Origin of the sequence: Streptomyces cyaneochromogenes (assembly GCF_003963535.1) — a bacterium.
Classification (GTDB): Bacteria; Actinomycetota; Actinomycetes; order Streptomycetales; family Streptomycetaceae; genus Streptomyces; species Streptomyces shaanxiensis.
Genome location: NZ_CP034539.1, coordinates 9,471,650 through 9,702,335 on the forward strand (window position 1 = coordinate 9,471,650; position 230,686 = coordinate 9,702,335).

General features: G+C 71.2%; 188 protein-coding genes and 7 pseudogenes (2 of these 195 cut by a window edge). 97 read left to right on the forward strand and 98 right to left on the reverse strand.

Going from position 1 to position 230,686, the window contains the following annotated elements; all coding sequences use genetic code 11:
• On the forward strand, positions 1-69 hold the final stretch of the coding sequence (locus tag EJ357_RS42565) for a S8 family peptidase (protein ID WP_126397432.1). It extends 1,143 nt beyond the left edge of the window; the window shows 69 of its 1,212 coding nt (coding positions 1,144-1,212); its start codon lies beyond the left edge, outside the window; it ends in the stop codon at positions 67-69.
• Positions 70-738: 669 nt separating this feature from the next.
• On the opposite strand, the gene EJ357_RS42570 is transcribed toward EJ357_RS42565, so the two are convergent.
• Entirely contained in the window at positions 739-3,039 is a 2,301-nt protein-coding gene (locus EJ357_RS42570; RefSeq protein WP_126397434.1) for an FdhF/YdeP family oxidoreductase, read from the reverse strand.
• 226 nt (positions 3,040-3,265) lie between these two features.
• On the opposite strand from EJ357_RS42570, the gene EJ357_RS42575 reads away from it, so the two are divergent.
• Complete coding sequence (locus EJ357_RS42575; RefSeq protein WP_126397436.1) at positions 3,266-4,180, forward strand: LysR family transcriptional regulator; 915 nt, start codon at positions 3,266-3,268, stop codon at positions 4,178-4,180.
• 325 nt (positions 4,181-4,505) lie between these two features.
• On the opposite strand, the gene EJ357_RS42585 is transcribed toward EJ357_RS42575, so the two are convergent.
• Entirely contained in the window at positions 4,506-5,396 is an 891-nt protein-coding gene (locus EJ357_RS42585) for an SDR family oxidoreductase (RefSeq protein ID WP_126397440.1), read from the reverse strand.
• Positions 5,397-5,556: 160 nt separating this feature from the next.
• On the opposite strand from EJ357_RS42585, the gene EJ357_RS42590 reads away from it, so the two are divergent.
• The 5 genes from EJ357_RS42590 (at position 5,557) to EJ357_RS42610 (ending at position 9,440) form a co-directional block, all read left to right on the forward strand.
• Positions 5,557-6,618 carry a YihY/virulence factor BrkB family protein gene (locus EJ357_RS42590; protein WP_126397442.1) on the forward strand — a complete coding sequence of 354 codons (1,062 nt, stop codon included), beginning with the start codon at positions 5,557-5,559 and terminating at the stop codon, positions 6,616-6,618.
• A 75-nt stretch (positions 6,619-6,693) separates the two neighbouring features.
• Positions 6,694-7,242 carry a phosphatase PAP2 family protein gene (locus EJ357_RS42595; protein ID WP_126397444.1) on the forward strand — a complete coding sequence of 183 codons (549 nt, stop codon included), beginning with the start codon at positions 6,694-6,696 and terminating at the stop codon, positions 7,240-7,242.
• 151 nt (positions 7,243-7,393) lie between these two features.
• Positions 7,394-7,813, forward strand: coding sequence for a phage holin family protein (locus EJ357_RS42600; protein WP_126397446.1), 420 nt, complete (start codon positions 7,394-7,396; stop codon positions 7,811-7,813).
• A complete protein-coding gene (locus EJ357_RS42605; RefSeq protein WP_126397448.1) occupies positions 7,810-8,280 on the forward strand; it encodes a DUF3618 domain-containing protein in 471 nt (156 codons plus the stop codon). The genes EJ357_RS42600 and EJ357_RS42605 overlap by 4 nt, the downstream gene beginning before the upstream one ends.
• Before the next feature lie 317 nt (positions 8,281-8,597).
• Positions 8,598-9,440 carry an IS5 family transposase gene (locus EJ357_RS42610; RefSeq protein ID WP_126387580.1) on the forward strand — a complete coding sequence of 281 codons (843 nt, stop codon included), beginning with the start codon at positions 8,598-8,600 and terminating at the stop codon, positions 9,438-9,440.
• Between the two features lie 274 nt (positions 9,441-9,714).
• Here the strand turns inward: EJ357_RS42610 and EJ357_RS42615 are convergent, their stop codons facing one another.
• Together EJ357_RS42615 and EJ357_RS42620 are read right to left on the reverse strand one after the other, a co-directional pair.
• The gene (locus EJ357_RS42615; RefSeq protein ID WP_126397450.1) at positions 9,715-10,671 is read right to left on the reverse strand and encodes a CU044_5270 family protein; all 957 of its coding nucleotides are present in this window, start codon (positions 10,669-10,671) and stop codon (positions 9,715-9,717) included.
• Positions 10,664-11,257, reverse strand: coding sequence for an RNA polymerase sigma factor (locus EJ357_RS42620; protein WP_126397452.1), 594 nt, complete (start codon positions 11,255-11,257; stop codon positions 10,664-10,666). Before EJ357_RS42620 ends, EJ357_RS42615 begins: the two co-directional genes overlap by 8 nt.
• A 251-nt stretch (positions 11,258-11,508) precedes the next feature.
• On the opposite strand from EJ357_RS42620, the gene EJ357_RS42625 reads away from it, so the two are divergent.
• Entirely contained in the window at positions 11,509-12,075 is a 567-nt protein-coding gene (locus EJ357_RS42625) for a PadR family transcriptional regulator (RefSeq protein WP_126397454.1), read from the forward strand.
• Positions 12,076-12,166: 91 nt separating this feature from the next.
• Positions 12,167-13,885 (forward strand): acyl-CoA dehydrogenase family protein, encoded by a 1,719-nt coding sequence (locus EJ357_RS42630; RefSeq protein WP_126397456.1) that lies wholly within the window; start codon positions 12,167-12,169, stop codon positions 13,883-13,885.
• A gap of 161 nt (positions 13,886-14,046) precedes the next feature.
• Here EJ357_RS42630 and EJ357_RS42635 read toward each other — a convergent pair whose 3' ends face one another.
• Positions 14,047-14,709, reverse strand: coding sequence for a pyridoxamine 5'-phosphate oxidase family protein (locus EJ357_RS42635; RefSeq protein ID WP_126397458.1), 663 nt, complete (start codon positions 14,707-14,709; stop codon positions 14,047-14,049).
• Positions 14,710-14,960: 251 nt separating this feature from the next.
• Here EJ357_RS42635 and EJ357_RS42640 point away from each other — a divergent pair, with 251 nt between their 5' ends.
• The 5 genes from EJ357_RS42640 (at position 14,961) to EJ357_RS42660 (ending at position 22,887) form a co-directional block, all read left to right on the forward strand.
• Complete coding sequence (locus tag EJ357_RS42640) at positions 14,961-15,947, forward strand: cyclase family protein (protein WP_126397460.1); 987 nt, start codon at positions 14,961-14,963, stop codon at positions 15,945-15,947.
• Positions 15,948-16,079: 132 nt separating this feature from the next.
• Positions 16,080-18,947: a SpoIIE family protein phosphatase gene (locus EJ357_RS42645; RefSeq protein ID WP_126397462.1), complete on the forward strand. Its 2,868-nt coding sequence runs from the start codon at positions 16,080-16,082 to the stop codon at positions 18,945-18,947.
• Positions 18,948-19,052: 105 nt separating this feature from the next.
• A complete protein-coding gene (locus EJ357_RS42650; protein WP_126397464.1) occupies positions 19,053-20,600 on the forward strand; it encodes a sugar ABC transporter ATP-binding protein in 1,548 nt (515 codons plus the stop codon).
• Positions 20,597-21,655: an ABC transporter permease gene (locus tag EJ357_RS42655; protein WP_126397466.1), complete on the forward strand. Its 1,059-nt coding sequence runs from the start codon at positions 20,597-20,599 to the stop codon at positions 21,653-21,655. The genes EJ357_RS42650 and EJ357_RS42655 overlap by 4 nt, the downstream gene beginning before the upstream one ends.
• Before the next feature lie 62 nt (positions 21,656-21,717).
• Positions 21,718-22,887, forward strand: a complete 1,170-nt coding sequence (locus EJ357_RS42660) for a substrate-binding domain-containing protein (protein WP_126397468.1) — start codon at positions 21,718-21,720, stop codon at positions 22,885-22,887.
• 65 nt (positions 22,888-22,952) lie between these two features.
• Here the strand turns inward: EJ357_RS42660 and EJ357_RS42665 are convergent, their stop codons facing one another.
• A complete protein-coding gene (locus tag EJ357_RS42665; protein WP_175647728.1) occupies positions 22,953-25,706 on the reverse strand; it encodes a SpoIIE family protein phosphatase in 2,754 nt (917 codons plus the stop codon).
• Between the two features lie 201 nt (positions 25,707-25,907).
• Here EJ357_RS42665 and EJ357_RS42670 point away from each other — a divergent pair, with 201 nt between their 5' ends.
• Both EJ357_RS42670 and EJ357_RS42675 read left to right on the forward strand, forming a co-directional pair.
• Positions 25,908-27,020 (forward strand): PP2C family protein-serine/threonine phosphatase, encoded by a 1,113-nt coding sequence (locus EJ357_RS42670; RefSeq protein WP_228472780.1) that lies wholly within the window; start codon positions 25,908-25,910, stop codon positions 27,018-27,020.
• A 360-nt stretch (positions 27,021-27,380) separates the two neighbouring features.
• Positions 27,381-27,623: a hypothetical protein gene (locus tag EJ357_RS42675; protein WP_126397472.1), complete on the forward strand. Its 243-nt coding sequence runs from the start codon at positions 27,381-27,383 to the stop codon at positions 27,621-27,623.
• A 51-nt stretch (positions 27,624-27,674) separates the two neighbouring features.
• Here EJ357_RS42675 and EJ357_RS42680 read toward each other — a convergent pair whose 3' ends face one another.
• On the reverse strand, positions 27,675-29,669 hold the full coding sequence (locus tag EJ357_RS42680) for a spermidine synthase (RefSeq protein WP_228472781.1): 1,995 nt from the start codon (positions 29,667-29,669) through the stop codon (positions 27,675-27,677).
• Positions 29,670-30,070: 401 nt separating this feature from the next.
• On the opposite strand from EJ357_RS42680, the gene EJ357_RS42685 reads away from it, so the two are divergent.
• Positions 30,071-31,276 carry a glycoside hydrolase family 64 protein gene (locus tag EJ357_RS42685; protein WP_126397474.1) on the forward strand — a complete coding sequence of 402 codons (1,206 nt, stop codon included), beginning with the start codon at positions 30,071-30,073 and terminating at the stop codon, positions 31,274-31,276.
• Positions 31,277-31,480: 204 nt separating this feature from the next.
• Here EJ357_RS42685 and EJ357_RS42690 read toward each other — a convergent pair whose 3' ends face one another.
• The 4 genes from EJ357_RS42690 to EJ357_RS42705 all read right to left on the reverse strand — a co-directional run bounded on the left by EJ357_RS42690 (position 31,481) and on the right by EJ357_RS42705 (position 37,096).
• Positions 31,481-32,590, reverse strand: coding sequence for a beta propeller repeat protein (locus tag EJ357_RS42690; protein ID WP_126397476.1), 1,110 nt, complete (start codon positions 32,588-32,590; stop codon positions 31,481-31,483).
• Between the two features lie 214 nt (positions 32,591-32,804).
• Entirely contained in the window at positions 32,805-33,527 is a 723-nt protein-coding gene (locus EJ357_RS42695) for a hypothetical protein (protein WP_126397478.1), read from the reverse strand.
• Between the two features lie 369 nt (positions 33,528-33,896).
• Positions 33,897-35,990, reverse strand: a complete 2,094-nt coding sequence (gene ligA / locus EJ357_RS42700; RefSeq protein ID WP_175647729.1) for an NAD-dependent DNA ligase LigA — start codon at positions 35,988-35,990, stop codon at positions 33,897-33,899.
• A 170-nt stretch (positions 35,991-36,160) separates the two neighbouring features.
• Positions 36,161-37,096 carry a tetratricopeptide repeat protein gene (locus tag EJ357_RS42705; RefSeq protein ID WP_126397480.1) on the reverse strand — a complete coding sequence of 312 codons (936 nt, stop codon included), beginning with the start codon at positions 37,094-37,096 and terminating at the stop codon, positions 36,161-36,163.
• 293 nt (positions 37,097-37,389) lie between these two features.
• Here EJ357_RS42705 and EJ357_RS42710 point away from each other — a divergent pair, with 293 nt between their 5' ends.
• A complete protein-coding gene (locus tag EJ357_RS42710) occupies positions 37,390-37,938 on the forward strand; it encodes a DUF1062 domain-containing protein (RefSeq protein WP_126397482.1) in 549 nt (182 codons plus the stop codon).
• Between the two features lie 166 nt (positions 37,939-38,104).
• Positions 38,105-38,794: a haloacid dehalogenase type II gene (locus EJ357_RS42715; RefSeq protein ID WP_126397484.1), complete on the forward strand. Its 690-nt coding sequence runs from the start codon at positions 38,105-38,107 to the stop codon at positions 38,792-38,794.
• 72 nt (positions 38,795-38,866) lie between these two features.
• Here EJ357_RS42715 and EJ357_RS42720 read toward each other — a convergent pair whose 3' ends face one another.
• Together EJ357_RS42720 and EJ357_RS42725 are read right to left on the reverse strand one after the other, a co-directional pair.
• Positions 38,867-39,544, reverse strand: a complete 678-nt coding sequence (locus EJ357_RS42720; protein ID WP_126397486.1) for a sugar nucleotide-binding protein — start codon at positions 39,542-39,544, stop codon at positions 38,867-38,869.
• 99 nt (positions 39,545-39,643) lie between these two features.
• A complete protein-coding gene (locus EJ357_RS42725; protein WP_228472782.1) occupies positions 39,644-40,780 on the reverse strand; it encodes a LacI family DNA-binding transcriptional regulator in 1,137 nt (378 codons plus the stop codon).
• Between the two features lie 214 nt (positions 40,781-40,994).
• On the opposite strand from EJ357_RS42725, the gene EJ357_RS42730 reads away from it, so the two are divergent.
• Both EJ357_RS42730 and EJ357_RS42735 read left to right on the forward strand, forming a co-directional pair.
• On the forward strand, positions 40,995-43,082 hold the full coding sequence (locus EJ357_RS42730) for a glycoside hydrolase (protein ID WP_126397488.1): 2,088 nt from the start codon (positions 40,995-40,997) through the stop codon (positions 43,080-43,082).
• Positions 43,083-43,450: 368 nt separating this feature from the next.
• A pseudogene (locus EJ357_RS42735) lies at positions 43,451-44,263 on the forward strand (MGH1-like glycoside hydrolase domain-containing protein); the annotation flags it as partial.
• A 72-nt stretch (positions 44,264-44,335) separates the two neighbouring features.
• Here EJ357_RS42735 and EJ357_RS42740 read toward each other — a convergent pair.
• Positions 44,336-46,783 carry a SpoIIE family protein phosphatase gene (locus EJ357_RS42740; RefSeq protein WP_126397490.1) on the reverse strand — a complete coding sequence of 816 codons (2,448 nt, stop codon included), beginning with the start codon at positions 46,781-46,783 and terminating at the stop codon, positions 44,336-44,338.
• Positions 46,784-46,964: 181 nt separating this feature from the next.
• On the reverse strand, positions 46,965-49,040 hold the full coding sequence (locus tag EJ357_RS42745; RefSeq protein WP_175647730.1) for a SpoIIE family protein phosphatase: 2,076 nt from the start codon (positions 49,038-49,040) through the stop codon (positions 46,965-46,967).
• Positions 49,041-49,216: 176 nt separating this feature from the next.
• Here EJ357_RS42745 and EJ357_RS42750 point away from each other — a divergent pair, with 176 nt between their 5' ends.
• Positions 49,217-52,591 carry a pyruvate carboxylase gene (locus tag EJ357_RS42750; protein WP_126397492.1) on the forward strand — a complete coding sequence of 1,125 codons (3,375 nt, stop codon included), beginning with the start codon at positions 49,217-49,219 and terminating at the stop codon, positions 52,589-52,591.
• Between the two features lie 205 nt (positions 52,592-52,796).
• Positions 52,797-53,717, forward strand: coding sequence for a helix-turn-helix domain-containing protein (locus EJ357_RS42755; RefSeq protein WP_126400806.1), 921 nt, complete (start codon positions 52,797-52,799; stop codon positions 53,715-53,717).
• Between the two features lie 127 nt (positions 53,718-53,844).
• On the opposite strand, the gene EJ357_RS42760 is transcribed toward EJ357_RS42755, so the two are convergent.
• The gene (locus EJ357_RS42760; RefSeq protein ID WP_126397494.1) at positions 53,845-54,429 is read right to left on the reverse strand and encodes a TetR/AcrR family transcriptional regulator; all 585 of its coding nucleotides are present in this window, start codon (positions 54,427-54,429) and stop codon (positions 53,845-53,847) included.
• Positions 54,430-54,522: 93 nt separating this feature from the next.
• Here EJ357_RS42760 and EJ357_RS42765 point away from each other — a divergent pair, with 93 nt between their 5' ends.
• Both EJ357_RS42765 and EJ357_RS42770 read left to right on the forward strand, forming a co-directional pair.
• Positions 54,523-54,951 carry a nuclear transport factor 2 family protein gene (locus EJ357_RS42765; protein ID WP_126397496.1) on the forward strand — a complete coding sequence of 143 codons (429 nt, stop codon included), beginning with the start codon at positions 54,523-54,525 and terminating at the stop codon, positions 54,949-54,951.
• Positions 54,948-55,820 carry an NmrA family NAD(P)-binding protein gene (locus tag EJ357_RS42770; protein ID WP_126397498.1) on the forward strand — a complete coding sequence of 291 codons (873 nt, stop codon included), beginning with the start codon at positions 54,948-54,950 and terminating at the stop codon, positions 55,818-55,820. Before EJ357_RS42765 ends, EJ357_RS42770 begins: the two co-directional genes overlap by 4 nt.
• 25 nt (positions 55,821-55,845) lie before the next feature.
• On the opposite strand, the gene EJ357_RS42775 is transcribed toward EJ357_RS42770, so the two are convergent.
• Positions 55,846-56,253, reverse strand: a complete 408-nt coding sequence (locus EJ357_RS42775) for a RidA family protein (RefSeq protein ID WP_126397500.1) — start codon at positions 56,251-56,253, stop codon at positions 55,846-55,848.
• Positions 56,254-56,371: 118 nt separating this feature from the next.
• On the opposite strand from EJ357_RS42775, the gene EJ357_RS42780 reads away from it, so the two are divergent.
• Together EJ357_RS42780 and EJ357_RS42785 are read left to right on the forward strand one after the other, a co-directional pair.
• Positions 56,372-56,752 carry a winged helix-turn-helix transcriptional regulator gene (locus tag EJ357_RS42780; protein ID WP_126397502.1) on the forward strand — a complete coding sequence of 127 codons (381 nt, stop codon included), beginning with the start codon at positions 56,372-56,374 and terminating at the stop codon, positions 56,750-56,752.
• Between the two features lie 237 nt (positions 56,753-56,989).
• A complete protein-coding gene (locus tag EJ357_RS42785; RefSeq protein WP_175647887.1) occupies positions 56,990-57,265 on the forward strand; it encodes a DUF6355 family natural product biosynthesis protein in 276 nt (91 codons plus the stop codon).
• 112 nt (positions 57,266-57,377) lie between these two features.
• On the opposite strand, the gene EJ357_RS49835 is transcribed toward EJ357_RS42785, so the two are convergent.
• The 5 genes from EJ357_RS49835 to EJ357_RS42815 form a co-directional block, all read right to left on the reverse strand.
• Positions 57,378-58,523, reverse strand: coding sequence for a 2'-5' RNA ligase family protein (locus EJ357_RS49835; RefSeq protein WP_228472783.1), 1,146 nt, complete (start codon positions 58,521-58,523; stop codon positions 57,378-57,380).
• A 79-nt stretch (positions 58,524-58,602) separates the two neighbouring features.
• Positions 58,603-61,164 carry a beta-galactosidase gene (locus tag EJ357_RS42800; RefSeq protein WP_126397507.1) on the reverse strand — a complete coding sequence of 854 codons (2,562 nt, stop codon included), beginning with the start codon at positions 61,162-61,164 and terminating at the stop codon, positions 58,603-58,605.
• Entirely contained in the window at positions 61,161-62,057 is an 897-nt protein-coding gene (locus EJ357_RS42805) for a carbohydrate ABC transporter permease (protein WP_126397508.1), read from the reverse strand. Before EJ357_RS42805 ends, EJ357_RS42800 begins: the two co-directional genes overlap by 4 nt.
• On the reverse strand, positions 62,057-63,037 hold the full coding sequence (locus tag EJ357_RS42810) for a carbohydrate ABC transporter permease (RefSeq protein ID WP_126397510.1): 981 nt from the start codon (positions 63,035-63,037) through the stop codon (positions 62,057-62,059). Before EJ357_RS42810 ends, EJ357_RS42805 begins: the two co-directional genes overlap by 1 nt.
• Positions 63,038-63,043: 6 nt before the next feature.
• Complete coding sequence (locus EJ357_RS42815) at positions 63,044-64,333, reverse strand: ABC transporter substrate-binding protein (protein WP_126397512.1); 1,290 nt, start codon at positions 64,331-64,333, stop codon at positions 63,044-63,046.
• A 253-nt stretch (positions 64,334-64,586) separates the two neighbouring features.
• Here EJ357_RS42815 and EJ357_RS42820 point away from each other — a divergent pair, with 253 nt between their 5' ends.
• Complete coding sequence (locus EJ357_RS42820) at positions 64,587-65,153, forward strand: hypothetical protein (protein ID WP_126397514.1); 567 nt, start codon at positions 64,587-64,589, stop codon at positions 65,151-65,153.
• 2 nt (positions 65,154-65,155) lie between these two features.
• On the opposite strand, the gene EJ357_RS42825 is transcribed toward EJ357_RS42820, so the two are convergent.
• Complete coding sequence (locus EJ357_RS42825; RefSeq protein ID WP_126397516.1) at positions 65,156-65,797, reverse strand: response regulator; 642 nt, start codon at positions 65,795-65,797, stop codon at positions 65,156-65,158.
• Positions 65,794-67,002: a sensor histidine kinase gene (locus EJ357_RS42830; protein ID WP_126397518.1), complete on the reverse strand. Its 1,209-nt coding sequence runs from the start codon at positions 67,000-67,002 to the stop codon at positions 65,794-65,796. The genes EJ357_RS42825 and EJ357_RS42830 overlap by 4 nt, the downstream gene beginning before the upstream one ends.
• Before the next feature lie 242 nt (positions 67,003-67,244).
• Here EJ357_RS42830 and EJ357_RS42835 point away from each other — a divergent pair, with 242 nt between their 5' ends.
• Positions 67,245-67,808 (forward strand): GlcG/HbpS family heme-binding protein, encoded by a 564-nt coding sequence (locus tag EJ357_RS42835; protein ID WP_175647731.1) that lies wholly within the window; start codon positions 67,245-67,247, stop codon positions 67,806-67,808.
• A gap of 118 nt (positions 67,809-67,926) precedes the next feature.
• Here EJ357_RS42835 and EJ357_RS42840 read toward each other — a convergent pair whose 3' ends face one another.
• Positions 67,927-68,148, reverse strand: a complete 222-nt coding sequence (locus tag EJ357_RS42840) for a phosphopantetheine-binding protein (protein WP_126397520.1) — start codon at positions 68,146-68,148, stop codon at positions 67,927-67,929.
• Between the two features lie 41 nt (positions 68,149-68,189).
• Between EJ357_RS42840 and EJ357_RS42845 the strand changes: the two genes are divergently transcribed.
• A complete protein-coding gene (locus tag EJ357_RS42845; protein WP_126397522.1) occupies positions 68,190-69,071 on the forward strand; it encodes a PhzF family phenazine biosynthesis protein in 882 nt (293 codons plus the stop codon).
• Positions 69,072-69,458: 387 nt separating this feature from the next.
• Here the strand turns inward: EJ357_RS42845 and meaB are convergent, their stop codons facing one another.
• The 10 genes and pseudogenes from meaB to EJ357_RS42895 all read right to left on the reverse strand — a co-directional run.
• Positions 69,459-70,445 carry a methylmalonyl Co-A mutase-associated GTPase MeaB gene (meaB, locus tag EJ357_RS42850; protein WP_126397524.1) on the reverse strand — a complete coding sequence of 329 codons (987 nt, stop codon included), beginning with the start codon at positions 70,443-70,445 and terminating at the stop codon, positions 69,459-69,461.
• Positions 70,442-72,634 carry a methylmalonyl-CoA mutase gene (gene scpA, locus EJ357_RS42855; protein ID WP_126397526.1) on the reverse strand — a complete coding sequence of 731 codons (2,193 nt, stop codon included), beginning with the start codon at positions 72,632-72,634 and terminating at the stop codon, positions 70,442-70,444. The genes meaB and scpA overlap by 4 nt, the downstream gene beginning before the upstream one ends.
• Positions 72,631-74,442: a methylmalonyl-CoA mutase subunit beta gene (locus EJ357_RS42860; RefSeq protein WP_126397528.1), complete on the reverse strand. Its 1,812-nt coding sequence runs from the start codon at positions 74,440-74,442 to the stop codon at positions 72,631-72,633. Before EJ357_RS42860 ends, scpA begins: the two co-directional genes overlap by 4 nt.
• A 157-nt stretch (positions 74,443-74,599) precedes the next feature.
• Positions 74,600-75,463, reverse strand: coding sequence for an alpha/beta hydrolase (locus EJ357_RS42865; protein WP_175647732.1), 864 nt, complete (start codon positions 75,461-75,463; stop codon positions 74,600-74,602).
• 375 nt (positions 75,464-75,838) lie between these two features.
• Positions 75,839-76,093, reverse strand: a complete 255-nt coding sequence (locus EJ357_RS42870; RefSeq protein WP_126397532.1) for an EF-hand domain-containing protein — start codon at positions 76,091-76,093, stop codon at positions 75,839-75,841.
• A gap of 154 nt (positions 76,094-76,247) precedes the next feature.
• On the reverse strand, positions 76,248-77,333 hold the full coding sequence (locus tag EJ357_RS42875; protein WP_126397534.1) for a FecCD family ABC transporter permease: 1,086 nt from the start codon (positions 77,331-77,333) through the stop codon (positions 76,248-76,250).
• Positions 77,330-78,334: a FecCD family ABC transporter permease gene (locus tag EJ357_RS42880; protein ID WP_126397536.1), complete on the reverse strand. Its 1,005-nt coding sequence runs from the start codon at positions 78,332-78,334 to the stop codon at positions 77,330-77,332. The genes EJ357_RS42875 and EJ357_RS42880 overlap by 4 nt, the downstream gene beginning before the upstream one ends.
• 64 nt (positions 78,335-78,398) lie before the next feature.
• On the reverse strand, positions 78,399-79,436 hold the full coding sequence (locus EJ357_RS42885) for an ABC transporter substrate-binding protein (RefSeq protein ID WP_126397538.1): 1,038 nt from the start codon (positions 79,434-79,436) through the stop codon (positions 78,399-78,401).
• A 178-nt stretch (positions 79,437-79,614) separates the two neighbouring features.
• Positions 79,615-81,246 carry a cellulase family glycosylhydrolase gene (locus tag EJ357_RS42890; RefSeq protein ID WP_126397541.1) on the reverse strand — a complete coding sequence of 544 codons (1,632 nt, stop codon included), beginning with the start codon at positions 81,244-81,246 and terminating at the stop codon, positions 79,615-79,617.
• Between the two features lie 35 nt (positions 81,247-81,281).
• Positions 81,282-81,834: pseudogene (locus EJ357_RS42895) on the reverse strand (cellulose binding domain-containing protein); the annotation flags it as partial.
• A 202-nt stretch (positions 81,835-82,036) separates the two neighbouring features.
• Between EJ357_RS42895 and EJ357_RS42900 the strand changes: the two are divergent.
• Both EJ357_RS42900 and EJ357_RS42905 read left to right on the forward strand, forming a co-directional pair.
• On the forward strand, positions 82,037-82,822 hold the full coding sequence (locus EJ357_RS42900) for a cyclase family protein (RefSeq protein ID WP_126397543.1): 786 nt from the start codon (positions 82,037-82,039) through the stop codon (positions 82,820-82,822).
• A complete protein-coding gene (locus EJ357_RS42905; protein ID WP_126397545.1) occupies positions 82,819-84,459 on the forward strand; it encodes a thiamine pyrophosphate-binding protein in 1,641 nt (546 codons plus the stop codon). The genes EJ357_RS42900 and EJ357_RS42905 overlap by 4 nt, the downstream gene beginning before the upstream one ends.
• A gap of 75 nt (positions 84,460-84,534) precedes the next feature.
• On the opposite strand, the gene EJ357_RS42910 is transcribed toward EJ357_RS42905, so the two are convergent.
• Complete coding sequence (locus EJ357_RS42910) at positions 84,535-85,989, reverse strand: glyceraldehyde-3-phosphate dehydrogenase (protein WP_126397547.1); 1,455 nt, start codon at positions 85,987-85,989, stop codon at positions 84,535-84,537.
• A gap of 125 nt (positions 85,990-86,114) precedes the next feature.
• On the opposite strand from EJ357_RS42910, the gene EJ357_RS42915 reads away from it, so the two are divergent.
• Together EJ357_RS42915 and EJ357_RS42920 are read left to right on the forward strand one after the other, a co-directional pair.
• Complete coding sequence (locus tag EJ357_RS42915; RefSeq protein WP_126397549.1) at positions 86,115-87,068, forward strand: LysR family transcriptional regulator; 954 nt, start codon at positions 86,115-86,117, stop codon at positions 87,066-87,068.
• Between the two features lie 150 nt (positions 87,069-87,218).
• Positions 87,219-89,183 carry a collagenase gene (locus EJ357_RS42920; RefSeq protein WP_126397551.1) on the forward strand — a complete coding sequence of 655 codons (1,965 nt, stop codon included), beginning with the start codon at positions 87,219-87,221 and terminating at the stop codon, positions 89,181-89,183.
• On the opposite strand, the gene EJ357_RS42925 is transcribed toward EJ357_RS42920, so the two are convergent.
• From EJ357_RS42925 to EJ357_RS42945, 5 genes are all read right to left on the reverse strand, one after another.
• The gene (locus EJ357_RS42925) at positions 89,149-93,738 is read right to left on the reverse strand and encodes an FtsK/SpoIIIE domain-containing protein (protein ID WP_126397553.1); all 4,590 of its coding nucleotides are present in this window, start codon (positions 93,736-93,738) and stop codon (positions 89,149-89,151) included. The genes EJ357_RS42920 and EJ357_RS42925 overlap by 35 nt on opposite strands.
• 94 nt (positions 93,739-93,832) lie before the next feature.
• The gene (locus EJ357_RS42930; RefSeq protein ID WP_126397555.1) at positions 93,833-95,104 is read right to left on the reverse strand and encodes a hypothetical protein; all 1,272 of its coding nucleotides are present in this window, start codon (positions 95,102-95,104) and stop codon (positions 93,833-93,835) included.
• Positions 95,101-95,670 (reverse strand): sigma-70 family RNA polymerase sigma factor, encoded by a 570-nt coding sequence (locus EJ357_RS42935; protein ID WP_126397557.1) that lies wholly within the window; start codon positions 95,668-95,670, stop codon positions 95,101-95,103. Before EJ357_RS42935 ends, EJ357_RS42930 begins: the two co-directional genes overlap by 4 nt.
• Before the next feature lie 271 nt (positions 95,671-95,941).
• Positions 95,942-96,241, reverse strand: coding sequence for a hypothetical protein (locus EJ357_RS42940; RefSeq protein WP_175647733.1), 300 nt, complete (start codon positions 96,239-96,241; stop codon positions 95,942-95,944).
• Between the two features lie 183 nt (positions 96,242-96,424).
• Positions 96,425-98,242, reverse strand: a complete 1,818-nt coding sequence (locus EJ357_RS42945; protein ID WP_126397559.1) for a coiled-coil domain-containing protein — start codon at positions 98,240-98,242, stop codon at positions 96,425-96,427.
• Between the two features lie 241 nt (positions 98,243-98,483).
• Here EJ357_RS42945 and EJ357_RS42950 point away from each other — a divergent pair, with 241 nt between their 5' ends.
• Genes EJ357_RS42950 through EJ357_RS42960 form a run of 3 tightly spaced genes read left to right on the forward strand, consistent with a single transcriptional unit; the run spans position 98,484 to position 114,094 of the window.
• Complete coding sequence (locus EJ357_RS42950) at positions 98,484-110,501, forward strand: RHS repeat domain-containing protein (RefSeq protein ID WP_126397561.1); 12,018 nt, start codon at positions 98,484-98,486, stop codon at positions 110,499-110,501.
• Positions 110,498-113,182 (forward strand): right-handed parallel beta-helix repeat-containing protein, encoded by a 2,685-nt coding sequence (locus tag EJ357_RS49840; protein ID WP_126397563.1) that lies wholly within the window; start codon positions 110,498-110,500, stop codon positions 113,180-113,182. The genes EJ357_RS42950 and EJ357_RS49840 overlap by 4 nt, the downstream gene beginning before the upstream one ends.
• A 57-nt stretch (positions 113,183-113,239) precedes the next feature.
• Positions 113,240-114,094, forward strand: a complete 855-nt coding sequence (locus tag EJ357_RS42960) for a hypothetical protein (protein ID WP_126397565.1) — start codon at positions 113,240-113,242, stop codon at positions 114,092-114,094.
• 63 nt (positions 114,095-114,157) lie between these two features.
• On the opposite strand, the gene EJ357_RS42965 is transcribed toward EJ357_RS42960, so the two are convergent.
• Positions 114,158-115,111 (reverse strand): esterase/lipase family protein, encoded by a 954-nt coding sequence (locus EJ357_RS42965; protein WP_126397566.1) that lies wholly within the window; start codon positions 115,109-115,111, stop codon positions 114,158-114,160.
• Between the two features lie 197 nt (positions 115,112-115,308).
• On the opposite strand from EJ357_RS42965, the gene EJ357_RS42970 reads away from it, so the two are divergent.
• Entirely contained in the window at positions 115,309-116,520 is a 1,212-nt protein-coding gene (locus EJ357_RS42970; protein WP_126397568.1) for a helix-turn-helix domain-containing protein, read from the forward strand.
• A gap of 11 nt (positions 116,521-116,531) precedes the next feature.
• Here EJ357_RS42970 and EJ357_RS42975 read toward each other — a convergent pair whose 3' ends face one another.
• Complete coding sequence (locus EJ357_RS42975; protein WP_126397570.1) at positions 116,532-117,491, reverse strand: LysR family transcriptional regulator; 960 nt, start codon at positions 117,489-117,491, stop codon at positions 116,532-116,534.
• 129 nt (positions 117,492-117,620) lie between these two features.
• On the opposite strand from EJ357_RS42975, the gene EJ357_RS42980 reads away from it, so the two are divergent.
• A complete protein-coding gene (locus EJ357_RS42980) occupies positions 117,621-118,316 on the forward strand; it encodes a type 1 glutamine amidotransferase domain-containing protein (protein WP_126397572.1) in 696 nt (231 codons plus the stop codon).
• Positions 118,317-118,319: 3 nt separating this feature from the next.
• A complete protein-coding gene (locus tag EJ357_RS42985) occupies positions 118,320-118,961 on the forward strand; it encodes a TetR/AcrR family transcriptional regulator (RefSeq protein ID WP_126397574.1) in 642 nt (213 codons plus the stop codon).
• 9 nt (positions 118,962-118,970) lie between these two features.
• Here EJ357_RS42985 and EJ357_RS42990 read toward each other — a convergent pair whose 3' ends face one another.
• Entirely contained in the window at positions 118,971-119,267 is a 297-nt protein-coding gene (locus tag EJ357_RS42990; RefSeq protein ID WP_126397576.1) for a hypothetical protein, read from the reverse strand.
• Positions 119,268-119,425: 158 nt separating this feature from the next.
• Between EJ357_RS42990 and EJ357_RS42995 the strand changes: the two genes are divergently transcribed.
• On the forward strand, positions 119,426-120,928 hold the full coding sequence (locus tag EJ357_RS42995; protein ID WP_228472784.1) for a purine-cytosine permease family protein: 1,503 nt from the start codon (positions 119,426-119,428) through the stop codon (positions 120,926-120,928).
• Complete coding sequence (locus tag EJ357_RS43000) at positions 120,925-121,473, forward strand: cysteine hydrolase family protein (protein ID WP_228472785.1); 549 nt, start codon at positions 120,925-120,927, stop codon at positions 121,471-121,473. Before EJ357_RS42995 ends, EJ357_RS43000 begins: the two co-directional genes overlap by 4 nt.
• A 7-nt stretch (positions 121,474-121,480) precedes the next feature.
• Here the strand turns inward: EJ357_RS43000 and EJ357_RS43005 are convergent, their stop codons facing one another.
• Entirely contained in the window at positions 121,481-122,389 is a 909-nt protein-coding gene (locus EJ357_RS43005) for a peptidoglycan-binding domain-containing protein (RefSeq protein WP_126397578.1), read from the reverse strand.
• A 127-nt stretch (positions 122,390-122,516) separates the two neighbouring features.
• Complete coding sequence (locus EJ357_RS43010) at positions 122,517-123,842, reverse strand: phosphoribosyltransferase family protein (protein ID WP_126397580.1); 1,326 nt, start codon at positions 123,840-123,842, stop codon at positions 122,517-122,519.
• Between the two features lie 243 nt (positions 123,843-124,085).
• Between EJ357_RS43010 and EJ357_RS43015 the strand changes: the two genes are divergently transcribed.
• The 4 genes from EJ357_RS43015 to pqqB all read left to right on the forward strand — a co-directional run bounded on the left by EJ357_RS43015 (position 124,086) and on the right by pqqB (position 127,804).
• Positions 124,086-124,826, forward strand: coding sequence for a Type 1 glutamine amidotransferase-like domain-containing protein (locus EJ357_RS43015; protein ID WP_126397582.1), 741 nt, complete (start codon positions 124,086-124,088; stop codon positions 124,824-124,826).
• A gap of 134 nt (positions 124,827-124,960) precedes the next feature.
• Positions 124,961-126,202 carry an acyl-CoA dehydrogenase family protein gene (locus EJ357_RS43020; protein WP_126397584.1) on the forward strand — a complete coding sequence of 414 codons (1,242 nt, stop codon included), beginning with the start codon at positions 124,961-124,963 and terminating at the stop codon, positions 126,200-126,202.
• Between the two features lie 111 nt (positions 126,203-126,313).
• Positions 126,314-126,715: an SseB family protein gene (locus EJ357_RS43025; protein ID WP_126397586.1), complete on the forward strand. Its 402-nt coding sequence runs from the start codon at positions 126,314-126,316 to the stop codon at positions 126,713-126,715.
• Between the two features lie 237 nt (positions 126,716-126,952).
• The gene (pqqB, locus tag EJ357_RS43030) at positions 126,953-127,804 is read left to right on the forward strand and encodes a pyrroloquinoline quinone biosynthesis protein PqqB (protein ID WP_126397588.1); all 852 of its coding nucleotides are present in this window, start codon (positions 126,953-126,955) and stop codon (positions 127,802-127,804) included.
• Between the two features lie 60 nt (positions 127,805-127,864).
• On the opposite strand, the gene EJ357_RS43035 is transcribed toward pqqB, so the two are convergent.
• The 6 genes from EJ357_RS43035 to EJ357_RS43060 form a co-directional block, all read right to left on the reverse strand.
• A complete protein-coding gene (locus tag EJ357_RS43035; RefSeq protein ID WP_126397590.1) occupies positions 127,865-128,254 on the reverse strand; it encodes a MarR family winged helix-turn-helix transcriptional regulator in 390 nt (129 codons plus the stop codon).
• Positions 128,255-128,350: 96 nt separating this feature from the next.
• Positions 128,351-128,698, reverse strand: coding sequence for a VOC family protein (locus tag EJ357_RS43040; RefSeq protein WP_126397592.1), 348 nt, complete (start codon positions 128,696-128,698; stop codon positions 128,351-128,353).
• Between the two features lie 187 nt (positions 128,699-128,885).
• Positions 128,886-129,917 carry a LacI family DNA-binding transcriptional regulator gene (locus EJ357_RS43045; RefSeq protein WP_126397594.1) on the reverse strand — a complete coding sequence of 344 codons (1,032 nt, stop codon included), beginning with the start codon at positions 129,915-129,917 and terminating at the stop codon, positions 128,886-128,888.
• Positions 129,914-130,822 (reverse strand): carbohydrate ABC transporter permease, encoded by a 909-nt coding sequence (locus EJ357_RS43050; RefSeq protein WP_126397596.1) that lies wholly within the window; start codon positions 130,820-130,822, stop codon positions 129,914-129,916. The genes EJ357_RS43045 and EJ357_RS43050 overlap by 4 nt, the downstream gene beginning before the upstream one ends.
• A complete protein-coding gene (locus EJ357_RS43055) occupies positions 130,819-131,805 on the reverse strand; it encodes a carbohydrate ABC transporter permease (protein ID WP_175647737.1) in 987 nt (328 codons plus the stop codon). The genes EJ357_RS43050 and EJ357_RS43055 overlap by 4 nt, the downstream gene beginning before the upstream one ends.
• Positions 131,802-133,130, reverse strand: a complete 1,329-nt coding sequence (locus EJ357_RS43060; protein WP_126397598.1) for an ABC transporter substrate-binding protein — start codon at positions 133,128-133,130, stop codon at positions 131,802-131,804. Before EJ357_RS43060 ends, EJ357_RS43055 begins: the two co-directional genes overlap by 4 nt.
• A gap of 183 nt (positions 133,131-133,313) precedes the next feature.
• Between EJ357_RS43060 and EJ357_RS43065 the strand changes: the two genes are divergently transcribed.
• The 3 genes from EJ357_RS43065 (at position 133,314) to EJ357_RS43075 (ending at position 137,506) form a co-directional block, all read left to right on the forward strand.
• Positions 133,314-135,335, forward strand: a complete 2,022-nt coding sequence (locus EJ357_RS43065; protein WP_126397600.1) for a beta-galactosidase — start codon at positions 133,314-133,316, stop codon at positions 135,333-135,335.
• A 115-nt stretch (positions 135,336-135,450) separates the two neighbouring features.
• Positions 135,451-137,025 (forward strand): glycosyl hydrolase 53 family protein, encoded by a 1,575-nt coding sequence (locus EJ357_RS43070; RefSeq protein ID WP_126397602.1) that lies wholly within the window; start codon positions 135,451-135,453, stop codon positions 137,023-137,025.
• 193 nt (positions 137,026-137,218) lie between these two features.
• Positions 137,219-137,506, forward strand: coding sequence for a helix-turn-helix domain-containing protein (locus EJ357_RS43075; protein ID WP_126397604.1), 288 nt, complete (start codon positions 137,219-137,221; stop codon positions 137,504-137,506).
• A gap of 26 nt (positions 137,507-137,532) precedes the next feature.
• On the opposite strand, the gene EJ357_RS43080 is transcribed toward EJ357_RS43075, so the two are convergent.
• Positions 137,533-138,003 (reverse strand): SRPBCC family protein, encoded by a 471-nt coding sequence (locus EJ357_RS43080; protein ID WP_126397606.1) that lies wholly within the window; start codon positions 138,001-138,003, stop codon positions 137,533-137,535.
• Positions 138,004-138,292: 289 nt separating this feature from the next.
• Between EJ357_RS43080 and crcB (EJ357_RS43085) the strand changes: the two genes are divergently transcribed.
• From crcB (EJ357_RS43085) to EJ357_RS43130, 10 genes are all read left to right on the forward strand, one after another.
• Positions 138,293-138,754, forward strand: a complete 462-nt coding sequence (gene crcB, locus EJ357_RS43085) for a fluoride efflux transporter CrcB (protein ID WP_126397608.1) — start codon at positions 138,293-138,295, stop codon at positions 138,752-138,754.
• Positions 138,751-139,161, forward strand: a complete 411-nt coding sequence (locus EJ357_RS43090) for a DUF190 domain-containing protein (protein ID WP_126397610.1) — start codon at positions 138,751-138,753, stop codon at positions 139,159-139,161. The genes crcB (EJ357_RS43085) and EJ357_RS43090 overlap by 4 nt, the downstream gene beginning before the upstream one ends.
• Positions 139,158-139,532, forward strand: coding sequence for a fluoride efflux transporter CrcB (gene crcB, locus EJ357_RS43095; RefSeq protein ID WP_126397612.1), 375 nt, complete (start codon positions 139,158-139,160; stop codon positions 139,530-139,532). The genes EJ357_RS43090 and crcB (EJ357_RS43095) overlap by 4 nt, the downstream gene beginning before the upstream one ends.
• A 217-nt stretch (positions 139,533-139,749) precedes the next feature.
• Positions 139,750-140,427 (forward strand): FadR/GntR family transcriptional regulator, encoded by a 678-nt coding sequence (locus tag EJ357_RS43100; RefSeq protein WP_126397614.1) that lies wholly within the window; start codon positions 139,750-139,752, stop codon positions 140,425-140,427.
• A complete protein-coding gene (locus EJ357_RS43105) occupies positions 140,424-141,863 on the forward strand; it encodes an amino acid permease (RefSeq protein ID WP_126397616.1) in 1,440 nt (479 codons plus the stop codon). Before EJ357_RS43100 ends, EJ357_RS43105 begins: the two co-directional genes overlap by 4 nt.
• 58 nt (positions 141,864-141,921) lie before the next feature.
• Complete coding sequence (locus EJ357_RS43110; RefSeq protein ID WP_126397618.1) at positions 141,922-142,938, forward strand: asparaginase; 1,017 nt, start codon at positions 141,922-141,924, stop codon at positions 142,936-142,938.
• Between the two features lie 142 nt (positions 142,939-143,080).
• Complete coding sequence (gene aspA, locus EJ357_RS43115) at positions 143,081-144,490, forward strand: aspartate ammonia-lyase (protein WP_126397620.1); 1,410 nt, start codon at positions 143,081-143,083, stop codon at positions 144,488-144,490.
• Positions 144,491-144,539: 49 nt separating this feature from the next.
• A complete protein-coding gene (locus tag EJ357_RS43120; protein ID WP_126397622.1) occupies positions 144,540-145,481 on the forward strand; it encodes a glutaminase in 942 nt (313 codons plus the stop codon).
• Positions 145,482-145,735: 254 nt separating this feature from the next.
• A complete protein-coding gene (gene mptB / locus EJ357_RS43125) occupies positions 145,736-147,130 on the forward strand; it encodes a polyprenol phosphomannose-dependent alpha 1,6 mannosyltransferase MptB (protein ID WP_126397624.1) in 1,395 nt (464 codons plus the stop codon).
• Positions 147,127-148,503, forward strand: coding sequence for a glycosyltransferase 87 family protein (locus EJ357_RS43130; protein ID WP_126397626.1), 1,377 nt, complete (start codon positions 147,127-147,129; stop codon positions 148,501-148,503). Before mptB ends, EJ357_RS43130 begins: the two co-directional genes overlap by 4 nt.
• Positions 148,504-148,586: 83 nt before the next feature.
• On the opposite strand, the pseudogene EJ357_RS49845 reads toward EJ357_RS43130, so the two are convergent.
• A pseudogene (locus EJ357_RS49845) lies at positions 148,587-149,423 on the reverse strand (D-alanyl-D-alanine carboxypeptidase family protein); the annotation flags it as partial.
• A 94-nt stretch (positions 149,424-149,517) separates the two neighbouring features.
• Positions 149,518-150,657: a transcription termination factor Rho gene (gene rho, locus EJ357_RS43140; RefSeq protein WP_126397630.1), complete on the reverse strand. Its 1,140-nt coding sequence runs from the start codon at positions 150,655-150,657 to the stop codon at positions 149,518-149,520.
• Between the two features lie 400 nt (positions 150,658-151,057).
• Between rho and EJ357_RS43145 the strand changes: the two are divergent.
• From EJ357_RS43145 to EJ357_RS48700, 3 genes and pseudogenes are all read left to right on the forward strand, one after another.
• A pseudogene (locus EJ357_RS43145) lies at positions 151,058-151,309 on the forward strand (YciI family protein); the annotation flags it as partial.
• 46 nt (positions 151,310-151,355) lie between these two features.
• The gene (locus EJ357_RS43150) at positions 151,356-151,712 is read left to right on the forward strand and encodes an RNA polymerase sigma factor (RefSeq protein WP_407698547.1); all 357 of its coding nucleotides are present in this window, start codon (positions 151,356-151,358) and stop codon (positions 151,710-151,712) included.
• 50 nt (positions 151,713-151,762) lie between these two features.
• Complete coding sequence (locus EJ357_RS48700; protein WP_175647227.1) at positions 151,763-151,909, forward strand: hypothetical protein; 147 nt, start codon at positions 151,763-151,765, stop codon at positions 151,907-151,909.
• Between the two features lie 56 nt (positions 151,910-151,965).
• Here EJ357_RS48700 and EJ357_RS43155 read toward each other — a convergent pair whose 3' ends face one another.
• Entirely contained in the window at positions 151,966-152,364 is a 399-nt protein-coding gene (locus EJ357_RS43155) for a nuclear transport factor 2 family protein (RefSeq protein WP_126397632.1), read from the reverse strand.
• A gap of 70 nt (positions 152,365-152,434) precedes the next feature.
• Between EJ357_RS43155 and EJ357_RS43160 the strand changes: the two genes are divergently transcribed.
• Positions 152,435-152,992 (forward strand): PadR family transcriptional regulator, encoded by a 558-nt coding sequence (locus tag EJ357_RS43160; RefSeq protein ID WP_126397634.1) that lies wholly within the window; start codon positions 152,435-152,437, stop codon positions 152,990-152,992.
• Between the two features lie 5 nt (positions 152,993-152,997).
• A complete protein-coding gene (locus EJ357_RS43165; RefSeq protein ID WP_126397636.1) occupies positions 152,998-153,726 on the forward strand; it encodes a class I SAM-dependent methyltransferase in 729 nt (242 codons plus the stop codon).
• Between the two features lie 88 nt (positions 153,727-153,814).
• Here the strand turns inward: EJ357_RS43165 and EJ357_RS43170 are convergent, their stop codons facing one another.
• From EJ357_RS43170 to EJ357_RS43185, 4 genes are all read right to left on the reverse strand, one after another.
• Complete coding sequence (locus EJ357_RS43170; protein ID WP_126397638.1) at positions 153,815-154,558, reverse strand: GntR family transcriptional regulator; 744 nt, start codon at positions 154,556-154,558, stop codon at positions 153,815-153,817.
• Positions 154,559-154,688: 130 nt separating this feature from the next.
• On the reverse strand, positions 154,689-155,855 hold the full coding sequence (locus tag EJ357_RS43175; protein ID WP_126397640.1) for a serine hydrolase domain-containing protein: 1,167 nt from the start codon (positions 155,853-155,855) through the stop codon (positions 154,689-154,691).
• Between the two features lie 108 nt (positions 155,856-155,963).
• Entirely contained in the window at positions 155,964-156,368 is a 405-nt protein-coding gene (locus tag EJ357_RS43180) for a nuclear transport factor 2 family protein (protein ID WP_126397642.1), read from the reverse strand.
• A gap of 10 nt (positions 156,369-156,378) precedes the next feature.
• A complete protein-coding gene (locus EJ357_RS43185) occupies positions 156,379-157,347 on the reverse strand; it encodes an acetylxylan esterase (protein ID WP_126397644.1) in 969 nt (322 codons plus the stop codon).
• Between the two features lie 103 nt (positions 157,348-157,450).
• Here EJ357_RS43185 and EJ357_RS43190 point away from each other — a divergent pair, with 103 nt between their 5' ends.
• Positions 157,451-158,830 carry an 8-oxoguanine deaminase gene (locus EJ357_RS43190; protein WP_126397646.1) on the forward strand — a complete coding sequence of 460 codons (1,380 nt, stop codon included), beginning with the start codon at positions 157,451-157,453 and terminating at the stop codon, positions 158,828-158,830.
• A gap of 16 nt (positions 158,831-158,846) precedes the next feature.
• Here the strand turns inward: EJ357_RS43190 and EJ357_RS43195 are convergent, their stop codons facing one another.
• From EJ357_RS43195 to EJ357_RS43205, 3 genes are all read right to left on the reverse strand, one after another.
• The gene (locus tag EJ357_RS43195; protein WP_126397647.1) at positions 158,847-159,431 is read right to left on the reverse strand and encodes an Rv1733c family protein; all 585 of its coding nucleotides are present in this window, start codon (positions 159,429-159,431) and stop codon (positions 158,847-158,849) included.
• Between the two features lie 78 nt (positions 159,432-159,509).
• On the reverse strand, positions 159,510-160,280 hold the full coding sequence (locus EJ357_RS43200) for a ferredoxin reductase (RefSeq protein WP_126397649.1): 771 nt from the start codon (positions 160,278-160,280) through the stop codon (positions 159,510-159,512).
• Positions 160,273-160,878, reverse strand: a complete 606-nt coding sequence (locus EJ357_RS43205; protein WP_126397651.1) for a sulfite oxidase-like oxidoreductase — start codon at positions 160,876-160,878, stop codon at positions 160,273-160,275. The genes EJ357_RS43200 and EJ357_RS43205 overlap by 8 nt, the downstream gene beginning before the upstream one ends.
• A 288-nt stretch (positions 160,879-161,166) precedes the next feature.
• Here EJ357_RS43205 and EJ357_RS43210 point away from each other — a divergent pair, with 288 nt between their 5' ends.
• Positions 161,167-161,973: a putative protein N(5)-glutamine methyltransferase gene (locus EJ357_RS43210; RefSeq protein ID WP_126397652.1), complete on the forward strand. Its 807-nt coding sequence runs from the start codon at positions 161,167-161,169 to the stop codon at positions 161,971-161,973.
• An 18-nt stretch (positions 161,974-161,991) separates the two neighbouring features.
• Here the strand turns inward: EJ357_RS43210 and EJ357_RS43215 are convergent, their stop codons facing one another.
• Positions 161,992-162,741 (reverse strand): hypothetical protein, encoded by a 750-nt coding sequence (locus EJ357_RS43215; protein WP_126397653.1) that lies wholly within the window; start codon positions 162,739-162,741, stop codon positions 161,992-161,994.
• A 146-nt stretch (positions 162,742-162,887) separates the two neighbouring features.
• Positions 162,888-164,966: a SpoIIE family protein phosphatase gene (locus tag EJ357_RS43220; RefSeq protein WP_126397654.1), complete on the reverse strand. Its 2,079-nt coding sequence runs from the start codon at positions 164,964-164,966 to the stop codon at positions 162,888-162,890.
• Between the two features lie 272 nt (positions 164,967-165,238).
• Here EJ357_RS43220 and EJ357_RS43225 point away from each other — a divergent pair, with 272 nt between their 5' ends.
• Both EJ357_RS43225 and EJ357_RS43230 read left to right on the forward strand, forming a co-directional pair.
• Positions 165,239-166,111 carry a hypothetical protein gene (locus tag EJ357_RS43225; protein WP_126400818.1) on the forward strand — a complete coding sequence of 291 codons (873 nt, stop codon included), beginning with the start codon at positions 165,239-165,241 and terminating at the stop codon, positions 166,109-166,111.
• Positions 166,112-166,300: 189 nt separating this feature from the next.
• Positions 166,301-166,681, forward strand: a complete 381-nt coding sequence (locus EJ357_RS43230; RefSeq protein ID WP_126397655.1) for a hypothetical protein — start codon at positions 166,301-166,303, stop codon at positions 166,679-166,681.
• Positions 166,682-166,698: 17 nt separating this feature from the next.
• On the opposite strand, the gene EJ357_RS43235 is transcribed toward EJ357_RS43230, so the two are convergent.
• A complete protein-coding gene (locus EJ357_RS43235; protein WP_126397656.1) occupies positions 166,699-167,859 on the reverse strand; it encodes a M20 family metallopeptidase in 1,161 nt (386 codons plus the stop codon).
• A 133-nt stretch (positions 167,860-167,992) separates the two neighbouring features.
• Between EJ357_RS43235 and EJ357_RS43240 the strand changes: the two genes are divergently transcribed.
• Positions 167,993-170,008, forward strand: coding sequence for an NADPH-dependent 2,4-dienoyl-CoA reductase (locus tag EJ357_RS43240; protein WP_126397658.1), 2,016 nt, complete (start codon positions 167,993-167,995; stop codon positions 170,006-170,008).
• A 31-nt stretch (positions 170,009-170,039) separates the two neighbouring features.
• The gene (locus tag EJ357_RS43245) at positions 170,040-170,591 is read left to right on the forward strand and encodes a PadR family transcriptional regulator (protein ID WP_126397660.1); all 552 of its coding nucleotides are present in this window, start codon (positions 170,040-170,042) and stop codon (positions 170,589-170,591) included.
• A 71-nt stretch (positions 170,592-170,662) separates the two neighbouring features.
• Here EJ357_RS43245 and EJ357_RS43250 read toward each other — a convergent pair whose 3' ends face one another.
• Complete coding sequence (locus tag EJ357_RS43250) at positions 170,663-171,202, reverse strand: hypothetical protein (protein ID WP_126397662.1); 540 nt, start codon at positions 171,200-171,202, stop codon at positions 170,663-170,665.
• Positions 171,203-171,367: 165 nt separating this feature from the next.
• Complete coding sequence (locus tag EJ357_RS43255) at positions 171,368-172,342, reverse strand: fibronectin type III domain-containing protein (RefSeq protein WP_126397664.1); 975 nt, start codon at positions 172,340-172,342, stop codon at positions 171,368-171,370.
• A 417-nt stretch (positions 172,343-172,759) separates the two neighbouring features.
• Between EJ357_RS43255 and EJ357_RS43260 the strand changes: the two genes are divergently transcribed.
• Entirely contained in the window at positions 172,760-173,536 is a 777-nt protein-coding gene (locus tag EJ357_RS43260; protein WP_126397666.1) for a glycoside hydrolase family 75 protein, read from the forward strand.
• A 23-nt stretch (positions 173,537-173,559) separates the two neighbouring features.
• Here EJ357_RS43260 and EJ357_RS43265 read toward each other — a convergent pair whose 3' ends face one another.
• On the reverse strand, positions 173,560-174,321 hold the full coding sequence (locus tag EJ357_RS43265; protein ID WP_126397668.1) for an SDR family NAD(P)-dependent oxidoreductase: 762 nt from the start codon (positions 174,319-174,321) through the stop codon (positions 173,560-173,562).
• Between the two features lie 120 nt (positions 174,322-174,441).
• Between EJ357_RS43265 and EJ357_RS43270 the strand changes: the two genes are divergently transcribed.
• The gene (locus EJ357_RS43270) at positions 174,442-175,092 is read left to right on the forward strand and encodes a TetR/AcrR family transcriptional regulator (protein WP_126397670.1); all 651 of its coding nucleotides are present in this window, start codon (positions 174,442-174,444) and stop codon (positions 175,090-175,092) included.
• A gap of 150 nt (positions 175,093-175,242) precedes the next feature.
• Here the strand turns inward: EJ357_RS43270 and EJ357_RS43275 are convergent, their stop codons facing one another.
• The 5 genes from EJ357_RS43275 to EJ357_RS43295 form a co-directional block, all read right to left on the reverse strand.
• Positions 175,243-175,680 (reverse strand): PTS-dependent dihydroxyacetone kinase phosphotransferase subunit DhaM, encoded by a 438-nt coding sequence (locus tag EJ357_RS43275; protein ID WP_126397672.1) that lies wholly within the window; start codon positions 175,678-175,680, stop codon positions 175,243-175,245.
• Complete coding sequence (gene dhaL / locus EJ357_RS43280; protein WP_126397674.1) at positions 175,673-176,272, reverse strand: dihydroxyacetone kinase subunit DhaL; 600 nt, start codon at positions 176,270-176,272, stop codon at positions 175,673-175,675. The genes EJ357_RS43275 and dhaL overlap by 8 nt, the downstream gene beginning before the upstream one ends.
• A gap of 49 nt (positions 176,273-176,321) precedes the next feature.
• Positions 176,322-177,314, reverse strand: a complete 993-nt coding sequence (gene dhaK, locus EJ357_RS43285) for a dihydroxyacetone kinase subunit DhaK (RefSeq protein WP_126397676.1) — start codon at positions 177,312-177,314, stop codon at positions 176,322-176,324.
• A gap of 298 nt (positions 177,315-177,612) precedes the next feature.
• Positions 177,613-178,296, reverse strand: coding sequence for a hypothetical protein (locus EJ357_RS43290; protein ID WP_126397677.1), 684 nt, complete (start codon positions 178,294-178,296; stop codon positions 177,613-177,615).
• An 86-nt stretch (positions 178,297-178,382) separates the two neighbouring features.
• Entirely contained in the window at positions 178,383-179,063 is a 681-nt protein-coding gene (locus tag EJ357_RS43295) for a hypothetical protein (protein ID WP_126397679.1), read from the reverse strand.
• 132 nt (positions 179,064-179,195) lie between these two features.
• Here EJ357_RS43295 and EJ357_RS43300 point away from each other — a divergent pair, with 132 nt between their 5' ends.
• Positions 179,196-180,671 (forward strand): wax ester/triacylglycerol synthase family O-acyltransferase, encoded by a 1,476-nt coding sequence (locus EJ357_RS43300; protein WP_228472786.1) that lies wholly within the window; start codon positions 179,196-179,198, stop codon positions 180,669-180,671.
• Positions 180,672-180,683: 12 nt separating this feature from the next.
• Here the strand turns inward: EJ357_RS43300 and EJ357_RS43305 are convergent.
• Positions 180,684-181,569 (reverse strand): annotated as a pseudogene (locus tag EJ357_RS43305) (universal stress protein).
• A 171-nt stretch (positions 181,570-181,740) separates the two neighbouring features.
• Between EJ357_RS43305 and EJ357_RS43310 the strand changes: the two are divergent.
• Both EJ357_RS43310 and fdhF read left to right on the forward strand, forming a co-directional pair.
• Positions 181,741-183,426, forward strand: coding sequence for an NAD(P)H-dependent oxidoreductase subunit E (locus tag EJ357_RS43310; protein WP_126397681.1), 1,686 nt, complete (start codon positions 181,741-181,743; stop codon positions 183,424-183,426).
• Positions 183,423-186,098 (forward strand): formate dehydrogenase subunit alpha, encoded by a 2,676-nt coding sequence (gene fdhF / locus EJ357_RS43315; protein WP_126397683.1) that lies wholly within the window; start codon positions 183,423-183,425, stop codon positions 186,096-186,098. Before EJ357_RS43310 ends, fdhF begins: the two co-directional genes overlap by 4 nt.
• A gap of 3 nt (positions 186,099-186,101) precedes the next feature.
• Here fdhF and EJ357_RS43320 read toward each other — a convergent pair whose 3' ends face one another.
• The 3 genes from EJ357_RS43320 to EJ357_RS43330 all read right to left on the reverse strand — a co-directional run bounded on the left by EJ357_RS43320 (position 186,102) and on the right by EJ357_RS43330 (position 190,425).
• Positions 186,102-186,980, reverse strand: coding sequence for a potassium channel family protein (locus EJ357_RS43320; RefSeq protein WP_126397685.1), 879 nt, complete (start codon positions 186,978-186,980; stop codon positions 186,102-186,104).
• A gap of 112 nt (positions 186,981-187,092) precedes the next feature.
• On the reverse strand, positions 187,093-189,495 hold the full coding sequence (locus EJ357_RS43325; RefSeq protein ID WP_126397687.1) for a glycoside hydrolase family 65 protein: 2,403 nt from the start codon (positions 189,493-189,495) through the stop codon (positions 187,093-187,095).
• A gap of 54 nt (positions 189,496-189,549) precedes the next feature.
• The gene (locus EJ357_RS43330; protein ID WP_126400824.1) at positions 189,550-190,425 is read right to left on the reverse strand and encodes a universal stress protein; all 876 of its coding nucleotides are present in this window, start codon (positions 190,423-190,425) and stop codon (positions 189,550-189,552) included.
• Between the two features lie 197 nt (positions 190,426-190,622).
• On the opposite strand from EJ357_RS43330, the gene EJ357_RS43335 reads away from it, so the two are divergent.
• The gene (locus EJ357_RS43335; RefSeq protein WP_175647739.1) at positions 190,623-191,300 is read left to right on the forward strand and encodes a CBS domain-containing protein; all 678 of its coding nucleotides are present in this window, start codon (positions 190,623-190,625) and stop codon (positions 191,298-191,300) included.
• 23 nt (positions 191,301-191,323) lie between these two features.
• Here EJ357_RS43335 and EJ357_RS43340 read toward each other — a convergent pair whose 3' ends face one another.
• Positions 191,324-192,328 carry an Acg family FMN-binding oxidoreductase gene (locus EJ357_RS43340; RefSeq protein WP_407698449.1) on the reverse strand — a complete coding sequence of 335 codons (1,005 nt, stop codon included), beginning with the start codon at positions 192,326-192,328 and terminating at the stop codon, positions 191,324-191,326.
• A 58-nt stretch (positions 192,329-192,386) separates the two neighbouring features.
• Complete coding sequence (locus EJ357_RS43345) at positions 192,387-193,307, reverse strand: DUF1918 domain-containing protein (RefSeq protein WP_126397689.1); 921 nt, start codon at positions 193,305-193,307, stop codon at positions 192,387-192,389.
• Positions 193,308-193,423: 116 nt separating this feature from the next.
• On the opposite strand from EJ357_RS43345, the gene EJ357_RS43350 reads away from it, so the two are divergent.
• The gene (locus tag EJ357_RS43350; RefSeq protein WP_126397691.1) at positions 193,424-194,095 is read left to right on the forward strand and encodes a CBS domain-containing protein; all 672 of its coding nucleotides are present in this window, start codon (positions 193,424-193,426) and stop codon (positions 194,093-194,095) included.
• A gap of 102 nt (positions 194,096-194,197) precedes the next feature.
• Here the strand turns inward: EJ357_RS43350 and EJ357_RS43355 are convergent, their stop codons facing one another.
• From EJ357_RS43355 to EJ357_RS43375, 5 genes are all read right to left on the reverse strand, one after another.
• Positions 194,198-194,662 carry an Hsp20/alpha crystallin family protein gene (locus tag EJ357_RS43355; protein WP_126397693.1) on the reverse strand — a complete coding sequence of 155 codons (465 nt, stop codon included), beginning with the start codon at positions 194,660-194,662 and terminating at the stop codon, positions 194,198-194,200.
• Between the two features lie 35 nt (positions 194,663-194,697).
• Positions 194,698-194,985: a dsRBD fold-containing protein gene (locus tag EJ357_RS43360; RefSeq protein ID WP_126397695.1), complete on the reverse strand. Its 288-nt coding sequence runs from the start codon at positions 194,983-194,985 to the stop codon at positions 194,698-194,700.
• An 11-nt stretch (positions 194,986-194,996) separates the two neighbouring features.
• A complete protein-coding gene (locus EJ357_RS43365) occupies positions 194,997-196,388 on the reverse strand; it encodes a nicotinate phosphoribosyltransferase (RefSeq protein WP_126397697.1) in 1,392 nt (463 codons plus the stop codon).
• 42 nt (positions 196,389-196,430) lie between these two features.
• Complete coding sequence (locus tag EJ357_RS43370) at positions 196,431-197,036, reverse strand: Rv1733c family protein (protein ID WP_126397699.1); 606 nt, start codon at positions 197,034-197,036, stop codon at positions 196,431-196,433.
• A gap of 163 nt (positions 197,037-197,199) precedes the next feature.
• Complete coding sequence (locus EJ357_RS43375) at positions 197,200-198,033, reverse strand: universal stress protein (RefSeq protein WP_126400828.1); 834 nt, start codon at positions 198,031-198,033, stop codon at positions 197,200-197,202.
• 208 nt (positions 198,034-198,241) lie between these two features.
• Between EJ357_RS43375 and EJ357_RS43380 the strand changes: the two genes are divergently transcribed.
• The 7 genes from EJ357_RS43380 to EJ357_RS43410 all read left to right on the forward strand — a co-directional run bounded on the left by EJ357_RS43380 (position 198,242) and on the right by EJ357_RS43410 (position 206,081).
• Positions 198,242-199,111 carry a universal stress protein gene (locus tag EJ357_RS43380; RefSeq protein WP_126397701.1) on the forward strand — a complete coding sequence of 290 codons (870 nt, stop codon included), beginning with the start codon at positions 198,242-198,244 and terminating at the stop codon, positions 199,109-199,111.
• Between the two features lie 103 nt (positions 199,112-199,214).
• Positions 199,215-200,243, forward strand: coding sequence for an alcohol dehydrogenase catalytic domain-containing protein (locus EJ357_RS43385; RefSeq protein ID WP_126400830.1), 1,029 nt, complete (start codon positions 199,215-199,217; stop codon positions 200,241-200,243).
• A gap of 307 nt (positions 200,244-200,550) precedes the next feature.
• Positions 200,551-202,341: an acetate--CoA ligase gene (acsA, locus tag EJ357_RS43390; RefSeq protein WP_126397702.1), complete on the forward strand. Its 1,791-nt coding sequence runs from the start codon at positions 200,551-200,553 to the stop codon at positions 202,339-202,341.
• Complete coding sequence (gene pdhA, locus EJ357_RS43395) at positions 202,338-203,423, forward strand: pyruvate dehydrogenase (acetyl-transferring) E1 component subunit alpha (RefSeq protein WP_126397704.1); 1,086 nt, start codon at positions 202,338-202,340, stop codon at positions 203,421-203,423. Before acsA ends, pdhA begins: the two co-directional genes overlap by 4 nt.
• Before the next feature lie 2 nt (positions 203,424-203,425).
• Entirely contained in the window at positions 203,426-204,421 is a 996-nt protein-coding gene (locus EJ357_RS43400; RefSeq protein ID WP_126397706.1) for an alpha-ketoacid dehydrogenase subunit beta, read from the forward strand.
• Between the two features lie 2 nt (positions 204,422-204,423).
• Positions 204,424-205,833 (forward strand): dihydrolipoamide acetyltransferase family protein, encoded by a 1,410-nt coding sequence (locus EJ357_RS43405; protein ID WP_126397708.1) that lies wholly within the window; start codon positions 204,424-204,426, stop codon positions 205,831-205,833.
• A gap of 26 nt (positions 205,834-205,859) precedes the next feature.
• The gene (locus EJ357_RS43410) at positions 205,860-206,081 is read left to right on the forward strand and encodes an acyl carrier protein (protein WP_228472787.1); all 222 of its coding nucleotides are present in this window, start codon (positions 205,860-205,862) and stop codon (positions 206,079-206,081) included.
• A 25-nt stretch (positions 206,082-206,106) separates the two neighbouring features.
• Here EJ357_RS43410 and EJ357_RS43415 read toward each other — a convergent pair whose 3' ends face one another.
• Complete coding sequence (locus tag EJ357_RS43415; RefSeq protein ID WP_126397712.1) at positions 206,107-206,967, reverse strand: CBS domain-containing protein; 861 nt, start codon at positions 206,965-206,967, stop codon at positions 206,107-206,109.
• A 175-nt stretch (positions 206,968-207,142) separates the two neighbouring features.
• On the opposite strand from EJ357_RS43415, the gene EJ357_RS43420 reads away from it, so the two are divergent.
• Genes EJ357_RS43420 through EJ357_RS43460 form a run of 9 tightly spaced genes read left to right on the forward strand, consistent with a single transcriptional unit; the run spans position 207,143 to position 215,032 of the window.
• The gene (locus EJ357_RS43420; protein ID WP_126397713.1) at positions 207,143-207,643 is read left to right on the forward strand and encodes a hypothetical protein; all 501 of its coding nucleotides are present in this window, start codon (positions 207,143-207,145) and stop codon (positions 207,641-207,643) included.
• Positions 207,643-208,602, forward strand: a complete 960-nt coding sequence (locus tag EJ357_RS43425) for a V-type ATPase subunit (RefSeq protein ID WP_126397715.1) — start codon at positions 207,643-207,645, stop codon at positions 208,600-208,602. The genes EJ357_RS43420 and EJ357_RS43425 overlap by 1 nt, the downstream gene beginning before the upstream one ends.
• Positions 208,589-210,088 (forward strand): V-type ATPase 116kDa subunit family protein, encoded by a 1,500-nt coding sequence (locus EJ357_RS43430; RefSeq protein ID WP_228472788.1) that lies wholly within the window; start codon positions 208,589-208,591, stop codon positions 210,086-210,088. The genes EJ357_RS43425 and EJ357_RS43430 overlap by 14 nt, the downstream gene beginning before the upstream one ends.
• Positions 210,085-210,501, forward strand: coding sequence for an ATP synthase subunit C (locus EJ357_RS43435; protein ID WP_126397717.1), 417 nt, complete (start codon positions 210,085-210,087; stop codon positions 210,499-210,501). The genes EJ357_RS43430 and EJ357_RS43435 overlap by 4 nt, the downstream gene beginning before the upstream one ends.
• A gap of 2 nt (positions 210,502-210,503) precedes the next feature.
• The gene (locus EJ357_RS43440; RefSeq protein WP_228472789.1) at positions 210,504-210,731 is read left to right on the forward strand and encodes a hypothetical protein; all 228 of its coding nucleotides are present in this window, start codon (positions 210,504-210,506) and stop codon (positions 210,729-210,731) included.
• Positions 210,728-211,252, forward strand: coding sequence for a hypothetical protein (locus EJ357_RS43445; RefSeq protein WP_126397721.1), 525 nt, complete (start codon positions 210,728-210,730; stop codon positions 211,250-211,252). Before EJ357_RS43440 ends, EJ357_RS43445 begins: the two co-directional genes overlap by 4 nt.
• The gene (locus tag EJ357_RS43450; RefSeq protein ID WP_267132831.1) at positions 211,249-213,012 is read left to right on the forward strand and encodes a V-type ATP synthase subunit A; all 1,764 of its coding nucleotides are present in this window, start codon (positions 211,249-211,251) and stop codon (positions 213,010-213,012) included. Before EJ357_RS43445 ends, EJ357_RS43450 begins: the two co-directional genes overlap by 4 nt.
• The gene (locus EJ357_RS43455; protein ID WP_126397725.1) at positions 213,009-214,412 is read left to right on the forward strand and encodes a V-type ATP synthase subunit B; all 1,404 of its coding nucleotides are present in this window, start codon (positions 213,009-213,011) and stop codon (positions 214,410-214,412) included. The genes EJ357_RS43450 and EJ357_RS43455 overlap by 4 nt, the downstream gene beginning before the upstream one ends.
• On the forward strand, positions 214,409-215,032 hold the full coding sequence (locus EJ357_RS43460; RefSeq protein WP_175647740.1) for a V-type ATP synthase subunit D: 624 nt from the start codon (positions 214,409-214,411) through the stop codon (positions 215,030-215,032). The genes EJ357_RS43455 and EJ357_RS43460 overlap by 4 nt, the downstream gene beginning before the upstream one ends.
• Before the next feature lie 27 nt (positions 215,033-215,059).
• Here the strand turns inward: EJ357_RS43460 and EJ357_RS43465 are convergent, their stop codons facing one another.
• The 8 genes and pseudogenes from EJ357_RS43465 to EJ357_RS43500 form a co-directional block, all read right to left on the reverse strand.
• Entirely contained in the window at positions 215,060-215,716 is a 657-nt protein-coding gene (locus tag EJ357_RS43465; RefSeq protein WP_126397726.1) for a potassium channel family protein, read from the reverse strand.
• Positions 215,713-216,372: a potassium channel family protein gene (locus EJ357_RS43470; RefSeq protein WP_267132832.1), complete on the reverse strand. Its 660-nt coding sequence runs from the start codon at positions 216,370-216,372 to the stop codon at positions 215,713-215,715. Before EJ357_RS43470 ends, EJ357_RS43465 begins: the two co-directional genes overlap by 4 nt.
• Positions 216,369-219,200 (reverse strand): cation-translocating P-type ATPase, encoded by a 2,832-nt coding sequence (locus tag EJ357_RS43475; protein WP_126400836.1) that lies wholly within the window; start codon positions 219,198-219,200, stop codon positions 216,369-216,371. Before EJ357_RS43475 ends, EJ357_RS43470 begins: the two co-directional genes overlap by 4 nt.
• Before the next feature lie 208 nt (positions 219,201-219,408).
• Positions 219,409-220,281: a universal stress protein gene (locus EJ357_RS43480; protein ID WP_126397730.1), complete on the reverse strand. Its 873-nt coding sequence runs from the start codon at positions 220,279-220,281 to the stop codon at positions 219,409-219,411.
• Between the two features lie 209 nt (positions 220,282-220,490).
• Positions 220,491-220,802, reverse strand: a pseudogene (locus EJ357_RS43485) (multicopper oxidase domain-containing protein); the annotation flags it as partial.
• Positions 220,803-221,219: 417 nt separating this feature from the next.
• The gene (locus EJ357_RS43490) at positions 221,220-221,450 is read right to left on the reverse strand and encodes a hypothetical protein (protein WP_126397732.1); all 231 of its coding nucleotides are present in this window, start codon (positions 221,448-221,450) and stop codon (positions 221,220-221,222) included.
• Positions 221,451-221,489: 39 nt separating this feature from the next.
• A complete protein-coding gene (locus tag EJ357_RS43495; RefSeq protein WP_228472791.1) occupies positions 221,490-221,747 on the reverse strand; it encodes a DUF2933 domain-containing protein in 258 nt (85 codons plus the stop codon).
• Between the two features lie 55 nt (positions 221,748-221,802).
• The gene (locus EJ357_RS43500; protein ID WP_175647741.1) at positions 221,803-222,072 is read right to left on the reverse strand and encodes an SHOCT domain-containing protein; all 270 of its coding nucleotides are present in this window, start codon (positions 222,070-222,072) and stop codon (positions 221,803-221,805) included.
• 206 nt (positions 222,073-222,278) lie between these two features.
• Here EJ357_RS43500 and EJ357_RS43505 point away from each other — a divergent pair.
• The 3 genes and pseudogenes from EJ357_RS43505 to EJ357_RS50640 all read left to right on the forward strand — a co-directional run.
• A pseudogene (locus EJ357_RS43505) lies at positions 222,279-224,687 on the forward strand (heavy metal translocating P-type ATPase); the annotation flags it as partial.
• Positions 224,688-224,917: 230 nt separating this feature from the next.
• Positions 224,918-225,076: a YHS domain-containing protein gene (locus tag EJ357_RS49850; RefSeq protein ID WP_267132869.1), complete on the forward strand. Its 159-nt coding sequence runs from the start codon at positions 224,918-224,920 to the stop codon at positions 225,074-225,076.
• A 128-nt stretch (positions 225,077-225,204) separates the two neighbouring features.
• Complete coding sequence (locus tag EJ357_RS50640) at positions 225,205-225,405, forward strand: metal-sensitive transcriptional regulator (protein ID WP_323377710.1); 201 nt, start codon at positions 225,205-225,207, stop codon at positions 225,403-225,405.
• 991 nt (positions 225,406-226,396) lie between these two features.
• Here EJ357_RS50640 and EJ357_RS43515 read toward each other — a convergent pair.
• The 3 genes from EJ357_RS43515 to EJ357_RS43525 all read right to left on the reverse strand — a co-directional run bounded on the left by EJ357_RS43515 (position 226,397) and on the right by EJ357_RS43525 (position 229,546).
• Positions 226,397-227,536 carry a site-2 protease family protein gene (locus EJ357_RS43515; RefSeq protein WP_126397736.1) on the reverse strand — a complete coding sequence of 380 codons (1,140 nt, stop codon included), beginning with the start codon at positions 227,534-227,536 and terminating at the stop codon, positions 226,397-226,399.
• A gap of 577 nt (positions 227,537-228,113) precedes the next feature.
• Entirely contained in the window at positions 228,114-229,166 is a 1,053-nt protein-coding gene (locus EJ357_RS43520; protein WP_126397738.1) for a class I fructose-bisphosphate aldolase, read from the reverse strand.
• Positions 229,167-229,195: 29 nt separating this feature from the next.
• Positions 229,196-229,546: a carboxymuconolactone decarboxylase family protein gene (locus EJ357_RS43525; RefSeq protein WP_126397740.1), complete on the reverse strand. Its 351-nt coding sequence runs from the start codon at positions 229,544-229,546 to the stop codon at positions 229,196-229,198.
• 203 nt (positions 229,547-229,749) lie between these two features.
• On the opposite strand from EJ357_RS43525, the gene EJ357_RS43530 reads away from it, so the two are divergent.
• The gene (locus EJ357_RS43530; protein ID WP_126397742.1) at positions 229,750-230,640 is read left to right on the forward strand and encodes a universal stress protein; all 891 of its coding nucleotides are present in this window, start codon (positions 229,750-229,752) and stop codon (positions 230,638-230,640) included.
• Between the two features lie 16 nt (positions 230,641-230,656).
• On the opposite strand, the gene EJ357_RS43535 is transcribed toward EJ357_RS43530, so the two are convergent.
• Positions 230,657-230,686, reverse strand: partial view of a 6-phosphofructokinase gene (locus EJ357_RS43535; RefSeq protein WP_126397744.1) — the 3' end only. It continues 996 nt past the right edge of the window; 30 of the gene's 1,026 nt are visible here — the last part of the coding sequence; its start codon lies off the right edge, out of view; it ends in the stop codon at positions 230,657-230,659.

A 230,686-nucleotide genomic window follows, 5' to 3' on the forward strand; every position in this document is an offset into this window, starting at 1 on the left:
GCAACCGGCGACAAGATCACCAACCCGAGCAGCGGAACGCCCAACAAGCTGCTGAAGGTGACTGAGTAGTCTCACACAGGACAGTGGGCCCGGCGGTGCCGCCAGCGCGTGCGCAGCGGCATCGCCGGGCCGTGTCGTGGTGAGGGGTGGTACTCGGGGGCGGGGCATCGCGCGGTCGACTCGGGGCTGACGGCATCCTGGCCGGCCGCGCAGGGGGCCGACCTGGGGCAGTGCGGCGCAAACCCGGGTCCCGCCGGCTGGCCGGGGCCAGGGGCCGGGGACCCGGGGGCTCGGTGTCGCGGTGGCGGACGGCGCACTCCGGTGGTGCAGGGGCACGCCGAGGTAGCCGAGGCATTGTGGCCATCCACATCACGGCGGTCGGGGTCACGGTTCATCGCCCCGTTCGCGGACGGCCTGCCCGCCCTGTCGGCCGCTTGCGGGGCACTCACGTCTGTCTGAGGCCCGGCGTCCGGAGTGTCGCGGCTTCCTGCGCGCAAAGGGCTCAATGTCCTTGCGGCGCAGGGGACTTGGAAGGCGAGTCCATGTGGCGTGAGGAGCTGGTCCGGCCGCTGCGGAGCTTGTCGAAGGGAGCATGCGGAGCCGGCGGGGCAGCGAGGCGCCCACGCCGACTCCTCGCGTACCTCAGGAAGCTACCTCCCTCGTGCCGGCGCTCTCGTGGCCGCCGCACGGGCCCCGGGTGCGCCCCGAAGCCCCTGTCCCTGCCCCTGCCGTCACGGCTCACGCCCGTCCCCGCTCCTCAGGGCGCTCCAGACGGACGATCACGGACTTCGACGTCGGGGTGTTGCTGATGTCCGCGACGCTGTCGAGCGGTACCAGGACATTGGTCTCCGGGTAGTAGGCGGCGGCCGAACCCGGGGGAGTGGGGTAGGCGACGACGCGGAAGTCGTCCGCGCGGCGCTCCGAACCGTCGGACCAGATGCTGACGAGGTCGACGACGGCGCCGTCCGCGAGGCCAAGGTCGGTGAGGTCGGCCTTGTTCACCAGGACGACGCGGCGGCCACCCTTGATGCCTCGGTAGCGGTCGTCCATCGCGTAGGGAATCGTGTTCCACTGGTCGTGCGAGCGCAGGGTCTGCAGGACCAGATGCCCCTTGGGTGCCTGGAGCATGGTGAAGTCGTTGACGGTGAAGACAGCCTTCTTGGCGGGAGTGCGGAACACTCGGCTGTTGACCGGGTTGGGCAGGCGGAAGCCGCCGGGGCGCCGTACGCGCTCGTTGAAGTCCTCGAACCCCTCGACGACCCGGGAGATGCGGTCCCGCACGAGGTCGTAGTCCGCCTCGAAGTCCTCCCAGGGGATGTCCGGTTCGGATCCCAGCACCCTGCGGGCGAGGCGGCTGATGATGGACACCTCGCTCAGCAGGTGCGGTGAGGCAGGGGCGAGGCGGCCCCGGGTGGCATGGACCTCGCTCATGGAGTCCTCGACCGTCATGAACTGCTCCCCGCCCGCCTGGACGTCGCGGTCGCTGCGGCCGAGTGTCGGCAGGATGAGGGCCGTACGCCCGCAGACCGCGTGGGAGCGGTTGAGCTTGGTCGAAATGTGCGCGGTGAGTGTGCAGTTGCGCAGGGCTTGCTCGGTGACGTCACTGTCCGGAGTGGCCCGGACGAAGTTGCCCGCGACGCCCACGAACACCTTGGCCAGTCCGTCGCGCATGGCCCGGATCGAGTCGACGGAGTCAAGGCCGTGTGCCGTCGGCGCGGTGAAGCTGAACTCGCGGCCCAACCGGTCCAGGAACGGCTGGGGCATGCGCTCCCAGATGCCCATCGTGCGGTCGCCCTGCACATTGCTGTGCCCGCGGACCGGGCACACCCCCGCGCCCGGTCGGCCGATGTTCCCGCGCAGCAGAAGGAAGTTGACGACTTCCCTGATGGTGGGAACGCCGTGCTTGTGCTGGGTGAGACCCATGGCCCAGCAGACGATGACGCCGCGGCTCTCGAGAACCCGCTCGTGCACCCGCTCGATCTGGTCACGGCTCAGCCCGGTGGCCTCCAGGACGTCGTCCCAGGAGGTCCGGCGTATGTGCTCGGCGAAGGCGTCGTATCCGGTGGTGTGTTCCTCGATGAACTCCCGGTCCAGGACGGTGCCCGGCTCCTTGTCCTCCGCGTCGAGCAGGAGCAGGTTGAGCGCCTGGAACAGGGCGAGGTCACCGCCGGGGCGGATCTGCAGGAACTCGTCGGCGATCTGTGTGCCGCGGCCGATCACGCCGCGCGCCTTCTGCGGGTGCTTGAAGCGCAGCAGCCCCGCCTCGGGCAGTGGATTGACGGCGACGACATGACCGCCGCGGCGCTTGGTCTCCTCCAGCGCGGTCAGCATGCGCGGGTGGTTGGTCCCCGGGTTCTGTCCGACGACGAAGACGAGGTCGGCGTCGTAGATGTCGTCCAGGCTGACGCTGCCCTTGCCGATACCCAGCGTCTCGTTCAGAGCCGAGCCGCTGGACTCGTGGCACATGTTGGAGCAGTCCGGCAGGTTGTTGGTGCCGAAGGCCCGCGCGAACAGCTGGAGCAGGAAGGCCGGCTCATTGGCCAGCCGCCCGGAGGTGTAGAACAGGGCCTCGTCCGGGTGCTGCAGGGCATGCAGCTCGTCGGCCAGCAGGTCCAGCGCCTCGTCCCAGCCAACCGGCTCGTAGTGGGTGGCGCCCTCGCGCAGCACCATCGGCTCGGTCAGCCGGCCCTGCTGGTTCAGCCAGTAGTCCGACTTCCTGCTCAGCTCGTCCACCGAGTACTGCCGGAAGAAATCCGCGGTGACCCGCCGCGACGTGGCCTCGTCGCTGATGTGCTTCGCGCCGTTCTCGCAGTACTCGTTGCGGTGCCGCTCTCCCGGCGCGGGCTCGGGCCAGGCACAGCCCGGGCAGTCGAAGCCCTTCGCCTGGTTGATGTTGAGCAGGGTCAGCGCGGTGCGCTTCGGTGACGTCTGGCCCAGGGCGTACTTGAGGGCGTGCACCACCGCGGGAGCGCCCGTGGCCCACGTCTTGGGAGCCGTCACGGACAGCTCGTCCTCATCCGGTTCGTCGAAGTCCCGCATCGAGCCTCGTGCCCTTTCCGTCCTGGGCGGCGAGCGCAGGCGAGCGGAACAGGTCTCGCCGACCGTTCGCGGAAACTCTTCGCCAGTGGATCGAAGCGTGTCAAAGCGGCAGGTGTTATCGCGTGATAGGTGCCGCCGATCAGTGGGCGTCAGCGAGGTGTGACCTCGGGAACCGAAGTCCGGCCGCCAGTGGTGGATCAACGAGGCCCGGGTGGATCATTGAGGCGTGCTGCTGCGCCAACTCGAATACCTTGTCGCCCTCGCCCGCGCCCGCCACTTCGCGCAGGCCGCGCAGGCCTGCTACGTCTCCCAGCCGGCGCTGTCCGAAGGGATCCGGAAACTGGAGGAGGAACTCGGCATCCCGCTGGTCCAGCGGGGGCGCAGGTTCGACGGGCTCACACCGGAGGGCGAGCGGGTCGTTCTGTGGGCGCAGCGCATCCTCGCCGACCGGGACGCGTTGCAGGGCGAGATCCAGGCGCTGCGTTCGGGGCTGAGCGGCCGGTTGCGCATCGGGACCGTCCCGACCGCGACCACGGCGGTCGCCCTGCTGACCCAGCGGTTCTGCGCCTCCAACCCGTTGGCGACCGTCCAGGTCTTCGCCGATCTGCGGGCCGAGGACATCGTGAACAGGCTTCGGTCGTACGAACTGGACGCCGCCGTGACCTACCACAGCTCCGCCGTGGCGCATGGCTTGAAGGTCGTCCCGCTGTACCAGGAGCGCTACGTGTTCCTGACCCAGTGGCCCGCCACCGACACCGGGCCCGCCGAGGTCACCTGGGAGGAAGCCGCCCAGTACCCGCTCTGTCTGCTGCACCCCATGATGCAGGGGCGCCAGGTTCTCGACGCCGTGTTCGAATCAGTGGGTGTCTCCGTGGCCCCGCGCGTCGAGACCGACTCCATCGCCTCCTTGTTCGCGCAGGTCAGGTCCGGTCAGTGGGCGAGTATCGTGCCGCACGCCTGGCTGCATGTCTTCGGCGTACCCACGGGCATGCGGGCCGTCCGCCTGGTCCGGCCCGTCCGCACGGAGCGGATCGGACTGGTGTTGCCGGCTCGTGAGCCGGTCTCCGTGATCGGCCAGGCGCTCGTCGACGCCGCCGACCGGGCGGGAATCGCGGCCGCGCTGGACGAGGTGCCCGAGTAACGGCGCTGCTCCATCTACTGGAGGGCGTGGGGGATCCGGGCCTGACCGAAGCGGTCCCGGGCCGACACCATGCGGTGGATACCCCGTCCCGGCGACCCGCGCGCCTTGCGCGTGGCCCGCGAGGTGCGCGAGAACCTGGCGGCCGCACCTGGACCGACCGCCGGCTCGGACGCGACCTGGAGAACGGCGGCACCTGGCTGCACTGGACGCAGCCGCACGTGCCGTTCGGCCAGCGGTTCGTGCGGCGATCGGGTCGGGCACCCGGCCGGCCTCCCGCTCCGTAGCCGGCCTCGCCCGGCGGGAGGCCCTGTCGGCTGTGCCCCGACTACGGCAGCGGTGTTCCGCCCGTCGCGTTGAGGATCTCCGCGGTGACGAAGCTGGCCTCCTGGGAGGCGAGATACACGTACGCGGGGGCCAGTTCGGCGGGTTGGGCCGGGCGGCCGAGGGGGCTCTGCTTGCCGAACTCGACCGTGTCCGGCATCGTCGCGGGGATCAGCGGCGTCCACACCGGCCCCGGCGCGACCGCGTTGACGCGGATGCCGCGGTCGACGAGCATCTGTGCCAGCCCCTGGGTGAAGGTCACGATCGCGCCCTTGGTCGTCGCGTAGTCCAGCAGATGCGGACTGGGCTTGTAGGCCTGCACCGACGTGGAGTTGATGACGCTGCCGCCCTCGGGGATGTGCGGTACGGCGTACTTCGTCAGCCAGAACATGCCGTAGAGGTTGGTACGCATGACCCGGTCGAACTGCTCGGTCGTGATCGCCTCGATGCCGTCCGGCTGGGACATCTGGTAGGCGGCGTTGTTCACCAGGACATCGATGCGCCCGAACTCCGCGACCGCATGCTCGATCAGGGCTCGGCAGTTGTCCTCCTCACGGATGTCGCAGACGACGGCGACCGCCTTGCGACCGGCGTCCTCGACGAGCCGGGACGTCTCCCGTGCCTCCTCCGCCTCCTCCTGGAGGTAGGTGAACACCACGTCGGCGCCCTCGCGGGCAAAGGCCAGGGCCACCGCCCGCCCGATGCCCGAATCGCCGCCGGTGATGACGGTCACGCGGCCCTCCAGCCGGCCGGCGCCACGGTAGCTCTCCTCGCCGTGATCGGGCGGCGGGTCCATCGGCCCGGTCCATCCAGGGTGGGGCTGCTCCTGCGCCGGGAAGTCCGGCTGCGGATGCTGGGTGGCCGGGTCCTGCTGGGTGTGCTGCGGATCAGTCATGACGGCCTCCTCACCGCACGGACACGGACGGTGGCCGGGTTCCCTCCTGCACCCGGCCGAAAAGCGGATCGCAGACGCGTCGGCGACGACGCCGCCCTTGGAAAGTCCGAAATGCCGCAAAATTGTGTATGGGTGGCGCTGGACCGGATACCCGTGCGAAATGGTGCGGACAGTGAAACGGCATGGACGGCACGGCGGGCATGCCGTCGGCGGCCGTGAGGCCGAGACCGAGCAGACCCCGGGCGCCGGACCGGACGAGCGGGTGGAGCGGCGGGCTCCTGAGAGTCCCACGGACCTGCCCAAGCGGTCCTGGGGCGTGGTGCTGAAAGGCACCTTGAAGGAGTTCAAGAAGGATGAGCTGGCCGACCGGGCGGCGGCGCTGACGTATTACGGGATCCTGGCGCTGTTTCCCGCGCTGCTGGCCCTCGTGTCCCTGCTCGGAATCGTCGGCCAGTCGGCGACGCAGGCGGTGCTGGACAACATCCAGAAGCTCGCCCCGGGCGCCGCACAGGACATCCTGCGCAGCGCGGTCCAGCAGATGCAGGGCAACGCCGGGCTCGGCTCCCTCATGGCGATCGTGGGCCTGGTGCTGGCGGTGTGGTCGGCCTCCGGCTATGTCGCCGCGTTCATCCGCAGCGCCAACGCGGTCTATGACGTCCCCGAGGGCCGTCCCGTGTGGAAGGTGCTGCCGGTACGGGTCGGCGTGACCGTGGTGCTGATGGTCATGGCCGTGATCAGCGCGCTGCTCGTCGTCTTCACCGGAGCTCTGGCGCGGGAGGCGGGCACAGCGCTCGGGGTCGGCGACACGGCGCTCACCGTGTGGTCGATCGCGAAGTGGCCGGTGCTGGTGCTCCTGGTCACGATCATGATCGCGGTCCTGTACTGGGCGACTCCGAACGCGAAGGTCCGCGGCTTCCGCTGGATCACGCCGGGCAGCTTCCTGGCCCTGCTGATCTGGATGATCGCCTCCGCCGGGTTCGCGGTGTACGTGGCCAACTTCGGCTCGTACAACAAGACCTACGGCACCCTCGCCGGCGTGGTCATTTTCCTGGTGTGGCTGTGGATCACCAACCTCGCCGTCCTGCTCGGTCTGGAGTTCGACGCGGAGCTTGTCCGCCAGCGGGCCGTCGCGGGCGGTCACCCGGCCGACGACGAGCCGTATGTGCAGCCGCGTGACACCCGCACGTGGGACGAGGAGGACCGGCGCCGTCTCGAATCCTGACGGCGGCAGATCGCGGCAGGTCACCGTCTGCCGCGGTATGGGTGCGAGGGGGGATCGACGGGAAGTCGGCTGGCCATGGGAGTGATGGCGGCCCTGCGCGACAGGGATCGCCGGGTGGCGAGGCGGGCGATCGCCTCGGGACCGCGCTGGGTTCGGCAGATCGCGCCCGCGGTCGAGGCAGCGCCCGAGCACACCAAGCTGTGGTGGGCGGCGGCAGGGGCGATGGCCGCCGTCGGCGGATGGCGCGGTCGGACGGCGGCTGCGGCCGGGGTGGCCGCGATGGCGACGGCCGAGGTGCTGTCCGGCTGCGTCGCCAAGCGGCTGTACCGGCGGCGCCGTCCGCCGCCCGAATGGGTACCGCCGGGCGATCTCCGGGACCGGCCGGACAGCTCTTCCTTTCCCTCCGGTCACACCGCTGCCGCCTTCGGGTTCGCCGCGGCCGCCGCACGGGTGTGGCCGGCCGCTGGGGCCGTGTGCGGGGCTTCGGCGCTGGTGGTGGCCGCGCAGCGGGTGCACAGCGGTGCGCACTACCCCACCGACGTGGCCGGTGGCGCCGTGATCGGACTGGCCGCGACCGTGCTGGTCCGTGCCGCGCCGTACTTGCTTCGGCGGTACGTGCTCTGAGGGGCGGTGATTGCGCCGGTGCGAGGGGGTACTCGGGCCGTCCGGCCGGATGGCGGAAGGCAAGATCGCCCAGCGCACGCCGCCGGCCGGCCGAGCCCCCGAGGAAGCTGCCGCGCATGCGCAAGGCACGGACGAAGGAAGGTGAGCACCGATGACAGCAGGCGGCTCCCCCCGCACCGGCGAAGCAGGGCAGGAAGCGGTGGGGGAACTGGTCCAGCGCGCGACGCAGCAGCTCTCCCAGCTGGTCCGCGACGAGATGCGGCTGGCGCAGGCCGAGATGACCGAGAAGGGCAAGCGGTTCGGCAAGGGCGGCGGTCTGTTCGGCGGCGCCGGCCTGGTGGGTGTTCTCACCCTGCAGGCGCTGGTGGCCACCGTGATCGCCGCGCTGTCGCTCGTCATGGATGTGTGGCTGGCGGCGCTGATCGTCACCGCTGTCCTGGCCGCCGTCACGGCCCTGATGGCGGCTCTCGGCAAGCAGCAGATCAGCAGGGCATCCCCGCCGACACCGCAGCAGACGGTGGACAGCGTGAAGGCCGACGTGGCCGAGATCAAGGAGAAGGCACAGCGATGACCCAGGACAAGCCGCCCGCGGGCGATGAACCGGCACCTTCCTCGCAGGACCTGCGCGAGCAGGTCGAGGCGACCCGTGAGGAACTCGGCCGGACGGTCGAGGTCCTCGCGGCGAAGACCGATGTGAAGGCCCGTGCTCATGAGAAGGCGACCGAGGTCAAGCAGCAGCTCGCGGAGAAGACCCATCTGGTCACTTCCCGACTCCGGGGCAAGGCGACACATGCCGCCCATCTGGTGCAGGACAGGGCAGCGGAGCCGGTGCGGGCCAAGGCCACAGCGGCCACCGGGCAGGTCCGTGACAAGGCCGTGCACATCGGCGAACTGGCCCGCGAGAAGACTCCTGAACCGCTGCGTGAGAAGGCCGATCAGGGCAGGCGGATGGCACGGGCCAACCGCGCACCGTTGTTCGCGGCGGCGAGCGCCCTGATCGCGGTGCTGGTCATACGTCGCGCCAGGAGGCGGCCATGAAAGCGTCGAAGATCGCCTACAAGCCGGTCGGCCTCTGGCAATTTTTCCTGAGGCTGAAAGGGAACTACCTCTGAGACGGGAACTGAGAGGTCGTTTTCCTCTGTAGTGCGGTGTTATCTCTTGTTTTGCTCCTGCTGATGATCTGGTGCTGGCGAGTCTGCAGTGCGGGCAGCGGTTGGCGAGGCGGATGGTGTGGCGTCTGGGAAGAGAGCCGACTTACGCCTGTCTCATTCCAGGACGCCCGGATCTGTCCCGTGCTCCCGCCAGGCGGAACGCACGCCTGGGCGCACGCCCCCAACCGGCGGTATGCCCAGGTCATGACCGACCGTCGTGCGTATCCGAGTGATCTGTCCGATGCCCGCTGGGAGTTGATCGAGCCGGTGCTGTCCGCCTGGCGCTTCGAACGCCGCGGCCGGGCCCTGGACTTCGGCCGGCCGCCCCGGCACGACCTGCGCGAGATCATGAACGCGATCCTGTACGTGGACCGCACCGGCTGCCAGTGGGCCTACCTCCCGCACGACTTCCCGCCCCACCAGACGGTCTACGGCTACTTCGCCAAATGGCAGACCGACGGCGTCTTCGCCCAGCTCAACGGCTTGTTACGGGAGTTGGTGCGCCAGCAGGAAGGCAAACACCGCCACCCTTCGGCCTGCGTGATCGACGCCCAGAGCGTCAAGACCTCCACCTCCGTCCCCGCCAGAACACAAGGCATCGACGCGGGCAAGAAGATCGTCGGCCGCAAGCGCAGCATCATCACTGACACCCTCGGCCTGCTGCTGGCGGTGCTGGTCACGGCGGCCGGCGTCCAGGATTCCACCGCCGGCCGCACGCTGCTCGAGCAGGCCGCCACCGACCACCCCACCCTGCGCAAGGTCTGGGTCGACGGCGGCTACCGCAAGCACTTCGTCGAGCACGCCGCCACCCTCGGCATCGACCTCGAAATCGTCCAACGCACCCCCGGGACCAGAGGATTCGCCCCGATCCCGAAGCGGTGGACAGTCGAGCGAACCTACGGCTGGCTCATGCTGCACCGGCGCCTGGCCCGCGACTACGAAACCCACCCGCACCGCTCCGAAGCCATGATCCACCTGGCCATGACCGACCTGATGGCCCGCCGCCTCACCGGCGAGACCACCATCTCCTGGCGCGACCCGACATAGCAGAATCAAAGCGACATCTCGGGATGAAACAACGGGAGAAAACGACCTCTGAGACGGACAACGTCGAAGGGCCCCACCGCGAACGGTGGGGCCCTTCGACATCGTGCAGGTGTCTGGCTGCCGCCAGGGTTTCAGCCCGGATCAGCGAACTCGCTGTGGCGGAGCGGGCCGGGCTTGGTGCCCCTCCGCCTCTGCGCAAGCCGCTGGCCGCTCAGCGCCGCCGGGTCGGCCCGGGAAAGGCTCACGAGCACTGGGCCACTTCCGCCCGACAGGTTCAGGGCTTCTCGCCGTCCCGGTCGACGAGCGACTGGGTCATCTTCATCTCGCAGAATGTGACCTCGCCCTTCTTGTACGAGCGCCCAGCCGACGAGCCGTCCTCATACTTCTCCTCGTAGTCGCGCACCGCAACCGACTGGTTCCCCTGGTACTGGAAGGTGTCGGGGTCGAGGAGGTACTCCCGGCGCTGAACGGCTTTGCTGCCCAGGTTCGGGTATATGGCGATGGCGTCATGCCCCATGGGGTCCTTCACCAGGTGCGGGACCACCTCGATCCCGGGGTCCGCGGCCAGGGCCCGGTACAGCTTGGCCATCCCCTGGGGATGCACGGGATAGGCCTCGTCGAGGGTCGCCAGGAGCGCGAAGGTCTCGAGCTGCTCACCCGTCAAGCCGGTGTCCTTGCCCATGGGGAACATGTCCGCCGCCTGCTTCCGGATCTCGGCGGGGTCGTCCGGCAGCGAGGCGAGCAGGCGATACAGCCGCCGCTGCGAGGGCTCGGTGTCGCCGTCCTTGTCGTCCTCCCTCACGGGGCTGTCGTACTGGACCCACTCCTCGCTCACCTCGGGCTTGGCATCGGGCGCCGCGTCCGACGCTCCGTATCGGCACTGCGCGGTCTTCAGGTAGACCCACTGGCCGTCGCGCGGATGCAGATCCGGCTGCTGCGACACCACCTCCGCCGCCTGCTCCAGGAGCGCCGTCGCGGACGTCAGGTCGGGGCCGGCAGGCTGCACGCCGCGCTCTGGTCCATCGCCACCGACGAGCATGGTCGCCAGCACCGCGATGGTGATCACCGTCGTGGCGACCCCCGCAGCCGTCACGCGCCAGTCCAGCCGCACCCTGCGTGCAGAGCTCTGCTGCGCTGCTCCCAGCAGCTTCTGGCGGCCGGGAACCAGCCGCACCCGGTCCGGCGTCGGCGCATCGGCGCGCAACTCGCGCAGCTTGGTCATGTCATCCATGGGTTACCGCCCCGTTGTGGTCGCTTACGAGGGTGGGGTCGGCGCCGAGCGCCGTACGCATCTTGCGCCGCGCCCGGTTCAGCCGGGAGCGGACCGTGCCGACCGGCACCCCGAGGGCGTCGGCACACTCCTGGTAGGTGAAGTCCGCCCAGGCGACCAGCAGCAGTACATGCCGGTCCTTCCCGGGCAAGGCCGCGATCGCCCCGGCCAGCGCCTGCTGCGAGGCTTCGGCCGTCACCCGCTCGTCGGCCCGTTCCGACCAGGACTCGGCCACCGGGTCGACGCCGGTACGGGCCAGCGCCCGCAGCGCCCGCACTTCGGCGCGGCGGTGGCTGCCGATGAGGTTGCCGGCGATGCCGTAGAGCCACGGCCGGGCACTGGCGCGCGCGACGTCGTAGCGGGAGCGGTTGCGGAAGGCGATGAGGAAGGTCTGCGCCGTGATGTCGTCGGCGTGACTGTCGCCCAGCCGGCGCATCACATACCGGTGGATCTCGGCGGCGTGTCTGTCGTAAAGCCTGGCGAATATCTCCGGCCGCTCCAGGGATTCCTGGATGACCAGCGCGTCGTCGGTGGGTGGATCCCCCACAAGGCCCTCGCTTCTTCGTGCAGTAGGAGTGACGTGCATTCCACCCCCTGTTGTCCGAAGCGGCCAGGAGGGTTCACGCGCAGGAGATGTGCCAGTTCGTGTGCCCGGACAGCCCACGAGCTCTCGCCGCCAGAATCCGTGACAGCGGCGCTCCACTCTGGGGCTTGTTACTCCCGCCGCACCGCGTGACCCCTGTCTCACCCGTGCGGCACCCCTTGGCTATGCAACGAGTTGCATATGAAGATCGAGGTATGGCGCTCGAGCACGCGATCCTCGTCTCCCTGCTGGAGAAGCCGGGCTCCGGCTATGAGCTGGCCCGGCGGTTCGACCGGTCCATCGGATACTTCTGGACCGCCACGCACCAGCAGATCTACCGCGTTCTCAAGCGCATGGAGAGCGATGGCCTGCTCAGTGTCCGTGGGCTGCCGCAGCAGAGTCGGCCGGACAAGAAGGAGTACTCCGTCGTGGGCCCCGGCCGCGCCGCCCTCTCTCAGTGGCTGCACGAACCGATCGAACCCGAGAGCATCCGGCACGAGCTCGCCGTGAAGATCCGCGGCGCGGCCTTCGACGACCCGGCCGTGCTGATCCGTGAGGTCGAGCGGCATCGCCAGGTGCACAGCGACCGGCTCGCGCACTATCTCGCCGGAGAGCTGCGCGACTTCACCGGCCCGACGGCCCCCACCGCGCTCGACGCAGGTCAGGAGCTGCAGCATGTCGTGCTGCGCGGTGGCATCGCGTACGAGCGGATGACGGTCGCCTGGCTCGACGACGTACTCGCCACCCTCCGCCTGCTCGGAACGCAACACCCGCATACCTGAGCAGCCGGCCACCGCCGGCCGCGCTCCGCGACCTTTGTTCCGTCACTTCACCCTCAACCCTCAACCCTCAACCCTCGGAAGGCGGACCTCCATGGCCGACTCCCTCCTCTTCAACCCGCGCACGTACGACCCGGCGCAGTTCGACCCCGAGACCCGCAGGTTGCTGCGGGCCACCGTCGACTGGTTCGAGGAGCGCGGCAAGCGCAGGCTGATCGAGGACTACCGTTCCCGCGCCTGGCTGGCGGATTTCCTCGCGTTCGCGGCCAAGGAGGGGCTGTTCGCCACCTTCCTCACCCCGGCGTCCGCCGCCGGACAGGAGGACCAGCGCTGGGACACGGCCCGGATCGCCGCCCTCAACGAGATCTTCGGCTTCTACGGTCTCGACTACTGGTACGCCTGGCAGGTGACCATCCTCGGTCTCGGACCGGTCTGGCAGAGCGACAACACCGCGGCTCGCGCCCGCGCGGCGGAACTCCTCGCCCAGGGTGAGGTGTTCGCCTTCGGTCTCTCCGAGAAGACCCATGGCGCCGACATCTACTCCACCGACATGCTGCTGACGCCGGACGGCAACGGCGGCTTCAGGGCGACGGGTTCGAAGTACTACATCGGCAACGGCAACGCCGCCGGGCTCGTCTCGGTCTTCGGTCGGCGCACCGACATCGAGGGCCCGGACGGCTACGTCTTCTTCGCCGCGGACAGCCGCCACCCGGCCTACCACCTCGTGAAGAACGTCGTCGACTCCTCGAAGTACGTCAGCGAGTTCCGCCTCGAGGACTACCCGGTGGGCCCGGACGACGTCCTGCACACGGGCCGCGCCGCCTTCGACGCCGCCCTCAACACCGTCAACGTCGGCAAGTTCAACCTCTGCACCGCCTCGATCGGCATCTGCGAGCACGCGATGTACGAGGCGGTCACCCACGCGCACAACCGCATCCTGTACGGCCGCCCCGTCACCGCCTTCCCGCACGTGCGCCGCGAGCTGGCCGACGCGTACGTCCGCCTGGTCGGCATGAAGCTGTTCAGCGACCGCGCCGTCGACTACTTCCGCTCCGCCTCGCCGGACGACCGCCGCTACCTGCTCTTCAACCCGATGACGAAGATGAAGGTGACGACGGAGGGCGAGAAGGTCATCGACCTGATGTGGGACGTGATCGCCGCCAAGGGCTTCGAGAGGGACACCTACTTCGCCCAGGCCGCCGTCGAGATCCGGGGGCTGCCCAAGCTCGAGGGCACGGTGCACGTCAACCTCGCGCTGATCCTCAAGTTCATGCGCAACCACCTGCTGAACCCGGCCGAGTTCGCGGCCGTACCGACCCGCCTCGACGCGGCCGACGACACGTTCCTCTTCCAGCAGGGACCGGCCCGTGGCCTCGGCTCCGTGCGCTTCCACGACTGGCGCCCCGCCTACGACGCATACGCCGGGGTGCCGAACGTCGCCCGCTTCCGGGAGCAGGCCGACGCCCTGTGCGAGTTCGTCGCCACCGCGGCCCCCGACGAGGAGCAGAGTCGCGACCTCGATCTCCTCCTCGCCGTCGGCCAGTTGTTCGCCCTGGTGGTGCACGGCCAGCTGATCCTGGAGCAGGCCCGCCTGACCGACCTCGACGAGGACGTGCTCGACGAGCTGTTCTCCGTCCTCGTCCGCGACTTCTCCGCCTACGCCGTCGAGCTGCACGGCAAGGACTCCGCCACCGCGGATCAGCAGCGTTGGGCGCTCGGTGCCGTCCGGCGACCCGTCGTCGACGAAGCGCGTTCGAGGCGCGTCTGGGAGAGTGTCGAGGCGCTGTCCGGGGCGTACGAGATGGCGCCCTGACAGCGCGCCCAGGGGACTCGTCGACTCGTCGGCACGTGACGGTCATGCTCCCCGGGAGCGGTGACGCACGTACCGTGGCCTGCGCGCGCCCTGCCGCGCCGAGGCCACGGTACGCGGTGCCGACCTCGCTGATCACCCCGCCGTAGCCATCGCTGACCCGGTCAATCCCCGCCCGGCAGTGCTCCGGTGTGCGTTCCACCACTCTGCCCGCCCTCGTGCTGCGGGGACTGGTGCTCGGCGTGGGCGACGAAGTAATCGGCATCCTTCGGCCGCTGGGCCCCCGGGCGTGGCCGCGGCGCCGGTACGAGATGGGGGATGTGCTTGGAGCAGTGCACATACGCCTCCTCCACCGCGATGTGCACCCAGAACTCGGGCCTGCGCCCCGGAGCGGTGTCCACAGGAAGGCGGGGGTAGGCCCGCCGCTGCTCCTCGTCCCGGTGGAGCCGAGCCGCGCCGTTGACGTGCAGGCCGATGTGGTCCTCCGCGAAGTCGACGAAGAGCAGGCCGATATGCGGGTTCTCGGTGATGTTCCCCGCGCTGGCGAGGACCCCGTTCCCCCGGTACTCGGGGTAGGTGAGGGTGCCGTCGTCCAGCACGGTGACGAAGCCCGGGGGACCGGCACGGAAGGTGACGTCACAGTTTCCGCCGGCGTCCGACGTGGACAGGAACGCCATGGTCTGGCGCCCTATGAAATCCGCCATCTGCGGGGTCAACCGGGTCTGCACCTGGCGGTCGTAGAAGGTGGCGGCCTGGTCGGCCGTGCCGAGAAGGTGCTGTAGACGGCGCTCGCCGACGGAGCCGGTGGACTCGTGGGTGTGGTTCACGGAACGAGCTGCCTTCCTTTGGCCTTCAGCTGGGCGTAGGGAGCGACGGCACTCTAACGCCGGACGGAGCACGGTGTCGTGGTGGGCACAGGTAAGTGACGATCACCCCTTCACGGGCACACGTTCGCGACGATCTGCACGTTCGCCGACAATCGGTAACTACGCGAGGATGCGCACGCTCGGCTGTTCGAGGTGGCCGCCGCCACGGTGACCTCAGGGATTCTCGGACCCGGAGTGATCGGTGAGGACGGATGAGCTCGAGTTCAGCCCAGGCCCCGGACCCTCAGGGTCCCGTGCCGGCCGATAACGGCAACGGTCCTGCCGTATCCCGTAGGGAGTTCGACGCCCTCTTCGAAGCCGTCCGCACATGGGGGCAGTGGGCCCCGGCCGACCGTGGTGCCTGGAACCGTGTGACCGCGGACCACGTGCGGCGCGCCACGGCCGCGGTGCGGTCCGGGACGGTCGTCCCGACGGCACTGCCCTGGAACACCAGGTCCGGCCCCGACAACCGCAGACCGGCCCTGCACCACATGACGGATCTGGGCGATGCGGAAGTCTCCGAAGCCCCCGAACCCCGCACCCACAAGGATTTCATCGCCGCCGACTACCACGGCAAGGGTGTCACCCATCTCGACGCCCTGTGCCACATCGCCTACCGGGGGCAGCTCTACGACGGCCGGACGGCGAACGAGGCCGTCGACTCCGCGGGCGCCCGCTTCGGCGCGGTGTCGACGCTCGGCCCTCTCGTCACGAAGGGTGTGCTCCTCGACCTCCCGGCCGTCCTGGGGATCCGCTGGCTGGAGCCGGGGCGAGCGGTCCACGCGAAGGACATCGTCGCGGCGGAGAAGGCGCTTGGCGTGACGATCGGCGAGGGCGACGCGGTGCTGCTGCGCTCCGGACACGTCCGGCGCCGCGCGGAACTCGGTGCCTGGGACCCCGACACGGCGAGCGCGGGCCTCCACGTGAACGCCGTACCGCTGCTGGCCGAGCGCGGTATCGCGCTGCTGGGCGGGGACGGCGACAGCGATGTGCGGCCCTCGCCGGTGGACGGCGTGCACTCGCCGGTCCACGCCCTGGCCGTGGCCGCGATGGGGGTGCCCCTGCTGGACAACCTCGACCTGGAGGCGCTCTCCGCCGCGACCGCCGAGGCGGGGCGCCATGAATTCATGTTCGTCGTGGCGCCGTTGAACATTCCGGGCGGGACCGGTTCGCCCGTCACCCCGGTCGCGGTCCTGTGACCACGACCCCGGTCCGGTTACCGTGCGTGAGGGATTTTACGAACCGTGACTCTCGCCCTTGATGTCCCGTATTCTCGTCAATGCCGGATATTTCCGAAGAGTGGATTGTTGAAGGCGTGAGTGAGGCGAAGCGTGGTTCTGCCCGGTGGGGAACCGAAGCCGACGGGGCCTGCGACATACGGCACAGGGCCCGCTCGTTCCCGTGAGCGGTTTCTGCAGGGCGAGCCGGTCGAGACGGGCGTACGAGCGTCGATCTTGAATTCATGGCAGCGCTGTGGATCCCTGGGCCTCTCGCCGGACCAGGACGACCTTCCCTTCCGGGACGATTTCGACCCGGACGGCCGGATCGTGCGCGCGGCCGTGCCCGTCCTCGACCGGCTGCAGTCCCGGTTCGCCGGCAGCGCGATGAACATCTCCGTCGCGGACGCGAACGGCACGGTCCTCCTGCGCCGTTTCGGAGAGGCGTCCCTGGCCAGAGCTCTCCCGGCGATCCAACGCGTCCCGGGATTCGTGTTCGCCGAGCGGGTCGCCGGTACCAACGGCATCGGTCTCGCCCTCGCGGAGCGCCGTCTCATCCGCGTGTACGGCGCCGAGCACTTCGCCGAGCGTTCTCAGGGCAGTGCCTGCCGCGCACTCCCCGTCCGGGACCCGCTCAGCGGCCGTATCGAGGGCGTCCTGTGCTTCGGATATCCGCGCAGCGCCGAGGACCCGGCGCTGGACGCCGTGATACGCAAGGCGGCGAAGGCCATCGAGCGGCGGCTGCTCGGGCAGAGCTCCGCGCGAGGGCGCGCTCTGCTGCGGGCGTACCTGGACGCGGGGGCCAGAACCGCGGCCGGTCTCCACCGCGGTGTCGGGGTGGACGAGCTGGCCCGTGAACTGCACCCCCGGGACCGGTCCGTCCTCGTGGGGACGGCCACCGAACTGATCTCCCGCGGGGATCGAGCCGCTGTCGACGTGCACCTGTCCGACGGCCGGCGGGTCACGCTCGTGAGCCGTCCGGTGACGAGTGCCTCCGGGGTGGCGGGTATCGCCATCGAGGCCTTCCTCCCCGCCCTCTCGCGCGCAAAGTCCCTCGCCGTCCCGCGGCAGGCCGACGAGCCGCTGGGCCTCCCCGCCGACCTTGCCGACATCCGTGGCGGCCCGCTGCCGGGGACTGTGCACGCCGCCCCGGCGCCCGAGCCTCACTCCGTCACCGCGTCGTCCAGGCTCCTGCCCGTCGCCGCACCCGGCCAGGGCGTCACGATCACCGACTCCGGCGACGCTACGGACCACCACCCCGACTCCCCGCCCCCGGCGAGAGGCCTCGTGCTGGTGGGGGAGCCGCACGTGGGGACGTACGCCCTGGCCGCGCGCCGCCGCCTGGAGTTGCTCTCCGAGACCAGCACCCGCATAGGCACCACCCTCGACATTCGCCGTACCGCCGAGGAACTCGCCGAGACGGCGGTGCCGCGGTTGGCCGACTTCGTCACCATCGACCTGCCCGAGGCCGTACTGCGCGGTGAGGAGGCCGCCGATCCCGGCGGTGACCTGCGCCGTACGGTGGTCCACGGCATTCGCGACAACCTTCCCTTCAAGCCGGTGGGCAAGCGGGTCGACTACGGCCCGACCACGCCCCACCTGCGGTGTCTGACCAGCGGGCAGGCAGTGCTGGAACCGGACCTGAAGGCCGCCGCGGGCTGGCTCGCGCAGGACCCCGAGCACACCGAGCAGCTGCTGAGCCATGTCCACTCCCTCATCGCGGTGCCCTTGGTCGCCCGCGGCGTGGTGCTGGGCATCGCCGGCTTCTACCGGGGACAGGACCCCGCACCCTTCGATGACGACGACCGCTCGCTGGCCCAGGAACTGGCCACCCGAGCCGCCCTGTCCATCGACAACGCACGCCGCTACACGCGCGAACGCGCCATGGTCCTGGCCCTGCAGCACAGCCTGCTCCCGCACGGCCTGCCCGATCAGGACTCGGTCGAGGTCGCGCATCGCTACCTGCCCGCTGAATCCGACGTCGGTGGGGACTGGTACGACGTCGTACCCCTCTCGGGGACCCGTGTCGGCCTCTTCGTCGGCGACGTCGTCGGACACGGCATGCTCTCCGCCGCCACCATGGGCCGCCTGCGCACCGCCGCACGCAGCTTCGCCGAACTCGACTTCCCACCGGACGACGTCCTCACCCACCTCGACAACCTCGTGGGACGCCTGGACCGGGAGGACCCCGTCTCCGACGGCGGCGGCATCATCGGCGCCACCTGCCTGTACGCGATCTACGACCCGACCACGCAGCAGTGCAGCATGGCCCGCGCAGGCCATCCACCGCCCGCGGTGGTCCACCCCGACGGCGCGGTGTCCTTCCCGGACCTGCCCGCCGGGCCTCCTCTCGGTCTCGGCGGCCTGCCCTTCGAATCCGCCGAGATCCACCTCCCCGAGGGCAGTCAGCTCGTCCTCTACACGGACGGGCTCATAGAGGACCGGCAACGCGACGTCGACATGGTCCTCGACCAGCTGCGAGGAACCCTGGCCCACCCGGAGCGCACGCCCGAGGAAGCCTGTCAGGCCGTCCTGGACACCGTGGCGCCCGCTCATCCCTGCGACGACATCGCCCTGCTCGTCGCCCGCACCCACGCCCTGGACCCCGACCGCATCGCCACCTGGGACCTGCCCGCCGACCCGGCCCTGGTCAGCGAGGTCCGCGCCTGCGCCGTCCGGCAACTGGCCGACTGGGGCCTCGACGAGGCCGCGTTCGCCGCGGAACTCATGCTCAGCGAGCTGGTCACCAACGCCATCCGCCACGGCACCGGGCCCGTCCGGGTACGGCTGCTCCACGGCCGCACCCTGATCTGCGAGGTCTCCGACACCAGCAACACCGCCCCGCACCTGCGCCGGGCGGCCGGCACCGACGAGGGCGGCCGTGGCCTGTTCCTCGTCGCGCAGCTGTCACGGAGCTGGGGTACGCGCTACCTCCCGCAGGGCAAGGTCATCTGGGCCGAGTGCGGGCTCGCCGGTGTTTGACGGCAATGCCTCACATGCAATGACTGAAATGTCATGATCTGATCCGTTGGTGTCCCCTCATGAAAGCCGCGAAGAACGTGCCAGGCCGACCCCGGGGAGATGTCCGTGGACGACGCTCCCGACACCGCTGACGAGGCGATCCCGCCCTTCGGAGCGCAACCTCTGGTCCGCATCCGCGGGCTCCGCAAGAGGTTCGGGGGGACCGTCGCGCTGGCCGGGGTCGACCTCGACGTCCACGCCGGCAGCGTCCTCGCCCTCCTGGGCCCCAACGGCGCCGGAAAATCCACGCTCATCAAGGTGCTCTCCGGCGTCCACCACGCCGACGCCGGGCAGATCACGGTGGACGGGCACCCACTCGGAAGCCATGCCGCAGCGCACAGCATGTCCTTCATCCACCAGGACCTCGGTCTCGTCGAGTGGATGACGGTCGCCGAGAACATCGCCCTGAGCACCGGGTACGCGCGCCGTGCCGGGCTGATCTCCTGGCGGCGGACCCGCGAGGACAGCACCGACGCCCTGCGGACCGTCGCCGCGCATCTCGACCCCGACACACCGATCGCCCACCTCGCCCCCACCGAACGCTCCCTGGTCGCCATCGCCCGAGCCCTGGCGGCGCGGGCGAAGCTCATCGTCCTCGACGAGCCCACCGCCCGCCTCCCGGCCTCGGACTGCGCCCGGCTCTTCCGTGTCCTGCACGCGCTGCGCGACCGGGGACACGGCATCCTCTACGTCAGCCACCGCCTGGACGAGGTGTACGAGGTGGCCGACACCTTCGCGGTCCTGCGCGACGGGCGCCTCGTCAGCCACGGCCCGCTCGCCGGCCACAGCCCCGCCCGCCTGGTGCACGACATCGTCGGCGAGGAACTGACCCACCGCCACCCCGCCCGGATCCCCGCCCACGGCCCCGCCGTCCTGACACTCGACGGCGTACGGACCACGGACGCGGGACCGGTCAGTCTGGAACTCAGGGCCGGAGAAGTCGTTGCACTGGTCGGCCTCTCGGGCGCCGGACACCTGGGCCTGGGCCGGGCCCTGGCCGGCGCCCGGCCCGTCGTCGCCGGGAGGGTGCTCCTCGGCGGCCGGCCGTACCGCCCGCGTGGGGTCGCGGACGCCGTGGGCCGCGGTGTCGGCCTGGTGCCCGGGGACCGACAGCGGGAGGCCTGCCTCGCCGAGCTGACCGTACGGGAGAACCTGCTGGCCAACCCCCGCGCCGGAGGCCCCCCGGTGCCGCGGTGGATCAGTCCCCGCCGTGAACGCGCCGAGGCCACCACCCTCATCGAACGGTTCTCGGTGCGGCCACGCGACAGCGAGGCCCCCATCGCCACCCTGTCCGGTGGAAACCAGCAGAAGGTGATGATCAGCCGTTGGCTGCGAGCGGGCCCGCGCCTGCTGATCCTGGAGGAGCCGACCGCGAGCGTGGACGTAGGTGCCAAGGCCGCGGTCCACCGGCTGCTCGACGAGGCGCTGGCCGCCGGCCTCGCGGTCCTGCTCATCTCCACCGACTTCGAGGAGGTCGTCGGCGCGTGCCGGCGCGCCCTGGTCTTCGTCGGCGGGTCCGTGACGGCCGAGCTGAGCGGCCCGGCCCTCACCGTCGCCGGGCTCACCCGGTCGGCTTCGGCCATGCCACCCTCCGGAACCGCGACGCACCCATGACCCCGTCGCCGCACCGCCCGGGCGGGCACCTCATCGGCGCCTACGGGCTGCTGGCCCTCACCGGCCTGCTCTTCCTGATCTTCTCCCTCGCCCTGCCGCGCACCTTTCCCACGCTGGACACCGTCGACTCGATCCTGTCCAACCAGTCGATCCCGGCCGTCCTCGCGCTCGCCGCCATGGTCCCCATCGTCACCGGCGCGTTCGATCTCTCGATCGGCTACGGCCTCGGCCTCGCCCACGTCATGGTGATGCAGCTGATCGTCAACGACGGGTGGCCCTGGCCGCTCGCCTGCCTCGCGGTGATCGTCGCAGGGGCGGTCGTCGGCGTCCTCAACGGTGTCGTCGTCGTGTTCGGCCGGATCGACTCCTTCATCGCCACGCTCGGCACCGGCAGCATGCTGTACGCCGTCACCGGCTGGGTGACCGAAGGCGGCCGGATCGTCCCCGGACCGCAGGGCCTCCCGGCAGCCTTCACCGACCTCTACGACTCCACGTTCCTGGGCCTGCCGGTCCCCGCCTTCTACGTGCTCGCGCTCGCGGCCGCCCTCTGGCTGGTGCTGGAACGGCTGCCGCTCGGCCGGTACCTGTACGTCATCGGGTCGAACCCGCGCGCCGCCGACCTGGTCGGCATCCCGACCCGCAGATACACCCTCTACACGTTCACCGCGTCGGGGTTGATCGTCGGCTTCGCCGGTGTACTGCTCGCGGCCCAGCAGCAGATCGGCAACCCCAGCGTCGGTCTCGACTACCTGCTGCCCGCCTTCACCGGCGCCCTGCTCGGTGCCACCGCGATCAAACCCGGCCGGCCCAACGCCCTGGGCACCGTCGTCGCCGTCGCCGTGCTGGCCGTCGGTCTCACCGGCATCGGACAGATGGGCGCCGACTTCTGGACGGTCCCGCTGTTCCACGGCGGCACCCTGCTCCTCGCCGTCGGCCTGGCCGGCTACGCGGCCCGCCGCCGACTGCGTACCGGCGCCGTATCGGCCCGCGATGCGCCCGCCGAGCCACCGCCCACCCCGACGCAGGACGACGGTGCCACGGGCACCGCTCCATGAACCGCACCAAGGGCCCCTCGCCCGGTCGTGTCCTCCCGCCCATGACTCCGTGAGGAGCTCTCGTGCACCGCATCGGCAACCGCAAGGCCTTCACCGGCGTCCCCCGGGTCCGGCGCGCCGCCTGCGCCCTGCTGGCGACGGCATCCGTCCTTGTCGGCTGCGAACGCGGCTCGCAGAGCGGGCCGGACGAGTCCACCGCGGGCCCGAGCGGCTGTCCTGAGGTCCGCGCCCGGGCCCAGGCGGCGGTCAGCCGGGCGGAGGAGACCGACGTCTCCTGGGACGGGCCGACCACCGGCCCCGCGGCGGAGCCCGGCAAGACCATCGTCTACGTCGCCCAGACCATGACCAACCCCGGCGTCGCCGGCGCCGCGAACGGGGTCAAGGAAGCGGCGCGGGTCATCGGCTGGAACGTACGGGTGATCGACGGCGGGGGCACCCCGGCCGGCATCCAGGCGGCCATGAGCCAGGCAGTGGCCGTCAGGCCCTCGGGCATCGTCATCGGCGGCTTCGACCCCAATGCGACCTCGCAGCAGGTCACGAGGGCCAACGCGGAGGGCATCGCGCTCATCGGCTGGCACGCCGTCGCCACTCCCGGCCCCAGTCGGCGGCCCGAGCTCTTCACCAACGTCACCACCCGGGTCGAGGACGTCGCCGCCATCAGCGCGCAATGGATCATCGCCGACTCGAACGGCCGTGCCGGCGCCGTGCTCATCACCGACGCCTCGATCCCCTTCGCCAAGAACAAGTCCGACCTGATCAGAAGGGAGCTCGCCACCTGCCCCGGCGTGAAGCTGTTGTCGTACGAGAACATCCCGATCCCGGACGCGAGCAGCCGTACCCCTCGCGTGATCGCCTCCCTCCTCTCCCGCTTCCAGAACAGGTGGACCCACTCCGTCGCCATCAACGACCTGTACTTCGCCGACGCGGCGCCCGCATTCAGAGCGGCCGACGAGAAGGGCTCCGGCCCGCCGTTCAACATCGGCGCCGGCGACGGCGACCCCTCCGCCTTCCAGCGGATCAACGGCAGGCAGTACCAGGCCGCCACCGTGCCCGAGCCGCTGTCCCAGCAGGGCTGGCAGATCGTCGACGAGTTCAACCGAGCCTTCGCCGGCCGGCCCGCCAGCGGGTACGTGGCCCCCGTCCACATCGCCACGGCCGACAACAGCGAAGGAGCCACGACCTGGGATCCGTCGGGCTACCGGGAGGCCTACCGGAAGATCTGGGGCAAGTGACGACGGCGTCGGGCACGGCCGCCCGCGCGGCGCCGTCGACGTGCTCCGGATGATCGCCGCCGCCCTCACCTCGGGGTTGTCGGGTCGGCCGCCTCTTCGTCCGGGGGCGTGTCCGCGCCGGCCGGTGTCGGGACGGGCTCCTGGACGGTCTCGGGCAGGGCCTGTTCGGCCCAGATGACCTTGCCCTGCGGGGTGTACCGGGTGCCCCAGCGGTCGGCCATCTGCGACACCAGGAACAGGCCCCGGCCGCCCTCGTCCGTCGTCGCGGCGTACCGCAGATGCGGTGAGGTGCTGCTGCTGTCGGCCACCTCGCAGATCAGCGTACGGTCGCGGATCAGCCGAACGTGGATCGGCCCGGCGCCGTAGCGGATGGCGTTGGTGATGAGCTCGCTCAGGATGAGCTCCATGGTGAAGCCGAACTCTGACAGACCCCACGCTTCGAGCCTCTGGGACACGGCGTCGCGCATACCCGCGACGGCCGCCGGGTCGGGTGGTACGTCCCAGTCGGCGATCCGGTCCGGCGGCAGTTCCCGCGTGCGGGCGACGAGCAGGGCGACGTCGTCCTTGGGACGCTCGGGCAGCAGGCTGTCCAGCACGTCCTTGCAGGTCTCCTCGGGCGGCCGGCCGGGGTGGCCCGCCAGCGCGTCGCGCAGCAGTTCCATCCCGACATCCAGGTCGCGCCTGCGGTCCTCGATGAGGCCGTCGGTGTACAGGACGAGCTGGGTTCCCTCCGCGAGGCACAGCTCGGCGGTCTGGAACGGCATGCCGCCCAGGCCCAGGGGCGGACCGGCCGGCACGTCCGGGAAGGTGACGGTTCCGTCCGGCTCGACGAGCGCGGGCGCCAGATGCCCCGCACGCGCCATGACGTAGCGGCGCGTCACGGGGTCGTAGATCCCGTACAGGCAGGTGGCGCCCACGACGCCCGCCGCGCTCTCCGCCGTCTCGTTCTGGTCGATGCCTCCGACCAGGTCGTCCAGATGGCTCAGCAGTTCGTCGGGTGGCAGGTCGAGGGCGGAGAAGTTGTGCACCGCGGTCCGCAGCCGTCCCATCGTGGCGGCGGCGTGCAGGCCGTGGCCGACCACATCGCCGACGGCCAGTGCCACCCGGCTTCCCGGCAGCGGAATCACGTCGAACCAGTCTCCGCCCACGCCCGACTGGGCGGGGAGGTAGCGGTAGGCGACTTCGAGGGCGTTCTGCTCGGGCACGGCCTGTGGCAGCAGGCTGCGCTGGAGGGTGACGGCCAGGGTGTGCTCGCGGGTGTAGCGGCGGGCGTTGTCGATGCTGATCGCGGCACGGGCCACCAGCTCCTCCGCCAGCGACAGGTCCTCCTCGTCGAAGGGCTCATGCGGTTGCACCCGCCAGAAGTTGGCCATGCCCAGCACGACGCCACGGGCCTGGATGGGGGCGGTGATGAGGGAATGGATGCCGTAGTCGATGATCGCCGTGGCGCGCGCCGTGTCCTGAACACGCCAGCCCATGGCGGCCGGCAGATCGCTCACCAGCTGGGAGCGGCCGCTGCCGTAGCCGCGCGCCTGGGGTGTGGAGGGAAGGTAGTCGAAGAGCCGGCCCTGTCCGGAGAGCGGATGGTCGTCCCGGATGCCGGCCACGGCCGCGCGGCGCATGTCGGTCGCCGTGGGGGCCGGCTCCTCGCCGTGCAGGACGGCGTCCGCCAGGTCCACGGTGACGAAGTCCGCGAAGCGGGGAATGGGGACCCGCGCCAGCTCGTCGGCCGTGCGCAGCACGTCCAGGGTGGTACCGATGTGGAGTCCGGCGTCGTACAGCAGCCTGAGCCGCTCCCGTGCCACCTCCGCCCTGCCGGTCACCGCCTGCAGCTCGGTGGAGTCGCGCAGCGTCACCACCGTTCCCCTGGGGCCTCCCTTGCGATCCGTGGGCCGCTGGTTGACCGCGAGCAGCCGCTCTCCCGCGAGATGTACCTCGTCGGTGGCCTCGCGCCCGGAGGCGAGCAGCGACTTCGTCTCGGGATCGAGGCGCGGCAGGTCCGACACGAGCCGTCCCTCGACGTCCGGGGGCAGCTCCAGCAGTCGTCTGGCCTCGTCGTTCGCCAGCATCAGCCGCCCGTCGGCGGCCACGATCAGCACCCCTTCCCGCACGGAGTGGAGCACCGTGTCGTGGTGCTCGTACATCAGGGTCATCTCGTCCGGGGCCAGGCTGTGTGTCTGCCGTCGCAGCCGTCTGCCCACCAGAGCCGTCACACCGGTGGACAGCGCGAGCGCTCCGGCCCCGGCGCCCAGGATGATCGGTAGTTGCCGGGCCAGCTGACTCTCGACGTTCTTGACCTTCATCCCGGCCGAGACGAGGGCCACCACCTCTCCGTCGGCGTTCTTGATCGGGACCGTGGACTGCACCTCGCGTCCGAGCGGGCCGTTGACGCTCTCCGTGTAGACCTTCCCCGCCAGCGACGGCCCGATCTCGCCCACGAACCGCTTGCCGATGCGGTCCGGCAAGGGGTGCGTGTACCGGATGCCCTCGGTGTCCATGACCACGATGAAGTCGACCCCGGCGGCCCGGCGTGCCGCCTCGGTGAGCGGCTGGAGAATCTTGCTCGGATCCGGGGTCTGCAATGCCGCCAGGACGCCTGGTGAGTGCGCGAAGGTCTGTGCCACGGCCGTGGAGCGGCGCCTGGCCTCGGCGCTGGTGTCCCGCTCCGACTGCAGGATGAGTGCGAAGACGCCGCAGGTCACGAGCAGCACAACCAGAGCCACCTGGAACACCAACACCTGCCCGGCTACGCTCCGCGTGCCCTTGCCGATCAGGCGTTTGACCGATAGGCGTCGAAAACGGGCGAAACGGTTCGCCATGCGACCCTTTTTAGCATCGGTGATCCCAGGTGGCCAGGGCCCGCGCGATCCGTGCCCGGTCGACCTCGGACGCCCGTGCCGCCGTGCGCCGCGCGGCTTCGGCCCCTCCGGGCGTGACCGTCCGCCGCACATTCCCGCGTGCGGCGCGTGATCCTTCCGTGCTCGATGCCCGTTTAGGCCGATATGATGCATTTTGTGATCATGTCTGCACGGCTGTGGCGCCGTCGCCCCGCCTACAGCGGCCGATGGGAAGCTGCCCGGCTGTCACCCGTGGTCCTGACCGTCCTCATCGCCGCTCTGGCGTTCTCCACACCCAGGGAGATCGCCTTCAGCCGCCTGCTGCCCGCCGCACCCGCACTCGCCGCCGCGATGTGGCCCGTGATTCCGACGATCGCGTTGGGCGCGTTCTGCCTGCTGCTCATGATCGTCCTCAGCTTCTTCCACACCGACCTGGGCACGCAGTACACATCGGCCGCGATCATCGCGGTCACCTTGGCGGCCGCGTACGGAAGTCACGTCCGGCTCCAGCGGGAGGAGATCCTCTTCCAGGTCCGCCTCGTCGCCGACGCGGCCCAGAAGGTGCTGCTGCGCCCGCTGCCGCGCCGCATCGGGGACATCGAGATCGAGTCGCTGTATCTGGCGGCCCAGGAACAGGCCCGGATCGGCGGCGACTTCTATGAGGCGATCGGTACCCCGCACGGCGTCCGGCTGCTCATAGGCGACGTACGGGGCAAAGGTCTGTCCGCGGTGGGGGCGGCCTCGGCGGTGATCAGTTGCTTCAGGGAGGCCGCGTACGACGAACCAGACCTGCAGGGCATCGTCCACCGCCTGGAGACCACCGTCACGCGCCACAGCGCCGCGTTTCCCGCCCATGACCAGCCCGAGCACTTTGCCACCGCCCTCCTCGCCGAGATCCCGCACGGCGGCGGCCGGATACGAATTCTCAACTGCGGGCATCCCCCGCCGCTGATCGCGCACTGCGGGAAGGTCCAGGTCCTTGAGCCCGCCCTCCCCTCCCCACCCCTCAACCTCGCAGCGCTCATCGGTGACCGCTACTGGGTCGACACCGTCGCCTTCGACCCGGGCGACCAGTTGCTGCTCTACACGGACGGCGTATCCGAGGCCCGGGACCACGCCGGCGAGTTCTTCCCGCTGCCGGACTGGATGCGCAGCCAGCACCTGGAGCAGCCCCACGAGCTGCTCGACCAACTGCACCGGGATCTGCTCCAGCACAGCGGCGGAAGGCTCGACGACGACATCGCGGCGCTCGCGGTGAGGTGTTCTGGCGTGGAGGATCGGGACTCTTCGGCGTAGGGGGCGCATGGCGACGAAGCACCACCCGCTGGAACGCCCTCCCTCGGGATTCGCCGGCACTGGCGCGCGCAGGGCGGAGGGTGGACGGAGGCCGAGATGAACCCCCTGGAAGTCGCGGTGGCCTGCTCGCGGAGCGCATCAAGCAGATCACCGGCGGCCACGACTTCGCCACCCGCTTGATCACCGAAGCTCTCTCCCAGTCCGCCCGGGACGGACGTGCGGCGTCTTCGCGCGAGCGCGGGACTGCGACCGGGGTGGCCGGGCTTCCTCTCGTCATCGTGCCCCACGGGGTCAGCCGCAGCGCTCCGCCAAAGGGATAGAGCGGGACATCCTGAGGCCAGGCTCATCGTTGGGCTGGACATGAAGATCATCACTGCCGGCGCGTTCGCCGGAGCAGCTCTCCTCATGGCCACCACCCCCGCCTCGGCGGACGACGGGCCCATCGACTTCGGCATCTTCCAGGGTGTCAACGACAGCAAGGGCTCAGGTTCGACGGACTCGAGTCCGACCTGGGGGCAGGCGGACAGCGGAACGAGCGCAACCGTCCCGCAGTCGGCCCTGGGGATGCTGGTGGACAGTCTGTCGTTGCCCGGCCAACAGTGACCGGAGGCCGGGGCGTCCAGAGTCACCGGAGCGCCCCGAATCAACCGATGGCTATGTCTTGACGGTGACCGTCTCGTCCGGCATCCGTGTTGTCTGTCGGCCCGGTCCGCGCCCGGTGAAGCGCATGGCGATGCATGCCGCCAGGTACAGCAGGGCGACGACCAGCAGCAGCGTCTGATAGCCCGTCATCAGGGCCAGATACTCGAGCGCGCCCCCGGTCAGCGCGCCCAGCAGGTTCGCACCGAACGCGGCTGTCGGGTCGGGGGCCAGTGCGAGGCGGTCGGAAAAGATGAGGTTGGCACAGAAGATGGGTGCGAAGGCCAGGGCGATCGCGGCGGCGAGCCGGCCGGCGAAGGGCAGCGAGAGCACGGCCTGCGCCGGGACGAGCCAGGCCACCGCGAGGGAGCCGAAGAGCATGAGCTGAAGCACCAGCTGGTTGACCCGCCGCAACCTGCGTCGGACCTCGACCGCGGCAAGGACGGAAACCAGAACACCGAAGAAGACGAGGGCGTTGACCAGCCAGGTCGTACCGAAATAGAGCGCGAAGCCGATCACGTTCTTCGTCTCCAGCAGCATGAAGGCCGCGCCCAGCAGGAACATGTCGGCATAGCGGAACGTGCTGCGGATGCGAACCCCGGTCAGACGCACCGACAGCAGCGTCACCAGCAGGATCGCGCCCAGGGCGCCCAGGTACAGTGTGGGGATGTTCCGGTGCAGCAGATACGGGAAGGGGTGGTCGTCGGTCGCGGCAGCCGGGACCGGGCCGCTGGGCTGCCAGATCTGCTTGCAGGACTGGTCGGCGGGGGTCATTCCGGCCACCAGCACGGCGGCGTTCCGTTTGAACGTCGTCATGCAGGGGGCGTGGCCGTAGAGGTCGTCGAGGTCTCCGGCGAACCGGTCGACCAACCAGCTCTTGCGGTAGTAGTTGTACATGGCGAACGCGCCGTTCGGCGCCAGGTGATCGCGCGCTGCCTCGAACGCCTGCCGGGTGAAGAGGTAGCTCTCCAGCCGCAGATTGCTCGCGCCTGACACCAGCGTCAGGGAGTCCGGGAGCGCCAGGACGATGAGGTCGTACTTGGCGTTCGTGCGCTCCAGGAATGCCCGTCCGTCGTTGATGTAGACGTGCACCCTGGGGTCGTCGTACGGCCTGGCGGGGTGCAGCTCCGCGCCGATCTCCTGCAGGCGGGGGTCGATTTCGACCGCGTCCACGCGCTGCGCTCCGTGCGCCAGTGCGACGGCGACGTCATTGCCGTTGCCGGCTCCGATGATCAGCACGCGCTTGTGGGGGTTGCGGGGCGTCTGCTCGTACGCCTGCCGATAGGGCGAGTTCTCCTGCATGAGCACGGGGAGAGGTGCGGTGCTCTGGTGCGGGACGCCGTTGGCGGAGATGTAGTAGGTCCGTGTCGTGGTCGGCGAGGACTTGAGCTCGATCTTGTAATAGGGCGACCAGGAGATGCCGGCGGTCGTCGTCTCCAGGAACAGCGCGGCGACCATCGCCGTGAGGGGGATGCCGTACAGCAGGGTGTTGCGGCGTCCGCCGAGGACCAGCAGGGCTACGGCGGCGAGTACGCCCCACACGACCGAGGGGGCGCGGAGCCAGGACAGTACGGCGAAGGCGACCGAGCCGGTGATGCTGCCGAGCAGGTCGTAGCGGTAGGCATCGAGCGAGGGGAGCTGGCGGAAGAGGTCGGCGGTGATCTTGCCGATCCCGGCCATGATCACCGCGGTCAGCAGGAAGATGGCCGGCAGCGTCACCCATTGGGGCAGGCCGGTGGTTTTCACGGCGGTGAAGTAGATGACCTCGCTGCTGCTCTGGCGTACCTGCACCGGGTACGCGCGGACGAAGATGACGAGAAGCGCGAGGGGGATCGGTGTCCATCGTTTGAGCCACTGCCCGCGCGCGGCGGGGATCAGGAACCCGATGCCGATGCCGAGGAACGATCCGAGCAGGATGAAGTTCGAAAAGTAGCTGAGGTGGACGACGTTGGCGCCCGCCCATCTGATCAGCGCCAGCTCCACGAAGAGCATGGTGGTGCTGGCCAGCACGAGCCTCCAGCGCACCGAGCCTGCCGTTTGACCGGTTTTGTTCAGATTCACGTTGGTTTACGGTGCCAGTTTCGGGTCGATGAGTCGAGGTGCCTTGCCGGTGTGCGCCGAGGATTGGTCGGGTGTGGTTGCTCGCCGGTGGTCCGGTGGGGGCGGCGTGGGCTTTGAGGGCGCTCTCGGATCGGGGGTGCCCCTATGTCTTTGGTCAAGGGAAACGAGGGTGCGTCGGAGCGGGGGGGGCGAGCGGCATGGCGGGGTGGCCGATCTGCTGTGGGATGACTTCGTGTTCGACCCGGCAACTCGACTTTCCTTCCGACTCATTGACAGGTCCGTACCAAAGCGCAACTCTGAGAGCGCTCTCAGGACTTCCTGGATCAGCCGTTGTCGAACGGAGACAGAGCATGTTACGGACACTCAGACGCCGGGCCGCAGCTGTGGGGTTGTCCCTCGCCACGGCCCTCGCCGGGTCACTGCTTGCGACCGGAGCGGGTGCACCGGCCCACGCCGCCGTCCCGGCGACGATCCCCTTGCAGATCACCAACAACTCGGCCCGCGGCGAGCAGGTGTACATCTACAACCTGGGCACGGAGCTGTCGACCGGACGGCAGGGCTGGGCCGACGCCAACGGCACGTTCCACCCCTGGCCGGCGGGCGGGAACCCGCCGACTCCCGCGCCGGACGCCGCGATACCGGGCCCGGCGGCGGGGCGGTCGGCGACCATCCGGATGCCGAAGCTGTCCGGCCGCGTGTACTTCTCCTACGGCCAGAAACTGGTGTTCAAGCTCACCACTGGAGGCCTGGTTCAGCCCGCCGTGCAGAACCCGACCGACCCGAACCGGAACATCCTGTTCAACTGGTCGGAGTACACATTGAACGACTCGGGCCTGTGGATCAACAGCACACAGGTCGACATGTTCTCCGCGCCGTACGCGGTTGGAGTGCAGCGAGCGGACGGCAGCACGGCAAGCACCGGTCGGCTCAAGGCCGGCGGATACAACGGCTTCTTCAACGCCCTGAGGGGGCAACCCGGAGGCTGGGCGAACCTGATTCAGACCCGTCCCGACGGCACCGTGCTGCGCGCCCTGTCGCCGCTGTACGGACTGGAGACCGGCGCACTGCCGGCTTCGGTCCTGGACGACTACATCAACCGTGTCTGGCAGAAGTACGCCACTTCGACACTGACGGTCACGCCGTTCGCCGATCAGCCCAACACCAAGTACTACGGCCGGGTCTCCGGCGGCGTCATGAGCTTCACCAACAGCGCCGGCGCCGTCGTCACCAGCTTCGAGAAGCCGGACGCCAGTTCCGTCTTCGGCTGCCACAGGAGGCTCGACGCGCCGAACGACCTCGTCCGCGGCCCGATTTCGCGCACGCTGTGCGCAGGGTTCAACCGCTCCACGCTCCTGGTCAACCCCAACCAACCCGACTCCAGTGCCGCCGCCTTCTACCAGGACGCCGTCACCAACCACTACGCCCGCAAGATCCACGCGCAGATGGCCGACGGCAAGGCGTACGCGTTCGCCTTCGACGACGTGGGCCACCACGAGTCGCTCGTCCACGACGGCAGCCCGCGCCAGGCCTACCTCACACTCGACCCCTTCAACTGAGTGCCTGTCACCGACGGGCGCTGTGCTACGGGGGCGGGCGGAGTAGGTCCGGTGTCCCCGAGCCCTGACTGTGTCGGCCCTGCCGAAGGTCACCGGAACCGAGCTGATCACGGTGCTGGTGGCCTTCGGTTCTTGTGCCGCGACCTCCGCGTTCGGTGTGGTCTGCGGCAGCCCCACGGGCACGTACCCGTATCCGTACCCGCGTCAGGCTTCGAGACGTTCCGTGTAGGCCTCGGTCGGGGGAGCCGGGGTGGGACTCGTCATGCCCACCGACCAGAACCCCGTGGTGCCCGGAACGGACGTCACGTCGTTGAGGTACGGCGCCGGCGCGGCGTTGGCCGGGCCTCGAACGACGGTCCAGGTGTCGCCGTCACGGTGCAGGTACGTACTGCGGCTCTGGTCCTGGTAGTTCCAGCCCGATATCCATGCGGCCTGGCCCTGCGCGTCGCCCGCGATTCCACTCAACGACCCCACCGAGAAGCCGGCTTCCACCCGCGTCCAGGATGTGCCGTCCCAGTGGCTCAGGGCGGGGTTGCCGGGGCGTCCCGGCGGACCGCCGATGCCGGCCTCGGTGCCCACCGCCCATACGTCGTCCGGACCGGCTGAATGGACGTCGGCTATGCCCAGACGCAGGCCCGCTATCGGGGGCAGGACCGTCCACGAACCGTCCCAGCGGGCCACAAGCCCTGACCAGCCTCCGCCGTTCGACTGGTCGCCGCACACCCAGACCTCGCCCGGAGAGCGCACGACGACCCGGTACAGACTCGCGCTCGCGACGGGCAGAGGGTCCAGCCATCGCCACCGTTCCCCATCCCCGTGCAGCACACTGGCGGCGCCGCCTCGGCTGCCGCAGCTCCACACCTGCCGGTCGGGTCCGACCGCCACCGCGTTCAGGCGGACGTCCGGCTCGCCCTGACCCGGGAACGTGGCCTCGCGCCAAGTGGTTCCGTACCAGCGCAGCAGCGGGCTGCCGCTGCCGACAGGCTGGGCCACACTCCATGCGGCGGTGGCGCAGGTACCGGCGACGTCGCTCAACCGGGTGTGGTTCAGGTGCGACAGGTCGGTCTTCGTCCAGGCGCTGCCGTTCCACGACATGGCCAGCCCTCGCCCTTGCGACGACCCGACGCGGCCCTCCTCGCCCACCGCCCAGGCCAGTTGGGGTCCGGCGGCGGCGATACGGCGCAGTTGTGCTGCCGGAGTGCTGCCGGGCGCCGGAACGGCCTGCCAGCCTTGCGTCCGGGGCGACGGTACGTCGGCCCGGGCCTGAGCCGGGCCGAGCGCGATTCCCGAGAGTGTGCCGATCGCCCCTGCCACAAATCGCCTTCGTCTCACCGCGGGGTCCCTCCATGCGGATAGGGCGGATGGGAGGGACCACGGTGAGCCAGTGAGCCGCAGAGTTCTAGCTACTTATGTGACAAAATCCCGTGAAATTCCATACGGCGGGCCTGGGTGAGCGGGGGTGCGCGAAGGTGACCTGGTTGGTGGCGGGCTGACGGCCGCGGTGCCGGCGAAGGGCCCTGTGGCGGCCTCAGGGGGCAGGTCTGGGGTCGATCCACAACGCCTCGGAGACGGCGCACAGTTCGCCCTCGGCCGTGGCGATCGCCACGGCCGGCATGTGCTTGCGGCCGGACTCCGACAGCAGCCACGCATACGCGATGTGTGGCTCGCCCGCGACGACCGGTCGCAGAATCGTGCCGGTGAGGGCTGCGGTGACCGCGCCCGGGCGCTGGGTGCCCAGGAAGTGGCCCGCCCAGTTTCCCGGGCAGTCCAGGGCGCCCCAGACCATTCGGTTCGGGAGCAGGCCGTCCGGGTCGGCGAAAGTGCGGGACGGGATCCAGGCGGAGGCCACGAGGTCGAGACCCGGCACGCGGGAAGGGTGCACACGCAGGCCGCGGTCAGCAGTGCGCAATCCGCAGCCGAAGCAGTCGACCACACCCGGCGGCGGCGCCGCCCGGAACCTCTCGGCCGCGGCGACCGCGTCGTCCCAGGAGGGCGCGGCCGGCACGTCGAACAGCAACTCGGCGGGGCGCGCCGAGGCGAGGGGGCGCTCGGCCTCGCCCAACTCCACGCCGCCACCCGCCGTTTCGGCGATCCGCACGGGCACCTCCACCGGCACCGGCCCACGGAAGTCCACCCGCACCGTCTGCGCCCCGGACCTCTCCGCCAGCACGCCGGCGATGTAACCGCCGAAGGCCACCTTGGGGTAGCCGACGTACAGCTCCGGCACCACGATCGCGTCACTCGTCGTCATGATCCCCACTTCACCACACCCCGGGACCCCGCTCATGCTTCTCTGCGGTGCTGCCTGCCGGGGCATCGGTGCAGCGCAGCCGGATCCCCGTTGCACCGCCGCGGTTCACGACAGCCTGCCCATGGGAAAGCCCCGGCTGGACGGGGGAGACCAGCCGGGGCCGTGAGTGGTGACAGGCGGAGGGCGGTCGCCTCTCGGCGGAGGGCTCCATGGGGCTTCAGCCGGACGATCGTCCCCATGGGCTGTAGGTGAGGCCCGGGGACACTGTCCCCTCCACCAGCCACGTACAGGTGAACGGTCCACCGACCTGGAGTGTTCCCGGCCCGCCGAGGTTGCTGTGGTGAGCTGGGGCACACCCGCCGTGGCGGTTCAGTCGACGAAGTCAGCTATGAGAGCGGCGAACTCGTCCGGTGTGGCCAGGCGGATGCCGAGGGTTTCGGCCTTGGCGCGTTTGGACCCGGCGCCCTCGCCGGCCACTACCAGGGTGGTCTTCTTGGAGACGCTGGAGGAGGAGCGGCCGCCGGCGCGCTCGATGAGCTCGTTCATCTGGTTGCGGCTGAGCTTTTCCAGCGCTCCGGTCATCGCGCCGGTCACCACCACCGTCATCCCGGCCAGGGGCATGTCCGGTGCGTCGGCGGCCGCCGGGCTGTCGTCGGCGGGTGCGTCGCCGACCGTGGGGGAGGGCGGGGTGGCGCCGGGTTCGATCATGTTCACTCCGGCTGCCGCGAGTTTGTCGATGAGCGGGGCGAGTTCGGCGAGTTCGGCGACGATGGACGGGGCTTTCTCGGTGCCGATGCCGTCGACCTGCTGCATGGTTTCGGCGTCGGCGGCGCGGATGGCGTCCATGGTGGCGAAGTAGCGGGCGATGCGGCGGGACATGGACCGGCCGGTGCCGCGCACGCCGAGCGCGCACAGTACTCGTGACAGAGGCCGGGTCCTGGCGGTGGCGAGGGCGGCGAGGAGGTTGTCGGTGCTGGTCTCGCCCATCCGTTCCAGGCCCAGGAACTGCTCGCGGGTGAGGGTGAACAGGTCGGCCAGGTCGGCGACCAGGCCGGCCTCCACGAGTTGGACGACGCGGGTGTGGCCGAGGCCTTCGATGTCGAGCTGGTCGCGGCCCGCGGCGTAGGAGAGGGAGGCCACCAGGTGGCAGTTGCGGCCGTTCTCGCAGCGCCAGCGCTGCTCGCTGGCGTCGATGCCGGAGCCGCACCGCGGGCACGCCTCGGGGAAGACGATGGGCTGTTCGGCTCCGGTGCGCAGGTGGGCGACGGGGGCTTCGACGCGGGGGATGACGTCACCGGCGCGGTACACCATGACGTGGTCGCCCAGGCGCAGGTCGCGGCGGGTGATGTCGGCCGGGTTGTGCAAGGTCGCGTAGGTGATGGTGGAGCCGTCGATCTCGACCGGCTCAAGGACCGCGCGCGGGGCGATGATGCCGGTGCGGCCCACGTTCCACTCCACCTCGAGCAGCCGGGTGATCTTCTCGACGGCCGCCAGCTTGTAGGCGATCGCCCAGCGCGGGGCGCGCGTACCGGAACCGGCGGCCTTCTGGTCGGCGGCCAGGTCGGCCTTGATGACGATCCCGTCGATGCCGAACGGCAACTGTGCGCGCAGCGCCGCGATCTCCTCTATCCGGGTCAGCACCTGCTCGGTGGTGTCGGCGGTGATGCCGGGCACGGCGGTGGTGGCGGTGGTGTTCACCCCGTACGCGGCCGTCTGCGCCATGAGATCGCTGTGCGGGAGCTCGCCCAGCCGGGCCGCCGGCGCCGCCTCGGTGCCGGCAACGGGCAGCAGGCCGTAGCCGAAGAGCGTCATCGGCACGGTGTACTCGCGGTCCTTGGCGCGCAGGGTGCCCGCCGCGGCATTGCGCGGATTGGCGAACGGCTGGCCGCCGTGCGCGGTGCGCACCTCATTGGCGTGCTCGAACTGAGCTGTCGTCATCAGGACTTCACCGCGCACCTCCACAGTGACCGGCTCGGTGAGTTTCTCGGGCAGGCCCTCGATGGTGCCGATCGCGTGCGAGACGTCCTCCCCGGCCGTCCCGTCGCCGCGGGTGATCAGTTGTCTCAGGTGGCCGTCCGTGTAGCGGGCGGCGATCGCGAGTCCGTCGAGTTTCGGCTCGACACTGAAGCGGGTGACGTCGCGGCCGATGCGCCGGGACAGGGACGTGGTCCAGGCGGTGAACTCCTCGGGCGAGAACACGTTGTCCAGGCTCAGCATCGCCACCGTGTGCGGGACATCGCCCTCCACGGCCCCGCCGGCCACCTTCCCCGTCGGCGAGTCGGGCAGCACGTCATCGGGGTGCTCGTGCTCCCAGGCAGCTATGCCGCGCACCAGCCGGTCGTAGGTCTCGTCGTCCAGAGGCGACGTGCCGCCGGCGTAGTAGGCGGCCGCGGCCTTCACCGCGTCCTCGACCGCCTGCGTGTAGGCGGCGGCATCCACGATCTCTGCAACTGGTGTCGTCATGCCTGCCATCCTGCCTGCCACCACTGACAACGCCCCTGTGGCAGGTCGTTCGCTCTCCACGGCCCCCGTGATCCGCTGCAGCCAGCGCGGTGTGGCACACCAGCGTTCCTCCCCGGAGGGGCCCGGACTTCCACAACTTCCCTGGTCCGGCATCCGTTCCCGTGGGACACTCAGGTGAGTGGGGTGATCTTCCACTCGCGCAAGTGCTCGTCCCAGGACACCTCGAGAGCACCGCCCATGGTCTGTCGGATCGTGGGCAAGTCCAGAGCGGTCAGTTGGCGCAGCGCCTCATTTGAGGCGTCTGCAGATATCCGCAGGGCCACCCCTTCCATGCCCGCATGTTCCGGTTGATTTTCGGGGGGTGGAGGAGCCGGGGATCGGCGGAGCATGGGGGCCCATCGCTGGATCATGGCTCGCGCCGCCTCGCAGCCGTCTTCTCCCGCGTTGCTCACCATGCCTTGGAGAAAGGGAACCAGTGCACCGGTAAGTACCGCCGTCGTGACGACTCCCGCCAGCCCCCGGGGCGGGTTCTGACGTTGGTGGTCCTCGGCTTCGGCGAGGAAGGCATCGGCTTCAGCCATCTTTCCCATGGCCAGCAGGGTGGCTGCCCGCTTGTGAGCAACGCTGAGCTGCCTGCCCGCAAAGTCGATCGGTCGTAGCGGCGCGTTGAGGGGTCGCCTCTTAGCGGAACCGGGTTGGTCGTCCCCGTAATAGGCCCGGAAATACCAGGTCTCGGCCTCCTCGTACGCATTACGCGCTGAGAGGAGGTCACCCAGACGCTCCGCCGCCGGCTGCACGTCGTAGCTGCCGTCCGTCGCCAACGCGGCCCGGCGGTACCAGGCTTCCGCCTCGTCATCCCTGCCGTGACGGGCCAGGAACTCGGCCAGCATGAACTTGCGCGGGCTCTCGTTCTCCGGTTCCTGTTCTGCAGCAGCACGGAACCACGTCTCAGCGTCCGCCAAAGTGCCCTGGCTCAGCAGTTTGATCGCTTCGGCGTCTGTGCCTCGCTTGAGCGCCCGCAGTCTGGCTGCACATCTCGTCAGGAAGGGTGACCCGTAGCGGTCGGCGTCCCAAGGCGTGAACTCGTCGATCCCTTGCTGTCCCATCCCGATCAGCCTCCTGAGGTGTCCCCCATGCCGTTCGCCGACCATGGAAGGCGTCGCGTCGCCCAATGCGAGCCACAAGCGTAGGAGCCAGGTCGACCGAACGACCAGCGCGTGGAAAACCAGTGGAGCGGCGCCGCTGTGTGTCACTAGCGTGCTGCCGAACCCAGTCGTCTGATCAAGGACGTGCCGTTGTACACCGTGTGAGACCTCCCAAGCGCTGATCTGTCGCGCGTCGCGCATGTGCGCCGCGCTGCTTTTTGCTGCGGACTTCTCACTGAAACCGGTGTATTTCTGTGCTCAAAAACTGGGTGGTCATACCCACCTGCCTGCCGCTCGTTGTCCGGCGTTGCCACACTTGCGCGTCCGAGCGTTTCCGGGCGAACGGCAAGTTCCGCGTCAACGCGAACCACAAGCTCATCGACGCCTGGCTCCTCGTGCTCTGTGGCGGCTGCGGGGAAACGGCGAAGCTCACGGTTCTGGAGCGGATGAACGTGCGTTCCGTACGGCCTGAGTTGCTGGACCGGCTGCATGACAACGACTCCCGCCTGGCAGCCGAGCTGCTCCAGGACCCGGTCGTGCGGCGCCGTAATCGCATCTCTCTCGACTGGGACAACGCCTGGCGCCTCGACACCGGCGGTTCGGATCACCTGGACCGCGAGGTGATCGACATCTCGGTGCGCTTTGCGGCGCGGATACCTGTCCGGCCGGTGCGGCTGATCGCCGAAGGCTGCGGTCTGTCGCGGGCCGAGGTCGAGAGGCTGATCACGGAAGGGAAACTCGTGTCGGCAGTCCGGCTGAGCGGCAAGCTCTCCGGCGACTTCACCTTCACGCTCAAGCGCTGAGCGGTCATGTGTTGTGGTCGGCCGGGCGCAGGGGTGGCGACTTCGATACGGTGTCGCGCTCGCTCCTGCGCCCGGCGACCGTGCGGCTCGGGAATCCGGGTGGCTTCGCGCTGCGTTCGGCCAACAGCCACTCGTACGCCCCTGCTGCGTCCAGGAGACCTCGCCCATGTCACTGCCACCGATCGATGCCCTCGTGTTCGACGTGCTCGGCACGCTCGTGGACGAACCCGCCGGTATCCGCGCCGGCATTCGTGAACTCGACCCCTCGCTCGACGATCCCGGGGTCGAGAAGCTCTTGTCGCTGTGGCAGCAGCACATCGAGGGCGAGCAACGTCGCATCCTCGACGGTGTCCGGCCCTACCTCACCAGCGACCACCTCGACCTGGAAGCCGCCCGGCTCGTCGCCGATGCGGTCGGGGTCGGCGCCCCGGACGCCGTGGCGGCGCTGGCCCTGTCAGGTCGCAGGCTCCCGCCGTGGCCCGACACCGTGGCAGGGCTCGCCCGACTCGCCGAACGGTTTCCGCTGATCGGACTCTCCAACGCGAGCCGGACGGCGTTGCTCGGACTGAACGCCCACGCCGGACTGCGCTGGCACCAGGCCCTGTCCGCCGAGGACGCCCGGACCTACAAGCCGGACCCAGCGGTCTACCAGCTTGCCGTCACCGTCTCCGGACGACCGCCGGAGCGGCTCCTCATGGTCGCCGCCCACGCCTGGGACCTGCGCGGAGCACGGCGCCTCGGCCTGCGCACCGCCTACGTCGCCCGCCCGGTCGGGGACCCGCCCACCTCCTCCGACGGCTTCGACCTGCACGCCGCCGACCTGGCCGACCTGGCCGACCAACTGGATGAGGTCTAGGGGGTACGTCCGGCAGGTCATCGGCGGAGCCAGAATCGGCTGCGCGCCGTGGGAAGGGTTCGGCGTAGGCCCTCAGGCTCCCATCGCGAGGAACTCGCGCGCGCCGCGCAACGTGGTCCGCAGCTTGCGCTGGGTGGCGCGGCCGTCCAGGCGGACGTCGAGGGCCCCGGGAAGTGCGCTGTTGGCCCGCAGGCCCGCGGGAAGTCGGGTGACGTCCAGTCCGTCTCGGCCGGCGACGAGGGTTCCGAGTTCGTGACGGCTCACGGCGTCGGGACCTGCCAGATGGTGAACGCCGCTTGCGTCGCGGGCGGCGAGTTCCAGCAGGGCGGCGGCCAGGTCGGTGACGTGGACGGGGCAGCGGATGTCGTCGGTGAACAGGACGCCGTTTCGGGTGCCGGTCGCGTTCTCGTCGTAGTGGACGCGGGCGCCGGAGAACACCGCGTCGCTGGAGACGTGGACCAGGCGGCAGCCGTACTTCGCCGCAGCCAGCGCCAGACGGACAGGGCCCTCAGCCGTAACCGCCCAGTCGGAATCCCCGCTCGTCGCGTTGACGATCAGGCGCGGGCCGGCCTCGGCCACGACTGCTTCGACGCGCTCGGGGTCCCGCAGGTCGAGGGCGTGCCATGCGACCCCCGGAGCGCTGCCGGGTCTGGTCGCGAACGTCGCGGCAGTCGGGAGCCCGGTCGCTGTCGCCTGGCGCACCAGCTCCGTGCCCAGGAACCCGCTACCGCCGATGATCATGACCGTCATGGCGCGACACAGTAATTGAGCCTGCTGCCAGAAGGTGGCTGATCATCGCCGCACGCACGCATTCACGCACGCACCGGCTTCGCATCCCGACGTCGTCGGCTATCGCGGTCGTACCCCACGGCCGCCCCGTCCGGCCCCTCCGCGCGGCGGCGGTGCCGTGCTGCTGCGCAGCACGAGCCGTGTCGGGACGAGGGTGGTGCCCTGGCCGGCCGCGTCCTGGGCGGGGCGGCGGATCTTGCTGAGGACCCCTTCGACGCAGAGCCGTCCCACCTCGGCGAAGTCCTGGTGGATGGTGGTGAGGGGAGGCAGGAAGGACGCGGCCTCGGCGATGTCGTCGAAGCCGACGACGCTGATGTCCTCGGGCACCTTCCGCCCGCGTTCGTGCAGGGCCCGCAGCAGGCCCAGGGCCATCTGGTCGTTGGCGGCGAACACGGCCGTGCACTCCCGCTGGTCGGCGAGCCTGAGACCGGCCCGGTAACCGGACTCGGCCGACCAGTCCCCGCGCACCAGGGGCGGTGCGCCGCGGCCCGCCTCGGCGAGGGTGGTGCGCCACGCGTTGGCGCGGCGCTGGGCGGCGAACGAGTCCTCGGGGCCGGCCAGATGCCACACCGTGTCATGGCCGAGGTCCAGCAGATGCCGTACGGCGTCGCGGGCCCCGCCCACCTGGTCGGTGTCGACCACGGTGTAGCGGTCACCGGCGTCCGAGTCGGCCACCACGACCTGGACGCCGGGCGGCAGCGAGACGGTCGCCGCGTCGAGCAGGTGGATCTCCATGATGACGATGACGGCGTCCACGGCGAGTTCGCCCAGGCGGGAGAAGGCCCCGTTGACCTCGTCCTGCGTCGGCACGGCGACGGGAAGGAGCGTGACGGCGTAGCCCTGCTGGGCGGCGGACGTGGCGATCGCCTCGAGGGTCCGGATGTTCCCCATGGTGGAGAGGGAGAAGGTGATCACGCCGAGGGTGCGGAACTCGCCGCGTTTGAGCGCCCGCGCGGCGCTGTTCGGCCGGTAGCCCAGCTCCCGCATGGCGGCCAGGACCTGTCGACGGGTCTCCTCGGTGACGCCGGGGAAGCCGTTGGAGACGCGGGAGACCGTCTGGGAGGAGACGCCGGCGACGCGGGCGACGTCGGCCATCGAGGCGCCCTGCCGGGGGCGGGTCGTCGTGCGCCGTCTCGTACGGCTCTCCGAACTGCGCGTTCCTGTGGGTGTGCTGCCACCGTCGTCAGTCGTGTCCATCCCGTCCCCCAGCCACGCAACTTTCGGTCCCGGCCGACTCCTTGACCGCCGAGATTCCGACAGTGTAGACATCGCGCCAGTGGATGTTTACGTAAACATTAGCTAGTCGAAACCATACGAGAACGCACCGAAACGCACCAGACCGCCCCGTGCGGGCCCCGATCTCTGCGTTCCGCCGGGACGCGCGGCACGCAGAAGAGCTGGAGTACTCGACATGGCACACCGCACCCGTAAGAGAAGGCTCCTCGGGGCCCTCGGCGTCACCGCTCTGGCGACCGGGACCGTCCTGGCCGCCACCACTCTGCCCGTCGCGCACGCCGACACGGCCGTGGCCGCCGCCGCGGTCACCGTCCGGCCCGACCCCTCCTACCAGCAGGAGAAGTTCGAGGGCTGGGGCACCAGCCTGGTCTGGTTCGCCAACGCCACCGGCGACTACCCGCCCGCGATACGCGAGAAGCTGGCGAGGCTCCTCTTCGGGGACGACGGCCTCGCCCTGAACATCGCCCGCTACAACATCGGCGGCGGCAACGCCCCGGACGTCAAGGACTACCTGCGGGCCGGCGGCGCGGTCGAGGGCTGGTGGAAGGCCCCGGCGGGCACCACCCGCGAGGACGTCGACTGGTGGGACGCCGACGACCCCGCCGACTGGAACGACCGGGCCGACAAGACGCAGCGCTGGTGGGTCGACCGGATCAAGAAGGACATCACCCACTGGGAGACGTTCAGCAACTCGCCGCCGTGGTTCATGACCGAGAGCGGCTACGTCTCCGGCAACTTCGACGCGGGCAAGGACCAGCTCAAGACGGAGTCCGTCGACGACTTCGCCAAGTACCTGGTGGGTGCCACCGAGCGGCTGGAGAAGGCGCACGGCATCAAGGTCGACACCCTGGACCCCTTCAACGAGCCGAACACCAACTACTGGGGCACCAAGCTCGGCGCGGACGGTGAGCCCGTCGGCGGCCGGCAGGAAGGCGCCCACATCGGCCCCGAGCTCCAGCAGAAGGTGCTCCGCGCGCTGGGCCCGGTGCTGAACGAGTCCAGGAGCGACGCGGAGATCTCCGCCATGGACGAGACCAACCCCGGCACGTTCGCCACCAACTGGAACTCCTACCCGCAGGAGGTGCGCGACCTCGTCGGTCAGATGAACGTCCACACCTACGGCACCAGTCAGCGCACGACCGTGCGCGACCTGGCCAAGGCCGCGGACAAGCCCCTGTGGATGAGCGAGGTCGAGGGCGACTGGGGCGACGGCCAGAGCTTCACGGACATGCGGCCGGGCCTGGGCCTCGCCCAGCGCATCGTCGACGACCTGCGTGAACTGGAGCCCAAGGCCTGGGTGTTCTGGCAGCCCGTCGAGGACTACGACAACATGAAGCCCGGCGGCGAGTCCGCCAAGGGCGGCAACTGGGGATCGATCCAGCTCTCCTTCAGCTGCACCTCGAAGGACACCCTCGCAAGCTGCCCGATCTACACCAACACCAAGTTCGACACCGCCCGTAACTTCACCCACTACATCAAGCCCGGCGACCGGCTGATCAAGACGAACGACACCTCCAGCACGGCCGCGCTCTCCCGCAAGGGCGACGCGGCGACCGTCGTCCACGTCAACAGCACCACCGAGGCCCGCGACGTCACCGTCGACCTGTCGAAGTTCGGGCGAGTGTCCTCCAGCGCCACCGTCACCCCGGTGGTGACCAGCGCCGACGGCAAGCTGGAGCGGCAGAAGCCGGTCCGGGTCACCGGCAAGCAGGCCACGATCACCGTGCCCGCCCAGTCCGTGACATCCTTCCTCGTCAAGGGCGTGTCCGGCGTGGCCAAGGACGCGGCCGAGCTCCAGAAGGGCCACACCTACCGGCTGACCGGCGTCCAGAGCGGCAAGGACCTCACGATCGCCGACAACGGCAACGGCCTCGTCATCAAGAGCGCCGGCGCCACCGACCCGAGCGGCCAGCAGTGGCGGCTGGAGGAGACCAGCCGCGGCAACGACAACCGCAAGCGGTACGTCTTCGCCGAGGCGACGCAGGACAAGCGGCTGGCCGTCCGTGACGGCAAGCTGGTGGCCGAGCCCGACGAGGACAGTCGCGACGCCGCCGCCCAGTGGATCATGTCGACCACCGGCGACGGCACCTGGACCCTCGTCAACGCCGCCACCGGCCAACTCCCCGACGTGGGCGGCCAGTCCACGAATGAGGGTGCCGCCGTGGGCGTGTGGCAGCCCAACTCCGGTGCCAACCAACGCTGGAAGGTGACCGAGGTGGCGTCCGCCTCCGCGTCGGACGTCGACGCCGCACAGGCCGGATAACGCCTCCGCCCCACAGCGGAGCGGCTCGTCCCGAGTCCCCGCCTTCGACGTCACCGGCCCGGCCGCGCAGCTCCTGCGGCCGGGCCGGTGACGTCGCGTCGTCCGTTCCCCCGTGGTGGTGCCCGGCGTGAGGATGTGGCCATGGCATGGCTGCGGGAACCCGGCAGGCGGGCCGTCCGGCTCGCGGCCGCGGCGAGTGCGGCGCTGACGCTGAGCGCGTGCGGCCCGGCCGGCTCCGACGCGGGCTCCGGGAAGGTGGCTCCCAAGACCGCGAGACGAAGTACAAGCGAGTGATCGAGGACCCTCACCCGCGCCCCGCCGATGTCATCGTCGCCGACTCGACCCTGGCCGTGCCCTTCGCGGTGCTCGTCGGCGACGCCGACCGCGGCCTCACCGTCACCGCGGACGCGGACGGCACCTGGGAGATCGCGGTCGAGGAACTCCACACCGCCCGCCCGCCATACGCGTCGACGGCGGCCTTCGGCAAGATCGTCGAGGCCGTGCGGAACTCCTTCGCGGACTTCGTCGACGCGGTGGCCCCCTGGCGTACGTCCGCCACCCCGGCCGCCGAACTCGCCGCCTACGTCCTGTGGTCCGCGACGGTGAACCCGGCGGGGCTGGTCGCCCGTCCCGCGGTACTGATGTCCAAGCACTGGATGGACAAGGTCTGGAGCTGGGACCACTGCTTCAACGCGCTCGCCCTCGCCCCCGGGTGCCCCGACCTGGCCCTGGACCAGTTCCACCTGCCCTTCGACCACCAGGGCGAGAGCGGGGCGCTGCCCGACTCGGTCACCCACTCCGAGGTCCTGCACAATTTCGTCAAACCGCCCGTCCACGGCTGGGCGTTCGCTCACCTGCGCCGCCGACTGACCGCGCCTGCGAGCCGGGCGGAACTGGCCGAGGCGTACGACAGGCTGGAACGCTGGACGGACTTCTGGCTCACCGCCCGGCGCGCCCCCGGCGCGGCCCTGCCGCACTACGAGCACGGCAACGACAGCGGCTGGGACAACGCCACCACCTTCGACCCCGAACGGGTGGTCGTCACCGCGGACCTGGCCGCCTTCCTCTTCCTCCAACTGTGCGAACTCGCCGATCTGGCAACGAACTTGGACCGGCCCGACGAGGCGCGTCGGTGGCTGCGAGTCGCCGAGGAGACCCGGGCCGCGCTGCTCGATCAGCTACGGGCTGTCCACGGAGCTGCCGAGCGGGCATACGCGCATCCGGGCGCGGCTGGTGGCGCGTCGACCGGAGAGTCAGCCGAGGGAGTTTCCCTGCGGTGCCGTCAGTGACTGCTCGGCCCAGATGGTCTTGCGGTTGCGGCCGTAGCGCGTGCCCCACCGCTCGGACAGCTGGGCCACCAGGAACAGGCCACGTCCGCCCTCGTCGGTGCTGCGGGCCTGGCGCAGATGGGGGGAGGTGCTGCTGGTGTCGGAGACCTCGCAGATGAGATGGCCGTCGCGGATCAGCCGCAGCAGCACCGGGCCGCCGGCGTACCGGTAGGCGTTCGTGACCAGTTCGCTCACGATCAGTTCGGTGGTGAAGGCGAACTCCTCCAGCCCCCACTCGGTCAGCCGGTCGCTCACCAGAGTCCGGGCCTGGCCGGCCGCGGCGGGCTCGGCCGACAGCTTCCAGGTGGCCACGTTCTGCGCCGCCAGCACCCGCGTCCGGCCCAGCAGCAAGGTGACGTCATCGGCGGGCCGGTCGGGCAGCATCCGCTCCTCCACCGCCTTGCAGGTGTGCTCCAGCGAGTGAGACGGGCCGGCGAGCGTGGAGCGCAGCAGATCCAGGCCCTGGTCGACGTCACGGTGGTCGGCCAGGAGGAGGCCGTCGCTGTACAGGGCGATCAGGCTGCCCTCGTCCAGTTCGAGCTCGGCCGTCTCGAACGGCAGCCCGCCCACGCCGAGCGGTGGTCCGGCGGGGAGGTCGATCGGGCGCACCCGCCCGTCCGGGCCCAGCACGGTCGGCGGCGGGTGGCCCGCGCGAGCCATGGCGCAGTTCCGGGAGACCGGATCGTAGATCGCGTACAGACAGGTCGCGCCCACGATCCGGGGCGTCCTCCTGTCGGCCGCCCGCTGTTCGGTGTCCAGGTAGTCCACCAGGTCGTCGAGCCGGGCGAGGACCTCGTCCGGCGCCATGTCGAGGTGCGCCAGCGTGTGTACGGCGGCGCGCAGCCGGCCCATCGTCGCCGAGGCGTGCATGCCGTGGCCGACGACGTCGCCGACGACCAGGGCGACACGCATTCCCGACAGGGGGATGACGTCGAACCAGTCGCCGCCGACACCGGTGGAGGCCTGCGCGGGCAGATAGCGGTGCGCCGTCTCGACGGCCGGGTGCTCGGGCACCTCACTCGGCAGCAGGCTGCGCTGGAGGGCCTCGGCCGCGTTGTGCTGCTGGGTGTAGCGGCGGGCGTTGTCGATGCAGACCGCGGCCCTGGCGGCGAACTCCTCCGCCAGGGTGAGGTCGTCCTCCTCGAACGGCTCCGGCCGCCGCGAGCGCCACAGGCACACCAGGCCGAGGACCACACCGCGCGCGGCCAGCGGCACCACCATCAGCGAGTGGACCCCCATCGCGAGTGCCTTCGCGGCCCGTTCCGGCTCGGCGGCGAACCATCCGCGATTGCCCTCCAGGAGGGGCTCCAGGACCGGACGCCGTTCGGACAGGCAGCGTGACGGCGCCGTGTCGTCGGGGAAGGAGAACAGGTGGCCGACCGGATACATCACCTGCCGGGCCTCGGGCTGGACGCTGTGCGCCGCCATCCTGCGCAGTGGGCCCATGGCGTCGGGGGCCGGTTCCTCCCCTCGGGGCACGGGTTCCAGCAGATCCACGGAGAGGGCGTCGGCGAGCGTGGGAACCGCCGCCTCGGCCAGCTCGCGCGCCGTCCTGGCCACGTCCAGGGTGCTGCCGATCCTGGCGCCGGCCTCGTTGAGCAGCTGGAGCCGCCGACGGGCCCGATGGCGGTCGGTGACGTCCTCGACGATCTCGGTGACGCCCAGCACCCTGCCGGACGGGTCCTGCATCCGGAAGGCGGACACGGAGACGATCAGTTCCTGCTGGTGGCCCGGCAGCAGCCGGCAGGTCTGCTCGGCGAAGATCAGGGGCCGGCCCGTCTCCAGAACCCCCCTGACCCGTTGCTCGATCAGTTCCGAGTCCGGGCCGAGCAGGAAGTCCGAGGTGCGCAGCCCGCGGTAGGCATCGGCCGGCAGCCCGCCGAACCGCGCGATCGCCCGGTTCACCCGCAGGATGCGCAGGTCCGGGCCGAGCACCGCGACACCCACCGGTGACCGGAGGAAGAAGCCGTCCAGGACGGACCGGTCGATTTCCCACTGGGTGATGTCCTCGGCGAGCGCGCCGACGAGGAACCACTCGACGGTGGAGTCCACGCGTTGCACCCTCCGGGCCCTGAACCCCACGTACACGCGGTCGCCCGCGTGGTTGCGGACCGGCAGCAGACCGAACCAGCCGCGCTCCCGCAGGCACGCGACGGCGGCCTCGGCGATCAGGTCCTCGTCCCCGCTCTCGACCATGACCTCGCGGATCTGTCGGCCCAGCACCTCGTCGGGCCGGTACCCGAGGAGCGCGGTGGCCTGTTCGCTCCAGGCGACGATCCTTCCGCGACCGTCCAGAACGGCGGACGCGGACTGGTGGATCGAAAACGGGTCCTCCGGGCTCTCGCTGAGGGTCTTCGGAGATGTGTTGCGCATCGCCCACCCATCTCGCGCCGTTGACGGGGCCCGCGGAGCGGTGCCCCGGGGCGCTCCTACCGATCCGAGTGCCTGGTTTGCAGCGGCTCACCCCCAGTATCGGTTGTACGGGCACCGAGCGCTTCGTCGTCGCGTCCGGACAGTCGGTCGGGGGACGCGTGTGAGGGTCCGACGTACTGGTTCACCGGGGGAGCGCCCGGGCGAGGAGCACCGCCACGTCGTCGTCCGCCGCCTCGGGCATGACGTGGGCCAGGAGGTCGTCGCAGACCTGTTCCAGCGGACGCCCCGGATGCCGTAGCGCCTGCGCCAGTCGGCGCATGCCCTGGTCGAGGTCCGTGCCACGGGTCTCGATGAGACCGTCGGTGTAGATCACCAGGAGGCCGCGGGGTGGCAGGTCCAGCCGCTGGATCTCGCAGTCCTGCCTGCCCACGCCGAGGGGCGGGCCCGCGGGTCCGTCCAGGAAGGCGACCGTTCCCCGCTCGTCGACGACCACCGGGGGCGGGTGGCCGGCCCGGGCGATCAGGCAGTGGCCGGTGTCCGGATCGTGCACGGCGTACAGGCAGGTGGCCATCTCGTTGTCGCCCAGGTCCGCCACGGCGGCGTCCAGGGACCGCAGCACGTCGTCGGGCGCGGTGTCCCGGCGTGCCAGGGTCCGTACGGCGGTGCGCAGTTGGCCCATGACCGCCGCGGCGTGGATGCCGTGCCCCATCACGTCCCCGATCACCAGCGCGGTCCGGCCGCCCGACAGGGCGATGGCGTCGAACCAGTCGCCGCCGACCTCGTGCTCACCGGCCGGCAGATAGCGCCCGGTGAGCTCCAGCCCGCTGACGGTGGGCAGGGAGGGGTTCATCAGGCTGCGCTGGAGGGTGAGCGCCGCGTCGCGTTCCCGGCTGTACATGCGGGCGTTGTCGATGTTCAGCGCCGCTCGGGCCACCAGCTCGTCGATCAGCAGCGTGTCCTGGTCGTCGAACGGCTCCCGGTCGCGGGTCCGGGTCACCGCGACCGCGCCGAGCACGGTGCCCCGGGCCACCAGCGGGATCAGGCGCGCCGAGCCCACGCGGGCGCGCAGGTACTCGCGCAGCCGGTCGGCGCCGGGGACGGTGACCAGCGGGCCGATGTCGCTCAGGTAGAGGTTCATGGGCCGCCCGGCACTGATCAGCCGCTCGTACATCGAGCCGGGAGGGACCTGAAGGGTCATGCCGACCGCGAGGTAGTCGGCAGGCGCGGCCGGATCCGTGAAGGTCGCCGCGACGCGCCGGACCACACCGTGCGCCGACGCGGCGGTCTCGTCCGGTGCCATCGCCTCCTCCAGCAGCTGGACGTCGGCGGAGTCGGCCAGCCGGGGCACCAGGACGCGGACCACCTCCTGCGCGGTCTGCGTCAGGTCCAGGGTGGAACCCATCTGTGTGCCCGCCTCCGCCAGCAGGGCGAGGCGCTGCCGTGCCCGCTCCGCCTCCAGGTGGGCGCGCTGCCCCTCCGTGACGTCGATCAGCGAGGCGATCACTCCCATCCGTTGGCCGGACGCGCCGAGCAAGGGGGCGTAGGAGCAGGACCACGTCCGCTGCCGTTCCGGGTCCGCCGTGCTGGAGGTGTGGCGGAAGTCCACCACGGCCTCACCCCGGTCGAGGACCTGCCGCATGACCGACTCCAGCGAGCCGGCGCCGGGGGCGACCTCGGTCACGGTTCTGCCGACGTGCTCGGCCACCGGGACGCCGTCCATCCGGGCCAGGGCCTCGTTGACCCGGAGGAAGCGCAGGTCGGGACCGAGCATGGCCAGGCCGATCGGGGACTGCGTGAACAGGCCCTCCAGCGCGGCCAGCGCGTCCCGCATCCGCTCCACGGCGGAGGTCTCCGCCGCGATGGCCAGGACACCTGTACGCCCCTGCGCGTCCGCGATGGGACAGTGCCACATCTCCATGTCGACCAGGGTCCCGTCGCGATGCCGGACCGGCAGCCGTGCCACCACCGCCGCGCCCGTGCGCACCGCCCGGCCCAGACTGTCGGCCAGCTCCCGGTTCTCGCCCGGAACGAGGACGCGCCTGGCGTCCTGGCCCACGACCTGCTCCGGCGTGTGACCGAGCAGGTCCTGCGCGGCGAGCGACCACTGCACCAGGCGCCCGTCGGCATCGACCACCCAGAGGGCCAGCGGGAGCAGGTCCTGGAACACCCCGGCATGCCCGGCCGCGGACGGGCGCCGATCCGGCGTTTCGCCGATCGCGTCGCGCACATCCGACCCGCGGTGACTCGCGCTGGTCATAGGGGCACCTCGCTCACACCGCCCTAGACCACAAGAGGCTCAAGGACAGCGTAGGCCCGTCCGGCCGCACGCGGGTCGGTGATCGATCATCGATAAGTGGCCCGGCTCACATGGCGTGCGAGGGGAGTCGCCGACACCATGGGTGCTCAGTCACCGGCAGGCCGAAGGGATCAAGGATGTTCCGCAAGGTGCTGGTCGCCAACCGCGGCGAGATCGCGATTCGCGCGTTCCGCGCAGGCTACGAGCTGGGCGCGCGCACCGTCGCCGTCTTCCCGCACGAGGACCGCAACTCCCTGCATCGGCTGAAGGCCGACGAGGCCTACGAGATCGGCGAGCCGGGTCACCCGGTGCGGGCCTATCTCTCCGTGGAGGAGATCGTCCGCGCGGCCCGCCGCGCGGGGGCCGACGCCGTCTACCCGGGGTACGGATTCCTGTCCGAGAACCCCGATCTGGCCCGGGCGTGCGAAGAGGCGGGCATCACGTTCGTCGGACCGAGCGCGGACATCCTGGAGCTGACCGGGAACAAGGCACGCGCGGTCGCCGCGGCCCGCGCGGCCGACGTGCCGGTCCTGGGTTCCTCGGAGCCGTCCACCGACGTGGACGAACTCGTCCGTGCCGCCGAGGACATCGGCTTCCCCGTGTTCGTCAAGGCGGTCGCGGGCGGCGGCGGGCGCGGCATGCGCCGGGTCGAGGAGCCCGCCCAGCTGCGGGAGTCCATCGAGGCGGCGTCCCGCGAGGCCGCGTCCGCGTTCGGCGATCCGACGGTCTTCCTGGAGAAGGCGGTGGTGGAGCCCCGCCACATCGAGGTGCAGATCCTCGCCGACGGGCAGGGCAACGTCATCCACCTGTTCGAGCGGGACTGTTCGGTGCAGCGCCGCCACCAGAAGGTGATCGAGCTGGCGCCCGCGCCGAACCTCGACCCTGAGCTGCGCGACCGGATCTGCGCCGACGCCGTGCGGTTCGCCCGGCAGATCGGCTACCGCAACGCCGGCACCGTGGAGTTCCTGCTCGACCGCGAGGGCAACCACGTCTTCATCGAGATGAACCCGCGTATCCAGGTCGAGCACACGGTGACCGAAGAGGTCACCGACGTCGATCTGGTGCAGTCGCAGCTGCGCATCGCCGCCGGCGAGACCCTGGCCGACCTCGGCCTCGCCCAGGAGACCGTCACGCTGCGCGGCGCCGCGCTGCAGTGCCGTATCACCACCGAGGACCCGGCCAACGGCTTCCGCCCGGACACCGGCCGCATCAGCGCCTACCGCTCGCCCGGCGGCTCGGGCATCCGCCTCGACGGCGGAACCACCCACGCCGGCACGGAGATCAGCGCGCACTTCGACTCCATGCTGGTGAAACTCACCTGCCGGGGCCGGGACTTCACCGCCGCCGTCGGCCGCGCCCGGCGTGCCGTGGCCGAGTTCCGCATCCGCGGCGTGGCCACCAACATCCCCTTCCTGCAGGCGGTCCTTGACGACGCCGACTTCCAGGCCGGCCGGGTCACCACGTCGTTCATCGAGCAGCGTCCGCACCTGCTCACCGCCCGCCACTCCGCGGACCGCGGCACGAAGCTGCTCACCTTCCTGGCCGACGTCACCGTGAACAAGCCGCACGGCGAACGGCCCGACCTGCTCGAACCGCTGACCAAGCTGCCCGCGCTGCCCGCCGGTGAGCCCCCCGCCGGGTCCCGGCAGCGGCTCGCCGAGCTCGGCCCCGAGGGCTTCGCGAGCTGGCTGCGCGCGTCGCCGACCATCGGCGTCACCGACACCACGTTCCGCGACGCCCACCAGTCGCTGCTCGCCACGCGCGTCCGCACCAAGGACATGCTCGCCATCGCCCCGGTGGTGGCCCGCACCCTGCCCCAGCTGCTGTCCCTGGAGTGCTGGGGCGGCGCGACCTACGACGTCGCCCTGCGCTTCCTCGCCGAGGACCCGTGGGAGCGCCTGGCGGCCCTGCGGGAGGCCGCCCCGAACATCTGCCTGCAGATGCTGCTGCGCGGCCGCAACACCGTGGGCTACACGCCGTATCCCACCGAGGTGACCGACGCCTTCGTGCAGGAGGCGGCGGCCACCGGCATCGACATCTTCCGTATCTTCGACGCCCTCAACGACGTCGACCAGATGCGGCCCGCCATCCAGGCCGTACGGGAGACGGGAACGGCCGTCGCCGAGGTGGCCCTGTGCTACACCTCCGACCTGTCCGACCCGTCGGAGCGCCTGTACACCCTGGACTACTACCTGCGGCTGGCCGAGCAGATCGTGGACGCGGGCGCCCACGTCCTGGCCGTCAAGGACATGGCGGGCCTGCTGCGGGCACCGGCCGCGGCGAAGCTGGTGTCGGCCCTGCGCCGGGAGTTCGACCTGCCGGTCCACATCCACACCCACGACACCGCGGGCGGCCAGCTGGCCACCTACCTCGCCGCGATCCAGGCCGGCGCGGACGCGGTGGACGGCGCGGTGGCGTCCATGGCGGGCACCACCTCGCAGCCCTCCCTGTCGGCGATCGTGGCCGCGACCGACCACTCCGAGCGTCCCACCGGCCTCGGCCTCCAGGCCGTCGGCGACCTGGAGCCGTACTGGGAGAGCGTCCGCAAGGTCTATGCCCCCTTCGAGGCGGGTCTGGCCTCGCCGACCGGACGCGTCTACCACCACGAGATCCCCGGCGGACAGCTCTCCAACCTGCGTACCCAGGCGGTCGCGTTGGGTCTGGGCGACCGTTTCGAGGACATCGAGGCGATGTACGCCGCCGCCGACCGGATGCTCGGCCGTCTGGTGAAGGTCACCCCCTCGTCGAAGGTGGTCGGCGACCTGGCGCTGCACCTGGTGGGCGCCGGCGTGTCCCCGCGGGACTTCGAGACGGACCCGGACAGGTTCGACATCCCCGACTCCGTCATCGGCTTCCTGCGCGGCGAGCTGGGCACCCCGCCCGGCGGCTGGCCCGAGCCGTTCCGCAGCAAGGCGCTGCGGGGCCGGGCCGAGGCCAAGCCGGTGCAGGAGCTGAGCGCGGACGACCGCGAGGGGCTGGCGAAGGACCGGCGGGCGACCCTCAACCGACTGCTGTTCCCCGGACCGACGCGCGAGTTCGACACGCACCGTGACACCTACGGCGACACCAGCGTGCTGGACAGCAAGGACTTCTTCTACGGGTTGCGCCCGGGCAAGGAGTACTCCGTCGACCTCGAACGCGGTGTGCGGCTGCTGATCGAGCTGCAGGCCGTCGGCGACGCGGACGAGCGCGGCATGCGCACCGTGATGTCCACCCTGAACGGCCAGTTGCGGCCGATCCAGGTCCGTGACCGGGCGGCGGCCTCGGACGTCCCGGTGACGGAGAAGGCCGACCGGGCCAACCCCGGTCACGTCGCGGCGCCGTTCGCCGGCGTGGTCACCCTCACCGTCGCCGAGGGGGACGAGGTGGCGGCCGGTGCCACGGTGGCCACCATCGAGGCGATGAAGATGGAGGCGTCGATCACCGCCGCGAAGTCCGGCAGGGTGGCGCGACTGGCCATCAATCCCGTCCAGCAGGTTGAGGGCGGCGATCTCCTGGTCGAACTCGCCTGAGCCGCCCGCCGTCCGCCGTCGAGCCCCGCGCAGGGGAGACACCCGCGCGGGGCTCCGGCGAGATGTCGCCCGGACCGGATGTCCTCGGGCATTCGTCCATTTCCGGCCTGGACGGACACTGACGGGCCGATTGGACCGCCAACCGCCGGGAACGGACTTGGATACTGTGAAGCGGGCGTCCCCTGGGGTGAGGTGAGCCTTCTTGGTGGTTCATGGTGCGCTTCGTGGCCGGGCCGGTGAGGGTGCGGTCGAGGTCGCGCGGCTCGGTGGTCTGTGGCGGGTCACGCGCCCCTGGCATCCGGGGCTCAGGCCGTTCCTGCGCAGCTATGTCGGCTACTGGGAAGCCGTGACCACGCCGTACGAGGCGCGGTTGGTGCCGACCGGGTGCGCGACCTTGCTGATCAGCCTCGCGGAGCCGTTCTCCCAGGTCCGGCGCTTGGGCGTACCGGGCGGGGGCACCGGGAGGATCGGGTCGCTGGTGGTCGGGCTGGAGGACCGGCCCGCGATCTGTGTGCATCCCGGCGGCCAGGAGGCGATCCGGGTCGAGTTCACGCCGCTGGGCGCCTACCGGCTGTTCGGCCTGCCGATGAGCGAGCTGACGAACCTGGCCATCGATGTCCGGGACGTTCTGGGGCCCGACGCCGGGACGCTGGTGGAGCGGCTGGCGTCCACTCCGGACTGGGCGGCTAGGTTCGACCTGCTGGACGCGGCGTTGCTCGCCCGGCTCGGGTACGGTCCGGAGCCCGCGCCCGAGGTCGGCTACGCCTGGCAACTGCTCTCCGGCAGCGCGGGGGCGATCCCGATCGCCCGCATCGCCGCCGAAGTGGGGTGGAGCCAGGGGTACTTGATCCGGCGGTTCACCCAGCAGATCGGGCTCACGCCCAAGGCGTCCGCCCGGGTGCTGCGCTTCCGCCACGCCGTGGCGCTGCTCAGTCGCGGGGCCGCGAGCCTGACCGACATCTCGGAGGCCTGCGGCTTCTACGACCAGTCCCACCTCAACCGCGAGTTCCGGGCCATCGCCGGCACCACACCCGGACAGATGGTCGCCTCTCGCCGGGTCGAAGGGGCACTGGCTCTGTCGGCGAGTGCAAATTCGTCCAAGACCGAACCGCCTGCCGGACGGTAGCGTCCCCGCCGTACAACCGACGGCCGGTCGGGCGGCGCGGGGGACCGTCCGGCCGGCGTCCAGCGCCTCCCGGCCGGCGGCCGGGCCCGCGGAGTCGAGGCTCGGTACTCGGCGTCAACCCCCCGCTTCACAGGCGCGTGCCAAGAACTCCAGCGGTGAACTCCGCCAACCGCGCGCGCAGTTCCTCGCGTGGCACCCCCTTCTCCCCGGCCAGGTACTCGACGAGATCCGCCCGGGTGGCGGCGAGCAGTGCGTGGGCGGCGAAGTCGCTGTCGGTCGCGCCCGGGGCGCGGTCCAGGAGGTCCCGCAGCAGCGTGTGCCAGCGTTCATAGTGCTCCGTCCGGTACGGGCTGTCCGAGCCGGTGGTCTCCAGGGCCAGCGCGAGATGGCGGTTGTCGAGCTTGAAGCACAGGACGGCGTCGAGCAGTGCCGGTACGCGCCGCGGCGGCGGTGTGGCGGGGCCCAGCGGCTCAGGCCCTTCTTCGACGGCCTTCCTCAGGGGTTCGAGTCGGGCGGCGCAGAGCGCCCGGATCAGTCCGGTGCGGTCGCCGAAGGCGCGGAAGAGGGTTCCTTTGCCGACGCCGGCCGCCGCCGCGATGTCGGCCATCGTGACCTCCTCGGGGTTTTGGCATGCGGCGAACAGGGCGTCGGCCGCCTCGAACACGGCTGCCCGGTTTCGGACCGCGTCCTTGCGGGGCTTGCGTTCGGGCATGGGGCTCCTCCGGTTTGCGATGCGGACCGGCGGTCCGTATCGTTCACGGAAGAAGCGGACCGCTGGTCCGTATCTTACGGGACGGAGAGACTCATGCCCGCGACCACCTCACCGGCGGACCTGTACCGCCACAGCCTGCAGCTGCTGCTGGACAAGGACATTCCCGCCTGGGTCGGCCTCTGGGCCGACGACGGCGTCATGGAGTTCCCCTTCGCGCCCCCGAACTGGCCCGAGCGGTTGGAGGGCCGGGAGGCCATCGCCGCCTATATGCGCGACTACCCCGACCACATCGACCTGCACGACTTCCCCGACCTGCGGATCCATCGGACGACCGACGCCGGGACCATCGTGGTCGAGATGCGCGGTGTGGGCCGTATGGTCGAGACGGGGGGACCCTTCGAGATGACGTACATCGCCGTCGTGACCGTCCAGGACGGGCGCTTCACCTCCTACCGCGACTACTGGAACCCCCTCGCCGTCCACGAACCCGGCATGAACTTCACCGCGAGCGACGCCCGATGACCCCCACCGGCCCCACCCTGGTCGTCGGCGCCTCCGGCACCACGGGCAGCCGCACCGTCCGACAGCTGATCGCCGCCGGCCACCCGGTCAGGGCAGCCGGCCGGCGAGCCACCCGGCTGCCGGGCGCGCAACCGGTGCGCTTCGACTGGTACGACCCCGCCACCTTCGGTGACGCTCTGGCCGATGTCGACCGTCTCTACCTCGTTCCCCCTGTGGGTGATCCGGAGCCGGCCGCGGTCATGGTGCCCTTCCTCCGGCAGGCCCGCGCCGCCGGAGTGGAGCGCGCGGTACTGCTCAGCTCCTCGGCAATACCGAAGGGCGGCCCGGCGGTCGGGGTGGTGCACCAGGTCCTGCCGGGCCTGTTCGATCAGTGGGCGGTGCTGCGGCCCTCGTGGTTCATGCAGAACTTCACCGGCACGCACACCCACGCCGACAGCATTCGGGAGCACGGCGTCATCCGGACCGCCGCCGGGTCCGGACGGGTCGGATTCGTCGACGCCGACGACATCGCCGCCGTCGCCGTACATGCCCTGACCGACGAGCGTGCCCCCAATGGGGACCTGGTCCTGACCGGGCCCGAGCCTCTCGGTCACGACGACATCGCCGCGATTCTCACGCAGGTCACCGGCCGTCCTGTGACCCACCATCGGCTGACCTGCGACGCCCTGCGCGACCGGCTCGCCGCAGTGATACCGCTGGAGTTCGCCACCATGCTGGCCGACATGGACCGCGCCATCGCCGAGGGGGCCGAAGACCGCACGACTGACACCGTCCTACGCTTGACCGGCCGCCCGCCCAGCGATTTCCGGACGGTCGCGGAGCGGGAGTTGTCGCCTCGGACGGCCCCCGCGGCGAGCCCGACGCGGTAGGCGAGGGCCGCGCTTCGGTCCCACGTCAGTCCAGCACCGCGGTGGCCTCCACCTCGACCAGATGCTCCGGTACGTCCAGTGCCGCGACGCCGATCAGCGTGGCGGGCGGCACCGGGGTTACTCCCAGACGCTTGCCCGCGCGGGCGATGCCGTCCATGAGCCGGGGCATCTTGTCGGGGGTCCAGTCGACGACGTAGATGGTCAGCTTCGCCACGTCGCCCAACGAGGCGCCGACACCGGCCAGGGCGGTGGCGACGTTGACGTAGCACTGCTCGACCTGGGCGGCGAGGTCGCCCTCGCCGACCGTGACGCCGTCGGCGTCCCACGCGACCTGCCCGGCCAGGAAGACGAGCCTCGAACCGGACGCGACCGACACCTGCCGGTAGGCGTCGATCTCCGGCAGTCCGGTGGGATTCACCAGGGTGATGGCCATGCGGCCGCCTCCTTGAATCGGACCAGGACACTCCCCTGGTCACTTGTGGTTACTCGGGAACCATAGGAGAGTGTGCTCTGACGTGGAAGAACGCACTTTTCGGTGACTGGGGAACCAGATGGGAACCAAGCAGCTCAAGGGCTCGGTGGACGAAGCGGACGTGACGCGCGCGGACTCCTTGGCGCGGGAGATCTTCTCGGACATCGCCAACAAGTGGGCGCTGCTGATCATCGAGTGCATCGCCGACCGCACCCTGCGCTTCAGTGAGCTGCGGGACGGGATCGAGGGCATCAGCCACAAGATGCTCACCCAGAACCTGCGCATGCTGGAGCGCAACGGCCTCGTCGACCGCACGGTGTACCCCACGGTCCCGGCCAAGGTCGAGTACACCCTCACCGAGCCGGGCCGGGCGCTGCGGGTGACGATCGACGGCATGTGCGACTGGACCCACGCCTACCTGGGCCACATCGAGGAGTCGCGGCGCCGCTTCGGGGACTGACGCGTCAGCCGGAGGGGCCGGTGGGCGGCCTTGTCCGGGCCGGATGTGAGAACCGCGCATGATCACCTCATCGAGGGAGCGGCCAAACGATTCGCCAGGTGAACGGCCCGACAGTCGGTCAACTGCGCCGGGCGACGCGGCGATCCTGGTTCCGGTATCCAACTGACCGGTGGACAAAGGCCTGTTCAGGCATACCGTCCTCCCCTGACCAAGGAGTTCCCCTTGCGTGTTCGTCGTATGGTGACCGGCGCCCTCGCTTCCGCCGCCCTCGTGCTCACGTCCTTCGGCGCCCTGACCGCACAGGCCACCCCCGCGGCGGCCGACCCGTGCGGCTTCTACGAGACCGGTTCCGACGCCTACTACAACCACTGCACGTCCGACGGCTCAAGGGTGGTCATCAAGGTGGAGGTCGCGCTGGCGCCCGACTACGAGCGGTGCGTCGCGCCCGGCAAGACCTGGCTGGGCTCCGCGAGCAAGATCCAGGGTGCCTACTACGTCGGCCGCACCTGCTGACAAGCAGTCACCTCAGGGGCCGGGGGCCCCGTTTCCTTCCGCTCGCCGTGTGGCCTCGGCCGGCCGTGTGCCCGCCGAGGCCACACCGCGTCCGGTCCGTACGACGCCGTGGTCAGTGCGGGCGGCGGACCTCCCCCGTGCCCAGGGTGATCACGGCCCGGGGCCGCATGGGCTCCTCGCCGCGCCGGGAGAGCAGGACGATCTCCTCCACCTCCGCCGACAGCGTGCCGAGCCGGACGGCACATTCGGCGGCCAGGTGCTTGGGGTGCTGGGAGCGGCCGAGGGAGAGATGCGGCGTGAAGCGGTCGCCGCGCCCGCGGCAGAGCGGGAACCGCACCTGCAGCTCCCGGTGGAGACGGGCCCATGGCGACGGGTCGGCCGCGGCCGGATCGAGCCACACCGTCGCGTAGTGCCGGTGCCGGAAGTACCGCACCCCGGCCAGGCGGGCCGTGAAGGCCGTGCTCTGTGCCGCCCCCGCGCAGAGCAGCGGCACGGCCCGCGCGAACTGCTCCTCCGGCACGAAGCCGAACAGCAGGTTCACATGCGGCGGCCACCGGCGTATCTGCGGATCGTGCTCCCGGCGGATGTCCTGGATGGCCGGCCAGAGCCGGCGCGGAGGCAGCCACGCCACCGCCGTCCGGGCCGTCGGTCCCACCTCGAGCGTGTCCAGCGGCTCGGCCCCGCCGAAGACCGGGTTTCCGTCCACAGGGCCATCGTCCCAAATCGGTCGGCTGACAGGCGGGCGGCGATCCGCCCAGGGATGCGCGGGGTCATCCCACGTCGGTGCGGCCTCGGCCCCCGGCTGCGGCCGGGTCCGGGCGGGGCCGGCCAGGCCGAGCCGGGTGAGGAACCGCTCCAGGGTGAACGTCGCCATGACCAGGGAAACCGCGTTGCCCGGGACCTCGGACACGCCGACGGTGAGACCGGGGAGGGAACCCGGCAGCACATGGCGGGGGAGTTCGTCCCGTACGGCGGGGACGAGCCACTCGGCCAGGGCCCTGGGCAGCCGGCCGGTGAGGATCACCTTCGGGACGCCGGGCAGGTTGACGAGGTCGCCGAGGGCCGCGGCGAGACAGCGGCCCGTACGCCGGACGAGCAGGGTGTGTCCCCACTCGCCGGCGTTGTTGGTCATGCCCCGGACCAGGCCGCCCTCGATGGCGATGCCCGCCCCTGGCAGTTCCTCGATGTGGACGTCGTGCCAGTCCCAGTTGGGCGCGAAGACGGAGACCCCGGAGTCGTGCTGGACATGGCCCGGCATGCTGAGGGCGCGTGCAGCACCTCGAAGCGGTTCTCGCTGCGAACGTCACGCACCGTGTGCCGGGCCACCGGTCTCACCCTCAGTCGGTCGGTACCCCCAGCCACAGCGTTCGGATCTCCGGCGCCTCCCGCCCCTCAATGCCCTGCACGAACAGGGTCAGGCCCGGCCATCCCGGCGGCACCCAGAGCGAGTCCGGGTCCCCGCCCGAGAAGTCGGGCCGGTCACCGGCCCAGAGGCGTCCCACGCACTCCCCGCCTGCCCATCCGGTCACCCGGACCTGCGTCGCGTCCAGCCGGACCAGATATCCCTGCGGGGACGCCGGCAGGTCGACGTCGAGCCACGCCTCCTCTCCCGGTTTCAGCGCCAGCGGGAGCCGCACCTCCTGCGTGCCGCCGGACCGGCCGGCGAACGCGGTGAGCAGCTCGTCGTCCTGCGCCGCGCACGACCAGTCCCGTACCGCGTCGAGCGCGAGCAGTTCGGCGCGCAGGCCGGGACCGCTCGGATGGTGCGGCACCGTGATCGAGACCTGGTGGGTTCCGGCGGGCAGCAGCAGCCAGGGGTTCTCGGCGTGGACGGTCTGCGGCTCGCCGTCGTCGACGCTCACCCGCAGTGGTTCGACGACGCCGCGCAGGTGCAGCGCCGACGGGGCGGGGGAGTGGACGGTACGGGTGTACGTGACCGGAACCGCCACGCGCGTGCTGCTCCAGCCGCCGAGCACCCGGAGGGGAGCGGGGGCGCCCGCCCAGTGGCCGTGCACCGTCCACAGCGCCGACACGTCGGTGGTGTCCCGGACCTTCCACAGGGTCCCCAGGCCGCGCAGCGCGCCGAGGCGGAGCGCGGGCAGGCGGGAGTCGTCGAAGTTGGCGTGGCCCCAGATCTCCACCACGCCCTCGACCGCGACGTTCCCCGTCACCTCCCGTACGTCGATGCGCCGCGTCGCGCCGAACCCGGCGATCGGCGGGTGCGTCCGGCCCGCGACGGACAGGTCGACGATGTCCGCCGCGCCGGTGAGCAGGAGTTCGTCCACGCCCGTCAGATCCGTGGTGGTCCGGTAGGCGCCGCGTCCCCGGTACACCCCGAGCGACTCCAGGCTGGGCGGCAGCTCGTGCCGGCCCGCGGGATGCTCGGGCGGGGTGTCGGTCCGTCGCCGTGCCTCGAGTACGGCGGTCGGTGCGGGCTTGTCGGGGCGGTGCGGGGCGTCGGCCAGGCGCACGCTGCCGTCGCGGCCGACCGAGCGCAGCCGGGCCGCGTCCGCCGACGGCAGCACGACGAGCGTCACTCCCGCCACGGTCCTTTGCCCGGACACCGGGATCTCGCTGCGCTCACCCTCCAGCACGACGGTGACCGGCACGTCGGAGGAGAACACCAGCACCCCGTCCGCCACCGCCACGAGGTCCGCCGAGGCGAGCGTCAGGGTGGCGTCCGTGCCCCATGGCCGCAGCGGTACGTCCACGGCCATCAGGGGGCACGAACCCGGCGCGACCGCGATCGGCACACCTCGAACGACGGCCGTGCCGGGGGCCGTTCCGAGATGCGGTACGGCCACCAGCCGACCGCCCTCGGGAAGGTCCAGCACGCCGGGTGCCGAGCTGGTCGGGAAGTCGCAGGCCACGTCGGTGTCCGGGGCGCCCGGCACGGCGAGCGCCAGTCGGTCGCCCCACACCTCGACGACCCGCGCGAACACCTGCGCCTCGGCGTACTCCGGCCGCTCCACGCCGGTCGACGTGACGTAGCCGCCGAAGTCGTAGCCGTGGCTCATGAAGTTGCCGGGGCGACCCCAGTTGCCGCTCGACGGGGTGTACCCGAAGTTCCAGCCGGACGACTGGAGATACGGCGCGATCAGCTTGGCGCCGCTCGCCAGCAGCCGCCGAAGCGTCCGATGGCGACGGTTGGTCTCGGTGACCAGCAACGGCACCCCGCGGTCGGCGACCAGCCCGGCATAGCGCCGAACCTCGGCCTCGATGTCCGGGGAGTCGTCGTCCGGGTAGAAGTTGCAGGCCGGTACGACACCGTCGGCATCGCCGGTGGCGCCCGCGAGGTCGCCCTGGCCGGAGCAGGCGATCAGCGGGACGGTGATGCCGTGACAGAGGGCCGCCTCGCGCAGGGCGGTCAGATAGCCCGTGCGGTCGGCGCAGTCGAAGAAGTCCAGCTCGTTCTCCAACTGCACCATGATCACAGGCCCGTTCGCCGGATACTGGCGTTCCGCGAGCAGCGGCAGCACCTGGTCGAACCAGGCGGTGACCTGTTCCAGATAGCGGGGTTCGTTCTGGCGGACCCTCAACTGCGGGTCCAGGCCCAGCCAGGCGGGCAGCGCCCCGCCGTCCCACTCGGAGCAGATGTACGGCCCCGGCCGCGCGATGACGTACAGGCCCTCCTCGTGCGCGAGGTCCAGGAAGGCGGCGACGTCCCGGCGGCCCTCGAAGGACCACCTGCCCGGCGCCAACTCGTGGAAGTTCCATGGGAGATAGACGTCCACGCAGGTGTATCCGGAGGCCCGCACCTGGGCGAGCCGTTCGCGCCACTGCTCGACTGGCAGGCGGAAGTAGAACAGCGAGGCGCACAGCAGCGTGCGCGGGCGGCCGTCGATCCACACGCCCCGGCCGTCGAGGCGGACGGCTTCGATGGTCTCCGTACGGTTCACTTCACTCCCGCGCTTCCGCCGCTGATGTCCATTTCGTACAGGTACTTCTGGCCCAGGTAGTAGACGATGATCATCGGCACCGCGAGCAGGATCGAGCCGACCATCACCAGGTTCCAGGGCGGTGCCTGGCCCGCCTGCGAGGTGGCGGTGATGTACTGCACGCCCAGCGCGAGCGGCATCTTCGACTCGTCGTTGAGGTAGATCAGGGGGCCCATGAAGTCGCCCCAGGTGTGGGTGAGGGTGAAGATGCCGATGGCGATCAGGACCGGCCTGAGCATCGGGAACATGATCCGCCGGTAGATGCCGAAGAAGCCCAGGCCGTCCATCATCGCGGCCTCGTCGAGCTGGCTGGGCAGCCGGGAGACGAACTGCCGTACCAGGAAGACGTTGAAGGCGTTGGAGAAGAAGTTCGGCACGATCAGCGGCAGGAAGGTGTTCACCCAGCCCAGGTCCCGGAAGAGGATGAACTGGGGGATCATCGTGATCTGCGTAGGGATCATCATCGTCGCGATGACGACGAGGAACATCGTGTTCTTGCCGGGTGCCCGCAGCCGGGCGAAGGCGTAGCCGACCAGGCCGCTGGAGAGGACCTGTCCCACCACCGAGAACAGCGAGATGAGCACCGAGTTGAGCAGGAAGGTGCCCACCGGCAGTTCGGTGCCGAACACCCGGGAGAAGTTGTCCCAGTGGAACTCGCGCGGGATGACCGTGTACGAGCCGGCGTTCACGGTGGCGTCGCTGGACAGGGCGATCGAGCCGACGAAGACCAGCGGGGTGGTCAGGATCGCCGCGACGATCAGCAGGGTGCCGTAGGTGAACGGGGTCGCGCGGAACGCCCGTACGGCGGGGGCCTCTTGGCGCTTCTTGCTCAGGGGGGTCGCCAGGGTCGCCATCACTTCACCTCGGTCTCATAGAACACCCAGCGCCGGGTGGTGCGGAAGGCGATCACCGTGAACACCAGGATCACCAGGAACAGCAGCCAGGAGATCGCCGAGGCGTAGCCCATGTGGTAGTAGCTGAACGCCTGGTCGAACAGGAACGGCACCATCGTCTGGGCCGCGTCGTAGCCGGCGGGGTTCTTGCCCTTCGAGACCAGGATGTAGACCTGCGAGAACACCTGGAACGCGCCGATCAGGCCCATGATCAGGTTGAAGAAGATGATGGGCGTCAGATGCGGCAGCGTGATGCTCCAGAACTGCCGCATCGCACTCGCGCCGTCCACCTCGGCCGCCTCGTACAGCTCACGCGGGATGCCCTTCATCGCGGCGAGCAACAGCACGGTCGCGGCACCCGCGCCCCACGTCGACATCAGGATCAGGGCGGGCTTGACCCACGGGCCGTCGTACAGCCAGTTGGGGCCGGAGACGCCGAACAGGCCGAGGAAGTCGTTGAGCGGGCCGCTCGGTGCGAGCACCATCCGGAAGATCATCGCGGTGGCGACCAGCGGGATCAGTGTCGGCAGGTAGATCAGGGTGCGCAGCAGCTTGCGGGCGCGGACCTGCTTGTTGAGCAGGTTCGCCAGCCACAGACCGAGTACCAGGCCGAGCGGGACCGAGACCGCCGCGTAGAAGAGCGTGTTCCACAGGGCCTTCCAGAACACCGGGTCGTCCGTGAGGAGCGTGACGTAGTTCTGGAAGCCGACCCACTGGGGCGGGGTGAAGGAGTCCCAGTCGGTCAGGGAGTAGTAGATCGACGCGATCATCGGCCCGAGCAGGAAGACCAGGAAGCCGATCACCCACGGCGAGACGAACAGGTAGAAGGAGAGTGCCTCACGGCGCCGCCGCTTGGAGAGCTTCGGCTTCTTCGGTGCGGTGGGGCTCTTGGTGGCCGCCGGGGCTTCAGGCGGCGGGGTCGGTGCGGTCGTGGTCGCCATCGAAGGTCATGACCCGGACTTGATGAGGGCCTCGAGGTCCTTCTGCACGGCGGTCAGCGCCTTCTTGGCGCTGCGCTCCTTGCCGAGCCAGAAGTCGGCGAGGCCGTTCGAGATGGTGTCGATCATCTCGTTCCACTCGGGGATGAACGGCGCCCGGAAGACGAACGCGCTCGACTCGGCGAACACGCCCATGTCGACGTCCGTCTTCATCCAGGACGGCTTGAGGAACGCCTGGCTCTTCTGCACCTCCAGGTTGGCCGGCACGTCCTGGCCGGAGGCGATGATCTGCTGCTGTGCCTCGGGGGAGGTGAGGAAGTCGATCGCCTTGAAGGCGTTGTCGCGCTGCTTGGAGGTCCGGGAGATCGCGAGGCCACTGCCGAACGCCGAGACGGCCTGCTTCTCGCCGCGCCACATCGGCGCGATGTCCCAGGCGAACTTCGCGTCCGTCAGACCGGACATGACCCAGAAGCCGTTGGCGTGGGTGGCGATCTTCTGGTTGGGGAAGGCCTGGTCGCCGCCGATGTCGGGACCCATGTCGGCGTAGTCCGCCTTGCTGGGTACGACCTTGTGCTTGAAGACCAGGTCGCCCGCCCACTGGAGCGCCTCGACCACCTCGTCGCTGTCGACGGCGGGCCGGCCGCTCTCGTCGATGATGGTGCCGCCGTTCTGGTAGGCGAGGCTCCACCACTGCGGCCACCACTCGGCACCGCTGTATCCCCACTGCTTGCCGGGGACCGTCAGCTCCTTGAACGCGTCGAGGGCGTCGTCCCAGGTCCAGTCCGCGGTGGGCGCCTTGATGCCCTTCTTGTCGAACAGGTCCTTGTTGTAGAACACGGTCACCGCGCCGGAGCGGTCCGGGATCGCGTAGAGCTTGTCCTCGTACGAGTACAGCGAGCCGACCGGGCCGAAGCGCTGCTCGGTGTCGAGTTTCGCCGCCTTGGCGAGGTCGTCGAGGGGCAGCAACTGGTTCTTGCTGGAGTACGTGTTGACGCTCTCGGCGACCTGCATGATGTCCGGCCCGGAGCCGCCGGCGATCATCGTCTGGACCTTCTGCGGATACGAGTCGTTGGGGATCAGCTGGAGCTTGACCTTGAGGTCCGGGTACTTCTTCACCAGCAGGTCGATGCGGGCCTGGTACGTCTTGCGGTCGGGGTCGCCGCCCCAGACCGTCATCACGAGCGGGCCGGCACTCGAACCGCCGCTTGAGGTTCCGCAGGCGGTGAGGGTGATGACTCCGGCCGCGGCACCCAGGCCGAGGAAACCTCTGCGGGACATCTGAAGCTTGTCAACTGGCATGGCTGTACCCCTGGTTGAAGTGCGCGAATGCGCAGGGAGCGGCTCTCAGCAGCCGGGACCCGGCTTCGAGTGACGGTTAAACTAACCCTCGTTAAATCGCGGCTACAAGCCCTTGATTCCTACGAGTTTCAACCTGCACGACTCGCACACGACCGGGCGAGTCGCCTGCGGCAGCCTTGCGGCAGCACAGAGCGGACGGCGCCGGCGACGTGGGTCGGGACCCCTCCCGAAGGCGGGTCCCTACGATCCCGGCATGTTCACAGGACCAGCAGCGATCCGACGGATTCGCCCGTTGCTGCCGGCCGTGGCCGCCGGAGTTCTGCTCACCGGCTGCGGCGGCGACCCGGCACCTGCCACGCCGTCGAAGTCACCGGTGACCACCTCTGCCGCGGCCGCCCCGTCCTCGTCCGCACCCGCAACGACATCTCCCCTGACGCAGGACATCCAGGATGCCTACCAGGCCGCGGTGGACGCGCACCCGGGCGCCGACCTGGACAACTGCACGACGGGCACATCGCTGGACGACAAGGACTGCGGGGCGGCGCTCCGCGCGGCCGCGAAGGTCGCCGCCGACACGGAACGACGGCTGCGGCGTGAAGACCCCGAGTACGCCGACGAGTTGTACGGCGCGGTGTTCCTCACCACCAGCGCCGTCCAGGGCGATCTCGACCGGCTGCGGCACCCGATTCCCTGCTATGGGCTCAGCGACGAACCCCAGCCCCCGCCGCCGCTGCGCGCGGAGGCCGAGAGCATCTGCGCCGAGGCCGCCGACATCTTCAAGATCGAGTACGGGATCTTCCTCAGCACCGTCGAGCCCTGAGATCAGGGCAGCAAACGTTGCTCCTTCGCGACCGCCACCGCGCCCGCGCGGGTGTCGACGCCGAGCTTGCCGTAGATGCGGCGCAGATGGGTCTTGACGGTGGCCTCGCTGATGTACAGGGCCCGGGCGATGTCGCGGTTGCCGATGCCCCGGGCGAGCTGGGCGAGGATGTCGCGCTCGCGGTCGGTGAGGGTGGGCCGGGGCCGGCGCAGATGGGCCATGACGCGGCCGGCGACGGGCGCGGACAGGGCGGGTCGCCCCTCGGCGGCGGCGTGGATGGCGGCGAAGAGTTCGTCGGGGCGCTCGGCCTTGAGCAGATAGCCGGTGGCGCCCGCCTCGACGGCGCGGGTGATGTCGGCGTCGGTGTCGTACGTGGTCAGGACCAGGACGTGGGGGGAGGTGCCGGAAGCGGAGGTGAGGCGGCGGGTGGTCTCCACGCCGTCGATGCCCTCGCCCAGTTGCAGATCCATCAGCACCACGTCCGGCGTGAGCTTCGTGGCCAGCGCGAGCGCCTCCTCGCCGGTGCCGGCCTCCGCGACGACCTCGATGTCCGGGGCGCTGTCGAGCAGGGCGAGCAGCCCGGCCCGTACGACGGCGTGGTCGTCGCAGACCAGAATGCGCACGGGAGCGCGGTCGGGGGTCATCGGGGCGCCTCCAGGGGGACGGCGGCGGACAGGACGGTGCCCTCGCCGGGCATGGAGTCGACGGTCAGGGTCCCGCCGAGCGCGCGCAGCCGGGCCCGCATGGCGGGCAGTCCGTGCCCGCGTTCCGCGCCGGGGGAGTCGGGCGGCGCGGCGGGGTCGAAGCCGCGGCCGTCGTCCGAGACGTCCAGGACGACCTCGTCGTCGAGGAGGGTGAGGGTGAGGGCGGCGTGGCCGGCGGCCGCGTGCTCGCGGACGTTGGCGAGGGCGCCCTGGGCGATGCGCAGCAGGGCGCCCTGGACGCGGTCGGGCAGTCGGGGGAGGCGGCCGTCGTCGATGTGGACGCGTACAGCGAGATCCGCACCGGACTCCCGCTCCGCCAGGGCTCGCAGCGCCTGGTCGAGGCCGCCGCCGGCCAGGTCCGCGGGGGCCAGGTCGTGCACGAAGCGCCGGGCCTCGGCGAGGTTGTGCGCGGCGACGGACGTGGCGGTGCGTACATGGGCGCGGGCCTTGTCCGGCTCGGTGTCCCACACCCGGTCGGCCGCCTGCAACAGCATCTGCTGGCTCGACAGGCCCTGGGCGAGCGTGTCGTGGATCTCCATGGACAGCCGCTGGCGTTCGGCGAGGGTGCCCTCGCGGCGTTCCGAGGCGGCGAGTTCATGGCGGGTGCGGACCAAGTCGTCGATCAGGACACGCTGGCGCGCGGTGTGCCGTTCCATCTGCAGGAAGACGGCGGTGGCGAGGGCGGCGACCGCGGGCGGCGCGAGGAGCAGGTTCGGGTCGAAGCGGCCCGCTAGCTCCAGCTGCGCGGCGACCACGAACGCGGCCAGGACCGCGACGAGAACGAGGGCCGCGCGGGCCGGCAGGGTGCGCAGACCGGTGTAGAAGAGGGGTACCGCGCACCAGGCGAAGCTGGGCGCGAGCACGACCAGGACCATCCACACCACGACGACCAGCGCCAGCCAGGCCGAGTGCCGCCGGGTGGGCCGGGCGGGACGGGAGCCCGCGTCGCCGGTCCTGGGCCCCAGCAGATGCAGGACGGCGAGTACGACGCACAGCGTGATGATCCACGGAGTACGAGGTTCGCCGGGGTGACGCAGCACGAATCGGGCGAGCGCCCCGCCGAGCAGCAGGAAGAACGCCGCGTGCATCACGACGCCGAGCCACCGGGTGTCCACGGTGCTCGGTTCGTACGACCGGTTCCCCATCCGGGGCGCCTCCTTCCCGCTCTGTCCCGCCCGTAGGCGCTGAACTGGGCAAACACCTCCATTGTGACCCGGTGCGGGGGCCGGGCAGGTCAACCGATCGGATGACCCCGCTGTCGTCCGTCGCGCGGCCCCGGGAGAGCCGGAACGTCGACCTCGCGGGCCCTGCTTCGGGCCGAGGGTGGAGAGCGGACGAAGCGGGGCGGCAACCGGGCCGCCCGCCCACAAAAGGAGTCGACCGACCGATGAACCCCGTGCACAAGAAGTTCTCCCGCCGCGCTCGCGTCGCCACCGGCGGTGCCGTGCTCGCCGTCGTCGCCCTGGCGGGCTTCGGCGCGGTGTCCGCGAACGCCTCGGCGCCCGCCGCGAAGCCTGCCGCCACCGCTGCCGCCGCGGCCGGGGCCACCACCACCTCCACCCACCTGACCATCGACGCCGCCACCAAGGCGGCGCAGGCCGCGCTCGACGCCGCTGAGAAGGAGAACCAGCGCGTCACGGTCGCCGTCGTCGACCGCAACGGCAACACGATCGTCACCCTGCGCGGCGACGGCGCCGGCCCGCAGTCCTACGAGTCCGCCGAGCGCAAGGCGTTCACCGCCGTCTCCTGGAACGCCCCCACCTCCCAGCTGGTCGAGCGCCTGCAGCAGGCCCCGAACCTGAAGGACATCCCCGGCACCCTCTTCCTCGCCGGCGGCGTCCCCGTCGCCTCCGGCAACGCCCCGATCGCGGGCATCGGCGTCGCGGGCGCCCCGTCCGGCGCGCTGGACGAGAAGTTCGCGCAGGCGGGGGCGGACGCGGTGGCTCGCTAGCCGTCGGCTTGCCGAGCGCCGCAGTCCCTCGACTCCCAGCTTCCCGCCTACTCGGGGCCGCCGTCGGACGTGAGCCCGACGGCGGCGCCGCGTAAGTGACGAGCGCTCCCGCCGGGCGTCAGCCGCCCTGGCGGGCGAGGCTCCTGGAGGTCGCGCGGATCGTCGGGCGGCGGTACGGCTCGCGCAGCCGGAGCGACCGCAGGCCACGCACGCGCAGGGCGGCGCAGATACGGACGGCGAACAGGGAGTTGCCGCCCAGCTCGAAGAAGTCGTCGTCCAGGCCGACGGGTTGGCCCCGGACCGCGCTCCAGATCTCGGCATCGCGCACGGGGCGGCACACGGCCGGGAATTTACGCTCCGGCGCGCTGGTTGTCGTACGGCATGAAGATCGACGAGCAGGTCACCGATGTGCTGCACTACACCGCGTTCTCGTCCCACCCGGACGGCGGCAACCCGGCGGGTGTGGTCCTTGACGCCTCCGGGCTCGACGACGCCGCGATGCTGGCGATCGCCGCCCGGCTGGGCTACAGCGAGTCCGCGTTCCTGACCGGCCCGCCCGAGGGGCTGGCGGGAGAGGCCGGGCGGGCCTTCACCGCCCGGTACTTCAGTCCGCGCGCCGAGGTGCCCTTCTGCGGTCACGCCACCATCGCCACCGCCGTTGCCCTGGCCGAGCGGATCGGGCCGGGCGACCTGGTCTTCGCCACCCGCGCGAGCACGGTTCCGGTGACCGTCACCGACGACGCCGACGGCACCCTCCGGGCGACGCTGACGAGTGTGGAACCCCGGATCGAGGAGATCGCCCCGGAGGAACTGGCCGAGGCACTGGCGGCGCTGGGCTGGCCGCCGGCCGACCTCGACCCGCTGCTGCCGCCCCGCATCGCCTTCGCCGGCGCCCGGCACCTGGTGCTCGGCGCCGGGACCCGGGAACGGCTCGCGGACCTCTCGTACGACTTCGAACGCCTCGCCGCGCTGATGCGGAAGCTGGACCTGACGACCGTGCAACTGGTGTGGCGTGCCACGGACACCGTCTTCCACGTCCGCGACCCCTTCCCTGTCGGCGGCGTCGTGGAGGACCCGGCCACCGGTGCCGCGGCCGCCGCCTTCGGCGCCTACGCCCGCGAACTCGCCCTGGTGCCCGCGGAGTCGGTGCTCACCCTGCACCAGGGCGAGGACATGGGCAGGCCGGGCCTGCTCACCGTGACCCTGCACGCCGGTGACCCGAAGGTCCGCGTCAGCGGCACGGGCACGCGCATTCCTCGTTAGGAGTGCGTCGCGGTCGGCCGCGGCCCAACTCCTGCCCGGCACCGGGCAGGAGTTGGGCGCACCGGCTCGGCGAACCGAGCCTCGGCTCACAGCCCGTCGCGCACCATGGCGGCGACGATCTGGACATGGCGGTCGGCCGCCGTGTTCGAGAACTCGTTGTCTGTCCACGGGCGGCGACCACTTCTGGCCGTACGGTCTGAACTACGAGTCCGCGTGGACGGCGGCCTCGTCCGTCGCGGTCGCGGGGCTCCGAGCCCGGCGGTGCGGGACGCGGCCGAGGCGCACGACGTCCAGGACGGTCAACGCGGCCCGGTTGTCGACCTGTTACTCGACGACCGCGACCCGGCAAGCGACCCCAGCCTCAGCCACGCCCGGAGATCCGCAGCTTCAGGAAGCCCCGGAGCTTCCGAGCGCCCCCAGAATGCGCTCGGCCGCCAGTGTCGGCGTCAACGCCCCGTCCCTGACCTGCTGTTCGAGACCCGGCGCGAGGGCCCGTACCGCCGGGTCGGCGTGCAGCCGGCCGAGGAGTTCGTCGCGGACCATGCTCCACGTCCAGTCGACCTGCTGGTCGCGGCGCTTGGCGGCGAGGCGCCCGGTCGAATCCAGCAGGGTGCGGTGCTGCTCCAGACGCTCCCAGACCGTGTCCAGACCGGTCGATTCGCGGGCGCTGCAGCTGAGCACCGGCGGCGTCCAGACGGGGTCCTTGCCGTGCATCAGCCGCAGCGCGCCCGCCAACTCCCGTGCCGCCGCGCGGGCGTCGCGCTCGTGCGGACCGTCCGCCTTGTTGACGGCGAGCACGTCGGCCAGTTCCAGGACGCCCTTCTTGATGCCCTGCAACTGGTCGCCGGTGCGGGCGAGGGTGAGCAGCAGGAAGGTGTCGACCATGTTCGCGACCGCGGTCTCGGACTGGCCGACGCCGACCGTCTCCACCAGGATCACGTCGTAGCCGGCCGCCTCCATCACCACGATCGACTCGCGCGTGGCCTTGGCGACCCCGCCCAGTGTGCCCGCCGTGGGGGAAGGGCGCACGAAGGCCGCCGGGTCCACGGCCAGACGCTCCATGCGCGTCTTGTCGCCGAGGATCGAGCCGCCGGTACGGCTGGAGGAGGGGTCGACGGCGAGCACCGCCACCCGGTGTCCGAGCCCCGTCAGCATCGAGCCGAACGCGTCGATGAACGTCGACTTGCCCACGCCCGGCACCCCGCTGACGCCGATCCGCCGCGCCCGGCCGCTGTGCGGGAGCAGCTCGGTGAGCAACTCCTGTGCCAGCGCCCGGTGTTGGGGGCGGGTGGACTCGACGAGGGTGATGGCGCGCGCGATGATCGCCCGCTTCCCGTCGAGTACGCCCTTCACATACGCGTCGACATCGATCACAGGTCGTGCCCGAGGTCGTCCGACAGTCGCTTGACCAGGTCGTACGCCGCGTCCGGAATCACCGTCCCGGGCGGGAACACGGCCGCCGCGCCCATCTCCAGCAGGGTCGGGACGTCCTGCGGCGGGATCACCCCGCCGACCACGATCATGATGTCCTCGCGGCCCTCCTCGGCGAGCTGCTCCTTGAGTGCCGGTACGAGGGTGAGGTGTCCGGCGGCCAGCGACGACACCCCGACGATGTGCACGTCCGCCTCGACGGCCTGGCGGGCCACCTCGGCCGGGGTCTGGAACAGCGGGCCGACGTCGACGTCGAAGCCGAGGTCGGCGAAGGCGGTCGCGATCACCTTCTGGCCGCGGTCGTGGCCGTCCTGGCCCATCTTGGCGACCAGGATGCGCGGGCGGCGGCCCTCGGCCTCCTCGAAGTCGGACACCAGGGTGCGGGTGCGGTCCACGTGCGGGGACTCTCCTGCTTCGTTGCGGTACACGCCGGAGATCGTACGGATCTGGCTCGCGTGCCGGCCGTACACCTTCTCCAGGGCGTCGGAGATCTCCCCGACGGTCGCCTTCGCGCGGGCCGCGTTGACCGCCAGCTCCAGCAGGTTGCCCTCGCCCCCGGCCGCCCGGGTCAGCGCGTCCAGCGAGTCCTGGCAGGCCTGCTCGTCGCGCTCCGCGCGCAGCCTCCGCAGCTTCTCGATCTGCTGGGCGCGTACGGAGGAGTTGTCGACCTTGAGGACGTCGATCTGCTCGTCGGACTCGACGCGGTACTTGTTGACGCCGATGACCGGCTGGCGCCCGGAGTCGATACGGGCCTGGGTGCGGGCCGCGGCCTCCTCGATACGCAGCTTGGGGATGCCCGCGTCGATCGCCTTGGCCATGCCGCCCGCCGCCTCGACCTCCTGGATGTGCTGCCAGGCCCGGCGCGCGAGGTCGTAGGTCAGCTTCTCCACGTACGCGCTGCCGCCCCACGGGTCGATGACCCGGGTGGTGCCGGACTCCTGCTGGATCAGCAGCTGGGTGTTGCGGGCGATGCGCGCGGAGAAGTCGGTGGGCAGCGCGAGCGCCTCGTCGAGGGCGTTGGTGTGCAGCGACTGGGTGTGGCCCTGCGTCGCCGCCATGGCCTCGACGCAGGTGCGCGTGACGTTGTTGAACACGTCCTGCGCGGTCAGCGACCAGCCCGACGTCTGCGAATGGGTGCGCAGGGAAAGGGACTTGGTGTTCTGCGGGTCGAACTGCTTGACGAGCTTCGCCCACAGCAGCCGCGCCGCGCGCAGCTTGGCGACCTCCATGAAGAAGTTCATGCCGATCGCCCAGAAGAACGACAGCCGGGGCGCGAACGCGTCCACGTCCAGGCCCGCCTCCCGGCCCGCCCGGATGTACTCCACGCCGTCCGCGAGCGTGTACGCCAGCTCCAGGTCGGCCGTCGCACCGGCCTCCTGGATGTGGTAGCCGGAGATGGAGATGGAGTTGTAGCGGGGCATCCGCTGCGAGGTGAAGGCGAAGATGTCGGAGATGATCCGCATCGACGGCTTCGGCGGATAGATGTAGGTGTTGCGGACCATGAACTCCTTGAGGATGTCGTTCTGGATGGTCCCGGCCAACTTCTCGGGCGGTACGCCCTGTTCCTCCGCCGCCACGATGTAGAGCGCGAGCACCGGCAGCACGGCGCCGTTCATCGTCATCGACACGGTCATCTTGTCCAGCGGAATCCCGTCGAACAGCTGCCGCATGTCGTAGATCGAGTCGATCGCCACGCCCGCCATGCCGACGTCACCGGTCACCCGCGGGTGGTCGCTGTCGTAGCCGCGGTGCGTGGGCAGGTCGAAGGCGACCGACAGGCCCTTCTGGCCGGCCGCCAGGTTGCGGCGGTAGAAGGCGTTGGACTCCTCGGCCGTGGAGAAGCCCGCGTACTGGCGGATCGTCCACGGCTGGTTGACGTACATGGTGGGGTACGGGCCCCGCAGATACGGCGTGGCGCCCGGGTAGGTGCCCAGGAAGTCCAGGCCCTCCAGGTCCTGCCCGGTGTACAGCGGCTTGACCGGGATGCCCTCCGGGGTCTCCCACAGCAGGTCGTCCCCGCCGGCAGCCCGCTTGACGGCCGTACGCCATTCGTCGGTGCCGCCGTCGACAGCCGGAGTCCCCAGCTCGATCCCGGAGAAGTCGGGGATGGAGGGGCCAAGGGGGGCGGTCATCGGGACACTCCCATGCGGTCAAGGGTGGCGGACAGGACGGCTACGGCGTCGCAGCCCGCGAAGGCGTACGCGTCGACACCGGCGTACTGCCCGGGACGGCCCGCCAGGAACACGTGCGAGGCGCCGGAGGCCTTGAGCTCGGCGGCCACGGTCTCCGCCTGCTCCTCGTACAGGGCGTCACTGGAGCACAGACAGGCCTCCGTGGCGCCGCTGTCCTCGAAGGTGCCCTCCGTGACGGCCTCGATGCCGCCCGCCTGGAAGAGGTTCGAGGCGAAGGTGAGGCGCGCGGTGTGGGCGGACGCCGGGCCCAGGGCGGCGAGGAAGATCCGCGGGCGGGAGCCGGTCGCGGCGAGGTGGGCGTCGGAGCGGGTACGCAGCTCCTCGTACGCCTCGTCGCGGCGGACGCGGGGCAGACCGCCGGACGGCTGCTCGGGCGCGGGCGCCCGCTCCACGGCCTTCTCGCCCAGGTGCGGGAACTCGCTGACACCGGTGATGGGTTCGCGCCGCTTGGCGAGCTTGCCGCTGCGGGCCTGCCAGGTCTCGGTGAGGTCCTGCTCGAGCTGCCCCGAGCGAAGGGCGGCGGCCATGCCACCGCTGCGCTCGATCCGCTGGAAGAACTCCCAGCCCGCCTGCGCGAGTTCGTCGGTGAGTCGCTCCACGTACCAGGAGCCGCCCGCGGGGTCGATGACCCGGGCCAGATGCGACTCCTCGATGAGGATCGTCGAGGTGTTGCGGGCGATACGCCGAGCGAACGCGTCCGGCAGACCGAGGGCGTGGTCGAAGGGCAGCACGGTGACGGAGTCGGCGCCGCCCGCCCCGGCCGCCAGCGTGGCGATGGTCGTGCGCAGCATGTTCACCCACGGGTCGCGGCGCGTCATCATCACCGGCGAGGTCACGACGTGCTGGACCTGCGCCCCGGCGCCCGGCGCCCCGCAGACCTCGGCCACCCGCGCCCACAGCCTGCGAGCGGCCCGCAGCTTGGCGATCGTCAGGAACTGGTCGGCGGTCGCCGCGTACCGGAACTCCAGCTGCGCGCAGGCCTGTTCGACGCTCAGCCCGGCCCCGGTCAGCTCGCGCAGGTACGCGACGCCGGTCGCCAGCGAGCTGCCCAGCTCCTGGGCGGCCGAGCCGCCGGCCTCGTGGTACGGCAGCGCGTCCACCGTCAGGGCACGCAGCCGCGGGTACTCCTCGGCGCACAGCCGCGCGAGAGCGGCCACCGGTGAGAAGTCGTACGACTGCCCCGTACGGGCCTCGTGGCCGAGCGGGTCGGCGCCCAGGTTGCCGCGCGCCACGTCCTTGGCGACGCCCCGCTCCTCGTACAGCCGCAGCAACTCACGGGCGGCGGGCTCGACTTCGCGCCCGGCGTCGAGGACGACGGGGGCCAGGTCGAGGTAGACGCCTTCCAGTGCCCCGCCGAGCGACGCCACCGGGATGCCGCCCTCGCCGACGGCCAGCCACAGGGACGTGACGCCGTTCTCCAGGTCCGCGAGGACGGTGCCGCCGTCGGCCGTCGTGTGCCGCTGGCGTACGTCCCAGCCGCCGACCGTGTTCCCCTCTGCGCGGCTGCCGCGCACGAAGGGAGCGAACCCGGGCAGGCCGGGGTCGGGCGCGGCGTCGTGCGCGGTGTACAGAGGCCGGGTGCGCAGCCCGTCCTCAAGCGCGGTGGACAGGGCTTCCTCGGCCTGAGCACCCTCGACGTCCTTGCCCGACTTGCGCAGTACGCCCGCAACGAGGCGCTGCCACTGATCATGGGACACGTCAGGGAACTCGGCGGCCAGCTCAAGCCCGTCGTCAGGCAGGACCGTCATGCTCGGATGCTAGGCCAGAGGCCCAAAGGAGCAGCAGAGGGCACGGCTGTGACCTTGCCCTCTCCTCCGCTGTGACCTCGGCCTCTTCCCGCTGCGGAGCCCGGACGGATCGGGCACCGACGGTCCATTCGCTCGCGCGCCGAGCCTGCGCGGGGCGTCATCGCGCGGCCGTCACGAGCTCGGCGAGGTCGCCCAGGACCTGCGCGGCCGGTGCCGGGTCGACCAGCCACTTCAGGTGGCTGCCCGCGAGGGTGCGGACGTCGTAGGGGTTGTCCGGGGTGAGCGCGTCGCCCTCGCGGATCAGCCGGTCCTGCAGGGCGAGCGGCAGACTCGCGTCGTCGGCCAGCCGCACATAGGTCTTCGGGATACGGCCCCAGGTCGCGGCCTGCGCCCGGTCGGCGGAGGTGCCGACGTCCAGGTTCTCGTCGGGCTGGAAGGTGTTGAGGAAGGTCAGGAACTCGTCGTCGGTGCCGTCGGCGAAGAACGCCGCCCTGAACGCGGCGAGGGCGGCCGGGTCCGCGGTGCGGAAGTTGACGCGGAGCAGGCCGAGGTCGGCCGGGTTCCCGGCCATCGCGAGAGCCAGGGACGTCGGGTCGACCGTGGCCATCTCCGGCTCGGCGTAGTAGTCGCCGACGTCGAGGTTGACCGGACACCAGGCCGAGACGTAGACGATGCGGTCGATGAGGTCGGGTCGCGCGTTGGCCGCGGCGGTGGCCGTGACTCCGCCGCGGCTGTGCGCGACGAGGATCACGGGGCCGTTCCGCTTCGCCCGCTCCAGGATCCCGATCAGGTGCGCGGCGTTGTCGGCGAGCGTCACGCCCTTGATCGAGCCGGGCGCGGCGGCGAGCCCTTCGGGGTCCTGCGGAGCCTGGTAGGCCTGCGGGTAGGTCGCCGCGAATCCGTGCCCGGGCAGGTCCACCGCGACCGAACGGTGCCCGAGAAGGCCGAGTTCGGCCTGGAGGGGCGCGAAGGAGAAGGAGTTCGCGAAGGCCCCGTGAACCAGGACGAAGGTCGGTTGCATCTGTTTGCTCACTCTCTGACCTGAACGGCATGGGCGGCATCGGCGGCACGCGGGCGGTTGCCCGGTACAGGTTGTCCGACCCTAGCCAAGGAAAGATCATTCGCACTACATGAATGAGTAACTCCGCATAGGGCCGCACGCGGGCGGTTGCCTGGCGTAGGGGCGTTCACCAGCGGTAACGCGGTGCTGCCGTCGAGAAAGTGCGGAATTTCCTCGTCGTTGAAGGTGCCCGTCAGCACAAACTCCGAGACGTTTCGGTCGACCTGCCAAGAGGTGCACTCGTCGTATTCACCGGTGAGTCCGGATCCGGTAATTCGAGCCTCGCGGTCGACACGATTTCCCGTGCAGTGGGTCAGTGCCAGCCGAACCGGGGCCTCAGTGCCAGCCGAACCGGCGGTCGACCACCGCGGCGAACTCCTCCAGGGTCAGTTCCTCGTCCCCGTTCTGGTCGGCGGCGTCGAACAGCGCGGAGGAGGCGTTCTCGTCCCCCACGGCCCAGAACGGCAGGTCGCCCGACGCGGCCAGGGACGGGCCCTTCGTCCGCAGGGCGATGATCACCTCTGCGCGGGTCAGGGTCCCGTTGTGGTCGAGATCGAGCGCCTCGAACAGCTTGCGGGCCTTCTCGCTCATCGTTCCACCCTCGTTCCTGATGTCGGCAGGCGGTCGGCCCACCCCGCTCCAAGAAGAAGACGCCTGCGCACACTTCCAGGTTGCCTCCGCGGGCCTCCCGCCGCAGGCTGTCCGTGCGCAGCGGCGATTCCCGGCCTCCGTTCCGCACGCCAGGTCATGTACCGCCGGCCGAGCGAGCCCGGGTCCGGGCGATCAGCCACATCAGATACGGCGCCCCGACCGCGGCCGTGAGCACCCCCACCGGCAGCTCGACCGGGGAGAACACACGGCGGGCCAGCAGGTCGGCGACGAGGACGATCCCGGCGCCGGTGAGGGCGGAGGAGAGCAGCGGAATCTGGGCGGTACGGGTCAGCCGGTGGGCGATCTGCGGGGCGAGCAGCGCCACGAAGTCGACCGGGCCCGCGGCTCCCGTCGCCACCGACGCCAGCACCACCCCGATCGCGGTGAGCCCCAGCCGGACCGGACCGAGCCGTACGCCCAGCGCGGTCGCCGTGCTGTCGTCCAGGGACACCATGCGCTGGGCGTGGGCCGCCCACAGCAGGGCCGGGACCAGCGTCAGCAGGACCCAGGCGAGGGGCGCGGCCTGGTCGTACCCCCGGCCGTTGAGCGAACCGGTCAGCCACACCTTGGCCTGCTGGGCCACCAGATAGTCGCCCTTGGTGAGGAACAGCCGGGTCAGCGAACCCAGCGCGATCGACACACCGATGCCGACCAGCACGAAACGCGTGGCGTGCAGGCCGCCCCGCCAGGCGAGGGCGTAGACGAGCGCGGCGGCCGAGAGCCCGCCGACGACCGAGACGTACGGCAGGACGGCGTACGACGTGAGTCCGAAGGTCATCGCCGTCACCGTGGCAGCGCCCGCACCGTGCGTGACACCGATGACGTCGGGACTGGCCAGGGAGTTGCGCGCGACGGACTGGATCAGCGCGCCGGAGACGCCGAAGGCCGCACCGACCAGCAGACCCGTCACCAGACGGGGCAGCCGCAGCGTGCCGACGACCAGCTCGTCGGGGCTCGGCTGCCCGAGCAGCACGCGGACGACCGCCGTCGGGGAGACGTACGACTCGCCGACGCACAGGGACACGACGGCCGTCACTGCCACTACAAAGGCCAGCAGCAGCGCGACGGCACTCGCCCGGCGGTGCAGCAGGAAGCTGCGGTCTCCGACGCGGACGACGGTGTAGCCGGCGGGGCGCAGCCGCGCAGGCGCCGGGCTCGTTCGCTCAAGAGGCCGTGTCACGCCGCCACCGTCGCCTTCCTGCGTACCAGCGCGACCAGGAACGGCACGCCGAGCAACGCGGTCATCACGGCCACCGGCACTTCCGAGGGCGCGAAGACGACACGACCGAGTACGTCCGACACCAGGATCACCGTGGGGCCCAGCAGCGCGGACAGGGCGAGGGCCCAGCGGTGGTCGGCGCCGACCAGCGCCCGCGCGATGTGCGGGACGGCGAGCCCGACGAAGGCGATCGGACCGGCGACCGCGACGGCGACGCCGGTCAGCACGGTCGCGGCGAGCGCGCCGAGGGCCCGCGTCAGGGCCACCCGATGACCGAGCCCCCTGGCCACGTCGTCGCCCAGGGCGAGGGCATCCAGACCCCGGGCCGCGACGGCGACCAGCACCAGCCCCACCAGCAGGAACGGCCATGTCTGCGCGACGACCGCACCGTCCCGCCCGCCGATCGAGCCGACGTCCCAGAAGCGGAACTCGTCGAGGGCGCGGGCGTCAGTCGTGACGATGGCGGAGACCACGGAGGCGATGAACGCGTTCATCGCGGCCCCGGCCAGCGCCAGCTTGACCGGCGAGGCGCCACCGCGTCCGCTGCCCGCCACGGCGTACGCGGCCACCGCGGCGATCCCCGCACCGGCGAACGCGAACCAGACGTAGCCGGCGGGCGTGTGCACCCCGAGGAACGCGATCGCGCAGACGACACCCAGCGAGGCGCCCTGGCTGACGCCGAGGACGCCGGGCTCGGCGATCGGATTGCGGGTGATGCCCTGCATGACGACTCCGGCGACCGCGAGGGCCAGCCCGACCATCACGCCGATGACCGTGCGGGGGACCCGCAGCGTGCGCACAACCTGCGCGTTGTCACCTGTGCCACCGTGCAGCAGGGCGTCGAACACCTCGCCCGGGGGGATCTGCCGGCTGCCGAGGGCGAGGCTGAGCACTACGGCCAGGGACAGCAGGAGCATGCCCGTGACCGTCCAGGCGAGGCGTCGCCGGGTGGCACGGGACATGCGGTTCCTTCTGCTGTTGCTCGGTTCTTGGCTGGTTCGCCGGGCGCGATTGCGTCAAGTGGCCTTACTCGGCCAGGTACTTCTCCAGGTCCGTGAGGACCTCGCCGGCCGCGGTGACGCCCAGACCCAGGTACCAGGTCTCGTCCGGGACGTCGTACGCGTGACCGGCCTTGACCGCCTTGAGGTTCTTCCACAGCGGGTTGCCCTGGGCGCGCGACTTGTCGGTGGCCTTCGGGTCGCCGTAAACACCGGTGAAGATGTAGTCCGCGTCGGCCTGGTCGATGTTCTCGGCGCTGACCTCGGCGGCCAGGTCCTCGATGTCCTGGTTCTTCGGGCGCGGGATGCCGGCATCCTTGAGGATGGTGCCGATGAACGAGGCGTTGGCGTAGAGCCGGATCACACCGTCGGGCATGAACCGGACCATCGACACGGTCGGCTTGTCGGCACCGAGCTCGGCGCCGAGTTCGTCGACCTTCTTGTCGTACGCGGCGAGCTTCGCCTTGGCCTCGGCGGTCTTGTCCAGCGCCGAGGCGTTCAGAAGGTAGTTCTCCTTCCAGGTGAAGCCGGGGCGGATGGAGAAGACGGTGGGCGCGATCTTCGACAGCTCGTCGTACTTGTCCGCGGCGCGCAGCTGGCTGCCGAGGATCAGGTCCGGCTTGAGGCCGGCGATCGCCTCCAGGTTGAGGTTGTTGATGGTGCCGACGTTCGCCGGGGTGCCGGCGTCCTTCTTCAGGTAGGAGGGCAGCTCGGGGGAGCCCTCGGTGGGGGCGAGGCCGACCGGTTTGATGCCGAGCGAGACGACGTTGTCGAGCTCGCCGACGTCCAGGACCACGACACGCTTGGGCTGCGACTTGATGACCGTCTCGCCCATGGCGTGCTCGACGGTGCGCGGCCACTGACCCGCCTTGGCGTCGGTGCCCATCGCGGCGGTCTTCTTCGCGGCGGACGCGAAGTCCTTGCCGCCCTTGGCCACGTCCTTCTTGTCGGCGGCCCCGGAACCCGCGTTGTCCGCGCCGTCGTTGGAGCCACCGCAGGCCGCGAGGGACAGGGCGGCGGCGACGGCAAGAGCGACGGCGGCAGTGCCGCGGCGCCGGTGAAGCATGGCAAGGCTCCCTTGGAGGTATACGGACGGCCATTAGGCCAGCCTCACCTTATCCGGGCCTTTCGTGTGCCCTACACGTGAGTCTGTGTGGTCCCTGTCACGGTCCTGTGTCGCCGGCGTGCGCTGCCTTGGCGCCCTGTGCCGACAGGGCGCCAAGGAGGCCGGAGAAAAGGGGGGGTCAGTTCGACGAGCAGGCGGAGCCGTTGACCGTGAAGGCAGTCGGGCCGGGGTTGGTGCTGCCCTTCGTGGCCGTGAAGCCCAGGGTGACCGAACCCGCCGGGGCGATCGACGCCGTGTACGACACGGAGGCGACGCTCACCTCGGCGCCGCTCTGCGTCGCGGTGCCGCCCCACAGGTTGCTGATGCGCTGGCTGTCCGGGAAGGTCCAGCGCAGCGTCCAGCCGTTGATCGCCGAACTGCCGGTGTTGCGCAGGGCGATCTCGCCCTGGAATCCGCCGGGCCACTCGTTCGTCACCCGGTAGCCGACACCGCAGTTCGCCGACGATCCGCCGGAGGCGGTGGTGACCGTCACCGTGGCGGAACGCGGCGAGCGGTTGCCGGCGGCGTCACGGGCGTACACGGCGAAGGTGTACGAGGTCGAGGGCGCGAGGCCGGTGACCGTGGCGGAGGCGGCGGTCGTGCTGACGGTCGCGGCCTCGCCCGTGCCGTGGACGCGCACCACGTCATAGCCCGTGACACCCGTCGCGTCGGTGGCGGCGACCCAGGTCAGCTTCGCCGACGACGAGGTCACCTCCGAGGCGGTGGGTGTCCCGGGAGCGGTCGGGGGAGTGGTGTCGCCACCGCCCGAGGAGTAGACGGTGGCTTCCTTCGAGGTGGCGGCGATGCCGTTCACACCGTTGAAGATGCGCCGGCCCCACGAACTGAGCTGGTCCGCGTTGAAGTTGACCGCCAGGTCGAGGATCGGGTCGGTGTTGCCGCTCCAGGACCAGGCCAGATAGCCGAGCCGCAGCTGCTGGGCGGCGGCCATCATGGTGTCCTCGTCCGGGTCGCCGTACTGGTCGGGCGGACCGCCGAACTCGCCGATGAGGATGGGCAGTTGGGCGTTGACGAAGGTGTTCAGGTAGCCGGTGATCTCCTGGGCCGTGTCGTAGACGCTGTACATGTGGATCGAGAAGATCAGGTTGCCGGTGGGGTCGGCGGCGTAGACGGACCTGGCGTTGTCCCGCATGACGCCCTGCCAGTCCTGGCCCCAGTTGGGCGCGTCCACCATGATCGTGTGCGCGAAGCCGGCGCTGCGCAGCTTCTTGATCGCGGCGATGGTGGGATCGGTCCAGCCGACGGGATTGGTGTTGCCCCAGGGCTCGTTGCCGATGTTGATGACGACGTAGTTCTCCTGGCCCTCGAGCACGCTCTTCAGGCCGATCCAGTAGTCGGCCGCCTGGTCGAGGGTCCCGGCCGCGGCCTCCTCTCCGTAGCCGGTGGTGTCGTGCACCTCCAGGACACAGATGAGCCGGTTGGCCTTGCACTGGGAGATGACGTTCGCCACGTCCGAGGCGCTGTTCGCGGTCCAGCGATGGCCGTCGGCGAGGACCACCCGGACGGTGTTGGCGCCCAGTGCCTTGATGTCGGCCAGCGACCGCGTCTGGTTCGGATACCAGGTGTGGGCGTGGTTGACGCCCCGCATCACGAAATCGTTGCCGTTGCCTTCCAGCAGACGGCCGTTGCTGATGTGGATGCCGGTCGCCGCCGCCTGAGCGGGCGGGGCGAAGGAGAGTAACGGGGCGAGCAGGCCCAGGAGGGCGGCCAGGACGGCGGCCACTGGTGGGGCGGTGCGGGTGCGGGGTCTCATGGCGGCTCCCAAGGGTGAGATGGGGTGACGAGGCGTCAGGAGGACGCGGTGCGCGCCGTGCAAGTGACAGTCGCCGACGGGGCGTTGGCCGTTGCCGGGGTACTGGCGATGAATCCGAAGCTCGTGCTCGCACCGGGCGCGAGGGTGCCGTTCCAGCCCGCGTGGGTGACGGCGCCCGTGCCGTCGTCGGCGGTGGTGAAGGTGCCGCTCCAGACCTGGGTGAGTCGTGCGCCGTCGGCCGGTACGACCGTCGGTCCAGCCCGTGACCGGGGTGCTGGAAGCGTTGGTCACCGTGACCTCGCCCTGGTAGCCGCCCTGCCAGGCGGAGACGGCCCGGAAGGACGCGGTGCAGGCGGGCGGATCGCCCGGATCACCGGGGTCTCCGGGTACTCCCGCGTCGAGCAGCGCCGCCAGAGCCGGATACCAGCGGGCGGCGAGCTTGTCATCGCCGGAGGCGTTCGGGTGCACGCCGTCGTAGGTGTCGGTTGCCGTGCTGAAGTCCGTCCACTGGTCGACCACGGTCACCGGGGAGCGGCCGGTGCTCGTCGCCCGCGCCCACTCGGGGATCCGTGCGTTGAGGTCGACGACCGCTGCTCCGCGAGACTGGGTGACGGGTGCCGCGCATGGTGTTCCCTTCCCGGGCCGCATCTGTCGGCGCGCCCCGCGCGAGTGGGAGCGCTCCCATGCAAATCAAGCCACCGTTGTCATTGACGCGTCAAGAGGCGGGAAGTGTGCCTGCGATGCTGTGAGTTCAGAGAACCGAAGAGTTCCGGAGAACCGAGGAGGCGTCATGCCCGAGCCGTCCGTCCTTGCCGCGCTGGTGTCCGGTCTGCGCAGTGGAGCGATCGACGTCGTCGACCTCACCTCGCCCTTGTCCTCGTCGACACCGGTGATCCAACTGCCGCCTCAGTTCGGGCAGACGGCCGTGTTCGAGCTGGAGGAGATCAGCCGCTACGACGACCGGGGCCCCGCCTGGTACTGGAACAACTTCCGCAGCGGCGAGCACACCGGCACCCACTTCGACGCCCCGAACCACTGGGTCACCGGCAAGGACCTCACCGACGTGGCCTCCGTACCGGCCCGCAGGATGATCGCTCCGGCGGCGGTGCTGGACTTCACCGCCGAGGTCGCCGAGGACCCCGACTTCCTGGTCGAGATCGACCACGTGAAGGCATGGGAGGCTGAGAACGGCCCCTTGCCCGAAGGCGGTTGGCTGCTGCTGCGCACCGGTTGGGACGCTCGTTCGCAGTCCCAGGAGGCGTTCCTCAACGCCGACGAGAACGGCCCGCACACCCCCGGTCTGTCGGCGCAGTGTGCCCGTTGGGTCGCCGAGGAGGCGCCGGTGATCGGCCTCGGCGTCGAGACGGTCGGCACGGACGCCGGGGGCGCGCACTCCTTCGACCCCGCCTATCCCTGCCACTCCTACCTCATGGGCAGTGACAAGTACGGTCTGACGCAGTTGCGCAACCTCGCCGCTCTGCCGCCGACCGGCTCGGTCGTCATCGCGGGTCCGCTGCCGATCGTCACCGGCTCCGGGGCTCCCGCGCGCGTGCTCGCGCTGGTGGAGCGCTCATGAAGGTCGCGGAAGCGGTCGGCCGGGCGCTGTGCGCGGCCGGGGTCGGCCAGGTCTTCGGTGTGGTCGGATCGGGCAACTTCCACGTCACGAACGCCATGGTCGCGGCGGGGGCGCGGTTCGTCGCCGCTCGCCATGAGGGCGGCGCGGCGACGATGGCCGACGCGTACGCCCGCACCAGCGGCGAGGTCGCGGTCGTGAGCGTGCACCAGGGGCCCGGGCTGACGAACGCGATGACCGGGATCGCGGAGGCGGCCAAGAGCCGTACGCCGCTCGTCGTGCTCGCCGCCGAGGTGACCGAGCCCCGCTCCAACTTCTATGTCGACCAAGAGGCGTTGGCCCGCGCGGTGGGGGCGGTCACGGTTCGGGTGACGTCGGGGGAGGAGGCCGTCGAGCAGACCTGCGCGGCGGTGGGGCTGGCGGTGTGCGAGCGGCGCACCGTCCTGCTCAACCTCCCCCTGCCGGTGCAGGCGTCCGACGTGCCGGACGGCGCCCTGGCGCAGGCGGCGCCACCGCCGGAACGGGCCGCGGTCGAGCCGGACGCGGAGGGCGTGACGGCCCTGACGGAGCTGCTCGGGCGGTCCCGGCGGCCGGTCTTCGTGGCCGGCCGGGGATCACGCGGACCGGGCGGCCGGGCGGCACTGGAGGCACTCGCCGAACAGCACGGCGCGCTGCTGGCGACCTCGGCCGTGGCGCGCGGCCTCTTCCACGGCAACCCCTGGTCGCTGGACATCTCCGGCGGCTTCGCCTCACCCCTGGCCTGCGAACTGATCCAGGGCGCGGACCTGATCGTCGGCTGGGGCTGCGCCCTCAACATGTGGACGATGCGGCACGGCAGCCTCATCGGCGCCGACGCGACCGTCGTACAGGTCGACGACGAGCCGGCCGCACTCGGCGCGCACCGGCCGGTGCACCTCGGTGTCACCGGCGACGTCCGGCTCACCGCGCGGCAGGTGTTCGAGGCGGGCGGTGAGCGGCGGCAGGGCTACCGGAGCCCGGAGACCGGTGCGGCCCTCGCGGCACGCGTGCGCCTGCGCGACGTGCCGTACGAGGACATGAGCACACGTGAGCGGATCGACCCCCGGACGTTGAGCGTCGCGCTCGACGCCGTACTGCCCGCCGAGCGGGTCGTCGGCGTGGACTCGGGCAACTTCATGGGCTACCCGAGCGCGTACCTGTCGGTGCCGGACGAGAAGGGCTTCTGCTTCACGCAGGCGTTCCAGTCGATCGGGCTGGGCCTGGCGACCACGATCGGGGCGGCGCTGGCCCAGCCGGAGCGGCTGCCGGTGGCCGCGCTCGGGGACGGCGGCGCGTTGATGGGGGCCGTCGAGCTCGACACGGTGCGGCGGCTCGGGCTGCCGATGGTGGTCGTGGTGTACGACGACGAGGCGTACGGGGCCGAGGTGCACCACTTCGGCCCCGACGGGCACCCCCTGGACACCGTCCGCTTCCCGCCGACGGACATCGCCGCCGTGGGGCGGGGCTACGGCTTCGAGGCGGTGACCGTGCGAACGCAGGCCGATCTGAAGGCGGTGGCGGACTGGGTGGCAGGGCCGAGGTCCGCGCCGTTGCTCATCGACGCCAAGGTGGTCGCCGATCACGGCTCGTGGTGGCTGGAGGAGGCGTTCCGGGGCCACTGAAGTACGGGCCCGAAGCCCGCGACGTCGCCCTGCCCGCCGTGATGCGCCGGGGCGGGCGGGGCGACGTGCGTGGGATCAGACCGCCGGTGCCGGGAAGGTCGGGTACTCCACCCCGGAGACGTGCTGGACGACCCGGATGACCTGGCAGGAGTAGCCGAACTCGTTGTCGTACCAGAGGTAGAGGATCGCGTTGTCGCCGTCGACCTTGAGGGCGCCGGCGTCCACGATGGAGGCGTGGCGCGAGCCGATGAAGTCGCTGGAGACCGCGTCGGGCGCCGTGATGAAGTCGATCTGGCGGCGCAGCGGCGAGGTCAGCGACACCTCGCGCAGGTAGTCGAGGACCTCCTCGCGGCTCGTCTCGCGCCCCAGCTGGAGGTTGAGGATGGCGATCGAGACGTCCGGCACCGGCACGCGGATCGAGCTGCCGGAGATCTTCGCCTTGAGGTCGGGCAGCGCCTTGGCGACGGCCGAGGCGGCACCAGTCTCGGTGATGACCATGTTCAGCGGCGCGCTGCGGCCGCGGCGCTCGGACTTGTGGTAGTTGTCCAGCAGGTTCTGGTCGTTGGTGAACGAGTGGACGGTCTCCACGTGGCCGCGCAGCACACCGAACTCGTCGTCCATCGCCTTCAGCGGCGGCACTATGGCGTTGGTGGTGCAGGAGGCGCAGGACAGGATCTGCTCGTCCGGCTTGAGGGTGTCGTGGTTGACGCCGTGCACGATGTTGGGGACGTCGCCCTTGCCCGGCGCGGTCAGCACGACCTTGTCGATGCCGGGGCGCAGGTGCTCGGACAGGCCCTCGCGGTCGCGCCACTTGCCGGTGTTGTCGATCAGGATGGCGTTCTTGATGCCGTACGCCGTGTAGTCGACCTCGGACGGGTCGTTCGCGTAGATCACCTTGATCGCGTTGCCGTTGGCGAAGATCGTGCTGCTCGCCTCGTCCACGGTGATCGTGCCCTGGAACTGGCCGTGGATGGAGTCACGGCGCAGCAGCGAGGCGCGCTTGACGAGATCCTCGTCGGCCCGCCCGCCCCCGCCGCGCACGACGATGGCACGCAGCCGCAGACCGTTGCCCGAGCCGGACTTCTCGATCAGCAGGCGGGCCACGAGCCGGCCGATGCGGCCGAAGCCGTAGAGGACGACGTCACGTCCCTCGCCGCGCTCGATCTTGTTGGCGCCGGTGGCACCGGCGACGGCCTCGGCGGTGAACGCCTCCACCGTCAGACCGCGGTCGTCGGCCTTGTACGTCGCGGCCAGCATGCCGATGTCGATCTGCGACGGGCCGAGGTCGAGCGTGGTGAGGGCCTGCACGAACGGCAGGGTCTCGGTGACCGAGAGCTCCTCACCGCCGATCTGCCGGGCGAACCGGTGCGTCTTCAGGATGCTGACCACCGACTTGTTCACCAGGGAGCGGCTGTGGAGGAGGACGGTGACGTCCCGCTCCCGGTGCAGCTTCCCGATGAGCGGGATCATCGACTCCGCGATCTCCTCGCGGTTCTTCCAGTTGGTGAACGAGTCGTCGTTGACAGTCACAGGCCTATCTTTCGAGCTAGGAGGCGCTCATATGCTAACCGCAGGGTGCGACGATCGTTCAAGCAGGGGTCATTGGGGTCCGCGTATGCCCCGTATTGAGAGGATTTGCCCGACAGGAGGGGTGGATGGAGCTGGAGCTGCGGCATCTGCGGGTGCTGTGCGCGCTCGCGGACGCGGGGAGCGTGGGCCGGGCCGCGGTGGAACTGGGGTACACCCAGCCCGCGGTGAGCACCCAACTCCGGCGGATCGAGCGGCACTTCGGTGAGCCGTTGTTCGAGCGCGGGCCGACGGGGGTACGGCCGACCCGGTACGGCGTCGAGGTGGTGGCTCAGGCGCGCGACGTCCTGACCCGCGCGGCCGCGATCGGTCGCCGACCGGCCGGCGGGTCGCCGCGCCGGACACTGCGCGTGGCGGCGACCAATTCGCCGATGCTGGCGGGCACGGTCGCCGGTCTGCGGGCCAGGCTGCCGGACGTCTCGCTCGCGGTGAACAGCGTGTACTCCTCCTCACGGATCGTCGAACTGCTGGAGGCCGGCACGGTGGACGCCGCCATCGCCGCGGACTACCCCGGCAAGGAGCTGGAACACTCGGACGCGGTGGCCCATCGCGGGATCGTGACCGAGCCGACCTTCGTGGCCCTGCCGGCCGACCATCCGCTCCGGCACCGGGCTCAGGTCGCGCTCGCCGACCTGGCGGAGGAGGCGTGGTTCGTCACGCCTGACGACGGGGCGGGCTGGCCCGGGGTCTTCTACACGGCGTGCTCGGCGGCCGGCTTCACTCCAGTCGCAGTGCATGAATTCCTGGGCGACCAGCTGCAGTTGCAGGGGATGATCGCCGACGGGCTCGGCGTGTCCGCGGTCCAGCCGACACTGCGCCCGATCCCGCGTGTCGTGATCAAGCCGCTGATCGGTACCCCGCTGTGGTGCCGTTACGTCCTTGCGTGGCGACGTGAGGCGGTCCCGGCGGAGACGGCGGAGGCGCTCTTCCAGTCGGCGGCGGCCGCTCACCGTGAACTCGCCGCCCGGTCCCCGCACTTGAGGTCATGGGCCGCCCGCACATGGAGCGTCACCGGAGCGTAGGCGGCTGCCCGCTCCGGCTGTCAGGTGTTATGGCTCGCCAGTGCCATGTGCTATGTCACACGCCATTGTTGGCGCGGACAGGCGCTGAGACAGTGCCTCACACGCCTCAGCACCCCAACCGAGGCGCATCAACTCCCTGGAGGTATCCCGATGCGCTACCGCTTAGTGCTGCCCAGACGCATGCTCGGCGCACTCGCCGTGTGCGCCACACTCTCCGGCCTCCTGTCGACGCCCGTGTTCGCCGCACCCCCGGCCGACCCGGACGTCAAGCCTTCCGTGACCTCGCCCCGCAGCACGACACCACCACCGACCGCCTCGCTCACCCATGACGTCGCCCGGGCCGCCGTACAGAAGAAGGCACTCACCCCGGACCGGATCCCGCCCCTGAAACCGACGCCCACCCAGGCTCCGCCACCCACGCGGGCCACCGGCAAGCCGAAGTCATGCACTCCGGGCGACTTCGGCGGCCGGACCGGCGCCGCACTCGTCGCGTTCGTCAAGGCGTCGACCACCGAGTGCGTCAACACCCTGTTCGCGGTGACCGGTTCGGACGCGCGCGCCATCTTCCGCGAGCCCCAGATGGTCACCGTCTCCCAGGCCTTCACCAGCGCGGCCCGGACCTACAACGGTGACAACTCCTCCCGCGTGCACCAGCTCGTGCTGTTCCTGCGAGCCGGCTACTACGTGCAGTTCAACCACCCGGACGACGTGGGCCCGTACGGCACATCGCTGGCTCGGAACACCACCCGCGGCCTGGACACCTTCTTCGCCCGCCCGCGCTCCGGGGACGTCACCGCCGCGAACGGCGACGTGCTCGGCGAGGTCGTCGTCCTCACCGACAGCGCCGACCAGCAGGCCCGCTATCTGAGCGTCTACCAGCGGATGCTGAACGCCTACAACAGCTCCTACGACGCCATCCGCAGCATGCTCGCCGCCGTGAACGCCGTGTACACCCCGCTGTGGCGCGGCAACTGGAACGCGGACTACGTCAGGGCGGTCACCGCCGACCCGTCCATCACGCGGACCCTGCAGAAGTTCGCGCTGGCCCACCTGGACCTGCTGGGGACCGACCGCGCCTACCTCACCTCCAACGCCGGGATGAACCTGGGCCGTTACGTCGAACACACTGCGCTGCAGCCCACGGTCCGCCCGCAGGCAAAGCAGCTCCTGGATTCCTCCCGCATCACAGGCCCCACGGCAGGCCTCTGGGTGGCCGTGGCGACCCAGGCCGAGGCCTACGACCGCGCCAACTGCGCCTACTACGGCGTCTGCGACCTGAGCGGCCAGCTGATGCGCGCGGCCCTGCCGACCACCCACGGCTGCGACGCCACGCGCACCATCCGCGCCCAGTCGCTCACCTCGGCCGACCTCGCCGCGGCGTGCGCCAGCCTGCTGGGCCAGGACGCCTACGTCCACGACCTCGTCAAGGACGACGGCCCCATCCCGGGCCAGTACCTGTCGACCCTCGACCTGGCCGTCTTCGCCAGCGCCCAGGACTACCGCACGTACGCGGGTGCGATCTTCGGCATCAGCACGGACAACGGCGGCATGACCGTGATCGACGACCCGACGGACCCCGCCAACAAGCCCTTCGCGGTCATGTACCAGAAGAGCCAGGACACCGGACACGCCGCCAGGATTTGGAACCTCAACCACGAGTACATGCACTACCTCGACGCCGTCCACAACATGAAGGGCGACTTCGCGCAGCAGACCTCGGTCCCCGACGTCTGGTGGATCGAGGGCGTGGCCGAGTACGTCTCCTACGGCTACCGTCGCGTCACCTACGACCAGGCGGTCACGGAAGCCGGCAAGCACACGTACCGGCTGAGCACGCTGTTCCAGAACACGTACGCCAACAGCGATGTGACCCGCACGTACGCGTGGGGCTACCTCGCTGTCCGCTACATGTTCGAGAAGCACTCGGCCGACCTTCAGCGCATGCTCGCCCGCTTCCGCGTGGGCGACTACCCCGGCGGGTACGCCGTCTACGCCACCGACATCGGCACCCGCTACGACGCCGATTTCGACCAGTGGCTGACGGAGTGCGCCGCCGGCGCGTGCGCTGTGGCGCCGGCCGTCAGTCGAGGGTCGTCTCGGGGATCTGCACGCTGATCAGCTCTCCGGAGCGCGGGTCGACGGTCAGCCCCCGGCCCTGCCTGCGGTTGCGCAGCTGAGCCTGAGTCAGGCGCACGCCCAGGATGTCGCCCTCCATCACGCTCTGGGGGTCGAGGAGCACGCCCCGGCGGTGCCGCTTCAGGGCACTGAGCCAGCCCATGGCGCCCGCCATCGTCTCCCCGGTGACACCGGCGACCACGCCGATGCCGCGGTCCCGGCCGGACTCGACCAGGGCGCGCAGGTCCTGGTCGATCGCCGGCATGATCAGCAGGTCGGCGTCGTCGACGAGCACCACGCGGGGCTCGCCGCCGCTGCCCAGTGCGGTGGCGAGCTCCTGCGAGGTGGGGGCCGGCGCGGTGAGCAGGCGTACGCCCGGGTGACCGTTCAGCGCACGCAGAGGCGACTCCCGTGGCGTGAGGACGACGAGCCGGGTGCCGGAGGCGAGCAGGGAGACCGCCAGGCTCGCCAACGCGGTGCTGCGGCCGGAGCCGGGCGGCCCGGCGACCACGAACGTCGGCGAGGAACCCGCGAAGTCCACCCCGACCGGTGCGACGTCGTCGCCGCCCAGCCCCAGCAGGCCCCACATGGGCCGGCGCAGCTCCTCGGCCACCTTCTCGTACGCGTCCGTGAACGCCACCTTCGCCGGCAGCGTGCCGATCCGCACGGGCCGGCGGGCGGCGGGCAGCCCGGCGTCGCGGCGGGTCGCCTCGGTGCCGATGGCACGCAGCGCTTCCGCCTGCTCCTGACCGGTCGCCCCGGGCGCGAGCAACGCCACCTGGATCTCGGTTCCGTCGGAAACCCAGCCCTGTCCGGGCCTGATCACTTCGGGCAGGGCGCTGGAGCGCTTCCCGACGACGTGGTAGTCGGTGCGGTCGTTCAGGCGCAGCAGCAGCTTGTTGTCGTTGAGTGCGGTGGCCCGCCCGGCCAGCAGGGCCCGCTCGGACGTCGCCACGACATGCAGACCCGAGGCGGCGCCCTCCCTGAGCAGACGGTTCAACTGGTCCATCTGCCGACCGCCGTTGTGCTCGGCGATGAGGTCGACGAGCGCGTCCCAGCCGTCGACGAACAGCAGCACGTGCGCCGGACGGGAAGAGGCAGGGACCATCTCGCGGAGCTCCGACAGGTTCGCCGCGTGATGCCGGGTCAGCAGCTCCTGGCGGCGGTGCAGTTCGGCGTCGAGCCGGGTGAGTAGTCGCTCCAGCCGCTCGTTGTCGCCGCGCGGCACGACCGCGCCGCAGTGCGGCAGCACACCCAGGGCCGACAGCGCGCCGCCCGCGAAGTCGATGCCGTACAGATGCACGTCCGCGGCGGTGTGGGAGCGGGCCAGCGCGCCGGCCATGGTCCGCAGCACCTGCGAACGGCCCGAGCGCGGGATGCCGATGACATAAAGGTGGCCGAAGGTGGCGAGGTCCAGCCGCACCGGCTCCTGCGCTTGGGCGCCGGGCAGGTCCGACAGGGCCCAGGGTACCGGGGCAAGGCGGGAGTCGCCGGTCGGCTCGGGCTGCGGCAGATCGTCGACCAGCACGGACTGGCCGAGCGGGGGCAGCCACGGGCTGGGCTGCGGGGCGCAGCCGGTGAGTTCCGCCGCCTCCCGCAGCGCGTCCACCAGCGCGTTGAGGTCGGTGGGGGAGCCGTCGTCCACAGCGGAAGCGGTGGGCCCGGTTTCGGCACACGGCACGCCGACCGCGCGGCCGAGGCGCTGCCACGGCAACTCGGTGCCCCAGATCCGGGGGGCCTCGGCCTCGGTCGTCGGCTGCGGCTGCCGGACGGGAACCGCTCCCGGTCGGACGGCTCCGGCGTACGCGGTCTGGAACGGTACGACCGTGCCGTGCCCGAGGCGGGCCAGAGCCCGGCCGGGGGTGCTCGGGGAGATGCTGACGGCGTCCTTGGTGTCGATGACGTCCTGGCTCTCGGTGGCGTCGGTCACCCGCAGCGCGATCCGCAGGTTGGTGTTGGCGCGGATGTCGGCGTTGACCACACCGGCCGGACGCTGGGTGGCCAGGATCAGATGGATGCCCAGGGACCGGCCGCGCTGGGCGATGCTCACCAGGCCCGGGATGAAGTCCGGGATCTCCCGGTAGAGGGTGGCGAACTCGTCGATGACGATGACCAGCCGGGGTACGGGCAGGAGTTCGGGGTCCCGGCGGCGCATGGTCTGGTACTCGGGCAGGTCCTTGGCCCCGGCGTCCGCCAGGATGTGCTCACGGCGCATCAGCTCGGCCGACAGCGAGGTCAGCGCCCGCTGGACGAGGTGGCTGTCGAGGTCGGTCACCATGCCGAGGGTGTGCGGCAGCCGCACACAGTCCTTGAAGGCGCTGCCGCCCTTGTAGTCGACCAGGACGAAGGTCAGCTCGTCGGGCCGGTTGACGGCGGCGAGGGAGGCCACGAGGGTCTGGAGCAGTTCCGACTTGCCGGATCCGGTGGTGCCCGCGACGAGGCCGTGCGGTCCGTCCTTGACCAGGTCGAAGGCGGCCGGACCGTCGTAGCCCGCGCCGAGCAGCACCTCGGTGGACGCGAGGCGCCCGGCCCAGCGTGCCGCGACGGCCTCACCGCTCGGTTCCGGCAGGCCCAGCAGATCGAGGAGGCCGACCCGGTCGGGCAGACCCTCCGAGGCGTCGGGGGTGACGTCGTGGATCGGGGCGATGCCCCGCGCCAGGCGCTCGCACCAGGCCGGTTCGACCAGGTCCGGGAGGATGTCCGGTATGGCGGGCAGACCGGTGCGGCGCAGGGTGAGCCGGTGGTTCTCGTACCGGACCACCGCGGTGCACTCCTCGGGCAGGAGCCGCTCCTCGTGGTCCAGGCAGAGCGGGAAGATCCGTACGGCCGGGCCTTCCTTGAGGATGGAGACCACGCCGGGGACGTCACGCAGACGCCGGGCGCCGTCCATCACGACCAGCACGTCCGGTTCGCTGAGCAGCGCCTTGCTCATGGTCGACTCCGCGGCCCGCTGCCGGGTGCGCAGGGTGGACACCAGCTCGGCGACCCGGTTGGCCACCGTCTCCGGGTCGTTGCCGACGAGGGCGACGGCACCGCCGCGGGATCCGGGCAGACCGTCCCGGGAGTGCGGCAGCCAGCGGGCCCAGTCCCAGGACTCCTCGGACGCCTTGTCGGTGAGGACGACGATCCGCAGGTCGCGCGGTGTGTGCAGGACGGCGGCCTGGGCGGTCATCCAGCGGGCCAGCGCCTGCACCGGGCCGGTCTCACCGGCCAGCCCCACCACTCCGCAGTGTTCGAGGTCGACGCTGACGGGCGCGTCGGGGATGGTCCAGTGCACGGAGGTGTGGTTGTCCTCGCGCGCAGTGTCGTCGATGCCGAGCAGGGACGGCTGGCTCGCGGTACCGATGCGCAGGGCCAGGTGGTCGGGGTCGCCGCGCCGGCGCTCCCACAGCCGGCGGCCGGGGCCCACGCCCCACAGACCGGCCACCGCCGGGTCGGGCGCGCTCTCGGTGCGCAGCCGCTGCTCGGTGACGACCTTCTGCCGGACGTCCTCCTCCAGCGAGGCCCGGCGCAGCCGGTAGGTGCGGGACTTCTCCTCGAAGTCCTTGCGGGCCGTACGCCGGCCGCTGACGTGGTTCGCCGCCATCAGCATCGGCGACATGAACATGAAAAGCAGGTAGTAGTACGAGTTCCAGATGAGCACCATGCCGAGGCCCATGAACATGGGGGCGAACGCCACCATGAACGGGATGGGCCTGCGGCTGGGCGGCTCGGGTGGTCCAGGGAGGCGGAAGCGCTCCGGTTCGAGGTGCGGCAGGATGCGCGGCGGCCGGTTGTAGTCCAGCCCGCCGCCGCCCTCGGACGGCACCACCGCGGCGTCCCGCTGCGTCGGCTCCGTCAGCCGCAGCAGGTACTCGCCGAGGGCGAGCTCACCGCCGAGCGGCCAGGGCTCCCAGCCGTCCGGGAGGATGGTCACATCGGCGACCTGCTCCGCCGCCTGGTCCTCCTCCCCATCCTCCTCGTCCTGCTCCGACAGGGGCAGCAGCTCGACGTTCGGTCTACCCCGGTGCACCGGCGGCTCCGGTACGGACAGACGCGCGCCGGCGTCCTGCGGCAGCTCTACGATGGCGGATCCGTCCGGGCGTACGGAGATCCGTATGCCCTCGGACGGCAGGCCACGGCCCTGTAGCGGTACGGCGGAGCCCTCCAGCGGGCCGATGCCGTGGGTGCCGACGCCCAGCGCGTACACCCGTCCCGCGTCCGGACCGCCCACCACCTGGAGTTCCACCACCGGAGAGTGGTCCACCCGCTGAGGTTGCGGCATGGCGAGGCGCTGGGGTCCGTACTCCGCGCAGGCCCGGGGGACGGGTGCGCCGAGGCCGATGACGCTGCCGTCCATCACGGGTGTACCGGCCAAGGGAGTCCCGGGGGACAGCGGGTCGTCGCCCAGGTAGCAGACGGGCGCCTGGTCAGGCGTCGATGCCGGGTCGTCGGCGCGCAGCCGGGCCAGGTGCTCGGCGATGTCGCGCACCGGGGTGGCGGCATCGGCGCTCAGCACGACGTCCTGACGGCTTGCGGGATCGCCGTCGACGACGGTGGTGATGAGGAGTTTCATGTCTCCCCTTCAGGGGGTTCGCGGACGGGCAAAGGGTCGCGGTGCCGGACTGCGGTCGGCGGTCTACGCACTGCGGCGGAGCCTGGCGGGCGGTTCACTCCCCGCCGGTGGACGACGCCTCGGCGGAACGGGACCGGGCGGTGGCCGGTTCGGACAGGAGGTCGGAACCGGCGACGGTCCGGGCCGGAGCGGTGGCCGGGTACCTGGATTCCTCGACGAGCTCGGACAGCGCAGAGCGGTCGGGCAGCTCGGCCGTCTCGGGCGCCTGCTGCTGCGGTTCCCTGTGTGGCTCGACGGCCGACTCGATCGGCCAGTGCCGCGCCGGCGCTCGGCGTGCGCGCCGCCGGTCCGCCCGGACGGCCGCGGCGACGGCCCTGACCAGCGGGGCCGAGTCCGCGTACAGGTCGAGTTCCGGGGCGGTCACCCGGCCACGGCCGCTGACCCGCAGCGCCCAGCTGTGCCCGGCCGCCGGGCCGTCGGCGAGACAGACGACGGTGCCGGTGGCGGCGAGCGAGCTCAGCCGCCGGGCCTGTTCCCGGGTGGGGGAGGAGCAGACCACGACCGTGATCGTGGAGGCGAGGCCCTCCTCCATCGTCGTCGGGGAGGGCGTGTCCTCCAGCCGGCGCAGCACGGAGTCGAGTGGCTCCCCCTGGTAGTGCGGGTGGACGCCGTCCGTCACGGTGACCGAGGCTCCGCTGCCCGGCCGGTCCAGCTGCGCGGCCAGTGCCTGGAGCAGCCGGGAGCGAGTGGCGGCATCGCCGTCGACGGTGATCATCCGAGGCCCGGCGGCCAGGTCGAGGTGTACGCACAGGTCGTCCGCCATGCCGACGGCGACCGGCAGTGGCCGCACCCGGGCGCCGGCGCGCGGCGCGGCGTCCGGCAACGACTCCTCGTCGTCCAGGCTCAGGCACCAGGACTGCGCGCTGAGCCCGTCGGCGACCTCCCACGGGGCGGGCGGGTCGGGGAGTCTGCGGCCCGCGATCTGGACGGCGGCCCAGCCGGGCTCCGTCCGCAGGCCGTAGGCGAAGGCTCCGGGCGCATCGCCGAGCGCCGCTCCGGCCGCGTCCAGCAGTCGGCGTACGAGCAGGCCGGACCGCGGATCGCACAGGTGGCGGGAGAGCGCCCGTACCCCGCGGCGGTGGCGCCGGAAGGCGCGCAGCGGCTCGCCGAACGCCCTCCTGGTCAGGGAGAGTTCGCGGGCGACGCCCCGCCGGAACCGCCTCCAGCCGCCCCGCTTGCGCACGACGTGCCGCAGCAGCAGGAACAGCAGCAGGAGTACGGCGACGATGACGATCACGGTCGTCACCACGGACGAGTCGGGCTTGGCCAGCGAGATCAGGTGGCCCTGGGTCGGTATCCGCGTCATGCGGCCACCAGCGCACCCTCGGGATGGCGGCGGCGCAGCTCCCGTATCGCGTGATGGGTGCGGGACTTGACCGTGCCCGGCGGGATGGACAGGGCGTCCGCGGCATCCGGGCCGGTCCAGCCCAGCACGTAAACGTAGAAGAGCACCTCGCGGTGCGGCAGGGACAGGCGGGAGAGGGCGTGCACGAGGAAGCGGCGGTGCACCACCTGGCCGATCGGGTCGACGGGCTCGGCGTGGGACTCCAGCAGTTCCTGGTGGTACTCGGGGCGGACCTGCTCGCGTCGCGTCCAGTCCACCACCAGGTTGTGCGCCACGCGGAACAACCAGGTCCGACAGGGCGACCAGTCCGGCGGCTGGTCCGCGCTGCTCAGCCAGGCGCGCAGCAGGGTCTCCTGGACGAAGTCCTCGGCGCGCTGCCGGTCGCCGCCCATCAGACGGGAGACGTAGCGCAACAGGGGCCCGTGGTGCCGTTCGTATAGCTCACGGAAGGACGCGTCGCTGGTGGGAGCGCTCCCGCCGCGTCTGTGTGAGCTCTCGGCGTCGTGACAGGTGGTGGACGTACTCATGTGGTGCCTCCCCCGGGGCCGGCGTCCGTGTCGTGAGCCGGTCCGTTCGGGCGCCGCGATCGCGGCGAGTGCTGAGCAGAGTGAATACGAGAGTTCAGGTGGCACCGCCGCCACAAGCGGAAGCGGTAACTCCCTTTATGGCGGCGAGTCTATGGATGTTCCTGCGAGCTTCAACCCCCTTTAGGTGAACGTGACGTTTGGCCTACGTATACGACCAGGGCGAATGGGGAGTGTGTCCCATTCGCCCTGGTTCGATCTCAGGTGTTGAGCATCAAGCGGGGATGCCGCCGGCGATCTGGCTGTCCAGGTCGCGCACGGAGCCGGCGATCTGCTGGAACTGCTTGGCGAACTCGGTGATGTTGTTCACCGCCTGGGTCACCGACGTGTTGAAGTTCACGTAGGACTCGCGCAGCTTCGGGCTGGTCTGCGCCAGTACCAGGCCGTCGCCGAGCAGCGCCTCGACCTCCCGCTGGAGATCCGACAGCTGGGGGACCAGCGTGGAGCTGACGGCGTTGTTGAGCTTGGCGGCCGTGGCGTTGACCTGCTCTTCGTCGACGTGAGTCTTGGCCATGGGGGCCTCCTTCTGTGGCGGTGCACCCGGTCGCGACCGGATGTGCACCTGGGTGAGGGAACTGCCGGGCCCGCGGACGCGGGCCCTGGGGACCCTGCGGGCGCCAGGGGGGGGCGCCCGCAGGGAGTCATGGGAGGGGAAGCCGGGGGATGGGAGGTGTGTCCGTCCGCGGGACGGTCACCGCTAGCTCCCCCCGAGCCTCCCGAGCGGGGGTTCGTCGCCGTAGCGGGTGAGCTGGGTGAGGGAATCCTTCAGGTACCAGGTCCCGTTCCGGTTCTTGTACCAGACCTCTTGGATCTCGTTGGTCTCGTCGGCGACGAAGCGTGCGGTCTCCGTCGTGACGACCCTGAGCTCGGAGCCGTCTTGGCGCATGTAGTCCGTCCGGATGGTGCCGTTCGGTTGCTCGATGGCCATCGGCGGGGAGAAGGAGTCGTCGGCCGGGCGGCCTGAGCTGTCGACGAGCGGCTTCTCGACCGTCAGATACGCGGGCGGCCTGCCCACGCCGTTCGCGGCGCTCTCCTCGCCTTCGGGGTCACTGCTTCTGTCCCAGGCCAGAGTCCATTCGCCGTCCGGTGTCTTGCGCCACGTCTGGAGCGCGGCGCCGTTGCCGTCGGTGACGTAGCGCATCGCTTCCCCTGAGCCGGCCTCTTCGGGATGCGCGTCCATGTAGACCTTGGTGACCTTGCCGTCGGAGCCCTGGGTGGTCGTCACGGAGTCGCCCTCACGGGGGAGTGATCGGTAGGTCTCGGTGTACGACAGCCCGTTCTTGTTGGTGATCGTCGTTGTCGTCTCGACCGGGTTGCCGTTCTTGTCGACCTCGATCTCACCGTTGGCGTTCAGCTTGTACTCGATCTTCGTGTGGCCGTTGTCGTCGTCCCGCTCGTAGGTGGTGGGTACGGCGGGCGGTGGGGTCTCCGCCGGGCCGTCCGGGCCGAGTTCGCGGTTCATGTGCAGCGGGTTGGGCTCCCCGCTCTCCGGGGTCCAGGCCGGTTTCTTCGCCAGCTCTTCCTGCTCCGCGACGTAGGCCTTCTGCATGTCCTCGGCCCGCTGCCGCAGCGGTTCCTCGTCCTTGTCGAGCTGTTTCTGCGCCTCTTCGGTCGCGGCCTGGTCCTTCCACAGGTCGTGCTGCTTCTTGTCCAGCTCGTCCCATTCGGGGGTGAAGGCGTCCTGTTCCTTCCGCAGGGAGTCCAGCTCCAGGTTCAGGTCGTTCTGCTCCTTCGCCTGCTTGCCTTCCAGGGCCTTCTGCGCTGCGTCCTGTTCCTCCCAGAGGTCCTGCTGTTTGCGCTGCAGCTCGTCCATCTGCTCGCGGGAAGGCTCCCGCCCCGCGGTGAGCGCCGCCCGTTCCTTGTCCAGGGCCTCTTGCTTCGCCGTGAAGCCCGCCTCCAGTTCCGCGCGCTCGGCCTTCTGCCGCCGCCACAGCTCCTGTTGCCGCTGGGTGAGTTCGTCCTGACGCTGCCGCAAGGGCTCCTGCCGCTTCTGGAGCTCCTCCTGCTGCTTGGTGAGGTCCTCCTGGCGCTTCGCCTGGGCGTCCTGCTCCTTCTGCAGAGCCGCCCGCTTCTTCTCCAACTCCTGGTGCTGTCGCTCCAGGTAGAGCTGCCCGGGTCTGTGCCGCCGCTCCAGGTTCGCGGCCTCGGCCCGTTTGTACATGGCGTCCTGCCGCTGCTTGTACGCGTCGTTCGCCGCCTTGACGTTCTGCCGCTGGTAGGCCGCCGCCATCGATGCGGCGCCGGCCGCCGTCTGCGCGTCGGAGTCGTAGAAGGCCTTCCCGATCTCGTCGAGGAGGTTGCCGAGGTCGGTCATGACCTGCCAGCCCTCGGTGAACGCCTTCTTCCAGGCGGTGGAGAAGTTCGCCAGTTCCTCCGCCGTCTCCTGGCGGGGCCCGATGTCACCGGCTTCGAAACTGTGCTTCACACCCGCGGGGATATCCATTTCATCCCGGAGATGCCAGATCTGGCGGGCGAGGACGTACATCAGATCGTAGTCGATCGATACGCGGGTCACGTAATTCCGTCCTTTCTTCCGGTGTTCGGGCCGAGGAAACAGGGGTGTTCGTGATGCCGAACAAGCGGTGGCATCGTGTCCGACCTGTAGACGCAGAGACGGACCCGAAAGGTTCAAAAGAATTTCGGCCGGAACCTTACTGACCAGCAGGTATGTGGTTTCGGTCACTTCGTTGAACCGCTGATCCCCTTGAATGCGTCACCAGGAAGTCATCCGCATGCAAAGGGCCGACCCTTGCGCCGTGGACAACTTGGAGGACCTTGTGGCCAGCCCTGGCGACTGGAATCAAGTGGGGTACGGCGGAAATCCCGTCGCCGGGAATCCTCGTGTCCTCGACGGCTTCACACGGGATTTTCGTCTGCTTCGGGATCTGGCGGGTGACGTCGACGCCGGCCTCGACAACATGCTGCGCACCGCGTCGGACGGCGGCTTCGAGGGGAAGACGGCGGACGCTCTGCGCACCTACGTGAAGCAGTCGCTGAAGAAGTTCATGGCGAACGCCCACAGCGCCTTCGACCTCGCGGCCTCGGCCACGGCCAGATACGCGGACGCACTGCGGGACGCCCAGGGCCGGGCCGAGAGCGCCGCGGCACGAGGAGGCGCGGTGGCGATCCCGCCGGCCGGCCTGGTGGGGAAGGACGCCCCGCCCCCCGCGGAACTCACCGCCGCGAAGAACGACATCGCGGCCGAGGTCGACTTCATCACCGGCGAGGCCAAGATCCTTGAAGACGCCCTCCGGTCGGCGGCCGACATGGTGTCCTCGCCCATCGCGCCGCCGAAGAAGAGTTTCAAGCAGAGGCTCGTCGAGGGGCTCTGGAAGGCGCTGGAGATCGTCACGATCGTGGTCTCGATCGTGGCGATGATCGTCGGCGGCCCGCTGGGGCTGCTGGCGTTCGGCCTGGGCGCTGTCCTCTTCTTCAAGGCGCTGGTGGACTACCGCCAGGGCAAACTCAACGGCGTCGGCCTCGGCCTTGCCTTTCTCGGCATAGTCTTCCCGTCGACCAAGGGCCTCACCACGGCCGGCGGACTGCTGCGGATGCTCAAGGCCGGCGCCAGTATCGGCGCGAAGGGTGCCGGCAAGGCCCTCTCCGCGGGAGGCCGTCTCGTGATGCAGGGCGGCAGACTCGTGATGGCGCCCCGGACGATGGCCGCCATGACCGGCCAGGGGCTGTGGAAGCTGTTCCAGGCCGGCGGCCGCATGTTCGCCACCGGCATGTCCCGGCTGCCCGGCCTCCTCGCCGGCACGCCCCGGGCCCTCATGGGCGCGATGCGGATGGCCGGCGGCTTCGCCAGGGGCATGATGCGGTCGGCGCGGTTTGCGCTGCGCCGCGACTTCTTCATGGCCACCGCCTTCGTCGGCGGAGGCATGGGCCGACGGCTGGGCGTCTACGCGCTCACCAACGTGGGCCGGGCCTTGGACTTCGCGGTGGCGGCGCTCCTGCCGCTCCGCTACGCCGAACTCACCAAGTACGGCTTCCGGGCTGCCTTCCGCATGGGCATCCTCGAACGCGGCCTGCTCGGGAAGCCCTCGATCGGCGGTGCCCTCGGCAGGACTGCGGGCTCCGTCGGCGACCTGGCCTCCAGGACCGGCCGAGGGCTGAGCGCCCCCGACGCCGCGAGGCCGTTCGGGGAACGCGGCAAGCTGGTCGTGCCCGGCACCTCGGCCTGGGACGACGCGGTCGACGAGCTGACCGAGTTCATGCCCCCGCCGACCGCGCTGCCGCGCTCGACGGGCGCGAGTTCCCTGTCCCGCGTACCCGGGATCCCGTCGGGCCGGTTCGCCAGCGCCGTCGACGACCTCGTGGAGCCGGCCGCCTTCAGGGACCTGGACGCTCTCGGCTTCCGCTTCGGTCCGCTGCTGCGCAACGGCGGCATCGATGTGTCCGACCTGGGCGCCGGTGGACTGCTGCCCCCGCAGTTCCGCAACGCCCTCGACGCCCTGGACGACCTCGACGAGTTGGCCGGGACCGGCACCGCCGTCCGGTCCCCTCTGCTGGAGCAGCCGCAGAGCGCGGTCGCCCGTCTGCGGGACCTGGACACCTTCACGGGCATGGACCGCACCGGGACCGGTCTGCTGAAGCCGATGGACGAGCTGGCGGAGCTGGCGCCCTTCAGCATCGACGGCAAGTTCGGCGGTCTGACCACGGTCCAGGTGCGCAAGATCCTCGACGGTGAGATCGACCTGGTGGGCGTCGTACCGGACGGGGTGATCCTGCGCATCGGCAAGACCGACCCGGTGAACGTCCATGCCGGGCTGAAGGGCGAGGTGACGGTCCGCGTCCTCGACCCCGACGAGCTGGGCACCGGCCCGCTGGCAGGGAAGTTCACCGGAGCGGACGCGTCGGCGGGCCTCGGCTTCAAGCTGGACGAGCTGGCCCGGCTGCTCCCGGACAGGTCGGGCGAGCTGGGCCGCGCACGGGAGTTGCTGGGGCTGGGGCCGGTGAAGACCGACCTCGTCACCAAGCCGGTTCCCGCGCAGCCTGGGTTCCCCCCGCTCACCCTGCGCGAGATCATCACCGGCGGGGCCGTCGGCAAGACCGGCGCCGAGCGCTTCCAGGCCTGGGTCAGGGCACAGAACGCCGCCGTCGACCTCGACACGGCCGGCCAGAAGCTCGCCCAGGTCGCCGACCTGCCCCACGTGTCGCCTCTGCACCGCGCCGAGGCCGAACTGGACCTGAGCGCGGCCGAGTTGAAGTTCAATCACGCGCGGCTTGAGTTCGACCAGCTCGGCATGAACCTGGACACCGTCCGCCAGAACATCACGGTGATGATGGTCCGCCTGGACGGTCCGGGGGCGCACCTGCCCGTCGGCGAACTCCGGCTGCTGGACGACCTGGCACAGCCCACCGGGCGGTGGATCACGATGGAGCCCGGGGAGCAGATCACCTACGTGCTCAGAACGGACGCCGGGATCGTCCCGGACGTGAAGGTGGCGATGGTCGACGGCCACTTCACCGTCACCGGCGCCGACGGCATCGTCACCAGGTACGGCCCGGACGGCGCGCCCCTGCGCGTCGACGTCCCGGTGCGCCCGGAGGCGCCGGCGGGGCCGTCGACGGTCCACGGCGCCGATCCGGTGCAGGTGGACGTGCCGGTCGTGCCGCAGGTCCACTGGCTGGTGCGGCAGGACGTGGACTTCGCGGCGTCCAGTCTCAAGTCCGGTATGAAGACCCACCTGACCGCCGAGGGGCTCGTACCGGTCAAGATCGACGGCACCACCAAACCGTTCCAGGCGGTGACGACGGCCAACGCCAAGGGGTTCAAGGCAGAAAGCCCGTTCACGGCCTTTTCCCCGCCCGGCAGCATCGTCAAGAGTTACGGCAACCAGGAGATCGGACTCGATCTGATCGCCCTCCGGAACGACATCAACGCCGGGGTCGAGAACGTCAGGAACATCGAGATCCTCTCCACCACCAAGGTCCAGGACGAGATTCTCGAACAGATCCGGATCAAGACCGAAGTGCTCGATCTGGAAGTCCCGTCGACGTTCACCCACACGACCGGGAACAAGGAGATCCAGGAGTTCCTGGCCAAGAACGGCGTCGCCAAGCGGGTGGCCGCCAACGTCACCGCCGATATCAAGACCCTGTTGCAGGTGCGCCGGGACAACACCTGGCTGATCAAGGGCGTAATCCCCTCGGACTACCTGAGGGGCCCGTATGCGACGGTCGACTCCCTGAAGCACGTACCGGCCGCACCGAGCACATCACTCACGGCCCCCACGAACGCACTGGAATCGGCGGGCCGCGCCTCCGGATCCGGGCTGCCGCCGGTGGAAGTGCGCAAGCCGGTCCTCAAGTCGGACGACTTCTACATGTCCAACGTCGACCTTGAGGACCTGCGCGGCGTCAAGCTCGTCCGGCAGGACGACCTCCACATGTCCCAGCTGGACCGCAAGGGGCTGCGCAAGTCGTACTTCGATCCGGACGTCGGCATGATCCCTGCCAACCCGGAAGGAAGGACGACCGCGTTCCAGCATGTCGCCGGCGCGGAGAACGCCACCCGGAAGGAGAACAGCCCTTTCACCTCCTTCGCCGAAATCGGCAACCACAAGGTCTACGGCGACATGGAGTTCACCCTCGACGTCTACAAGCTGGGCGTGGACATCAAGGCCGGATGGCTGCCGGACGTGGGGATTCTCCCGGCCAAGGACCTGCAGCGGCTGATCGCCGACCAGATCGAAAGGACCATCGGCAAACGCCTGGACTTCACCTCCTCGCTCACCGGGAACAGCTCCCGGCAGGACGTCCTGAACTTCCTCAAGAGCCACGACGTCAATCCGGCCAAGTCCAACAAGTTCGTCGGGGATGTCCGGGTCCTGCTCAACACCACCCGCGACCAGGAATGGCTGATCAAGGGCATCATTCCCAAGAGCTATCTGGAGGGTCCGTACCCCCGGGCGGCGGTGTCCTCCGGCATGGGTGACGCGGTGTCGGCCGGCCCGCTCCACGGTCTCGACGAGGCCGCCGGCCACCTCCGTCTGTCGGACACGTTCAAGGCGGACCTCGAGGCGAAGCCCGTCTTCGCCGAACTGCGCGGCCCCAAGGGCGTGAACTCCGGCACTCTGCGCATCGGCGAGGTCGGCCCGGCTGGTGAGCGCGTGGCCTTCGACGGCCCGGCGGTCCCGGCCGCTCCCGTCACCGCCGCGACGCCGCCTCCGGCGCCGCTGGCACCGCCGCGGCCTCCCGCCGTTCCGTCCGCTCACCCGGCTCCCCATGCTCCTTCCGCTCCCCCCGTTCCGCTGCTCGGCAAGGGAATCGGGGGAACGGCACCGGTTCCACCGCCCTCCGTGGGCACGCACGGGTTGGGGTCGGGACTGGATGCCGGGACCCCCGTGGTCAGGCACACACCGGGCGGGGACACCTCGCACTGGGTGATCGACGGCAAGGCGACGTTCGGACGCTACAAGATCAGGAACACCGAAGACGGCTCCGTTTCCCTGGTCTCCGCCAGCGATCGCGCGTGGGCGACCCTCGACAACGCCGCCGCCTCACGCCAGGCGTTCGAGGCGGACCAGCTGAAGAGGGCGGCCGAGCAGCTGAAGAAGGCGGATCTGCAGGAGGGCGGGAAGTACCTGAGTTCGGGGTACCGGTCGATCAATCCGCTGCTGGCCGCGTTCGAGGAGGCCGGGTACACGGCGGCACAGGTGCGACATGTGGGTTTCGACTTCTCGGAGCGGGCCGCCGACGTTCTGGAGTACTGGAAGCGGGTGGCCACGGAACGCGGGTACGCGTCGCGGCAGGTGACGGAGTCCTGGGACATGCAGGACCTGCACAGGTGGCATGACAGCATCAAGTCCATCCACCGGGCCTGGGACGACTTCCCGTCCCCGACGATCCCGGGCAACACCGTGGTGCGCGGCGACAGCCAGCAGATCTTCTCGTCGTTCGACGGGATCCTGGATCCGGCCCACTACCCAGGAGGCGGGTACCACGACGTCGGGAGGACCATCTCCTGGCCGGGGATCATGTCCACGACCACGGGGAGCGCCACCACACACAACTTCGTCAACTCCAAGGCCGTGATCTGGAAGTTCGACGTGCCGGAGCAGGGTCATCCGGGCCGGGTGCTGGGCTCGGAGAACCTGGCCGAGGCGGAAGTGACGTTCCCGGTCAACACGCAGATCAAGATCAACCAGGTGCTGGTGCGGGACGGTCACTTCGCGCAGGAACTGACCGGCGAGTTCGGTGACAAGGCCAAGGTGATCGTGTTCGCCGACATCCTTCCCGCCGGTGGCGCGGTCCGCGGGACCGTTGACGAGCTCGCCGGCAGCCTCCGCGCAGGCGACACGTTCACGACGAACGTGCCACGGCTGGACCGCTTCGACGTTCCCGCGCCCCGCAGCGAGACGGTGCTCCTGCGTCCGGAGCAGGTCGCCGGGGCGTCGCACGTGCGGGTGGAGTGGGACAGGGCTCCGCTGGAGGGGGGCGGTTTCACGCTCACCGACGAAGGGGGCGGTGCGCGCCTGGTGTTCGGCGCGGATGAGGCCCTTCAGTTCCGCGACTACCGGGTTCCGGGGACGGACGGCTTCCTGCGGTTCGAGGCCGCACCGGGTCCGGGCACGCTGCCCCGGTGGGTCGGCCCGGACGGGGTGCCGCCGGCCGGTACCGGTGCGGTGGTCGACCCGGTCAGGGGCGCGCTCGGCGTGGTCACTGGTGTGAAGGTGGGGACGCCGGACGGGGCCTGGACCGCCCGGTTCGACCTCGACGGCACGCGACTGTCCGAGGAACTGCGTCTCTCCGGCCACGCCGGCGGCGCGCTGACCGATGCACGGCTGATCACGACGTTCACCCGAGGGCCGGGCGGTGAGATGGTGCCGACCCTCCGGTTGGCCGCGCCGGGGCTGGGTGACGGGGCCTTCTCCGTCGTACGGCTGCCGGGTGGGGACGCGGCCGGGCGGCTGCCGGCCGGGGGCTTCGCGGTGACCGACCTGGCGAACGGTGACCGGTTCGTCTTCGACCGCGCAGGCCGGTTCGTGGACGTCCCCGCGGACGCCCCGCCGATACGGCTGGACGCTGCCGGGACGACCCTGCCGGACCCGAACGTCGGCCCGCTCACGGCCCTCGACGACTTCGGCGGCCCCCTGTCCGAGCGGTTCCCGCTGCACTCCATCCCCGAGCACAACCCCCTGGCCGGCGGCGCGGCCGACCTGCCCAGGATCGAGCTGCCCGGTGCCGACGCGCCGGCCGTCGCCCGCGCGGCGGACATCGCGCCGCCCGCCGACCTGACCCTCATGCGCCTGACCGAGTTCCAGGACGTGCCGTTGTCCGGCGCGGGCGACCTGGCCGGGCTGGAGTTCCGGATCGTCGGCAGTAACGCCGCCGACGGCGTACCCGGTACGTTCCGGCTGGACGTCACGCAGGCCGCCCCGACACCGCACGGGGCGGGACCGCAGCCGCGGTTCACGGTGGAGCGCCTGGACAGCGGCACGTTCCGCGTCACCGACCCGGCCGGCACCACCCGTTGGGAGTTCAGCGCCGGCGGAGACTTCCTCGCCCGTGAGACTGCGCTCGTCGACCACGATCTGGGGCTGCCGTCCGGGCTGTGGTTCAGGAACACGGCCACGACCACGACGGACGGCATCACCTCCAGGATCGTGGGGCTGGTCGGGCCCCGCGAAGTCACCGATTCCTTCCCGCTCACCACCATCGACCGAACGCTTCAGGACCGTCTGCCGGGCGGCTTCACCCTGACCGACAGCGTCACGGGCAGCCGCTTCCACTACGACGCTGACCTCCACCTCGCGTTCCGCGACCTGCCGGCCCATGACGGCTCCGGATTCCTGCGCTACACGGAGGGCGCTTCCGACATCCCGCCCGTCCGGCTGGACGACCTGGGCGGCCCCTCGGGCCTGGACGACCTCGCCCAGATCTTCGAGCGCACCCTGGACGAGGCATCGGGAGGAGTGCGTCCGATGCCAGACGTCACCGACCTGTCCCTCGGTGCCGCTCCGCACCTGCCCGGCCTGGACGATGCCGCCACCCTGCGACTGTCCGACGCCCTCGGCGAGCACGGCGACCAGTGGCTCACCCGACTGAGCCCGGGCGACGCGCCCGACCTCGACCTCCGCGCGGCCTGGCGAGCACTGGACGAGCACTGGACCGGGCTCCTGGAACGGACGCCCGGGATACGGCTGACCGGCGCGGACGACCTTGCCGACCTCGAAATACGGGTGCTGCGTGTACCGTCCACCGACACGGCACCGGGCTCGTTCCGCCTCGAACTCCTCGACCGTGCCCCGGCGGCGGACGGAACGGCCCGCGGCGCGGACTTCACGGTCGAACGGATCCCGGACGGCGGGTTCGCCATCACCGACCCGACCGGCAACACCACGTGGACGTTCGCCCAGGACGGCTCCTTCCTGGGCCGTGAGGCCGTGCTCACCGGGGAGGGACTCCCCTCCGGCCTGCGGGTCTCGGCGACCCACCACCAGGCGGGCGGGTTCACGCAGGTCGATCTGCTCGGTCCCGACAGTGCCGTCAGATCGCTGCAGGTCACCGCGCCGGAGGGCGCGCTCGCCGGGCGGCTGCCCGGTGGCTTCACCCTCACCGACACCGTCACCGGCAGCCGCTTCCACTTCGACCGGACCGGAGCCCTCGTCTTCCGCGACCTGCCGGCCCGTGACGGCTCGGGCTTCCTGCGGTTCACGGAGGGCGCGCACGGCGCGCAGCCGACCCGGCTGGTGGACCCGCTGTCCGAGCGCTTCCCGCTCAGTTCCATCCCGGAGGAAGACGTCCTCGACGAGGGCCTCACCGACATCTCCCAGCTCTTCGACCGCACCCTCGACGAGGCGTCGGCCATACGGGCCGACCTGCCCGGGGACGCGGCAGCGGTGGACCTGTCGTCCATCTCCGGAGCCATGGAGTTCCTGCATGTCGCACCCGATTCCCAGGCCATCCAGAACCTGGACCTCCTGCGCGTTCAGCAGCTCGCGGGCGACGCCACCGACTCGCTGAACAGCTTCCCCGGGCTGCGGCCCGAACTCCTCCACGACCAGCTCCGCCAGATGACCGCACAGGCCCACGAGGGCATCCGGCAGGGCGCCGCCACCGTCATGCGGGAGTACCAGAACCTCCCCCTGGCCACACGCCTGGAGGACCTCCAGGGCGGCGGCAGCCGCGTCTTCGGCGACTTCACCGTCACGCCGACCCCGCACGGCGGCCCCGGCGGCAGCCGCTTCACCGTGACGCACACGCCGACGGACCTGACCACCGGCTTCGGCCCCAACCGTGAGCTGCTCTACCGGGAGGTGTTCGTCAGGGGTGGCCCGGCCGACCTCGACGGGACCAAGCTCGGGCTCACCGGCCGCGCCGCCGAGGGCGGTTGGACCCCCGACTCCTTCCAGTTCGTGGGCACGCAGGCGGCCGACGACGCGTTCACCGTCACGCGTCTCGACCCGAACCTCCCGACCGAGGTGCGCGGCGGCTTCACCCTCACCGACGCCGCCGGCACGACGAAGTGGCACTACGGCCCCGAGGGCACACTCGCCCTGAGGGACGTCCAACTCGCCGGAGACCGGGGCGTGTTCCGGTTCGAGGCGGGCACTCCGGACGGGACGCCACGGGTCCTCGACGCGTCGGGCAACGCGTCCCTGACCCTGCGCGCGGAGCGGCTCGACGACGGCCGGATCGCCCTGATCCACACGGCGCCGGGCACCCCACCGCTGGAGCGGACCGTCTTCGACGCGAGCGGCGGCAAGCTGCTGGAGGAGACCTTCGCCATCCGCGGCAGCGGCGGCAAACCCACCGGCTCGTACTGGACCATCGACCACATGACCGGCAAGGGCGTCCGCGTCAACGGCGACAACACCCCCTTCACCGGCCGCTTCGACACCGCCACGCTGGAGACGTCCCCCACCGGGCAGTTCAAGCTGACCGGCAAGGAGCCCGGCAAGGTCACCCTGTTCGAGCGCGAGGTGCTGAAGAACGGCAACACCCTGCACATCGCCCGGGACCGCTTCGGCCACGCCCGCTGGACCGAGTTCGACGACGCGGGCAACCGGGTCCGGTCCGGCGAGCGCATCGGGGACCCGGACCAGCGGACCTACCACGACGTGCCGGACGGTTCCTGGCGCCTGCTCAACACCTCCGACGTGCGCACCTACCACAAGGCCCTCGACGGCGGCCTCGTGCGCGCCGAGAAGGGCGCCGACGGCCACTGGACCTGGCAGCGCTTCGACAAGGACGGCGTGGAGGCGCTCTCCGGCACCCGGCACTGGAGCGCGAACCACGTCGCCTTCAAGGACACCTTCGTCGACCCCGCCACGGGACTGGAGACGGTGGCCCAACGGCGCGGCCAGACCTGGCCGTTCGGCGGACTGCACGGCTCCCGGATGTACCAGGAGCACTCCCTGCTGCCCGGTCATGCCCCGGCCGGAACACGGATCGACCCCGACACGTATACCGGTCTGGGACCGGCGAACGCGCAGATCGAGAGCCTGGAGACGCTGGCGGACGGCGGCAGCCTGCTCGTCAAGCGGTTCGCCGACATGCGCCCGCCCGCCTTCATGTGGAAGGGCGCGGCGGGCCGCAACCCGTTCGACAACTTCTTCGGCGACCTGTTCGCGGGCGACTCCCTGAACCGCGTGAGCCACTGGACCCAGACCGCCGCGGACGGCACCACGGTCACCGGCGTCCGGCTCAACCCGTCGGGCGCCAACTGGGTCGACGTCGACCAGTTCGGCCGTGTCGTCCGGGAGAGCCGCAAGCTGGACGACGGAAGCGTCATCGAGATCGGGCGCAGCGCCGAGGACGCCACGCGCTGGGCGCCGCTTCCTGAGTACCGCGAGGGCGCCCCGTACGAGCTGCACTGGCGGAACACGACGACCGGCGAGACCGGCACGCGGCACGCCGACGGCCTCGGACAGTGGCGGGACGTCTTCACCGACAGTGAGGGTGTCGAACGCGTCCGGCTGCGCAGCGAGGGCGCCGGGACACGCGAGTACCTCTTCGACGCACCGACGCCACACGACCTCGCCGGCAACGACCGCGCGGGCGTCTGGGTCGACAGGAACTCGCTGCTGCACATCACCGGCCGGCGGGACCTGGTGGGCGACGTGTTCGTCGAGTCGTCCGGCAGCCCCTACCGCACCGACTGGACATGGAAGACGTACGACTCCGCCCACCCGGCCACCGTGCTCGACGAGGGCATCCGCAAGCAGAACCGCGGCTCGCTCTACTCACGCACCTGGGACGACTCCTTCGTCGACCTCGACCGGCTCGGCAACGTGGTGCGCGAGCGCAACGCCACCGACGCCGGCACCTCCTGGGTCGACGCGGTCCGGCAGCCCGACGGCACCTACAAGTGGACGAAGACCGCCGCCGACGGCACGGTCCACTCCGAGGGCGTACGGGTGTACGACGATGTGGCGAAGGGCCGCTGGCGGGACCTCATCGACGACCAGGTGGTCCGCAGCAGGGACGGCGGACGGGTTCGCGAGTACGCGTACGGGATCGAGACCACGCAGCCTCCAGCGGCGCCCGCGGCCGACCTCCCGCGCGGGACAACGCTGCGCGATCTGCTCGACCAGTCCGCACGCCACTTCGAGCCGCCCCGCACGGTCCGCGTGGACCGGGAGGCATGGAAGGAGTACGACCTCGGCAAGGTCTTCCGCGAGCGCGTCAAGGTGGAGGGCGACCCCGTCCGCTACCGCGAGGTCGACAAGCAGTGGGGCCAGTGGCGGGAGTACCAGAACGGCCACCTGGTCGAGCAGCGTGTCTTCGACGGACGGGTCTACAGGACCGACCCCTTCGGCCGGCTGAGCATGTCGGGCCCGGCCGTCGTCCCCCACTACCTCGGCGGGGTCCTGCCCAAGGTCGGCGGCGAGGTCGGCCTGCCCGGCGACCGCGCCTGGCAGCTCATCGGCCGGGAGGCCGACTACCGCGGCGCCGACATCGAGGCCCTGGGCTATCTGCGCGAGGTCCAGGACCCGTGGCACGCTCTGTTCCAGGGCGTCAGGAACGGCGAGTCCGTCGAGATGCCCATGTGGCAGCGCGAGCTTCGCAGCTTCCTGACCTCGTTCAGCACCGGGTTCGTCACCGACTTCACCGCGGGCCTGCTGATCACCGAGCTCACCAACAACGGCAATCTCAAGCCGGAGGACGTCTTCAAGGCGCTGCTGTCCGGAGCGGTCGGCGGCACCTTCGGCGGAGGGCTCAACGTCCTGTACAACCACACCCGGCTCGGGTACCTCAAGACCACCATGGGCCAACTCGACTGGGCCGCGCACCCCAAGCAGTCGATGGCCGGGCTCACCGACGACTGGGCCACCGACTGGACCGCCTTCGAGAAGCCCACCCGCTGGCGCACCGCCACCTACGCCAACACCGTGGGCCTCGCCACCGGCGCGCTCAGCGGCTTCGTCAGCACCGCCATCAGCTCGGCGGTGTTCGGGGTCAACGGCAACGAGATCCAGGGCGTCGACGCGCTGCGGGCGGGCATGTGGGGCGCCGCGGGCTCGCTGTTCGGCGGGGTGAGCACCGGCCTGGCGCGCAACGCCTGGCACCTGGCCACGGGCTCCCGGGTCTTCCACAAGGGCGGCCTCGGCGAGCTGGGGATGAACTGGGTGGAGTCCGCGCTGTCCAAGTACATCGCTTTCCAGATCGCCCAGGCGGACAGCCTGAACGGGAACCACCTGCCGTCCCCCGGCCGGGCGTTCCCGAAGCCGGCCACCACCCCCGCGGCGCCACCGCCCCCACCGGCCCCGCAGCCCCCGGCCGACCAACCCGAAGCACCCGTCCAGGGATTGGAGCTCCCGTGACCACCACCGCCATCCCTGCCGTGCACCGGGTCGCCCCCAAGGGCCGCGGCGCCCACCGCAGCATCACCGCCGCCGTACGCGCCGCGGTCGACGGCGACGAGATCCGCATCGCCCCCGGCGACTACGTCGAGGTGCTGGTCCTGGACCGCGCGGTGAGCCTGCTGCCGGACGAAGGGCCGGACCACGCCGTACGGCTGCTGGCGGCGGACCCTGGCCGACCCGTCCTGGAGATCACCGCACCGCACGTCCGCGTCGACGGAATCGCGCTGACCGGCCAGGATCCGGTCCTGCCCGCAGTTCTGGTGGCGGCCGGCGGCCTGGAGCTGGACGGCTGTGAGATCTCCGGCGGCCGCATCGAGGCCGGCGGCGACGCCTCGCTGGCGCTGCGCGACTGCCGGGTCTTCGGTGCCGCCCTGGCCGGGGTGCACGCGAACACCACCGGCCGGACCGAGCTGATCGACACCCTGGTCGAGGACGTCGACGGCACCGGAGTCGTCCTGGGCTCCGCCACGACGGCGGACCTCCTCGGGCTGACGGTCCGGGAGGTCACCGGATCCGGGGTCCGCGTACGGGGCCGGGCCGCGGCCGTGCTCCGCGACTGCCGGATCACCGGCCCCGGCCGCAGCGGGCTGCTGATCGAGGACGACGCGTCCGTGGCCGTGCTGGACTGCCGGCTGGAGGAGACCGGCGCGGAAGGCATACGGGTGCTGGGAAGTTCCCGCCGTCCCGAGGGGAGTCCGGGGCGTCCCGAGGCCGCCGAGGGTGGTGTGGTCCTCGCCGACTGCCAGGTGCTGCGTACCGGCACGGACGGGGTCGCCGTCTCCGGCGCCGGGGACGTCCTCCTCCTGACCACCGGGATACGGGGCGGCTCCGGGGCCGGCGTGAGCGCCGACGACGACAGCACGGCCGTACTGGTCGACTGCCGGGTGGACCGGCCGCACGGCTCGTGCCTGGTGGCCCGGGGCACCGCCCGGCTGTCCGCGGAGGGCACCTCGGTGCACGGCAGCCGGGCCAACGGGCTGCTGGCGGGCGGCCGTTCGCAGGTGACCCTGGCGTCGAGCGACGTGACGGACTGCGGTTTCAGCGCCGTCCACGCCTGCGACGACTCCCGGCTGTCGTTGACCGACTGCCGGATCGGCTCCACCCCGGAACACGGCGTCCGGGCCACCGACCGGGCCGAGCTCACCGTCGAAGGCGTGCGCATCAGCGACTGCGGACTCTCAGGCCTCCAGATCGACTCGGCGGCGGCCGCGCGGGTCCGCGGACTGTCCGTGCTGCGCGGCCGCGCCGGGATCAACGCCGAGTCCACCGGCACGGTCGTCCTGGAGGAATGCGATGTCACGCAGGCCGAACGCGCCGGCATCACCTGCGGCACCGGCACCACGGCCGTGCTGCGGGACTGCCGGATCAGCGGCACGGGCACCGCGGGCCTCGTGATCGGCGAGCGCGCGACCCCCAGCATCGAGGACTGCACCGTGCGCGACGCGACCGGCTCCGGACTGGTCCTCGGCCCCGCGGCCGAACCACGCGTCAAGGCCGTCACCGTGGCCCGCACCGGCAAGAACAGCCTGTTCGTCGGGGAGAAGGCGCGCGGCACCTTCGAGGAGTGCGTCTTCGCCGGTGCCGGCCGCGATGGCGAGGCGTTCCCGGCCGTCCATATGGCGGCCGGCAGCGCGCCCGTGCTGCGCGCCTGTGTGGTGCGGGACGCGGAGGAGGACGTCGCAGCGGAGAAGGGAGCCCGTCCGGTGTTCGACGGCTGCGTCTCACGCAATGTGACCAACCCCGCCCTGCCCACCGGCCGCGCCGAAGCGCTCGCGTCCGCCGAGGGCGGCGACACGGCCCCGGCGACCCAGGCGCGGGAGACCGAAGCCCCCTCCGAGGACACCCTGGAGGACCTGCTGGCCGAACTTGACGGACTGGCCGGTCTGGACAGGGTCAAGAACGACGTCTCCTCGCTGGTGAAACTGATGCAGACCGTGCGCCGCCGCGAGGAGATGGGCCTGTCCGCACCCCCGCTCAGCCGCCACCTGGTCTTCACCGGCAACCCCGGCACCGGCAAGACCACCGTCGCCCGCCTCTACGGCCGTATCCTCGCCGCCGTCGGCCTCCTCGACCGCGGGCATCTGGTCGAAGCCGACCGCTCCGCCCTGGTCGGCGAGTATGTCGGCCACACCGGCCCGAAGACCACGCGCGTCTTCGAACAGGCCCGGGGCGGCGTCCTCTTCATCGACGAGGCATACACACTCACCCAGTACGCCGGCACCAACGACTTCGGCCAGGAGGCCATCGCCACCCTGCTGAAGCTGATGGAGGACCATCGCGACGACGTCGTCGTGATCGTGGCCGGATACCCCCGGGAGATGGAGACGTTCGTGCGCTCCAACCCCGGTCTGGCCTCTCGCTTCAACCGCACGCTGCTCTTCGAGGACTACGGCTCCGCCGAACTGGTCAGCATCGTGGAGCACCAGGCGGCCCAGCACCAGTACGAGCTCACGCCGACCGCCCGCGAGGCCCTGACCGCCCACTTCGACACGCTGCCCCGGGAGCGCGGATTCGGCAACGGCCGCGCCGCCCGCCAGCTGTTCCAGGCGATGACGGAGCGTCAGGCCTACCGCGTCGCCGAGCTGTCCGACATCTCGGAGTCGGACCTGATGACCCTCACACCGGACGACCTCCCGTAGTCGACCGGCCCTGTCCTGCACCATCTCCACCAGCCCCTCTGCCGAAGGATCCGTCTCATGCCGCAGCCCCCCGTTCGGTCCGACCGCTCGGACGGCGAGTTCGCCGAACTGTTCGCCCGCAAGGCGCGTACGTCCCTGCGCGGCTTCCTGCCCGGCCGCCGGGTCTGGAACGCCGTCGGGGGTTCGGCGGCCGTGGTGCTGGTGATCGCCGGGGCCGCCTCGGTGGTCTCCGCCGTCGACTGGAGCTCCGGCGGCTCGGACAAGGTGACCACCGCGGCCGACAAGGAGGTACCCGGGGAGAAGACCTCCGCCGGTAACGGCGCGAAGCCTACGGTCGTGCCGTCGCCGAAGGCGGAGGACAGCGGCAAGAAGAACCCCGAGATCGTCTACGTGCCGGTGCAGGGCGGGGGCGGCGGGGCCGCGGCGGCGGAGTCCACCGCGGCGTCCGGCTCGGCGGACACCTCGGGAAACGGTGGCGCCGGCCAGGAGGGGCAGAGTTCCTCCACGGACCGCGGCACCCAGTCGACCACCACGACCGGCTACCTCTGGTCGGACGGCAGCGTGGACTCCGACACCAACGACTACTGGGACCAGAGCACCGTCACCGTCAAGTCCACCAAGCCCCTCACCTCGCTCAAGGTGGTCGTCAAGATCATCCAGACCGGCGGGGTCAGCAGTACCGGGACGTGGAGCTCCCTCGGGGACAAGATGCAGGTGGCCACGGGCGGCAACAGCGGCGAGCTGGACTACGTCGTGACGCTGAAGTCGGGGAACACGCTGGAACCCGGCACCTATGTCTTCAAGTTCCAGTACAACCACGACCAGGGCAGGCGGGATGCGGGCGGCGACCGCTACAACGTCACCGGCGTGTCGACCGATTCGGCGACCGAGTTCCGCAAGGGCGGTTTCTGAGCCGACGGCCGCCGCCGGGCCCACCGGGAGCTTCACAGGTGGCTCGTGTTGGGGCGCGCGGTGTCAGCAGGTGGGCCGCTGTGCGTGAGCCGGATCGAGGGCGTTGAGCACGAGCCGTGTGGCCACGTCGTGGTAGCTGATGCCGGCGTGTTCGGTGACCGCGGCCGGGCAGACGTCCTGGAGCCTGATGTTGGTGACGTTCGGGGCGGCGCCGAGATAGGCCGAGGTGTACGGGGTGACGACCTCGTCGTACCGGGTGGCGATCACCGTGTAGCTGATGTCCGGGTGGGTCTCGCCGCCCCGGTTCAGGTCGTCGAGGAAGTCCGAGCCGATGAGCTGCTGGCTGCACGCCTTGCAGGCGGCCCCGAGGAGTACGGTGCCGCCGGGGATCGAGGCGGCGAGCAGGCCGAGGCCCGAGAACGTGGTGCCGTGGTTGGGCGGGCTGAGCGAGGCGAGTTTGTCGACCTCGGCCGCCCCGCCGCGGTGCTTGATGTAGTAGCGGGACACGACGCCGCCCTGCGAGTTCCCCACCAGGTCGACCTTCGCGACGCCGGTCGCGGTCCGGACCCGGTCGACGAAGTCCGCGAGCTGCCGGGCCGATTCCTTCATGTCGCCCGTGCCCAGCACGGCTCCGGAACCGCCGCCGTAGTTGAGGGCATAGACGCAGTACCCGGCTTCCTTCAGCTTCGGGGCCAGTGCCGCCCAGTTGTCGTAGCGGTTCTCCATGGTGCCGTGGACGAGCACGACGGGACGTGGATGCGCGGCGCCTGGGCGGCAGGTGAAGTCGTTTGCGCCGGTCGGTACGGCCGTGGGGTGGGCGAGGGAGTACGCGAGGGCCGACGGGAAGTCGTCCTGGGGCGGGCCTACCGGATCGGCCGCCGCCACCGGTTCGGCGTCGTTCGTGTCCGGGGCCGCCTGTGATCGGTCGACGTCGACCACGCCGATACAGACCGCCGCGGTGAGGGCGGCCAAGGACGAGGTCAGAAGGCGTCGGCGCCGGAGTCTGCGGGTGCGCATGAGGGTGTCTCCTCTGCCTGGCTGTCGTGGGGTGCGGCAGTGGATCCGTGCGTCACAGGAGAGAGACACGGAAGCTACTGGCGCGTAACGTCGGGTCCACACTCGCGCCGCCCAGGAGAGCCGCAACAGCGAAGCCGCGGGGGAGAGGGGAAAGGTGTCATGGGCGTGACATCTTTCCGGGAGGGGGAGTCACCGCGATGTCGTCACAGGTCGAGACGTTCTCGCGTCAGCCCTGGCACGAGCTGCCTCCGGTGCTGGCCGCGCTGATCCGCACCCGGAGCGAAGGCATCGTCACCGACATGATCAAGGCGATCGTCGACGAGGTGTCCGCCTACCGCCGCTCGCTCGACTCCGCCGTCGGCCGCGACCTGACCGAGTCGGTGCGCCGGGCCGTGCTGCAGTTCGCGGAGCTGATCGAGCACCCCGACAGCGCTCAGGACCATCACATCCGCCACTTCCGGCACCTGGGCCGTGTCGAGTTCCTCAACGGCCGTACGACGGACGGTCTTCAGGCCGCCTTCCGGGTCGGCGCACGCGTGGGCAGCCGGCGGTACGCCGAGATCGTGCAGGAGGCGTCACTGCCGCCCGAGAACGTCCTGACCCTCCACGAGGCCGTGCTGATCCACATCAACGCCCTGTCCAACGAGTCGGTGAAGGGCTTCCTGGCGGCCCAATTGCGCTCCGAGGGCGAGGTGAAGCGGGCCCGCCGGACCCTGGTGGAGCGGCTGCTGGAGCAGCCGAGAGGGCAGGAGCGGGTACCGCTGGGACCGCTGGCCGAGCGGGCCCACTGGACGTTGCCGAATGCCGTCGCGTGTGTGGTGGTGAGGTCGGCGCTGCGCTTTACCGTGCCCGGCGCGGACGGTGAACTGCTCTGCGTCCACCGCGGCGGCGACGTGGTTCTGATCGTCCCCGAGCCGGAGACCGGCGGGCTGGTCGACCGGGTGCGGGCCGCCGCCCGGGGTCGTGTCGCCCTCATGGGGCCCACGGTCCCGGCGCACGAGGCCTGGCTGTCCCTGCAGTGCGCCCGCCTCGCCCTCGACCGTCGTGCGCAACAGCCGACGGAGCAGGGCGACGGGGCCTTCCTGCACGTCGACGACGAGCTGGCGGAGCTGCACCTGCTCCGGGGTGCCCCCATCGGGCAGTTGCTCGGGCGACGGGTCCTGGGCGTCTTCGCGGACCTGCCCCGGGGACGGGCCGCCCGGCTCGCCGAGACCCTGGACGCCCTGCTGATGTCCTGGGGGCGTACGGCTCCCGAGGTGGCCCAGGCGCTGGGCATTCATCCGCAGACGGCGCGCAAGCGACTGCGCCAGCTGGAGGCGCTGTTCGGCGACCGGCTCGGCGACCCGCGCTTCCGGTTCGAGGCCCTGCTGGCGCTGCGCACCCATGCCCTGCGGCCCACCACCGGCTGAGCCGCGGGGCGTCACCAGTCGCGGGCGATCTCCGTCAAGTGGTCGCGGACCAGGGCGACATGAGGGTTGCCGGACGAGCCCGGGCGCTGGACGAGGAAGCCGGTGTTGATGGGCGGATCGTCCGGGTCGTGCAGCAGGACCAGAGCGCCCGAGGCCAGTTCGGCGGCGCACAGGTACCGGGGGAGCACGCTGAAGCCCGTACCGCCCGCCACCGCGTTCCTGACCGCGTTCAGGGCGGGCATGGTGACCGCCGGGTGGCACACCAGGCGCTTGCCGAAGACATGACGCCAGTAACGGCGCACGATCGGCAGGTCCTCGGCGTAGGCGACCAGCGGCACCCTGTGCAGCGCGGCGGGCCCGTCGGCAGCGACCCGCGCCGGTCCGCCGATGCGCTCCGCCCAGACGGGAGCCGTGACCAGCACGAACTCCTCGTCCATCAGCGGCACCGCGGCCAGGGTGCGACCGCGCGGCCGGTAGGTCGAGAGCACCAGGTCGTAGCGGCCCGCCCGCAGCTCCTCCAGGAGCGGCTCGGTCAGGCCCGGGGTGACGCGCAGCCGTACGCCCTTGTCGACCAGCGGTGCGAGGACGGGCATGACGCGGTCGGTCAGCAACTCGGCCGGGCCGGCGAGATGCACCGGCTCCGCCGGATGGACGTCGGCCGAGCCGCCCGGCCCCGTGACGCCGGCGAGGGCGTCCAGCGGCTCGACGATCCGGGAGGCGAGCTCGTCCGCGTAGGGAGCGGGGGCGACGCCGCGCGCCAGACGCTCGAAAAGCTCCCGGTCCAGTTGCCGCTCCAGGGCGCGGATCTGGGTGGTGACCGTGGGCTGGGACAGGCTCAGCAGACGGGCCGCGGCGGTGAAGGAGCCGGTGCGGTACACGGCGAGGAAGGTGCGCAGGAGGTTCAGGTCCACCGGCGCCGCGCCGCCGGGTCGGCCGCCCTCGCCGCTCTCATTGGAATCCCTATGCCTCATATGCATGAGCCTATTGGATTCCAATGGCAGGGCGCGCGTACGGTCGAGGCATCGACGTCCTGACGATCTGTACGCACAGCGTCAGGAAACCCCAGGAAACCCGCCTCCCGAATCTCGGAAAGAGCCCCCATGTCGAAGATCCTTTTCGTGCTGACCGGCGCCGACCACTGGACGCTGGCCGACGGCACCAAGCACCCCACCGGCTTCTGGGCCGAGGAGGCCGTCGCTCCGTACGAGGCCTTCAAGGCCGCCGGTCACGAGGTCGTCGTGGCCACGCCGGGCGGCGTCGTACCGCCCGTCGACCAGGGCAGCCTCGCGGCCGAGGTCAACGGCGGTCAGGAGAACGCCGACCGGGTCGCCGCCGTACTCGCCGCGATGACGGAGCTGCGGGAGCCGCTCCGGGTGGCGGACGTGGACCTCGACGACTACGCCGCCGTGTTCTACCCCGGCGGTCACGGCCCGATGGAGGACCTGGCGGTCGACGCCGACTCCGGCAGGCTGCTGACCGGCGCCCTGGAGTCCGGCAAGCCGCTGGGCGTCGTCTGCCACGCCCCGGCCGCCCTGCTGGCCGCGACCAAGGACGACGGCACCAACGCCTTCGCCGGCGCGAGGGTGGCCGCGTTCACCAACGCCGAGGAGACCCAGGCCGGCTTCGCGGACAAGGCCCAGTGGCTGCTGCAGGACCGGCTCACCGAGGCCGGCGTGCAGGTCCAGGTGGGCGAGCCGTGGGCCCCGCACGTGGTGGTCGACGGCAACCTGGTCACCGGCCAGAACCCCGCCTCCGCCGCCCCGCTCGCCGCCGAACTGCTGAAGAAGCTGGGCTGAACCATGGCCGCCGACCGGCTCGACGAGGTCCTCGACGCCGCGTACGACTGCCTGACCCGGTACGGCGTGCGGCGCACCACGATGGACGACATCGCCCTGCGCATGGGCGTGTCCCGCTCGGCGGTCTACCAGTACGTCCGCGGCAAGGACGACGCCTTCCGGCAACTCGCCGCCCGCCTGCACACCCGGGCGCTGCGGCGGGCCCGGGACGCCGCCACGGCCGAGGACGCCTCGTACACGACGCGCGTACGAGGCGTCCTGGCCGCCAAGCTCGACCTGGCCCGTGGTCTCACCGGGGACTCCCCGCACACCGCGGAACTCCTCGACGACAAGGCCCGGTTGTTCGGCGACATCTGCGGCACCTTCACCGCCGACCTGCGGCAGCTGCTGACCGCTCTGTTCGCCGAGGCGGGCACCTCCGCCACGATCGAGCCCGCCGAGGCCGCCGACATCTGCCTCGCGCTGGTCACCGGTCTGGAAGCGGCACCGGACGGCGAGCGACTGCTCGGCCCCGCGACGGAGGCGCTGCTGACCGGCCTGATGACAGCGGGCGACGCCCACGGCCACGACGGGCCGGCCGGCCTCGGCCGCGACGGTGCCTACGGCCCTTCCGGGCTGCCGGCACGGTGCGCGGCCGAGGCCTGATGCGCCTTCCTACTGCTGGAACGCGGCGCCGGCGTCACCGAAGCCCTGCCCCTTTCCGTCGTCCTGGGTGGCCTCACTGCCGGAGGCGCCGGCGCTCTGGTCCTTGAACGAGGGCCCTGCCCAGCTCTCGCTCCCGAAGGCGGCGCCACCCTGGCCCTTGTCGAACGACGGGCCCTGCCAGCTCTCGTTCCCGAAGGCCGCACCGGAGGTGCTCTGGTCGTCGGCGTCCGCGATGGCAGTGGTGGCGCCGCCGAGGACGACCATGGTTCCGAGGGCGGTGGCGGCAAGTGCGGTGCGAATACGCATGCGTACTCCTGTGGTGTGGGTGGTGTTGTCTCATGAAGATCACCCTCTGAACGCGAGAGGTACACCAGGAGCCACTCGGACGAGTGACCGCCGCATGGCAACCAGCGCGTTGTGATCGAGGAGTTCCCCGGCGGGGTGAGCGGTGCGACGATGCCGGGGTGATCACATCCTCGGACCCCGTCGACGACAGATCCTCCGGCCGCAGGCTCCAGGTGGAGACCCACGGCCTCGACGTGATCGCCGACACCGAACGCAAAGGCACGCCCCGGACCCTGTTCTGGCCCTGGTTCGGCGCCAACGTGTCCATCCTGGGCCTGAGTTACGGTGCCTTCGCGCTCGGCTTCGGGATCTCCTTCTGGCAGGCGCTCGCCGCCGGAGTCGTCGGCATCGTCTTCTCGTTCCTGCTGTGCGGGTTCGTCGCCGTGGCCGGGAAGCGCGGCTCCGCGCCGACCATGGTGCTCGGCCGCGCCGCGTACGGCGTGCGCGGAAACAGGCTGCCGTCGGTGATCTCCTGGATCCTCACCGTCGGCTGGGAGACCGTGCTCTGCGCCCTCGCCACCATGGCCACCGCGACCGTGTTCGACAGGCTCGGCTGGGGCGGCGGCACCGAGACCAAGGTGGTCGCCCTCGCCGTCGTGGCCGCGCTGACCGTCGTCGTGGGCGTCATGGGCTTCGACCTGATCATGCGCTTCCAGACCGTGATCACCGTGGTCACGGGCGTACTCACCGTCGTGTACGTCGCCCTCGTCGCCGACCACGTCCACTGGTCCGCCGTCAGCTCCGTACCGGCGGGCTCCGCACAGGAGTTCATCGGCGCGCTCGTCTTCATGATGACCGGCTTCGGCCTCGGCTGGGTCAACGCGGCCGCCGACTACTCCCGCTATCTGCCGCGCACCGCGTCGAGCCGGGGCGTGATCGGCTGGACCGCGTTCGGCGCGTCGCTGGCACCGCTGCTCCTGCTGGTCTTCGGGCTCCTGCTGGCCGGCTCCTCCAGCGGGCTCAGCGAAGCCGTCGCCGCCGACCCGATCGGCGCGCTGACGACGATCCTGCCGACCTGGTTCCTGGTCCCGTTCGCCGTCGTCGCCGTCCTCGGCCTGGTCGGCGGCGCGGTCCTCGACATCTACTCGTCCGGCCTGGCCCTGCTCTCGGCGGGCCTGCGCGTGCCGCGCTATGTGGCAGCCCTGTTCGACGGCGTCCTGATGATCGCGGGTTCGATCTACATCGTGTTCGTCGCCGACGACTTCCTCGGCCCGTTCATGGGCTTCCTCACCACACTCGGCGTCCCCATCGCCGCCTGGTGCGGCATCATGCTCGCCGACCTGGCCCTGCGCAGCCGCGACTATGACGAGCCCGACCTCTACCGCCCGACGGGCCGTTACGGCGACGTACCGCTCATCCCGCTGCTCCTGACGCTCACGGCCACCGCCCTCGGCTGGGGCCTGGTCACCAACTCGACGGCGAACTGGCTGGACTGGCAGGGCTATCTGCTCGGCCCGCTGGGCCTCGGCGGCAGGTCCGGCGCCTGGGCGTACGCCAACCTCGGCGTCCTCGCGGCCCTGGCGCTGGGCTTCCTCGGCACTCTGGCGCTGCGCCGCGGAACCATCCGCGCACAGGAAGCGCAGGCACCGAGCCCTACGGCGGACGAAGGAGCGACCGCGTGACCTCCGGGCTGCTCGCCGTCATCGACATGCAGCGCGTCTTCGCCGACCCCGACAGCCCCTGGGCGGCCCCTCGCTTCGCCGAAGCGGCGGCGGGCGTACGACGTCTGCTGCCGGCCTTCGGGGACCGGGTGACGTTCACCCGTTTCGTGGCCCCCGACAAGCCGGAAGGCGCCTGGCGCGCGTACTACGAGCAGTGGCCCTTCGCCCTGCAACCCCCGGACGCCCGACTCTGGCGGCTGACGGACGAGTTCGCCGCCGGCGCACTCCATGTGCTGGACGCCACCACCTTCGGCAAATGGACCCCGGAACTGGCCCGACGCGCCACTTCGGAGGGCCGCCTGGTCCTGGCCGGCGTCAGCACCGACTGCTGCGTTCTGTCGACCGCGCTGGCGGCCGCCGACGCGGGTATGGAGGTGCTGGTCGTCGCCGACGCCTGCGCGGGGGCGGACGACGACTCGCACGCCAAGGCGTTGCAGGTGCTGGACCTGTACCGGCCGCTGATCCGGGTGACGACGCTCGCCGAGCTGCTGAAGGACCCGGCATGACCGGCGGTCACGGCTGGGACGTCTCGGACTCCAGCGACGCCCGGGTCGCCGTGCCGTAGACACCCGACTCGTCGGTGAGGACCGCGCGGGTGACCTGGTAGGTGCGCACCGCGCCCTCGACCGTGCGGTCGTAGTCGCCGTCGGCGTCACCGCCGTAGAAGCCGATCTGGCGCAGCCGGAGCTGGAGTTCGGCCACCTCCGGTCCCTGGTCGCCGAAGCGCAGGACCGGGGGCCGTCCTTCCGCGCCGGTCGGTTCGGGGGCGGTGGCGCTCGGGGTGGTGCCCGCGCTGGAGGGGGCCGCGGTCGGCGTGGCGGCGTCGGTCGGGGTGGGGGAGCTGCCGGCCGGGGTCGTGTCGGGTGAGGGTGTCGAGCTCCGGGACGGCGAGGCGGACGCGGGGCCCGAGGAGCGGTCTTCGGGGGATGTGCCGTCCTGTGCCGAGCCGTTCGGGACGGGCGCCCGTATGCCCTCGGGCACGGAGTCGTCCCGTGACGGTCTGTCATAGGTGAGGAGCCCGCTCAGGAAAGCGGCCGTCAGCAGGGCGGCCAGAGTGGCGCCCGCTCCGGTGATCAGCACGGTGCGACGCCGGCGCCGGGAACGTTCCCGGGCATCCGCATCGAGGAAGGGCGGCGGGTCGGATGGCGCCTGCGCGCGGTCGGGGGACGCGGGTACGACGGTCGCGTTCGCCAACTCCCTTGACTCCCGAGGAACTTCCTCCTGATCCGTCCCGGCACGGTCACCGAGCTCCACGAACGGCCGTATGCGCACCGGATCGAAGTCCTCCGCGGCCGCCGCCTCCGCGGTGCGCGCCTCGCGACGTGCCTCGGACGCACGGTGGGTGCAGGAGCAGGCGGGGGTTCCGTCCGCTGCCCGGGGCGTACCGCACTCCGGGCAGACGGGGCCGTTCGGTTCACTCACTCAGGCGTCCCTCTCCGTGCGGGATCCAGAGTTTAGACATACGTTCTGCACGCAATCTCCATGCCCCTTTCGAAGGGCGGAACCGAGGCCTCCAGGCCGTCCGGAACCAGCCGCGCGAACAGGTCCCTCACGCCGACCGGCGTGGCGGCGTCCCCGTGCCGGGCCGGTCGAGGTGGGCGGTGAACCAGTCCCGGGCCAGTTCGGCGACGGTGGTGAGGGTGCCGGGTTCCTCGAAGAGGTGGGTGGCGCCCGGGACGACCGCGATCCGGTGCTCGCAGTGCATCCGGTCGGCGGCCAGGCGGTTGAGGCTGAGCACCTGGGTGTCTCGGCCGCCGACGATGAGCAGGGTCGGCGCCCGCAGGCGGGTCAACGCGGCCGGCGTCGCCAGATCTGGGCGGCCGCCGCGGGAGACGACCGAGCGGATGCCGGAGCCGGACAGTGCGGCGGCCTCCAGTGCGGCGGCGGCTCCGGTGCTGGCCCCGAAGTAGGCGACGGGCAGGCCGGTTTCACCGCGCAGCCACACAGACGCGGCGTGCAGGCGCCGGGCCAGCAGCAGGATGTCGAAGACGTTGTGCCGGTCGTGCGCCTCGTCGTCGGTGAGGAGGTCGAGCAGCAGCGTGGCCAGGCCCGCGCGGTTGAGGGCGGTGGCGACGTACTGGTTGCGCGGGCTGTGCCGGCTGCTGCCGCTGCCGTGCGCGAACGCCACGGCCGCCGGTGCCCCGTCCGGCACGATCAGACGGGCGCCGACCCGCGCGCCCGCGGCCGGGACCAGCACCTCGCGCTCCGACGGTGTGGCCGCGGCGGGGGAACGGGGCGCGGAGCGGGCGGCCTGCTCGAGAAGGGACGTGACCTCGGCGTCCGTGACCTGGGCGAAGTCCCGGTACCAGGCGCCCACCGAGCCGAGGATCCGGTGTGTGTGCGGGCAGACCACGTCGTCGGCCACCCGCCGCAGCCGGGCGACGCTGTGGGCCGCCCCGACGGGCACCGCGAGCACGATCCGGGCGGCGCCCTGACCCCGTACGACCCGGCAGGCGGCCTCGGCCGTGGCCCCGGTGGCGAGTCCGTCGTCCACGACGACGGCCGTGCGCCCGGCGACCGGCAGCGCGGCCCGCTCCCGCCGGTAACTGCGCACACGCCGTTCCAGCTCGCCCCGCTCGGCGGCCTCCACGGCCTCGCGCTCACCGGTCCGCAGCCCGGCCGCGTCGATCACGTCCTGGTTGAGGACCCTGACCCCGTGCTCGCCGATCGCCCCGAAGCCCCACTCCGGCTGCCCGGGCACGCCCAGCTTGCGCACCACCAGCACGTCCAGCGCGGCGCCGAGACTTCGGGCCACCTCGACGGCCACGGGCACGCCGCCGCGCGGCAGCCCCAGCACGACGACATCCTGACCGCGTAGCTCCTGAAGCCTCTCGGCCAGCAGCCGCCCGGCCGCACCGCGGTCGTCGTAACGCATGCCGCCTCCCGCGCCCACCAGGGCGGGAGCCTGTCCCGTCCCTCTCAGGCTACGACTGTTGGCCCGCGGCCGGTGCTGGACGCAGGGTGCGGGGGTGGCGGGTTCCGGCCGAGCGGGGGCGCGCCCAGGGGCCAATTCGATTGCGTGCGTGTCCCCGGGCCCGGCATCGTGCCCGGACATCCGCGCCCGCGCCGTCCCGCCCGCAAGCCCGCTCGCCCGCTCGCTCGCCGAGGAGACATACCGATGTCCGACGTTCCCCCGCGCCGCCTGGCCCTCCTGGGAGGAGGCTTCTCCACCGAGGAGGACGGTCTGCTGGACGACTGGATCCTGGGCCACGCGCGCACGCCCCGGCCCCAGGTCTGCTTTCTGCCCACCGCGAGCGGAGACGCCCCCGCGTACGCCGAGAGGTTTCTGGCCGCCTTCGGCCCGCGTCCCTCCTGCGTGCCGTCCGTGCTGTCCCTGTTCGGGCGAACGCTCGACGACCCCGCGCTGCGTGCCTTCCTGCTCGCCCAGGACGTCGTCTATGTGGGCGGCGGCAACACCGCCAACCTGCTCGCCGTGTGGCGCGTGCACGGTGTGGACCGGCTGCTGCGCGAGGCCTACGACCGCGGCACGCTGCTGTGCGGTATCAGCGCCGGCGCCAACTGCTGGGCCGAGGCCTCGCACACCGACTCCTTCGGGCCGCTGACGGCCCTGTCGGACGGGCTGGGACTGCTGCCGGGCTCGGTCTGCCCGCACTACGACAGCGAGCCGGGGCGCCGCCCCTCCTACCACGCGGCGGTGGCGGGCGGAGCGCTTCCCGCCGGGTGGGCCCTGGACGACGGCACCGGGGCCCTCTTCACGGACGGGCTGCCGACGGAGGCGGTGACGCGCGCTCCGGGTGCGCGGGTGTACCGGGTGGAGCCGGACGAGGCGGGCGACGGCGTCCATGAGCGCGCCCTGCCGAGTCGCGATCTGCGAGCCGCGCCCGAAGGGGGCCGCTGATCACGATCCCGTGCCGGGCGACCCGGCACTTGGCGATATCCCGGCGGTACCCGGCGGCGGTTGCGGTGTTCAATCACTCGTATCGCGTCACGCATCACGGCACGAACGGACGGCCCCACACGTCAGGAGGCATCGTGATCGCCGCTCCCGAGCCCGGTCTGACCGAACGCGACATCGTCGAACGCGCCGTGCACCTGCGGCCCGTACTGCTCGAACGCCAGCCGGAGACCGAACGGCTGACGCACTACCCCAAGGACACCCACGACGACTTCCTGCGGGCCGGCTTCTACCGGATGCTCCAGCCGCGCCGGTACGGCGGCTACGAGTTCGGCCTGCCCACCTTCTACCGCGTGGCCACCGAGATCGCGCGCGGCTGCCCCTCCACCGGCTGGGCCCTGACGCTCACCTCCGCCCACGTCCTGCAGGTCGCCTCGGTCTTCGAGGAGAGGGCGCAGGACGAGATCTTCGGCGGCGACGGCGACTTCCGGGCCGCGTCCACCGTCGCGCCCATCGGCGTCGCGCGGCCCGACGACGACGGCCATGTCGTCCTCGACGGCACCTGGCCGTACTCCTCCGGCGCCCCGTACTCCACCCACTACGTCGGCCAGACCCTGAGCGCCCCCGAGCGCCCCGGAGGCCCGCCGGGACCGCCGGTGCTGTTCGTCGCCCCGCGCTCGGTGTGGACGGTGCTCGACGACTGGCACGGAGTCCTCGGCCTGCGCGGCACCGGCTCGAACAGCGTCCTCATGGAGCAGGCCCGCATTCCCGGCCACCTCACCCTGGAGGCGAGCCTGCTCGATCTGCCCGTCGAGGGTGGCAGCGTCGGCTCGCAGCTGCACGGCAACCCGATGTACGCCGGTCGGGCGCCGAGCTTCTTCCACGGCGAACTGGCCGCCATCATGATCGGCACCGCGTACGCAGCCGCCGACGAGTACGCCCGTGCCGTCGCCGGCCGCCCCCTCCTCCACGAACCCGACCGCACCCGCGCCCAACTCCACGACTACCAGCGGCACCTCGGCGAGGCCCTCGGCGTGATCCACACGGCCGAGGCGGCACTCCAGCGCACCGCCGAGGAGTGGATGGAGACCTGCCACCGCAACGCCGCCGGCATCGCCCCCTTCACCCTCGCCGAGGACAACCGCCTCGCGCTCATGTTCCTGAACGCGGGCCGCATGACCTGGGACGTCCTCCAGGGCACCCTCTTTCGCACGGCCGGCTCCCGGCACGCGCGTGACGGTGAGCGAATGCAGCGCTACTTCCGGGACGCGGCGACGTACTGGACCCATGTGGGCCCCAGCATGGCCGAGCCGCTCGCCCGCCGGGTCGGCTGCGACAGCCTGGGGCTGCCGTCCGACCACATTCCGTTGATCCCCTGAGAAACGATCTCCCGAACACCCGGCCGATCCACTGGACTGCCACAGGAATGCCCCGGTCCGGATCGGGTACGCGAGCAGGACCGTACGACCGCCGCTACCAGGGGATCCACCATGCACACACCCGCGAACGACTACAACGCCACTCCGGCCCGCCGAGCGTTGGACGCGCTGGCCGGGGACACGGAGGACAGGGCGGCGATGGACGCGCTCGCGAGCAGCGACGTCCTCATCCCCGTACCCGACGACGCCGCCACGGAGGACGCCCTGGACCCCGCGACCGTGGCGCTGCCGGTCATGGAGCAGCCGGGCGGCGACCCGACGGTCCCCGTGTTCACCTCGGAGCCCGCGATGGCGGCACTGCTGCCCTTCGTCTCCCGCTACCGCCTGGTCCCGCTGGGCGCACTCGCCTCGCAGTGGCCGTCCGAGGACCTGGCCCTCACCATAGACGCCGGCTCGCCGCACCCCTTGACGCTGACCTCGGAGGGCGTACGGACCCTGCTGGCGCGGTCGTAGCGCGGCGGGACCGAGTTCGTCGGCGACCCCCTGCCGCTTCAGCAGGCCCACCCCGTGGCCGAGGCCGCCTTGGGTGCCGTACGGGAACTGCTGCGCCAGGGGTGATGCCCGTGGCGGCGGAGATCGGCCCCGCTCGGTGAAGGTCGGCCGGAACTGCCCCCTGCCGCGGGGTGGTTCGACCGTATGGAGAGGGAAGATCCCATCGGGAGGGTCGACGCGAAAGGGTGGGGGGTCGTCTTGAGGGTCGTCCTGCTCGGTACCGCCGCCGGGGGCGGTTTCCCACGGTGGAACTGCGCCTGCGCGCGGTGCGCCGCCGCCCGTGACGGCAAGCTGCCCACCCGTACCCCGGAGTGCGCGGCCGTCACCGGCAACTCCCGGGACTGGTGGCTGCTGAACACCTCGCCGGACATCCGCGCCCAGCTCACCGCCGCCTCCGCCCTGTGGCCCGGCCCCCGGCACACTCCGGTGCGCGGCGTGCTGCTGACCGACGGCGAGCCCGATCACCTGGCCGGACTGGCGGTGCTGCGCGAGGCGCCGGGGCTGAAGACGTACGCCGCTCCTCCGGTGCTCGCCGCGCTGGCTCCGGCCCGGGTGGCCCTGGACCGCCACGCCCCGTGGGAGTGGGCGGACAGCCTGACGGAGGGCGGGTTCGTGCTGTCCGGCGGCCTGGTCGTCACGGCGCACCCCGTCGTGGGGGAGCCGCCCGGGTATGTGCCGGGCCGGGCGAAGGACCGCCGCTGGGTGACGGCGTACCGGATCGAGGACCTGGCCACCGGGGGCGTCCTCGTGTACGCGCCCCGCGTCAGCACCTGGACCGCGGTGCTGGACGACCTCGTCGCGGCGGCGGACTGCGTCGTGCTGGACGGCACCCACTTCGCGGCGGGCGAGGCGGCGCGGGCCGGACGGCATCTGCCCGTCTCGGGGCCCGTCGGCAGCCTCACCGCCCTGACCCGCCACCCGCACGTCCGCCGTGTCTACACCCACCTCGCCGACACGAATCCGCTACTCGACCCGGCCTCGGCGGCTCGCGCACAGATGTCGGAGGCGGGCGTCGAAGTCCTCGCGGACGGGGCGGAGTTCGTGCTCTGACCGGTCTGGTCACGGCCTTCCGGCGACCGGCTCCAGCCGCTGGGCCTGCGGCCTACGGCGTCAGGCGCCCAGCATCCGGGCCAGCGCGTCGCGCTGCAGCGGCAGGACCTCGGCGTGCAGGTCACGGCCCTTGCGGGTGAGCGTGACGTACACCCCGCGGCGGTCCTCCGCGCAGATGGAACGCTCGACCAGGCCGTCCTTCTCCAGCCGGCCGATCAGCCGGGACAGGGCGCTCTGGCTGAGATGAACCCGTCCGACGAGGTTCTGCACCCGGCACTGGTCGCCCTCCTCGGGTGCGGCGGACGCCAGGATGTCGAGCACCTCGAAGTCGCTCGCGCCCAGCCCGTGCGGGTGCAGTACGCGATCGATCTCGCACATCGTGCGCGCGTGCACCGCCAGGATGTCCCGCCACCGTTCCTCGAGCCCCGCGTCGGCCGTCGTCAGTGCCATACCGGAACGGTAGCACCGATTCGGCCATTCGTTGACTATGCAAATAGTGCACGCGCAACAGCTGTGCCGATCGGCGGAGGCGAGGTGAGGCCGTCACTAGGCCGGGTCCTGGAGGATCCCCACGAGATTGCCGTCGGCGTCCTGCACGGAGGCGATCAGCCTGCCGCCGCCGACGTCCTTCACGTCCTGGAGGGTCTCGGCACCCGTCTCCAGCAGGGCCGCCAGGGTCGCCCTGATGTCGGCCACGTGCCAGTAGGGGACCGGGCCGGTCATGCCCTTCGCGTGGCCGTTGGGGTCCAGGCCGATGTCCTGACCGGCATCCTTGAAGCCGACGTAGTACGGCTCGTCCGCATACGGCTGTGTGCCCAGCAGGGCGCTGAACAGGGCCTTCGCCCGGTCGAGGTCCTTGACGGGGTAGATGATCGTGTTGAGTCCGGCGGTCATGGCGCTCTCCTCGGTGAAGCGTGCTCCGACGTCTCTCGTCGGTGGTTTCACGCTAGGACGGGGGAGCGGTTGCGTACTTCTCGATTCCTGACCGATCGAACGGCGGGAGCGTGCCGCCGACCGTTGGCCGAGGGACCGCCGCCGGCCGTAGCGCCAGGCGGCGCGCCCTCACGGTCTGCGCACGCCCCTACGTCGACTCCCGCCGCACCAGCTCCGTAGGCAGGATCACCGCCGCCGGATCCTCACCGCCGATCTGCGCCAGCAGCACCCGCACCATCTCGGCGCTGATGCGGTCGTAGGGCTGCCGGATGGTGGTGAGCTGGGGGCGGGCGGCGAGCGCGGCGGACGAGTCGTCGAAGCCGCCGACCGCGACGTCCTGCGGCACCCGGCGCCCGGTCCGCCCCAGGGCCGTCAGCACGCCCTGCGCCATCAGGTCGGAGGCGACGAACACCGCGTCCAGGTCCGGCGCCTGCGCCAGCAGCCGCTCGGCGCCCGCCTCACCGCTGGCCCGGCTGTAGTCGCCGGACACGATGAGCCGGTCGTCGATCTCGATGCCCGCCTCGGCGAGCACCTCCTTGTAGCCGGCGAGCCGCTCCACACCGCCCGGGGTGTCCAGCGGACCGGTGACCACGCCGATACGGCGGCGGCCGACGGACAGCAGATGGCGCACCATGTCCCGGGCACCGTCCCGGTCGTCCGCCGCCACGTAGCTGACCTTGGAACCGAGCCCGATCGGCTTGCCGCACGCGACCAGCGGCACACCCGCCTCACGCAGCTCCTCGGCCACAGGATCACCGGAGTGGCTGGACACCAGCAGCACCCCGTCGACGTGCCCGGCGGTGATGTACCGCGTTATGCGCCGCCGTTCGTCCTTCGTGCCCGCCAGCATCAGCAGCAACGGGATGTCGTGCGAGGCCAGCGCCTGGGTGCAACCGCGCAGCAGGACATTGAAGTTGGGGTCCTCGAAGAACCTCTCCTGCGGCTCGGTCAGCAGGAAGCCGACGGAGTCCGAACGCCCCGTGATCAGCGAGCGCGCATGCCGGTTGACGACGTAACCCGTCTTGCGGATCGCCGCGTTGACCGCTTCCTGCGCGGCCGGGCTGACGTAGTGCCCGCCGTTGAGCACGCGTGAGACGGTGCCCCGTGAGACTCCGGCCTCGCGCGCCACGTCGTGGATCGTCGGCGGTCTGCGTCGGCCCCCGGTGTTGCTCATGGTCATGACTTTACGGCTCCGGAGAGCAGATCGAGGCTCCAGAACCGCTGGATGACCAGGAAGAGTGCCACCAGCGGGATCACCGCGAGGAACGCACCGGTGATCACCAGCGTGTACAGCGCGGGCGTGTTGGCGCCCTGTTCGAGGAGCGTCTGCAGACCGACCGTGATCGGGAACCGCTCGTCATCGCTGAGCATGATGTACGGCAGCAGGAAGTTGTTCCAGATCGCCACGAACTGGAACAGGAAGACCGTCACCATGCCGGGCACCATCATCGGCAGTGCGACCCGCGTGAAGATCCGCCACTCGCTCGCGCCGTCCATCCGGCCGGCCTCGACGACGTCGGCGGGAACGGCCGCGGCCGCGTAGATCCGCGCGAGGTAGACGCCGTACGGCGAGAGGATCTGCGGCAGCAGCACGGAGAGGTACGAGTCGGTGAGGTCGGCCTTGGCCAGCAGCAGGTACTGCGGGATGGCCAGGATCACCGGCGGCATCAGTACGCCCGCCAGCAGCACGTTGAAGATCGCCTGGCGGCCGGGGAAGCGGTACATCGCCAGGGCGTAGCCGCTGAACGCCGACACGGACGTCGACAGCAGGGCGCCGAGAACGGCGTACAGAGCGGAGTTGCCCATCCACTGCCAGTACACGCCGTCGCGATAGGCGTTCAGGTCCGAGAAGTTGTCGGCGAAGCCCGTACCCGGCAGGAAGGTGAACGTGGAGAACAGCTCACTGCCGGACTTCGTCGCCGCGATCACCACCCAGGCGACGGGCAGCAGGCAGTAGACCGCGCCGAGCAGCAGGGTGACCGTCGGGACCAGCGCGATCCGGCGGCGCAGCGGCGGGCTGCTCTGCGCGGTGCCGGGCGTGGTACCGGCGGCCGGGCCGGTCTTGCTCACGGCAAGAGAACTCATCGCGCCCCTCCTTGACTGACGTCCCGCTTGTTCCGACGGTTCGCGGCCCGCAGGAAGCCGAAGGACAGCAGCAGCGTGGCCAGGGCGATGATCGTGGCCTGCGCGGCCGCCGCGTGGATGTCGCCCTTGCCGAAGGCGTCCTGGTACACCTTCATCAGCGGACTCCACGTCGTGGACACGGAGTTGGTGAGCGGCTTGAGGGTGGTCGGCTCGGTGAACACCTGGAGCGTGGCGATGATCGAGAAGAAGAAGGTCAGCACCAGCGAGGGCGCCACCATCGGGATCTTGATCCGCAGCGCGACCTGCAGCGGCGTGGCTCCGTCCAGCTTGGCCGCCTCGTACACCTCGGCCGGGATCGCCTGCAACGAGGTGTAGATGACGATCATGTTGAAGCCGGTGCCGCCCCAGACCGCGATGTTCGACAGGGCGAGGTAGAGCGGACCGCCGTCCAGCAGGTCCGGCTGCGGCAGGCCCAGCCTGTCGAGCACGAAGTAGAAGGGGCTGACGTCCGGCAGGTACAGGAAGCCCCACAGGAGCGCCGCCACGACGCCGGGGACGGCGTACGGCAGAAAGATCGCGAGCCGGGTGAAGGGCGCGAGGCGCACCTTCTCGGAGTCGAGCATCAGCGCGAACAGCAGGGCGAGGCCCAGCATCACCGGGACCACGATGCAGCCGTAGCCGAGCACGCGCAGTGCGCCGTCGACCAGTTCGCTGTCGGTGAGGGCGTCCGTGTAGTTCTCCAGACCGGCCCACACCTCCTTGCGGGCACCGGCACCGAGGCCGAGCCCGGAGACCTTCACCTTGTGGAAGCTGAGCCAGATCGCGTAGCCGATGGGCAGTGCGAAGAAGAGCAGGAAGAGGGTCGTCGCGGGGAGGAGGAAAAGATAGGGGGCGCTTCGCGCTCGTTTGAGGGTGGTGGTGGGAGACGGGTGGGCGTACGGGGCCCCCTTCACCCCGTACGCCCTCCGGCTTGTGCTGGTCACTCGGAGACCTCGAAGCCCTGCTTCTTCAGGTCGGCGACCGTGTCGTCCTGCATGGTGGTCAGGGCGGAGACGAAGTCCGACTTGTTCTTGGCGGCCTTGCCGAAGGCGTCCTTGAAGGTCGTGTAGGCGACGTTCACGTTCGGGCCCCACGCCGACGGAGCCGTGGTCTCGGCGATCTCGGCGGCCTTCGTGTAGAAGTCGGGCTGGTTGGAGAAGTAGTCCGGCGGCGTGGTGAAGGCGCCGCTGAGCTGGGCCGAGGTGGAGGCCGGGTAGATGCCGCTCTCCTTGGCCAGCGCGGTGAGGGCGTCGCCGTCGGTGTTCAGCCAGGCGGCGAACTTGGCGGCGGCCGCCTTGTGCTCGGAGTCCGTGGTGACGGCGGTGGAGGAGCCGCCCCAGCTGCCGGTGACGTTCTCCGACTGCGACCACTGGGGGAGCGGGGCCATGGCCCACTTGCCCTTGGTGTCGGGCGCGGCCGTGGTCAGGGTGCCCGGGGCCCACACGGCGCTGACCCAGGCGATCTGCTTGCCGGTGTTGAGCGCCTTGTTCCAGGCCGGCGTGTACATCGGCTGGTTGTCGATGGCGCCCTCCTTGACGAGGTCGCCCCAGAACTTGGCGACCTTCTGGGAGGCGGCGTCGTCGATGGCGACCTGCCACTTCTCGCCGGAGGTCGTCCACCACTTGGCGCCGGCCTGCTGGGCGAGGCCGGCGAAGAGGCCGGAGTCGTTGGCGGAGAAGGTGGTCAGGTCCGTGTCGGGGGACTTCTTCTTCAGTGCGCGTGCGGTCTCGGCGAACTGCTCCCAGGTGGTCGGGACCGTCAGGCCGTACTTCTTGAAGAGGTCCTCGCGGTAGTAGAACATCATCGGCCCGATGTCCTGCGGGACCGCGTAGACCGCGTCCGTGCCCAGCGTGGTCTGCTGCCACACGCCGTCGGCGAACTTGCTCTTCGCGTCGCCGACCTCGCTCGCTATGTCCGCGACCGCGTCATTGCTGACCAGGGTCGGCAGCGCCTGGTACTCGGCCTGGACCAGGTCCGGGGCCTTGCCGGCCTTGTGCGCGGTGAGGATCTTGGTGACCAGTGTGTCGCCGGACGCCTGCTTCTTCACCGTGACCGTGATCTGGTCCTTCTTGCCCTGGCCCTTGTTCCACAGGTCGACGACCTTGTCCATGCCGGGCGTCCAGGTCCAGTACGTCAGCGAGACGGGGCCGGATTCGGCCTCGCTGTCGTCATCGGACGAGCCGCAGGCGGCGAGGGCGGTGGCGCCGAGGGCGACGGCGACGGACACAGCTGCGCTTCTGACGAAGAACCGCCGCTTGGTGTTGGGCATGGATCTCTCCCCTGACCTGGGGTCTCCACCTGCTGCGAAGACCTGCCATGCTTCTGTGAGCGTTCACAGTAGAGAAACATCCCGGACACTTGTCAATGGTTGTTGCTGTGCGGTTATGTTGGGCTCGCACCGCTGATCGGATGTGTGCACGTTCCCAAATGATCGATTAAACGGGAGAAATCCATGCCGGAGACCACCCCCAGGGGCCTCACCAGGCTCGCCTTCGGTGGGGACTACAACCCCGAGCAGTGGCCGGAAAGTGTCTGGCAGGAGGACGTCCGGCTGATGCGGGAGGCCGGCGTCACGATGGTGAGCGTCGGGATCTTCTCCTGGGCCCTGCTGGAACCCTCACCCGGGGAGTACGACTTCGGCTGGATGGACCGCCTGTTCGCCCTGCTGCACGAGAACGGCATACGCGTCGACCTGGGCACGCCCACCGTCTGCCCGCCGGTGTGGTTCTACCGCGCCCACCCCGAGGCCCTGCCCGTGACGCCGCAGGGAGCGCGCCACGAGTTCGGCTCCCGCGCCGCGATCTGTCACAGCAACGCGGACTACCGGGCCGCGGCCGCCACCATCACCACCCGGCTCGCCGAACGCTACGGCGACCACCCGGCGCTGGCGATGTGGCACGTGCACAACGAGTACGGCGTCCCCGTCTCCGCCTGCTACTGCGACTCCTGCGCCGCGCACTTCCGCCGCTGGCTGGAGTCGGCGTACGGGACGGTCGACGCGGTCAACGAGGCCTGGGGCACCGCCTTCTGGGGCCAGCGCTACGCCGACTTCGGGCAGATCAACCCGCCCCGGATGACCCCGACGTCCGTCAACCCGGCCCAGGCACTGGACTACAAGCGCTTCGCCGACGCCACCATGCGCGAGAACTTCCGTATGGAACGGGACATCCTGCACCGCCTCTCGCCGGGCGTCCCGGTCACGACCAACTTCATGACGGCCCTCAGCCAGTGCGACTCGGTCGACTACTGGGCCTGGGGCCGCGAGGTCGACATCGTCACCAACGACCACTACCTGATCACCGACGGCCGCCGCACCCACGTCAACCTCGCGATGGCCGCCGACCTCACCAGGTCCGTGGCCGGGGGAGCGCCCTGGATCCTCCTGGAGCACTCCACCTCGGGCGTCAACTGGCAGGCCCGCAACCCGGCCAAGGCCCCCGGCCAGATGGCCCGCAACTCCCTCGCCCATGTGGCGCGCGGTTCCGAGGGCGCCATGTTCTTCCAGTGGCGGCAGTCCCGGCGCGGCGCCGAGAAGTTCCACTCGGCGATGGTCCCGCACGGCGGCACCGACACACGCGTGTGGCGCGAGGTCGTCCAACTCGGAGCCGCCCTCGACTCGTTGAGCACTGTGCGCGGCACCCGCACGCAGGCCGACGTGGCGATGCTGTGGGACTGGCACTCCTGGTGGGCGCAGAACCTCGACTGGCGCCCCAGCGAGGACCACGACCCGCGCGAGCGCGCCGACGCCTTCTACGAGGTGCTCTACGACCGCCACCTCACGGTCGACTTCGCCCACCCGGAAGCCGACCTGTCGGCCTACCCCCTGGTCGTCGTACCCGCGCTGTACCTGATGACGGATGCGGCCGGCCGCAATCTGCGCCAGTACGTCGAGAACGGCGGCACCCTCGTCGTGTCCTACTTCTCCGGCATCGTCGACGAGCACGACGCCGTGCACGAGGGCGCCCACCCCGGGCCGCTGAGGGACGTCCTCGGGCTGACGGTCGAGGAGTTCTCGCCGCTCCTCCAGGACCAGCTGGTGCGCATCACCGGCCCGGACGGCTCCGAGCTCAGCGGCGACGTGTGGACGGAGTTCGTCGTCCCGCGCGGCGCCGAGACCGTGTGGACCTACGCCGACGGCCTGGCCGCGGGCCACCCGGCCGTCACCCGGCACCGGCTCGGCGAGGGCACCGCCTGGTACGTCTCCACCCGGCTGGGCGCCGAGGGGCTCGACGCGCTGCTGGGCTGGGCGATCGAGGACGCCCAGGTCGCACCGCGTGTCGACCTGCCCCGCGATGTCGAGGTCGTGCGCCGCGCCGGCGAGTCGGGCAGCTACCTGTTCGCGATCAACCACACCGCGTCGGATGCCAAGGTGCCGCTGGAGACGCCCGGCACCGAGCTGCTGACCGGCGAACGCGCCGCGGGCCGCCTGGAGGTGCCCGCGGGAGCCGTCCGGGTCGTACGACTCGACGGCTGAGCCGACTCCCCTCCGCCCGCGCGTGCCGCGAGCCGCGGGCGGAGGGGCTGCCTTCGCCGATCCCCCTGGCGAGGGACACCCCCAACCCCATACGTCGAAGGGACGACGGACGAAGATGTTCCATCCCAGACGCACCCGCACCCTCCGGGGTCTGCTGATACCGCTCACCGCCGGACTCGCCCTCACCGCCTTGCCCGCGCAGACCGCCTCGGCGGCGAGCACGCTCACCAACGGCGGCTTCGAGTCCGACGGAACCGGCACCGCCACACCGGCCGGCTGGTCCACGTACTCGGCGGGCGGCCAGAACTCGGCCTCCTTCACCGAAGCCGGTGGCCACGGCGGGAGTTACCGCCTGACCCACTACTCGTCCTCCGCCTACAAGGTGGAGACGTACCAGTACCTGTCCGGGCTCACCAACGGCACCTACAAGCTCACCGCCTGGGTCCGCTCCGGCGGTGGCCAGAACTCGGCGTACCTGGCGCTGAAGAACTGCGGCGGCACGGAGCAGCGCACCGACCTGCCGGTCTCGGCGAGCGGCTGGATCCGGATCGTCGTGCCGGTCAACGTGACCAACAACCAGTGCACGATCAGCATCAACAGTGACGCGAACGCGGGCAACTGGATCAACGTCGACGACCTGACCTTCGCCTCCGGCACGGGCGGCACGTCGATCCACGGCGCCGACATCTCCTCCCTCGCCAAGAGCGAGGCCAAGGGCGGTGTCTACAGGACGAGTTCGGGCACGGCCGGCGACGCGGTCACCATCCTGAAGAACGCCGGCATGAACTACGCGCGGCTGAAGGTCTGGGTCAACCCGGCCGACGGCTACAACAACAAGACGCGCGTCCTCGCCATGGCCAAGCGGGTCAAGGCGGCCGGCATGAAGCTGCTGGTCGACTTCCACTACTCGGACACCTGGGCCGACCCGGGCGCCCAGAGCAAGCCGTCCGCCTGGGCCGGCCACTCCTACAGCCAGCTCAGGACCGACGTGTACAACCACACGTACGACGTGTTGAACGCGTTGAAGGCTCAGGGCACCACCGCCGACATGGTCCAGGTCGGCAACGAGATCAACGGCGGCATGCTGTGGAACGAGGGCTCGACGAGCAACTGGTCGCAGCTCGCCGGACTGCTCAACTCGGGCTATGACGCGGTCAAGGCGGTCAACTCGTCCACCACGGTCGCGCTGCACCTCGCCAAGGGCGGCGATCTCTCCGGCACCCGCTGGTGGTTCGACAGTGCGGTCTCCAACGGAGTGAGGTTCGACGCGATCGGCCTGTCGTACTACGGCTACTGGCACGGCTCGCTCTACGACTTCCAGACCACCCTGGACGACGCGGCCTCCCGCTACGGCAAGCCGGTCTTCGTCGCCGAGACGGCCTACCCGTTCCGGCTGGACAGCGAGGACTCGCACGAGGAGATCATCAACACCACCGGTGAACTGGTCTCCGGCTACCCGGCGAACACGGCCGGGCAGCGCCGGTGGATGAACGACGTGACCAGCATCGTGGAGGCCGTCCCGAACGGCCGCGGCCTCGGTGTCTTCTACTGGGAGGCGACCTGGACCGCCGTCTCCGGCAACGGCTGGGACCCGGCCGACGCCTCGTCCGGCAACGGCTGGGAGAACCAGGCGCTGTTCGGCTACGACGACAAGGCGCTGTCGTCGACGGCGTGGTTCAGCCACCGCTGAGTTCGTTGAATCCACGACAGCAGGGCCCGGCCGTCCCCGTGCGGCCGGGCCCCGTCGCGTTACGGGTGAACGCCCTTGTGTCGTACGGCCGTTCGGTACCGGACAAGGGTCCGAGAGTCCCGGACAGGGTGGCTCCGACTGCGGGACAGTGGGTGGACGCGTGAGGACGCGGACCGTCGGAGGGAGGGACGAGATGCTGAGGACTCCCGTCAGCGTAAGGCGCCTGGACATCCTCGAATGGCTGAAGAACCCGGCCGCGCACTTCCCCAAGCCACGACACGGCGACCCGGTCGAGGACGGCGTCACGGCGGACGCCATGGCCGAGAAGCTCGGAGTGTCGCGCAAGGTAGCCGAGACCCACCTCGGCCTCCTCGTGGACCTCGGCCTGCTGCGCACGAAGCGGATCCGGAGGCGCGCGCACTACCGGCGCGACGAGATGCGGATCGCCGAGGTGGCGCGCATGTTCGAGAAGGGTTGGTAGCCGACGCCAACCGCAGCGGCCGACACCTAGCCCGCGCGCAGTGCCGATTCCGGGCTGAGTTCGTGATGCTCGCGCACCGCGATCCGGGCCAGCTTCGTCAGCATCATGCCGTTGCGGATCGCGACGACGTAGTCGACGGGCAGCCCGTGCATCCGGGTACCGGGGCCCCGCAGGGGGTGCCAGTCGATGACGAAGAGCGTGTGTTCGCCCCAGGGGATCAGCCTCATGGCGATCCGGGCCGCCCCGAAGGGTTCTGCCCTCGCCTCGATCTCCAGGCGCTGCCGTGGTTGGGAGATGCGTACGACGACGGTGTCGTCGAGGGTGAGGCGGCCGATGCCGACCCGGACGCGCAGCCGGGCGCCCACGTCGGGCCAGTGCGGGTCCACGGCGAGAACCCGCTGGGTTCCCGTGACCCACTCCCCGTAGCGACGGCCGTCCGACAGCAGGCTCCAGACCTCGGACGGCGAGCTCAGGATCAGACGGCGATTGCGGGCCACGCCGACCACGCTCCTTCTGGAGTACGGGCTTGTGCTGCTCAGCGGGCCCTTCGACAGTAGCGGCGCGGCGCACTCGCAGCATCCGCAGCGTGCGGGCCCGCGCAGGCCGAGGTCCCGAAGTGACCCTTCCGGCCGCCCGGAGTTACCCTGATTCCCGGCCGCGACGACCCTCGCGGCGCGGCGGTGGGGCCCGCCGTACCCGAACCGCGGCAGTGCTGCCGCCAACGGTCCCTACTTGCGACGACGCGGCCCGCATGCCCGGGCACCGGCGAGTAGGAGACGTACGCCCATGACAGCCCCGGACACCGAGAACCTCCGCGCCCCGGCCCGCGCTCCGCGGCAGCCCGCATGGCGGACACAGGCGCCGGTCGTCGCGGTGGTCGCACTCGGCGGAGCCGTCGGCGCCACGGCCCGCTACGCGTTCGCCCTGGGGTGGCCGACCCCGCAGGGCGGATTCCCCTGGGCGACCTTCTGGACCAACGTGATCGGCTGCGCCGTGATCGGTGTGTTCATGGTGGTCATCACCGACGTGTGGGCCGCGCACCGCCTCGTCCGCCCCTTCTTCGGCACCGGAGTCCTCGGCGGCTTCACCACCTTCTCCACGTACGCCGTCGACATCCAGCACCTGGCCGACAACGGCCATCCCCGCACGGCACTGGCCTACCTCGCCGCGACCCTGATCGCCGCCCTCGCGGCGGTCTGGCTCGCGGCGGCGGGGGCCCGCCGTGTTCTGAAGTGGAGGCGGCCATGACACGGCTGACCGGCAGAGCCCTTCGCCTGACCGTCCTTGTCGGCGAGAACGACACCTGGCACCACAAGCCCCTCTACTCGGAGATCGTCCGTCGCGCCCACGCCGCCGGCCTCGCGGGCGCCAGCGTCTTCCGCGGCATCGAGGGCTTCGGCGCGTCCTCCCTGATCCACACTTCCCGGCTGCTGTCCCTGAGCGAGGACCTGCCGGTCGCGATCGTGATCGTCGACACCGACGAGCCCGTACGGGCCTTCCTGCCGCAGCTCGACGAGCTGGTCACCGAAGGGCTCGTCACGCTCGACGACTGCGAGGTCATCCGGTACACCGGGCGCGACGACACCGCGCGCGCATCGGACACGAAGGGATCGGACACGAAGGGATCGGACACGAAGGGTGAGAAGTCGTCGTGAACTGGCTCCTGGTGATCGCGGGGGCGGTCGTCGGCGCGCCCCTGCGCTACCTCACCGACCGGGCCGTGCAGTCCCGGCACGACTCGGTGTTCCCCTGGGGCACCTTCGCGGTCAACGTCACCGGCTGCCTGATCCTGGGCCTGCTCACCGGCGCGGCATCCGCGGGCGCCGCGAGTTACCACCTCCAGCTGCTCCTGGGCACCGGCCTGTGCGGGGCGCTGACCACGTACTCGACTTTCTCGTACGAGACCCTGCGGCTGACCGAGACGGGTGCCGGGCTGTACGCCGTCGCCAACGTCGTGGGGAGCGTGAGCGCCGGACTCGGGGCTGCGTTCCTCGGGGTGTCGATCGCCGAGGCCATGTGGTCGTAGCGGCCGTGTGGCCGTAGGGGACCGGTTCGCGTAGGGGACCGGTTCGCGTCGTCGTATGTCACGGCCGACCGGGCGGGATGGCGGCTTTCAAGCGCCGTGCCCGGTGAATCTCGCCATTCGCATCCCTTGACACCACCCACGGCTCACCCGGAGTATCTCTCCCGTGAACCTGTCAGACAGCCGGACAGCCGGACAGCCTCCGCGTCGCATCAGCGCCATGGAAGCCGTCCTGGCGCACCTGCGTAGCGCCATCGAGCGCGGCGAATACGCCATCGGCGACAAGCTGCCCTCCGAGGCGGAGCTCTGCCGCACCCTGGAGATCAGCCGTCCCGTGCTGCGCGAGGCCCTCAGGGCCCTGCAGACCATGGGTCTGACCGTCTCCAAGACCGGTAAGGGCACCTTCGTCGTTGCGAACGCCGTCGAGGACCCCACCTTCGGCGACTACGCGGCCAGCGACCTGCTGGAAGTGCGCCGGCATGTCGAGATCCCGGTCGCCGGGTACGCGGCGCTGCGCCGCACCCCGGAGAACCTCGACCACCTGGCCCACCTGCTCGACCGCATGGAACGGGAGACGGACACCACCGCGTGGGTCGCGATGGACACCCTCTTCCACCTGGCCGTGGCCGAGGCCGCCCAGAACCCGGTCTTCCGCCGGGTCATCGAGGAGATCCGCGACGCACTGGCGCGTCAGTCGGCCTTCCTCAACGAGCTGGGCGGCCGCCGCGAGCAGTCCAACCGCGAGCACCGGGCCATCGTCGAGGCGCTGATCGACGGTTCCGAACTCGACGCGACCGACGCCATGGCCCACCACCTGGACCGCGTCGAGACCACCCTCACCGACATCGTGCGCCCCCCGCGCACGGACAGCACCACGGAAGGCGGACCCGAGGCGTGAGCGAACAGCACCTCAAAGACGAGACGCGCCCCCAGTCCGGTCACGTCGACGCCGGAGACCTCGGCTACAGCAAGTCGCTGAAGTCCCGGCACGTCAACATGATCGCCATCGGCGGTGCCATCGGCACCGGCCTGTTCCTCGGCGCCGGCGGCCGACTCGCCGACGCCGGCCCGTCCCTGTTCATCGCCTACGCGGTCTGCGGCGTCTTCGCCTTCCTGGTCGTGCGCGCCCTAGGCGAACTCGTCCTGTACCGCCCGTCCTCCGGCGCCTTCGTGTCGTACGCCCGGGAGTTCATGGGAGAGAAGGGCGCGTACACGGCGGGCTGGATGTACTTCCTGAACTGGGCCACCACCGGCATCGCCGACATCACCGCGGTGGCCACGTACACGCACTACTGGGGCATGTTCTCCGACATCCCGCAGTGGGTGATCGCGCTGATAGCCCTCGCGGTCGTCCTCACCGTGAACCTGATCTCGGTGAAGATCTTCGGCGAACTGGAGTTCTGGTTCGCGATCATCAAGGTCGGCGCGCTCGTCGTCTTCATGTGCATCGGCATCTTCCTGCTGGTCACCCAGCACCCGGTCGACGGCACCACCCCCGGCCCCTCCCTGATCACCGACCACGGCGGCCTCTTCCCCAACGGCCTGCTGCCCATGCTGCTGATCATCCAGGGCGTCGTCTTCGCCTACGCCTCCGTCGAGCTGGTCGGCGTCGCGGCCGGTGAGACCGAGAACCCCGAGAAGATCATGCCGAAGGCGATCAACTCGATCATGTGGCGCGTCGGCCTGTTCTACGTCGGCTCGGTCGTCCTGCTCTCGATGCTGCTGCCCTGGTCGTCTTACAAGGCGGGCGAGAGCCCGTTCGTCACCGTGCTGTCCAACATCGGCATCCCGGCGGCCGGCGGCGTCATGAACCTGGTCGTGATGACCGCGGCCATGTCCTCGCTCAACTCCGGCCTGTACTCCACCGGCCGCATCCTGCGCTCCATGGCGATGTCCGGCTCCGCCCCCAAGTTCACCTCGGTGATGAGCCGCAGCCAGGTCCCGTACGGCGGCATCCTGCTCACCAGCGGTATCTGTGTCCTCGGCGTCGGCCTCAACTTCGTCGTCCCCGCGGACGCGTTCGAGATCGTGCTGAACTTCGCGGCGATCGGCATCCTCGCCACCTGGGGCATGATCATGATCTGTCACCTGCTCTTCTGGCAGAAGACCCAGAAGGGCGAGCTCACCCGCCCCGGCTACCGACTGCCGGGCTCCCCCTGGACCGAACTCGTGACGCTGGCCTTCCTCGCCTCCGTCCTGGTCCTCATGTACGCCGACGGAGGCGCCGGCCGCACCACCGTGCTGTGCCTGCCGCTGATCGTCGGAGCGCTCGTCGCGGGCTGGTACGGCATCCGTGCCCGGGCCGGGCGCACCACCCCCAAGGCCGACGCGTGAGATCCGTATCGGCCGACGACCCCTCATCGGCCCACTACAACCAGGCAGCCAGGCAGTGATGTACAGCAGTTCCATAGCGGACGCACCCCTTGTCCGCGAACCCCTCCACGCCCCCGTCGCCCACCTCGTACGCGGCGGAATGACCGAAGGCATCCACTACGGCTCCGTCGTCGTCCTCGGCGCCGACGGCCAGGTCCGGTTCCAGCTCGGTGACATCGAGGCCGCCTTCTACCCGCGCTCGGCGCTCAAGCCCGTACAGGCCGTCGCCATGGCGCGGGTCGGGCTCCCGCTGGACGGCGAACTGCTCTCGCTCACCGCGGCGAGCCACTCCGGCGAGGAACGCCACCTGGCCGGAACCCGGCGCATCCTCGAACTCGCCGGGCTCACCGAGGACCACCTGCGCAACGTCCCGGACATGCCGTACGACCCGGTCGTGCGGGACGCCTGGGTCCGGGAGGGCCGAACGCCCTCCCGGCTCGCCCAGAACTGCTCCGGCAAGCACGCGGCCATGCTGTACGCCTGCCGGCTCAACGGCTGGTCCCTGGAGGACTACCTCGACCCCGGGCACCCGCTGCAGCAGGCGATCGCCGAGATCGTCGAGGACCTCACGGGGCAACGGATCGCGCGGGTGACCATCGACGGGTGCGGGGCGCCGCTGTTCTCCGTCTCACTGCACGGGCTTGCCCGCGCCGCCGCCCGGATCACCGCCGCGGTGCCGGGCACGCCCGAGGCGCGGGTCGCCGACGCGATGCGGGAGCACGCGGAGATGGCCTCCGGCTCGGGGCGGGACGTGGCCGCGTTGATGCGGGCCGTGCCGGGGCTGCTCGCCAAGGACGGGTTCGAGGGTGTTCAGGTGGCTGCGCTTCCGGACGGCCGGGCCGTTGCCGTGAAGATCGCCGATGGGGCGAATCGGGCGCGGGTGCCGGTGGCCGCGGCCGCTCTTGCGTGGGCCGGTGTGGATCAGGAGCTGCTCACCGAGTTCCAGGGTGAGGCGCTTCTTGGCGGCGGCCGGGAGGTCGGGTGTGTGCGGCCCGTTCGTTCGCTGGAGCCGGTCGTTGTTTCGGCGTGCGCCTAAGGATGTGCCGGATCCCATGCACGGCGGCTGCGGGTCCTTTGTGGCTTGTCGCGCCCGCCCGGCGGTAGCCGCAAATCGATAACGCCCCGCGCCCCTGAAGGGCGCTCACCCTCACCTGCATTGAAAGAGGAAACGTTCCCTCATGACCGTCGTCACCCGTAGCGAACACGATCTGCTCGGCGACCGTGACATACCCGCCGACGCCTACTGGGGTGTCCACACCCTGCGCGCCACAGAGAACTTCCCCATCACCGGGACGCCGATCTCCGCCTACCCGCACCTCATCGACGCCCTCGCCGCCGTCAAGGAGGCCGCTGCCCTCGCCAACGAGGAGCTCGGTCTGCTCGACCCGAAGAAGGCCGCCGCGATCGTCGCCGCCTGCCGGGAGATCCGCACCGGCAAGCTGCACGACCAGTTCGTCGTCGACGTCATCCAGGGCGGCGCCGGCACGTCGACCAACATGAACGCCAACGAGGTCGTGGCCAACCGGGCGTTGGAGCTGTTGGGACACGCGAAGGGCGAGTACCGGTACCTGCACCCCAACGAGGACGTCAACCTCGGGCAGTCGACGAACGACGTCTACCCGACCGCCGTGAAGGTCGCGACGGTGTTCGCGGTGCGCGGGCTGCTCAAGGCGATGGCCGTGCTGCAGGACGCCTTCGCCCGCAAGGCCGTCGAGTTCCGCGACGTGCTGAAGATGGGCCGTACGCAGTTGCAGGACGCGGTGCCGATGACGCTGGGGCAGGAGTTCTCGGCGTATGCCGTCATGATTGACGAGGACCGGTCCCGTCTTGCCGAGGCCGTCGAGTTGATCCATGAGATCAACCTGGGCGCCACGGCCATCGGTACAGGGCTCAACGCCCCTGCGGGGTATGCGGAGTCGGCGCGTCGCCACCTCGCGGAGATCACCGGGCTGCCGCTGGTCACGGCGGCCAACCTGGTCGAGGCGACCCAGGACTGCGGGGCGTTCGTGCAGATGTCCGGGGTGCTCAAGCGGATCGCGGTCAAGCTGTCCAAGAGCTGCAACGACCTGCGGCTGCTCTCCTCCGGGCCGCGTGCGGGGCTCGGTGAGATCAACCTGCCGCCGGTGCAGGCCGGTTCGTCGATCATGCCGGGCAAGGTCAATCCGGTGATCCCCGAGGTCGTCAACCAGGTGGCCTTCGAGGTGATCGGCAACGACGTCGCCATCACCATGGCCGCCGAGGCCGGACAGCTCCAGCTGAACGCCTTCGAGCCGATCATCCTGCACTCCCTGTCGGAGAGCATCACCCACCTTCGGGCGGCCTGCCTGACGCTCGCCGAGCGCTGCGTGGACGGCATCACCGCCAACACCGAGGCGCTGCGCCGGACCGTGGAGAACTCCATCGGCCTGGTCACCGCCCTGAACCCGCACATCGGGTACACGGCGGCCACCGACATCGCCAAGGAGGCCCTCGTCAGCGGCCGTGGCGTGGCCGAACTTGTCCTGGAGAAGGGCCTGTTGCCCGCAGAGACCCTCGCCGACCTGCTCCGTCCGGAGGTCGTCGCGGGCAGCGGCCAGGCACTGGCCTGACCACCCCCCCCGAACCGTGGATGCGCACCGGGACCGGCACGGAGGCACAATGGTGATCATGGCAGCGTCGACGTCGTCACTGACCTTCCAGCCGATCCTGGAGCGCATCGCGGAGGAGATCGGACGGACCCCCGGCCGTGGCCGGCCCGCCGACTACATCCCGGCGCTCGCGGCCTGCGACCCGCGTCGCTTCGGCATGGCCGTCGCGGAACTCGACGGTTCGGTGTACGGCGTGGGGGACTGGCGTGAGCCGTTCTCCACGCAGTCCATCACCAAGGTCTTCACCCTCGCGCTCGACCTGGCCCGCGAGGGGGACGAACTCTGGGAGCACGTGGGCCGAGAGCCCTCCGGCAACCCGTTCAACTCCCTGATCCAACTGGAGTACGAGAACGGCATCCCGCGCAACCCGTTCATCAACGCGGGCGCCCTCGTCGTCACCGACCGCCTTCAGACCCGTACCGGCGACGCCTCGGGGGAACTCCTCGCCTTCCTTCGCGCCGAGAGCGGCAATCGCGCCCTGGACTTCGACAAGGACGTGGCCGCCTCCGAGTCGGCCCACGGCGACCGCAACGCTGCCCTGGCCCATTTCATGGCGTCCTACGGCAACATCGACAACCCCGTCCCGGTCCTGCTCGACCAGTACTTCCGTCAGTGCTCCGTCACGGCCTCCTGCGCCGACCTCGCCCTGGCCACCACGTTCCTGGCCCGCCACGGCATCCGCGCCGACGGCACCCGCCTGCTCACCCGCAGTCAGGCCAAACAGGTCAACGCCGTGATGCTGACCTGCGGCACGTACGACGCGGCGGGCGACTTCGCGTACCGCGTGGGCCTGCCCGGCAAGAGCGGCGTGGGCGGCGGCATCATCGCGGTGGTGCCGGGGCGGTGCACGCTCTGCGTCTGGAGCCCGGGTCTGGACGAGCGGGGCAATTCGGTGGCGGGAGTGGCGGCCCTGGACAGATTCACGACGCTGACGGGCCTGTCGGTGTTCTGACGTAACAGCCAGGCGCCGGATGCGGACATGCCCCTCAGGGGCGCGGGGCTGTTTCGATTTTGCGGCTCCGCGGCGTGGGCGCGACAAGCCCCCACCGCCCCGCAGCCTGCGAACCACACCGCACCAGGCACATGCTTCCCAGCCCTCATGCTTGCCGCAGTCGATCACGCGCCGGACACACCACGGCCTCCCCCCGGAGGGAACCCCGTCAACTTCCGGCCACTCCACGTTGACACGCTGCCCGAGTGTTGGCCATGGCTTTCCCCGTCGATCTCCGCCGCTGCCAGATTCTCGGTCTGGCCGGCACCGCCTTCCTCGCCCTGGGCGGTGAGACGGCCGGTGCGCTGCCGGTCCGGGAACTCCTGGCCCCGTCGTCGGTACACGCGGCCCTGGGCCTGGTCGGTGTCTACTTCGGCGTCGTCCTGCTGATAGCGGCCTGGCTGCTGCTCGGCCGCCTCGTGCGCAGCGCCGACCCGCCGACCCCGCGCGCTCTGCTGCTGGTCCTGGCCGTCTGGGCGACACCGTTGCTGATCGCGCCGCCGCTGTTCAGCCGGGACGTGTACAGCTACCTGGCCCAAGGGGCCATGGTCGACGCCCACATCGACGTGTACGCGTACGGGCCCGCCCACCTCGGCGGCCCGCTCGCCGACGAGGTCGCCCCGCTGTGGCGGCACACCGCGGCCCCCTACGGCCCGGTGTTCCTCGGCGTCGCCTCCGCCCTGTCCGGACTGACCCGCGGCGAACTCCCCGCCGGGCTCATCGGCATGCGGCTGATAGCGCTGCTCGGCGTGGCGCTGATGGCGGCCGCGCTGCCGCGCCTGGCCCGGCACAGCGGTGCCGACCCGGCCGCCGCGCTGTGGCTGGGCGCCCTGAACCCGCTCGTGCTGCTGCATCTGGTCGCGGGCGCCCACAACGACGCCATCATGCTCGGCCTGCTCGGCGCCGGCCTGGTCGCGGCCCTCGGCCGGTGGCCCGTCCTGGGCGCCGTACTCGTCACGCTCGCCGCCCTGGTCAAGGCGCCCGCCGCGCTGGGCCTCGCGGCGGTCGTGCTGCTGATGATGCGGGCGGGCCGGCACGTGGCCAAGGCCGTGCTCACCACGGTGGCAGCGTCCGCCGCGACCACGGTCGCCGCAACGGCCGTCGCGGGCACGGGATACGGCTGGATAGGCGCCCTGGACACCCCGGTCTCCCCGCAGAACTGGGCGCTCACCAGTCTGCTCGGCCGGGCCACCGCCTCCCTGCTGGACGAGATCGGCAGCGATCTGGCGCCGCTGGCCGTCCCGGCGTGGCACATCTTCGGTCTGGTCCTCACGGCGGTCCTCGTGGTCCTCATATGGTGGCGCTGGCGTCCGCGCCCCGTGTACGCGCTCGGCCTGAGCCTGGCCGCGGTGGCCGCCTTCGGACCGGCGATCCGCCCCTGGTACGCGCTGTGGGGCCTGTTCCTCATCGCCGCCGCGGCGCCCAGCACCTCGGTACGGCACCGGGTGGCGGCGCTGACCGGAGTGCTCGCGCTGGCCGTCCTGCCCAGCGGCGGCTCCGCGGACGTCGGCCAGTTGGTCCTGGCCGTCTCCGGGGGCGCGCTCGCCGTGGTCGTCCTGTGGCAGGCACATCTGGCCGCGCAGGCCCCGGCCCTGGAGCGCACCGCATGAGACTCCCGCGCACCGACCGCGCCCGGCTCGCCCTGGTGGTCGTACTCGCCGCCGTCGTGATCGTCTTCACCGCGACCGTGCCCCTGCTGCGCGACTGGTTCGACCTGCGCGTCTACTACGGCACCATCGACAGCTGGATCCATCACGACGGCCGTATCTACGACTACCGGGTGCCCGGCACCATGTACGGCTTCACCTACCCGCCGTTCGCGGCCGTCGTCATGCTGCCCATGGCACTGGTCGGTCTGCACGTCGCGATCGCCCTGGCGCTGCTGCTCAACCTGGCGGCACTCGCCTTCGCGCTGCGCGTGCTGGCCGGACGGTCCTGGCGGCGCTACGGCTGGTACGGCGTTGCGCTCGCGGCCTGCGTGCTGGCCCTGTTCGAACCGCTGCGGGACACGTTCAGCTTCGGCCAGGTGAACGTCCTGCTGCTGGCGCTGGTGCTCCTCGACTGCTGGCTGTTGTCCACGGGGCGGGAGCGCTGGGCGGGTGTGGGCATCGGCCTCGCGGCCGCGATCAAGCTGACGCCCGCCGCGTTCATCGGCCTGCTGCTGGTGGCCCGGCGCTGGCGAACGGCCGCCGTGGCGACGGCCGTTGCGGCCGCGGCCACGGCGCTGGCCGCCTGGGTGGCCCCCGACGCCTCCCGCTTCTACTGGACGCACGCCATGTGGGACACCACCCGGGTGGGCCGTCTCGACTACGTCTCCAACCAGTCGGTGCAGGGCATCCTGGCCCGGCTCGGCGTTGCGGACCGCGCGGTCTGGGCGGTGGTGGTCCTGCTGGTCCTGGGCGTCTGGATGGCGCGTACCCGGCGGGCGGTCCTGGCGGAGGACTGGACGGCGGCGTTCGCCCTCACCGGGCTGACCGCCTGTCTGGTCAGCCCGATCACCTGGGTCCACCACCTGGTGTGGCTGCTGCCGTCCTTCGCCGTCCTGGTCCGCGCCGGACACGCCCGGATCGCGGCGGTCCTGTACGCGGTGCTGTGCACGAGCGTGGTGTGGCTGTGGTTCGACGACGCATCCGGCGTGGACGGCTTCCTCGGCAGCAACACGTACGCCTGGATCACGCTCGGTCTGCTGCTGTGGCTGCCGGTCGGTCAGTCCGGGTCCACCAGCTCGAAGAACCGGGCGCGCAGCACGAGCGAGATGAAGCCGGCCCCCACACCGGCGGCGCCCGCGATCGCCCACGCCTCCGCCCAGCCGACCCCGGACGGCTGCGACCGCCCCCCGCCCTCCGATGCCACCGCGGCCACCACGGGGTCCGTCACGGGCCCCGGCCTGGGCTTCGCCCGCAAGGCGTCGAGCGATCCCACCGGTTCGACCCGCCCGGCCGCGTCGAACCCCCAGTCGAGCAGCTCCCCGGCCTCCTCGTAGACGGCGAACCCGCCGCCCGCCTGAGGGTTCAGCACGGTGACGACGAGGGTGCGATCGCCGTGGCGGGCGGCGGCGACGAGCGTGTTGCCCGCCTTGCTGGTGTAGCCGTTCTTGATGCCGATGAGCCCCGGATAGGGGTCCACGCCGTCCGCGCCGGTCAGCAGCCGATTGGTGTTCCGGATCCGGTACGACCAGCCGTTCCTGCCCGGGAACCACGCGTCCGCGGTGCCGCAGTACCGGGCGAAGTCCGCGTTGCGCAGCCCCGCCCGGCCGAACACCGCGAGGTCGTACGCCGACGAGACCTGGCCGGGCGTGTCGTAACCGTCGGGCGACAGCACCCGCGTGTCGAGGGCGCCCAGCGCACGGGCCTTGTCCTGCATACGGGCGGCCGTGAAGCGCCAGCCGCCGTTCAGCGAGGCCAGCACCCGCACGGCGTCGTTGCCGGAGCTGAGGAACACCCCGCGCCACAGGTCGGCGACCTTGTACGTCCGTCCCTCGGCGACCCCCACGAGACTGCTGCCGGGCCCGATCCCCGCCAGCTCCTCCTCGCTCACCCGGTGCCGGATGCCGACGGGCAGCGTCGGCAGCACGGTGAGGGCGAACAGCGTCTTCAAGGTGCTGGCGGGCGGCAGTTCACGGTGCGCGTTGCGCGCGGCGAGCACCTCGCCGGTGTCGGCGTCGGCCACCAGCCACGACAGCGCGGAGACCCGCGGCGGCCGGGATACGTCGGCGTTGGGCCGCACATGGGTGCCGGGCCGGTACAGCAGCGCCGGTCGTGGTGTCGTCGCCTGTTGCCCGCCGGGCGGGTCGGGGTCGGGCCCCGTGCGGGCGGCCGCGGCTGTCGGCGCCAGTGCCAGCAGGCCGGCCGCGCACAGCGCGCAGGTGGCCGCGAGGGTTCGGGAGGCAAATCCGATCTTCATACCGCCAACCTAGGAACGCGGCCGTCGTCCACCGCGCTGCCCGGGCCGGGCGGGCCGCGCCGGCACCCGGACGGGCGATGCCCGTGGCGGTGTGTCAGTCGCCGGGCAGCGTCGGCTGGATCCGCCGCAGGAACGTCGCGTTGTCGGGTGTCTCGCGCATGCGCTCCAGAAGGGTTTCCAGGTTGGCCTGGCCGTCCCGGCCCTGCAGGGCCCGGCGCAGGCCGCGCACGGTGGTCAACTCGGCCGGGGGCAGGAGGAGTTCCTCGCGCCGGGTGCCGGACGGGTTGATGTCGACGGCGGGGAAGACCCGGCGGGAGGCGAGGTCGCGGCTCAGGCGCAGCTCCATGTTGCCGGTGCTCTTGAGCTCCTCGAAGAAGAAGTCGTCGGCCCGGGAACCGGTCTCCACGAGTGCCGTGGCGAGGATGGTGAGCGAGCCGCCCTCCTCGGTGAGCCGCGCGGCGCCGAAGAACCGCTTCGGCCCCTGCAGGGCGGCCGCGTCGACGCCGCCGCTCAGGGTGCGGCCACCGGACGCGGCCGCGTTGTTGTGTGCCCGGCACAGCCGGGTCAGCGAGTCGAGCAGGATGACGACGTCCTCGCCCGCCTCGACGAGCCGCTTGGCCCGCTCGATCACGAGCTCGGCCAGCGCGATGTGCTGCCTGGGCGCCCGGTCGAAGGTCGAGGCGTACACCTCGCCCCGCACCGAGCGCCGCATGTCGGTGACTTCCTCGGGGCGTTCGTCGACGAGCACCACCATCAGCCGGCATTCCGGATGGTTGCCGGTGACGGCGGCCGCGATCTGCTGGAGGAGGACCGTCTTGCCGGTCTTGGGCGGGGCCACGATCAGGCCCCGCTGGCCCTTGCCCACGGGGGCGATCAGGTCGGTGACACGGCCGGTCAGACCGGACCCCGGGTGTTCGAGACGGATCCGCTCACGCGGGTGAAGCGGCGTCAGCTCGCCGAAGCGACGGCGGTTCTTGTCAGGGGTGCGCCCGTTGACGCGGGCGACTTCGGTGAGGGCGCGCTGAGTACCGCGTACGCCGTCGACGAGGTCGCCCTTGCGCAGGCCGTAGCGGCGGATCAGCGCGGGGGAGACCTGCGGGTCGGCGGGCGACGGCAGCAGGTTCGCGGCGCGCAGGTACCCCTTCCCGTTCGTGTCGATGTCGAGGACACCGGTGACGGCACGGACCGGGGGCTGCTGCTCCACGGGAGGGTTCTCGAGTGTGGTGGTGGTCATTCGGTGATCGGTCCTTTCCCGGACGGAAGGCATGGGACATGCGGAAGGAAGGGATGAGCCGCGGACATGGGGAAGGCGGACAGAGTGCCTTCGGGCGGCGGACACAACACCTCGGGTACGGCAGATCCGCTGGGTCACGAGGTGGTGAGGCGAAGCCGGTACATCTACCGGCGAACTGAGGGAGAACTGGCACCGGCGCCCTCGAACGGGCGTACACAAGTGCTACCGGGACACTAGCACGCCGGTTGAGCGCATGGCCACCTCGAAAAGACGGGGCATCCGGGTGTCGATTCGGACCGGTCCCGTTCGTAGGTGGGGTGCAGGAAGCTCATGAGGACCGGGAGGACCGAGGAAGTACATGCTGCTCGTCTGCGGTGACGACTCCGCGGACGCCTCGGGAATGGCCCCCGTCGAACCCTGGGTGGACGACCTCGGCGACCGCCGCGTACGCCTGCACGGCCACCGGCTGGCGCCCCCGGACCGGGCCGTCACCGTACGCGTGCGTGGCGGTGAGGTGTTGCGCAGCGACGGGCCGTTCGCGGAGGCGAAGGAGTACGTCGCCGGGTTCGACCTCCCTGAGTGCGACGGCATGGAGGAGGCCATCGAGGCGGCGGCGCGGCATCCCGTGGCCGGCATCGGGGCCATGGAGGTACGGCCGTTCTGGGAGGACGAGGACGCCGAGGCGCGGATCCGCGCGCTTGACGCCGAGCGACACCACCGCGCCCACCGCCGAGGAGACCGGCTGGGCCGGCATCGCCGCCCTGTACGGCGAGTTGGCCCGCTTCGTGCCCTCCGCCGTCGTCCGCCTCAACCGCGCGGTCGCCGTCGGCATGGCCGAGGACACGCAGGCGGGCCTTGCCCTGGTGGCGGAGCTGGAGGAGCAGGGCGAGCTGGCCGGGTACCACCTGTTGCCGGCGACCCGCGCCGATCTGCTGCGCCGCAGCGGCCGTACGAAGGAGGCGGCCGGGGCGTACCGGCGGGCCCTGGAACTGGTGGAGAACGACGCGGAACGCAGGTTCCTCGAAAGGCGGCTCGCGGAGTGTCGATCCGGGTAGGGGCCGTTCGTCGGTGGGGTGAAAGAGCCCCTTCGACATCGGAGGCCCCGATGGCCACGCACGCCCCCGCGCCCCGCACCGGCAAGCTGCACGAGAGCCTCGCCTCGCTCCTGCGGGCCCGCCGAACGCCTCCCGCCCCGGGCGACGGACCGGGGACGCCGGACGTCTGGCTCGCCGGGCTCCGCCTGCGCGGTTGAGCGGAGGCGTACCCGGGGCCCGGCCGAGAGGGTCACGCCGACCGGGCCCGCCTCCCTCACGCCGAGCGCTCCGCCGCCTCCTTCTCGATCTGCTCGAACTGCGCTCCCATGGCCGCGGCCAGAGCCTGCGCGCCGGACAGCGGACGGACCATCACCGTGAACTCGTCGATCAGGCCGTCCTCGTTCAGCCGGAGGAAGTCGCAGCCGGTGATCTCGCGGTCGCCCACGCGCGTGGCGAAGACCAGCGCGTGGTCACGGCCGCCCTCGTCGTTGATCTCGCGCACATAGCGGAAGTCCTCGAAGACCCGCATGACACCCCGCAGGATCGCCGCCGTGATCGCCTTGCCGGCGTACGGCTTGAACACGACCGGGCTGGTGAAGACGACGTCCTCGGCCAGCAGGGCTTCCATGGCGTCGGCGTCGCCCGCCTCCACCGCCTCGCGGAACGCGCGCATCGGATCACCTCATAGTCAATTAGTTGAGTAGGTGCCGATGACAATAATCACCTGCTGTTAGCGTGTCCACATGTCCCTGAAGTACGCCGTGCTCGCCTCCCTCCTCGAGGGCGAGGCCTCGGGCTACGAGCTGTCCAAGGTCTTCGACGTGTCGTTCGCCAACTTCTGGCCCGCGACCCCGCAGCAGCTCTACCGGGAGCTGGAACGCCTCGCGCAGGACGGCCTGGTCGAGGCCCGGTTCGTGCAGCAGGAACGGCGCCCGAACAAGCGGATGTTCACGCTCACCCAGGCCGGACGCGAGGACCTGCGCGCCTTCGCCGCCGAGCCGCCCAGACGGCCTACCGCCGTCCGCGACGAGCTCCTGATCAAGCTGCAGGCCATGGAGGACCCCGAGGCCGCCCACGCCCTGGTCGAGGAGCGCATGACCTGGGCGCGGGGCAAGCTGGACCGGTACGAACGGGTCCGCGAACGCCTCCTCGACGGGCGGGCCGAGGACGAGTACCTGCGTGAGTCCGACCGCGTCGGGCCGTATCTGACGCTGCTGCGCGGCATCTCCTTCGAGGAGGAGAACCTGCGCTGGTGCGAGCGTGTTCTCGGCGTCCTGAAGCACCGCGCTGCGCGGGGGTGACGCGGATGTTCAGCCCCGAAGGTCCCTCCCTGCGCGAACTCGCCGTCCAGGCGCTGTCGTCCGTCGAGCGCGGATACGACCTGCTCGCCCCGAAGTTCGACCACACCCCGTTCCGCACGCCGGACTCGGTGCTGTCCTCCGTCGCGACGGAGCTCGGGCGTACGGGCCCCTACGACGACGGACTCGACCTCTGCTGCGGTACGGGCGCGGGCATGGAGGTGCTGGCCGAGGTGTGCCGGCGCAGTGTCACCGGCGTCGACTTCAGTGCCGGCATGCTCGACGTCGCCCGGCGCCGGGTGCGGGTGGGCGCGCCGCGCGTCGCCTGGGTCCGCGCGGACGCCCGTGCCCTGCCGTTCACCCCCGCCTTCGACCTCGTGGTGAGCTTCGGCGCGTTCGGTCACTTCCTGCCCCGTGAGCTGCCGGGGCTGTTCGCCCAGGTCCACTCCGTGCTGCGGCCCGGCGGGTGCTTCGTGTTCCCGGTCGTCGCCCCGGCGGGGCCCACGTCCCCGGCCTACTGGATGCTCCTTGGCTTCGACGCGGTGATGCGGGTGCGCAACGCCGTGTGGCGGCCGCCGTTCGTCATGTACTACCGGGCCTTCCGTCTCGGGGAGGTGCGAAGCGAGCTGAAGCGCGCCGGTTTCCAGGTGGAGCTTCGGGCCCTGCGCGAGTTCGGGCGGCGGCGGGACGGCAGTCCCCGTGTACGGATGGTGGTGGCGCGACGCGGCGCGGACTAGGTGGGTTGGATTTGCCTACTCCTATCGCTCGAGAAGGTTTTGTTTAACCGGTGACCTCCCGCTCGCCGACGGTGAGCGTCGTGCGCACTCAGCCCGCCGCGGGCAACGTGAACTCGTAGACCAGAGCGTCCTGTTGGGCGTCCACGACGAGATCCGTGATCTCCAGGGGGCGGGCGTGCTGGTCGTGCACCCGCCGGGTGACCCGTACCGAAGGCGCCCCCGGGAGCCGGGTGATGGCGTCCCGGTGGTGCAGCGTGAGGCCTGCCCTGCGCATCCAGTCGTAGGCGCGGCGCAGCTGGGCGGACCCGGTGTCACGGGCGCGGTCGCGATAGCGGGCCAGCTCCGCCACCTCGGCGAGCGCCACCGCGGAGAAGGACGTCACGGCCGTGCGCCGACCGCGTCCGTCGGCCCCCGCGGACTCGTAGCGGTGGACCAGGGTCGGGCAGTGCGGCGCCAGTCCCAGGGCCTCGGCGTGCTCCGGCGGGGGAGCCTCCCAGGCGACCGTGGCCAGGTCCACGGCGCCCGGGCTCGTGGGCCGGGCGCCGATCGGGAAGGTGAGCGACGCCGCGGTCTCGACCGGCGGACCGGACAGGGTGGCATGGCTGCCCCGCCGGTCCGTGGCGACCAGGCCGCTGTGGCGCAGCACCTCCAGCGCCTGGCGCACGGTCTCCCTGCTGACCCCGAAATGCTCCGCCAACTGCCTTTCCCCCGGCAGTCGTCCACCCGGTGGGACTGTTCCGTCGCGCAACTCGTCGAGCAGTGCGGTGGCGATCCTCCAGTACAGCGGCTGCGCCGTGGTGAGCGGGCGGTCGTGCGGGGTGGTGCGGGCCATGCCGCGCCTCCTGTTGGTGACGTGTCGTAGTCGTGCGGGCTCCTTGCGTCACCAGATCTAAGCAGTGGTCTAAACCACCAGGGAAGAGTGATCTGTCACTTCGGCCGAAACGGCCCGCGTGAACCGGCGCTCACAGGGCGCCGTACAGGGCGTCGATCAGCGCCATCTTCCGCGGGTCGTCGGCGATATGAGGGCCCATCCGGTTCATCACATAGCCCAGCGACACACCGGCCTCCGGATCCGCGAGCCCGCAGGAGCCGCCGAAGCCGTCGTGTCCGAAAGCCTTCGGGTTGGGCCCGTACGAGCCGTTGGGCCCGCTGAGCCACAGGCCGAGGCCGACCTCGGTGTCGTGCTCGAACCCGGCTCCGAGCACCAGGTCGCGGCAGCTGCCCTGCCCCTCACGCACCCGCTCGGCCGCCTCGGGGGAGAGGACGCGGTGGCCGTCGTACGACCCGCCGCCCGCGAAGATCCCGTACAGCGTGGCGATCGCCCCCGCCGTGCCGTGACCGTTCGCGGCGGGTATCTCGGCGGCCCGCCACTCGGGCGAGTTGGCCTGAGCCGCCCCCACGGCGGGGTTGACCAGCGCGGCCAGCGCGGCGGGCGCCAACTGGCTGAAGATCGCGGCCTGTTCACTGGTCGACGCGACGGGCGGCTGCACCAGCTCGGCCACCCGTCCGGCGTCCTTCTCCGGCACCCCGATCGCGAAGTCGATCCCGAGCGGCCCGGTCACCTCCCGCTCCAGGAAGGCCCCGGGCAACAGCCCCGACACCCGCCGCACGACCTCCCCGACCAGGAAGCCGTACGTGAGCGCGTGATACCCGGACCCCGTCCCCGGCGTCCACCAGGGCTCCATCGCAGCGAGCCGCTGCGTCGTCAACTCCCAGTCGCAGAGCTGCTGGAGCGAGTGCGGCTCCCGCAGGCCGGACAGGCCCGCGCGGTGCGACAGCAGATGCCGTACGAGGATCCCGTCCTTGCCCGCGGCGGCGAACTCCGGCCAGTACGCGGCCACCGGCGCGTCGAGGTCGAGCAGTCCCCGGTCGGCGAGTATGTGCGCGCACAGTGCCGTCGGTCCCTTGGAGGTGGACCACGCGTTGACCAGCGTGTCGCGGTCCCAGGGGCGGCTGCGTGCCGCGTCGGCCCACCCGCCCCACAGATCGACTACGGTCCGTCCGCGGAGCGTGACGGCGACCGCGGCGCCCAGCTCCCCGCGCTCCCGGAAGTTCGTCTCGAACGCCGTCCGCACCGCCGCGAACCGCGGATCGCAGTGCCCGTGCACCTGCGCCTCGTGCTCCGTCATGGCCCGCCCCTCGTCGTCCGCCAAAAGCCCGGGCCGCGGCACTGCGACCCGGGCCCCTGAACGTACCGACTGGTCGGACTGGGCGGAAGTGGGCGGGACGGACCGGACTCAGCCGAAGAACCGCGTACCTGCCGGCTCCCGATGCCCCTCGGCCGTGTGCCAGTAGTCGCGGGTCTCGACGGCCCGCCCGGCGGCGTCGAAGCGCGCGAAGACGCAGCCCGCGAGCGTGGACGGGACACCGCCCTCCTCGGCGAGAACCCGGAACTCGGCCACGGCCACGCCGTCCCGGCCGACGACCGGCGCGGAGAAGCGGACATCGGTCACCCGCTCCTCGGCGAACGACCAGCGCAGATACGCGGCCAGTTCGACGCGTCCCCGGTGCGGCTCGCGGAACGGCATCGAGCGGTGGACGACGTCCTCGGCGTACAGCTCCAGCAGCGCGTCCACGTCATGCTCGGCCCAGGCCCGCTCCCAGACCCGGACGAACCGCTCCGCGGCTTCAGACGTTTCCATACGGGCCCGCTCAGCCGTGCGAGCGCAGCCAGTCCAGCTTGGCCGCCTCGTGGAAGGGGCCGCCGCCCTCGTGGTCGTTGAAGTCGTACACCTCGATGGCCTTCTCGCCGTGGCTCCAGGCGTTGAAGGCCGCGAAGACGGTCGAGGGCGGGCAGGTCTGGTCCTCCAGGGCCGCCGAGAAGAAGGCGGGTGCCCGGCCGCGGGACGCGAAGTGGACGCCGTCGAAGTAGGACAGGGTGCGCAGGACGTCCTCGGTGCGGCCCCGGTGCGTCTTGAGGTAGAGGCCGATCTCGCGGTACGGGTGGCGGTCCGTCATGGTCGCCGCGCGCGGGTAGTCGCACAGGAACGGCACGTCCGGTGCGATCGCCGTCAGGTCCGGCACCAGACCGCCGACGGCGATCGTGATGCCGCCGCCCTGGCTCGCCCCCAGTGCGACCGTGCGCGAGGCGTCGGTCAGCGGGTGCGAGCGAGCGGCCTCCACGGCACGGACCGCGTCCGTGAACACGCGGCGGTAGTAGTAGTTCTCGGGCGCGTCGATGCCACGGGTCATGAACCCGGGGTAGGCCGGCGCGGCGCCCACCGGGTCAGGGGTCCCACCGCCGGCGCCCCAGGCGCTGCCCTGGCCACGGGTGTCCATCATGAAGTGCGCGCGGCCCGTGGAGGCCCACAGCAGGTTCTCGTGCGGCAGGCCACGCCCGCCGCCGTAGCCGATGTACTCCACGACCAGCGGCAGCGGCTCCGTGGCGCCGGCGGGCAGCCGCAGCCAGCCCTTCACCGGGTGACCGCCGAACCCGGCGAACGTCACGTCGTACACCCGCACCGTGGACAGCCCTGTGTCGACCAGCTCGAAGCGGGCGTCCAGATCGTGCCCGCGTGCCTCCTCGAGAGTCTTGGACCAGAACGAGTCGAAGTCCTCGGGCTCGACGGACTCACTGCGGTACTCGCGCAGTTCGTCGAGCGGAAGGTCGAACAGGGCCATGGAGGACCGCCTTTGCGGAGAGTGCCTGCGGATGATCACACCGTACGTGGGTGATCGGACGACTCGCCAGATCCTTGCAGCGCGGAGCCCCTACGATGGCGCCATGACGACTGCCGTCGATCCTCCGGTCAGGGCCGCGGAACTGCTGGTCAGGGATGCCGAACTGCTCGTCGTGGACGGAGGGCGGGAGATCCCGGGAGGCTGGCTGGCCGTCACCGGTGGTCGGGTGACCGCCGTCGGCGGCGCCGGGAGCGAACCCGAGGCCCGCACGACCGTCTCGGCGGCCGGACGGCTCGTCACCCCGGGCCTGGTCAACACGCACCATCACATCTACCAGAACCTCACCCGCTCCTACGCGCCCGCCGTGAACGGCTCCCTGTTCGACTGGCTGACCACCCTCTATCCGCTCTGGGCGGGTCTCGACGAGGAGGCCGCGTACGTGTCGGCGTACGTCGGCATGGCCGAGCTGCTGATGGGCGGCTGCACCACGTCGTCCGACCACCTCTACGTCCATCCCCGACCGCGCCTCGTCGACGCCGAGATCGGCGCCGCCCGCGACATCGGCTTCCGCTTCCACGCCACCCGCGGCTCGATGACCCGCTCCGTCGAGGACGGCGGGCTGCCGCCGAGAAGTGTCACGCAGACCGAGGAGGAGGTGCTCGCAGACAGCGAGCGCCTGATCGGGGCGTACCACGACCCCGAGCCGGGCGCGCTGGTGCGGGTCGCGCTCGCGCCCTGCTCACCGTTCTCGGTGACCAAGGAGCTGATGACCGCGACCGCCCAACTCGCCGAGCGGCACGACGTACGGCTGCACACGCACCTCGCCGAGGACCTCGACGAGGACACGTACTGCCTTGAGACGTACGGCTGTCGGCCCGTCGAGTACTTCGAGGAGACCGGATGGCTGAGCGACCGCAGCTGGGTCGCGCACTGCATCTACCCCAACGACGCCGAGTTGCGCCGACTCGCGGCCGCGGGCGTCGGCGTGGCGCACTGCCCCAGCTCCAACATGCTCATCGGCGGTGGCACCGCGCGCGTGAAGGAGATGCGCGAGCTGGGCCTGCCCGTCGGCATCGGCTGCGACGGCTCCGCCTCCACGGACCATGCCTCCCTCTGGCTGGAGACCCGGGCCGCGCTGCTGCTGGGCCGCTACCGCGGCGGACCCGGCGCGATGACCGCCCGCGACGCCCTCGACATCGCCACCCGCGGCTCGGCGCGCTGCCTGGGCCGGGAGGACGAGCTGGGCCATCTGCGCCCCGGGGCCTGCGCCGATCTCGTCGTCTGGGATCTGCACGAGGTGGCCCTGGCCGGTGCCCTGAGCGACCCCGTGGAGGCATGGCTGCGGTGCGGGCCCGCCCGGGCCTGGACCACGGTGGTCGCGGGCCGGATCCTGGTCGACCGCGGCGAGCCCCGGCTGCCCGGGCTGGCGGACGCCCTGCGGGCACACAGCGGGATCGCACGCCGGATGCAGCGCGAGACGTAGCCGACGGCACAAGGGTTCACGCCCTGCGGCGCGTCCAGTCCGGCTCGATGCGGGCCCAGTCCCGCTCCCACTCACCCAGGCGGCGGCGCATCGCCGCATGCCGTACGACGGCGTGCCCGAGGAGGATCACGGCGACCGCGCCGGCCGTCGCGCACACGCCGACGGTGACGGTGTGCTGCCAGATCGCCGTGCCGTCCGCCGGCGGAGCCACGCTGCGGCCCCGGGAGTCCAGCCACACCCGGACGGTCTCGCCGGCCCGTGTGCCGACCGGGACGCGCGCCATGGCCGTACGCGCACCGTCTCCGGGTTCCGTCCAGCGCACCGTCACCTCTGCGGACGGCTGCCGTCCGCCGTGCGCCGTGGGCAGCGCCTCCGACGTCCCGTCGACCACCTCGACCCGGACCTGACGGCGATCGGCGCGCTGCTCCCGGGCCGTGGTCCGGGCGTCGTCATGGGCCCACCAGCCCGCCGCCACCCCGATCAGAGGAGCGACGACGACCAGCAGGACGGCAACGGCCCGTAAGGTCCACGTCGCCATGACATCCGACCGGCGCCGCAGCGGATTCGGCCGCCGGCGCCGGCCACTCACCTGGCTTCGCATGCCGTCCAGGTACCCCGCGCACCTGACTTCGTTCCTGACAATCCCGGACGAACACGTGTCCCCGTGCGGAGCCGCCGATCAGCCGAAGCGCTCGATCCGGATACGGTCCACGGGCTGACCGGCCGCCACGAGCAGCCGAGAGGCGTGCTCCGCGAACGCGTTGGAGCCGCACACATAGGCCTCCCACCCACCGGGAGGCTGTTCCGCCAGGAGCGGCGCCACATGTGCCGCGGCCATACGTCCCACCGGCACACCCTCCGGCGCACTCCGCGTGAAAACGGGCGTGGTCTCCGCGTCGTACTCCCGCGCGTAGATCAGTTCCTGCGGGCTGCGTGCCGACACCAGCAGCCGCAGCGGCACGTCCAGGCTCCGCGTCCGGTGGTGCCGCACCATCGACATCAGCGGTACGACCCCGGAGCCGGCGCCGATCAGCAGCGCGGGCCGGTCCCCGGGCCAGGCGAAGAAGCCGCTGAGCGGGCCGCGCACCTCGACCGAGTCGCCGGGCTTCGCCACCGTGTGGAACCAGCCGGACACCTCACCGCCCTCGACGTGGTCGAGGGTCAGCTCGATGTGCCCGGAGTCGTCCGGAGCGGACGCGATCGAGTAGTGGCGCTGGGCCACATAGCCGTCCTCGGCGGTCAGCCGCAGCATCAGATGCTGGCCGGGCAGATGCCCCTCCCACGCGGGCACCGCCAGCCGGAAAGTGGCGGCGTGCGGGGTCTCCCGGCGGATCTCGGTGACCGTGGCGGTCTGCCACACCGAGGCGGCCCGGTTGCTGACGGCGATCCGGCCGGGCACGGCGAACCGGCTCGGGGGAGTGAACACGTCGGTCCTCGTTACCTCAGTCACCGGAGTACCGCTGCTCCTCCCATGGGTTGCCGCGGGCGTGGTAGCCGTTCTGCTCCCAGAACCCCGGCTCGTCGTGGTCGAGGATCCGCAGGCCCGCGATCCACTTGGCGCTCTTCCAGAAGTACAGGTGCGGCACCAGCAGCCGTGCCGGGCCACCGTGCTCCGGAGCGAGCGGCTCCCCTTCGTACTCCCAGGCGATCCACGCCCGCCCGCCGGTGAGGTCCGCCAGCGGCAGGTTCGTGGTGTACCCGGTGTGCGAATAGGCGACGGCATGTGTGGCGGACACATGGGGCCGGGCCATATGGAGGAAGGTGTCCAGCGACACGCCCCCGAACCGCACGCCGAACTTCGACCAGCTCGTCACGCAGTGGATGTCGCCCTCGTACGCCGACGCCGGCAGCTCGTGCGCCTCGTCCCAGCTCCAGGTCCGCGGCTCCTCGACGAGACCGTCGACGCGGAAGGACCACTCGGCGGGTGTCAGCTCGGGTGTGACCTCGGCGGAGAGGACGGGCCAGTCGTCGCCGGCGTCGTACTGGCCGGGCGGCAGTCCGGCGTTCTGGACGCGCGGGCGTCCGGTGAAGCCTCGGGTGACGTTCATGCGGGTGGGGCCTCCAGGCCGCCGTGCGTGCGGCCCGCGGGTCGGGCGTGATCAGTACGTATTCATTCAACCGTACGCGTTCGCGCATGTTCCCCGATGCCCGGGACCCCGAGTGATCGTTGGGGTAGGGTGGCCGTCCGGTCGGGAGGGTCCCGGCATGCGGAGCGCGGGAGGTGAGACCCATTACCGCTGTGTCAGGTCGGGTGCTCTCCTCTCGAATCGGCGCGGATCACCGCCCTTAGGCGACCGCGAGAGCATCCTTCGGTTTCCGAAAGGCTCTCGGCATTCATGCCCCCTCTCATTTCTTCCTCGCCCGCGTCTCCCTCGCCGCTCTCGCGCGACTCCTTGGTGAGCGCGCTGCGGGCCGCCGGCTGTGTCTTCGCCGAGGACGAGGCCCGGTTGATCCGGGCCGCCGCCCGAACCCTGGACGAGCTGGCCGCCATGGTGGAGCGCCGGGTCACCGGCCTGCCCCTCGAACTCGTCCTCGGCTGGGCCGAGTTCCGCGGTCTGCGCATCGAAGTGGAACGCGGCGTCTTCGTCCCCCGCCGGCGCACCGAGTTCCTGGTCGAACAGGCCCTCGCCCACGCCCCGGACCCGTCCGTCGTGGTGGACCTGTGCTGCGGCTCGGGCGCGGTCGGCGCGGCACTGGCCGCCGCGCTCACCGGGGTCGAACTCCACGCCGCCGACATCGACCCGGCGGCGGTGCGCTGCGCCCGCCGTAACGTGGCCCCCTTCGGCGGGCAGGTCCACGCGGGTGACCTCTTCGAGGCGCTGCCCGGCGCCCTGCGCGGCCGCGTCGGCATTCTCGCGGCGAACGTGCCGTACGTCCCCACCGGCGAGGTCGGCCTCCTGCCCGCCGAGGCACGCGACCATGAGCCGCACGTCGCGCTGGACGGCGGTCCGGACGGGCTGGACGTCCTGCGCCGGGTCGCCACCGAGGCACCCCGATGGCTCGCGCCCGGTGGCTGCCTGCTGATCGAGACGAGCGAGCGTCAGGCGCCCACGGCTCTGGAGGCCTTCGCCGGCAGTGGGCTGTCGGCGCGTCTGGCCGTATCCGAGGAGCTGTACGCGACGGTCGTGGTCGGGCTCAACTGAGCCGGTCGGAGAGCCGGGTCAGGTCTGGGCGCCGCTCTTCGAAGGGCTCTCCGAGGGGCCGGAGCCGTTCCAGTCCCAGTGGCGTGGTCCGGGGAGCTTGCCCCGCCAGTCACCCGGCCCCCGGTCCCGGTCCTGGTCCTTCTTCCACTCGTCCCAGTCACCGGCCAGTACGCGGGAGGCGGTCCTGGTGTCGTCGTCGGACCGGGTGCCCGCGAGGAAGGCGTCCTCGCCCTTCTTGAGATCGCCGGTGCCGGAAGCCTTGTCCCCGTCGTGGCGCACGGTGGCGTCCGAGTCGACGGTCCACGTCCACTCGGTGCCGTCCTCGCTCTTGACGGTGACCTGGTCGCCGTCGACCTTCTCGATGGTCCCGCGCTGCCAGATCCGTACGACCCACTCGTCGGTGTCGGGGTCCTTGACGGTGGCCTCACCGTGCACGCCGCCTCCGCCGAAGCCGAACCAGCCGTGCCCGTGCCGTTCGCGGGGCGCGTCAGGTGATGGTGAGGCCGGTCCGGAGGCGGCCGGCGAGGCACCGTCGCCCGGGCCCGACGACGTCGCGGCGTACGCGACCGTACCGCCGAGGGCCAGTGCGGCGACGGTGGCCGCCGCGGTCACCGCCCGGGCCCGGACGGACTGCCGCTGCCACAGCCCGCGCAGCGCCGCACCCCGCGCGCGCTCCCGCTGAGAACCGCCCGGTCCCGTGAGGACCTCGACGTCCGTGCCGTCCGGCTCCGCGCCGGCATGGTGTCCCTGATCCGGATCGTGTGTCATGGCTCGCTCCCATCGGTCACGGCACCAGGCATCCCCATGCCATGCCTTGCTGTGATTGTGGGTCGCGGGCGGTAAGGAACAAGTAATCAGTTCCTGTGAGAAAGCGGCGCGGGTCCCGGCGGGATCGCTCGTCGGCGCCGTAGCTGTCAACTCGGCGGCAGTACCCGGGCGATGAGCAGCGCCACGTCGTCGGAGTTGTCGGGCTGGTGCAGGGTGCGCAGGAGGAGGTCGCAGCACTCCTCCAAGGGGCGGTCGGGGTCGTCGAGGAGCTCCAGGAGTGCGTCGAGGCGCTCGTCGAGCGGGTGCTGCCGGGTCTCGACCAGGCCGTCCGTGTAGAACACCAGCTGGTCGCCGGGCTCGAGGTCGACGGTCGTCGTCGAGAAGGCGACGCCGCCCACGCCCAGCGGTGCTCCGGTGGGCAGTTCGAGGAGTTCCGGGGCGTGGCCGTGGCGGACCCGGACGGGTGGCAGATGCCAGGCGTTGGCGATCCGGCACTGCCGCAGCCGCGGGTCGTGGACGGCGTAGACACAGGTCGCGATGGAGTGGTCGAGGCCCTCGGTGATCTTGTCGAGGTGTTCCAGGAGCCGGGTCGGTTCGAGGTCGAGGGAGGCCAGCGTGTGGGTCGCCGTGCGCAGCCGGCCCATCGTCGTGGCGGCGTCGATGCCACTGCCCATCACATCGCCCACGACGAGCGCGGTCTTGCCGTCCTCCAGCGGGATCACGTCGAACCAGTCGCCGCCCACCTCGGCGCTGGCGCCCGCGGGCTGGTAGCGGGAGGCGACCTCCAGGCCGCCGGTCACCGGCGGATGGCTGGGCAGCAGGCTGCGCTGCAGGGTGAGGGCGGTGTCGCGGGCGTTCTGGTACCAGCGGGCGTTGTCGATCTGCACGGCCGCGCGGGCCGCCAGTTCACGGGCGAGCAGCAGGTCGTCCTCGCTGAACGGCAGCGGATTGCGGGTGCGCTTGAGGTCGAGGGCGCCGAGCACCTCGCCGCGCGCGATCAACGGCACCGCCAGATAGGAGTGCACGCCCGCGCGGCCCAGCTGGACGGCGGCCTCGGGGGAGCGGGCGATCCGGGGCAGGTCGCTCTCCTCGACCCGGGCGACCATGACGGGGGCGGCGGTGCGCACGCACTCGGTGACGAGGCGGTCGGGGCCGTAGCGGGCGACCTGCCCGGGCGGGTCGGCGGCGTCGAGGGCCTCCGTGGCATGCCCGACCTGGACGGCCAGGGCGCGGATCACCGCCGATTCGGTAGGCCCGAGGCTGCTGCGTCTGCCCTCCATCACGGTTTCCAGCAGATCCACGGCCGCGACGTCGGCGAGCTCCGGCACGGCGACGTCGGCCAACTCGTGCGCCGTGCGGTCCAGGTCCAGCGTGGTGCCGATCCGCGCGGAGGCGTCGGCGATGAGGGCCAGGCGCCGCCGTGCCGTCTCGGCCTCGACGGCGGCCTGGTGCTGCTCGGTGATGTCCACGGCCATACCGGCCACGCCCAGCACCGTCCCCGCCGTGTCCTCCAGCCGGTAGAGCGAGATGGTCCAGAAGTGCTCGCGGTCCGGGTCGGCCGGGGTCCGGCCCACGATGCGCTGGTTGATCAGCGGATCACCCGTCCGCAGCACATCACGCAGGGCCGCCTCGATGGCGTCGGCGTCGATGCCGGGCAGCAGCTCGCGCGGCGTGTGGCCGATGTGGTCCTCGGCAGGGATGCCGTTGAGCTCCGCCAGCGCCTGGTTGACGGAGACGTACCGCAGGTCGGTGTCGAGGACCGCCAGCCCGATCGGGGCCTGCGCGATCGTGCGCGTCGACAGCGCCACGTCCCGCTCCAGGCGCCGGACCGTCGTCTGGTCGGCGCACAGGCCCAGCGCGTAGACGTCCCCCTCGTCGTCGAGCAGCCGCATGTTGCGGAACTCCACCAGCCGTGTGCTGCCGTCCTTGCGCCGGATCGGGAAGGCGCCGGCCCAGCCCTGACCGGTCTCCATGACGTCGGAGAACAGCTTGACGACCAGGTCCAGGTGCTGTTCGTGGACCATGATCCGGGCGGCGTACTGGCCCAGCGCCTCGCGCGCCGGATAGCCGAACAGCTCCTCGGCCTGGGGGCTCCACAGCACGATGCGCCCCTCGACGTCGAGCACGACCGAGGCCACGCCCAGTACGTCGAGCAGCCCGCTCGGCCCCAGCGGCCCGCGCTCGGGCTCCTGGCCCTCGGACACGGGACGTTCGGCTGCAGACATCCGCACCGCCTTCGCCCATCCTCGCGGCACGCCGTTCCCCCGTGCCGACTCCCCTTGTTCTACCGCGTTCAACCGGATTCGGGCCCCCTTGGTCGTTCACCTCCACCATCCCTCAACACGACGGGGAACGTCCGCCGAAGCGGTCACGAGGGCACGGGACTGTGGCCGATCGGACAGCACACGTTCGCCTTCTTGGTCTGTACATGACCACATCGCCCCGCCAGACTGTCCGCCGACACGCTCCCACCCCCCAAGGAGTCGCTCCCATGACCCTGGCCCTGCGCGCCCGGCAACGTTGTCATGCCGCTCTCACCGGTCTCGTCGCCCTCGCCTCCGCGGCCGTGCTGTCCACCGCGACGCCCGCGCAGGCCGCCGACACCTGGACGGAGGTGGGCTCCGACCGTGCCGACCCGCTGACCGAGAGCCAGGGGCTGACCTCCGTCGAGGTCCCTGCCAACAGCGCCAACCGCTACACCGGCATCGGCACCATCCCCGCCTCGGTCAGCCGCCGCGGCTGGAACCACGTCGGCGACCCCGACGCCTCCTACAACGGCTACTACGTCGAGCCCTACCAGGCGGACTCGGGCAGCGCGAAGATGTTCCGGGTGCAGGCGCCGGACGGGACCTGGTCGGAGTACGTCCACACACTCGGCTCCGGGGAGGCGCTGAACAACTCGTTCGCCGCCATCTCGCCCGGCGGTCAGTGGATGGTCTCGGGGGAGTGGGGCACCATGACCCGCCTGCTGGTCCACCCGACCCCCGGCGTCAACCCCGGCACGTCCCCCTCGGCGGACCTCCCCTGGACGTCCAGCATCCGGCTGGACCGCGCCGTCCGCGACGTTCAGGGCTGCGACTTCCTCAGTGCCACGACCCTGCTGTGCTCCTCCGACGACCCCGCGGGCACCCTCTTCGGCATGACCAAGCCGCTCCTGCAGATCGACCTCTCCGCCGAGCCCGGAGCCTCCGACGTGACCGGCCGCGTCACGGCCCTGCGTCAGCTCCCGCTGCGCAGCTCCTGCTCCGGCGGCTTCGAGACGGAGGGCATCGACTACGACCGCCGTACCGGCACCCTGCGCGTGATCGTCATCTCGCCGGGCTTCTGCGTGCTGACCGACAGCAAGACGTACCGGTTCACACGCGGCTGAAGACCGGACGGACCGCTTCGCCGGTGCGGCCGGGCGAGCCCCGTCTGTGCGGCCGGGAGAGCTCCGTCTGTGCGGACGGGAAGGTTCCGCCGGTAGTGCTCCGCCGTCCGTGGTGCTTTTCTTGGGTTGGGGTCCGGTTCCGCGGGCTACCCGTGGCACCGCGGCGCGGCCACGAGAGGAGCGATCACGATGGACCGTGAACGACTGCACGAGGAACCCGTCTCCGTCGAGATCAGCGGATGCAGCAAGGAGGACGCCCGGATCGTGTTCGACACGCTGTGCGCGTGCTTCGAGTCCGATCGTGGCCCCGACGACGTGCCGGAGCAGCTCCACGAGACGCGCCCGATGGTGTGGCTCGGGACGTTCGAGGTCACGGACGCGCACGAGTGCCCGCCGCCCGCGCGGCTCTCGTCGACCGTCGAGGCCGACGCGCAGGGCGGCTACTGGGCCATCGAACGGCTCCGTACGACCCTGGACTCCCTGTTCACGGTGCACGACCTCGCCTCCGCCTCGGGCGACCAGGAGCGCGAATTGCACGTGGTGCTGAAGAGCCGGCCCGGCGTCGCATGACGAGAGCGCCCGGCCGCTCATGACGAGCCGAGCAGGCCGAGCACGGCACGGCGGTAGACGGCGTGGACGGCGGGCAGGTCCTCGAGACAGGCCCGCTCGTCCACGCCGTGCAGCCCCTCGTGTCGCACCCCGAAGCCCGCTGTGGCCGGGATGCCCTCACCCGCCAGCAGATTCCCGATGTTCGACGGCCCGGCGGTCTTCGGCCGGACGGTCAGCCCCTCCCGGGCCGCGGCCCCCAGCAGTGCGGCCGCGGGCTCCTGGCCCTCGGCGAGCCGATACGACGGCCATGCGGCCACCGGAGTGATCGTGGTCGGCCGCGGTGCGGGCACCCGTACGTCCAGCTCGCCCACCGCCTCGCGGACCAGCCGCTCGGCGTCGCGGGCCTCGAAGTCCGGCGTCGTACGGATGTCGACGCCCAGCTCGCACAGACCGGGCACGACCGAGAAGCCCTGACCGCCATGGCAGGACGTCACCGTCAGCTTCGGCGGCAGAGGGAACTCGCCCTGGGCGTCTGGGAGTTCGGCCTCTTCCAGGAGCCGTACGAGGTGCGCCGCGCGGGAGACCGCACCGGGTGTCGTCCGACGTGACCCCGAATGGCCCGAGGCCGCGTGCACCGCGATCGTGGCCCTCCACAGTCCGCGCCCGCCGACCACGACCTCGTCGAGCCCCGGGTAGCCGATCATCACCCCGGCCGGACGGACCGCCTCCGGGTCCGCGAGATAGGAGCGGGCACCGCCGAAGCCGCCCGTGTGCTCGTCGACGTCGAGCAGCACAGCGAGCCCGCCGCGCAGGGTGTCGGCACGGCCGTGCAGCTCGGCCGCGATGCCGCAGAACATCGCCGCGGCGAGTTTGGAGTCCGCCGCGCCTCTGCCGCGCAGCCATCCGTCGACGACCTCGCCGCAGTCCGGCGCGAACGACCAGGCCGTCTCGTCGCCGTACGGGGCGGTGTCGACGCAGGCGTCCAGCGCCCACCAGGGTCCGGGCCGGCCGCCCGCGACCTCGATCAGCAGGCCGACGGTGTCGCCCTTGCCGCCGTGGAGACGGCGATACGGCAGCCCGTGCCCGGCGAGCCAGTCCTCCAGGACGCCCAGGACGGGGCCGTAGTCGTCGATCCCGGCGCGGCTGGGGCGGCGGATCAGCCGCTGGGCGAGGTCGATCACGTCGGCGTGTGCGGTCATGGGGTCACTGTGCCCGAGGGTGGTCGGTGTCAGTGGCGGGTGTCACCCCTTCCCGGTTGTGCAACTAGTTGCATAAAGGCTCCGCGGTCCTCTACAACTACGTGAAGCACGACACCGCGCACGGAGGGGCCCGATGAGCCGTTACCCGCACCTGCTGAGCCCGCTCGACCTGGGCTTCACCACGCTGCCCAACCGCGTCCTCATGGGCTCCATGCACGTGGGCCTGGAGGAGGCCGAGCGCGGCTTCGAGCGCATGGCCGCCTTCTACGCGGAGCGGGCCCGCGGGGGAGTGGGCCTGATCGTCACCGGCGGTATCGCCCCCAACGACGAGGGGCGCCCGTACGAGGGCGGCGCCAAGCTCACCACCGACGCCGAGGCCGAGCAGCACCGCGTCATCACCGAGGCCGTGCACCGCGAGGGCGGCCGGATCGCGATGCAGATCCTGCACTTCGGCCGGTACGCCTACCACCAGGACCTCGTCGCCCCGAGCCCGCTGCAGGCGCCGATCAGCCCCTTCCCGCCCCGCGAGCTCACCGACGCCGACGTCGAGCGGACCATCGACGACTACGCCCGCGCCGCCCGCCTCGCCCGGCAGGCCGGGTACGACGGCGTGGAGATCATGGGCTCCGAGGGCTACCTCATCAACGAGTTCATCGCCACGCAGACCAACAAGCGCACCGACCGCTGGGGCGGCTCGTACGAGAACCGCATGCGCTTCCCGGTCGAGATCGTCCGGCGGGTGCGCGAGGCCGTCGGCGAGGACTTCATCATCGTCTACCGGCTGTCCATGCTGGACCTCGTCCCGGGCGGCTCCACGCTCGACGAGGTGATCACGCTCGCCAAGGCCGTCGAGGCCGCCGGGGCGACGATCATCAACACCGGCATCGGCTGGCACGAGGCGCGCATCCCGACCATCGCCACCTCGGTGCCGCGCGGCGCGTACACCTGGGTCACCAAGCGGCTGATGGGCGAGGTGTCGGTCCCGCTGGTGACCACCAACCGCATCAACACCCCCGAACTGGCCGAGGAGTTGCTGGCCGACGGCACCGCGGACATGGTGTCGATGGCCCGCCCGATGCTCGCCGACCCCGACTTCGTCGCCAAGGCCGCCGCGGGCAGGCCCGAGGCCATCAACACCTGCATCGGCTGCAACCAGGCCTGCCTCGACCACACCTTCAGCGGCAAGATCACGTCCTGCCTGGTCAACCCGCGCGCCTGCCACGAGACCGAACTGACGCTGTCCCCGACCCGGCGGCGCAAGCGCGTCGCGGTCGTGGGCGCCGGACCCGCCGGCATGGCCTGCGCCGTAAGCGCGGCCGAACGCGGCCACGACGTCACGCTGTTCGACGCCGCGGGTGAGATCGGTGGCCAGCTGAACGTCGCCCGCAAGGTCCCCGGCAAGCAGGAGTTCGACGAGACGCTGCGCTACTTCCGCCACCAGCTCGACTGGCAGGGCGTGGACGTACGGCTGAACACCTGGGTGTCGGCCGAGGACCTCGCCGCCTACGACGAGGTGGTGGTCGCCACCGGTGTCAGCCCGCGCACCCCGGAGATCCCCGGCGTCGACCACCCGAGCGTCGTGGGCTACCTCGACGTCCTGCGCGACGGCGCCCCCGTCGGCGAGCGCGTCGCCGTCCTCGGCGCGGGCGGCATCGGCTTCGACGTCGCCGAGTTCCTCACCGACGGCGGCGACAAGGCGAGCGAGGACCCGGCGACGTACTTCCGCCAGTGGGGCGTGGACATGGACTACACGGGCCCCGGTGGCCTCGCCGCCCCCGAGCGGCCGGCCCCGCCGCGCACCGTCCACCTGCTTCAGCGCAAGACCAGCAAGGTCGGCGCGGGCCTCGGCAAGACCACCGGCTGGATCCACCGCACCGAGCTCAAGCACCGGGGCGTCACCATGGTCCCGGGCGTGCGCTACGACCGGATCGACGACGCCGGGCTGCACGTCACCGTCGGCGAGGAGAGCACGGTCCTCGAGGTCGACACGATCGTGCTGTGCACCGGGCAGGAGCCGCGCCGCGACCTGTACGAGGCGCTGCTCGCCGCCGGCCGCAGCGCGCACCTCATCGGCGGTGCCGACGTCGCCGCCGAACTGGACGCCAAGCGCGCCATCAAGCAGGGCACGGAGCTGGCGGCGAGCCTGTAGGGGCGCCCGAGCGCGTCCCTAGGATGAGCCCATGTCACTCCCGCACGCGATCCTCACCGCCCTGGTCGAAAAGCCGTCCTCGGGGCTGGAGCTGACCCGCCGGTTCGACAGGTCGATCGGCTACTTCTGGTCGGCGACGCACCAGCAGATCTATCGCGAGCTGGGAAAACTGGAGACCGAGGGCTTCATCCGCACGCTGCCGAGCGAACAGCCGGCCCGTGGGCAGAAGAAGAGCTACGAGGTCCTGCCCGCGGGCCGCGCCGAACTGGCCCGCTGGACCGCCGCCTCCCAGGACCCGAGGCCGCACCGCGACACACTGCTGCTGCGGATGCGTGCCGCGGCCGTCGTGGGGACGGAGGGCATCGAGGGCGATCTTCGGCGCCATCTCGACCTTCACCAGCGGCAGTTGGCCGAGTACGAGGAGATCGAGAAGCGCGACTTCCCGCCCGGCAGGGACAGTTCCCAGGACCGGTTGCGGCACCTCGTGCTGCGCGCCGGCATCGACCTGGAGACCTTCTGGACGCAGTGGCTCACCCGCGCCCTGGAGGAGTTCGCGGAGCTGCCGGGGAACGAAAGGGCGTGAGCCGGGGCTCGCGTGACGGGTAGGGCACCGGCTCACCGAGCCGGTGCCCGGCGGGGCTTCGCGCCCTTTCCTCAGAGCCGGTACGGCTTCGACTTGCGGCGCAGGAACCAGGCCGTGGCCATGCCGCCCGCGCCCACCAGGACCCCGCCGCCGACCAGCGTCAAAGTGCCGTAGTCCGTCGAGGACCCGCCCATGCCGCCCATGACGCCGCGCGACGGGGAGGCCGTGGCGGAGATCGTGCGGGTCGGGGTGGCGCCCGAGACGATGACCGACTGGGTGCCCGCCGTCACGCCGTTCGAGCACACGACGATGACGGTGTAGGTGCCCGCGCTCACGCCCGACCAGGCCGCCGACTGCAGCGCCGCCGTCCCCGACAGGGACACCTGGCGTCCCTGGGCGAAGTTCGACTGCCTGCTGTTCAGCAGCGAGGCGGTGCCCCAGCTGCCGTTGACGTTGGTGCACGCGCTGGTCGTGACGGAGACCGTGGACCCGGTGGTGCTCACGGAGATCCCCGAGACCGCGGCGGCCGGAACGGTGGCCACGGAGAGGGGAAGAACGGAGGCGGCTGCCACGGTCAGGCCCGAGCGGAGGAGTAGCGATGAAATGCGCATGGGGTTCCCTCCGGCGGCACGGTCGGCGGTACATCCCTGGCGCCGCCGAGGGTCGGGAACGCCCGTGCTGCCTCAGGGTCAGCCAACGCGCCCCCGGCCCTGCCCGCATGCGGGCCGCCCCCGGACAGGTGACGTGCTGCTGCATTCGAGGGATGCCAAGAGGCCTCAGCCCTGCGCGCCGGTCGTCACCGTCCGCTCCGCGGAGAAGCCGCCCCAGGTGCCGTCCGGCAGCCTGCCCCGGATCCGTACCCGGTGGGCGACCCCCTTCTCCGGCCCCAGGTAGAAGCTGTACTCGGCCCGCTCGCGCGGCGCGGTCCCGCCGTACACCAGCGACGTGACCGTACGGCCGTCGAGCTGCACCTGGTACTCCACGACCACACCGTCCGTGCGCGGCGGCACCCAGTTCAGGTCGAGGTGGTACGCCCCGTCCTCGCGATGGGTCGTCGCCCGGAAGGCGGTCGGCGCGGTGCCGCGCCCGTCGTCGGTGCCGGGCGTGGTGACGCGGACGGCCGCCGGGGCGGGAGAGAGGTTGTCGGCCGCGTCCCGGGCCCGGACGGTGAAGGAGTAGCGCGTGCCGGGCCGAAGACCCGTGACCACGGTCGCGGTCTGGTTCCCGCCCACACTGTGGATCTTCGTGCCGCCCTGGTGGATGTCGTACGACACCACGTCCCGGTCGTCCGTCGCCTTCGACCACGACAGCTGGACCGCCCGGCTGCCGACCGCCCGGCCATGGACCTGCCCCGGACGGGTCGGGGCGGCGCGGTCGGCGGCCACGGCCTCGGGGGTTCTCGCCCGGACCTCCTTGCTCGGTGGACCGAGCCGCCCGTCGGTGTCACGGGCCCGCACGGTGAAGGCATACATGGTGGACGGTTTGAGCATGGTGACATCCACCATGTGTGCGGAACCCGGCACTTCCTTGACCTTCGTGGGGCCCCGATACACCTCGTAGCTGCGGACACCGGGGTCCGCGGAGACGGCGTTCCACATGACGTGCACGCTGGTCGAGCTGCCCGCCTCGGCCGCGACACCGGTGGGCGCCCCGGGCAGTCGGCCGCCGTCCTCGTCCGCCCCGCTCCAGGCGCAGGAGGAGAGCAACGCGACCGCACAGAAGGTCGAAAGGGGAACGAGGGTACGTCGCACGACACTGCCTCCCGGGGCGGTCTCGCGGCAATGGTCCGTACCAATATCGCGCGGATGGCGCGAGCACATCAAGAGGGCGGTCGCTTGGTGACCGGCTCACGGAGTTACGTATGCTGAAGCTCCTTGCGGCTGAACTCTCCATGGAGTGCCGGGAGTTCACGCCGTCGGCGCGGGTCGCTGTCGTCGCTGATCCCGCGCCGGACGCGGGTGGCCGGGGAGTCTGGGATCGGTCGCGGACTCAGAACCCCGGCCCCTGCGGGAAGTTCGGGGGCGGCCGTCGTGTCGCCGGGGTGCGCGCGGGTGGGCCCTGCGGGTGGCAGCATGATCGAAACAGCATCAGATTGGGCCGAGTTGTCCGATTAGATGACCGTTCGGGCTGCGTGCCTGTCAGTGTTCCCGAGGAGAGGGGTTCCCATTGTGCGTGTCAGGTCGCTGACGCTGGCGGCGGCGAGTGCCGCTCTGCTCGCTCCGACGACTTTGTCCACCGCCCTGCCCGTCCCGCCGCCCCCGCCGCAAGGGTCAACAGCCCGTCGCGGTGCGGACGTCAGCGCCGCCGACCTGCTGTCAAAGGTGCGTGAGTGCACTGCCGTTTCCGAGGGGCGCTATCGCACCGACCGCGGGATGCGGGCGACCGTCCCGGTCTGCGGGGAGCGGGAGGCGGTGTTCTGGAAGGCCGACATGGATATCGACTGTGACGGTCGGCCCACCGGCCACTGCAACCGCCGTACGGATCCGTTCTTCACCGCCGCGACGGCCTATCGGCAGTCCGACGGCCGCTATCTGAGCGCCGAACGCCTCCCGTACATCGTGGTGCCCGCCCCGAGTCCCATCTGGAACCACCGCGACCACGGGATCCTCGGCGGCTCGCTCGCGGCTGTCGTGTACCGGGACCGGGTGCTGTACGCGGTCGTCGGTGACGTCGGCCCGGACGACATGATCGGCGAGGCGTCGTACGCCACCGCGAAGGCCCTCGGCATCCCGGCCGACCCGCACACCGGCGGCACGGCCCACGGGGTCACCTACATCGTCTTCAAGGAGAAGCCGGTGCGGCCCATCGAGAACCGCACGGCCGCCGTGAAGGCCGGCGAGCGGCTGGCGAGGGAGTTCGTGCGGGGTGCGGAAGCCCTGCCGGGCGAGGAAGTTGTGCGGGGCGGGCGGGTCGTGCACGGTGAGCGGTCCGTGCACGACGACTGACCCGCATGGTCGTTGAGGGGGCGTCAGACCGCCGACCAGCCGTCGTCGACCGGCAGGATCACGCCGTTGATGTTGCTCGCCGCGTCCGAGGCGAGGAACACGATCGCGGCCGCCTGCTCCTCGGGCTGGGCCAGCTTGCCGAGGTTGACGAAGTGCGGGCCGAGGGCCGCCGGTCCGTGGGCGTCCTGCGCGGCGTCCACGACGATGCCCGTCTGCGTGCCGCCCGGAGCGATGGCGTTCGCGCGTATCCCCTGCTTGCGGTACATCACCGCGAGCGACTTCGTCAGCCCCACCACGCCGTGCTTCGACGCCGTGTACGCGGCGCCCGCCGCGCTGCCGCGCAGACCGGCCTCGGACGCCGTGTTCACGATCGCGCCTCGGCCCGCCGCCAGCATGTGCGGCAGCGCTGCCCGGGTGAGCAGGAACGGGGCGGTGAGGTTGACCCGGATGACCCGCTCCCACTCGGCGTCGGTGACGTCCGCCAGGGCCGACATACGGTCCATGATCCCGGCGTTGTTCACCACGACGTCCACCCCGCCGAACCGCTCGACGGCGGTGTCGACCACCTGGTCGACGACGGCCTGCTCGCCCAGGTCGCCGACGACGGCGACCGCGGCGCCGCCCGCCTGCTCGATCTCCTTGACGACGGCCTGCGCCCCCTCGGCGTTCAGATCCGCCGCCACGACCCGGGCGCCCTCCGCGGCGAAGGCCAGCGCGGCCGCCCGCCCGATGCCCGATCCCGCTCCCGTGACGATGACGCTGCGCCCGTCCAGTCCGCCGCTCATGAGGTGCTCCATCCGTATGGCCGATGTCCGAGGGCTCACCATACGACTTAATGTCTCTGAGTGACATAAAGTCTTCGGGGAGAATTCCGGGAGAGCGATCGATGTCGGCCGGAGGAGACCATGACCGCAGCCCGTGGAGGCACCGGAAGACCGACGGGACGACCGCCCCTGACCGAGGAGCGCAAGGCCGAGATCCGCCTGGAGATCGCACGGGCCGCGGTCGACCTCTTCGTCACCCAGGGCGTGGCGGCGACCACGGGCGAGCAGATCGGAGCGGCGGTCGGTGTCTCCGCGCGGACGGTGTGGCGCTACTTCCCGAGCAAGGAGAGCTGCGTACGGCCGCTGTTCTCGGCCGGTATCGACCTGATCGCCGAGTGTCTGCGCCGGTGGCGTCCCGGGGAGCCGCTGGAGGAGGTCATCGACCGGGAGTTCGCGGTCGAGGGGCGCCTGCCGGCCGTACCCGACCGCTCGACCGTGGGGGCGCTGGTACGGCTGACCCGTACCGAACCCGGGTTGCGCGCGACCTGGCTCCAGACGTACGACGAGGCAGAACCGGCGTTCGCCCGCGCCCTCGCCGAACGCGCCGGACTGCCCGCCGGCGATCTGCGCCCGGCGATCCAGGCGGCCGTGTTCAACGCGGCGCTGCGCGCGGCCGTCGAGTATCACGCCTGGCACACCGCCGACACGGATCCCGACCCGGAGAAGGTCCAGGCCGAGCTGATGGCGACGTTGCGTTCGGCGCTGGCGGTTGTGGCGGAGGGGGTCGCGTAGGAGGCGTGAGGGGCCTGCAGGGGCCGCCGGGACGTCGAAGAACGGGCGTTGTCGCCGCACCCGGCTGCGGCAAAGAGCCCCTCGGCCGTGTACCCGGAACTCGGGTACACGGCCGAGGGGCCTGACCGAACAACGGCTGCCGCTCCCCGCCTACACCTTCCGGTACGCGTACGCCTCCGCGGCCGCCGCCTCCACCGCGGCGAGGTCGGCGCCGGTGGCAGCCGTGACGACCGCGGCCACCGCGCCCTCGACGAAGGGAGCGTCCACCAGGCGCGTCCCGTCCGGGAGTTCGTCGCCTTCGGCGAGCAGGGCCTTCACGGTGAGGACCGCGCTGCCCAGGTCGGTGAGGACCGCGACCCCGGCGCCGCGGTCCACGGAGGCGGCCGCCGCGGCGATCAGCTCGGCGCTGGTGCCCAGGCCGCCGCCCTCGGTGCCGCCCGCCGGGGCCACCGGCACGGCCGTGCCGGCGCCCGCGAGCCCCTGCGCCAGCTCGGCCACCGAGGCGGCCACCTGGGCGCTGTGCGAGACCAGCACGATGCCGACGCGCCGCTCGCCCTTCTTCCCGTCGCTCACCGTGTCCTCACTCACCGTTCGCCTCCGCCAGCCCCGCGATCAGCAGCGCCGAGGACGTGGCCCCCGGGTCTTGGTGCCCGATGCTGCGCTCCCCGAGATAGCTCGCCCGTCCCTTGCGGGCCTGCAACGGCGTGGTCGCCAGGGCGCCCTCCTCGGCGGCGGCCCGCGCCGCGGTGAAGCCGTCGCCGAGCGCGTCCACGGCCGGCACCAGCGCGTCGATCATGGTCTTGTCGCCCGGCGCCGCGCCGCCGAGCACCATGACCGCGTCCACTCCGGTCCGCAGCGCCTGGGCGAACTGCTCCTCGCTCACCTCGCCGGCGTCCCCGAGGGCCTTGCCGGTCCGGCGCAGCAGCGTCCCGTACAGCGGCCCCGACGCGCCGCCGACGGTCGAGATGAGCTGGCGCCCGGCGAGCATCAGGATCGCGCCGGGCGTCTGCGGGTCCTCCTTCTCCAGCGTCGTCGCGACGGCGGTGAACCCGCGTTGCAGGTTGCTGCCGTGGTCGGCGTCCCCGATGGGCGAGTCGAGGGCGGTGAGCCGTTCCGCCTCGCGGTCGACGGCAGCGGCGGTCGCCGTCATCCAACGGCGGAAGAAATCGGCGTCGAGCACTGGATCTCCTTGTGTGACAGATGCCTTGTGATCGTCTGACTCCGCCGGATCAGATGCCCCATCGCAGCCCCGGTGTCTTCACCGGCGCGTTCCACAGTCGCAGCAGCTCCTCGTCGACCTGGCACAGGGTGACCGAGGCGCCGGCCATGTCGAGCGAGGTGACGTAGTTGCCCACGAGGGTGTGGCCGACGGCGACACCGCGCTCGGCGAGTACGCGCTGGACCTCGGCGTTGAAGCCGTACAGCTCCAGCAGCGGTGTCCCGCCCATGCCGTTGACCAGGACGAGGACGGGATTGCGCGGGGTCATGTCGTCCAGAATCGCGCCCACGGCGAAGTCGGCGATCTCGCGCGATGTCATCATCGCCCGCCGCTCCCGGCCGGGCTCGCCATGGATGCCGATGCCCAACTCCAGCTCGCCGGGCGGCAGATCGAAGGTGGGGCTGCCCTTCGCGGGCGTCGTGCAGGCGCTGAGGGCGACACCGAAGCTGCGCGCGTTCTCGTTGACCTGCCGCCCGATCGCCTCCACCCGCTCCAGTGGCTGCCCCTCCTCCGCGGCGGCACCGGCGATCTTCTCCACGAACAGCGTCGCGCCCGTACCGCGCCGCCCGGCCGTGTACAGGCTGTCGGTGACCGCCACGTCGTCGTTGACGAGCACCTTCGCGACCTGGATGCCCTCGTCCTCGGCGAGCTCGGCGGCCATGTCGAAGTTGAGGACGTCACCCGTGTAGTTCTTGACGATGAACAGCACACCCGCCCCGCTGTCCACCGCGGCCGCGGCCCGCGCCATCTGGTCCGGCACCGGCGAGGTGAACACCTCGCCCGGACAGGCCGCCGACAGCATCCCCGGGCCCACGAATCCACCGTGCAGTGGCTCGTGCCCCGATCCGCCGCCGGAGATGAGGGCGACCTTCCCCGCCACCGGCGCGTCCCGCCGTACGATCACCCGGTTCTCCACGTCGACGACCAGGTCGGGATGGGCCGCCGCCATCCCGCGCAGGGCGTCCGCGACCACGTTCTCCGCGACGTTGATCAGCATCCTCATGGATACCTCCTAGTGAGATTAACAGCTGGGCCTCTGACCTGCGTTTGACCAGGTCAGAATGGATGGAGCTGGTTATCGATCTTGGCGGTCCATAGCGGTCGGCGGCGGCTTCCAGCGGTACTGATGCTGACTTAATGCTGACTTTGATGACGGGTCGTCAGGTGTCTGTGGTCGTGCTGCGTGTCGTCGCCGGAGCCCTGATGTCGGCAGTATCGTCCTTGCGGCAGCGAAGGTCACGTGCGCGGGCGTTTGGTGGCGAGCTGGGGACGGGCAGTGCCGGTTGGCGTCCTCTCTGGATTCATGCCGCCGCATCGACGCGCATGCGCAGGTTGTGGAATTGGCGGGCCTGCATGATCAGGTGGGCGGGTTCCCAGAACAGCAAGTCCATGGGCCGGGTGAGGGGCCACGGGCGGCTGCGGCCCCGAGCGCGGACCACCAGCCGGGTCCTCCCACCGGGCGCCGGCCGCAGGTGGAAGCCCCAGATCGAGTCGACGTACGCACGCGGCGGTGGCTCGTCCAGGTCCAGCCTGGCGAAGGGACGTCCGGAGGGCAGCGTCGTCTGCGAGCGCAGGACCAGTGTCCGCCCCGGTTCCAGGACCGCGACGGTGAACCAGACCTCCCCGCTCGGCCCGGAGTCCAGGTGCTGTCCCTGCTCTAGGCGCTGCCACTCCGGGACGATGCGTTGCGCGCTCCGGCGTCCGCCATTGTCCAGCCGGTCCCAGCTGTACCAGCCGCCGCGGTTGCAGCCCATCTGCTGCAGCCAGGGCCAGACCTCTTCGGGTGGCGCCGGCAGGGTCGTAGCCATGGTCGACGATCCGTCGGGGTCGGGGATGAGCTCGTCACCGGGGTAGCTGTGGCCGACTTCCTCGTCCGTCGCGCCCCAGGTCAGCATCCGCGGCCTCAGCATGGTGCCGTACAGGGCGAGCCCTGCGACCGCCACGCCGAAGGAACGTTGCCCAGCCGTGGGCCGGCGCTCGTTCATGTTTTCAGCGTCTCAGCTCCGTCCGGTTGGTACCACAGGAACGCGGAAGCGTCACCGAGGACGCTGGCAGGCGGCCCCGACATCCGTCAGGTCCGGTCCGGCGAGGTGCTGCGCGCACCGGTCCCGGAGCTGGCCTCTTCCTCCGCCGCTGTCTTGATCGCCCGCAGTGCCGCGCGCATGACGATGCCGACACCGGGCGAGACGAGCGTCCAGTAGCGGGCGAAGCGTCGGATGGCGGCCTGGTCGGTGCAGGCCGTGCGCGCCTCGTAGGCCAGCAGGGACCGCCCGGTGCCATAGGCGTGGACCACCATTGCCGCGGCGATCTTCGCCCAGCCGGGCTCCGCGAACTCTGGGAAGTCGCCGGGCTCGACCCTGCGCCATTGGATGGACGGCTGCCACACCTTGCCGATGGCGCCGAAGACCAGCTCCCGCCCAGGAGCCTCGCCAAGTCCGACCCACGGTTGCTCCTGCTGGTCCTCCCGCTGTTCCTGGTCGTGCCGGTCCTTGGTGGTCGTGTCGAAGAGATCGGCCAGCCGCATCGAGGCCGGTCGCGGAGCGGGTTTGCCGCGCAGTCGGTCGGGCAGGCCGCGTGCCCGAGAAACCAGGTCGAACAGTGGAGAGTGGATCGTGAGGAGATCGAGGTCGCGCGCTGCCCGGTACGCCGTAGATGGGCCGACGGCGACGGTCGTGCACTCCAGACGTGTGAAGCGGAAGTCCGGCAGGGCACTGTCCAGCAGCAGTGGTCGGGCATCCGTGTTCGTGTCCATCACAACCTCCTCCGGCCGACACCTCCAGTGTGGTCGGCGCGCGCGTCCCCGGCGCGGCCGTGAGCCGGACGGCCCGGTGGCAGTGGTTGGCGCGGGAAGACTGCCTTGGACTTGTACGACGGGTCTCGCACAATGGAAGACGGCTGGCGGACCGCCTCGCCGGACAGTCGGTATCAGGGATTGGGCGTGGCGTCGGCTGCGGTGACCAGAGGCGTGGCGCTGACGTCTCCAGGGATGTGGTTGGACGTGCCGAACGGGACCACGGAGGGTCGGATCGAGCGGCTGAGCCCGCTGGATGTGAGCAACCTGCGCATCGAGACTCGCGGAGCACCCATGCACGTCGCCGCGCTCGCTTTCGCTGAAGGGGCGCCACTCACGGAAGAGCGCGGGCGGCTGCGTTCGGGTGCGGTTCGTGAGCACATCGAGGCTCGTCTGAGCCTTGCCCCTCGCCTGCGGCAGGTGCTGTACCGGCCACCCTTCGGTCTGGGGCCGCCCCTTTGGGTCGACGACCCGCGATTCGACATCCGTGACCACGTGCGAACTCAGGAGATTCCCCGCCCCGGCGACGAGGCGACCCTGCTCAGCCTGTGCGCGGAATTGAACGAGCCGCCGCTGGACCGCTCGCGCCCCCTCTGGGAGCTGTGGCTGCTGCCCGGGCTCGACGACGGCACCGTCGCGATACTCGTCCGCCTGCACCACGCGGTCGCCGACGGTCTCGCCGCCCTCACGCTGATGGGCGCGCTGCTCGATTCGGCCGGCGATGGGGTGTCCTCCGCCCCCTGCTCGTGGTCGCCTCAGTCACCTCCCGGCATGGGGGAACTGTGCTCGGACAACCTCCGCCGATACCACGCAACCCTGACCGGTGCAGCGCGCGCACTCGGATCTCCGGCTCGTGCGACCACTCGCCTTCGATCCCTGTCGGCGGGGGCACGCCGACTCCGGAAGGAGGGCCCGGCCCCTCGGCTGTCGATGAACCGTCCGGTCGGCAGGCACCGGCGTCTTCTTCTCCTCCGGGTGGGCTTGGAGGACATCAAGGCCACGGCGCACCTCCACCGGGCGACGATCAATGACGTCGTGCTCACGGCGGTGGCCGCGGGAGCGCGCGGGCTGCTCCAGGCCCGGGGTGAGCTGACGCCCGGACTGACCGTCACGGCTTCGGTGGCGGCATCCCTGCGCACCTCGGCGGCGGACGGACGGGCCTGGGGAAACCGCGTGGGCATCATGCTGGTGCCGCTACCGGTGAGCGAGAGCGACCCGCTCCGAGGGCTGGAACAAATCGCGGCTGCCACTGCGTCGCGCAAACAGTCGCCTCCTTACCAGCCCATGGGCCGGCTCGCCCTACCGCTGCTGGTGCGGGCCATGTTCCACCAGCGGCTGGTCAATCTGTTCACGAGTAACTTTCCCGGCCCGGCCATGCCCGTGAGCCTCGCGGGTGCCCGAATCCGGGAGCTGTTCCAACTGGGCGTGGTGCAGGGGAACGTGCCACTCAGCGTCGGTGTGATCTCCTACGACGGACGGCTCAACTTCTCGTTGGTCGGCGACGCGGACATCGTCCCGGACCTGGAGGTCTTCGCCGCCGGGATGGCGGAGGCGCTGGACCGATTCTGAGCTGCGGACTCTCTACCGATGCGCATCCGCGCCCCGCACCACCACAACCGGGCAGTGCCCGTGATGTAACACGGCCTGACTGACGGACCCCAACAGCAGCCCGGCGAACCCGCCACGCCCTCGGGCACCGACCACCATCAACTGGGCGGACCGACTCGCCTCGATCAACGCCTCCCGCGTCCTGCCGTGGCACCACCCTGTGCTCCACCATCACACCCGGGTACCGCTCCTGACGGCCGGAGAGCGCCTCGGAGAGCAGACGCTCCTCCTCCTCGGCGAGTGCTCCCGGCGGGTTCGCGTACGACATCGACGCGTCCTGGGGTGCGGGCAGCGGCGCATTCCACGTCGTCCAGGCGTGGAGTGCAACCAATGGCGCCTCCCGAAGCGAGGCTTCGGCGAAGGCGAAGTCCACTGCCCTGTCACCGGCGGCGGAGCCGTCGACGCCCAGCACGATCGGGCCCTCGCCCAGCTGCTCGCGGACCACGAGCACCGGACACCGGCCGTGCGCCGCCAGATACACCGCCGTCGACCCCACCAGCAGCCCGACGAAGCCGCCCATGCCCCGGGAACCCACTACGACCAGATCCGCCGCACGTGACTGAGACTGCAGCACCGTCAATGGCTCACCGGTCACCACGACATGACTGACGTCGACCTCGGGCGCCACCGTCCTTGCCCGCTCCACAGCCTCCGAGACCACACGTTCGACCATGTTCTGGATCCCGCCCTCCGGCGGGCCCAGCGGCGACGGACCCGGGGCCGGATGCATCGCGTGCCACATGAACGCATGGATCACCCGCAACCCTGCCCCGCGCAGCCGCGCCTCCCGCGCAGCCGCCTCCACCGCGGCAAGACCCAACGCCGATCCGTCCACGCCCACGACCACCAGACCACCCACGACACCTCCCGTGTCCGGTCGCACTGCCTCTCACTCCAGGTTCACTCCGGGGACCCCCCGCTGCCATGGGATCCAGTGCCACCACGGGGCTGTGTGGCACCGCTGAGCCCGTCGCCCACAAGCGCCAATGCCGGAATTGCGGCCTCATCAGGCCGCCGCCACGATGAGGACATGGCTCCCGTTGGTCCGGAGGACCGTTTCGACGCCTTCCGGGCCCTGGACGACCGGCGTGGGCGGCCGGGAGCCCGGCTGATCGAGTCGCTGGTCGAGGCCAGGGCCGGTACGGCGGACAGCCCCGAGGCATGGGCTCCGGCGGCGGCCGTCGGCGTCGGTCTGCCCGCCGCCGCTGCCCTGGGGCCAGCCAGTTATTACGCGGACCTTGCCGCTCCGCACGGCCGCCGTCATGTCCGGATCTGTGCGGCGACGGCCTGCTTCGCCGCGCAGGCCGGCCGGCATCTCGGTGACGTGGAACGCGAGCTGGGTGTCGACGCGGACGCGGTCTCACCGGACGGGGAGACATCACTGCAGGCCGTCCGCTGTCTGGGCTACTGCTATGCGGGTCCCGCCGCGCTCGACGGAGACAAGCCCTGCACAGGCCCGACGCTGACCGGTCAGCTCGCGGGACGCGAGCCCGCGCAGGCGCCGGAGATCCCGGCGGCCGACGACACGGGCGACCCCGTGCTCCTGGGCGGAGTGGTGGCCGGGGAGCCCACATGGCAGGTGTGGCCCCTGATGGTGACGACCGGGTCCGCCGACGCGGTCCAGTCGGAGGTGGCCGCATCGGGGCTGCGGGGCCGTGGCGGAGCGGGGTTCCGGGTGGCCGCGAAGTGGGAGGCGGCAGGCCGCGTGCCCGGCACCGTGGTGGTGGCCAACGGTGACGAGGGCGACCCTGGTTCCTATGCCGACCGGCTGCTCATGGAGGCGGAGCCGGAGCGGGTGCTGGAGGGCCTGGCCCTGGCCTGCTTCGCGTGCGGGGCAGAACGCGGCGTGATCCTGGTGCGCTCGGAGTATCCGCGGGCGCTGGCGCGGATACGGGAAGCGGTCGGGCGGGCATACGCCGACGGGCACTTCGGGCCGTCCGTTCACGGCACGGACATCACCTTGGACGTGGAGGTGGCGGAGGGCGCCGGATCCTATGTCGCGGGTGAGGAGACCGCCTTGATCGCGAGCCTGGAGGGGGACAGGGGCTGCGCCCGGCCACGTCCGCCCTACCCGACCCGACGTGGGCTGTGGGGCGCGCCGACGGTGGTGAACAACGTCGAGACCCTCGCCGCCATCCCGTGGATCGTCTCCCGTGGTGGAGCGGCGTACGCCCGGCGCGGGGTGCCGGGGGAGACCGGGACGAAGCTGGTCTGCCTGTCGGAGCGGTTCGCCCGGCCGGGGGCGTACGAGGTTGAACTGGGCACCCCGCTGGTGCGGATCGTCCACGAACTGGGCGGTGGCCTGAAGGAAGGCGCCGAGTTGAGCGCCGTGCAGGTCGGCGGGCCGCTGGGTGGCTTCCTTGCCGCGGACGCCCTGGACGTCCCGCTGACCACCACCGCCCTCGCGGCCCGGGGCGCCGCGCTCGGCCACGCCGGGCTTGTCGCCTTCGACCAGCATGTGCCGCCGGAGGAACTGCTGCGGCACATCTGGCAGTTCGCCTCGGCGGAGAGCTGTGGCGCCTGCTCGCCCTGCCGCGTGGGCTCCCGCCGTGGCCTGGAGCTGGCGGACGCCGCGGCCCCGCCCGGACCGGAATGGGAACGGCTCGGGCGTGTACTGGCCGAGGCGAGCCTGTGCGCCTTCGGGCGGCGCATTCCGCCCGCGGTGCACAGTCTCGCCCGCGCCTACGGCGACCGTCTGCGGGGATGGGGGCCATGATCGAGATCAACGTCGACGGGGCGGACGTCGATGTTCCCGAGGGGGCCTCCCTGCTCTCGGCAGTGCGGGCGGCCGGTGCCGAACTGCCCGCCCTCTGCTCCGACGAGCGGCTCAGCCCTGCCGGCTCCTGTCGCACATGTCTCGTGAAGGCCGATGGCCAGGTCGTGGCGGCCTGTGTGACCCCCGCTGTCTCAGGCGTGCGCGTCGAAACCGGCACCGATGAGCTCCGGCAACTGCGCCGGGACGCGGTGGAGCTCATCGTCTCCGCCCTGCCGCCCCGTGCGCTCAGCGAGAACAACCCCAGCGAGCTGGCGCGTCTGTGCCAGTCGATGGGGCTGGGCCCCGAGACGGCCCAGGGTGCGGGAGGGCGGGGTGGGGACGACTCCCACCCGTACGTCCACCTGGACCGGGACCTGTGCATCGCCTGCGGCCGGTGCGTCCGCATGTGCTCCGAGGTGCAGGGCACCTTCGCGCTGACCCTGACCGGCCGGGGCGGCGACACCGTGGTCGCCCCCGGCACCGGCGGGCCCTGGGCCGAGTCGGACTGCGTGGCCTGCGGCGGCTGCGTCGACACCTGCCCCACCGGCGCGATCACCGAGCCCGGCCCGGGGCGCGGACTCACCTCCGCCCAGCGGCCGACCGCCACCCGCACGACGTGCGGATACTGCGGCGTCGGCTGCGCCCTGGACGTCATCACGTCCGACCACGAGGTCACGGCGGTCCTGCCGGCCCGGGACGGCCCGGTCAACCAGGGCCACGCCTGCGTCAAGGGCCGCTTCGCCCACGGCTATCTCACCTCGCCCGAACGTCTCACCCGGCCCCTGGTGCGCCGCGACAGCCGCCTGGAACCCGTCGGCTGGGACGAGGCGCTCGGCCAGGTGGCGCGGGGCCTGAGAGAGGCCAAGGACACCGGCGGCCCGGACGCCGTGGCGGTTATCTCCTCGGCCCGCGCCACCAACGAGGAGAACTACCTCGTCCAGAAGTTCATGCGGGTCGTGATCGGTACGAACAACGTCGACAACTGCTCCCGCCTGTGCCACTCCCCGTCCGCTGCCGGCCTGACCGCCTCCTTCGGGCTGTCCGGCGGCACCGACAGCTTCGACGACGTCGAGCGGTCCGACTGCCTGCTGGTGGTCGGGGCCAATCCCGTCGAAGCCCACCCGGTGGTCGGAGCACGCCTGCTCCGGCGTGTGCTGGGCGGGGCCAAGCTGGTCGTCGCCGATCCTCGCGCCGTGGGCCTCGCTCTGCACGCCGACGTACACCTGCGGCCTCGCCCCGGCACCAACGTGGCCCTCTTCCACGGTCTCGCCCACATCCTGCTCGCCGAGGGACTGACCGACGAGGAGTTCCTGCGCGAGCGGGCCACCGGCCTGCCGGAGCTCGTCGAGCTGCTGGACGACTACCCGCCCGACCGGGTCGCGCACATCACCGGGGTGCCCGCCGCGGACCTGGTCGCCGCCGCCCGGCTGTACGGCCGTGCCCGGCGGCCCGCGATCGTCTACGGTCTGGGCGTCACCGAGCACCTGCACGGCACGGACGGGGTACGGTCACTGGCCAACCTGGCGATCCTGCGGGGTGCCGTGGGCACCGACCGTGGGCACGGCGTCAACCCGCTGCGCGGCCAGAACAACGTCCAGGGCGCCTCCGACATGGGGGCACTGCCGGACCTCCTGCCCGGCTACGGGAAGGTGACCGACCCCGCCGTGCGGTCGCGGGCCGAGGCGGTGTGGGGTGTGCGGCTCCCCGAGCGGCCCGGCATGCGGATCCCGGACATGTTCGCCGCGGCACGGGCGGGGGAGCTGCGGGCGCTGTGGGTCATCGGTGAGGACGTCTGCGCCACCGACCCCGACGCGAACCGGGTGGCAGAGGCCCTGGACACATGCCCACTCGTGGTGTCCAACGAACTGTTCCTGTCCGAGACCGCCCTCCACGCCGACGTCGTACTGCCGGTCGCGTCCTGGATGGAGAAGGACGGCACGTTCGTCAACTTCGACCGCCGGTTCCAGCGGGTCCGCCCGGCCGTGCCCGCGCCGGGCCAGGCACGCAGCGACTTCGATGTCGTACACGCCCTCGCCGCGTTGATGGGAGCCGACCTGGGCTGCTCGACTCCGGGCGACGCGCTGGCCGAGTGCGGTCGGGTCGCACCCGTCTTCGCGGGTCTCTCCCACGAGCGGCTGGACCGGGAGGGCGCCGTGCCGTGGCCCTGCCCGGACCCCGGCCGACCGGGGCAGGCCAAGCTCTACCAGGAACGGTTCGCCACGCCGGACGGGCGGGCCCACCTCGCCGCGGCGCCCTATCTCCCACCCGGGGAAACCCCCGACGACGACTATCCGCTGGTCCTGGTCACCGGGCGGCGCTGGGCGCACTACAACTCCGGCAGCATGACCCGCCGCGGCGGCAACCTCGCGCTCGACCCGGTCGACGTGCTCGACCTGCACCCCGACGACGCCGTCCGGTACGGCGTCCGGGACGGGGAGCAGATCACCGTGGCGAGCCGACACGGCCAAGCCCGGCTCATCGCCAAGGTCAGTGAACAGACGGCGCCCGGGCAGGCGTTCTGCTCGTTCCACTTCCCCGCGAGCGGAGTGAACCGCCTGACCTCCGACCACGCGGACACTGTCACATCCTGCCCCGAGTACAAGGTCACGGCGGTGCGCCTGACGACGGGGTGATCCTCAGGGCTGCACACGGTCCCGGCCATGGTCGGTGGCGTACGCGGCGAACACCTCCGCCGGTGGTCCTCCCGTATGGAGGAAACGCTGGTCAAGGATGGCGGCGAGGTCTGCGAGCGCACCGGTGAGCAGGTCACCGGCCAGTCGTACCTCGGGCCGTCGCGCTGCCTGCCCGCGCTCGGCGAGGGCGGCGGCGTAGCCGACCATGGCCGCCAGTGACGAGTGGTCCTCGCCGTCATGGAAGTAGTACGCCTCGGCGTACTGGGTGAAGTCGATGCGGACCCGTACGACTTCGGTCGCCAGGCTGTCCAGCAGCAGGGCTCCCGCAGTGGAGTCGAGCTGCGCTGTCGTCGGGTCCGAGTCGCGCAGCAGCGCCAGCCGGATGGCGAGGACCCTCCTGCGGGTCAGCGCCGGGTAGATCTCCAGCACCCACGAGACCGTGGCCGTCAGCAGGGCGAAGCCGACGAGGGCTTCCAGCGGCGAGATCAGGCGGAGCCAGGCCTCGCCGGGTGCGATGTCGCCCAGGCCCAGGGTGGCCACTGTGACCAGCGACAGGTACAGCGAGTCGAGCAGTGCCGGCTCCTGTGCCGCCTCGGAACCGGGTGAGAAGGCGAACGACTCCGGCATGTGCGGCCAGTAGACGACGGCCCAGCCGATGATGACGGTTCCGGCCCACATGGCCACCACCGTCACCATGGAGAGTGGTCCGACGAGCCCGACCACCCGCCTGCCCGCACGGAAGCGCCGGGTCAGCCGCCATAGAGCCGTCATCACGAGGCGGCTCAGGCCGCCGTGGCGGGTGGGGTGCCAGAGTGTGTGGAACAGGTCCCGCAAGCCGAACATGACGAGCCCGCCACCGAGCAGCGAGACCAACCACTCCATGCATGTCTCCCACAGCACTCTCACCCGGCGCGGAGCCCCGCATTCGGAGCTCAGGCCCAAAACTGACGGATCATGAGGCAGGAGCGGGGTCCGGCACGCCCATCCGCGCGGATCAACTCGCCGGCAGCACGAGCGTGCAGGTCTCCCCGGGCGCGATGGTGACGGCTCGGTCGGCCAGCACCACGCGGATCGGTGACTCCTCCGAGTCGGGCACACTGATCTCCAGCTGTCCGCTCCTGCGCCGTATGCCGATACCCCAGTGACCGCGGTAGCGCAGCGAGAATCCGTACTCGGAGAGCGCCGGAAGAGGCACCGGGTCCAACCACAGGGCGTCCTCGCGTGTCCCCAGTCCCGTCAGACCGCGCTGGACCAGGTCGAGGGTTCCGGCCATCGCCCCGAGGTGGATGCCCTCGCCGGTCGTGCCGCCTTGGATGTCGGCGATGTCGGCCTCCAGGGCCTCCTGGACGTAACTCCACGCCTCGGCTCGTCTGGCCCTGGCGAGAACCAGGCCGTGGACGAGTCCGCTGAGTGTGGAGCCGTGGCTGGTGCGCCGCAGGTAGTAGTCGACCGTTCGGCGCCAGACCTCGTCGTCGAGGTCGTACCCGAGACGCCGGAACAGGGTCCGCAGCTCTGCGGGCGAGAACAGGTGGCCGAGCATGAGGACATCGGCCTGCTTGGACGCCTTGTAGCGGTTGACCGTGTCGCCTTCGGCCTCCAGGATCCGGTCCAGCCGCCGGATGCTGGTGTGACGCGCCCGGTAGGCGTCCCAGTCGAGCTCGGCGAGGTCGTCGTAGCCCGCGAACTGGCTGATGACTCCCTGGTGGAACGGCACGCGCAGCCGCCGGGAGATCTCCTCCCACTGCGGGAGTTCGTCGCCGTCCAACCGGACGCGTTCGATCAGTTCGTCCCGGCGCCAGGCGGGGAGGCGGCGCAGCAGGTCCAGGGCGCGGGTGAGGACCCAGGCGGCGGTGACGTTGGTGTAGGCGTTGTCGTCCAGTCCCGGCCGGACGGCACCTGGGTAGGCGTCGTGGTACTCGTCCGGGCCGACAACGCCGCGAATGCGGTAACGGCCCGTGCCGGGGTCGAAGTCCGCGAGGTCCGCCCAGAAACGGGCGATCTGCAGCAGCATTTCCGCGCCCTTGGTGTGGAGGAACTCGGTGTCGCCTGTGGCCTGGCAGTACTGCCACACGTTGTAGGCGATCGCCGAGCCCACGTGGTGCTGGAGCCTGGAGTGGTCCGGCAGCCAGCGCCCCGAGCGGGGGTTCAGATGCCACTCCTGGGCCTCCTCACGGCCGTCGCTGCCGCTCTGCCACGGGTACATCGCCCCGGCCCGGCCGACCGCGCCGGCCGCCCGGCAGGCCCGGGCAAGGCGCCGGTGGCGGTAGTTCAGCAGCGCCCGGGAGACCTCCGGGAAGTGCAGGTTGAGATACGGCAGGACGAACAGCTCGTCCCAGAACACATGACCCCGGTACGCCTCGCCGTGCAGCCCACGCGCCGGGACACCTACGTCGAGGTCCGCGGTGTGCGGTGACAGCGTCTGCAGGACGTGAAAGAGGTGGAAGCGCAGGATGCGACCGGCCTGGCCCGGCACCTGGATGTCCGCGTGCCGCCACAGTCGCTCCCATGCGGCGACGTGGGAGTCCAGCAGGGCGGGGAAACCCGCCGCGGTGGACACTCGGTCGACCGCTTCGCCGAGCGGATCGCCGATCGCCGTGTCCCGTGAGGTGTGCAGGGCCACGGTCTTCTCCACGGTGACGGGCCGACCGGGAGCGATCGGGGTCACCAGGCGGTGGACCGCACGGCGGCGGGTCGGCCGAAGCGCGGACGAGGCGGCCGTGGGCCGGTCGACGACGAGCGTACGAGCCGCCATCGCGACACCGATGTCCGAGGTGCTGGTCCGGCAGCTCAGCCAGACCGTGTGGGGTTCCTGTGCCCCCGTCCGCACGCGGATCACATGGCGGCGGTTGAGGGCGCGGTAACGGTGCACGTTGCTGTTGATCACCTCGCCGTCGAGACAGGACTCGATCTCGATCTCTCCCGACCAGCCCTCGGCAGTGAAGACAGTCCTCAGTGCCGCCAAGTGCGGATCCCCCATGTGCACAAGACGTGTCTGCTCGACTCCGAGCACGCCCGCCCTGCCGTCCCGGTGGCGGAACGAGCGGGTGAGCGTGGCGCGGCGCAGGTCCAGGGTGTGCCGGTGGTCCAGGAGGGCGTGCGTGTCGGGGGAGAACCACGGTCCCCACGTTCCCTCGGCGCGGCGTAGACGGAACCGCAGGAGCAGCCAGTTCGGGAGGTTGACCAGGTCCTCGTTCATCACCTGTCGCCCGGCCACGGTCGACTCCAAGCGGTTGTAGCACCCGGCCGCGTACGTTCCCGGGCAGTGCACCAGACCCGCCCGGCACTCGGGCACCGCGCCCCGCGTGGCGAAGTAGCCGTTGCCGAGAGTGCAGAGCGATTCCCGCAACCGCTCGGCATCGGGGTCGTAGCCCTTCCATTCCCACGTCCACTCCGACATCAGCCGCTCGTCCCTCTTCAGAAGCCGTGGGAAGCCTCGCCCGCGGGGCGAAACTCAGACCCGTTGAGGGACGACGGCGACCGGGCACTCGGAGTGGTGCAGCAGGGTGTGGGCGACCCTGCCGAGTTGCAGACCGAAGTGACCGTGCCGGCGCAGAGCGCCGACGACGATCAGGTCGGCATCGGCCGATGCCTCCAGCAGGACGCGGTGGGCGGGGCCTTCGACCGGCCGACGGTGCACTTCGGTCTCGGGGTGCTCCCGTACGGTCTCACGGAGCGCGTTGGTGAGGCGATCGGAGGCCTGCTCCTCATGCACCCTTGAGGCATCGTCCGCGATCAAAGGAGAGTCGGTGTGCTCGTGAGCCGGGCTGCGCCAGGCCCGTACGGCCGTCAGGGCACAGCCGCGCGCCCTCGCCTCGCGGGCGGCGAACCGTACGGCGCCCTCGCCGACCGTCGAGTCGCCGACACCCACCACGACCCGGCCGAAGGATCCTCGAAGGTTCCGCTCCGAGCCACGGACCACGATGACCGGGCACACCGCGCGGGCCGCCACCGAGAGGCTGACCGACCCCAGCAGCAGCCCGGCGACCTCGCCGCGCCCGCGGGAGCCCGTGACCAGGGCGAACGCCTCGTGCCCTGCCCCCAGCAGCACGGAGACGGCATCATCGGGCAGTACCTCGCCCGACGTCTTCACCTCGGGATTGCGAAGCCGGGCACGTTCCGTGCAGGAGGCGATGATGTGCTGCACCATGACCTCCTCAGCGGGACGATCGGTGCCGAGGGACGGCCGACTTCCCTCATAACGCTCCCAGAGGGAGGCGTAGAGCAGGCGCAGCGGCAGCCCGTGGCGTGCCGCTTCGTCCACCGCCCAGTCGACCGCCAGCAGACTGGAGTCCGATCCGTCGACGCCCACGACCAGCGGGAGTTCCATCGCCGCCACCGCCCATCCGTCCGGCTGCTGCAAGGCCCCCTGTGACAACCCTCGCACCGCCTACGGGCCGCCGCGACATACGGACCGGCTCTCGGTGCGGCCGACCCTCGGCCGGATTGCGGTACGCCGGGTTGAGGCGATGCTGGAGGCATACAGCCGAAGCACCTCCTCCGGCGCGCTTCTCAAGGACCCAGGACATGCCTGACACTCCGCACATCGTGAGCGATGTGATGACCCTGCCCGTGGTGGCCGTCGGGCGTGACGCGCGGTTCAAGGAGATCGTGCGGGCGATGGACCAGTGGAAGGTCAGCGCGGTACCGGTCGTGGAGGGCGACGGGCGGGTCATCGGCGTGGTCTCCGAGGCCGACCTGCTGCCCAAGGAGGAGTTCCGGGAGGGCGAGCTCCCCCGCTCCGGGCAGATCCGGCGCCTGTCCGATCTCGCCAAGGCGGGTGCGATGACCGCCGAGGAACTCATGAGCACTCCCGCGGTCACGGTCCACCCCGACGTCACCCTGGCCCAGGCAGCACGGATCATGGCCGTGAAACACCTCAAACGGCTGCCCGTGGTCGATGACGAGGACCGGCTGCAGGGCATCGTCAGCCGTGCCGACCTGCTGAAGGTCTTCCTGCGGTCGGACGAGGACATCGAGGAAGAGGTCCGGCGCACCGTGGTGTCCTACCTGTTCCCCGCACTCAGTCACACCATCCACGTGTCCGTGCACGACGGAGTCGTCACACTCCGCGGACGGGTCCAGGACACCTCGCTGGTCTGGGTCGCCGAGCGCCTCGTGCGGGCAGTGGAGGGCGTGGTGGACGTCGAATCCCGGCTCAGCGGCGAGGACACCGCTCCGGACCGGCCGCAGACCGCGCGGTGACCTGAGCACGTGGCCGGGCCGGATCAGGGCTGGATGTCGAGTACCTCCGTCACCGGGCGGCGCGGTGTGCTGGGGCCTTTGGGCCCGTATCCCAGCCGCAGCAGCAACTGCTGGAAGCCCGTCCCGGTCACCGGGTCACGCAGCGGCCAGCGCAGGTCCGTCCATTCGACGGGCTGGGTGACGAAGGAGCTGGACAGACCCTTGAGGGTGGCCAGCAGCAGGACGCGTTCCATGGCCTGGCCGGCGCGGAGCCAGTCCTCCGGGCGGTCGTGGGCCGTGCTGAGGAGGGCCAGCTGAGGCTTCTGCTCGAAGTCCGCGGCGTCCCGTCCGGCCACCTGCCGGTGACCGGCGAAGTCGCGCATGGGGGCCCTGCCCCCGCGTTTGCGCGGGCCGAAGGCGTACTGCGGGACTCCGTCGTCGGCGGTGGTAGCCGAGGGGGCATCGACGTGGGTCCACCGCGTCAGGTCCTGGTCGCTGCCGGCGTCGGTGATGTTGCGTGCCTCGGCCTCCTGAATCAGTTCCAGCACGTCCTGCAGATGCCATGAAGTGGGGAACGACAGGGCCGCTCCCTCAGAGCGAGCGGCGGCGCCGAGAGCTTCCCGCAGGACCTCGGGGATCTTGGTCTCCTCGAACGGGTATCGGCTGCTGTGCCGTTGATGGATCGCCGGATACAGTGCGCCGAGATCGCTCTCGCCGCCCGCAGGGTCGGTCAACCGCACACTTGCGAGCAGCGCCCGGTCGGTGGCGTCCGGCAGCAGCCGGGTTTCCGCATGCCAGCCCTCGTGGAGCACGGCGACCCTCAGGTTCAACAGGGCGGCGCCGCAGCCGAGATGAAGGCCGCGGTTGTCCGGGTCGGAGTGCGGCATGGCGCGGTCGAAGTCGGCGAACAGCACAAAGGTGCGGGCGTCCCGGAAATAGCGGAAGCGCCAGGGCTGTGCGTTGTGCATGGACGGAGCGGCCGCGGCGTCGTGGACCAGGGCCGCCACCCGTTCGTCGGATGGTGTGTGGTGGCTGACTTCTCTGCTCACCGGAGCCTCCCCTCGCGAGTCGGCGGCACGCCGGGACGAGGCCGCTGCCCCCGGCCGGCTACTGCTCGGCCGGAGTGATGCGGCGGCCCGTGAGACTCGCCGGCCGGATCGACACCCACATTTCGCGTTCACCGCCCGCCCACGGTGAGGTGTGGGCGTGTTCGGAGAGCCTGCGCACGGCGTCGGGCTCCGTCACGACGCTTGCCGGGCCGACCGCGAGCACGCTCCAGCCCTGGCTCAGAGCCTCGTCGACGTGGTCGACCTCGAAGGCGACGTCCGTTCCCACGGCCGCCGCGGGCACGGTGTCGGGCGCGGTCCGGAACACGATCGTGTCGTCGACGATCTCGTAGTTGACCGGGACGACCGCGGGGCGTCCGTCGGGTGTCGACACCGCGATACGCCCCACCCCGTGCGTGGAGAGGAGCCTGCGGCATTCCGCCGGGCCGAGATCGCGCAACTGAGGGTGCAGCAGCGCGTGGCCTTGACCGGGAGGGAGATCGATGCCTCCTCCTCGCAGCGCGGTGACGGAGGTGCCCAGCGCGTCGGCCAGCCTGATGAGAGTCGCCACCGTCGGGTCGGCGGGCCGTTCCTCCAGGTACGCCAGATACTCGGGCGACATCCGTGCGCGACGGGCGGTTTCCTCCCGGCTCAGGTTCTGTCGCCGACGTTCGACGGCCACGCGCCGACCGATGTCGCCGGGATCGAGTGTCCCGGTCGGCCGGGCGGCCGCGGCCACGGTCTCCGCCTCACCCGTGTACCGGGAAGGCTCGTGGGCGGTGTCGGGCTGTCCGTCCTCGACATGGCGGATGTGCGCGTCGGGCCCGGGGAACACGAGGGTCACTTCGTCCGTGTCCGACCAGCGCACGTCGTAGGGAGGTGTTCCGTCCTCGTGGTGCAGTCCGACGATTTCGCCGTCGCGCCTGGTGGCGCCGGTCGCCGGGCTTTCGATGACCAGTTGGTCGCCGAGGTGAGCTCGCATGGTCGCCGCCCTCTCCTCAGAATGGTGCTGTATCCAACGTGCCACGCGCGACACGCCGCCGCATGGGCCGAGAGTCCCCGATCCGTGAGCTTGGCGGCCGGTATCCGGGAGGCGACATGCACCACCGAACGGTCGGGGAGCTCATGACCCGGGACGTCGTCCGGGCGCGGCGCGACATGCCGTTCAAGGAGATCGTCAGGCTGCTGACGGAGAACGACATCACCGCCGTACCGGTCGTGGACGATCGGGACCATACGGTCGGCGTGGTGTCCGAGGCCGACCTGCTGCGCAAGAGCGCCGGTCAGGCCGATCCGTCCGGGCGGGCCCCGGTTCCGCGCCTGGAGGCCTGGGAGCGGGCCAAGGCCGAGGGGGCCCGCGCCGAGGAACTGATGTCCGCGCCGGCGGTCTGCGCCCGTCCGGAGTGGAATGTGGTCGAGGCCGCCCGTCTGATGGAGACCCGCCATGTCAAGCGGCTGCCCGTGGTGGACGAGGCGGACCGGCTCCTGGGCATCGTCAGCCGCGGCGATCTGCTGCGGATCTTCCTGCGCCGTGACGACGCCATCCGCGACGAGATCGCCGAGGACGTGCTGCGCCGGACGATGGGGCTCGATCCCTCGGAGGTGACGGCCGAGGTGCACGAGGGCCAGGTCAGCCTCCGTGGCTCCGTCGAGTTCAGGAGCCTGATCCCCGTCATCGAGCGGCTGTGCCGAAGCGTCGACGGCGTGGTGTCGGTGGCCGAGCACATCACGTACCGGACGGACGACTCCCGGCGTTCGCCCGCCGTCTGAGGGGCAGTCCACGCGCGCAGCCGAGCGGCCCGTGGGACCGGGGTCGTGCGCGGGCCGACGGTGACGCACGGACCTTGCTTGGGACAAGGCCCCGCTCACGACTCAGCTGGTGATCTCGACGCGCTGAGGCTTCCCCCTCTCGGTTTTGGGGACGCGTACCGTGAGCACCCCGTTGGCCAGGTCCGCGCTGACGTGCTCGGTGTCCGCGTTCGGCGGCAAGGCGGTGCGGTAGTCGAACTGCCCGATGCGGCGGGTGTGCCTGCGGACCACCCCGGTGCGCTCCCTTTCCTTGATCTCACCGTGGACGTCCAGTTCGCCTTCGACGACCTCCACCGTGATCTGGTCCTTGTCCACACCGGGAAGTTCCAGCTCCACCAGGTAGGCGTCCTCGGTGTCCTCGACGTCGGCCAGCGGCGCCCACGCCTCGGCGGTGTCGAACTCGGGGAAGCCGGCGATGGGGAAGGTCGCATGCATGAGCCGATCCATGCGGGTGCGGAGATCCTCGATCTCACGGAAGGGGTCCCACACGGGATGTGCGCCCCTGCCGCGTCGTACGGGATGTGTCATGGCTGATCCTCCTCCTTGCGTTCCGATCCCGGGGCTCACGTGGGCCGGCCGGCGACCTGACGGGTGCTGGGCCGGGAGGCGTCCACGTCTTCGATGTCGCGCTCGGCGACGTTCAGCAGCTGCTGGGCGAGGTCGTTCATGGCCCTGCTCGCCGCGAGTTCGTCACCGATCTCCGGCACGTTCATGTCCGCCGGATTGCAGTGCGCGGACCCGTGTCCGGTGAGCGTCGTGGTGCCCGTGTCCAGCACCACGCGTGCCTTCGTCGTCCCCTCGTCGTCCTCGAAGAGGTGGAGACGAACCTTCCATTCCGCCGTGTGCGGCATCGCTTTCCTCCTCACCTCGTTACGCACCGATGTGACCCGGATGCGGTTCGTTCTGCGTCCGGGGGCTGTGCGGCGGGAGCGCGCGCCAGCTCTTCAACGCGGTGTCGGACTCGTGCGGTGAGTACGCTGAGCCGCTCGGACACCGTCGCCCGAGGCGCCTGCGGTCCTCGGATTCGACGGGCCGCCGACGGCAGTCCGTCCAGGTCGGTGGCGAACCTCGCCCGGCACTCGTCGAGCGTGGACCTGTCGCCGGTGCGCCGCCCGCCCCGCATCACCGTCTCCAGCAGCGGCCTTCCGTCGGCTGGTGGCTTCTCGTCGGCCAGGCCGATCACGTCGGCGTATCCGGGACGGCGGAACACCTGCTTGGGGCCGGGTGCCGTGACCTTCGCGGTGGAGAGCTTCATCACCGGCCGTCCGTCGTACTCCACCATTTTGTAGGCGGAGTCCAGGAACGGGGCGTCGGCCGAGACCCCGACGCGGGTGCCGACGGCGTACGTGTCGATCGGCGCGCCCGAGCGGACCAGTTCGTCCAGGGCGTACTCGTCGAGACCGCCACTGGCGACGATCCGCACGTCCGGCAGGCCCGCGCCGTCGAGGATGTCCCGTGCTCGCACCGCCAGGGTCCCGAGGTCGCTGCTGTCCAGTCGCACGGCCGACCCCGGCCCGCGGTCCAGGTCCCGCAGGACGCGCGCCGCGACGTGGACGCCGTCCTCGGTGTCGTAGGTGTCCACCAGCAAGGTCACCGGGCCGGGGTGGGACCGTGCGAAGGCGCGGAACGCACTCTCCTCGGTGGCGAACGCCTCCACGAAGGAATGCGCCATCGTCCCGACGGCGGGTATGCCGACAGCGGTGGCTGCGGCCACGTTGCTGGTCCCGGCGAAGCCGACCATCGCGCCGAGGCGGGCGGCCTGGAACCCGGACTGCGGGCCGTGGGTCCGCCGCAGGGAGAAGTCCACGACCGGATGCCCGGCCGCGGCCAGCATGCAGCGCGCGGCCTTCGAGGCGAGCGCGGTCTGGTGGCTGACCTGGTTGAGCACGTAGGTTTCGGCCAACTGCGCCTGCGGAAGCGGCGCGGTCACCTCCAGCAGGGGCTCGCCCGCCCGCACGATCCGCCCTTCCGGAACGGCCCGCACGTCGCCCGTGAACTCCAGGCCGAGCAGGGCCTGAACGTCGCCCGGCGGCCGGTGCAGGGCGGAAGCGAAGGCATCGACGTCCTCCGGGCCGACATGCAGGCCGGACAGGTAGTCCAGGGCCGACTCCAGCCCCGCCGCGACCAGGAAGCCCCGCTCGGGAGGCAGGTCGCGTACGAAGAGACTGAAGGTCGCCGGGGCGGTCATGCCCTCCCGCAGATAGGACATGGCCATCGTGACCTCGTACAGATCGGTGGTCATCGCATCGGACATGAGCGTCACCTCCTTCCAGCCTCCGCCCGAGCTCCTCGTCCGTCACCTGCGGAAGCGCTCGGACCACAGGGGCTCCACCAGGTCCCACTCGGCGTCCCACTGCGCGTACCTTCTGCGGTCCAGCATGTGGCGCATGCCCGCCCGCGCCGCGAAGGACCCGGCGATCACGCCGACCGCCGCCATACCGCCCACGAACCAGCCCGTGGTCGTGGCGCCCAGCGCGCTCATCGGCGGACCGGTGATGGCCCCGGCCTGGTCCACCCAGACTCGAGCGGTCGCACCCTTGGGCGTTCCTGGCTCTGCCAGGACGGTTCCCGTGCGCACCCGGCCATTGCCGTCGGTCCAGCGGACCTGCGCCTGTTGCTTCCCGCCCTCGGTATCACCCTTGACATTCGACGTCAGCCGGGCGGTGACCTCCTGCCGCTGTGCTGACTGGATCTGGACGGTACGCATCGACGACTCGTAAGCCGTCAGCCCCGCACTGAGCGCGGCCATCGGCAGGCCGACGACGAATACGAGTATCAAGAAGCGGCCGAACCAGGCTTCGACCCTGTCGGACGTACGCCGCAGGGGATTCGCCCCCTTCGAGGTGTGCTCCTGGTGCGGCGGGGGTGGGCCGGACGCGGACGGCGAACCTTGTGCACTCATGAGTCGGCCTCCAGCAGGTCGCTGGTCCGTTCCCCCGTCTCTCCGTCCCACCATCGAACGGCAGCGGAGACCGGTCACTGGGCCGAAAGTCCCCGCGGGGGCGACGTACGGCCCCGCAAGGGCCGACCTTCGGCAAGATCCGTCTCCGCCCGGCGCGGCGCGGTCATACCTGGGGAACGACCACGACCGGGCACGGCGCGTGATGCAGTACCGCATGATTGATCAGGCCCAGCTGCAAACCCAAGTGCCCCTGTCGCCTTCGGGCGCCCACGACCAGCAGGTCCGCCCCTGACGCCGCCTCCAGCAGGGCCTGGCGTGCCGGTCCCTCGATCACCCTTCGGCTGACCGGCGCGTCCCGGTACCGCTCCGCCGCACCGCGCAAGGCGTCGTCGAGCACCTGCTCCGGCGGGCGTCGGTGAGCCTCAAGGGCGTACCACGGCGGGGCCTGAGGTGCGGTGAAAGCGCCGAAAGGTGTGCTCCAGGCGTGCACAGCCACCAGCCGGCAGCCCCGCACACGGGCCTCACGGAACGCGAACCGGACAGCCGTGCCGCTGCCCTCCCCGTCCTCGACACCGACCACGACGCTCCCGAACCGGGCACCCCGGTGCTCCGCCGCGCCGCGCACCACGACGACCGGGCAGTCCGCTCGTGCCGCCACGGCCAGGCTGACCGAGCCCAGGAGCATCCCGGCGAGATCCCCGAGCCCCCGGGATCCGAGCACCAGCGCGAAGGCGTTGCGCCCCTTGTCGACCAGGGCGGAAGCCGCGTCCTCATGCAGCACCTCGCTCGACAGCCGCACCGTAGGAGCGCCATCCCTGGCGCGCTGCGCGGCAGCGCCGATCACGTCGGATGCCTCGTCGGATGCCTCATGGACCCTCACCGCCGCGTGCAGGAGGTGGAGCGGCACCTCGTGCCGGACCGCCTCGTCGACGGCCCAGTCCACCGCCTCCAGACTCGCCTCGGACCCGTCGACACCGACGACCAGGGGAATCGACACCACCCCTGTCTCCTCTCGTGCCGGACTCCGCCGCTGCGCCTCTCTCCTCCCCAGGCCCACATGCGTCGCGGAGGAGATTGGGGTACTCCTCGAAGGAGACAACACATCACGCTCGGCCTGCCGGCGACGTCCGGACCATCCACACCATGCGACTCGTTCACCGTCGTCACCGTCATTCCCAGCTTCGTACGAGACGGAGGCCGCCGCCATGCAACCAGTCGTCACCGTGGGCCTGGACGGCTCACCCGAGAGCCTTGCCGCCGCCCGCTGGGCCGCCGACGAGGCGGAGAAGCGCAAGCTGGCCCTGCGTCTGCTGCACGCGTGGCCACTGTTGGCGCCGGAACCGACCGGCGTCCCCTCGGAAGTCGATCAGAACTACTGGGCCAAGCGTCTCGTCAACACTGCGAGGGCGGAGCTCCAAGCACACCACCCGGGCCTGTCCATCGTCGGGGACCTGGTCGCCGAAGACGCCCAGAACGCCCTGATCCAAGCGGCGTCGGAGTCCGAGATGACCGTGCTCGGTTCCCGGGGGCTGGAGCCGGTCGAGAGCTACTTCCTGGGCGACGTCAGCATGCCCGTCGTGGCACGGGCCGAGCGGCCGGTCGTACTCGTCCGCGCAGAGACCCCGGAGGAGGGGGCGCCCCCGGCACCCGCGAGCCGCGTGGTCGTGGCCCTGAAACTGCACGGATCCTCCGACGACCTGCTCGACTTCGCCTTCCACACCGCCGCGGCAAGGGGCGTCCCTCTGCTGGCCGTCCACGGACGCAGTGTGCCGCTCCATGCACGTGTGCCCTGGGGCGTGGACCACGACGCCACCGAAGAGCTGACGCGAGACGCGCAGAAGGAACTGAGCAAGGCGCTCCGACCCTGGCGCGAGAAGTACCCGCAGGTGACTGTCACCGACAGCATCCGTCTCGCAAGCCCGGCCAAAGCCGTCGTACGTGCCGCCGAAGGCGCGGCGCTGCTCGTCGTCGGCCGACGCGCACACCGGCACGGCCTGCCTCCCCACCTGGGCCCCGTGGCCCAGGCAGCCATCCATCACGGGAGCTGCCCCGTCGCCGTCGTCCCTCATGGCTGAGCCGGGCCCCCGTCCGGTGCGGACCGAGGGGCAGGGGCTGCCGTCTTGCCCGGGAGCCCGGCCGGGGTGACCGTGGAGGTGAGGGAACGAGGGAGTGAACACCGTGCGAGCGCTCGTCTACCACGGTCCGGAACAGACCTCATGGGACACCGTCCCGGACCCCGCGATCGAGGAGGCGTCCGACGCGATCGTGCGCGTCGACGCCACCACAGTCTGCGGCAGTGATCTGCACATCCTGCGGGGGGACCTCCCCGAGGTGAAACCGGGGACGGTCCTCGGCCACGAGGCCGTCGGCGAGGTCGTGGAGGTCGGCAGCGACGTCCACGATCTGCGCCCCGGAAACCAGGTGATCGTGTCGTCCGTCTCGGCCTGCGGCCACTGCCGGGCGTGCCGCGACACCATGGGCGGCCAGTGCCGCGGAGGCGGTGGATGGATCCTGGGAAGCCTGATCAACGGGACGCAGGCCGAATTCGTGCGGGTGCCGTTCGCCGACTACTCCACCCATCGACGGCCCTCCGCGCTGGCACTGGACGACGCGGTCCTGCTCGCCGAAGTCCTCCCCACCGCCTACGAGGTCGGGGTGCGGAACGGACATGTGGGACCGGGAGACATCGTCGTCGTGGTGGGTGCGGGGCCCGTGGGGTTGGCCACGGTCGCCATCGCCCGTCTCTACTCGCCTCGCCGGATCATCGTCGTGGACCTGTCCACCGCCCGGCTGGAAGCCGCGGTCCGCCTGGGCGCCGATGCCGCCGAACTGCCCGGGCAGATGATCGCCGATCTCTCAGAGGAGCCGGGAGCCGACGTGGTCGTCGAGGCATCGGGTGAGCCGGAAGGCTTCGTCCTGTGCACCCGAGCCGTCCGCACCGGAGGGCATATCGCCAACATCGGCACGCACGGCAAGCCGGTCACGCTGCATCTCGAATCCCTGTGGCGCAAGAACGTGACGATCAGCACCGGCCAGGTGGACACGTCCTCCACCCCTTGGCTGCTGGAGCTGGTGAGGTTCGGACGCCTGCCGGTCTCCCAGCTGGTCACCCACACCTTCGGCCTCGATCGGATGGAGGATGCCTACGAGGTGTTCTCCCACGGCACCACCACGGGCGCCCTCAAGGTCGTGCTGCACCGCGAGTGAACCGCCCGGCCCACAAGGGGCCGAACGGGCCGTCCGGACCCTCGGTCAGGGCCGTCCGGCCCTACAACTCGTCGGCGAGCGGCGGTGCCATGGAATTGAGCCGAGGGCTACAAGGAGACACGGAGCAGCGGAACAGGGGCCGCGCACCGTGTGATTGGGGCCCGCAAGAAGCGGGCGGCCCCCGGCTCCGTCGACGCGCGCGGTACGCCGCCGGCCGTCCGATCCGGCCGTGTCCTGCGGCCGAGGTGCAGCCAGGACCGGGCTCGGCGACTCTGGACATCAGGGGCAGTGCCGGGAGGAGCAGCCCATGCACTGGGAAACGATCCAGAAGGACACCGCACCGGTCGTCCCACCCCGACTCACCGACTACGACCAGGCCCGCTCCACCTTCACCTGGTCGCAGGCGCGCACCGCGCTGGCCGGGCTGCCCGACGGCGGGCTCAACATGGCCCACGAGGCGGTGGACCGGCACGCGGCCTCTGACCTCGCGGGCAAGGTCGCGCTGCGCTGCGTCGCTCGGGACGACTCCGTCTCGACCGTCACGTACGCGGAACTGGCCCGTCGTACGGCCCGTTTCGCGAACGTCCTGCGCTCACTCGGCGTGGGCCACGGCGACCGGGTGTTCACCCTGCTGGGCCGCTGCCCCGAGCTCTACACCACGGTGCTGGGCGCGCTGAAGAACACCAGCGTGCTCTGCCCGCTCTTCTCAGCCTTCGGCCCCGACCCGGTCCAGCAGCGGCTGCGGCTCGGAGACGCGCAGGTCCTGGTCACCACCGCGGCCCTCTACCGGCGCAAGGTCGCCGAGCGCCGGGCATCGGTTCCCGGGCTGAAGCACGTCCTGATCGTCGGCCCCGGCGCCGACGAGCTGCCCGGCACCGCCTCCTTCGACAACCTGATGTCCACCGCCCCGGACGCCTTCACCATCCCGGAGACGTCTCCCGACGACATGGCGCTGCTCCACTTCACCAGCGGAACCACGGGCACCCCCAAGGGCGCGGTCCACGTCCACGAGGCCGTCGTCGCCCACTACGCCACCGCCGCGTACGCCCTCGACCTGCACCCCGAGGACGTGTACTGGTGCACCGCCGACCCCGGCTGGGTCACCGGCATGTCGTACGGGATCATCGCCCCGCTCGTCCACGGCGTGACGCTGGTCGTGGACGAGGGCGACTACGACGCCCGGCGCTGGTACCGGATCCTCGGCGAACAGCGGGTCACCGTCTGGTACACGGCCCCAACGGCCCTGCGCATGCTGATGCGCGCCACCCCACGCCAAGGCCCGTACGACCTGCCGCGCTCCTACGACCTCTCTGCCTTGCGCTTCATCGCCTCCGTCGGCGAGCCCCTCAACCCGGAGGCCGTCGTGTGGGGCCGGGACGTGCTGGGCCTGCCGGTGCACGACAACTGGTGGCAAACGGAGACCGGTTGCATCATGATCGCGAACTTCGCGGCCGGCGAGATCCGGCCCGGCTCGATGGGACGGCCGCTGCCCGGCGTCGACGCCACCGTGCTGGAGCAGGGCGAGGATGGCCGAGCACTGGTCATCGACGGCAAGGTCACGGAAGTGGAAAGCCCCGACGTCGAGGGCGAGTTGGCGCTACGGCCGGGCTGGCCGTCGATGTTCCGCGGCTATCTGCACGACAAGGAGCGCTACGACGCCGCGTTCGCGGGCGGCTGGTACCTGACCGGAGACCTGGTCAGGCGGGATGCGGACGGCTGGTACTGGTTCGTGGGGCGCGCGGATGACGTCATCAAGTCGGCTGGGCATCTGATCGGCCCGTTCGAGGTGGAGAGCGCGCTGATGGAGCATCCGTCGGTGGCCGAGGCCGGGGTGATCGGACGGCCGGACCCGGTCGCCGGGAACGTGGTCAAGGCCTTCGTGTCGCTGCGGCCCGGTGTCGAGCCGACCCCGGATCTTGAGCGGGAGTTGCTGGCCTTCGGCCGTCGCAAGTTGGGCCCTGCCGTCGCGCCCAGGGAGATCGCCTTCGATCAGCACCTGCCCAAGACGCGCAGCGGGAAGGTCATGCGCCGCCTCCTGCGCGCCCGCGAACTCGGCCTGCCGACCGGAGACTTGTCGACCTTGGAGGGATCCACATGAGCGCCGCCCGCGCCACGCGCACACGCAAGGACCCGGCGCCCCCGAAGTCCGGCAAGGAGACCACGACGACCAGGCGGAGCGCGAGCACCGAAGCGCCGGCCCGGCAGCCGGACACCGGACACCGGACGGACCTGCTGGAGTCGATGCTGCGCATCCGGCACTTCGAGGAGCGGTGCGTGGAGCTGTACAGCGCCGCGAAGATCCGCGGCTTCGTCCACCTGTACATCGGTGAGGAGGCCGTCGCCGTCGGCGTCAACGAGGCACTGACACCCGAGGACGCGGTCGTCTCCACCTACCGCGAGCACGGCCACGCGCTGGCCCGCGGGATCACGGCCGATGCCGTCATGGCCGAGATGTACGGCAGGACGACCGGGTGCAGCGGCGGCCGAGGCGGTTCGATGCACCTGTTCGACGCGAGCCGCCGCTTCTACGGCGGCAACGCCATCGTCGCCGGCGGGCTCCCCCTGGCCGCCGGGCTCGCGCTCGCCGACCGCATGCGCGAACGGACCAACGTCACCTGCTGCTTCTTCGGCGACGGGGCCTTTGCCGAGGGCGAGTTCCACGAGACCGCGAACCTGGCTGCGTTGTGGAAGCTGCCTGTGCTGCTTGTCTGTGAGAACAACCGCTACGCCATGGGCACGGCGCTGGAACGGCACGAGGCACAGACCGATCTGGCCATGCGCGCCGCTTCCTACGGCATGGTCGCCTGGGCCGTGGACGGCATGGACGTCGAAGTCGTCGAGCAAGCCGCACGGCGGGCCGTCGAGGGCATCCGGGCCGGCACCGGTCCGCACTTCCTGGAACTGCGCACCTACCGCTTCCGCGCCCACTCGATGTACGACCCGGACCGCTACCGCGACAGGACGGAGATCGAGCGGTGGAAGTCCCGCGACCCGATCAGCCTGCTCACGGACCGCATGCGCGACAACGGTGAGCTGGGGGACAAGGACGTCGCCACGATCGAGCAACGGATCACCGCCGAGATCGACCGCGCCGTCGAAGCGGCCGAACAGGCACCCGAGGAGCCGGTCGAGCACCTGCTCCACCACGTCACGAGTTCCTCGGCGGAGGCGGTGAGTTGACCATGGGCGTCGACGGTTCGCACGAGGCGAAGACCACCTACCGGGAGGCGATGCGCGAGGCACTCCGTCAGGCCCTGCGCTCCGACGAGCGTGTCTTCCTCATGGGCGAGGACGTGGGCAGGTACGGCGGATGCTTCGGCGTCAGCCTCGGACTGCTGGAGGAGTTCGGCCCCGAACGCGTCCGCGACACCCCGCTGTCGGAGTCCGCGTTCGTCGGTGCCGGCATCGGTGCCGCCCTCGCCGGGATGCGGCCCGTCGTCGAGATCATGACCGTCAACTTCAGCCTGCTGGCTCTGGACCAGATCCTCAACAACGCCGCCACCCTGCTGCACATGTCCGGCGGCCAGTTGCCCGTACCGCTGGTCATCCGCATGACCACGGGGGCCGGACGGCAGCTCGCCGCCCAGCACTCACACAGCCTGGAGGGCTGGTACGCGCACATCCCCGGCATCCGCGTCCTCGCCCCCGCCACTCTCGAGGACGCGCGCCACATGCTCGCTCCGGCGCTCGCCGACCCCGACCCCGTACTGATCTTCGAGCACGGAAGCCTCTACAACGTCTCCGGTGAACTCCTTGAGCCCACGGCCCCCGTGGACCTGGAGCACGCAGCGATCCGCAGGCCCGGCACCGACATCTCCCTGATCACGTACGGCGGTTCGCTGCCCAAGGCCCTCGCGGCGGCGGACGAGCTGGCCGCCGAGGGCATCAGCGCCGAGGTGATCGACCTGCGCACCCTCCGTCCTCTGGACGCCGAGGCGATCACCGCTTCCGTGGCCCGTACCCACCGTGCCGTGGTCATCGACGAGGCATGGCGGACGGGAAGCCTCGCCGCCGAGGTGTCCGCCCGCATCGCCGAGGAGTCGTTCTACGAACTCGACGCGCCCGTCGAGCGGGTGTGCAGCGCCGAGGTGCCCATGCCGTACGCCCGGCGGCTGGAGGAGGCCGCCCTGCCGCAGCCCGCCGACATCGTCGCGGCCGCCCACCGGGCGGTGAACTGATCATGGCCGAGTTCACCATGCCGTCCCTCGGCGCCGACATGGACGAGGGCACGCTCCTGGAATGGCTGGTGGGGCCCGGTGACCTCGTACACAAGGGGGATCCGGTCGCGGTGGTGGAAACCGCGAAGTCGACGATCGAGGTGGAGTGCTTCGCAACCGGGACCATGAATGAGCTGCTCGTCGAACCCGGCACGACGGTCCCGGTGGGCACGCCGCTCGCGGTGATCGGGCCGGCCGAGGAGCGACGACCGGTCAGCCGGGCACCGAAGAAGGGCAAGCCCTCGGCGTCCACGGAGCCCTCGGCGTCCACCGAGCCCCCATCCCCGCCGCCCGAACCCGCCCCGGGCCCGGCGCCGGCACTTTCCGCCGCTCGACAGCGCGGCCACATCGAGGCCGGCCCACTGGTCCGGCATCTCGCCGAGCACAGCGGCGTAGACCTGGAGGCGCTGCACGGCACCGGACCAGGAGGGCGCGTCACCCGGACCGACGTCGAGGCAGCGGTGGCCGCCCGAGCTGCTCCTCGGCCGCGCGTGCGCGCCTCCCCCTTCGCCCGGCGGCTAGCCGCCGAACTGGGCGTCGACCTGGCCACGGTGACGGGGACGGGCAGGGAGTCGGCCGTCCGTGCCGCGGACGTACGGCGGGCAGCTCCGGGCCCGGCGGCCCCCACCGCCCCCGCGCCCACGGGCGCCGCCCCGGTGCGGCCTTCCCCTCAACGGCCGCCTGCTGCTGCCCGCCCGTCCGAAGACCGGGCCGCAGCCATGCGCCGGGCGATCGCCGGCCTGATGACCCGCGCCAACCGGGACATTCCCCACTACTACCTCTCCACCTCCGTGGACCTGGCCGCCGCGATGGACTGGCTGCACGAGCACAACCGGCAAAGCCCGGTCGGTGAACGGCTGCTCCCCGCGGCCCTGTTGCTGAAGGCGGCCGCCTTGGCGGCCCGGGAGGTCCCCGAACTCAACGGCTTCTGGATCGACGACCACTTCACGGCGGGCGAGGGCATACACCTCGGCGTGGCCGTGTCCCTGCGCGGCGGAGGGCTCGTCGCCCCCGCGCTGCACCACGCCGACACCCTGGCGCTCCCGCAGCTGATGAACTCCCTGAAGGACCTGGTCGCCCGGGCTCGTACGGGCATGCTGCGCGGTACCGAGGTGTCCGAGGCCACGATCACCGTCACCAATCTCGGCGACCAGGGCGTGGAAACCGTCCTCGGCGTGATCCACCCGCCCCAGGTGGCTCTGGTCGGCTTCGGGCGGGTGGTCGACCGGCCGTGCGCCGTCGATGGCCTGCTGGGCGTGCGGCCCGTGGTCACGGCGACCCTCTCCGCCGACCACCGGGCGACCGACGGTGCTGTCGGTGCCCGCTACCTCACGGCGGTGTCCCGCCTCCTGCAGAACCCGGAGCAGCTGTGAACATGAATCGAACCGAGGCAATGGACATGGTCAGGGAATCGATCTCCCGCGTCCTTCCGGGCGCCGACGTCGCAGCTCTGGGGCCCGACGACGCGTTCCGCGATGTACTGGAGATGGACTCGCTGGACTTCCTGAGTTTCGTGGAGGTGCTCAGCGAGCGCTCCGGCGTGCGCATCGAGGACGAGGACTCGCGCCGGCTCACCACGCTGTCCGCCGCCGCCGACTTCCTTGCCGCCCACACGCGGTGACCCGCGCCCGGTGGACGGTCACGGCTCAGATCGCTTCGATGTCGTCGACGACATCGGCCACGTCGTCGATGTCCCGTACCGATGCGAGCAGTTCGGGGACGACAGCCTTGTCCAGTCTCCCCGTCATCGTCACCACGCCGTTGTCCACGGCGACTTGCACGGCGTGCGGATCCAGCAGGTGCCGGCCGATCAGGGATTCGGCCTCGGCCCGGATCTCGGCGTCGTCACGGATCAGGGCCCGCAGCAGGTCGCGCCGGCTCACCACACCGACGAGCCGGCCGCGATAGTCGGTCACTGGAAGCCGCTTCAGCCGGGCGTGGGCGGCGGTCCACGCGGCGTCCGTCACCCGCTGCGCCGGGTGGACGGTGACAGGCGGGAAGGTCATCAACGTGGCCGCCGTGTCGCCGTGGCTCTTCTCGTACAGGCGGCGCTGCCACATCCTGCCGACAGGACCGTGCCGGTGCGGTTCCGCCATGACGGCGGCCTTGGCCAGCAGATCCGACTCCGAGACGACACCGATCACGTGGTCGTCGGCATCGACCACCGGCACGGCACTCACCTGCTCGCGGGCGAGCGTGTGGGCCACGTCCAGGAACGGCATGTCGCCGGGGACGGAGGCCGCCGGCACCTGCATGACATCCCGCACCCGGAGTACGGCAGGTTGCCCGGCGGACGGCTCCGGTGCGGCAGTGACCGGCCGTTGAGGCACCTCCCCACCGGGGGCGACCTCCGGCTCCTGGGCGCTCCGCGCAGACGCGGCGGCGGCGACCGCGGCGAGGTAGCGGCCCAACGCGTCCTGGCGGGGTTCCTCCTGGGGTGTCCACGGGCGGCCCGGCGTGGTGCGGCGGGCTTCCTTCCCTGTGGAGGTGTGCTCGATGTCGCTCACGGCTGCCTCCCGAGGACGCCGTCCACCTACGCGGTCAGTCTCGCATCGATCGGCAGGTGCGGCCTCCGGGCCGAACGGCCCTGCCTGCGGGACAGATGGGCCGGTGCGGCGCGACATGCCATCGCCTACCAAGGAAACTGGGAAGCGTGGCCTGGGCTCACCAGGAGGAGAGTTCGTGAGCGGTTTCCGGGACTTTCTGACACGGTTCCGGCCGGCGACATCGCCCGGCCGGGCCGCACCGAGTGGTGTTCCCGCGGACCGCTCCGCCGAACTCCGTGCGGAGCTCGCCCCGCCCCTGGCCCTGCTCGAACAGGCGGAGGTGGAAGCCCGGACCGTACGTGAGCGGGCCGAGGCGGCTGCCGCGTCTCGTCGGCGGGATGCCGAACGGCAGGCCGAGGCGATCGTGGCCGCAGCGCGTACGGAAGCGGACCGGGTACGGGAGCGCGCCGCCGAGCAGGCGCTGCGTGCGGCCAAGGACGAGGCGGCGGCGCTGCTCGCCGAGGCGGAGCGGGTGGCAGCCGACGAGCGCCGCCGTGCCAGGAGCCGCACGCCCGTGCTCGCCGACCGTGTACTCGTGCTGGTGCGGGAGGACCTCGCGGCGGGGGAGGGGACGCCCTCCGTATCGGAGGACCAACCGGTTCCGGGCCGGGAGGGGCCACAAGGGGGTGGCCTGTGATGGGCGCCGGATGGGTGGCCGGCGTGACGCGGGCGCGCGCTCTGCGGACGAGGTGCCTGGGGGCCGAGGGCATCAGGGAGGTGGCCGCGTCCACCACCCTCGATGACGCCCTGCGCTACCTGGCGTCCACGCCGTACCGGCACGACGTCACCCCGGGAGCCACCCCGGCCGAGGCCCAGCGGGCGGTCTCGGCGACACTGCTGTGGCATCTGCGGGTCCTCGCCGGCTGGCAACCGGCCACCGGCGCCGCCGCCGTCCGGGCGCTCGCTGCCGGATTCGAGCTCTCCAACACCGAGCACCACCTGAGGGCTCTCTCAGCCGACCCGCGCCGGCCGGGTTCAGAACGCCGCCCCTCACCGCCCTACCGCCTGGGCGCGCTGGCGACCGCCTGGACACGGCTCGCCCGCACCCGTACGCCATCGGAGCTGCGTACCGCGCTCGCGGCCTCCGTCTGGGGCGACCCCGGGGGAGACTCCCCGGCCGCGATCGCCACGGGGATGCGGGTCTCCGCCGCCCTACGGCTCGCCACCACCGTCCCCTGTGCGGCACGCTGGGCGGCCGCCCGGCTCGCCCTGCAGTTCGGCCGTGAAGTATTCGTCGTGGGCCGCCGCATGCCGGAGGTCTCGGTCCGTCGGGCGGCCCGCCTGCTCGGCCCGAGGGCCGTCGCCGCAGGCTCGTACGCCGATTTCAGGCAGGCGCTGCCGACCACTGCGAGGTGGCTGCTGGACGACATCGACGAGGCGGCGGACCTGTGGCGGGCGGAAGCACACTGGTGGGACGCCGTCGAGCGGGACGGCCGGGAACTGCTGCGCCGGTCCCGTTTCGGGCCGCAGCCGGTGGTGGGGGCCGTGGCACTGCTGTCCGTCGACGCGTGGCGGACCCGCGGCGCGCTGGAAATAGCCGCCCGGGGCGGCGGCCCTGGGGGCTGGCCGAGCGAGGCGCTCGATGCTCCGGGCTGAGGCGGCGGGCCCGGTCCGGATGCGCAGGGTGGCCATCGTGGCCCCCGAGCAGGCGCTGCGGGAGAGCCTGGTCCGGATTGCCGAGGCGGGCTGCGTCGAGATCGACCTGGCCGGGGACGGCGGGCCGGATGTCCGTGGGCGGGCGGCCACACGCCTCCAGCGGCTGCGTGCCGAACCGGCGCAACCCGTACTGAGCGAGGCGCCCCCTGACCTGGACGCACTGGAGCGTGAGGGCCGGACCGACCTGCTGGCCGGCGAGGCACAGTTGGAGGAACGGCTCGGCAGCGCGGTCCGGCACGGCGCGGTCGCGGCACTGGCCGGCTGGTGCCCCGAAGCGCAGGTGGGCGCCACGGCCGCTCGCATCGCCGGTGCCGGGGGCGCGCTGATGCCACTGCGAACCCCGCGCGGTATCGATCCGCCGACCTTGCTGACCGGAGCGGACACCGCGTCCCCGGCGTTCACGGCGAGGCCGGTGCGCCGCTCCTTCACGCCTCTGGTCACCACATACGGAACCGTGCCCTACGCCGACCTCGACCCCACCATGGCGGCCGGCATCGTCTACGTGGTGATGTTCGGCCTGATGTTCGGCGACGCCGGGCACGGTCTGCTGCTCGTGGGCATCGCGCTCCTGCTGCGGGCGGGCCGACCACGCCGAGTGGCCGCGCTGCGCCCGCTGTGGCCCTTCGTCGCCGGAGCCGGGCTCGCCGCAGCCTTGGCCGGAGTGGCGTACGGCGAGTTCTTCGGGCCGACCGGGGTGCTGCCCGTGCTGTGGCTGGAACCGCTGGAGGAGCCCATGCGGCTGCTGGCCGCGGCCGTCGGGCTCGGTGCCGTGCTGCTGGCCGTCGCCTACGCCGCGGGGATCGTGAACCGGTGGCGGGAAGGCGGACCCGCGGCGGCCCTGTACGCGACGACCGGGATCGCCGGGGCCGCGCTCTATCTCGGTCTCGCCGCCGTCGCGGGGTACGTGTGGCTCGGCCAGGCCGGGTACGGAGTCGTGGGCGCGGCGATCGCGGCCGTCGGGCTGGCGCTGGCCGGGGTGGGGCTGTACGCCACCACCGCGGGCGGTCCGGGCGGTGCCGTGCAGACCGGCATCCAGCTGTTCGACGCCGTGGTGCGGATCGGCTCGAACGTCGTGTCGTTCGCACGGCTCGCGGCCTTCGGCCTCACCCACGCGGCGCTGGGGGCGATCGTCTGGGACGGCACGACGGCTCTGGCGGGGCGGGGCCCGGTGGGCGTCGTCGCAGCGGTACTCGTGTTCCTCGCGGGCAATGCCCTGACCTTCGCCTTGGAGGCCCTGGTGGCCGGTGTCCAGGCGCTGCGACTGGAGTTCTACGAATTGTTCTCCCGGCTCTTCGAGGGCGAGGGCCGCCCCTTCAGGCCCTGGCACCTGCCCGTGGAGCACCTCACGGGGCCGGCCGCCGACACCGGACCGCTCGCAGTGGCTCAGGCCGTGCGGCGCGGCCCGGCAAGGGAGGAGGAAGCGTGATCACCTGGTTCCTGGCCCTGCCCGTCATCGTGGCGGGATTCGTCGCCGTACGTCTTGTCCTGCGACGCTCCGGCCGGACGGCCCTGTGGTGGATGGTCGCCGCCGACGCCGTTCTCCTGGTGGCCGCCGCCGTGGTACTGACCCTGGCGCTCGGCGGCGGAACCGCCCAAGCCGCGACCACCGCGGCCCAGGAGTCCGGCTCCGGGTCCGCCGCTCTGATCGGCGCCGCGATCGCGGTGGCCGGTGCGACGATCGGCGCGGGCATCGCCGTCGCCTACACCGGTGCGGCGGCCCTCGCGGCGCTCAGTGAACGGCCCGAGCTCTTCGGCCGGGCCATGGTCATCGTCGGTCTGGCCGAGGGCATCGCCATCTACGGGCTGGTCGTCGCGGTCATCCTCATCGGCAAGGCGTGACCATGGGCAGCGTCGCCGCCCTTGGAGAGCGGTCCCGTGTGGCCGGTCTGGCGCTGGCCGGAGCGGTCGTGCTCGTCGCCGACGGCCCCGAAGCCGTACGGCGGATCTGGCGGAGTCTGCCGGACGGCGTCGACCTGGTGATCCTCACCCCTGCCGCGGCCGAGGCACTGGAGTCGGATCCGGCGGCGCCCAGGGGCCGCAGGCCGCTGACGGCCGTGATGCCGCCATGACGACCCCCCCCGGGCAGATGTCGGACGCACTCTCGCCGGTCCGGGCGGAGCTGCTGCGAGCCGCTCACACCGACGCCGATGCGCTCCTGGCCCGCGCCGAGCGGGAGGCCGCCGCGCTGCTCGACCAGGCCCGTGCCGAGGCCGGGACGATCCTCGACGATGCCCGCAGGCAGGGCGAGGCCGACGGTGCGGACGCCGCCCGCGACCGCCTCGTCGGGGCCCGGCGGGAGGCCAGGTCCCGCACGCTCGCCGCTCGCCGGGAGTCGTACGAGGAGTTGCGCCGCGAGCCCGCCGAGCGGGTCCGGGAGCTGCGCCGGGCCGATGACTACCCGTCCCTGCGGGAGCGGCTGGAACACCGGGCGCGCGTCCTCCTCGGTCCTGCCGCCGAGGTGACCGGGCACGCCGACGGGGGTGTGGTGGCGCAGGTGCCGGGGAGGCGGATCGATCTGTCGCTGACCGCGCTGGCCGACCGGGCGCTGGATCGCATGGGAGGGGAGGTGCGGAGCCTGTGGGCGCCGTGACGGAAGCTGCCGGGACGCGTCACCGGGCGCATGCTCGGGAGCCGGTCTCCCGGATCCTGCGCGTGACCGGACCGCTGGTCGAGATGGAGTACACGGGCGGTATCGCGATGTACGACCTGGTCTCGATCGGCCCGGCCGGGCTGCCCGGTGAGGTCGTGGCCATCAGCGGTGACGTGGTCACCGTCCAGGCGTACGAGTACACCGGTGGACTCGCGCCGGGACAGACGGCGCTGCCCCAGGGCCGTCCGCTGTCGGTGCGGCTCGGTCCCGAGCTGCTCGGCGGGATCTTCGACGGCCTGCTGCGCCCCCTGTCCGGCGCCGGCGACTGGCTGCTGCCCGGGGCGGGGCGGCACGCCGGCGAGGAACGCACTTGGAAGTTCTCCCCGTTGGTGGCGGAGGGCGCGCAGGTGGCCGAGGGGGAGTCGCTGGGGGAGATCCGGGACGCGGGAGCGGCGCGGGTGAGGGTCCTGGTGCCGCCCGGCTGCGAGGGCACGGTCGAGGAGATCGCCGTCGCGGGGGACCGCACGCGGGACGCCGTGGTCGCTGTGGTGGGCGGCACCGAGGTGACGGTCGGCGCCCTGTGGCCGGTACGCCGGGCGCGCCCGGTGCGGGAGCGCGTCGACAGCCACGAGGCCCTGAACACCGGCCAGCGCGTGATCGACCTGCTCTTCCCCGTGGCCCGGGGCAGCACGGTGGCGGTGCCCGGTGGCTTCGGCACCGGCAAGACGGTGCTGCTGCAGCAGATCGCCAAGTGGTGCGACGCGGACGTCATCGTCTACGTCGGCTGTGGGGAGCGCGGCAACGAGATGGCCGACGTCATCACCGAACTGTCGCAGCTGAAGGACCCGCGCACGGGCGGACGTCTCGCGGACCGCACCGTGACGATCGCCAACACCTCCAACATGCCCATGATGGCCCGCGAGGCGAGCGTGTACACGGGGATGACGGTCGCCGAATACTTCCGGGACATGGGTCTGGACGTGGTCGTCATCGCCGACTCGACCTCCCGGTGGGCCGAGGCGCTGCGCGAGTTCGCCTCCCGTACCGGCGCGCTGCCCGCCGAGGAGGGCTACCCGGCCGGACTCGCCTCCGCCATCGCGGCCTTCTACGAGCGCGCTGCCGCCGTGACCACCCTCGGCGGCGACCGGGGCTCGGTCACCGTGATCGGCGCGGTGTCCCCGCCGGGCGGGGACATGACCGAACCGGTGACCGCGCACACCGAGCGCTTCGTCCGCTGCCTGTGGACCCTCGACCGTGACCTCGCCTACGCCCGTCACTACCCGGCGATCTCCTGGGCCGGGTCGTTCTCCCGGGACGTACCGGTCCTCGCCGCCGGACACCGGGCGGCCGGCGATTCGGAGTGGGCTCGGCGCCGCGACCGGGTGGGAGCGGTACTGGCGGAGGCCGACCGGCTCGCCGATCTGGTGGACCTGATCGGGATCGCGGCCCTGCCCGCGCGGGAGCGGATCAGCGTGCTGGCGGGGAGGCTGGTTCGCGAGGGCGTACTGCAGCAGAGCGCGCTGTCCGAGCGGGACGCGTTCTGCGGCCCGGAGAAGACGGCCGCCCTGTCCGACGCCGTTCTCGCGGTCGCCGACCGCTGCCGTGGGCTGGTCGACTCCGGCGTCCCGGCGGCCTCGATCGAGGCGATCGACTTCGGTCCGCTCCTGCGGGCCCGAGAGGACACCGACCCGCACGACGCCGCCGGGGTGGCGGTGCGGCGGGACGCCATGCTCGCCAAGCTGGGGGAAGTGCGGCCATGAGCCTGTCCGGAGGGATCGAGTACACGGCGGTGCGCGAGCTTCGCGGTCCGCTCGCCATCGTCGAGGGCGTCTCGGGGATCGGCTGGGACGAGTATGTACGCATCACGCTCGCGTCGGGCGAGCGGCGCCACGGCGTGGTCCTGGACGCCGACCGCGACCTGGCGGTCGTCCAGGTGCTGGAGGGCACTGCGGGCATGGATCCGGAGGGGGTCCGGGCCGCGTTCTCGGGCAGTCCGCTGCGCGTCCCGGTCGGCACGGACTGGCTCGGCCGCGTGTGCAACGGCCGCGGTGAGCCCCTCGACGGTGGCCCACCCGTCCTCGGCGCCCACGACGCCGAGGTGGGCGGCGCTCCCATCAACCCGGTGCGGCGCGAACCGCCGTCCGAACCGGTGCTCACCGGGGTCGGGGCCGTCGACGCCCTGACCACCCTGGTGCGGGGGCAGAAGCTGCCGGTGTTCTCCGTGGCCGGACTGCCCCATCTGGAACTGGCCGCTCAGATCGCCGCCCAGGCCACCGCGGCCGGAGAGGCGTTCAGCGTCGTCTTCGCGGGCATGGGACTCACCCACGCCGACGCCTCCTTCGTCCGCGACGCACTGGAGGAACGGTCCGCGGCCGGAGAACTGGTCCTGCTGCTGAACACCGCCGACGACCCGGTGATCGAACGGATCCTCACCCCGCGGATCGCGCTCACCGTCGCCGAGCACCTCGCCTTCACCGTGGGGCGGCACGTCCTCGTGGTGATGACCGACATGACGACGTACGCCGAAGCCCTGCGCGAGGTCTCCGCCGCCCGCAGGGAGATCCCCGCCCGCCGCGCATACCCCGGCTACCTCTACAGCGACCTGGCCTCCCTGTACGAACGCTGCGGACGCATCCGGGGCCGTCCCGGCTCGGTCACCGTGCTGCCGGTGCTCACCATGCCCGCGGGCGACATCACCCACCCCGTGCCCGACCTCACCGGCTACATCACCGAAGGCCAGATCGTGCTCTCGCCCGAGACACACGCACGGGGCGTCTACCCGCCGCTGGACGCGCTGTCCTCCCTCTCCCGGCTGATGCGCAAAGGCGCCGGCCCCGGCCGTACCCGCGACGACCACCTCGACGTCGCGGCCCAACTGCTGGCCGCCCTCGCCCGGGCCCGGCAGATCCGCGATCTCGCCGACCTGGTCGGCCAGGCGGCGCTGAGCCCCACCGACCGTCGCTACCTGGACTTCGACAAGGCGTTCCTGCGGGACTTCGCCGACCAGCGCAGTGACCGACCGCGCGACCTCGACGCCTCGCTGGAACGCGGCTGGCGGGCCCTGCTCACCCTGCCCCGCAGCCAGCTCTCCATGCTCCCCGCCCGGCTCCTCGACGCCCACGGGGCGAAGGACGACCCCGGCACGGGGGTGTCCCGATGACCGGCACCCGCCGACGTACTCCGCCCGGTCGTGCGGGGCGGCTGCGGCTGCGGCACAGCCTCGACGTCGCCGAGCGCGGAGCCGACCTGCTGGAGCAGAAACTCCGCATCCTGCGCTCCGAGCACCAGCGCCTGCTGCGCACCCAGGAGACAGCCGCCCGCGCCTGGCGGGACCTGCTGCCCGAGGCCGAGGGCTGGCTGCTGCGCGGACTCCTCCTGGGCGGCGAACAGGCCCTCGACTCGGCTGCCGCGGGCATCGGCCCCGCCGAGGTCACGGTGCACTGGACCGTATCCATGGGAGTACGCCACCCGGCGGCGGTCACCACGTCCGTACCCAACCGCTCGCCCACGGCCGCCGCGCCCTCCAACACTGCGCTCGTCCATGCGGAGGCGGCCTACGCCCGTGCGGTGTGCGCCGCCGCCGAGTACGCCGCCGCCCACGCCGCCGCCGAGGCGGTGGGCGCGGAGGTCGTCAGCACCCGGCACCGGGTCCGTGCCCTGCGGCGCCACTGGATCCCCCGCCTGCGGGAGGAACTCGACCGGGCCGACCTGGCCCTGGAGCAGGCCGAGCACGAGGACAGCGTCCGGCGGCGCTGGGCGGCTCGAACGACCGACGCGTGACCGTTCTGCTGTGCGCCTGGGCGCGGTTCACTGGAACGCCGCGTGGATCTCCTGTTCGGTCGCGGAGTGCGACACGAGCAGGAGTTCATCCCCGGCCGCGAGCCGGATCGCCGGATCCGGCACGGTGGGCTGTCCCTCGCGGACGATCGTGGCGACGACCGTCCCTTCGGGCAGCCGGATGTCGCCCAGAACCCGGCCCACAGCCCTGGACTGCGGCGTGATGGCCGTCTCGATCACGTCGACGCCTGCCTTGCTGAGCCGCAGCAGGGCGACCGTGTCGGTGGCCCCGGTGGCCTCCTCGATGAGGGAGATCAGCGGGGTGGCTGCGGGAACGGCGACGTCGACGCCCCAGCGCCCGTCGAACAGCCAGGCGTTGTCGGCGTCGTTGACCCGGGCGGCCACGCGGGGCACCGAGAACTGCCGTTTGGCGAGCAGGCTGATGACGAGGTTGTCCTCGTCGTCCCCGGTGGTGGCGATGACGAGGTCGGCGGTCAGGGCACCGGCGTGCTCCAGGAGGACGGGCTCGCAGGCGTCGCCCGCCACCAGGCGCGCCTGGATCCGGCCCTCCAGTTCGGCCACCCGCTCGTCGTCGATGTCGATCAGCGTGACCTCGTTGCGGGCCGCGGAGAGCACCTGGGCGATCTGGGTGCCGAGCCGCCCCGCGCCGGCGATGAGCACGTTCACGTTCCCAGCTCCTTGTCGAGAAAGCCGCGCAGCCTGCCCAGCGCGGTGGCCGCGACGGCGAAGGTGACCAGGTCGCCCGCCTGCGCGGGCGTGCTGTGTGCCGGGATCAGCGAGCGGCCCGCGCGGGTGACCTCGACGACGCGGATCTCCCCGTCGACGTCGAACTCGGTCAGCCGCCGCCCGATGAGGTAGTCGGGCACCTCGGAGCGGATGAGCAGGGTCTCTCCGTTGCCGAAGCTGAGTTCGGGGCTCAGGTGGCGGTGCAGCAGCATCTGGTGGATCTGGTGCACGGTCCAGCGGACGCTGGCGATCGTGGGGATGCCGAGTTCGCGGTAGATGTCGGCGCGCCGGGGGTCGTAGATGCGGGCCAGGACGATCGGCACGCGGTACGTCTCCTTCGCCGTGCGCGCGCTGACGATGTTGCTGTTGTCCCCGGAGGTGACGGCCACGAACGCGTCCGCGTGCTCGATCCCGGCGGTCCGGAGCACGGCGCGGCTGTAGCCGTTGCCCTCGTGGAAGCGGATGCGGGGGCTGTCGGGCAGCCGCTGGGCCGCCTTGGGACGCCGGTCGACGACCTGCACGTCGTGCCCTTCCGTGGCGAGCAGACCGGCGAGGGTGGATCCCACCCGTCCGCAGCCGACGACGATCACCTTCACCGCGGGACTCCTTTCCGGTGGTTCGCACGGCGGCGCAGCCACGCCTTACGGGCCTCGTCCGCGATCAGGGGCAGGGTGCCGAGCCCGGCGAGGACCGCCCAGTCGTCGGCGTCGAGCGGGGCGGTGTTGAAGACGGCCTGCAGCGGCGGCAGATAGCTGATGGCGGCCATGAGCGCGACGCCGAAGCCGCCCGCCGCAAGCAGGGCCGGATTGGACAGCAGCCCCACGCTCAGGATGCTCTGGCGATCGGTGCGCACGGCGAGCGCGTTGAAGAACTGGCTGAGCACGATCCCGGCCTGGACCATGGTGATCGCCTCCTGATAGGCGAGGGTGTCCTCGGTGAAATCGTCGAACGGAATACCCGAGGCAGTGATGTGCCAGAAGAAGACGCCGGTCACGCAGACCGCCTGGATGCCGCCCAGAAAGAGGATCCGTCCCACCACCGCGGCCGAGAACAGCCGTTCCCGGCGGGAACGCGGCGGGCGGTCCATCACGTCGGGTTCCGGTGGCTCGGCACCCAGGGCCAGGGCGGGCAGCACATCGGAGCCGAGGTCGATCGCCAGGATCTGCACGGCGCTGATGGGCACCAGCGGGAATCCGGCGAAGGTCGCCGCCAGGATCGGGACCAGTTCCCCGATGTTGTGGCTGAAGAGGTAGACGAGGAACTTGCGGATGTTCTGGTAGACGGCCCGGCCGAGTCGTACCGCTGCCGCGATGGACGCGAACGAGTCGTCCAGCAGCACCATCGAGGCCGCCTCCCGGGCGACGTCGGTGCCCGAAGCCCCCATCGCCACGCCGATGTCGGCGTGTTTCAGCGCCGGCGCGTCGTTCGCCCCGTCGCCGGTGACCGCCACCACCTCGCCGCGCCGCTGGAAGGCGGTGACCACCCGCATCTTGTGCTCCGGGCTGACCCGGCACAGCAGCAGCTCGGACGGCTCGGCGAGCAGCGCGTCGAGTGCCTCGTCGTCCATCGCGTCGAGCCGGGCGCCCGTCACCACGAGCGGATCCGGTCGCCGTACGATTCCCACGCGGCGGGCCACCGCTTCCCCCGTGAGCGGGTGGTCGCCGGTGACCATGACGATCCGGATACCTGCCCGGCGGCAGGCGGCCACCGCGTCGGTGACCTCCGGACGTGGCGGGTCCAGCATGCCGACCAGACCCAGCAGGGTGAGCCCGGACTCGGCCTCGTCCTGTGTGGGGCGTGGCCCGTCCAGCTCCCGCCGCGCGACAGCCAGCACCCGTAGCCCCTGCGACGCGAGCGCGTCACTCGCTCCGACGACTGCCGCCCGCTCCTGCTCGGTCAGTTGCCCGCCCCGCCCTTCCCACTCCACCTCGACGCACCGCGCCAGCACCTCGACAGGCGCTCCCTTGACGCACGCCTGGTAGCCCGCGCCGCCTTTGTGCACCGTGGTCATCAGCTTGCGGGTCGAGTCGAAGGGAAACTCGGTCACCCGTGGAGCTGCCGCCTCTTCGGCGCTCAGGTCGAGCCCGGCCTTGGCGGCCACGACCAGCAGTGCGCCCTCGGTGGTGTCACCGAGCACCCGCCGGCGCTCCCGACCCGCGGGGTCGGCCGGCGGCACCAGCCGGGCGTTGCAGCACAGGCCCGCCACCCGCAGCAGCTCGCGCACCGGTGCCACGTCGGCGACCTGGCCGTCCGGGGCGTACCCCACACCACTCACGGGGTGCGGCTGACGACCCGCCCAGACCTGGGAGACGGTCATCTCCGCCTGCGTGAGTGTCCCGGTCTTGTCGGTGCACACGACCGTGGTCGACCCGAGCGCCTCCACCGCCAGCAGCTGTTTGATCAGGGCCTGGCGCCGCGCCATCCGCCGTACGCCGATCGCCAGGGACACCGAGAGGGTGGCGGGCAGCCCTTCCGGCACGAGGGCCACCATCACCCCGAGCGCGAACACGAACGAGGGCACCACGGACTCCCCGGTGGGCAGCCGCACGACGAACATCAGGGCACCGATCGCCAGGGCCGCCCCCGCCACGCGTCGCGCCATCGAGGCCACCTGGAGCTGCAGCGGCGTCTTCTGCCGCGGGGCGGCCGCGGCCAGCCGGTAGATCCGCCCGAACTCGGTCGTGGGGCCGGTGGCGAAGACCACGGCCCGCCCGGACCCGGCGACCACGTCGGTCCCCATGAACACGCAGTTGCGGGCCTCGAGCGGCGGTACGGCCGTCACCGCGTCGGCCGTACGGCCCACGGCATTGCTCTCCCCGGTCAACGGCGCGTTGTTCACCGCGAGTTCGTGCGCCTCGACCACCCGGCAGTCCGCCGACACCGCATCGCCGGCCTCCAGCAGCACCACGTCGCCCGGCACCAGCTCCCTGGCCGGCAACTCCAGCCGTTCGCCGCCGCGCAGCACCCTGCAGGTGTGCGGCACCATCGCCTCCAGCGCCTGGGCCGTCCGCTCGGCCGAGTACTCCTGCGCGAAGCCGATGACGGCGTTCAGCACCACCACCCCGAGGATCGCCACCGCCAGTTGCAGGGTGCCCACGTCACGCGGCTCCTGAAGCCCGTACGCCATGAAAGTGAGCCCCGAGGCGACGATCAGAACCACCGCGAAAAGGTCGGTGAACTGCGCCAGCAGCGGCCGCCATACGGCGGGCCGCCCCGCACGCGGCAGTTCGTTGGCCCCGTACTGCTCCAGCCTCGCCCGGGCCCGATCCGCCGCCAGGCCGCGCCGTGACGTGTCCAGCGCGGTGAAGACCTCACCGGTGGCGAGTTCCAGTACCGCGGGACACGGAGTGGAACCGGACGTGGCACCGGCCACCCCGGCCGCCCCGCCGCCCGGCACCAGCGGGTCCGTACCGGTGCGCATCATCCGATCCCGTACGGTGACGAGGTCCTCGGCACCGGTGGAATCGGCCGGATCGTGAGGAAGGACCGGGGTGGGGCTGCCATCGCGGACTCCAGGGAACTCGGCGGTCGCCGGATCACCGCCCATCACCGGCGGCGCGCTCTCATCGTGTGACGGGTCCGCCGACACCACCAGGGCCGTCCGGGGCAAAGGCCCCGTGCCCTTCGTCGCCTCACACGGGGACCGTGATGACGGGGCAGTGGGCGTGGTGCAGCACGCCCTGGCTCACCGAGCCGAGCACCATGGCCGTGAATCCTCCGTGTCCCCGGGTTCCCACGACGAGACCCAGGGCATGTGCCGAGGCTTCCGTCAGGACTTGCACCGGGTGGCCGCGGACGACTTCATGGTGCAGCTCCACGTCCGGGTACCTCGCGGTGCGGCCCGCGACCGTCTCGGACAGCACACGGCGGCACTCCCGCATCGCGGCGTCCTCGTCCAGGGCACCGAGGAGCGGTGGATGCCACACGTACAGGGCCCGCAGGAGCCCGCCGTGCAGGGCCGCCTCCTCGAACGCCACATCCACCGCCGCAGCCGAATGCGGACTGCCGTCCACGCCGACCACGAAGTACGCGGGCTGCTGGGAGACGTGCTCCGGCTCCGGTACGACCGCGACCGGGCACGGAGCGTGGGCGGTGAGCGGGAACGCCACGGAGGCGGAGGTGAACATCTCACGCCGTCCGCTCAGATGCCAGGAGCCCACCACGACCAGGGCGGCGCCCCGCGCTTCCTCGCGAAGCACCCACGCCGGCTCTCCCTCCGCCAGCACCGTCGACACCTCGACTGTCGGCCGCCGCGACTCGACGAAGGCGACCGCCTCCTTGAGCACCTGGTCACCCAGGCCGTGCAGCGCCTGGTTCCACTCCTCCCAGGAGGGCCGTACCTCTCCCGACCGGTAGCCGCGGGTCGGTACGCCCTGGGCATGGACGAGCCGCAGCGGCAGGTGACGCCGATCCGCCTCGTCGGCGGCCCAGGCCAACGCAAGCCGCTTCGCGGGATCGGGGTCGACGCCCACCACGATCGGCCGACGCCCGTCCGCTCCGGTCATGGCCGCCTCCAGAGGATCTCCCCGCCGTCCGAGCGCTGTCCTTCCAGCGTCACCCCTGCCGACGAGGGACGCCATGCCACGGCTTCGGGGTGCGTGGCCCGGGGCAGTCGCCCCACAGGCGCAGAGACGCCCCCGCACAAGACGCGAGACCCTGGCGCGTCGAGCGGGGTTGGACAGGGACACCGGCTCGCCCCGCTCCTCCGGCGACGTCAGGCCCGATAACCGAGGACGGCCATCATCCCGGCCTCCGCGTGGTAGGCGTTGTGGCAGTGGAGCATCCACTGCCCCGGGTTGTCGGCATCGAAGGCGACGGACACCGTCTTCTTCGGCAGCACGATGACCGTGTCCTTGCGCGGGCCGTCAGCGGCGAGTTGGTAGGTGTGGCCGTGCAGGTGCATCGGGTGCCACATCGTGCTGCGGTTGACGAAGTCCAGTCGTACTCGCTCGCCGGCTTCGACAATCAGCGGGTGGGCGGCCGGATCGCTCATGTCCAACTGCTCGCCGTTGATGGCCCAGCTGTAGCTGGCGCTCTTGACGCTGTCGTGGGCCGGGATCGGCGACGGCGCCGACGCGGGCTGCGGCGATGTAGTCGGCACCCCACAGGCCCCAGGCACCGGCGGGTGCGTCAGTGGCGAGCAGAGCGGGCAGGGGCAGTACCCCTGTAATCAGGAGAGTGGGGGCAGTGCGGCGGATGCTGCGATCCAGACCTGGGGCGTCGTGCTTGGCGCGCCGGGCCAGGAGCACCCCACGGGCGGCAGTGGTCAGGTGAGCGCGAGAAGAAGCCAGATCAGCAGGCTGACAGCATCCATCTCGGTCACCTCGGACGGGACGGCCTGGTCGGCGGTGACGCCCTGCCCGGGCGAGCACCGCGAGCAACAGCATGATGTCGGCGAGGGAACCGTCGACGATCACGGCCCGCAGGACCACGGGAATCCCGGTCATCGGCTCCTCCCGGTAGAGGAGTAGTGGGAGCCGGCCGTGCGCGAAGGGTGCCGCTGCTGCCAGGATGCGGCGTGGGGGCCCGGCCCGGGCGCCGCTTCCTCCAGCGCGACGCGCCGTCCGCGCAGGCGGGCCAGTGGCGGACGGCGGGGCTCGTCAGGGGCGATCAGGCGGGCGATGTCGTAGACGATGCCCGCCAGATTCAGCACCCCGGCCAGCGAGGCGATCACAGCAGCATGACACTCACCCCCGGCCCCGGGCGCGGGCGGTCAGAGCCGACCGGGCCCGGTGTGGTGGTCGCGCTTGTGCAGCGGGTCTTCGTCCCGGCCCTCGCGGTCGCGGTGTTGGTCACGGCCGTGCGTGTCCTGGCCGTGCATGCCGCGCATCATGAAGAACATCATCAGCGGGCAGGCCGCGACGAGGGCGAGCCAGACCAGGCTTTCCAGGGACACCCCGACGATCAGGGCGCCGACCACGACGATCGCGGCGGCAAGGGCGTACATGCCGTAGTTGCGCTTGTCGTTCATCACGAGCCTCTCCCACAGCGGAGGGCTGTGTCCCGCAATCGGGGCAGCCCGGACTTCAGGTTTTGGTGAGGGGGCCGGCGTGCAGTGCGGTCAGGCGGCGCCGGTACTCCTCCTCGTCGATCTCTCCGCGCGCCAGCCGCTCGCGAAGGATGTCCTTGGGCGTGGGCGCTGCGGGGGTGTGGATGTGGGTGTGTTCGTGGGGGCTGGTGAGGGCGCGGATGAGCAGCACGACGGCTGTGATGATGAGCGCCCAGAACAGGATCATGCTGGCCGACATGGCGAACCAGCCCCAGCCACTGACGTCGTGGTCGTACCAGAACATCATCGCCACTCACCTGCTTCGGCTTGTCGGCGACCCGGGGCCGGACGGGCTCCCAGGGGCTTTCCGACTCCTTCACCTGAATCGTCCCTCTTCCTGGCGCGGCGGTCTGGGGCCGGACGGTCCAGGGCTGGTGGGCCGTTCAGCCCCTACCCGGCACGGGTACCCGAGCGCAGGCTGGGGAGTGACCTGCCAAGGGAGGCGAGAGGCCCATGGGTGCTGTCGATGTCGTCGTGGTCCTGGCCTCGGCCGTGCTGGTCGCGGCGCTGGGCTGGTACTTCTTCGGGCCCCACAGGGCTGGTGCCGCGCGGCTGGAAGGCGGCGTGCAGCGGGTGGAGGTCACGGTACGGGGCGGCTACAGCCCCGACCTGATCAAGGTTCGCCAGGGCATGCCGGTGGAGCTGGTCTTCGACCGGCAGGAGGCAGGGGAGTGCACCTCCCGTGTGGTCTTCCCGGACCTGAAGGTCGGTGCGGGCCTGCCCGCCCACACCCGCACAACCGTGCGGCTGAGCCCGGACCGGCCGGGCTCCTTCGGCTTCGCCTGCGGCATGAACATGATCCACGGCACGCTGTTGGTCGAACCCGCGGAAGAGGTCGCACCACCCGGCTCTGCCGGGGCAGGTGCCACGGCCGCACCTCCTCATGCTGCGGCTGCCGGGCCGCCTCTGGGTGAGGAACGTTCGGCCGCGGAGTCGGAGGCCGCGGACGTCGCTGAGCGGCAGGCGGAGATCAAGGACCTCACCCGCAGGGTGGTGCTGGGCGCGGTGCTGACCGCCCCGGTGCTGTTCGTCGTGATGGCGCACGAACTGTTCGGCGCGGACTGGGTGCCCGGCTGGATGCTGAATCACTGGCTGCAGTTGGCGCTGATCACGCCGGTGATGTTCTACACCGGGTGGCCGATCCACGTGACGGGCTGGCTGATCCTGCGTCACCGGGCCGCCGACATGAACTCCCTGATCACCCTTGGCACTTCGGCCGCCTACGGCTACAGCCTGCTGGTCACCCTGGCCCCCGGCCTGCTGCCGGAGGACGTGCGCGAGGTCTACTACGAGGCCGTCGGCGTGATCTTGACCCTGATCCTGCTCGGGCGGCTGCTGGAGGCCCGCGCGAAGGCCGGCACCGGCGAGGCCATCCGCGCCCTGCTGGGCCTGCAGGCCCGCACCGCGCGGGTGGTGCGCGACGGCATCGAGTCCGAGATCCCCGTCGAGGACGTGACGGTCGGAGACGAGATCGTCATCCGGCCCGGAGAGAAGATCCCGGTCGACGCCGAGGTGATCTCCGGATCCTCCGCCGTGGACGAGTCGATGGTCACCGGTGAGCCGATGCCGGTCACCAAGCACGCCGGGGACACCGTCATCGGCGCGACCGTCAACGGCACCGGCTCCCTGAGGGTACGGGCGGCCAAGGTCGGCGCGGACACGATGCTGGCCCAGATCGTCCGCCTGGTGCAGCAGGCACAGGCGTCCAAGGCCACCATCCAGCGGCTCGCCGACGCCGTATCGGCGTACTTCGTGCCCGCGGTCATCGCCATCGCGATCGGCACCTTCGCGGTCTGGTTCACGGTCGGGCCGTCGCCCGCCTTCACCCTGGCGCTGGTCTCCGCGGTGGCGGTGCTGATCATCGCCTGCCCGTGCGCTCTGGGCCTTGCCACGCCGCTGTCGGTGATGGTCGGCACGGGCAAGGGCGCCCAGGCCGGCATCCTGATCCGCTCCGCCGAAGCCTTGGAGACCGCGCACAAGCTGGACACGGTGGTTCTGGACAAGACCGGCACCGTCACCGCGGGCAAGCCCGTCCTGACGGACGTCCACGCCGTCGGCGGATTCGACGAGACGGCGCTGCTGCGGCTGGTCGCGGGAGCCGAGGCCGACAGTGAGCACCCGCTCGCGCAAGCCATCGTCACCGGTGTCCGCGAACGCGGCCTTCACCCGCTCACAGCGACCGGCTTCGACTCGGTCACCGGCAAGGGCGTCCAGGCCACCGTCGACGGGCACGCCGTCCTGGTCGGCACCGCCAGGCTGCTCGGCGACATCGGCATCGACACCTCCGCACTGACCCCGGTGGCGGCCGCTCTCTCCGTCGAGGGCAAGACCCCCGTACTCGCTGCCGTCGACGGACGTCCCGCTGGTGTGCTGGCCGTCGCCGACACCGTCAAGGACGACTCCGCCGCCGCCATCGCCGCCCTCAAGCACCTCGGGGTCGAGGTCGTCATCATCACCGGCGACAACGCCCGCACCGCCGCGGCGATCGCCGCCCAAGTGGGCGTGGACCGGGTGCTGGCCGAGGTGCTGCCCGAGCACAAGGCCGACGAGATCCGCCGCCTGCAGGGCGAGGGCCGTACGGTCGGCATGGTCGGCGACGGCATCAACGACGCGCCCGCCCTGGCCGCCGCCGACGTCGGCCTGGCCATCGGCACCGGCACCGACGTGGCCATCGAGGCCGCCGACATCACCCTCATCTCCGGCTCCCTGGGGGGCGTGGTCACCGCGATCCGCCTGTCGCGGGCCACCATGCGCAACATCCGACAGAACCTGTTCTTCGCCCTGATCTACAACGCGGTCGGCGTCCCCCTCGCCGCAGGCGCCCTGTACCCGCTGTGGGGCCTGCGGCTCAGCCCGATCATCGCCGCCGCGGCCATGGCGCTCAGCTCGCTCTCGGTCGTCACCAACGCCTCCCGGCTGCGCCGCTGGCACACCCAGCACCTGCCCGAGGCCCAGCCCGCCCACGTCGAGCCCCGGGTCGAGTCCGCCGCCGACCGCGCCCCGGACGGCACAACGGCCGCCGCGGAGGAGCGTGGGCACCACGACCCGGCCTCCCCGGTGGTGACAACGTGGTCACGGACCCGGTGTGCGGCATGCAGGTCGACAGGACCACCGCCGTCGAACAGCGGCAGACCGAGCACGGCACGTACTACTTCTGCTCCGCCCACTGCGCCGCCGCGTTCGACGGCGACCCGGACCGCTATGCGGCCCCCGCGTCCGGCCGTATGCACCAGGGAGGTGAACCCCGATGACCAGCGCTCCGGCCACTCCACGCCACGCTCGGGGGCAGCACGCCCAGGCACCCGGTTACGCCGACCACAAAGCCGACCACGTGGCCCGCCTGAACAAGATCGAAGGCCAGATACGCGGCATCTCCCGCATGGTCACCGACGACCGCTACTGCATCGACGTCCTCACCCAGATCAGTGCCGCCGGCCGCGCCCTTCAGGAAGTCGCCCTCGGCCTCCTCGATGACCACGTGCGCGGCTGTGTCACCGACGCCGCCCGCACCGATCCTGCGCAGGCCGAGGAGAAGTTCGCCGAATTCAGCGACACCTTGCGCCGCGCACTGCGTCTGTGAGCCACACTCGCCGCCGCGGCTCTCCCTTCCCAGGGGCGCCGGCACCACAGCGAGTGGGGGCTGCTACTGCGGTCCTCGACCGGTAAGGCGCGCAGATCTTGCGGGCGCTGTGCGCATTGTCCATGTAGAACTGACCACAGACCCTTGATCACGTATCTGGCGAGCGGGCCGCTGCGTCTCCTAGTCGCTGAGCAGTTGCCAGTTGTTCCAGCGCCTGCTCCGGGATGTCCGGTGGCGCGGACTCGGTCAAGAAGCGGGCGGCGGCCACGAGCGCCGCGAACTCGTAGGCGTGAGCGGTGCGGTCACCCCCCGGCGCCGAGTGAGGACGCCAGGATCCTCAACGTGCGCCTGGTCTTGGTGGCCGGCGCTTTGCTCCACCTCTGCTCCTCGATCACGCTGTCCGGATCAGCGAGGTGTCTGTCGGCGGAGTCTGTCAGCGCCGGGGGGCTCTGCCGACCGAGCCTTGTGACTCCCCGCCAGGCACGTCGCATCTCGAACGGCGTCTGCCGGCCGGGAAACGGCCAGGTGCTCGGAGACGTGGCGTGCTGCAGCAGGGCGGTCATCGTGCGTACGAGGCCCGTGGACGCGTGCGTGGAGCGGCGGGCCAAACCAGAGCGGCGTCCATGTCTGGGTCTCGGGCCCCGCGGAGTGGGTCGCCACGTGCGTACGACACCAGCGGCCGCGTCCTTCAATGAGTGGCAGGGCGGCACGGCGACAGCGCTCGAACCGACCCATGGCGGCGACAACACCTCCACCTGAGCGGGGCCGTCATGGTCGCCGCGGGCCTCGACCGGCCGACCGACGGCGAGTTCGTGGTCGTGCACGAAGAGGGTGAACGTCCGGTCCGCGAGGTGGGCGATCTCGAGCTGCCCCGGCGGCTCGGCGAAAGCGCGACGGGGCGTCAGCGTGCGGGTCACGGCCCGGTGAGGCCTACTTCATGGCGCACCGCCTTCGACGCGCCCGGCTCGGGTGGCGCGCGGGTGCACGGGTGTCAGGTCCTGGGGCGTGTGGCCTCGGCGAGCCAGGAGAGGGCGCGGGTGATGTCGGCGAGGGTGACTATGCCGACCACGCGACCGTCGTCGAGGACCAAGGCTCTGCGGTCCCGGCTCGCCTCCAGGCGCGGCAGCAGATCCGCGACCAGGTCGTCCGGGCCCGCCGTGGTGACGTCCCGCAGCGGGCGCATCACGTCGCCGATCGTGGTGGTGGAACGCGCTTGGAAGGGGGCGCGGTTGATGAGGCGGACGGTGACCAGACCGGCCGCCGTGCCGTCAGGGGCCAGGGCCGGGAACGCGGAGTGGCGGTAGCGGCCGAAAGGACCTTCGGTCAGGAAGGACGCGAGAGTCGTGGTGGTCGGGACAGTGTCCGGGGCGCGGGTCATCACGCGGCTGACGGGGATGTCGTCCAAGACGCCGTGCAGTTCGGCCTGGCGTTGCTCGGCGGTGGCGGCGGCGATCAGGAACCAGCCGATCAGGGCGGGCCACAGCCCGGACAGGTCACCCGCGAAGACCATCGCCGCGAAGCCGGTCAGGATCATGAACCAGCCCAGCATGCGGCCCGCGGCCGCGGCTCCGCGGGTGGACCGCAGCCGGTCCCCGGTGCGGTGCCACAGGAACGCGCGCAGCAGCCGTCCGCCGTCCAGCGGGGCAGCGGGCAGGGCGTTGAAGACGGCCAGCACGATGTTGATGCCGGCCAGCCAGGCGACCGCCTCGACGACGAGCCCCGACGTGTGCAGGGCGTCCAGCCACACGGCCAGGATCAGGAGCACCCCGCCCGCGACGGCGCTCGTCAGCGGCCCCACCCCCGCGATACGCAGTTCGGCGCCGGGCGTGCGCGCCTCGCTGTGCAGGCGGGCCACGCCGCCGAGCATCCACAAGGTGATGCCGTCGACCTCGACACCGTTGCGGCGGGCGACGACGGCGTGCGCGAGCTCGTGGGCCAGCAGCGAGGCCAGGAACACCACCGCCGTCAGCAGCGCCAGCGCCCAGTAGGCCCAGGCGGAGTGGTCGGGGTGAGCATCGGGGAAGCGGCCTTCCGCGAGTGTGAAGGTCACCAGAGCGACGATGACGAGCACGCTCCAGTTCAGGCCGACGCGGACGCCGGCGATCCGTCCCAGAGGCAGTGTCTCGTTCATTGGGCCCACCCACTAAAAGCGCCCGGCCCGGCAAGCCGGAATCCCGTCCGGCCGGCGGTGGGGCCGATCGCCTTCCCTCCATGATGGTCCGTCCAACGGCCTCGCCGGGCACGCCGTACCTGGGCGAACGCGTCGGCCGCATGGCGAACCGGGCATGGCTGACGCCGAGTAGGGCGACGCCGCCAGGGGCTGAGTCTCGTGGTGGCCACGGGATACACCACTGCGCCGGTCACGTGTGCGTGCCGCGTGCGCTCCCCGGTCCCGCAGCGGTGGCATATCGCGCCGATGGGTGCCTTGGTGCCTTCACATTCGTGGTCGTTCACCGCGCACCTCCCGCACTTCATGTGCCGCACTCCCATCGTCGGGCGTGGTGGGGTGCCGGGGGAGGGGCCACTCGGGCCATGACAGGGGACGACCGGCCGTGGTGCCTGTGGGCGGGCCGGGCGGCTGAACAGCTGATGACCAAGTCCCGGCCGCCTGGACCGGTGGGGGAAGGCGCGGGACAGGTCGGCGTGCAGTGGCAGTCCGGCGTCTTGGCGACGAAGCGCGATGCCTCGGTCAGGCGATGATGCCTCGGTCAGGCGATGGTGATGCTGTCGTCGAGGTAGACGTCCTGGACGGCGTGGAGGAGTTCGATGCCCTCGGCGGTGGGCCGCTGGAAGGCCTTGCGGCCGGTGATGAGGCCGGTGCCGCCTGCCCGTTTGTTGATCACTGCAGTCCGGACGGCCTGTGCGAGGTCGCCCGTGCCGGCCGAGGCGCCGCCGCTGTTGATGAGTCCGACGCGGCCCATGTAGCAGTTGGCCACCTGCCAGCGGGTGAGGTCGATCGGGTGGTCGGTGGTGAGCGTGTCGTACAGGAGCGGATCGGTCCGGCCGAAGTCGAGCGCGCGGTAGCCGCCGTTGTTCTCCGGCTGCTTCTGCTTGACGATGTCGGCCTCGATGGTCACGCCGAGGTGGTTGGCCTGGCCGGTGAGGTCGGCCGACACCGAGTAGTCCACGCCGTCCTTCTTGAACGCCGAGTTGCGCAGGTAGCACCACAGCACGGTGAACATGCCCAGCTCGTGGGCCTGTGCGAAGACCTCGCCGACCTCCTGCAACTGGCGGTCGGACTGCTCCGAGCCGAAGTAGACCGTGGCGCCGACCCCGGCCGCGCCCAGGTCGCAGCACTGCTGGACGTTGCCGAACAGGATCTGGTCGTAGTGGTTCGGATAGGTCAGCAGCTCGTTGTGGTTGAGCTTCACGATGAACGGGATCTTGTGCGCGTAGCGCCGCGAGACGGCACCGAGCACACCGAGCGTGCTGGCGACCGCGTTGCAACCGCCCTCGACGGCGAGTTCGACGATGTTCTTCGGGTCGAGGTAGCGGGGGTTCGCGGCGAACGCGGATGCCGCAGAGTGTTCGATGCCCTGGTCGACCGGCAGAATCGACACGTACCCCGTGCCGGACAGACGGCCGTGGTCGAAGAGGGACTGCAGATTGCGCAGCACCCGGGGTGAGCGGTCGGTCGCGGACACGACCCGGTCCACGAAGTCATGACCCGGCAGCACCAGGTCCTTCTTCGGAATCCCCTGGGCGGTGTGGGCCAGCAGGTCCTTGGCCTCGTCGCCCAGCAAGCCTTGGATGTCTGTCATCGTTCCGGCTTCTCCTCCCAGTGCCGCCGTCACGGGTTCGCGTCCGCGTGGAACTCGCGGAACGCGGCGAAGGCTCGGGGGCCGTAGACGGTGCCCGGCCCGCCGTTCATCAGGATCGCAACCCCGATCGCCTCGGCCGCCTCCTGCTCGGTGGCGCCCTGTCGGACCGCGGCGTGGGCATGGGCGGCGATGCAGCCGTCACACTCCTTGCTCACCGCGATGGCCAGCGCGATGAGTTCCTTGGTCTTGGTATCCAGCGTGCCGGCGGTGAGGGCGCTGTCGTGCAGCTGCCGGTACCCCTCATACACCTGCGGGATCGCTTTTCGCAGCTCCCGGGCGGGCGCCCGCAGCTCGTTGCGCACCTGTGTGCCGTAGGTCATGGTGCCTTTCCTCCTTCTGGTCTCCGGCGGACGCGTTCGTGTCTGCCTCGGCGACGCTCAACATCGGCATCCCGCATCCCGCATCCCGCATGCTGCGTGTTCTCCATTGACGCGCCGCGCGGAGCGGGACAGCGAGGGCCGAACGGCTCTTTCGCCGGGACCTTCGGGGCCTGCCGTGGAACAGTGGACGGAGGGAGGACGCGATGAGTCACCCGGTGCTGGCTGGTATCGACAGCTCCGAACGCAGCCTGGCCGCAGCCGACTGGGCCGCGCGGGAAGCACTGTCGCGCGGCGTTCCGCTGCGTCTCGTGCATGCCTCTCCACTGCTTCCGGGTGATGCCGTCCCGGTCCAGGCAGCGGACACGCTGCACCGCATGGGAGAGCGCATGCTCCAGCGGGCGATCGCCGACCTCGGCGCCCGTTACCCGGACCTGCGGGCACGGGGCGAGCAGACCGACAACGCCCCGGCCATGGCTCTCCTCGCCGCGGCACGTGGCGCCGGGCTCCTTGTGGTCGGAGCACGAGGAGCCGGCGGCTTCGACGGCCTCGCGGTCGGTTCGGTGGCCCTTCGTGTCGTGGCGGAAGCCGCCTGCCCCGTGGTACTCGTGCCCGAACGCCTGGTCGGGGGCTTCGGAGACGGCACTGGGGTGGCAGACGGTGCGGCCCAGGTGGTGGTGGGTTTCGACGCGCACCGTCCGGTCGGTGAGGTGGCGGACTTTGCGTTCTCGGCAGCCGAGGAGCGCGGGGCGCGTCTGCGGGTGGTTCAGGCGTGGGCTCTTCCCGCCGAGGCCGTGGCTCCCCAAAAGCTGTTCGTGACCGAGGAGGACCGCGCCACCTGGGAGGACCAAGAGGTCCTGCAGCTGTCCGACGCCCTGCGCACGCGGCAGGACAAGTATCCGCAGGTGACGACCCGCGCCGATGTCGTCCTGCTTCACCCCGCGGAGGCACTCCTGAACGCGTCCCGGGGAGCGGACCTGCTGGTCGTGGGCCGCCGCACCGACCCGCAAGCGCCCGAGGGCCGACTGGGGCCGGTGACCCACGCCGTGCTGCACCACACCCGCTGCCCGGTGGCGGTCGTGCCGCACGCCGACTGACTGACAGGGGAGAGCATCAGCCGAAGAACACCTCGAACTCGTCGTA

Excerpts from the sequence above, each read along its gene's own strand:
- EJ357_RS43330 (WP_126400824.1), bottom strand. The coding sequence starts at position 190,425 with ATGGAACTCCCGCTGGTCGTGGGCGTCGACGGATCGGACTCCAGTCTG.
- EJ357_RS43045 (WP_126397594.1), bottom strand. The coding sequence starts at position 129,917 with ATGACCATGAGCAACACCGGGGGCCGACGCAGACCGCCGACGATCCAC.
- EJ357_RS42665 (WP_175647728.1), bottom strand. The coding sequence starts at position 25,706 with ATGGCGAACCGTTTCGCCCGTTTTCGACGCCTATCGGTCAAACGCCTG.
- EJ357_RS43100 (WP_126397614.1), top strand. The coding sequence starts at position 139,750 with ATGGAAGCCGTCCTGGCGCACCTGCGTAGCGCCATCGAGCGCGGCGAA.
- EJ357_RS43235 (WP_126397656.1), bottom strand. The coding sequence starts at position 167,859 with ATGACCGCACACGCCGACGTGATCGACCTCGCCCAGCGGCTGATCCGC.
- EJ357_RS42720 (WP_126397486.1), bottom strand. The coding sequence starts at position 39,544 with ATGACGGTCATGATCATCGGCGGTAGCGGGTTCCTGGGCACGGAGCTG.
- EJ357_RS43265 (WP_126397668.1), bottom strand. The coding sequence starts at position 174,321 with ATGAGCGGCGGACTGGACGGGCGCAGCGTCATCGTCACGGGAGCGGGA.
- EJ357_RS42600 (WP_126397446.1), top strand. The coding sequence starts at position 7,394 with ATGACAGCAGGCGGCTCCCCCCGCACCGGCGAAGCAGGGCAGGAAGCG.
- EJ357_RS42780 (WP_126397502.1), top strand. The coding sequence starts at position 56,372 with ATGGGAACCAAGCAGCTCAAGGGCTCGGTGGACGAAGCGGACGTGACG.
- EJ357_RS42740 (WP_126397490.1), bottom strand. The coding sequence starts at position 46,783 with ATGCGCAACACATCTCCGAAGACCCTCAGCGAGAGCCCGGAGGACCCG.
- EJ357_RS43245 (WP_126397660.1), top strand. The coding sequence starts at position 170,040 with ATGTCACTCCCGCACGCGATCCTCACCGCCCTGGTCGAAAAGCCGTCC.
- EJ357_RS42695 (WP_126397478.1), bottom strand. The coding sequence starts at position 33,527 with ATGACGACGAGTGACGCGATCGTGGTGCCGGAGCTGTACGTCGGCTAC.
- EJ357_RS42750 (WP_126397492.1), top strand. The coding sequence starts at position 49,217 with ATGTTCCGCAAGGTGCTGGTCGCCAACCGCGGCGAGATCGCGATTCGC.
- EJ357_RS42890 (WP_126397541.1), bottom strand. The coding sequence starts at position 81,246 with ATGAGACCCCGCACCCGCACCGCCCCACCAGTGGCCGCCGTCCTGGCC.
- EJ357_RS49850 (WP_267132869.1), top strand. The coding sequence starts at position 224,918 with ATGCAGGTCGACAGGACCACCGCCGTCGAACAGCGGCAGACCGAGCAC.
- EJ357_RS43365 (WP_126397697.1), bottom strand. The coding sequence starts at position 196,388 with ATGTCCGATGCGATGACCACCGATCTGTACGAGGTCACGATGGCCATG.
- rho (WP_126397630.1), bottom strand. The coding sequence starts at position 150,657 with ATGACCACCACCACACTCGAGAACCCTCCCGTGGAGCAGCAGCCCCCG.
- dhaK (WP_126397676.1), bottom strand. The coding sequence starts at position 177,314 with ATGAGGATGCTGATCAACGTCGCGGAGAACGTGGTCGCGGACGCCCTG.
- EJ357_RS43355 (WP_126397693.1), bottom strand. The coding sequence starts at position 194,662 with ATGACACATCCCGTACGACGCGGCAGGGGCGCACATCCCGTGTGGGAC.
- EJ357_RS43190 (WP_126397646.1), top strand. The coding sequence starts at position 157,451 with ATGACGACTGCCGTCGATCCTCCGGTCAGGGCCGCGGAACTGCTGGTC.
- EJ357_RS43220 (WP_126397654.1), bottom strand. The coding sequence starts at position 164,966 with ATGTCTGCAGCCGAACGTCCCGTGTCCGAGGGCCAGGAGCCCGAGCGC.
- EJ357_RS42885 (WP_126397538.1), bottom strand. The coding sequence starts at position 79,436 with ATGCTTCACCGGCGCCGCGGCACTGCCGCCGTCGCTCTTGCCGTCGCC.
- EJ357_RS43325 (WP_126397687.1), bottom strand. The coding sequence starts at position 189,495 with ATGTCGGAGTGGACGTGGGAATGGAAGGGCTACGACCCCGATGCCGAG.
- EJ357_RS42935 (WP_126397557.1), bottom strand. The coding sequence starts at position 95,670 with ATGAGTACGTCCACCACCTGTCACGACGCCGAGAGCTCACACAGACGC.
- scpA (WP_126397526.1), bottom strand. The coding sequence starts at position 72,634 with ATGACCGCCCCCCTTGGCCCCTCCATCCCCGACTTCTCCGGGATCGAG.
- EJ357_RS43430 (WP_228472788.1), top strand. The coding sequence starts at position 208,589 with ATGCTCCGGGCTGAGGCGGCGGGCCCGGTCCGGATGCGCAGGGTGGCC.
- EJ357_RS42845 (WP_126397522.1), top strand. The coding sequence starts at position 68,190 with ATGAAGATCGACGAGCAGGTCACCGATGTGCTGCACTACACCGCGTTC.
- EJ357_RS43060 (WP_126397598.1), bottom strand. The coding sequence starts at position 133,130 with ATGCCCAACACCAAGCGGCGGTTCTTCGTCAGAAGCGCAGCTGTGTCC.
- EJ357_RS43065 (WP_126397600.1), top strand. The coding sequence starts at position 133,314 with ATGCCGGAGACCACCCCCAGGGGCCTCACCAGGCTCGCCTTCGGTGGG.
- EJ357_RS42595 (WP_126397444.1), top strand. The coding sequence starts at position 6,694 with ATGGGAGTGATGGCGGCCCTGCGCGACAGGGATCGCCGGGTGGCGAGG.
- EJ357_RS43460 (WP_175647740.1), top strand. The coding sequence starts at position 214,409 with ATGACCGGCACCCGCCGACGTACTCCGCCCGGTCGTGCGGGGCGGCTG.
- EJ357_RS43155 (WP_126397632.1), bottom strand. The coding sequence starts at position 152,364 with ATGCGCGCGTTCCGCGAGGCGGTGGAGGCGGGCGACGCCGACGCCATG.
- EJ357_RS43500 (WP_175647741.1), bottom strand. The coding sequence starts at position 222,072 with ATGATGTTCTGGTACGACCACGACGTCAGTGGCTGGGGCTGGTTCGCC.
- crcB (WP_126397608.1), top strand. The coding sequence starts at position 138,293 with ATGACAGCCCCGGACACCGAGAACCTCCGCGCCCCGGCCCGCGCTCCG.
- EJ357_RS42705 (WP_126397480.1), bottom strand. The coding sequence starts at position 37,096 with ATGGGACAGCAAGGGATCGACGAGTTCACGCCTTGGGACGCCGACCGC.
- EJ357_RS42820 (WP_126397514.1), top strand. The coding sequence starts at position 64,587 with ATGTTCACAGGACCAGCAGCGATCCGACGGATTCGCCCGTTGCTGCCG.
- EJ357_RS42990 (WP_126397576.1), bottom strand. The coding sequence starts at position 119,267 with ATGCGTATTCGCACCGCACTTGCCGCCACCGCCCTCGGAACCATGGTC.
- EJ357_RS43130 (WP_126397626.1), top strand. The coding sequence starts at position 147,127 with ATGAGACTCCCGCGCACCGACCGCGCCCGGCTCGCCCTGGTGGTCGTA.
- EJ357_RS42685 (WP_126397474.1), top strand. The coding sequence starts at position 30,071 with ATGTTACGGACACTCAGACGCCGGGCCGCAGCTGTGGGGTTGTCCCTC.
- EJ357_RS43440 (WP_228472789.1), top strand. The coding sequence starts at position 210,504 with ATGGGCAGCGTCGCCGCCCTTGGAGAGCGGTCCCGTGTGGCCGGTCTG.
- EJ357_RS42810 (WP_126397510.1), bottom strand. The coding sequence starts at position 63,037 with ATGGCGACCACGACCGCACCGACCCCGCCGCCTGAAGCCCCGGCGGCC.
- EJ357_RS43120 (WP_126397622.1), top strand. The coding sequence starts at position 144,540 with ATGGTGATCATGGCAGCGTCGACGTCGTCACTGACCTTCCAGCCGATC.
- EJ357_RS42715 (WP_126397484.1), top strand. The coding sequence starts at position 38,105 with ATGTCACTGCCACCGATCGATGCCCTCGTGTTCGACGTGCTCGGCACG.
- EJ357_RS43455 (WP_126397725.1), top strand. The coding sequence starts at position 213,009 with ATGAGCCTGTCCGGAGGGATCGAGTACACGGCGGTGCGCGAGCTTCGC.
- EJ357_RS43205 (WP_126397651.1), bottom strand. The coding sequence starts at position 160,878 with ATGAACGTCACCCGAGGCTTCACCGGACGCCCGCGCGTCCAGAACGCC.
- EJ357_RS43025 (WP_126397586.1), top strand. The coding sequence starts at position 126,314 with ATGCACACACCCGCGAACGACTACAACGCCACTCCGGCCCGCCGAGCG.
- EJ357_RS43210 (WP_126397652.1), top strand. The coding sequence starts at position 161,167 with ATGCCCCCTCTCATTTCTTCCTCGCCCGCGTCTCCCTCGCCGCTCTCG.
- EJ357_RS42655 (WP_126397466.1), top strand. The coding sequence starts at position 20,597 with ATGACCCCGTCGCCGCACCGCCCGGGCGGGCACCTCATCGGCGCCTAC.
- EJ357_RS42725 (WP_228472782.1), bottom strand. The coding sequence starts at position 40,780 with ATGGACACGACTGACGACGGTGGCAGCACACCCACAGGAACGCGCAGT.
- EJ357_RS42585 (WP_126397440.1), bottom strand. The coding sequence starts at position 5,396 with ATGACTGATCCGCAGCACACCCAGCAGGACCCGGCCACCCAGCATCCG.
- EJ357_RS42590 (WP_126397442.1), top strand. The coding sequence starts at position 5,557 with ATGGTGCGGACAGTGAAACGGCATGGACGGCACGGCGGGCATGCCGTC.
- EJ357_RS42610 (WP_126387580.1), top strand. The coding sequence starts at position 8,598 with ATGACCGACCGTCGTGCGTATCCGAGTGATCTGTCCGATGCCCGCTGG.
- EJ357_RS43050 (WP_126397596.1), bottom strand. The coding sequence starts at position 130,822 with ATGAGTTCTCTTGCCGTGAGCAAGACCGGCCCGGCCGCCGGTACCACG.
- EJ357_RS43035 (WP_126397590.1), bottom strand. The coding sequence starts at position 128,254 with ATGGCACTGACGACGGCCGACGCGGGGCTCGAGGAACGGTGGCGGGAC.
- EJ357_RS42980 (WP_126397572.1), top strand. The coding sequence starts at position 117,621 with ATGTCGAAGATCCTTTTCGTGCTGACCGGCGCCGACCACTGGACGCTG.
- acsA (WP_126397702.1), top strand. The coding sequence starts at position 200,551 with ATGCACTGGGAAACGATCCAGAAGGACACCGCACCGGTCGTCCCACCC.
- EJ357_RS43495 (WP_228472791.1), bottom strand. The coding sequence starts at position 221,747 with ATGAACGACAAGCGCAACTACGGCATGTACGCCCTTGCCGCCGCGATC.
- EJ357_RS42730 (WP_126397488.1), top strand. The coding sequence starts at position 40,995 with ATGGCACACCGCACCCGTAAGAGAAGGCTCCTCGGGGCCCTCGGCGTC.
- EJ357_RS42940 (WP_175647733.1), bottom strand. The coding sequence starts at position 96,241 with ATGGCCAAGACTCACGTCGACGAAGAGCAGGTCAACGCCACGGCCGCC.
- EJ357_RS42870 (WP_126397532.1), bottom strand. The coding sequence starts at position 76,093 with ATGAGCGAGAAGGCCCGCAAGCTGTTCGAGGCGCTCGATCTCGACCAC.
- EJ357_RS42860 (WP_126397528.1), bottom strand. The coding sequence starts at position 74,442 with ATGACGGTCCTGCCTGACGACGGGCTTGAGCTGGCCGCCGAGTTCCCT.
- EJ357_RS43405 (WP_126397708.1), top strand. The coding sequence starts at position 204,424 with ATGGCCGAGTTCACCATGCCGTCCCTCGGCGCCGACATGGACGAGGGC.
- EJ357_RS43310 (WP_126397681.1), top strand. The coding sequence starts at position 181,741 with ATGGCTCCCGTTGGTCCGGAGGACCGTTTCGACGCCTTCCGGGCCCTG.
- ligA (WP_175647729.1), bottom strand. The coding sequence starts at position 35,990 with ATGACGACACCAGTTGCAGAGATCGTGGATGCCGCCGCCTACACGCAG.
- EJ357_RS42570 (WP_126397434.1), bottom strand. The coding sequence starts at position 3,039 with ATGCGGGACTTCGACGAACCGGATGAGGACGAGCTGTCCGTGACGGCT.
- EJ357_RS43290 (WP_126397677.1), bottom strand. The coding sequence starts at position 178,296 with ATGAACGAGCGCCGGCCCACGGCTGGGCAACGTTCCTTCGGCGTGGCG.
- EJ357_RS48700 (WP_175647227.1), top strand. The coding sequence starts at position 151,763 with ATGGCCACGCACGCCCCCGCGCCCCGCACCGGCAAGCTGCACGAGAGC.
- EJ357_RS42825 (WP_126397516.1), bottom strand. The coding sequence starts at position 65,797 with ATGACCCCCGACCGCGCTCCCGTGCGCATTCTGGTCTGCGACGACCAC.
- EJ357_RS42985 (WP_126397574.1), top strand. The coding sequence starts at position 118,320 with ATGGCCGCCGACCGGCTCGACGAGGTCCTCGACGCCGCGTACGACTGC.
- EJ357_RS42760 (WP_126397494.1), bottom strand. The coding sequence starts at position 54,429 with ATGCCCGAACGCAAGCCCCGCAAGGACGCGGTCCGAAACCGGGCAGCC.
- EJ357_RS43480 (WP_126397730.1), bottom strand. The coding sequence starts at position 220,281 with ATGACCGGAGCGGACGGGCGTCGGCCGATCGTGGTGGGCGTCGACCCC.
- EJ357_RS43360 (WP_126397695.1), bottom strand. The coding sequence starts at position 194,985 with ATGCCGCACACGGCGGAATGGAAGGTTCGTCTCCACCTCTTCGAGGAC.
- EJ357_RS43160 (WP_126397634.1), top strand. The coding sequence starts at position 152,435 with ATGTCCCTGAAGTACGCCGTGCTCGCCTCCCTCCTCGAGGGCGAGGCC.
- EJ357_RS43195 (WP_126397647.1), bottom strand. The coding sequence starts at position 159,431 with ATGCGAAGCCAGGTGAGTGGCCGGCGCCGGCGGCCGAATCCGCTGCGG.
- EJ357_RS43270 (WP_126397670.1), top strand. The coding sequence starts at position 174,442 with ATGACCGCAGCCCGTGGAGGCACCGGAAGACCGACGGGACGACCGCCC.
- EJ357_RS42805 (WP_126397508.1), bottom strand. The coding sequence starts at position 62,057 with ATGGCGACCCTGGCGACCCCCCTGAGCAAGAAGCGCCAAGAGGCCCCC.
- EJ357_RS43185 (WP_126397644.1), bottom strand. The coding sequence starts at position 157,347 with ATGGCCCTGTTCGACCTTCCGCTCGACGAACTGCGCGAGTACCGCAGT.
- EJ357_RS42920 (WP_126397551.1), top strand. The coding sequence starts at position 87,219 with ATGCGCTACCGCTTAGTGCTGCCCAGACGCATGCTCGGCGCACTCGCC.
- EJ357_RS42630 (WP_126397456.1), top strand. The coding sequence starts at position 12,167 with ATGGCCGACTCCCTCCTCTTCAACCCGCGCACGTACGACCCGGCGCAG.
- EJ357_RS43400 (WP_126397706.1), top strand. The coding sequence starts at position 203,426 with ATGGGCGTCGACGGTTCGCACGAGGCGAAGACCACCTACCGGGAGGCG.
- EJ357_RS42745 (WP_175647730.1), bottom strand. The coding sequence starts at position 49,040 with ATGACCAGCGCGAGTCACCGCGGGTCGGATGTGCGCGACGCGATCGGC.
- EJ357_RS43070 (WP_126397602.1), top strand. The coding sequence starts at position 135,451 with ATGTTCCATCCCAGACGCACCCGCACCCTCCGGGGTCTGCTGATACCG.
- EJ357_RS42930 (WP_126397555.1), bottom strand. The coding sequence starts at position 95,104 with ATGACGCGGATACCGACCCAGGGCCACCTGATCTCGCTGGCCAAGCCC.
- EJ357_RS42965 (WP_126397566.1), bottom strand. The coding sequence starts at position 115,111 with ATGCGCACCCGCAGACTCCGGCGCCGACGCCTTCTGACCTCGTCCTTG.
- EJ357_RS43250 (WP_126397662.1), bottom strand. The coding sequence starts at position 171,202 with ATGCGCATTTCATCGCTACTCCTCCGCTCGGGCCTGACCGTGGCAGCC.
- EJ357_RS43295 (WP_126397679.1), bottom strand. The coding sequence starts at position 179,063 with ATGGACACGAACACGGATGCCCGACCACTGCTGCTGGACAGTGCCCTG.
- aspA (WP_126397620.1), top strand. The coding sequence starts at position 143,081 with ATGACCGTCGTCACCCGTAGCGAACACGATCTGCTCGGCGACCGTGAC.
- EJ357_RS43525 (WP_126397740.1), bottom strand. The coding sequence starts at position 229,546 with ATGACCTACGGCACACAGGTGCGCAACGAGCTGCGGGCGCCCGCCCGG.
- fdhF (WP_126397683.1), top strand. The coding sequence starts at position 183,423 with ATGATCGAGATCAACGTCGACGGGGCGGACGTCGATGTTCCCGAGGGG.
- EJ357_RS43015 (WP_126397582.1), top strand. The coding sequence starts at position 124,086 with ATGTCCGACGTTCCCCCGCGCCGCCTGGCCCTCCTGGGAGGAGGCTTC.
- EJ357_RS42905 (WP_126397545.1), top strand. The coding sequence starts at position 82,819 with ATGAAGGTCGCGGAAGCGGTCGGCCGGGCGCTGTGCGCGGCCGGGGTC.
- EJ357_RS42970 (WP_126397568.1), top strand. The coding sequence starts at position 115,309 with ATGTCGTCACAGGTCGAGACGTTCTCGCGTCAGCCCTGGCACGAGCTG.
- EJ357_RS42675 (WP_126397472.1), top strand. The coding sequence starts at position 27,381 with ATGAAGATCATCACTGCCGGCGCGTTCGCCGGAGCAGCTCTCCTCATG.
- EJ357_RS42865 (WP_175647732.1), bottom strand. The coding sequence starts at position 75,463 with ATGCAACCGACCTTCGTCCTGGTTCACGGGGCCTTCGCGAACTCCTTC.
- EJ357_RS43090 (WP_126397610.1), top strand. The coding sequence starts at position 138,751 with ATGACACGGCTGACCGGCAGAGCCCTTCGCCTGACCGTCCTTGTCGGC.
- EJ357_RS42670 (WP_228472780.1), top strand. The coding sequence starts at position 25,908 with ATGTCTGCACGGCTGTGGCGCCGTCGCCCCGCCTACAGCGGCCGATGG.
- EJ357_RS43320 (WP_126397685.1), bottom strand. The coding sequence starts at position 186,980 with ATGGAGTGGTTGGTCTCGCTGCTCGGTGGCGGGCTCGTCATGTTCGGC.
- EJ357_RS42770 (WP_126397498.1), top strand. The coding sequence starts at position 54,948 with ATGACCCCCACCGGCCCCACCCTGGTCGTCGGCGCCTCCGGCACCACG.
- EJ357_RS43075 (WP_126397604.1), top strand. The coding sequence starts at position 137,219 with ATGCTGAGGACTCCCGTCAGCGTAAGGCGCCTGGACATCCTCGAATGG.
- EJ357_RS43010 (WP_126397580.1), bottom strand. The coding sequence starts at position 123,842 with ATGCGTTACGACGACCGCGGTGCGGCCGGGCGGCTGCTGGCCGAGAGG.
- EJ357_RS42605 (WP_126397448.1), top strand. The coding sequence starts at position 7,810 with ATGACCCAGGACAAGCCGCCCGCGGGCGATGAACCGGCACCTTCCTCG.
- EJ357_RS43370 (WP_126397699.1), bottom strand. The coding sequence starts at position 197,036 with ATGAGTGCACAAGGTTCGCCGTCCGCGTCCGGCCCACCCCCGCCGCAC.
- EJ357_RS43515 (WP_126397736.1), bottom strand. The coding sequence starts at position 227,536 with ATGAACGAGACACTGCCTCTGGGACGGATCGCCGGCGTCCGCGTCGGC.
- EJ357_RS43180 (WP_126397642.1), bottom strand. The coding sequence starts at position 156,368 with ATGGAAACGTCTGAAGCCGCGGAGCGGTTCGTCCGGGTCTGGGAGCGG.
- EJ357_RS49835 (WP_228472783.1), bottom strand. The coding sequence starts at position 58,523 with ATGCCGGGCCATGTCCAGCACGACTCCGGGGTCTCCGTCTTCGCGCCC.
- EJ357_RS43380 (WP_126397701.1), top strand. The coding sequence starts at position 198,242 with ATGCAACCAGTCGTCACCGTGGGCCTGGACGGCTCACCCGAGAGCCTT.
- EJ357_RS43520 (WP_126397738.1), bottom strand. The coding sequence starts at position 229,166 with ATGACAGACATCCAAGGCTTGCTGGGCGACGAGGCCAAGGACCTGCTG.
- pdhA (WP_126397704.1), top strand. The coding sequence starts at position 202,338 with ATGAGCGCCGCCCGCGCCACGCGCACACGCAAGGACCCGGCGCCCCCG.
- EJ357_RS43445 (WP_126397721.1), top strand. The coding sequence starts at position 210,728 with ATGACGACCCCCCCCGGGCAGATGTCGGACGCACTCTCGCCGGTCCGG.
- EJ357_RS43345 (WP_126397689.1), bottom strand. The coding sequence starts at position 193,307 with ATGCGAGCTCACCTCGGCGACCAACTGGTCATCGAAAGCCCGGCGACC.
- EJ357_RS43215 (WP_126397653.1), bottom strand. The coding sequence starts at position 162,741 with ATGACACACGATCCGGATCAGGGACACCATGCCGGCGCGGAGCCGGAC.
- EJ357_RS43165 (WP_126397636.1), top strand. The coding sequence starts at position 152,998 with ATGTTCAGCCCCGAAGGTCCCTCCCTGCGCGAACTCGCCGTCCAGGCG.
- EJ357_RS42915 (WP_126397549.1), top strand. The coding sequence starts at position 86,115 with ATGGAGCTGGAGCTGCGGCATCTGCGGGTGCTGTGCGCGCTCGCGGAC.
- EJ357_RS43350 (WP_126397691.1), top strand. The coding sequence starts at position 193,424 with ATGCACCACCGAACGGTCGGGGAGCTCATGACCCGGGACGTCGTCCGG.
- EJ357_RS42900 (WP_126397543.1), top strand. The coding sequence starts at position 82,037 with ATGCCCGAGCCGTCCGTCCTTGCCGCGCTGGTGTCCGGTCTGCGCAGT.
- EJ357_RS43300 (WP_228472786.1), top strand. The coding sequence starts at position 179,196 with ATGGAAGACGGCTGGCGGACCGCCTCGCCGGACAGTCGGTATCAGGGA.
- EJ357_RS42815 (WP_126397512.1), bottom strand. The coding sequence starts at position 64,333 with ATGCCAGTTGACAAGCTTCAGATGTCCCGCAGAGGTTTCCTCGGCCTG.
- EJ357_RS43410 (WP_228472787.1), top strand. The coding sequence starts at position 205,860 with ATGGTCAGGGAATCGATCTCCCGCGTCCTTCCGGGCGCCGACGTCGCA.
- EJ357_RS43170 (WP_126397638.1), bottom strand. The coding sequence starts at position 154,558 with ATGGCCCGCACCACCCCGCACGACCGCCCGCTCACCACGGCGCAGCCG.
- EJ357_RS43475 (WP_126400836.1), bottom strand. The coding sequence starts at position 219,200 with ATGATGCGCACCGGTACGGACCCGCTGGTGCCGGGCGGCGGGGCGGCC.
- EJ357_RS42975 (WP_126397570.1), bottom strand. The coding sequence starts at position 117,491 with ATGAGGCATAGGGATTCCAATGAGAGCGGCGAGGGCGGCCGACCCGGC.
- EJ357_RS42880 (WP_126397536.1), bottom strand. The coding sequence starts at position 78,334 with ATGTCCCGTGCCACCCGGCGACGCCTCGCCTGGACGGTCACGGGCATG.
- EJ357_RS43240 (WP_126397658.1), top strand. The coding sequence starts at position 167,993 with ATGAGCCGTTACCCGCACCTGCTGAGCCCGCTCGACCTGGGCTTCACC.
- EJ357_RS43175 (WP_126397640.1), bottom strand. The coding sequence starts at position 155,855 with ATGACGGAGCACGAGGCGCAGGTGCACGGGCACTGCGATCCGCGGTTC.
- EJ357_RS43230 (WP_126397655.1), top strand. The coding sequence starts at position 166,301 with ATGGACCGTGAACGACTGCACGAGGAACCCGTCTCCGTCGAGATCAGC.
- EJ357_RS42765 (WP_126397496.1), top strand. The coding sequence starts at position 54,523 with ATGCCCGCGACCACCTCACCGGCGGACCTGTACCGCCACAGCCTGCAG.
- EJ357_RS42835 (WP_175647731.1), top strand. The coding sequence starts at position 67,245 with ATGAACCCCGTGCACAAGAAGTTCTCCCGCCGCGCTCGCGTCGCCACC.
- EJ357_RS42785 (WP_175647887.1), top strand. The coding sequence starts at position 56,990 with ATGGTGACCGGCGCCCTCGCTTCCGCCGCCCTCGTGCTCACGTCCTTC.
- EJ357_RS43040 (WP_126397592.1), bottom strand. The coding sequence starts at position 128,698 with ATGACCGCCGGACTCAACACGATCATCTACCCCGTCAAGGACCTCGAC.
- EJ357_RS42625 (WP_126397454.1), top strand. The coding sequence starts at position 11,509 with ATGGCGCTCGAGCACGCGATCCTCGTCTCCCTGCTGGAGAAGCCGGGC.
- EJ357_RS43425 (WP_126397715.1), top strand. The coding sequence starts at position 207,643 with ATGGGCGCCGGATGGGTGGCCGGCGTGACGCGGGCGCGCGCTCTGCGG.
- EJ357_RS43335 (WP_175647739.1), top strand. The coding sequence starts at position 190,623 with ATGCCTGACACTCCGCACATCGTGAGCGATGTGATGACCCTGCCCGTG.
- EJ357_RS42615 (WP_126397450.1), bottom strand. The coding sequence starts at position 10,671 with ATGGATGACATGACCAAGCTGCGCGAGTTGCGCGCCGATGCGCCGACG.
- EJ357_RS42640 (WP_126397460.1), top strand. The coding sequence starts at position 14,961 with ATGAGCTCGAGTTCAGCCCAGGCCCCGGACCCTCAGGGTCCCGTGCCG.
- EJ357_RS43110 (WP_126397618.1), top strand. The coding sequence starts at position 141,922 with ATGTACAGCAGTTCCATAGCGGACGCACCCCTTGTCCGCGAACCCCTC.
- EJ357_RS42830 (WP_126397518.1), bottom strand. The coding sequence starts at position 67,002 with ATGGGGAACCGGTCGTACGAACCGAGCACCGTGGACACCCGGTGGCTC.
- EJ357_RS43530 (WP_126397742.1), top strand. The coding sequence starts at position 229,750 with ATGAGTCACCCGGTGCTGGCTGGTATCGACAGCTCCGAACGCAGCCTG.
- mptB (WP_126397624.1), top strand. The coding sequence starts at position 145,736 with ATGGCTTTCCCCGTCGATCTCCGCCGCTGCCAGATTCTCGGTCTGGCC.
- EJ357_RS42925 (WP_126397553.1), bottom strand. The coding sequence starts at position 93,738 with ATGAAACTCCTCATCACCACCGTCGTCGACGGCGATCCCGCAAGCCGT.
- EJ357_RS42775 (WP_126397500.1), bottom strand. The coding sequence starts at position 56,253 with ATGGCCATCACCCTGGTGAATCCCACCGGACTGCCGGAGATCGACGCC.
- EJ357_RS50640 (WP_323377710.1), top strand. The coding sequence starts at position 225,205 with ATGGTCACCGACGACCGCTACTGCATCGACGTCCTCACCCAGATCAGT.
- EJ357_RS42960 (WP_126397565.1), top strand. The coding sequence starts at position 113,240 with ATGCCGCAGCCCCCCGTTCGGTCCGACCGCTCGGACGGCGAGTTCGCC.